Below are 230,686 nucleotides of genomic sequence, written 5' to 3'. Positions count from 1 at the left end.
CGGCGGCGCCGGCCGGGGCGCGGCTGTCGCCCCAGACGCTCGCGCCGTCGTCGGCCTTCGCCGAGGAGCCCGACGCGGACCAGGCGTTTCCGTCGCCCGGAGGCTCGAAGCCGGGGATCTCCGGATCGGAGACGGGCGACTCCTCGGGCTGCTCGGGCGGCGCGGGCGCGGTGACGAGGCCGACCTTCTTCGCGAACGCGTCGAGCGCGAAGAGGAGCGCCTCCTGCGAGGTCTTCGTGAGGACCGTCTCCCAGCCGAGCGCGCCGATGAGGCCCGCCGGCGAGCCGTCGCCCGACTCGTGGACCTTCCGGATCCACGCGATGATCTGGTCCTTCGAGAGCGTGTCGCACAGCGTGTCGGTGCCCTTCAGCTTGCCGCCGCGGCCGTCCACGTTGAGGAGGAACCAGCGATCGTCGAAGAGGAGGAGGTCACGCGCGACCGCGAGCGCCTTCTGGATCGCGACGCCGGTGAGCTTGCCCGTGCGCCAGAACTGCCACCACTCCGAGAGCGGCGCCCAGTCGATGAGCACCTGCGCGTTCACGCCCTCCTCGAAGATCGCCTCGTCGATGTCGCCCGCGGCGAGCGCGTCCGACACGACCTGCTTGATCTTCTCGTCGGTGTCGCGGACCGCGGACTTGGCGCCGCGGACGCCCCAGTCCGACACGATCGGGCCGCGCACCTCGGGCGGGATGTGGAGGAAGATCTTGTCGACGGTCTCCGCGCCGCTGCGCGGGAAGAAGAAGTCGACCATCTCGCGCGCGGTGCGGACGCGCCCGGCCTCCGTCCGGCGATGCTCTTCCATCGCGAGGCAGAACTTCGTGACGCCGTTCTTGCGGTCATTCCGTACATCACGCGGAGCCGACATGCCAGAAAGGATAACTCCGGCACAAGAGCACGTGGCCACACAAAAACGGTCGCGCTCCAAATAGGTAGGACGGCGAAAGCCGTGTGACCGGTTGACCCGGAAGCGCGGGGAGTGAGATCCTTCCGCGCGAGTCCATGCTGACGTTGCCGCCCGACGACCTCCTGCCGGTGCTCGTTGCGGACTTGGCAGACGATGACGCGAGGGAGGTCCTCGACGCCGCGGCGTTCACCGGCAGCACGGTGTGGGTCCCGCTCGAGACCGCGCCCGTCAGCGCGGCCGAGCACATGCTCGAAGTCCACACCCCGAGCGCGTCGGAGCCTTTTTACTACGTGGCCGTCGCGCTCGGACCTCCGACCGAGGACGGCTTCCCGCTCCGCCTCTCGCCGATGGACGAGGACGTCGACACGAGCACCCTCGTCCCGCCCGCGCCGAAGGTCCCCACCATCGACGAGCCGGTCCCCGCCGTCCGCGGCAAGCGTGCGCAGACGAACATGAACCTGAGCGAGAGCCACAAGAAGGAGCTCTCGCACGTCGGACCGCTCCCGACCGACGACGGGCAAGACTCGAAGATCGGACGCGCGCTCGCGGGAGGGAAGCTCCTCCTCGAGCACATCATCGGGCGCGGCGGCGTCGGCGCGGTGTACAAGGCGCGCCACCGCGAGCTGATGATGCCGGTCGCGGTGAAGGTCCTCCACGAGTCGTTCCAGAACGACATCGACTTCTGCCGCCGCTTCTACGCGGAGGCGCTCGCCGCGAGCCGCCTCGATCACCCGAACGTCACGCGCGTCCTCGACTTCGGGCAGGAGCCGGACGGCTCGCTCTACTTCGCGATGGAGTTCCTCGACGGCCCCGAGCTCCGCGCGCTGATGGACAAGGAGAAGGTCTTCCCGACCCAGCGCATCGCGTCGATCATGATGCAGGTCTGCGCCGGCCTCTCGCACGCGCACGCGCGCGGCATCGTCCACCGCGACGTGAAGCCCGAGAACCTCGTCCTCGTGAAGGGGAGCGACGACGACGGCAACGAGATCGAGGTCGTGAAGGTCTGCGACTTCGGCATCGCGCTCCACGGCGCGTCCGACTCGCCGGCGACGGGGCACGTCGCCGGCACGCCCGAGTACATGTCGCCCGAGCAGTGCCGCGCCGACGAGCTCGACGCGCGGAGCGACATCTACGCCGTCGGCGTGATCCTCTACGAGATGGCGACGGGCCAGCTCCCGTTCCAGGCGGAGCACGTCGTCGGCATCCTCAACAAGCACCAGTTCTCACCCCACCCCGCGCCGTCGAAGATCAACCCGGACGTCTCCCCTGCGCTCGAGAAGATCATCAACAAGGCGCTCGAGAAGGAGGCGCCCGATCGCCAGCAGTCGATGCGCGAGCTGCGCGCGGAGCTCCGCGAGCTCCTCACCGCGCCGACGACGCAGTCGGTCCGCGAGCTGCCCGCGGCGGAGGAGCTCGAGCTCGCGACGCCGCGCCGGGCCTCTCCCGCCGTCGCCGAGACGCCGTCGCCGCGACAGCAGGACAACTCGGACTGGATCGATCGCAGCGCCGGCTACCCCGGCGGCGCGGCGGCGCGCGAGCAAGCGCCGAACACGCCGAACCCCGCGTCGACCTCGGCCGACAGCGGCGATCAGCTCGCACCGCGCACGCTCGCGTGGACGGCGCGCCTCGTGAAGACGACGGACCCGACCGCGTTCGCGCAAGGAGTGCAGCACCTCGAGGGCGCGCTGAGGACGCTCTCCCAGCGCGGCGACGTCGAGTCGCTCTGGAGCGTCGCGAGCACGATGCACAACATCGCGCAGACGGACGGCTCGGGCGCGGTCGGCTCGCGCGGTTGGAGCGCGGCGAAGCTCCTGCGCGTGCTCGACGATCCGACGCTCCTCACCCAGGTCGCGGAGCAGTACTTCGTCGCGCCGAAGGCGGACGTGCGCGAGAAGGCGCGCCGCCTCCTCGTCCACGCCGGCGTCGGCGGCGCGTACGGCCTCTACGGCGCGCGGGTGAAGCTCGCGCGGCACGCGAACATCCGCCAGCCGTTCGTCACCCTCCTCAAGGACTTCGGGCCGAAGGCGTGGCCGGTCGTGCGCGCGTCGCTCGAGAAGATCGCGGTCACGCCCGATCCCAACCCGATGACGTTCGATCTCGCGGAGGACCTCCTCCTCTGCGTCCCGCTCGTCGGCGACGAGACCGCGGGCCACACCGTCCTCAAGTTCCTGCGCTGGACGCACTCGGGCGTCTGCCGCGCCGCGACCGCGGCGATCGTCAAGCTCTGGTCCGATCGCGCGAAGCCGGTCCTCGTCGCGATGGTGCAGAGCAAGGACGACGTCGTGCGCGTCGCCGGCATCGCCGGCCTCCGCCAGCTCGGCGCGATCGACGAGCACCTCGTCCCGCGCCTCCACGCGATCCTCACCCGCCGCGTCCCCGCCGGCGAGGAGGTCCGCGGCGCCGCCGCCGTCGCGCTCGCGCACGCCTCCCCCGCCGCGCGCAAGCCGGCGACCGATCTCCTCGCCGAGCTCCTCACCCCGAGCCGCGACGAGATCCCGGACCTCGCCCCGAGCTCGAAGCAAGACGCCGTCGTCCTCGCGATGGCGAAGTCCCTCCTCACCCTCGGCGGCAAGCCCTACCAGGGCGTCATCGCCAAGCGCGCCGAGAAGAGCGCCGAGCCGCTCCGCGCCCAGCTCCGCGGGCTGCTCGGGTCGTAGCTACTTGGTCGCGATCGCGACGTGGGTGCCGGTCGTGCCGGTGACGGCGGACGGGGTCGACCACGCGCCCGCCTTCAGGCTCACCGTGCTCACCGCGCTGGCGGTGGCGTAGGCGAAGACGGCGTCGTCGCCGCAGGCGCCCTTCGCGACGGCGGGGGCGGTGTCGACCGCGGTCGGGGCGCCGCCGATCGCGGCCGGCGAGGTCCACTCCACCGCGTCGCCGTTGGCGCTCCCTTGCGTGTAGTATGCATTGCCGTCGTCGCCGCGGAACGTGAGGATGACGGACGTCGCCGAGATCGCGGTGAGGAAGAACTTCTCCGCGGTGAGGACGCCCGAGACGTACTGCGTCTCCGCGTTGCCCCACTTCTTCTCTTGCTCGGTCTCCGCCGGCTGCCGCGTCGCGAACGCGATCGCGTTCTGGCTCGCGGGCGTCTCCTTCTTGTACGCGTAGACGATCACGAGGTCCGACTTGCCCGCGCTGATCGGCGCGATCTCGGGCGTCGCGCCGGTGGAGCCCACCGTGCCGGCGCCGAAGACCGGGACCGCCGCCGACCACGCGCTGCCGTAGGTCCGCGCGTAGAGACCGTTGTCGCCGCCGTTCTCCGCGAACACGACCTCGCTCCCGACCGCCGCGAGCCCGCCCGAGAACGTGCCGAAGCTGAACTCGCCGGCGCCGGTCCCGGTCCCGACCGGCGCGTCCGCCGCGTTCCAGCTCGTGCCCTCGTAGATCCCGTGCTTGAAGAACGAGTCCGACGTGTAGACGAGGTGCGCTCTGGTCCCTGCGACGGTCAGCGACGGCGGGCCCTTCACGAGGCCAAGCCCGATCACCGCCGGCGCGCTCCACGCCGTCCCGCTCGCGGTGAGGCTCTGGAGCTTGTCGTCCGCGCCGCGCGTCGCCGCGAGGAAGCCCGCGCCGAACGCGACGAGCGCGGGCTTGCTCTTCGCCGCTCCGCCCGCGATCGCGCCGCCGGTCCACGCGCCGTCGCCGGTGCGGACCGCGCCGCTCAAGGTCGTGTCGTTCCCCGCGAGGACTGCGGTGAGCCCCGTCGTGCACGCGCCGGGCCCCGTGTCGTCATCGTCGTCGTCGTCGTCATCGTCGCCCTGCACCGGCGCGCCGTCGGCCTCGACGATCGCGCCGTCCGGCAGCTTCCGGCGCCCCCCCGCGTCGGGGAGCGTGCCGATGTCCGGCCCGTGCGTCGTGTCCCCGTTGTCCGTCTCGCACGCGACGATGCCGCCCAGCACGACCAGCGGGCCCGCGAGCAATGCGAAGAAGAGGCCACCCGACCCGATGCGCAAGCGAGCCATCTCATCGATGTAGCACCTTTCACGGGGCCCTTCGTCGTGCTCTCATTCGAACGGGGGCGAAGGAACGCAACGTGGCAGACAACGCAGGGAAGCCGGGCGGCGAATCCGGCTACGGAGGTGGAGACCCTCCGGAGAGCACGTCCAGTCGGCAGTCGACCCGCAGCTACGACCGCAACGTCCTGTCGCGTCCGCCGCCGGCGGTGCGGCGCGATCCGCGCGCCGATCCGGACGACGAGCCGATGTCGGGGCGCGTCGACGTCGTCACCGTCGACCGCGGCGATCGCAACTCCACGATCGACTCGCTCACGAACGCGGCCCTCACCCTGCGCCGCGAGCTCGCGAAGCTCCATCAGCAGGCCGCGGCGGTGGAGCGCACGATCGAGGACCAGCGCCGCGAGCGGAGCGACGCGCTCGAGCGCGCGGAGCACATCAGCTCGAAGAACCTCGAGCTGGAGCAGCGCGCCGAGACCGCGGAGCGCGAGCTCGAGAGCCTCCGCCGCCTCCACGACCAGACGCTGCAAGACCTGCAGCACATGCGGTCGGAGCGCGACGACCTCTCGCGCGCGGTCGACGCGGCGAAGGGCGCGGCCGACACAGCGCGCGAGGAGATCCAGGCGCTCAAGCGGCAACAAGAGGAGGTCCTCCGCGCGGCCACGACCTTCGAGCACGAGATCGCCGAGATCCGGAAGCGGGAGCAGGCGGGCGCGCAGAAGGCGACCGCGACGGAGGCGGAGCTCCAGACCGTGCGCGAGCGCGCCGAGCGCGTGACCGCGGAGCTCGCGTCTGCGCGCGAAGAGATCGCGCAGGCGAAGGCGGAGGTGGTCCGCACGAAGCAGGAGGCGAACGACGCCGCGGAGGCCGCCGCGCAGAAGCTCTCCGAGAGCGAGCACGAACGGCTCGCGGCGAAGGAGGCGATCGATCGCCTCGAGAAGTCGCTCGCGGAGTCGCGCCTCGTCCAGGAGAAGGTCGTCGCGCTCGACGCCGACCTCACCAACGCGCGGAGCACGCTCCTCGAGACCAAGTCCGAGGTCGGCCGCCTCGAGCGCGACCTCGAGGACACGCGCCACGCGCGCGACGTCGCGCTCGAAGGCAAGAACATGGCGGAGAAGGAGACCGCCGACGTCCGCAAGGAGGTCGATCGCCTGCAGCAGGCGCTCGACGCCGCGAACGCCACGATCGCCTCCGCGAACGCGCGCGCGGCGGCCTCGGATCGCGCGCGCACGGCGACGGAGGAGAGCGTCCGCACGCTCCGCGACGAGATCACCACCGCGTTCGCGCGCTGGCGCTCGGCCACGCCGTCGGTCGCGCCGCCGCCGAACGCGGGCTCGGTCGCCCCGCCGACGCGCGCGGTCCCGCTCTCGGACTACGGCGACGGCGTCCCGCCCGCGCCCGCGATCCCGCAAGAAGCCCTCGAGCCGCCGCCGCCCGTCACGCGCTCCGGCGCCGAAGCGAAGGGCGGGAGCACGACCGCCACCGCGCCTCCGAGCGCGATGACGGGCCCGTTCAGCAAGGCGCCTTCGGTGAACCCGATCGCGGTCCCAGGGCACGCGCCGGTCACCGTCTCCGGTCCTCCTCCTCCGCCGACGTTCGCAGAACAGAAGCCGCCTTCGCAGCGTCCGGCGCGCCCCTCCGTGCCGCCGCCGTCGGCGTCGATGCGCGCGTCGAAGCCGCCGTCGGTGAAGATGCCGTCGGTGCCGCCGGTCAGCGCGTCGAAGCCGCCGTCCGCGCGGATGCCCGCGGCCGCTCCGATCTCCACCCGCCAGTCGGTCGCGCCCCGCGCCTCCGTCCCCCCGACGCCGCCGCGCGCCTCGGTCGCGCCGTCGCCGCCGCGCTCGATCCCGCCGCCGCTCCCGCCGCGCGCGCAGTCGATCCCGCCGGCGGTGTACCCGTCGGTGCCGCCGGCCGCGCCGGTGAGCACGTCCTCGCCGCCGCCGCCGCAAGAGGACAGCTCGATCGTCACCTACACCTCGCAAGAGCGCGAGCAGCTCATCGAGCAGCTCGGCAGCTCCTTCACCGTGCGCGAGGCGGCGACGACGCTGCGCGAGCACCCCGAGTGGCTCCGCGGCCGCCCGCCGATCGAGCTGCTCCTCGCCCTCACGCAGCTCGACTACGACATCGAAGAGCCGGTCTTCGAGCTCGCGCGGGTGTGGGACCGCGACCCGCTCTGCCGCGCGCTCATCGCCGCGCTGCGCGACGAGCCCGATCCGAAGCTGCGCGAGCACGGCGCGTGGCTCCTCAAGCACCTCGGCTCGCCGAGCTCGTGGCTCGCGCTCGCGGAGCTCGTGAGCAGCGAAGAGGAGTCCCCCGCCGTGCGCCGCTGGCTGCTCGAGGCGATCGAGCGGCTCGTCGCGACGCGCGGGGTCGGCTGGACCGAGGTCGGCGAGCTGTGCCAGCGCCTCATCCGTCATTCGAACGCCTCCCTCCGCGACGGCATCGTCGGCGTCATCGCCGCGCTCGATCGCTCCGACGACAAACGCCGCCTCCTCCTCGAGGTGCTGCGCACCGATCACGACGAGGTCGTCCTCTCGAGCGCGGTGCAGGCGCTCACCACCGCGCTCCCGATCGAGCTCGATCCTTCGGTCGCCGAGCGCCTCCTCGGACATCCGAGCCCGCGCGTCCAGCAGAGCGTCGTCGAGTTCGTCGAACGCTCGAAGCGAGCCGCGAAGAACTCCTGAGACCGTATGCGGGCGTGGCTCCTTGCGCTGACGACGCCGAGCCTCGTCCTCTACGCGCGCGTCGCGTCGGCGAGCGATCCCGCCGCCGCGCAGGCGCTCTTCGATCAAGCGCAGGCGCTCATGGCGCAGGAGCGATGGAGCGACGCGTGTCCGAAGCTCGAAGAGAGCCAGCGCCTCGATCCCGGCGGCGGGACGCTCCTTCACCTCGCCGCGTGCCGCGAGCACGAAGGGAAGACCGCGACCGCGTGGGCGACCTACCAGGAGGCGCTCGCGGCCGCGAAGCGCGACGGACGGAAGGACCGCGCGCGGATCGCGCAGGCGCGCATCGACGCGCTCGGCCCGCGGCTCCGGAAGCTCCGCATCCAGGTGCCGCCGAAGGACAAGGAGCTCCCCTCCTTCCGCGTGATGCGCGACGACACGACGGTCGGCCCCGCGCTGTGGGGCGATCCCTTCCCCGTCGATCCCGGCGCGCACACGATCAGCGCGAGCGCGGACGGCTACAAGCGGTGGTCCACGACCGTCGACGTACCCGAGAAGGGCGCCGAGACGATCGTCGTCGACGTGCCCGAGCTCGACGCCGATCCCGCCGCGGAGAAGCCGCCGGAGGAGCCGCGGCGGAACCGGATCGAGGACGCGACGCGCGGCGACGCGCAGCGCACGGTCGGCTTCGCGCTCGGCGGCGTGGGCGTCGCCGGCCTCGTCGCCGGCGGCGTCTTCGGCGCGCTCGCGTTCTCGCGCAAGCAGACCGCGGACGACAACTGCCAGCCGCCGGACTTCACGCTGTGCACGCGCGCGGGCGTGGACGCGGGCGAGGAGAGCCGGAGGTTCGGGGACATCTCCACCGTCGCGGTCATCGCCGGCGCCGCCTTCGCGATCGGCGGCGCCGCCATCTACTTCACCGCGCCGGAGCACGGCCCGCGCGCGCGCATCGCGCCGGTCGTCGGGCCCGGTGCCCTCGCGCTCTCGTTGACCGGCCGCTTCTGACGCGTCCGTGCTACGACCTTCGGCATGAATCGGATCCTCGTCGCGCTCGATCACACGCCTCGGGCCAAGGAGGTCCTCGCCGCCGCGATCGACCTCGCGCGGCGCACGCAGGCGAAGCTCCGGCTGCTTCGCTGCGTCGGCCTCCCGCCCGAGCTCCCCGCCAACGTCTGGGCGCTCCCGCCCGCGCAGGTGACGGACCAGCTCCTCGCGATCGCGAAGCGCGAGCTCGACGCCGACGGCGCCGGCGTCCCGCCCGAGCTGTTCGACAGCGCGACGGTGCACGTCGGCGTCCCGTGGGACACGATCTGCAGCGTCGCGAAGGAGGACGACGTGGACCTCATCGTGATCGGCTCGCACGGCTACGACATCCTCGACCGCATCGTCGGCACCACCGCGGCGAAGGTCGTGAACCACGCCGATCGCTCCGTGCTCGTGGTGCGTCCGAAGGGAGGAGGCAAGAAGTCCTGATGCTGATCGACGACATCAAAGCCAAGGTCACGGTCGCGATGAAGACGGGAGACACCGTCGCGCGCGACGTCCTCCGCCTCGCCCTCGGCGAGATCCAGACCGCGGAGGCGCGCAAGAGCGCTTCCCTCACCGACGAGGAAGCAGGGGCGGTGGTGCGGAAGCTGATCAAGTCGAACGAGGAGACGCTCGGCCTCTCCGAAGGCGAGCGCGCCGCGACGTTGAAGAAGGAGATCGAGGTCCTCGCCGCGCTCCTCCCGAAGCAGCTCTCGGTCGACGAGATCGTCGCCGCGCTCGCGCCGGTGAAGGACGCGATCGTCGCCGCGAAGGCCGACGGCCAGGCGACCGGCGTCGCGATGAAGCACCTGAAGAGCACCGGCGCGAACGTGAACGGCAACGACGTCGGGGCGGCGGTGAAGAAGCTCCGCAGCTGACCGCTACATGCGTCTACGCGGCGACGGGATCGCGGTAGCGCTCGGGATCGAAGTCGCGGAACGTCCCGAACGAGAAGCGGTCGGGGTGGCTCGCGACGAGCTCGAGGAACGGGCGGAGGCTACGCTCGTTGTGGGCGGTGAACGTCTTCGAGTGCCCGATGAGCACGAACGGCAGCGGCGCGTCGGGGTGGCCGTACCGCTCCTCGACGCGGAGGAGCGCGTCGACGAGCTGCTTGCCGGTGCACTGGTTGAAGTCGACCTTCCACGGGAAGCGGCCGGTCGCCTTCTGCGCGACCTTCGGGAGCGCCTTGGCTTTGCCGAGCAGCCGCGCGCCGAGCGAGGGACGCGTCCCGCTCGCGGGCGCGGCGCCGCCGCCGTCCATCGGGTCCGGCTCCGGGAGCGGGTTGAGCCGCTGCGCGACGACGCGGTAGACGCGATTCGCGGTGAGGAAGGTCCAGAGCGGCTGCTCCTCGGTGTAGATCGGGAACTCGAAGAGGCGCCCGTTCGGATCGCGGCGGCAGACGTCGCGCTCGTCGATCGGCCACGGCACGAGGTCGGAGTGCGCGTGCGTGTAGTCGAACTTCACGAGGTCGTCGTAGCGGCCGTACTTCCAGACCGACGTGTCGATGCGGAAGCCCTCCTCGATCAGCGCGCGCACGATCGCCGGTGACGGCTGCATCGACCAGTTCGCCGCGCGGAACGCGAAGCACTCGTAGTCGGGCTTGGCCTTGCGGCAGGTGTCCTCGAGGAGCGCCTTGCCGCGCGCGATCATCGCGCGGACGCGCTCGTACGGCAGGCTCGCGAGGTCGTACTCGGAGTAGTCCTGCGTCCACGCTCGCTTCGCTTCGTCCCACGTCGCGTTGAAGTACGACGAGTGGACGTGGAGCTGCACGTCGTGGCCGGTGCGGACCGCGCGCTGGAGCTGCGCCGCGATCGCGCCCCAGGCGAAGCGGTCGTCGTCATGAGATTCAGCGTATTCCTTGAATTTCAGGATCTCGCCCACGTCGGCCATGATCGTGAGCTTTCCGCCGTAGCGGTCGAGCTGATCGAGCATGCGCGTCGTCGGATCGACGACGAGCTCCTTCGGCGAGCCCATCCCGCTCCCGTGGATCTCGTAGTCCGAGGTGAAGAGGACGCGATACATGGGCTACATAGTAGAGCGTGACGCGGCTCCTTCAGCATTTTACCGAGCCGCCGCGGGCGTGCACGTACCTGCCGGACCGCGAGGCGGCGCTCGAGATCCGGCTCGAGCTCGACGTCGACGCGGTCGAGCTCGAGGCGCGGCTCGCGCGCGGCTGGCGCCGCTTCGGGCCCACCTACTTCCGGCCGGCGTGCGCGTCCTGCAACGAGTGCCTCACGTTGCGCATCCCGGCGGCGGAGTTCACGCCGACGAAGAGCCAGCGCCGCGCGCGGAAGAACGCGGCCCACCTCACGCGCACGGTCCGGCGTCCGATCGTCGACGCGGAGCGCCTCGCGCTCTACGCGCGGTGGCACGAGCAGCGCGAAGAGGCGCGCGGCTGGGACGAGAGCTCGCTCGACGCCGAGCGCTACAAGATCGACTTCGCGTTCCCGCACCCGTGCGTGCGCGAGGTCGCCTTCCGCGATCCGACGAACGGCGATCGCCTCGTCGGGCTCGGCATCGTCGACGACACCGGCGTCTCGCTCTCGGCGGTGTACTTCTACTGGGACCCCGAGCACGCGCCGTCGTCGCTCGGCACCGCGCACGTCGTGATGCTCGTCGAGGAGGCGCGCGCGCGCGGACGCGAGCACGTCTACCTCGGCTACCGCGTCGAGGGCTGCGCGTCGCTCATGTACAAGGGCCGCTTCGGCCCACACGAGCTGCTCGAAGGCCGCCCCGCGCCGGACGAGGCGCCGGTGTGGCGCGTCACGTCACCGAGACCGTGAGCGTCGACGCGGGCGACTTCGCCCCCGCGCCGGTGACGAGCACGACGGAGTACGTGAAGAGCGCGTTGCGCCGGAGGATGGTGGCGGGGATGTCCGCGTCGACGGTGACGGTGACGTCGGCGCCGTCGTTCCCGTAGGTGGGGGAGACGGCGTAGATGCGGTCGTACCCGACGTCGCTGCCGTCGCCCTGGAAGCGGACGACGGCGCGCGTGACGAACTGCTCCTTCGGCAGGCGGAACGTCACCGTGATCGGGAGCGGGCAGTTGCCTCCCGTGTCGACGGGATGGCAGACGACGGTGGCGCCGGCGGGTCCTATCACGGTCACGATCTGCGGCTGGATCCCCGGCGGCTCGTACGCGCTGCTGTCGTCACATGCCGCGGCGAACGCGAGCGCGAGCACGCCTACGCCGGCGAGGAAGAGGGGGAAACGAGAGCGCACGCCAGCGAAGTAGCACGATCGGACGGCCGATGCGTGAGACAATGGCGAGATGCGGAGGTTCGGGCTCACCGTCGCGATGCTCGTATCGCTCGACGGCTGCCTCGACGATCCCACGTTCATCCAGGCCGACGCCGGCGAGGCGGGCACGTCGTCGACCTCCTCGACGAGCGGCGGCCCGGCCGCGGCGTGCGGGGGCGCATGCGGCGCCGCGGGCGGCACCTGCGAAGGCGCGACGTGCGCGTTCCGCTGCGGCTCGGGCGCGAGAGGCCGGCTCGGCGAGGCGTGCAAGGAGGAGGTCCGCTGCCCAGAGGGCGTGAGCTGCGTCGTCACGTGCGAGGGCAAGGACGCGTGCAAGCGGATCACGTGCACGGGCGCGGCGCGGTGCGACGTCTCGTGCAACGGAGAGTCGGCGTGCGCGGACGACGTGGTCGCGAGCTCCGCGAACACGGCGATCGCGTGCAGCGGCAAGGACGCGTGCAAGAAGGTCCGCTGCAGCGGCCCGTCGTGCGCGGTGACGTGCCAGCCGCCCGCGTGCGAGACCAAGGACGTACGATGCTGCGCCGAGAGTTGCACGGTCAACGGCGTGAAGGGTGAATGCAAGTGAGATCCTTCGACGGAAAGGTCGCCGCGATCACGGGCGCGGCATCGGGCATGGGTCGCTCTCTCGCCGTCGCGCTCGCGCGGCGCGGCTGCGAGGTGGCGCTCTCGGACGTCGACGAGGTCGGCCTCGCGGAGACGGTGCGCCTCGCCACCGCGGCGGGCAAGCCGGGCCTCCGCGTGACGAAGCGGCGGCTCGACGTCGCCGACGCGGAGGCGATGCGCGCGTGGGCGAAGGACGTCGCGAGCGAGCACGGCCGCGTGAACCTCGTCTTCAACAACGCGGGCGTCTCCTACTCCGCGACGGTCGAGGGCGCGGACCAGGCCGAGTTCGAGCGCATCGTCGACATCGACTACTGGGGCGTCGTCCACGGCACGCGCGCGTTCCTCCCGTACCTCCGCGCCTCCGGCGAGGGCCACGTCATCAACACGTCGAGCCTCTTCGGCCTCATCGCGTTCCCGGGCCAGTGCGCCTACAACTCGGCGAAGTTCGCGGTCCGCGGCTTCACGGAGGCGCTCCGCATCGAGCTCGAGATCACGGGCGCCCCCGTCTCCGCGACGTGCGTGCACCCCGGCGGCATCAAGACGAACATCGCGCGCGCGTCGAAGATGCACCCCTCGATGGCCGACCTCGGCGTGACCGATCCGGAGCTCTCCCGCCGCGAGTTCGAGAAGGCCTTCCGCGTGACCGCCGACGACGCCGCCGAGCAGATCCTCCGCGGCGTCCAGAGGAACGCCCGCCGCGTCCTCATCGGCACCGACGCCCGCCTCCTCGACGTGTTCCAGCGCCTCCTCCCCGGCACTTACCACGGCGTCCTCGCCCGCATCACCCGCCGCGTCCTCGCAAAGCAACGCGCCGCGAAGACGTAGACGCGGCGGTTTGCGAGCCGGCGCGGCGCGTGCCAGGATCGAGATCGATGGCGTCCGCCCCTCACTCGGACTCCCAGCCGAGCTACGCCCTCGGCGCGCCCATCTCGCTCGCGGATCTGCTGGCGCTACCGCCGGACGGACGCCGCTACGCGCGCGACGAGAACGGCATGCTCATCCTGTCGCCTCCTGACCACGCGGACTTCCATCGAACCCCGCTCGCGATCCTCATGCAGGGGATGATCCGGCAGCTCGACGATCGCTCCCTCGTCGTTGCAGGGGGCAGCGTCGCCTTCGATCCCATCTACACGCTGAACGGCACGGTGGTCCCGCTCTCCCATCACGGCCTGCCCTGCATCGAGCCGGACATCATTTGTCTGCGGCGTCCGTTCCGCACGATCCGCGCTTCGGAGAAGAACAAGGTCTACGCGCCGGAGGACGTCATGCTCGTCGTCGAGCTCCTGTCGCCGTCGACGTGGCGCGAGGACCTCGGGGACGGGACCGGCGACAAGACCGATCGCTGGCGGACGTACCTCGACGGGCGCGTCGGCGAGTACTGGATCGTCAACGCTCAAGAGACGACCTGCGGCATCCCCGCTCGCTCGGTGCTCGCGCTCACCTTCGATCCGTCACTGGGAACGTGGTCCGACGTCCGCGTCGAGGCAGCACGCCATGCCCCCGGCGACTATCGCGGACGACAAGCCCTCGTCGGCGGACGGATCACATCAACGGCCGTCCCAGGCCTGACGCTCGACATCGACCACCTCTGGCAGTCCGTCGGCTGAGCCTAACGCGCGCCCTACTCCCGCAGGAGCGGCTCGCGGAAGCGGACGAACTGGGCGATCGTCTGGACCAGGTCGCGGGACGGGCCGAGGAGCTTGGCGCCGAAGCCGGCGGGGGTCTCGTCGCCGAGGTGGTCCTGCGTCCACGAGACCATCGCCTGGCACTCGTGGCGCACGCCGCCGGGGAACTCGAGGCCGAGGGTGAGGGTGGCGCCGAGCGGCGGGAGCTTCGCGTACGTCGCGACGAACACGCCGCCGTCCTGCACCAGGTTCGACCCGTCCATGCTGCGCCAGAAGTTGCTCGGCGACGCGGCGTCGAGCGTGACGTCGAAGCGCGGGATCGTCGTCGACAGCGTGGAGAGCCGCTGCTCGAGCCGCCGGATCGCCTGCGCGATGTCGTCGAGCCGCGGATCCGGCAGCGGCGGCGGCCGCGAGCCCGGCAGCGGCGGCGGCTGCGAGCCGGGGCGCGAACCCGGCGCGGGCGGCACCTGCGAGCCGCGCTGCTGCGCGCGCGAGAGCTCGGTCAGCATCTGCACGATCTTCGTGAAGACCTGCGACTGCTCGCGCACGACGTTGACGACCGCGACCGCCGCCGCGGCGCTGCCGTCGTCGATCTTCATCTCGACCTTGCTCCCCTTCCCGAGCGGACGCAGCGCCTGGCCGAGCTGCGCGAGGATCGGGCCGAGCGCCTCCGCCTCGCTCGTCTTCGAGCCCGCGGCCGCGGCCGCGGCGATGCTCGCGTGCGAGATCGTCTCGCGGATGCGCTGGAGCTGCTCGTCGACGCCGGAGAGCGCGCCGGTGACGCGCGTGACGGGATCGTCGCCCTTCTTGCCGCCGCGCCCCTGGCGGACGAAGGCGTCCTTGATCTCCTTCCAGCGCGCGGCCTGCTCCGGCGTCACGCGCCTCCGGAGCTCCGCGAGCTTGAGGAGGTTCTGCTCCGCCCCCGTCGTCAGCGTCTGCGACTCGCTCGCGTAGTGATCGTCGATGAGCTGCTCGAGCTCGTCGTCGTTCATCGCGGAGACGACCTTCTCCGCGAGCTTGTTCATGTTGCGGTAGCTGCCCTGCAGCTTGAACGGCGGCTCGGTGCGGTACGCGTCCTCCTGCGACGCGGACTTGATGTACTCCTTGTTCACGTCGAGGAGCAGCCCCTGCACCTTGAGGAGGCGCTTCAAGACGCCGAGGATCTCCTCCACCTCCGCCGCGGAGTAGCCGTGCGACAGATCGGTGAGCGGGAGGTCCTCGCCCTGCGCCATCCGCACGAGCCGCTGCGTGTCGGCGGGCTCGCGCGTCGCGAGCGGCGCGAGCGCGGCGTTCGAGGTGAGCGCGTTCTCGATGTAGCTCGACGCGAAGAGCGCCTCCTGCCCGCCGAGGATGTCGCCGAGGTTGTAGGTGTCGGCGCGGTTCGCGAGCATGTCCGGGATCTGGAAGCGCGCCCCCGACTCCGTGTACGGGTTGCCGGCCATGACGACGCAGAACTTCTTGCCGCGGAGGTCGTACGTGCGCGTCGTGCCCTTCCACACGCCCTCGACGCGGCGCTGCCCGTCGCAGAGCGAGATGAACTTCTGGAGCAGCTCGCTCGACGTGTGCTGGATGTCGTCGAGGTAGAGCATCACGTTGTTGCCCATCTCGAAGGCGAGGTTGATCTTCTCGACCTCCTGCCGCGCGGTGCTGCTCTTCGCGTCGTTCGGATCGAGCGACGTCACGTCGTGCCCGAGCGCGGGGCCGTTCACCTTCATGAAGACGAGCCCGAGCTTGCTCGCGACGTACTCCATGAGCGTCGTCTTGCCGTAGCCCGGCGGCGAGACGAGGAGCAGCATGCCCATCAGGTCGGTGCGCTTCTTCGCGCCCACCGCGCCGATCTGCTTCGCGAGGTTCGCGCCGACGAGCGGGAGGTAGACGTTGTCGATGAGGCGGTTCCGCACGAACGACGTGAGCACGCGCGGCTGGAACTCGCTCATGCGGAGGCGCTTCCGCTCGCGGAGGGCGACGTCGGCCTTCAGCTTGCGGAACGCGCGGAACCGCGGCGCGGCCTCGGTGATGAACGGCACGAGGCGCGCGAGCGTCTCGTCGATCGCGAGGCGGAGCGAGCGGTTCACGACGCGGGGGTGCGCGCCGAGGAGGCCGTCGACCTGCGCCTCGACCGTCGCGGCGGACGGGTCGAGCGCGGCGCCGCCGGTCGCGGAGGGCGGGCCGTTCGCGCCCGCGGTCTCGGTCACGAGCATGACCGCGGCCTCGCGGACGTAGGGCCGCGCGTGCTCGACCTGCTTCTTCCCGACCAGCGCCTCGAGCCAGGCGAGCGCGACGCCGAGCTTCTTCGCCGGCTCCGCGTCGAGCGCGACCAGCTCGTCCTCGAACGCGCGCCGGTGCCCGGCCGCGTCGACGAACGAGATCAGCGCGCGCCGCAGCGAGTCCGCCGTCGCGCTCGCGACGAACCTGAGCTCCCGATGCGCGAGCTCGAGCACGAGGTAGCGCGCCGCGCTGGAGACCTCTCCCGTGTGGTGAGGCAGGCCCAGCGTCGTCGAGAACGCGCCGATGAGGGGCTCGATCTCGCGGGCGAGGTCGCTCTGCGCGGCGGCGTGTTTCGTCTCCTCGCGCAGCCGGCCGAGGCTCTTGCCGCGCGCGTGGAGCAACGCCCTCCGCTCGGAGGGGAGCGACGTCCACCAGAGGATCGCGAGCGCGCGCGCGTCGGCGGAGTAGCGGAGGAGGCCCGCGCTGGAGCGCAGCGCGAGGAGCTTCTCGAGGATCAGCGCCGCGTCGGCGTCGTGGATGCCGCGCTCGTAGCCCTCGTCGAGGCGGTCTTGCGCGTAGGCGCGGACCTCTTCGAGGAGCTTCCCGTCGCGCGCGGCGGCCTCGAGCTCGTCGATCGTGAGGCCCGCGCGAGCGCCGTCCTCCGCGTCGAGGAGCATCGAGGTCGCGAGGAACTCGCCGCGGTAGACCTCCGCCGACTCGCTCGGCAAGGTCTGCTCCCAGAGGTCCTTCGCCGCGTCGAGCTCGGGATCGTCGATCCGCTCGAAGAAGTCCGTGCCGGTGATGTGGATCGACATCACGCCTTCGCGCGGCACGAGCACGAGCTCGAGCGGCTGCGTGTGGACGCTGAAGCGATGCTCGCCGAGCTTGATGACGTCGCCCGCGCCGCCGTCTCCGAGCTCCGCCTTGTCGCGCATCGCGCGGAGGGCGTCCTGGCGCGCGGTCTTGATCCGGGAGGCGACCTCGTCGCTCTTCACCGTGTCGCCGAGCGCCTTGAGCTGCTCCTGCACGTCGGCGAGCTTCAGCACCATCGCGTCCGACGCGAAGTACGCGTTCAGCTCGTCGGGCGTCTTGAAGGTGGCGGCGCGGCGCGCGACGCCGGCGAGGATGCGGTCCGCGGCGGTGAGGAGGTTCTGCGCGCGACGGTGCCGCTCGTCGAGGAGCTGCTGCCGCTTCGCGCCGATCGCGTCGTTCACCTCTTCGCGCTTCGCCGCGAGCTCGGCGGTGAACTCGCCCGTCTCGCCGAACTTGCCCTCGAGCTCCTCGAGCTGGAGGAGCAGCTTCGAGAGCTCGGCGTCGCAGCGCTCCGGCGTGTCGCACACCGCGACCGCGCCGGTGACGGCCTGCCCGAAGAGCCGGAACTGCACGCCGAACTCGGCGCGCGCCTCGCTGCCGACGAGCTCCTTCCTCTTCGCCTGCCACACCGCGCGGGCGCGGTTCTGGTGCGCGAACGCGGCGCTGACGCCCTCGAGGATGCGCGTGCGCGCGGTCGCGTCGTCGATCTTGAGCCCGCCGGTGACCTCGGCGAGGAGGGTGAGGCCCTGCTGCACGACGTCGAGCTCCTCGCCGAACGGGGCGAGCTCGTTCGCCTTCGTCGTCGCCTCGATCTTCTCGACCGCGACGTCGAGGCGCTCGATGAGCGGCTTGAACGCGTCCTCCTTCAGGAAGTACTGGACGCACGCCTCGCTCACCTCGTCGAACCGCGCGACGAGCTCGTTCTCGAGCTTCGCGAGCGCGTGGACGTCCATCCCGCGCAGGTCCTTCAGGCTGATGAGCTGCCCGCGCTGGTGCCGGAGCTCGGTCAGCGCGCGGAGGTAGTCCTCGACGACGTGGAGGTCGTCGGGGCGCACCTTCACGAAGAGCGCGGCCTGCTCCGCGTGCGCCTTCTCGAGCGCCTCGTGCGCGCGCTTCTCGATCGCGTCGACCTTGTCGAACTCGTCGAGGACGAGCTCGCTCGTCTTCTTCATCGCCCCGAGCGTCGAGGCGAGGTCACCGGCCTCGGCGTGGCCGAGCCAGTAGTGCGAGTCGATCGCGCGCCCCACCGCCGCGACGAGGTCCTCGTAGTGATGACGGAGCGGCTTCTCGACCGCGACGAGGCGGCGGAGCGCGAGCGCGTCGGAGATGCCGCGCACGAGGTCCGCGTTCCCGACCTTCGCGAGGTAGCTCCCGTCCTTCGGCTTCGCGGCCGCGTTCTCGACCGTGTCGAACGGCGTCCGCCAGATCTGGAGCGGATGCACGCGCGTGGGCTCCTCCTCCGCGCGGAAGACCGCCATCGTGCCGTCGGGGAAGAGGCTGTAGCCGTGGCAGCGGATCGGCGTCGCGATCTCTTTGCGGATGACGTTGTACGGGAGGAGGAGGTATTCGCCCTCGTCGCGCCGGTGATAGACGTAGAGGACGTCTTCGCCGTTCGGCGATTTGACGACGCGCTCGAACTCGAGGCGGTCGGTGGCGGCGTCGAAGATCTTGTGCTCGCCCGACTGCAAGTAATACCCGCCCGGGAACACGATGCCGTGGTCCTCCGGCAGCTCGTGGCAGGCCTCTCCGATCGCGTCGATGCGGACCACCTTCTTCGCCCGCGGATCGAAGACGAGGTAGCGATAACGCTCTTCGCGAAATGGCCTTATGCGAAGGAGGATGAGATTGCCGACTTTGCAATACGCGATATCGCCGTCGTCGAGCGTCTGGTTCGGATCGTCGACCGGCTCGCGGTAAATGCCGCGCCCGTCCTTCGTGTTGTTCTCGACCTTGATCGTGAGGTCGCCGCCGACCGTCTCGACGAAGCAGACGTCGAGGATGCTGACGTGCGGGTGCGGGCCCGCCACCTGGTCGTCGCGGCCGGTCTGCGTCCACACGAACTCGTGCTGGCGCGGCGGCTTCGCGTCTTCGTCGCCGCGCGCGTCCATGTACGTGACGCGCCCCGCGGCGTCGATCGCCCAGCGGAGGACCTTCGTGTCCTGGGCCGTCGCGCCGGTCTGCACCACCGCGAGGAGACGCGTGTCGGTGCGCTTCAAGCGGAGGAGCCGCGCGTCCTTCGAGTACTTGAAGACGTCGCGGAGCTCCTTGACGAAGGCGTCGTCGGCGAGGAACGCGCCCGGCCCCTCGAACGGCACCTGCTCGAGGTCCCACTCCTCGCTGCCTTCTATCCGCTGGAACCGGTAGAACGAGAAGACGTCGTTCACCGTCGTCTCCGTCTTCAGGCCGAGGAAGACCTGGAAGCCGAAGAGGAGGTGCCCCGCGATGCTGACGAGGTCCCGCGCGATGCAGTTGTTCTCGGTGCGGACGCGCTCGTTCGCGAGCAGCGCGAGCTCGGCGCCGCCGAAGACCTGCTTCCGCTTCGCGTTGAGGGCCTCGGCCTTGGCCGCGAGCTCGGCCGACTGCTCGAGCAGCCGCTTGCGAATGACGTCGTAGCTGCCCCCTTCGAGGGCGGCTTGCGCAGGCGCGGACCCGCCATTGGCGCCGTTCGTTGGCGACGGCGGGATCGCGGCCTGCGTCGTCACGTCAGGTCCCGTCGTCGCGGTTGCCCATCGTCTGGACCCAGATGATCTTCTTCTTCTCGTTCTGCCACTCGACCGAATAGAAGAGGACCTCGCTCCCCGCCGACGAGCTGATCGCCGTGCGGCAGACGCGCTTCGGCGGGCTCTTGCGGTAGCGCGTCTCGCCGGGGAACCCCACCGTGAAGGTGAGGAACCGGTACTTGGAGCCGGCCGCCGTGGAGAGGATCCGGCGCACCGTCGACGTGACCTCCGGGTCGTCGCACGGCGGTGGCTTCTTCTTGAGCAGGTTGCAGCCGAGCAACGTCGCGAGCGTGAGCCCGATCGCGAGCTTCAGCGCGATGTCCTTCTTCATGGTGGTCCCCTTCTCGCCACGGAAGACTAGCCTACTCGCCCGTGCCCGCCGGCTTCCCGCGCGCCGCCTTCAAGCGAGCGGTCGCGGCGGGATCGTTGACGAGGAGCTTCTCGACCATGCCGAGGAGCGCCTCGTCGTCGGGCTTGACCGCGGACTCGACGAGGCTCCGCACGTGCGGGCTCGCGTCGACCGCGCCGTCGATCGCCTGACCGACGCTGACCGCCTTGACGAAGCGGTCGAAGAACGCGCCGTCGCCGCCGACGATGTTGAACTTCGCGTTCGAGAACGCCTGCGCGAGGATCTGCGCCTGCGCCGCCGCGACGCTCGTCTTGGCGTGGATGGTCTCGAGCTCGATCGTCTTCTCCTTCTCGAGGCGGAGCCGGAACTCCTCGTGGCCGCGCGCCGCGTCGTCGAGCGCCTTCATCGAGACGGCCTTCTCCGCGATGCCGGCCGCCTCCGCGACCAGCTTCTCGCGGACGACCTTCGCGGTCGCGAGCCCCTTCGACTCTTCGCCCGCCGCCTCGGCGGTGAGCTTCTCGCGGAGCGCCGACGCCTCCGCGACGCCGAGCTTCGCCACCGCCGCGGCGTCCGCCTCCTTCACCTTCACCTTCGCGAGGCCCTGCTTCTCCTCGCCCGCGGCGGCGGACTGCATCTTCTCGAACGTGACGCGCGCCTCGACGAGGCCCTGCTTCTCCGTCGCGATCGCGTCCGCTTCCTTCACGCGCGCCTTCGCGAGGCCCTCGGCCGCGGCCTCGGCCTGCACCGCCTCGGCGATGCGGATCTTCGCGCGCGCGAGCTTGTCGGCGGTCTCGAGCTCGGCCTCGGCCGCGATCGATCGCTGCCGCGCCTCGTGCTTCGCTGCTTCCTCCGCCGCCTCGGCCGCCTTGACCTGCTTCACGAGCGAGGTCTGGGCCTCGGCCTCGGCCATGATGCGGAGCGTGTCGCGCTCGCGGTTCGCGGTCGCGATCGCGCGGACGTCCTTGATCGTCTCCTCCTCCACCGCGACGGTCTTGTCGACCGCCACGCGCGCGCGCACGACGTCGGCGATCTCCTTCTTCTGGAGCTCGACCTCCTTGTCGCGCGAGATCCCGACGAGCGACACCTCACGCTCGCGGCTGATGACCTCGAGCTGACGCGCCTTCTCGACGCGCTCGGCCTCGACCGCGACCTCGCGCTCGCGGTTCTTCTGCGCGACCGCGACGCCGCGGTGCTTGGCCTGCTCGGCGACGAGGGCCTCCTCCTCGTTCTTGTGGTGGACGAGGTGCGTCTTCTTCGCCTCGTCGCTCGCGACGCGGGCGGCCTCGTTCTGCTCGCGCGACTGCGAGATCGCGATCTCCTTGTTCTTCTTCGCCTCGGCCTCGGACCGTCGCTGCTCGAAGTTGAAGATCGCCTCGTCGGCCTTGAGGTTCTCGGAGCCCATCTCCATGCGCTCGCGCTGGCGGAGCTCGTTCGTCTTCACGTTGTGGACGACGGTGATCTCGGTGATCTTCCGGATGCCGTCGGCGTCCATGATGTTGTCGCGGTCGAGCGCCTCGAGCGGGGTCTGCTCCAGGTAGTCGATCGCGGCGTCGTCGAGGATGAAGCCGTTGAGGTCCTTGCCGATGACCTCGATGATCTTGTCCTTGAAGTCTTCGCGCTTCGTATAGAGCTGCTCGAAGTTGAAGTGCTTGCCGACGGTCTTGAGCGCCTCGGCGAACTTCGCGGTGAAGAGCTCCTCGAGCGAGGTCGGATCGCTCGCGCGCGCGCAGCCGATCGACTGCGCGACCTTGAGGACGTCCTGCTCGGTCTTGTTCACGCGGACGAAGAAGGTGACCTTGATGTCCGCGCGGATGTTGTCGTTGCAGATGAGGCCTTCCTTGCCGCGGCGATCGATGTCGATCGTCTTCACGGAGAGGTCCATCACCTCGGCCCGGTTGACGACGGGGTACACGAGCATGCCCGTGAACGCGACGATGGGCTCCTTGCCCGCGGTGCTCACGATGAGCGCTTTGCCCTGCTCTACCTGCCGGTAGTAGCGCGCGTACATCGCGATGCCGCCGAGCACGAACACGACGACGATGCCGACACCGGCCCCGATGATCGCGAGCAACAACTTCTCATCCATGGCCCCTCTACTCCTCGGGCATGGCTCTTACACCACGGGCGCCATGTCTTCAACGCAGGGGGTTCTCAACGCAGGGGCTGCGCCCCTGCACCCCGCTCGCACGATGCATAAAAACGTCAGAACGTTTTTCTGCCGCGTGCTCGCCGTTTGGCGGTGCAGGGCGTTCGCCGATGCACAGCGCAACGGTTGCGATGCTGTTAGCGGCGGCGGCGGCGGCGGAGGAGGGTGGTGAGGGCGAGGAGGACGCCGAAGGTGGGGAGCGCGCTCGTGCGCGCGGGGTGCGGCGAGGCGGAGCAGCCCTCTTCGGTCGTCGTGGTCGTCGCGGGCACGACGGGGTCGTCGCTCGTGGCGGGGGCCTTCGGGGTCGCCTCGGTCTTCGGCTTCTTCGGCGCCTCGGGCGTGACGGGCGTGACCGGCACCACCGGCGGCGCCTCGCTCGCGTCGTCGTCGTCGCCGTCGGGGCTCGCGTCGACCGGCGGGGGGTTCGCGTCGACCGGCGGGTTCGTACCCGCCGGCGGGTTCGTGCCGGCCGGCGGCGGGTTCGTGCCGGCCGGCGGCGGGGTCGCGGGGGCGCCGATGACGAGGGCGAGCGGCGCGTTCGGATCGTCGCAGCGCGTCCAGCTCTCGCCGCCGTCGGCGGAGACGCGGAGCGCGACGACGTAGTCGCCGTCCTCGGCCGCGCCGATGCTTCCGGTGAACGTCTCGTCGAACGCGGCGCCCTTGACGGTGCTGCCGCGCGTCGCCGAGACCCACCGCACCGCGTGCGGCGCGCTCTTCTTGGCGATGCCGAAGTTCGCGACCGGCGCCGCGCGGTTCGCCATCTCCGCGAACGACGCCTTCGCGCGGACCACCTGCGACTGGTTCTTCTGCGCGCTCGGGAGCTGCGTCGTGGTGATGGAGCAGGTCGCCACGTCGCCGCTCGTCTGGTGGCCCCACAGCCCCTCGGGCGCGTACTCCCACGCGCCGCCGAGGATCGACCAGCCGCGCTCGGGGAGGAACGGCTTCATCGAGAGCTGCTGGAGGAAGTCGGCGTAGACGCCGAGCGGCGCCATCTTCCAGCCGGTCGAGGAGCATCCTTGCTCGTCGAGCGCGCTGTCGGGCGGCGCGACGGCGATGATGCCGGCGACCCCGCACTTCTGCGCCGCGCCCCAGGAGGTCTCGATCGACGAGCACACCATCGCGCCGAGGTCGCGCTGGCAGAGGCGCTGACCGCCCTCCGCGACGACGTCGGCGAGCGAGTCCGTCGCCGAGGTGAGCGCGACGTCGAGCGACGTCGTGTCGTTCGGCCGCGGCTTCCCCCAGCCGCTCACCGCCACGCTCTGGCGCGCGAAGAGCTTGTATCCTGCACGCAGCGGCGCGTGCGTGACGAGCGCGGTCCCGCCGTCGAGCGCGCGCGAGAGCTCGACGACCGCGATGTCCGCCGGCCCGCGCGGCGGCACGTGCACCCGCGTCACCTTCGCGCGCCACCACGTGCTCGTCCCGTTCTCGGCCTTGCCGACGGTGATGTCCCCTTCGGTGCAGCTCCGCGGGACGACCGCGAGCTTCTCCCCGATCAGCACGCCCGCGCAGAGCGGGTCGGTCCCGCTCCCGAACACGTAGACGAGCGGCGTCGCGTTCTGCCGATCGCCCCCCGCCGCGTTCTGCTCGTCGATCCCGGCCTCCTCCGAGACCTCCGCCGGCGCACACGCCACGAAACACAGAGAGGAGAGAGCCAACCCAAGCCAAGCCGAACGCATGGGACCTATGTATCCAAATGTCGGACCAGGCAAAAATCCCGCTAAAACCGCGATTCGAGGTCGGATCGAATGCGGCCCCGAGGCCTCAATAGGGAGACACCTTCGCCCAGGGTGATCGGCAAGATCGGGTTCGGGGCTTCGCCCCGACACCCCACCCCAGACACGGCCCTCGCGCTGCGCGCTCGGGGCGCTTCGCGCCCGCTTTCGCGGCCGCTTCTGGGGCCCCTTCACGTGGGAGCTCTAGCGTTCGACTTCGGGGAGGGGGGCGACGGTGAATTCCTGGCTCTCCTCGTCGTAGCTGACGATGAGGGCCTGGTCGCCGCGGCCGAGCTTTTCGCCGGCGTCGACGCGGACGCGCACGACGAGGCCGGAGCCTCCGTCTTCGAGCAGCGCCTCGCCGAAGCGGTCGGTCACGGTGCCCGTGCGGATCGTGCACAGCTTGCCGACCAGCTGCGCGCGCTTCGTCGCTTGCACCGGCTTCAGCGTGCGCGCGAGCGGGCGGATGACGACCGACGTCGGGAACACCCCCACGACCGGCGCCAGCACGAAGAGCGCGAGCTTCGCGGCGATGCCGAGGCCGAACGCGTCGATCGCCGCCGCGCCGAACATGCCGAGGATCCACGCGAAGAAGACGATGAGGCTGAGGACGAGCGTGGCCGGCGCCGAGCGCAGCTTCAGCGCGTTGAGGAGGCCCGCGTGACCGCCGTCGCCGTGGACGTCGAGGTCGACCTCGCTGGCTCCCCCCACGTCGAGGTCGAGGTCGACGGCGTCGACCGCGCCGTCGAGCGCGCCCTTCGTCGCCCCCTCCATCGCGCCGTCGACGGCACCGTCGGCGCCGTCGAACGAGACGTGCACCGCGCCGACGAGGACGAACAGCCAATAGACGATCGCCAGCGCCAGGAGACCGCTGTAGATCGCCATCGGGAAGCCGAGCGCGACGCCGAGGAAGTGCCCCATCGATGTGTACTGGACAGCCTAACGCCTTCGGCTACCGTCCGCACACGATGCAGAAGCGCCCGCTCCTCGTCCTCGCCGCCCTCGCGGCGGCGTCCGAGCCCGACTTCGGAGCTTCCGCGCTCGAGCGCCTGAAGACCGGCCTCCGCGAGCGCTACGACGACGACCCGATCGGCACGTCGCTCTCGACCGTCGTCGTCGCGAGCTGGCTCTTTTACAAGGCGGAGGCGGGGCACAACCCGCAGGTCACGTCGTTCCACGACGCGCTCACCTTCGTCTCGACGAGCCTCTCCGCAGGCTACGGCGACGTCCGCGCGCAGACGTCCACCGGCAAGACGATCGCCTCGTTGCTGATGACGATCGGCCCCGCGATGACGAAGAACCTCCTCGACGAGCCCGCCAAGGCACGCCGGCAAGAGGAGAGCGACCGAGCCGTCATCGACCGGCTCGATCGCATCCTCGCCGCGCTCGAAGCCCGCGCCTCCGCGTAATCGCGCTTAGTCGCGGCGGCGGCCGAAGAGCTGCAGCAGGAACAGGAACATGTTGATGAAGTCGAGGTAGAGGACGAGCGCGCCGACGAGCGGCCAGTTGCCTTCGACCTCACCGCTCGCGAAGAGCGCCTTGAGCTTCTGCGTGTCGTACGCGGTCAGGGCGCCGAAGATGAGCACGCCAATCGCGGCGATCGCGAGGTTCAAGCCCGCGCTCGCGACGAACATGTTCACGAGCATCGCGATGAGGAGCCCGATGAGCGCGAAGATCGCGAAGCGTCCGATCGCGCTGAGGTCCCGCTTCGTGAAGAAGCCGACGGCGGAGAGCCCCGCGAAGGCGCCGGCGGTGATGAAGAAGACCGAGGCGATCGACGTCATCGTGTAGACGAGGAAGATCACGCTCATCGTCGCGCCGGTAAGCGCCGAGTAGAGGAGGAAGAGCGCCCCCGCCGCGACGGTGCTCATCCGCGCCGCGATCGCGCGGAAGGCCATGACGAAGCCCAGCTGCGCGAAGAGGAGGACGTAGAAGACGATCCGGTTTCCGAGGATCACGTTGAGCGCCGCAGGCGAGCTCGCGACCGCCATCGCGACGAGGCCCGTCACACCGAGTCCCGCGGACATCCAGCGATAGGTCTTCCACAACGCATCGTTCGCGCTCTGGGCGATTCCAACCGACCGCGCTTGGGTGGCGTAGTTCATGCCCGACAAGGTAGGCACGTCCTGCGCCACAGGTAACCCCCGAATTCCGGCCGCGCTTCCCCGACGCAGCCAGCCGACCTCAACCTTCTTTTTTTCATAGGCCTCGCACGGCCTCACGTCCTCCCGTACCGCCTCGGTCAGGGGCGCCGGCAGAGCCCAGCAGGCTGCAAACACATCTCGGGGAGCCGACCTCGCCCAAAGCGGTGCACGCGGCGCCGCGCCTCGGAAATGCGGGCCGCTGCGCCACGGTGCGGGCGCTACTCTTGGGAAATGCGGGTTGGGGTCGTCGCGGCGGTGGTGGGCTGCGCGGGGTTCGTGGTGATGGCGGAGGCGCGCGCGCAGTCGGCGGCGGTCGGGCCGCCCGTCGTCGCGCCGCTCGTTCCGGGCGCGAGCCAGGACGCGTCGCTGCGACCCGACGCGCGCGACGCCTTCGCGCTCGAACCGCTGCGGCTCGACCTGCTCTCGAGCTTCGTCCCGCATCGGCTGAACGAGCCGGGTTGCAGCGATCACGTCGAGGCCGCGGGTACGGCGACAGGCGGGCCCGGCTTCCCGCTCATGACCGCGGCGGCGATCGGCATCCCGCTGTTCGGTCGCCGCTCTTCGTGGAAGACCCCGCGCCTCACGCTGTTCGGGATGAGTCGCGGCGGCTGCGCGATCGACGCCGCGGCCGGCGGCGGCGCGACGATCACGATCCCGATCACGCGCACCACCTTCTTCGCGTGGGGCGGCGGCGCGATCTACCTCCCCCGCGCCGGCCCGGGCGGCGCGCCCATCCAGCACCGCACCGTTCGCGCCGATCTCGTGTTCCAGCAACCCTCCGGTCGCTCCTACACCGTCGGAATCGGCGTCCAGGAAGGCGTCCCACGGATCTCGGTCGGCGGAATTTTCTGAGCAATTTCCATAGTGGAAACGCAGCTCGCGCAATCTTCCCTGCGCGAGGTCATTTTCGTTGCGCACCCTCCTGTGGGTGCTACCTGACCCCACATGCGGCACGTCAGCTCGGCTTTGGTCCTCGTGGCGGTGGCTTTCCTCGGCGGATGCGCCGGCGAGAAAGCCGCCGCGAAGGCGCCGATCGCTCCGCACATGTCCGTCGCGATGGACGACGCGACCTCGCGCGCGCTCCTGAGCGACGACGTCGCCGTCGGGACGACCACGCTGACGAGCGCCACCATCGTCGTCGCGCCCAAGGAAGCCTCCCTCTCCGCCGGTCCTGCACCAGAGGAGACGATCGACGACGAAGAACCGATGCCCATCCGCACCTGGGGCATCGACCCAACCGAAGTCGAAGGCATCCCCACCAACCGCGAATAAGCTCGCGCCCCGCCACCGCAACGAGCACAAGGCCAACGAGCCCCGACGCGCGGGGCCGGGTCGTCGGAGGGGCATGCGCCTCAACGAGCGCTCGTCCCAACCAGATGCATTTCGCTCCTCAAACGATTCGTTGGGTAATTAGGAAAAAGCCGTATCGCGACCATCGCGATACGGCTTCTTATTGGGAACGACGTGCATCGAAGCGTGAGGAGCGCCGAGGGGGAGGGGGGAGCGGTGAGAGACGCACCTCGCGCCATCGATGTTCGTCGACGATGAGCCGTTGCTCGCGCCGTGCCGAACGCCCTCGAGCCGGGTTGCACGCGGAGCAGCCGCGAATTCGCGCGTCGCCCTCGCGCTCGCCCACACGACACGGATCGCCCGCGGACCGCGCAGCTCGAACCGGCGATCCGAGACGATCCGTCCTCAACGCCGCGCCGACACGCAAGGTGAAGCGCACGCTCGCGCGCCGGGGTCGCGCAAGATGAGCTCGACACCACAAGACGCTCCCGACGCCGGACGCGCGGGACGACAATCCGGACAAATGCGGCGACAACGAGAGCGGACAACGGGGCCGGACCGAAACGCGGCGACTCCGTGAGTGAGCGAGATGACTGGTGTGCGCGAGCTGGATCCTTCGCGCGCGTGGCGGCTCTCAGCAGGATGACAGACTGGCAGTGATGGGGGGCGGCTCCAGACCGAAGGCGTAGCGAACGGCCGGTGCTTCGTGCGAGGCCCATATCAAAAAATGTGAGCGGAGGGCCGGGGGCTCGGGGGCGGCGATCAGGGGGGCGGGTAGCTCGTGAGCTTCACCGCGAAGACGGAGCGGGTCTCCGCTTTTTCGGTGAGGCTCCAGAGCCAGCCGTTGGCGGCGTCGACCATCAGGTCCTCCGGGTTGTTGCCCCACTTCGAGGTCGCGCTCTTGCCCTTCGTGACGCGGTAGAGATCGCCGCCGTCGTTGGTGGGGGCGCTCGACGAGAGGTACGCGACGCCGTCGATGAAGGCGCCGCCTTGCACCTGGCGGTGGCTCATCAGGTACGCCTCCGTCGGGAACGTGACCTTGCTGCGGAGGAGGCCCGTCGCCGCGTCGAGCGGCCAGCGGAAGATGCGACCCGCGAGCGGGCCCGCGCACGCCTCGCCGCTGCAGTACTCGCCCGAGACGAGGCTCGGCGGATCGCTCTTTCGATCGAGCGAGACCCACGAGAAGATCGGCTTGCAGCTCGACTTCACCGCGTAGCTGCCGATCTGCGGGAGCACGTACTTGTACGTGCCCGCGCGGCACGTGCCGTTCGTGCAACCGAACATGCCGGGGTCGACCGCGACGCGGAGCAGGTGGCGCATGTCGAAGACGCGGAAGCCGCGCGTGGTGTCGGCGACGTAGAGGTAGTCGCGGTACCAGACGATGCCGCCCGCGTGGATCTTGATCGGGTCGAAGCTCGGCGCCTCGCGCGTCCCCTTCGGCGCGACGAGGAGGACGAAGCGGTACTTCGGCGCGACCGCCGTCGTCGTGTCGACGAACGCGATGCGTACGCCGCGGTTCTCCTCGCCCGAGCTCGGGACCGGGTGATCGTAGAAGCTGACGAGCACCGCGCTCCGCTGGCCGACCTTGCCCGTGTCCGTCGCGTCGGCGGTGCCGGTGATGCCCTGCGGCGTCCACGCGATCGAGGCGTCGTCGTCGCCTTGCCACTCGAACGCGTACTGCACGCCGGCCGGGCCGCCCGGCACCGTGTTCGTCTTCGTCGCGACGCGGTTCGCGTCGGCGAGGACGTCCTGCACCGAGACCGGCGTCGTGAGACCCGCGAGCGCGCTCACGAGCTCCGGCGTCGCCCCGAGGTTCTCGCTCTCCTCGAGCGAGAAGCCGCAGCGCTCGACCTCGGCGAGGCCCGAGCGCTCCGCCGCGGTCGCCGGTCCGCAGGATTCTTGCAGAGTGCATGTATCGACGAAGCGCGGCTTCGGCGGGTCGTCGTCGTCGTCGGGGGCGCCGCTCGAAGAGGAAGAGGAGGACGACGACGCGGTCGGCTCGTTCGTCACCGCGCTCGCGTCGGTCGTGTCCGGCGCGTCGGAGGTGGAGGAGCAGGCGGCGATCGCCGCGGCGGCGACGACGAAGAGAAGCGAGCGCATCATCAACGTTCTCTTCATGTTACGGGCCGCCGGCGGGAGGGCCAAAGCCCACAAATTCGCGCGCGGGCTTGCGCAACTCGAGCGTGACCGCGCCCTTCGGTGGGGCGCGGACGGCTCAGGCCGGATCAGTCGTCGTCTTCGTCTTCGTCCGGCGGCGGCGCGGGCTTCGGCGCGGGCGCCGGAGCAGGGGCGGGCGCCGGAGCAGGCGCAGGCGCCGAGGCGGGCGCCGCGGACGACGAGGCGGCCTTCGGCGCGGGCGGCGGCGGTGACGATGACGACGACGAGCCCGAGGCCGCGGCCGCGGGCTTCGGCGGATCCTTCGGGTCCTCGTGGACGATCACGCGCGTGCCCGCGTTCTCCTTCGTCGCCCTCACGCCGTGCCAGCCCTCCGGGAGCGTGGGGCCCGCCCAGGCGAAGACGTTCTTCGCGTCGAACGGCGTCATGTTCACGCAGCCGTGGCTCTTCTCGTGCCCGAACCTCGAGTGCCAGAAGGCGCCGTGCAGCGCGTAGCTGCCCTCGAAGTACATGATCCACGGCACGTCCTGGATCGAGTACGCGCCGTCGGAGCCGCCATCGTCTTCCATCGTCGCGGCGATGTGCTTCTCGCGGATGCGGAAGTCGCCCTGCACCGTGCGGTGGTCCTTCGACTTGTCCTCGTCGTTGTGGCGGCCGGTCGAGACGATCGTGGCGTAGACCGGCTTGTCGCCCTCGAACGCGACGAGCGACTGCGCGGAGAGGTTCACGTCGATCCACTTCTCGTCCGGCGCGAGGCCCTTCGGCGGTGGGCCGGGACGGGTATGGGTCCCGTCGATGTCGCGCATCCACCAGCCCTCCTCCGTCTCGAAGTAGGCGCGGTCGCCGACGACGCGGCGCTTGCCGGTCAGCTGGAGGATCGTGAAGCGATCGACCGGATCGCCGCGGCGGACCTTGCCCTCCTTCTCGTCGGCGCGGTTCGGATCGCCCTCGTCGATGAAGTAGTGGCGCGCGCGCGGGCTCGTGATCCACGCGAGCGGGAGGTGGCGCTTCTCGCCGGCCGCGTCGAGGCGAACGCCCTCGAACTCCGTCTTCGACTTGTGGACGAGGATGTGATCGGAGGGCGCGAGGAAGCCGGCCGTGTTGCGCCAGAACTTCCCCGACGACGTCGAGAGCTCGCGATCGAGCGAGAGGTAGAAGCCGCGCACCATCCGCACGACGACGAGGCCGCCTTGCTCGTTCGTGCGGATGTCGTCGATCTTCACCTGCGGGCGCTGGCCCTTGTGGTCCTGGAGGTACCACGGCGTCGCGCTGCCCTCCGGCGAGACGCCGGCGGCGGCGAGCGCGGCGGAGTTGTCGATCGTGCCGTCCGCCTTCCGCTTCGACTTGCCGATCGCGAGGCCCTTCTCGAGGTCCTTCCGCTCCTTCTTGAGCGGACGGCGGCGGTAGAGCGGCGCGCCGTTCGTGAGGTTGAGGCCGTACTCGTACGGGAGCGGGCCGTCGGTGGACGGCGGATGAGGCGCGCTCTCGAGCTCCTTCGACGCGAGGTCCGTCGTCACGTACTTTCCGCAGACGAAGCCGCCGGTCACGAGCTCGTACCAGCCCTCGGAGCAGTTGCTCTTCTTGATGACCTTCGGCTTCACCGCGACGACCGCGCCGCGGCGCAGGTAACCGAGGCGCATCGCGTTCGCGCGCTCGCCGCTCGCGACCTTCGTCGGATCCCTCGGCGGCCACTCCGTGATGTTGAACACGGGGGTCGTGAAGTCGAGCGCGGCCACCTGCGGCGTGTCGGACTTCCCCGTCCCCGCGTCGAACTCCTCCAACGTGCCGGGGCTCTCGTCGGTGCTCGTCGTCTCCGTGATCGACGCGTCGTCCTCGTCGTCGAGGCTCGGCCCCTTCTTGCAGCCGCCGCAGGCCGGGAGACCGACGACGAGGAGGGCGATGCAAACGACGGAAAACCGCACGACGACGGCCAGTTACGATCGGATCGCGCCGCGCGCAAGTCGTGCGGCGCGCGGGCCCGATTTTTCGGAGACCGCGGCGTGGAGCCGCTACGGATCGTCGACCGGACGCTCCGCGCCGGCGGCGTCTTGCGCGCTCTTTTTGAGCCCCTCGGGGAGCACCTCCGGCTCGTCGTCCTCGGCGTCTGCCGTCTCGGTCTCCGGCGACTCCGGCGACTCCACCGCGCGGACCTTCTTCACGCGCTTCTTCGGCGCGGCCTTGATCGTCGCGAGCTCCGGCGCGATGACGATCAGGCTCGCGTTTCCGTGCGCGACCGTACGCGCCCTGCGCGGCATCGCGCGCGAGGAGAACGCGTCGCTCGTGAACGACACGAAGGCGAGGGCGCACGCGAGCGAGATCGCGGTGAGGCCCGCCGACAGACCGGCGAGGAAGGAGCTGCGCGTGACGCTGCGGCCGATCTCGACGTCGCGCGTCGAGCGGAGCCCCAGCGCATCACTGTTACGCGCGGGAGGGAACCGATCTTCCTCGTCGGGGACGTCGATCGCGAACGGCGCGAGCGAAGGCATCCGCACCGTGTCTTCGACGTCGACCGGCGGGAGCGAGTCGCGGCGGAGGATCAGCGTCCCGCCGTCGGTCATCGCGACCTCATCGGCGCGACGGATCGCGCACTTGATCTTCCAGGACTCGGGCCCGTCCACGACCGGATGTACGAGGTCACGCGGGGTTTCCTCCCCCACCCCTTCGAGATTGGGAGCACTCCCGAGCACATGTGGGACTATCGTGACGTCCCGATGGCGCGCGGTCCTTCCCTCTCTCGGCGTCTCCGTGCGTCCGCGCGGAACGCCCTCGAGCTCGCGCGGTTCGGGCGGCTCGGCGAGGACTACAGCGCGACGTTCGACATCGTCGACACCGGCCCGCACCACCGGCTCCGGCGCTACGCCGGCCCGGCCGACGGGCCCGTCGCGCTCCTCGTCCCGCCGCTCATGCTCACGGCCGAGATCTACGACGTCGCGCCGGACACGTCGGCGGTGAGCTACCTCGGCGACGGCGGCGTCTCGCCGTGGGTCGTCGACTTCGGCGCGCCGGAGCACGAGCGCGGCGGGATGAGCCGCAGCCTCGACGATCACATCCGCGCGATCGTCACGTCGATCGAGCGCGTCCGCGCCGTCACCGGCAAAGACGTGCACCTCTGCGGGTACTCGCAGGGCGGCATGTTCGCGTACCAGACCGCCGCGTTCCTCCGCGGCGAAGGGATCCGCTCCGTCGTCACGTTCGGGAGCCCGGTCGACATCCACAAGAACCTGCGCGCGGTGCGGAGCGACCTCGCCGGCCACTTCGCGAAGACGATGCATCCGCTCGCGAGCGCGCTCTTCGAGCGGATGGAGGGCCTGCCGGGGAAGCTCACCAGCACCGCGTTCAAGATCGTGAGCACGCGCAAGGAGCTCGAGCAGCGCATCGATTTCTTGCGCTCGCTCCACGATCGCGATCGGATGGTGAAGCGCGAGGCGCGGCGGCGCTTCCTCGGCGGCGGCGGCTTCGTCGCGTGGCCCGGCCCCGCGTTCCGCGCCTTCGTCGACGAGTTCGTCGTCCACAACCGCATGATGTCGGGCGGCTTCGTCATCGACGGCCGCACCGTGTCGCTCGCCGACCTCGCGCTCCCGATCCTCGCCTTCGTCGGGAGCTCCGACGAGATCGCGCGCCCCGCCACCGTGCGCGCGATCGCGAAGGCCGCGCCCGACGCGGACGTCCACTTCATGACCGTGCGCGGCGGACACTTCGGCATCGTCGTCGGCGGCTCCGCGATGGCGGAGACGTGGCCCGCGGTGGCGGAGTGGATCAAGAACGACGCGTCGCTCCCGCCGGCGGCGTCGACGCGCGAGCTCGACGACGACGACGACGAGCCGGGCGGCGACCTCGACCTCGAGCTCGACCTCGCGTTCGACGTCGCGGCGCGCACGGTCAAGGACGCGTGGCGCAAGCTCGGTGAGGTCGTCGCGAGCGCGAACGCGACGGTGGACACCGTGCGCTGGCAGGAGCCGCGCCTCCGCCGCCTCGCGAGCATCGAGCCGGAGACGAAGATCAGCGCGAGCCGCGAGCTCGCCCGCCGCGCGAAGGAGACGCCGGACGCGACGTTCTTCCTCTGGCGCGGGCGCGCGTTCTCGTTCCGCGACGCGGACACGCGCGTGAGCAACGTCGCGCGCGGCCTCACCTTCGTCGGCGTACGGCCGGGCGAGAAGGTCGGCGTCTGGATGCACAGCCGGCCGAGCCTCCTCTCGACCGCGACCGCCCTCGGACGCATCGGCGCGATCGCGGTCATCGCGCCGCCGGACGCGCCGCGCGAGGGCGTCGAGGACGCGTTCCGCGACGCGGGCGTCGACCGCATCGTCGTCGATCCCGAGCACGTCGGGATCCCGGGCGCGCTCGTCCTCGGCGGCGGCAGCAAGCGCGCGATCGACGGCGCCTTCGACATGGAGGCGGTCGACGTGACGGAGATCGCGCTCGAGCACGCGGACGAAGGCGCCGCGCGCGACCTCGCGATGATCCTCCTCCGCCCCTCGGAGCAGGACGGCGCGCTCCGCGCGGTGCCGGTCACCAACCACCGCTGGGCGCTCTCCGCGATCGGCGCGGCGGCGGTGTGCACGGTGGAGCCCGCCGACACGGTGCTGTGCGCGGTGCCGCTCCATCACCCGACCGGCCTCCTCGTCAGCGCCGGCGCCGCGCTCGCGGGCGGCGCGCGCCTCGCGCTCGTGGAGATGCCGCGCAAGGACTACGCGGGCGCGCTCGTCGCCGCGATCCGGCACGCCGGGGCGACGATTGTATTCTACACAGGAGAGATGCTCCGCCCGCTCCTCGAGGAGCGCGCCGATCGTCACCTCCCGGTCCGGCTCTTCGCCGGGAGCGGCATGCGGCCCGCGCTCGCGACGCGGCTCCGCGAGCGCTTCGGCGTCGACACGATCGAGTTCTACGCCGGCACCGCGCACCGCGCGATCCTCGCCGACGCCTCCGGCGACGCGCCGGGCTCGCTCGGCTCGGTCCTCCCCGGCAGCGCGGAGGTCACCCTCGTCGCGTTCGATCCGGAGACGCGGCAGGTCGTGCGCGACGGCGCGGGACACCTCGTCCACGCGGGCGCGGAGGAGGCGGGGCTCCTCGCGGTGAAGGTCGAGCCCGACGAGATCCTCCCCGGCGCGATCGCGAACGCGTTCGCCGACGGCGGCACGTGGCTCGTGACGAACGACGTGCTCGAGCGCGACGCGACCGGCAAGCTCTGGTTCGTCGACGCGCTCTCGCGCTTCGTCGGCGGCGTGAGCCTCCGCCGCGTGGAAGATGCACTCTACACGCTCCCGGAGGTCCAGCTCGCGGCGGCGTGGGAGAGCGGCGGCCGCGTCCACGCGGGCTACGTCGCGCGCGAGGCGATCGCGCCGGAGCGCCTCCTCGCCGCGCTCGGCGACCTCCCCGTCCACGCCGGCCGCGTCCCGGAGATCCAGCTGACGGAGGGGTTCCGCGTGCTTCCGCCGCGCGTCGCGCCACGATAGAAGGTGAGCGATGAGCGCCAAAGTGAAGGCCGTGCTCGCCGCCGCTCTCGTCGCGGCGTGCGGGTCCGGCGACGAAGCGAGCGAGGGATACGACGATCGCGCCGAGCGCGCGGCGCTGATCGAGGGCCGCGGCTACTCCTACGTCGGCTTCGTGCCGGTGCCGGTGCTCGGGGTCGACGGCGTCGCGACGGTGCAGCCGCGCGCCTTCACGGTGCACGACGGCGTGCCGGGCGCGGTGATCGAGGTGACGCGGCGCCTTCAGCAGGGCCCCGTCACCTTCGCGATGTCGGGGTTCTTCACGAACGGGTTCGTCGACGGGCCGGACGTCAGCGTCGTCGAACCGAACCTCTCGTCCGACGCGAGCTTCGACGGGCTGCGGACGCGCTACTGGTTCGAAGGCGGGCGCGCGATGGGGCAGCTGAACGCCACCATCTTCGCGCCGCACGGCCGCTGGAGCCACGTCGTCACGCGCGCGGCGGGGGCGGATCAGCGCCAGCTCGAGATCGAGCCGCAGCTCGCCTTCCCCGTCGACGCGCAAGGCCTCGCCTACGCCTACCGATCGTCGGCGACGCTCGGCGTCTCGACCCCGACGGCGCGGGCGGAGACGACGGCGGGGACCGGGCGGTCGATCGCGCTCGGGATCGCGGCGGACGGCGACCTGCGCGTCGCGACGACCGAGGCGCGCGACGCCGGCGTGTTCCTCGCCGTGTACCGGCGCGCGGATGCGACGCTCGAGCGCGTCGCCGAGCTCGAGGTGGAGGCCGCCCTCGACGGCGCCGCGCTCCGCGTGCTCCACGCGAACGCGAACGCGAACGCGAACGTGAAGGAGACGACGTACGTAGCGGCGCAGAGGGAGGACGAGGTGCACCTCTACCGCGTCGAGGGCGGCGCGCTCGTCCGCGTCACGCTCCCCGCCGGCGACAAACACACCTTCGCCCTCGACGACGCGGGCGCGCTCTACGTCGGCTTCTCCGATCCGGCGAACGGAGGACGGGCGACGGTGCAGAAGCTCTCCGGCGCGGAGGCGGTGACGGTGGGCCAGGCCGGCTTCTCCCGCGACGCGGTCACGGCGCACGTGTTCCCGCACGGCGCCGACGTCTACGTCATGTTCACCTCGACGAAGGAGCTCGCCGGCGCGGCGATCGCGTGCGCGGGGCCGTCGTGCGTCCCCTACCGCAAGAAGACGCCGCCGCCGCCGAGCGCCGCGACCGCGCCGACGACCGCGGCGATCTCCTGCTCGTACTCCGGCGACCTCTGTCGCGAGGCGACCGGGACGACGCCGGACGGCGTCAAGGAGTTCGAGGCGTGGTGTCTGCTCCAGAGCACGCCGACGCTCGCGTCCACGTTCCGCGCCGCCGCGTGCCCGCGCGAGGGCGTCGTCGGTGGGTGCCGCAAGCGATACAGCACGGTCGAAGAGATCTCGTGGTCGTACGGCACCTACGGCAAGACCGCAGACATGGTCGCGACGGGCTGCGCCGCCACCGGCACGGAGCTCGTCCCCGCCCCGTGACGCGGCGTCCCCGCCGGCGCTGACTCACGCGAGCTCGGCGACCTTGCGGTCGAACTCCTCCTGCGAGATGACCCCCTCGGAGAGCTGCTCGCTCAGCGCGTCGAAGACGGCGCTGTTCGCGCGCTGCGACGCGATGATGACCTCCTCCTGGTCCTTGTAGACGGAGCGCGCGATCTCCTCCGCCGCGCGGAACCGAGCGCGCAGGTCCTCCGGCTTCGCGGTCGCGGGGACCTGACCGTCAGCGAAGACCTTGTCGATGACGGTCGCGAGCGCGTACGTCGACACGAACGACGTCGTCGCGCCGATGACGCTGCCCCAGCCCGGGATCAGCTTCGCGAGGTTGTTCACCGCGAGGCGCGCGCCGGTCCCGAGGCCGACGCCGTAGAGGAGCGTCTTCGCCGCCGCCGCGTCGAGGGTGTGGCCCCAGAGCGCGCCGACGTCGCGGATCATCTTGAGCTGCACCGCGACGACGGCGAGATCGGTCGCGATCGCGAGGCCCGGGATCGGGAACGCGCCGAGCGCGGCGGTGAGCACGGCGTAGCGGAGCGCGCGCTTTCGCACCTCCGCGCTGCGCTCGCCCGCGTCGGCGAGCGGAGCGATCGGCGCGAGCGAGAGCGGACCGCCTTCGCGCGACGCGCGACCGACGAAGATGCGATCGAGCGTGGCGCGCTCCGCGTCGGTCGTCCCCGCGTGCGCCGCGATCTTCTCGAGGAGCACCTGCTCGTCCGGCGTGCAGGCGCCGTCGGCGTTGGCCATGAAATAGGCGCTGCGGTAGATCTGCGCCCGCGCCTCCTCGCTCTCCAGGAGCGCGAGCTCTCCGTCGACGTCGACGGGCTCCGCGAGCAGGCTGTCCACCGTGACGCCGCCGAGCACGCCCTTCGTGAGCTCCAAGCTCTCGATCGCGGCCGCGAGCGAGCGCCTCTCGTCCTCGTGGACGGTGCCGTCCGCGTGCGCGATCGCGACCAGGATCCGGAGGCTTGCGAGCGCCTCGCTCTCGGTGATGGCCATGACCACCAAAGGATACCCGGCAACGTGATCCGGCGTGCCCGAAGTGGTAAGGAGCGGCGCATGACCGCGTTCATCGACGTGCGCGAAACCGGGGCCGCGCTCCTTCGCTCGCCGCTCACGAACAAAGGCACCGCGTTCACGCGCGAGGAGCGCGCCGCGCTCGGGCTCGACGGCCTCCTCCCGCCGCGGGTGGAGACGCTCGAGCAGCAGGTCACGCGCGCGTACGCCGCGTTCACGCTCGAGAGCACGTCGCTCGGCCGCTACCGCTTCCTCCGTCGCGTGCAGGACACGAACGAGGTCCTCTACTACGCGCTCCTCGCGAGCCACCTCCGCGAGATGCTCCCCGTCGTCTACACCCCGACCGTGGGCGAGGGCGTGGAGCGCTTCTCCGACGTCTACGAGCAGGCGCGCGGGCTCACGCTCTCGATCGAGGACGACCGCGACTTCGCGGAGGTGCTCGCGGAGTACCCGGTCGAAGACCCCGCGATGATCGTCGCGACCGACTCGTCCGCGATCCTCGGCATCGGCGATCAGGGCTGGAACGGCCTCGCGATCTCGATCGGCAAGCTCGCGCTCTACACCATCGCCGGCGGCGTGAGCCCGCTCCGCACCGTGCCGGTCGTCCTCGACGTCGGGACCGATCGCGCCGCGCTCCGCGACGAGCCCGCCTACCTCGGCGTGCGCAAGGAGCGCCTCCGCGGCGAGGCCCACCTCGCGTTCGTCCGCCGCTTCGTCGAGGCGGTGAAGACGCGGTGGCCGAACGCGATCATCCAGTGGGAGGACTTCGGCAAGGAGACGGCGTTCGGCGTGCTCGACGCGTTCCGCGACGTCGTCCCGTCGTTCAACGACGACGTGCAAGGGACCGGCGCGGTCGCGCTCGCGGGCCTCATCGCCGCCGCGCACGCGAAGGGCGGGACGATCGCGAACGAGCGCTTCGTCGTGTTCGGCGCCGGCGCGGGCGGCATCGGCGTCGCGCGCGCGATCCAGGGCGGCCTCGAGCGGAGCGGCCTCTCGCGCGCCGAAGCGCACGCACGCCTCTTCGTCGTCGACTCGAAGGGCCTCCTCGTCGAAGGCCGCGCGATGGAGGACTACAAACGTGACTTCGCGCAGCCCGCGGCGCTGACGAAGGACTGGACGATGGCGGGGCCGATCCCTACCTTGGTCGAGACGATCGCGAACGGCAAGGTCACCGCCGTCCTCGGCCTCTCCGGCCAGCGCGCGTCGTTCGACGAGCGCGTCGTCCGCGCGACGGCGGAGAACACGTCGCGGCCGATCGTCTTCGCGCTCTCGAACCCCACCAGCGCGTGCGAGGCGGTCCCCGCCGACGTGCTCCGTTGGACGCAGGGGCGCGCGATCGTCGCGACGGGGAGCCCGTTCGAGCCGGTCACGGAGGGCGGCGTCACGCGCGCGATCGGGCAGGGCAACAACGCGTTCGTGTTCCCCGGCCTCGGCTTCGGCGCGATCCTCACCCGCGCGAAGAAGATCACCGACGGCATGGTCGCGGAGGCGGCGCAGGCGCTCGCGGACTTCACGATCGAGCGCTACGGCGCCGAGGGGCTCGTCTATCCGCCGGTCGAGGACCTCCGCGCCGCCTCCGCGCGCGTGGCGGCGAAGGTCGCGCGCCGCGCGGTGGCCGACGGCGTCGCGCAGCACACCGAGCTCGGCGACCTCGAGGACCACATCGCGAAGACGGCGTGGACGCCGGTCTACCGCTCCTTCCGCCGCGCGGTCTGACTCGCCTTCGGCAGGAGCGCCGGGACGAACAGCACCTCGAGCTGGCGCGCGATCGCGCCGAGCTTCGCCGGCTCGAGGCGCGACTCGAGGAGCTGGAGCGTGATCCACTCCTCGCGCTCGGTGTGATGAACGAAGAGGTCGCGCAGCACGCGGAGGCGCGTCGCTCGCTCGTTCGGCGTCGCCGCGGCGCAGATGCGATCGAGCGCGAACCGCAGGACGACGTGCGCCTCGTGTCCGTATCGCGCCGTCTCGAGCAGCGGCTCCGAGACCGGATGGATGACCGCCTCCTCCGCGTCGAGGTGAGCGACGAGCGCGCGCTCGACGCGACGGAGCGCGGCGGGCTCCGGCGCGGACTCCGCTCGATCGATGACGGCAAGGATCCGTCGATGCTGGGCAACGACGACGTCGCGCAGGCGATTGGCCATGGGCACCTCTTCGTTCGGGCGAGCCGTCGGGCGGGTCATCCGCGCGGCGCTGCCTCGTTCGACGACCACCAAGGTAGGCCTCGATCGACCGCGCGCTACTGTGACGGCGGCACCACGAGCATGCGAACCACCGCGTTTCTTGGTGGTCAGTCGAGCGGCCTCCTTCGTTTTCCGCGTCACGGGACGTCGCAGTCGACCGGCTCGACGGTGAGCTGGATCGCACCCGCCGTCACGACGTACGCGTGCCCCGCCTCCGTGCTCCAGCCGTTCGGGACGAAGCGCACTGCCGAGCGGCTGCCGAGGCCCGCGCCGAGCCGCGTGATCGTGATCGGCCGCGGCTCGCCGTCCTCGGTGACGGTGACGTCCGCGGTCGCGAGCTCGTCGCTCGTGCTCTGGATCGTCCAGCCCGCGGTGTCGAGCTTCTCCTCGGTGAACACGTCGAAGGGCACCGGACCCGCCGGCGGCCACGCCGCCCAGCCGCGGCCCGCGGCGGCCTTCGCCGGCTTCGGTCCGCCGAGCGCGCGACCGTCGACGACGACGCAGGAGAACTTGCTCGTCGAGCCGAGGCCCACCGTGGTGAGGCCCTCGTCGAGGAGCCAGCGGCGATGCACCATCGTCGTCTCGTTGCCCGGGTCCTCGAAGTACGCCGCGATCGACAGCGGCGCGCTGCGGTTCGCGACGAGGCTCAGCTCCGACGTCGCGGCGCCGAGCGGCGACCAGCACGCCCAGTCCTCCGGCGGCGTGTGCGAGAGCTTCGCGTTCGCGTGCGCGATGAGCGCGCACTCCTGCGCCGCGGGGGTCCACGCGTCTTCGAGGACGACGGGCGACAGATCGGCGAGCGCGCGGTGCACGTTGATCCGGCGGAGCGCGCGGTCGGCCGCGTCGGCGTCGAGATCGGCGGCGTCGCACGTCGCGCCGTCGCCGCCCCAGGTCGCGGGGCGCGACGCATCGCCGTCGCAGCGCCAGCGCCAGCAGACCTGCTCGCGGCGGGAAGGACCGGGGCTCGGAGCGCACACGCGCGGCTCGTCCGCGATGCGGGTCGTCTTCGTGCTCGTGGTCGCGGTCTCGGTCTCGGTCGTCGGGGCCTCTTCGGCCGGGAGGTTCCCGCTCTTCATCGCGCAGCCGGAGGCGGCGAGGGCGAGAGCGAGGAGGATGCTGCGGGTCACGGAGCCGCTGAACGGCGCGTGCCATCCTCTTCTTAAGAGCGACCTAGAATGAGGGGGATGTGGGCGCTGCCGCTCCTGCTGATGACGCGACCGTTCCGCGGCTACCGCGCGCTCGCGGAGGAGCCGGCGCAGGCGTCGCTTCCCCTCGGCGCGGGGCGGTTCCTGCTCGTCATGGGAGCGATGGTGTCGGTGAGCGCGACCGGTCGGTTCGCGCCCGCAGAGCTCGTGCTCGCGATGGTGTCGTTCGCGTGGCTCCCGCTCGTCCACGCGATCTCGCTCGCGCTCGTCGTCCGCGTCTTCGCGCGGGCGGCGCCGTGGCGGCGCGCGCTCGCCTTCTACCTCGAGGGCGTCGGGCCGTGGCTCCTCCTCTTCTTGTTCTTCACCGGCACGGTGCTCTTCGCGCCGCACCCCGAGAGGCCGGCGTTCCTCTTCTTCGGGCCGATGCTGCTCGGCGCGGCGATCTGGAGCATGGTCCTCTCCTACGCGATGTTCCGCGCGGGCCTCGGTCTCGCGCGGCGCGCGGCGGCCTTCGCGAACGTGACCTTCTGGGTCACGAACCACGTCCTCATCCTCGGCTACTTCCTCGCGGTGGGTCAGCTATGGCCGATCCTCTGAAGCTCCTGTTCGCGGGCCTCTTCGTCGCCGGGCTCGCGGGCGGCGTCGTTTACGATCCGACGCCGGAGCGGCCGGAGATCCACCGCGGCGGCTACCGCGTGCTCGAGGCGGACTTCCACGTCCACACCACCCTCAGCGACGGCTCGCTCACGCCGCTCGGCGTCGTGCGGCAAGCCGAGCGCCGCGGCGTCGACGTGATCGCGATCACGGAGCACAACACCGCGATCCCGGGCGCGATCGGGCGCGCGTGGGCGCGCTGGCGCGGCGGGAGCACGCCGATCGTCCTCCAGGGCGAGGAGGTGACGTCGAAGCGGTTCCACCTCATCGCGGTCGGCATCCACGAGACCGTCTCGCCGAGCCAGCCGCTCGACGCCGTCATCGCCGAGATCCATCTCCAGCGCGGGATCGCGATCGCGGCGCATCCCGTGAAGCGCTACTGGTCCGCGTACGAGCCGGTGCGCGGCGCGCTCGACGGCAGCGAGCTGATGCATCCGCTCGCGTTCGCGGGCGGCCTCGGCTGGCGCTGGGAGGACCTCCGCGCGTTCTACGAGCGGGACCAGGAGACCTTGATGCCGATCGGCTCGTCCGACTACCACTGGGGCAGCGTCCTCGGGCTGTGCCGCACGTACGTGTTCGTCGACGGGGCGCCGACGGAAGAGCGCGTCATGGAAGCGCTCTTCGCCCGTCGCACGGTCGTCGTCGATCGCGAGGGCCGGGCGTACGGCGCTCCCGCGCTCACCGCGCTCGTCACCGCGGAGCCGATCCCGCCGCGGGCCGCGGATTACCGCTACCGCGGCGAGGGCACCGGCGATCGCGTGCTCCGCGCGGCGGGGTTCGCCGGCCTCGTCGGGCTCGTGTGCATCACGCGCAGGCGGCGACCAGGATGAGATAGCCTCGCCGCTGCGTGGATCTCTCGAAGGCGCAGCGACGCACGCTCTTCGTCGTCTGGCTGACGTACGGCTGCTTCTACCTTTGCCGCGTCAACATCGGACCGGCGCGGGTCGAGATCGAGCGGAGCTTCGCGATCGATCCGCTCGAGATGGGGCTCGTCCTCGGCTCGCTGAAGATCGGGTACGCGATCGGCCAGCTCCTCAACGGCCAGTTCGCGGAGCGCTTCGGGCCGCGGCGGATCCTCTTGAACGGTTTGTTCGGCTCCGTCACCGCGTGCCTCCTCTTCGCCGCCGCGGGGTCGATCGCGGACGCGCTGCCGCTCGCGGGGCCGGTGAACGCGGTCGTGCACGTGTTCTCGGCGAACGTGACGCTCGGGCGCACGGCGGCGGTCCTCCTCGTGATCTGGTTCGCGAACGGTCTCCTCCAGGCCGGCGGGTGGCCGCCGACGGTGAAGATCATGGCGAGCTGGTTCACGCCGACGCAGCGCGGGCGGATCATGGGCGTGATCGGCACGAGCTACCAGCTCGGCTCCGCGCTCACGATCGCGGCGTCGGGCGCGCTCGTCACGGTGTTCGGCGACTGGCGCGCGGCGTTCGTGATCCCCGCCCTCGTCCTCGCCGCCGTCGGCGTCCACGCGCGGCTCCGGATGGCGGAGCGGCCGAAGCCGGGCGAGGCGCCGGCGATGGAGGCGCTCGCGCCGGTGACGGCGGAGCCCGCGGCGAAGCTCTCGGTGAAGGAGACGCTCCTCGTCACGTTCACGAACCCGAAGATCTGGGTCCTCGCGATCGCGCTCTTCGGCCTCGACATCGTGCGCTACGGCTTCCTCGACTGGGCGCCGGGGCACATCAAGAAGCTCCACGGCTCGGGGGTCCTCCTCGCCGGCCTCAAGGTCGCGGTGTTCCCGCTCGCGGGCGGCGTCGGCGCGCTCGCGTCGGGATGGGCGACGGATCGCTGGTTCCAGTCGCGCCGCGCGCCCGTCATCGCGGTCACGCTCGCGATGGTCGGCGTGCTCACGCTGGTCTTCGACTACGTCGCGCCGCTCGGGAGCGCGCCGACGGTGCTCGTCCTCGCGCTGATCGGCTTCTTCCTCTACGGCGCGCAGATCCTCCTCGTCGGCACCGCGGCGCAGGACTTCGCGAAGAAGGGCACGACCGCCGCCGCGGCGGGCTTCGTCGACTTCATGGGCTACGTCGGCGCCTTCAGCGGCGACGTCGTCACCGGCTGGCTCCTCAAGCACGCCGACTTCCACTCCGCGATCCTGTTCTGGGCCGCCGCCGCCGTCGTCGCGGCCGCGCTCTCCGCGACGCTCTGGCGGACGAAGCCGGTCGGCGCCTGAACGTCAGCGCCGCTTGGGCGGCGGGTCTTCGTGGACGACGACGCGGGAGCCGCTGTTGTCGTCCTTGCTGAAGACGCCGTGCCAGCCGTTCGGGAGCGGCGGATCGGCCCAGTCGAACAGCCTGCGCGCGTCGTCGGGGCTCATGTTCACGCAGCCGTGGCTGCGCTGGTTGCCGAAGCTGTCGTGCCAGAAGGCGCCGTGGAGCGCGTAGCTGCCCTGGAAGTACATGACCCAGGGCACGTCCTCGATCGAGTACGGGCCGTCCGCGGCGGTGTCGGCGTCCATCGTCGCGGTCACGTGCTTCTCGCGGACGCGGTAGACGCCGGGCGGCGTGGCGTAGTTGTGCTCCGGATCGCCCTCGTTCTTGCGCCCCGAGGAGATGAGGGTCGCGAAGACGGGCCGGCGCCCCTCGAAGGCGACGAGCTGCTGGCGCGTGACGTCGACGTCGATCCACTTCTCGCCTTCGCCGACGTCGGCGGGGATCTGCGGGCGCGTGAGCTTCAGCTGCGGGAGCAGCACGTAGAAGCCGCCGACGGTCTCGTAGTACGTCGCGCCGTTGACGACCTGGGTGCGGCCCGAGAGCAGGACCGCGCTTCGCTTCGGGAGCGGCTGCGCTCCCCAGCCGACCTTGAGGTTTCCCTTCTCGTCTTCCTTGATCTCCAGCTTGCTCGCGCCGCTGAACATGATGAAGCCGACGGTGCCCGCGATCGGCGCGCCGGCGTCGGGGGTGACGACCTCTGCGCTCGCGTCGAGCTCGGCGAGGTTCGGATAGGCCGGCAGCGGCATCATCGGGGCGACGGCGTTCGCGCCGTTGAACCAGTTGCCCTGATGTTTCGTCTGCCCCGCCTGGACCGCGACGCGATCGAACGGGACGGCGAAGCCGAAGGTGGTCCGCCACCAGCGCGTGCCCGCCCCCTTGAACTCGCGATCGAGCGCGATGGTGAACCCGCGCGCGAGCTTCCGCACGAGGACGCCGCGCCCCTTCAGCTCCTTGAGCGAGGGGCGATCGCCCTTGCTCCGGTCCTTGAACGGATCGGCGACGGGCTTGAGGTCCTTCTTCTCGTCCTTGTCCTTCTTCGCGTGTTTGTCCTTCTTCGCGGAGGGACGATGCTTGTCCTTCGTGTGCTTTCGCTGCGGCGGAGGCTCTTCTTCCTGCGAGAGCGGCGGCTCGTCGTCCTTCGCCTCGGCCGGCGGCGCGGGCTCGACCGGCTCGGCGGCAGCGGCGGCGGCGGGCTCTTCCTCCTTCGCCTCGCTCGCAGGCTCGGCGCTCGCGGCGGGCTTGGGCCGCGCGGGGTGCTCGTAGCGCCGGCGGTCTTCGGCGTTGAGGACGCGGCGGTAGAGCGGCGTCCCGTCCGAGACGTTGACGCCGTAGCGATAGGGCATGCCGGCGTCGCGATCGGGCTGCTTCGGCGCGAGGCGGACGCGCGGGTTGGTGAGGTCGATCGTCGCGTGCTTGCCGCAGACGTAGCCGCCGGTGACGAGCTCGTACCAGCCGTCCTTGCACTCGTCGTTCTTGACCGGCGGGTCGTACGCGTCGACGACGGCGCCGTTGCGGAGGTACCCCATGCGCCGCGCGCCGGCGTCGTTCTCGGGCCAGTCGGGCTGATCGCTCACCGACGCGACGAAGTTCGCGGCGGCGAGCTGCATGACGAGGCGACGCTCTTGCGCTCCCGCGTCGGCCGCGCCGAGCGGTGCGGCGTCGAGCTCCGCCGCCGTGGTCGAGGCGTCCGACGCCGTCGGCACCGCTTCCTCGTGCTTCGCGCGATTCCCGCAGGCGACGAGCAAGACCAGCCCGAAGACCGGGACGACGAGAAACAGCCAGAACCGCACCGCGGCAGCCGCTTAGCGCGATCTCGCCCCGAGACCAAGCCCCGCCTCCCCTGGCCCCTGGCCTGGCCCGTTCTGGCCCCGGCCACCCCTGACGCGCGCGAAGCAGTTCGCGTGGCCGCTCTACCTCGCGTCGCTCCACGCGCGCTTACGCTGCCCCTGCCGCCTCGTCGTGATCGCGCCGAACGCGCGGGTCGCGCGCTGGGCGGCGCGGCCGATCGCGTCGCTTCAGCCGGAGAGCCCGCTCCGCCCCATCGTGCTCGGGCCGGAGCAGATCCCTCTCATCACGCGTCGAGAAGACGCGGCGCGCTTCGCCGAGCTCGCGATGGTCAGCGCGCTCGTGCATGCGCATGAAGCGCGCGGCGAGGACGCGATGGTCGCCGCGCTCGACGCCGCTCGCCGCCTGGACGTGGAACGGGCGGGGACCTACGCTGATCTCCTCGAAGCCGTTCATCGCCGGCTCCTCCACCGATACGGGAAGCTCATGCCGCTCTTCGACTACGTGTACCAAGGGCCGACCGCGAAGAGGCTCTACGGCAATGGGATGAAGGACGGCGTAGCGAAGGGCGTCGCCAAGGGCACGCGGAGCTCGCTCCTCGCGGTCATCAGGGCGCGCTCGCTCCGCATCTCGGCGGCGGGGCGCGCTCGCATCAAGGACTGCACGGACGTCGACCTGCTGCGATGGCTCGTCCGCGCCGTGGTGGCGGAGCGCGAAGCCGACATCTGGTAGTGCCGCTTCGCGCTCGCGCGTTCCTCACTTGAAGCGCATGCAGCGGCCGCCGGTGAAGGCGGCCTTTGCCTCGGCGCGCGCGATGCGCTTGATGCCGTCGACGCCCCACTCGACGTCGATGTTGAGGTGCGAGCGCGCGCTCTGGTAGCCGATGCCGCGGTACTTCATCGCGAACTGGCCCGTCGATTGGCCGTTCGTCGTCTTCAGCGCGGCCTCCATCACGTTGCCGTGGAGGTCCATCCACGGCTCGTCGGCGGGATCGATGCGGACCATGTCGGCCGGCTCCTTGTTCGTCGCCCACGTGCCGCGGCCCGGCGCGGCGATGACCCACGACTTGTCGTGGCTCACCGCGTCGCCGAGGAACGGGAACATGTAGTTGTACGTGTTGGCCGGGTGATCGGGGCGCGGGAGCTGGCCGCCCGCGTCGAACGTCGCGTTGATCTTGTCGAGGTCCGCGCAGCGACCGCCCTTCATCTGCGCGTCGGTCTCCGGCGGATCGGTGCCGTTCGACTGCGTCCCGCAGCCGGCCTTGTCGCCGAGCGACGCGGGCGTGCCCGTCACGTAGTCGAGCACCTCCTCCGTCGCGAGCTGACCGCCGTCCCACGCGCAGAACGCGACGAGCATCGCGTTCGTGATGCAGTTCATCGACTTCACGTCGAGGTGCTCGCTCGCCGGGATGAGCACGCCGTTGTCGTCCTTGCCGTCCGCGCGCGGCGGGAACGTCGTCGTGCCCACGTTCAGCTTCGCGAGGACGTCGCCGGGATAGAAGAAGGTCGGGAAGCCGTAGGACTGCTGCTGCGTCCCGCAGTTGTTGCCGTGGAGATAGAGGAGGAGCTCCGCGTTGAACTGGTAGTCCGAGCCGGTGTGCTTGTTCTGATCGCTCGTCGGGACCGGCTGCATGCTGTCCGGCGCGGGCCGCGGATCGCCGAGGTTCTCCTTCTTCACGAGGAGCGCGCCGGCGTCGCGATCGGCGGGGAGGAACGGCGTCCAGTTCGGGTTCCATTGCGGCGGAGCGTTCTCGTTGACCCAGCGCTGCATGTCGACCTTGCCGTACCGCGCGTTCATCGCGTCGAGGAAGGCGCGCACGCGGCCAGCCGTGATCTCGTACTTGTCGAGGTAGACCTCCTTGCCGGGGTGCGCGCCGTCGGTGAAGCCCTTCACCGGGAGCGTGCGGCAGCAGTTCTCGTGCTGCGCGAGGTCGGTGCCGACCTCGCCTTTGCCGCAGGTGTCGCCGCCGAGGTGGTACTTGCAGCTCGGGGCGTCCACGCACGTCCCGGCGTAGCTGCATGCCCCATTGCAGTCTGCGTCTTCCTTGCACGGCTGGCCTTGCGCGCACTTGACGGAGCCGTTCGCGCCGCAGCCGTCCTCCACCGTGCCTCCCTCGCCGACGGTGCCGTTCGAGCCCGCGTCCGGGTTCGGGTCCTTGGGGTCCACCGTGGTCGAGGTTCCGCTGCTATTTCCGACACCTCCCGTGGAGCTGCCGCCGCTCGAAGAGGAGCCGTCCCCGTCGTTCGACGACGAGCACGCGACGACCAAGAGAGCGCTGGTGAGGAGAAAAGGAATGGCAGATGAACGATCGAAACGCACGATGACCTCGCTTTCGGATCCCCTCCACTGGCAATCGTCGAGCCAGCTCGAGCGACGACGTCGCGTGCGCTTCTTGGTACGCTCCGAAGAGACCGCACGATGGCGAGCTCCCCCGTGAACGTCGGCCGTTACGCGCTCGGTCAGCGCATCGCTGCCGGCGGCATGGCGACCGTGCACCTCGGCCGGCTCGTGGGCTCGGCGGGCTTCTCGCGCACGGTCGCGATCAAACGCCTCCACCCGCACCTCTGCACCGATCCCTCCTTCGCCGCCGCGTTCGCCGACGAGGCGCGGCTCGCCGCGCGCATCCGGCACCCGAACGTCGTCCCCACCCTGGACGTCGTCTCGACCGACGGCGAGCTCCTCATCGTCATGGAGTACGTCGACGGCGAAGCGCTCTCCGCGCTCCTTCGCCGCAGCGAAGGGAGGCGCGTCCCGCTCCCCATCGTCGTCGCGGTCGTGTCGGAGATGCTGCATGGCCTCCACTCCGCGCACGAGGCGAAGAGCGAGACGGGCAAGCCGCTCGAGATCGTCCACCGCGACGTGTCCCCGCAGAACGTCCTCGTCGGCGCCGACGGCGTCGCACGCCTCGTCGACTTCGGCATCGCGCGCGCGAACGCGAAGAAGCGCCAGGAGGCGACGGGCGAGAACGACCTCAAGGGCAAGCTCGCGTACATGGCGCCGGAGCAGCTGCGGCGCGATCAGGTGAGCCGCCGCACGGACGTCTACGCCGCGGGCATCGTGCTGTGGGAGCTCCTCACCGGGAGACGCCTCTTCGCCTCCGAGAGCGAGGCGGCGACGATGGAGAAGATCCTCGTCGGTTGGGTGCAGCCGCCGAGCACACACGCCTCCGATCTTCCGTCCGCGCTCGACGACATCGTGATGCGCGCCCTCGACGCGGAGCCGGCGAACCGCTTCGAGACCGCGCGCGCGATGGCGGTCGCGCTCGAAGACGCGGTCCAGCGTGCGCTCGGCCGCGACGTCGCGGCCTGGGTCGAGGCCACCGCCGCCGACACGCTCGCGACCCGACGCGCGGCGGTCGCGCGGGCGGAGGAAGAGGGCTCGCCGAGATCGACCGCCGCCTCCATCCCCGAGGTCGCGGAGCTCCCGACGACGCCGCGCCGCTCCGACTACGCGAAGCCTCCTCCTTCGGGGACGCTCATGACCCCCACGGAGCGCATCTCGGAGCCTCGCACGACGGAGCCTCGCACGACGGAGCCTCGCACGACGGAGCCTCGCGCGACGGAGGCGGAGCCGCGACACATCATCGTGCCCGAGCCGATCACGGGGCCGTCGCTCGTCGGCCCGCCTCCCGCGCCGGGTCTCGCCGGGATCGAGAACGAAGCGACGATGACGTCGTGGGGCGAGCCGATCACGAAGAACCACGTCGAGCTCCCGCACGCCCCACCTCCTCCGCCGCCCGCGCGCTCGCGCGTCGACCGGATCGCGTACGCCGTCTTCGGCCTCGCGGCGCTCCTCACGCTGATCGTCGCCCTCTCGTGGTCGAAGATCGCGCCGCCACCGACGCGCGCCCCGGCCTTCGACCCACTTCCCACCGCGACGCCGGCGCCGGAGCCCGCGCCGACGACCGCGGATCCGATCGTCCCCGCGCCCGCGCCGTCGCCGTCGCTCTCGACCCCCGCGCCGCCGCCGCCGCCGCCCGCGCCGCGAAGGCCCTCCGTCGTCGTCAAGCCGCGCGCGCCGGCGAAGGCGCCCTGCGTCTCGAAGATCGATCCCGCGAGCGGGAAGAAGATATACCAAGGAGATTGCGACTGACGTTGCCCAGCGCGGCGGCGCTCGTAGCGACCGCCCTCGTCGTGCTCTCGTTCGCCTCCGTCGCGGACGCGGCCGGCTGCCGTGACGCGGCCGACAGCGCGCAGGACCTCAAGAAGCAGGGCAAGCTCCACGAGGCGCGCGCGCAGCTCCTCGTCTGCGCGCAGAAGAGCTGCAAGGAGGTCATCCGCACCGACTGCGAGAAGTGGCTCCGCGAGGTCGACGAGGAGACGCCCACCATCATCGTCCGCGTCGTCGACGCCTCCGGCAAGGACGTCCTCGGCGCGCACGTCACGGTCGACGACGCGCCGGTCGCGCTCGACGGCAACCCGGTCGAGGTCGACCCCGGTCCGCGCACGATCAAGGCGCGGTCGAAGAGCGGCGAGGCGGCGGAGGAGAAGGTCCTCGTCGCGCTCGGCGAGAAGAAGCGGGTGGTCGAGGTCCGCCTCGCGGACGAGAGACCCGCCGAAACGAAAGAGACGAAAGAACCGAAAATCGATGATTCAACGGAGGCCCCGGGTGACTCCAACGTCGTCCCGCTCACGCTCGGCGTCGTCGGCGGCGTCGCGCTGGTGTCGTTCGTCGTCTTCCAGGTGCTGGGGCGCTCCGGCTACAGCGACCTCGAGAACGGCTGCGCGAAGACGGCCGCCGGCTGCACCGACGCCGACATCGACCCGGTGAAGACGCAGTTCATCGCCTCCGGCGTCAGCCTCGGCATCTCCGTCCTCGCGCTCGGGGCCGCCGCGATCGTGTATTTTGCACGCAAGCCGGCGGCGACCGCGCTCCGTCCGCTCCGCTTCGAGTTCTGAGTCGCTCAGCGGCTCCGACCGCGCAGGACCTGGAAGTAGCGGCGCGCGATGCCCGACGCGGCGGCGGCGCGGCCGACGTGGCCGCCGTGGCGGGCGAGCACGCGCGCGACGTAGCGCTTCTCGAACTCGGCGAGGGCGGCGGAGCGGGCGCTCGAGAACGGCATGTCGCTCTCGAGGATCTTCTCGAGCGCGGCGCCGAGCGTCGCGTCGGTGCCCGCGTGCGGGATCGCCTCCGCCTCGTCCTGGCCGCTCGCGAAGCGGCGCGCGACCATGTTCGCGAGCTCGCGGACGTTGCCGGGCCACGCGTACGTCTCGAGCCGCGCGGCGAAGTCGGCGGGCAGCGTGTCGCCGCCGCCGATCACGCGCCAGAAGTGGCGCGCGAGGAGGCCGACGTCGCCCTGCCGCTTCCGCAGCGGCGGGAGCTCGACGCGATGAGGCGCGAGCCACGCGAGGACGTCCTCGCGGAAGCGTCCCTCCTGCACCTCCGCGTCGAGATCGCGGCGCGTGGCGACGAGGAGGCGCACGTCGATCGGCGCGAAGTCGCGCGCGCCCTCGCGGAGGATGCGACCCTGCGCGAGCGCGTCGAGGAGGCCGGCCTGCGCCTCGGGCTCGAGCTCCGCGACCTCGTCGAGGAGGAGCGTGCCGCCGCGCGCTTGCTCGAACACGCCCGCCGCGCCGCCCTCCACCCCGAAGAGCGCCGCGATCGCGCTCCCGCCGGTCCGCGACGCGCAGTCGAACACCACGAACGGCCCCGCCGAGCGCGGGCCCTTCTCGTGGAGCGCCTCCGCGAGGAGCTCCTTGCCGGTGCCGGTCTCTCCTTCGATCAGCACCGGATCGGTCGACGCCGCGAGCGACTGCAAGAGCGGATAGAGCCGACGCATCTCCGGGCTCCCGCCGACGACGCGGCCGAACGCCATCGCGGTCGGCGTCTTCGTCGTCGAGACGCGCGCGAGGCGCTCCGCCTTGATCATGGTCGCGCCGACGCGCACGACCTCGCCGCCGGCGAGGAGCGCGTCGGTGACGCGGAGGCCGTTCACGACGGTGCCGTTCTTCGAGCCGAGGTCCTGCACGCGGAGGCCGTCCGCCTCGACCTCGAACGCGGCGTGACGGCGCGAGACGAGCGGATCGGTCAGCCGCAACGTGCACGCGGGCGAGGCGCCGACGAGCGTGCGCGACGCCGCGGTCGCGCCGTCGAGCTCGACGACGAGCCCGCGATCGGCGCCCGAGACGACGGTGAGGGAGAACGACGGCCGCGGCGCGTCCGGATCGCGCGGCGCACGGTTGATCAGGCTGCGGGTCTCTTCTTCGCGCGTCATTGGCAGGCCTTGAAATGGCCGGCGATCGTGCCGGTGCAAGTCTTACCGGGAGGGCACGAGCCGGGCGAGCCGTGACAGAGCTGCTGCCCCGCGCACGTCGCGCTGCACGTCCCTCTCTTCTCGGCGTAGCAGCATACCTGTCCCGGGTCGCAGTCCTCGTCGCCGTCGCACTTGAAGACCTCGCCGCCCTGGACCGGGCAGAAGGTCTCGGCCTCGAGCGGCTGGCAGCTCGCGCCGCCCACCGTCGTGCAGCAGAGCGCGTCCGCGATCGGACAGACGTCGTTGCAGTCGATGTGCCGCGCGGGGAAGTCGCCGCCGTCGGGCAGCTTCGTCCCGCCGGCGTCGGGCGGCGTGGCGTCGTCGTCGTCGCCGTCATCGTCGTCGCCGTCGCTGCCCGCGTCCGGTCGCGGCGTCGTCTTGGTGTCGCTCTTCAAGTCGTCGAAGGACGGGAACAGACAGCCCACGAGCGCGATCGCGCCCACGAGGACGAGCGTGCGCGCGGGCGTCATGGCGTCAGGATAGCTCGCCGATCCAGCTCGTTCATCGCAATCGCGATCGCGTCGTCGGCGTGCACGCTGACGGGGCCGAGCGAGACCGGACGCGCGCCGGCGGCGTCGAGCCGCGCGCGCACGTCGTCGGGGAGGCCGACGTGATCGCCCGCGACGAAGACGACGTCGGACGCGGGATCGATCGGCGCCGCGCGGATGTCCTCCGCCTCCTCCGCGAGCACGAAGAGCGCCGCGCCGGCGACGTCGGCGAGGACGGCGTCGATCCCGCCGCGCGCGACGGCGACGCCGGGCTTCACGAGGACGAAGCCCTCGCGGTCGTCGTCGTCGTGCGTCGCGAGCACCTTCTTCACCATCCCGCCGAGGGCGCGCTCGTCGGGCCGGATGAACTGCGCCGTCGCGCCGTCGACGCGGACGACGCGGGGCGCGCGCGGTCCGCCGAGGAGCACGAGGTACGCGATGCAGTCGCGGCGGAGGCCGTGCGACGAGAGGAGCGTCGCGCGCAAGCAGCGCACGAGCACGTCGATGCGCCCGCTCGTCCCCGGCAGATCGTCGAGCAGGAAGTCGTCGCTCGCGATCGCCTTCTGTCCGACGACGACGAAGCTCCTCGTCATCGCTCGCTCGCGCCGAGGAACGCCGTCACCACCGCGTCGTCGGTCGCGCCTTCGCGCGCGGCGGCGGCGAGCGCGGCGCGGAGATCGACCCGCACCGTGCTCTCGCTCATCGTCCCCACGCGGACGCGGTCGTCCTCGTCGAAGCCGGCGACGAGCGCCGCGAGCGCGCCGGCCCGCGCCCCCGCCTCCGCGCCGGGGTGCAGGACGACGCGCCACAGCTCCTCCGGCGGCAGGCTCGGGCCGCGGTATCCCTCGCCGCCGCTCATGCGCCGCAGCTCCGCGAGCCACGCCTCCGAGCTGCGCCCTCCCGGCGCGAGGAGCGCGCCGAGGTGGGTCGCCCCCGCCGCGCGCGCGACGCTCTGCTGGAGGCGCTCGATGAACGTCGCCCGCTTGTCCTTCGCCTCGCGGCCGTCGAACCGCAGCACGATCCGATCGCCCGCGATGCGCTCCACGTGCGCGTCGCGATCGCCCACCGCGCTCACCTTCGCGATCGCGGCGAACGGGATCTCCTCCTCCACGACGAGCGCGTCGCTGCCGAGCGTGACGCGGCGGTGACGGCGCAGGAAGCGAACGAGCACGCCGTAGAGCCAGAGCAGCGGCACGAGCGAGAAGCCCGCGAGCGGCACGTGACCCATCGCCCACACGACCGCGCCGGCGATCGCGAAGCCGCCCGCCATCCGCAGCGCGGCCGCGAGCCGTTGCCTCGCGCGCGATCGAAGCGGCGCGCTCTCGACGACGAAGCGCGCGGCGTGCGCGTCGGGGGTGAGGCCGAGCGCGTCGAGGAGGAGCGCGGCCCGCTTCTCGTCGTCGAGGAAGAGCACGAGGTCGTCGCGCTCGCGCTTGCCCCAGAGGTGCACCTGACGCCCGCCGTCCGCGAGCGGCTCGACGAAGGCCGCGTCGATGCGCTCGCGACGGAGGACGAGGCGCTTCCCGAACGCGATCCCCGCGCGATCGGCCGACAGCACCGGGACGTTTCGCTCGCCGAGGAGCGAGTCCTCGTACAGCACGGCGGGGAGCATGAAGAAGAGGAAGAGCCCGCCGAGCAGGAGCAGACCGGCGGCGAGCTCGAGCCCCACCGCCGCGAGGAGCGCCGGCACCGCGAGCGCCAGCGCCACGATCCACGCGACGCGCGGACGGCGTCGAACGCGGACGTCGGTGGCGCCGAAGCGGATCATCCTCCGAGGATATCCCCCGAGACCGCTCCGATTCGCGTAGGATCGTAGGCCCATGCCGTACCGCATGCCCGGCACGCGCACCGTCATCGACTACGCGGGCGCGTCGGTCACGGGGCGGCACCGAGAGATCAACGAAGACGCGTGGGGCGCGATCGAGAGCGCGAGCGTGTTCATCGTCGCGGACGGCGGGGGCGGCGAGTCGTCGGGGCGCATGGCGGCGGACCTCGCGGTGACGAGCTTCCGCCGCTACTTCTCGGGCCGCGAAGCGGGCATGTCGCAGGGCGGCCTCGCGCCGCCGGGCGCGGATCCGCTCGCGGTCGCGGTGCTCGAGGCGAACACGCGCATCCTGCAGAACGCGGTCGGCGACAGCGTCGGGATGGGCTGCGCGCTCATCGGCCTCCGCCTCGCGCCGCCGTGGCTCATCTCGGTGTCGGCCGGTGACTGCCGGCTCTATCGCTACCGCCGCGGCTACGATCCGGCGACGTACGCGTCGGCCGACGAGACGGGCGGCGAGCTCCGGCGTCTCAGCATGGACGACGTGCTCGCGCTCGAGATGTGGCGCACCGGCGCGACGCTCGATCAGGCGGCGGAGATCGATCAGCAGCACCCGAACGTGGTGACGCGCATCGTCGGCATTCGTCCCGACCTCGACGTCTCGGTGAGCTACTTCCCGCTCCTCGCGAACGACCTCTACCTCCTCTGCTCCGACGGCATCACGCGCCAGCTCGACGACTACACGATCCGCGCCATCATCTCGAACGACGAGGAGGACCTCTCGTCCCGCTGCGACGCGCTCGTCCAAGCCGCCGACGAACAGGTCGGCGCCGACAACGTGACCGCCGTGCTGCTTCATCTTGTTTGAGAGGGGCTCTGCCCCTCTCAAGCTCTCCCCGCCGGGGGTTTCTTCGCGCGCGCTGGGCGCGCGCTACGACGCCCCCGGACCCCCGCAGATTCGAGAGGGGCTCTGCCGCTCTGCCCCTCTCAAGCTCTCCCCGCCGGGGGGGTTCTTCGCGCGCGCTGGGCGCGCGCTACGACGCCCCCGGACCCCCGAGAGGGGTGTCCCCTTGGCGCTTGTTCCCCTGACGGCGGTCTGGGCCGGCGCTACTTCGTTGCTTTGGCGGCGGCTTCGGTGTCGGTGGCGAGTTGTTCGGCGGCCTTCTTTTTTGCGGGGTCGGTCAGGAGGGCGGCGGCCTTGTGGGCGCGCGACGCGACGTCGGTGAGGTGGGCGGAGGCGGCGGCGCCGTCGGGGACCGCGAGCGAGCGGAGGTACGCGGCGTCGTAGGCGGCGTCGCCGGCGTTGAGGCCTCCCTTCGCGGCGAGGTCGTCGAGGGCGTCGGTGCGATCGAGGCCCAGCGTGGCGGGGGACGGCGCGGCCATCATGTCCTTCACGCTGTTCGGACCGTGCGCGAGGGCGAGCGAGAGCGCGAGGACGAGGCGCGCGTCGTCACCTTCCTCCTTCGCCGCCGCGTGCGCCGCTTCGACGAAGTCGACCTTGCGCCAGTACTTCCGCCCGAGCTCGAAGCGCGGCCACGAGCGCGCGATCGCGGGCGACTCCTTCGGGAGGAAGAGCCCGTCGAGCGCGTCGACGCGGCGCCCGCCGTACATCTTCGAGAGGAGCGCGCGCGCACGATCGACGCGCGCGTCGGTCGCGACGCCGAGCGCGGCGAAGTCGGAGAGGCCGACGAGAGCCGCGTCGCGACCGCGTGTCTTGCGCGGCTCGAGCGCCTCGTCGAGGGCGGCTTCGTACACCGCCTTCAGCTCCTTGTCCCACGTCGAGGGGGTCGGCGCGCTGCGGATCTTGTCGACGAGGCGCAGATCCGCCATGCCCGCCTCCGTCGCGACGATCGCGCGCCCCGCCGGCGCGAGCGTCGTGCCCGCCGCGCTCAGCGTGTCGATCGCGGTCGCCTGCTCCATCATCCACGTGCGGAGCGGACCCTGGATGAACTTCTTCACCTTCTCCTTGTCGGACGCGTCCTTCATCACCGGCGCGCTCGCGGCGGTGCGCGCGAGGCGTCCCGCGAGCGAGAGCCCGACGAGGCGGTGCGAGGTCTCGTCCGTCGCGTCGCCGCGCTTCGGATCGAGGAGGAACCGATCGACGATCGCGTCCGCGCAGCCGGGCGGAACGTCGCCCGCGGCCGCCTTCTTCGCCGTCGCTTCGTCGTTTTCAGAAGCCGTGCGCTTCTGCCAGTCCTTGCACTCGGCGGCCGGCGCCGGCACACCCTTGACCTTCCCGATCGCGCTCTTCCAAGTCTCGAGCTTGTAGGCGGGGACGGCGGGCGGCGTCTTTTCCGCGTCACGCGGGCCTTCCGGCAACGTCCACGCGCTCGGCGTCGCGACCGGCGCGGAGGCGGCCGCCGCGGGAGCCGGCGCGGGAGAAACGGGCGTCTTCGGCGACGGAGCGTCGGCGCCGCCGCACGCTGCAACTAGAAAAGTGGCGTAAAAACCGATCGCTACCCGGGTCGTCATCGCCTTGACCATACACCGACCGGTGCTAGACCGCGCCGGTCCTCCACATGACGTCACCGCGCCTCTTTGTCTTGGGTCTGCTCGCCGCCTTCGGGATCGTCGGCGGCGCGGGCTGTTCGAGCGAGGTGGACGAGGAGAAGGAGCCCGTCGACGTGAGCGAGGCCGAGCTCACGCTTCGCACCGCGACGGTGCTCGGCCGGCTCGAGCCGGGCGGCGTCCACGCCGGGCGCTACATGCCGCCGCGGCGGAGCGCGTGGACGTTCACCGCGCGCGGCGGCGATCAGCTCACGGTCTGGGTCCGCTCGCCGGTCGGCGACGCGGTCGCGTTCTTGACCGACGCGCAGTGGAACGTGCTCGCGTACAACGACGACGCGGAGCCGGGCACGCACGACGCGCGCATCCGCTTCGTCGTCCCGCCGAGCGTGGCGCCCAACACCACGTTCCGCGTCGTGTTCGAGGACTACCAGCTCCTCCCCGCCATGTTCACGACGTCGGTCGACGTTCGTCCGAGCGTCACGTGCTCGTACGGCAGCGCGCTCCACCTGAGCGGCGACACGTTCCCGTCGGCCGACGGCTGCAACACGTGCACCTGCGGCCCGGGCGGCATCACGTGCACGAAGAAGATCTGCGCGTGCGACCCGCACAGCCCGTCTCCCGGCGTGCACTACGTCGCGTCGCCGGCGCAGTGCCAGGACATCAGCTTCACGTGCGGCCCCGGCCAGGTGCACTTCCAGAACGGCTGCGGCTGCGGCTGCAAGACGATCTAGGGAACGCGCGGAACCTTCGCGCGCGAGGGTTGTCCCCTCGCTCGTGCTCGAGCTCCTCGTCCTCGGGGCGACGTTGACCCTCGCCGCGTGGGCGGCGGGGAGCGGCGTTCACCGCCGGACGGCGGCGGCGCGCGCGCTGAACCTCTACGCCGTTTCGCGCGGGCTCCTCTTCGTCCCTGCGACGTCGAAGCCACGCGGCGCGAGCCCGCGCGTGAACGGGACGAAGGACGGCATCGTCTTCGCGATCGACCTCTATCGCCTCCACGGCGACATCCGCACGCGCGTCTCGACCGACGCGCCGCGCGGCCGCGCCGCCGTGCTGTCGGTGGGTCAGCGCGGCGCGTTCGTGTGGGAGCGCGAAGGCGTCCTCGCGCTCGGCGACGCCGACTTCGATCGCGCGTACGTCGTGCTCGAAGGAGCGGCCGAGGACGCCGACGTCCTGCGCGAGGTGCGCCCCCTCCTCCTCAAGCTCGACGAGCTCCGCACCGGCGTATGGCTCCGCTCCGACGGGCACAAGGTGACGATCTCGTGGCGCGGAACGGAGAGCGATCCCATCGTCCTCGACGCCGCCCGCGACGCCCTCGTGCTCATCGCCGCGCGTCACGCGCCGCATGCGCCTTACCGCTGAGCGGGCTATCCTCATTTCATGGCGGAGGACGAGAAGCCGAAAGACGTCGTACTGCTCGGTCCGCCCACCGCCGACGGCGGCGGCGTTCACGTCCTCCGCGCGCGCGATCAGCGCCTCGAAGCGGGCGAGCTCCGCAACGTCGAAGAGGGCCGGCCCCTCACCGGCGAGCTCGTCACGCTCCAGCCGCGAAAAGAGAACCCCCGCGTCTGCGACGTCACCGACAGCTACCGCGCCCCCGCCCTTCCGCCCGCGCAAGCGCCCGCCCTTCCGCCCACGCACAAGGGCCCAGCCCAGGTCGCGACGAAGGCCTACCGCGACAACTGGGACGAGGTCTTCGCCACCCGCAAGCCGAGCAGCTTGAACTGACGGCTTCGCTCAACCCGCCGCGCGCAACGCGAGCGCGTGGGCGGCGACGGCGAGGCTGATGAGGATCGCCGTGGTGGTGTGGGAGCGGCGGACGCGGGTACGGTCCTTCAGCTTCGGGTTGCGGAGCTGCAGGCCGAGGCCCGCGTGCGCGACGAGGAGGAAGAACGCGATGCCGCCGGGGAGGAGCGCGGTCATCCCGCCTGCGGTCGCGGCCGGGGAGCCGAGCTCCGGGATCACGACGATGGTGTGGAGGAACGCGAGCGCCGCCGTCGCGAGCCCGACGTACACGTGCGTGCGGATCGAAGGCGAGCCCGGCGCGGCGCGCTTGCCGAAGCGGACGCGCTGCACGACGGGGACGACCACGGAGAACACGATCGCGACGATCGCGAGCCACCCCGTGATCCAGGCCGCCGTCACGACGAGGGCACCTCTTCGAAGACCTGCTCCGCCGGAAGGCCGAGCACCTCGCGCCCGAGCTCGCGCGCCTTGTCGCGCGGCGTGTCCGCGTAGCGCGCGCGGAACGACGCCGCCGGTCGGAGAACGACCTTCTGTCCTGTCTTCTTGTTCTCGTACTCGGTGAGGACGTCCTCTTCCGACGCGTCGACGAGCGAGAGGTTCAGCTTCCCGAGGCTCGCCCCCGACTGCGCCGCCGCGCCGTCCGCGATGCACGAGTACTTCACCTTCGGCGGCGTGTGATGCGTGATCCGGAGGTCGAAGCTGCCGCGCGAGAGCCCGAGCTTGTTCAGCGCGTACTCGCTCATGCGGTACCCCGCGACCGCCCAAGGCCCCGGCGCACCATGAACGCGCGCGACCTCGTCGAGCGGATCGACCGCCGGAGCGGGCGCCGTCCCGACCGCCGGAGCGGGCGCAGGTGCCGGGGTCGAAGCGCACGCGACGAGGAGCGCCGCGAGCGGCCAGAGCCTCATGCGCCGGTGCTCGTCCCGAGGACCCAGCCGACGAAGAACGGTCCCATCTTCTCGATGAACTCGCTCGTCTGACGCGTCTTGCGCATCGCCTGCACGAGGTGCGAGAGCGGGTGGAGGTCCTTGCCGACGAGGCCGATCACGAACTCGTTGTCACCCGCGTCGATGCCGTGGCACGCGAGCCGGACGTCGTGCGCGAGCTCGGCCTGGCCGTAGGCGATGCCGAGCGCCGCGTGCTCACGGAGCGTGTGGCTCTGCTCGATCGGCTCGAGCTTCGCGAAGGTCCCTTTTCGCCGGAGCGGGTACCAGACGTGCCACGGATAGGAGGGGTTCGTGACGTTCTCGATCGGCCGCTTGAGGAGCGTCCACTCGAGCTCCGGCTCGTGTCCCGTCGCGTACGTACGCCCGAGCATCCCGTAGTCGTGACGCAGCTTCACCCGCGCCATGAACGACTCGGTGAAGAGCGGGCGCACCTCCTTCACGAAGTGGCTCGGGTCCTCGCTCCACGTGAGGAGCGCGAGCCCGCGCGGGTCCATCGTGTCGGCGTAAACGACGCCCGCGGTCTTCCGCTTCCGCAGCGCGTCGAGGAGCTCCTGCCCGAGGGACTCGGGCGCGCTGTGCGGACCGCCGCTCAGCGCGTGCGGACCGGGGCGCGTGCGGAACACGAGCAGCTGCATGAACAGCCGCCGGTTCATCTGCTGCTTCACGCCGTCCTTCTTGCCGCCGTACTCGTTGACGTCGATCGTCGGCAGGCCTGGCTGAGTGGAAGCCTCGCTCATGCTCTCGTCCTTATCACTCGGCGTCGGTCGCGGCGAGGACGACGACCTTTCGCCCGTCGCCGTGGAGCGCGAGGACGCCGAGGTCCCACGCGACGTCGTGGAACCACGGTCCCGACGCGCCGAAGGAGAGGAACACCGCGCGCCCCGCGGCGGCCTCGATCGCCTCGATGCTCGCGTCCGGCGCCGCGCCGGCGAGGACGGCGAGCGACGTCCACGCCGCGCGCCGGCCGTACGCGCCGCCGAGGCCGGTCGAGTGCGCGCCGCCGTTCGCCGCCGCGGCGAAGAGGGTGCCGAACACGGCGTCGGTCGTCACGCGCTTGCACTCGAGGCCCGAGCGCGGGACGTCCTTCGTCGACTCGAGCGGGAGCGCGCGGAGGAGCCAGCTGCCGAGCAGGCGCGCCTCGATCGGGGCCGTGACCTCGAACGCGCGCATCTCGATCTTGCCCTTCTTCCCCGAGCCCCACGGCTTCACCGCGCTCGCGATCGCGGGGTCGACAGCGACCTCCGTCATCTTCACGTCCTTGCTCTCGTCCGGCGGCGGCATCGAGCGCGCCGACATCGGGCCGCTCGCGAGCGCCTCGAGCACGCCGGTGAGACCGCGATCGCCGTAGAGCGGCATGTACGAAGGTGCTTCGCGTTCGAGCGGTCGCAGCGCGAGCGGCAGGCCGCCGAGCGGATGACCGTCCTTCGCGAGCTCCTCCGCGAGCGCCTGCGCTGCGGGGACGGAGGCGAGGCTCACGCGCCGGAGCACCAGCTCGTGCATCCAGCACGCGAACAGCTCGCGCTGCTTGCCGCCCGCGCGATCGAAGGCGGCCGCGAACGCCTCCTTCGTCTGCGCGTACCCGAGGCGCGAGGCGAACGCGCACTGGCGCTCCCCCTCGGTGCGAGGATCGACGAGGGACTTCAGCCGCGGCTCGCTCGCGAGCGCGAGGATGCCGTCGATCGCGACCGGATCCTGCGTCAACGCGAGCTGGTCCTCGACGAGATCGACGACGGTCTCGTAGGCGTCGGTCTTGTCGGACGTCGCGGCGGCCTCGAGGCCGCGCGCCAAGCTCGTGAGCTCGGCGGCGTGCCCCTCCTTCGCCCAGTCGGCGATCTCGGCGCAGACGCGCGTGACTGTGCCTTCGCTGCTGTCCTTGGCGAGCAGGTCGAGGACTTCGGCCGCAGAATTCATGGGGCGGCAGGATCGAAGATCAGACGAGCGTCGTCAACGCGCCACGTAGGAAGTCGCGCGCGACCACCACGTCGTGCACCTCGTCGGGCCCGTCGGCGATCCGCGCCGACCGCGCGAACCGATACCAGAGGGAAAACGGCAGATCTTCGCTGTATCCGAGGGAGCCGTGCATCTGGATCGCATCGTCGAGGAGCTGGCAGAGCGTCTTCGCGACGTGGTTCTTCGCCATCGACGAGTAGGGCCGCGCCTCCTTGTCGAGGCCGGCCTCGAGCATCGAGGCGCAGTGGATCGTCATCAGGTTGCCGGCGTGGATGCCGTGCACCGCGTCGGCGATCTTCTTCTGGATCAGCTGGTGATGCGCGAGCGTCTTGCCGAAGCTCTCGCGCGTCAGCACGTAGTCGCGGCACATCGCGAGCGCGCGATCGGCCCACCCGAGCCACCGCATGCAGTGCGTGAGCCGCGCGGGGACGAGCCGCTTCTGCGCGAGCATGAACCCCTGCCCCACCTCGCCCAGCACCGCGTCGTCGCCGACCTCGACCGCGTGGAAGCGGAGCTCCGCCTCGCGGTGCTGCAAGATCGGCGGGCTCATCACGGGGACGTCGCGCACGTGCTCCACGCCCTTCGCCTTGCGGTCGACGACGAACATCGTCGCGCCGGTGCGCGGATCGTCGCTCGTCCGCGCCATCACGATGAGGAACGCCGCGTCGCCGCCGCCGGTCGTGTACCACTTGTGACCGTCGACGACCCATCCTCCGTCGGTCTTCGTCGCACGCGTCTTGAGGTTCGAGGGATCGGCGCCGGCGCCGGGCGCGGGCTCCGTCATCGAGAAGCCGCTCGTGATCTCGCCGCGCGCGAGCGGCGCGAGCCACCGCGCCTTCACCGCCTCGCTGCCGGAGCGGAGGAGGAGGTCCATGTTCCCTTGATCGGGCGCGTCGCAGTTGAAGCACGCCGCGCCGACGGGCGAGCGCCCCATCTCACGAAAGAGCGCGCACATCCCCATGATGCCGAGCCCGAGCCCGCCGTGCTCGGTGGGCAGGTGCGGGACGAAGAGCCCCGCCGCACGCGCCTTCACGCGGAGCGCGTTCAGCGTGGTCCGCTCCTTCGTCTCGTCCTCTTTGAGGATCGCCTTCTCGGCAGGAATCACCTCGTCATCGACGAAGGCACGAACACGCGTACGAAGCTCGGCCAGCTGCGGAGGAAACCCGAAGGACATGACGCAGCAGCATACGCGCTCGCCTCGGCGCGAAGGACGGCGTCATCCGTCGTCGGCCGGGAGATCGAACACGCCGGCGTAGATCGCGTCGACCGAGAGCGTCGCCGCGGGCTGCTGGAGCGCGATCGTGGCCCCGGCTCCGAGCACCTCGAAACGGAAGCTGCCGTCGTCCTGACGCGTATACACCTCGACGCGCACCTCGCGCTGGGAGACGAAGAGGAGGTGCACGAGCGACTGGAGCGCGAGGTAACCTCTCTGCTTGTCCCCGCGGTCATACCCTTCCGTGCTCTTCGAGAGGACCTCGACGACGAGCGACGGATTCGTGATGACGTCCTTCGTGCCGGGACGCAGCTGAAGCGGCCCGCAGACGACGCTCCCGTCGGCGCAAACGAATTCATCGTCGTGGAGACCGAGCTTCTGGTCCGAGCTGAACGCCCCGCACGCCGTGCCGACCGCGGCACGGTCGAGGGCCGACGTCGCCCGCGCGCTCAGCCGGTTGTGCCGCGGCGAGCCGCCTGCCACCTCGACGACGTCGCCGCGAACGTAGTGATGACGGCCGGGTTGCTCGCGCTCCCATGCGAGGAACTCGTCCGCCGTCATCTTCGCGGACACATCGAGCATCCTCGAAAACCTACCACCGCGCGATTCGGTGGGTCGCATCGACTACAATCCGGCGGCATGACGCCGCCTGCGAATACGCGACCGCCGCGCGAAGCTCACAAGATCGACGCGGACGCGCTCGCGCGGTGGCTCGGGGTCGAGAAGGTGGAGGTGCTGCAGTTCAAGGGCGGGCAGTCGAACCCCACCTACTGGGTCGGCGCCGGCGACGAGGCGTTCGTCGTGCGGAAGAAGCCGCCCGGGAAGCTCCTCCCCTCCGCGCACGCGGTCGAGCGCGAGTACCGCGTGATGCGCGCGCTGAGGGACACCGACGTGCCGGTGCCCGACGCGATCTCGCTCTGTACCGACGAGGCCGTCATCGGGACGCCGTTCTTCGTGATGCGATGGGTGCCGAACCGCATCTTCTGGGACCCGACGCTGCCGGAGCTCGCGTCGAACGACGAACGCAAGACCTTCTACGCCGACTACGTGCGCGTGCTCGCGGCGATGCATCGGATCGACGTCGAGCGCGCCGGCCTCGGCGACTTCGGCAAGATCGGCGGCTTCGTCGCGCGCCAGGTCGATCGCTGGTCGAAGCAATACGAGGCCTCGCGCACGAGCACGATCGCGCCGATGGAAGCGCTCATGACGTGGCTCCGCGCGAACGTCCCCGCCTCCGACGAGACGACGCTCATCCACGGCGACTACCGGATCGACAACCTCCTCGTCGCCCCCGACGCGCCGCGCATCATCGGCGTCATCGACTGGGAGCTCTCCACCCTCGGTCATCCGCTCAGCGACCTCGCGTACGCGTGCCTCGGCTACCGCTTCAACCTGCCGGGGCGCGGGGGGCTCGCGGGCGTCGACGTCGGCGCGCTCGGGATCCCGACCGAGGACGAGATAGTTGCGCAATACAAAGAGCTCACGAAGCGGGACCGCATCGAAGGCTTCTCGTTCTTCATGTCGTTCGGCATCTTCCGCCTCGCCGCGATCGCGCAAGGCGTCTACGCGCGGAGCCTGCAAGGCAACGCGTCCTCCGACGACGCCGCGAGCTACGGCGCGGCGGTGACGATGCTCTCCGAGCTCGGCTGCAGCATCGCCGGCGTCTCTTTCTAGTTTCGAGAGGGGCTCTGCCCCTCTCGAGCTCTCCCCGCCGGGGGAATCTCGCGCGAAGACGCGCTCGCCGCCCCCGGCCCCCGAGAGAGACGGTCCCGCCGAGAGAGACGTTCCAACCTCAGTCGCACGAGAGCTCGTTCCTCGCGAGGCGGCAGCGGCCGTCGACGCAGATCGCGGGAGAGAGGCAGCGCGGACCGCGGACGTCATCGCACGCGGCGCCGTCCGCGGCGGGCGCCTCGCATACCGTCGTCGCGCCTTCGCGGAGCTCGCAGCGGCCGCCGGCGCCGCAGGTCCCCAGGCCGCCGTCGGGGAGCGCGGCGCAGCCGGCGCCGGCGGGGACGATGGTGCGCGCGACGCACTTCGCGTCGGCGCAGACGTGCCCCCGCAGCGCGTCGCAACCGGAGTCGACGAGCGAGCACTCCGCGCCGAGGGCGAGCGGCGCCGCGCAGACGCCGCCGGCGCACGCGAGCCCGAGCCCGCAGCGGTTCGTCGCGTCGCACGGAGCCCCGGCGCGCCCGAGCGGCGCGCAGAGGCCGCGCGTGCATCCGTGCCCCGCCGCGCAGTCGTCGGCGCTGGCGCACGGCGCGCCGGCCGCGCCGAGCGAGACGCATCGCCCGCAGGTGCCCGCGACGTCGATCTGGCAGCGGCCGCCGAGGCACTGCGCGCTCGTGGAGCAGGGCTCACCGTCGTCCCGATCGCCGCGCGGCGCGCAGCGCTCCGGGAGCTGCCGCACGCCGAAGAGGTCCTCGCAGGTCGCGGCGCGCAAGGCGCGGGCGCAGTCTTCGACGCTGCTCTGCGTCGTGTCGGTGTCGTCGACGTCGAGGTCGCGGCGGCAGTCTTCCATCCGCCGAGCGGCGCACGTCTTCTCGTCGCCCCAGGTGACGGCGAGGGTGAACGGCGAGCACTCGGCGAGGCGCTGGCAATACGCGGTCTGCATGTCGATGCAGACCTCGCGATCGCTCGGACCGCACGCGCCCGCCACCGCGAACACGGCGACGGTGACGGCGAGCAGCGACCAAACGCGCACGGCGAAAGAGTAGTGCTAGCGTGGGCCGCGATGGAGGAATTGCACGCGTTTCGTCCGGTCCCCAAGACCGGCGTCATCTTCGTCACGAGCGAAGCGACCAAGCTCGGCTTCTCGTCGAGCGATCCCGACTGGTGCAATCTGGGACAGGGGCAACCCGAGACGGGCGAGCTCCCCGGCGCGCCGGCGCGCGTGCACACGCTCGGGATCCACCCCGACGATCAGGAGTACGCGCCGGTCGCGGGCCTCTGGGAGCTGCGCGAGGCGATCGCTGGGCTCTACAACCGCCTCTATCGCAAGGGCCTGCCGTCGCAGTACAGCGCGGAGAACGTCTGCATCTCCGGCGGCGGTCGCGCCGCGCTCACCCGCGCCGCGGCGAGCCTCGGCAGCATCAACCTCGGGCACTTCATCCCGGACTACACCGCGTACGAGGAGCTCCTCGACATCTTCAAGGCGTTCACGAGCATCCCGATCCTCCTCGACGGCGAGCGCGGCTACTCCTTCACCGCCGACGATCTCCGGCGCGAGGTCCTCGGACGCGGCCTCTCCGCGCTCCTCCTCTCGAACCCCTGCAACCCGACCGGCAAGCTCGTCGCCGGCGAGGAGCTCGAGCGCTGGGTCGGCGTCGCGCGCGAGCTCGACTGCACGCTCCTCCTCGACGAGTTCTATTCGCACTACATCTATCGCGGCCGCCCGGGCCAGCTCCCGGTCGAGAGCGCGGCGCGCTACGTGAAGGACGTCGATCGCGATCCGGTCGTCGTCTTCGACGGCTTCACGAAGAACTGGCGCTACCCGGGCTGGCGCATCACGTGGGCGCTCGCGCCGAGGTCGGTCGTCGATCGCTTCGCGAGCGCGGGCTCGTTCCTCGACGGCGGGGGCTCGAAGCCGCTCCAGCGCGCCGCGATCCCGCTCTTCGACGACGACTACGTCACGAAGGAGACGCTCGCGATCCAGAACAGCTTCCGCGACAAGCGCGACAAGATGCTCTCGCGCCTCGAGCGCCTGGGGGTCCGCTTCGACCGCGTCCCCGACGGCACGTTCTACTGTTGGGGCAACGTCGCGGCGCTCCCCGCGCCGCTGAGCGACGGCATGGGCCTCTTCCGCGCGGGCCTGACGAAGAAGGTCATCACGGTGCCGGGGGAGTTCTTCGACGTGAACCCAGGCAAGCGCCGCCACGGCCACAACCGCGCGAGCCGCCTCCGCGACTACGTGCGCTTCTCCTTCGGCCCCAGCCAGGAGAGCCTCGACAAGGCCTACACCCGCCTGGAACAGCTCATCGCCGAAGCAAGCTGATCGCTCGCACGCACGCGTCCGCGCGGGCGATTCGGGGCCGTGCTCGACGTCGCGTCTATCCGAACGTGGCGGCGATTTCGAGGGGCGTGCTCGACGTCGCGTCTATCCGAACGTGGCGGCGATTTCGGGGCCGAGCTCGCGTCGCAGGGCGGCGAGGACGGCGCGTGGGAGGGAGCGCGCGAGGGCGCCGCAGACGGCGCGAGCGTGGAGCTGCGCGGTCTCCGGCGCGACGTCCTCGAGCTCACCGACGTGCGCGTAGAGCTCGGCGACGTCGAGCGCCCCGCCGAAGCGCGGGCCGTGCACGTGCGCCGCGAGCGCGGGCGGCAACGAGCGCCGCACGCGCTCCGCGAGCTCGGGCGACATCCGCGCCACGAGCGCGCCCAAGGTGGCGCGGATCGCACGGTCCACCTCGGCGTCCGTCACACCGCCGCCGGCGACGACGCGCGAGCTCAGCGATTCTACGGATTCTCCGGGGAGGGATTCTTCGTGTGATTCGGGTGATTCTTCGGGAAGCGATCTCCGGCCCATGAGCCCACCAGCTGCAACGTCCATACCTCGTTCGCGATTCGGCACGCTCGCTGCAGGCCAACGTGCTCATGAATACGAGCAAGGCGGCCGACCCCGAGCGTGCACGGAGATACTTCGAAGAACGATTGGCCTTCACGACCGGCCCTGCGGAGCTGTCGTCCGCGATGAAGGACGGCGCCGTGCACGTCGTCGACGTACGCGCGAAAGAGGACTTCGATCGAGCCCATATTCCGGGCTCCGTGAACCTCCCGGAGGACGCGTGGGACACCGAGCACGGCCTCTCGCGCGAGCGCCAAAACGTGCTCCTTTGTTATTCCGCCGATTGCCGACTAGCGGCGCGCGCCGCCGCCACGTTCGCCGCAAAAGGCTATCGTGTCGCCGAGCTCGAGGGCGGCTTCGCCGCGTGGCAAAAGCACGATCTCCCGATCGAGCGATCGACCGAAGCCGACAACCCGCTCACGCGCGCCCGCGCCCACCTCGCGTCCACCCGCCATGCGGAAGGCACGACATCGACCGAGCCCCCGCAAGCCAACGCCGCGAGCGACGAACCGAAGACAGCGAACGCGGACAGGGAACCGGCGCACGGCACGGCGACCAAGGAGCAAACCGAAGCTGCGAGCCGCGAGGAACAGACCGAAGCGCCCGACGTCGAACCGAAGGCAGCAACGGCGAAGAGCGACACAACGAGCGAGAAGCGGACTGAAGCTGAATCGGAGCCGGCGGAGGCGGACGCCGCGGCCGCGAAGCGAGCGGAGAGCGACGGCGCGTCGAAGACGGACGCAGGCGGCGCAGCGACGCTCGACGCGACGACAGAGAAGCAGGCCGAATCCGCAGACCTTGAATCGAAAGCCGCAAAGGCAGCGGCCGATGCGACGAACGACGCGGCGAGCGAGGAACGGCCTGAAGCTTCCAACGCCGAATCGACGGCGGCGACGACGACGACCGACGCAAAGAGCGACCAACAGGCCAAAGCGGCCGACGCCGAATCGAAGGCAGCAACGGCGAAGAGCGACACAACGAGCGAGAAACGGGCTGAAGCTGAATCGGCCGACGCCGAATCGGAGCCCGCGGAGGCAGGCGCCGCGGCCGCGAAGCGAGCGGAGAGCGACGGCGCCTCGAAGACGGACGCAGGCGGTGCTGCGACGCTCGACGCGACGACAGAGAAGCAGGCCGAATCTGCAGACCGTGAATCGAAAGCCGCAAAGGCAACGGCCGACGCAAAGACCGATATGGCCGGACCGGAGCAGAACGCCTCCGACGGCGACAAAGCGGAAGCGGCGCCGCCAGATCGCCTGGACCGACGAGATGCAAAGTCCACGTCGCCAACTCCACGCCAGGGCCGACGCGATGCAGAGAGCCCACCACCAGGCCGGCGAGACACGGAGAGCGCGGCGACGACACCGGGGCGGCTCGACCGAAGAGACGTGAAGGGCGCGGCGCCGCCGTCAGGGCGCGCGGATGGAGGGCCGCGATGACGTTGGGGGAGTCACTTCGCAGGAATGCCATCTTCCTCGTCACGGTCGGGGTCGTCCTCCTGGCTACGCTCCTCCTCGTGATCGCGTGGGCGGTGGGTGTCGAGAAGGCCCACTGACCGGGGGCGGCTCGAGTCGCTTTCGGTATTGCACGAAGCCGCTGCGCTCGGCGACGGCGTCGTAGAGCTTCATTGCCGTCTCGTTGGTCTCGTGCGTGAGCCAGTAGAGCCGCTCGGCGCCGCTGCGCTTCGCGTCCGTCGCGACGTGGTCGATCAGCGCGCGGCCCACGCCGGCGCCGCGCGCGCCGGCGGAGACGAAGAGGTCCTGGAGGTAGCAGTAGTCTCCGGCGGTCCACGTCGAACGATGGAAGAGCCAGTGCACGAGGCCCACCGCGCGATCGGCGTCGAACGCGAGCGCGGCCCACATCGGCTCCGTCGGATCGAGGAAGCGCGCCCACGTGCGCTGCGTGACGGTTTGGGGAATCTCCGCCTCGTAGAAGCGTTGGTAGCCGAGCCAGAGCTCCTCCCAAACCGAAAGGTCTTCCAGCGTGACGGCGCGAATCCTCATCGCTCGATGCTACGCTCCCTTCATGCGCCTCCACCGCCTTCAAGCCGCCCTCTTCGTCGCGCAGATCGCAGGCCTCTACGCGTTTTGCCGCGCGGCGGTGCAGATCCCCGTCCACGTGCTCGCGGCGTCGACCGCGCTCGCCGCGGCGGCCATGCTGTTCGGCGCCACCGCCGCGCTCCGCGCGCGGACGTGGGGCGTCGGCCTCGCGTTCGCGTCGGCGGTGGCCTTCGCGTCGGCAGCGGCGCTCAAGATGGGCCCCTCCTTCTTCTGGCTCATCGCGGCGGCGGGCACCGCGCCGATGCTCCTCAGCGCGAGGCCGTTCGCGCGCTTCAGCCGCTCCGCCACCGCGCTCTTCGTCCTCATCGCCGTCGTGTGCGGCGTCGGCTCGGCGCTCCTCTGGCGCGAAGCCGCGCCCGAGGTCTGGCGCTTCGTCTACGGGCGCTGAACGGGCGGAGCGATCGGAGCGTCCTGAGCGCGCGCCGCGACCGAAGCGCGCCCCGCGAGGAGCCCGCTCGCAGGGAAGCCCATCGAGTAGCGCGCGTTGATCTCGCTCCGCGGATTGAGCACGATGCGATCGCCGTCGCGATGCTCGAACGCGTCGACGCCGAACGGACCGAAGTAGCCCGCGGCGTGCAGCGCGGACGCGACACGCCGCGCCTCGTCGCCGAGGTCGCCGAGGTCGCCGAGCGACGGTACCAGGATGTCCTCCGGCCCCTCCGCGTCGAGCGGCGCGCTCTCGCGCCACTGGCCGCTCGCGTCGCAGCGTTGCTCGACGACGCGTCCGAGCCGGAGCGTCCCGTCCGCGGCGAGCATCCCGTGCACCGTGAGCTCCCGCACGATCGCGACCTCCGGCTCGATCTGGAGCCCGCCGTCCCGCTCGATGCTCGCGGCGATGAAGCGCCGATCGGCCCCGCTCAGCGCGCCGGGCGCGATCGGCCGCTGGCCTCGCCCCGCCATCCCGTACGCGCGCTTCGCGCGCCACTGCCGACCGATCGGCGGCAGCGCCGCCACCGTCCTCGCCGCCTCCTCCACCGACACGACGAACACCGCGCCGGCGAGCGTCTGCCCGAGCTCCGCGCAGAACCCTCGCCCGTTCACCCGCCGCAACACCTCGAACGCCGGATGCACCTCCGGCTCCACGCCGTGGCGACGCATGAGCGCGATCGCGCGCGGCGTCGGACAGAACGCGCGCCCGCGGAGCGCCGCCGCCCCCACGCCGAGCCGCGACGTGTCCCCCGCCAGCACCACGTCGTCCGGGCCCACCAGCGAGCGCGCGAGCTTCGCCACGTGCTGCGCCATCGCGCCGAGCACGCCCTTCGAAGGCGCGTACTCCTTCCCCGCCGCGAGCTCGAGGTCGGCGTCGAGGTTCAACACCCACGCGACGTGCTCGCCGCTCACGGCTCCCACGCGTCGAGCGCGTCGAGGAACGCGTCGCTCTGCCCCGCCTTCTTACGCGCGCCCCGCGCCAAGGGACGCCCCCGCATCAGGAGCGGCGTGAGCGGCGCGGGCAAGCAGCGGCTCCACGTCGCGAAATCGAGGCCGCCGGTGAGCTCCGTGAACCAGCGCACGCCGAAGCGGACGTGCGCGATCTCCTCCAGCCCGACGAGCTCCTGCACGCGCGCGCTCTCGTCGTCGCCCGCGGCGCGGAAGCGATCCGCGAACGTCGCGGCGTGCTCGAGGTTCGCGCTCTCCAGGCCGAGCCCCATCACCGCGCAGAAGCTCGCCGCGTCCTCGCACGTCGGCACGCGCTCCCAGAACCAGTCGCGCACCGCGAAGTCGCCCACGCGATGGCCCAGCGCCTCGATGCGCGCCGCGTACATCCGCATGTGGCGCGCCTCGTCGAGCGCGACGCGGACGAGGCCGGCGCGGAAGTCGCGCGGCGTGCTCGGGAACGCGAGGAGCGCCCAGAGCATCAGCTCCGCCGCCTGCAGCTCGTGATGGAGGAACGTGTGGAGCGCGCGCGCCCGGCCCGACGGCGCGTTGAGGCCGCGCGTCTTCTCCGCCCGCGCCGTGACCTGGAGCTCGGGCGGACGGCCCGGCGCGGCGAGGCGGAGCGGCGGCACCGGCGCGACCGACCACTCCTCCGGCGGATCGGGCGGCGCGAGCTTGTGCGCGAGGTCCGTCGACTCGACGTACGCGCGCGCCCAGGCCTCGACCGTCACTTCAGCTTCGCGTCGCAGAGGGCGACGCACATGCGGTCGCCTTGCTCTTTGCAGATCGTCTTGAGGAGGCGGATCTCGTCCGTCGACGCCTTCCCCTCCACCACCTTCGGCTCGAGGATGTCGCGCGCCTCCTTCGTCTTCTTCTTGAGGAACAGGTCGCGCGCCTTCGCCGCGTCGGTGTCCGGCTCCTTGTGTTCGAGCAGGACCTCCGCCGGCGGCGTCTTCGGGAGGCCGCCGTCGAGCTTCAGCTTCTTCACCCCGAGCTTCTGCGCGCACTTGTCGACGCAGACCTCGTCGCCCTGCTCGTTGCACACGTGCGCGAGCAGCTCGATCTCCGGCTTCGTCCCCTCCGCCCCGAACGCCTTCGGCTCGAGGACGAGGCGCGCCATCCAGTGCTGGCCGTTCTCCTCGTATTGCCGCGCCTGCTCGTACGGCGTGGTGGGGAGCGCGGCGTCGACGAAGGTGCTCACCGGCACGCCGCTGATCGCGACCGGCGGGACCGGCATCGGCGCGGAGTCGATCACCGGCGTCGGCTCGACCTGCGGCTTCTTCTCGTTGCAGGCGAGCGCCGGCCCGAGCAGCACGAAGAAGGAGAAGAGGAGACGATGCTTCACGGCTTCTTGACCCACACCTCGACGTTCTTGTCCTTCGCCGTCACGTCATCGACCGGGAGCCAGCCGCTCGTGAAGTCGACGACGCCGCGGCGGCGCCCCTCCTCCGCGACCTCGTCGCCCTCCACCGCGATGTCGACGCCGGTCGCGCGGAGCATGAGCCACCCGTTGTCCTGATCGTAGATCTCCGCGATCCGGAACTGGTGCGGATAATCCGCGATCGCCGCGGTCATCACCTCCCAGTAGGCGTGGCCGTTCGTGGCGCGCACGGCCTGCACACGATGACGATGCGAGTGGCCGACCATGCTGAAGACGACGTTGTCGTAGTTGCCAATGAAGTCCGCCCAGTCCTGGGTGAGGAGCGCGTCCGGCTCCGGGCTCCCGCCGAGGCCGTCGCCCTTCGAGAGGCTCGTCGCGGCGTGATGGGAAGAGAGGATGACGAATTTGCCGTCGCGCTTCGCGGTGTCGAGCATCTCCTTGATGTGGTCGTCGACGTGACGCCGCGTGATGACGCCCTCGGCGCCGCCGGTCTCGTGCGCGGTGTCGAGGATCAAGAACCGGAGCGGCGTCCCCTCCACGTCGAAGGTGTACGTCGCGCGCCCCGTCTCCTTCTCTTTCGCGCCGATGCCGTGGCCGTCTTTGTCCGCGCCGACTTTGGCCATCAGGTCTTTGCGGGAGAGGAGCGCGCGCCGCGGATCGGGCACGACGAAATTGCCGCTCTCGACCGTGCCCGGCTTGCCGTCCCGGTAATTGCGAGTACCGCCGCTCGCGTCGGTGCCGATCGCGACCGAATTACGAAGCGCGATATCGAAGTTGCCCTGAACGAGGATGTCGTGATTGCCGGTCACCCACCACCACGGCATCGCGAGCCCCTCCGCCGCGAAGGCGTCCTTCGGATCGTTCGCCGGACCGGGCACGAGGTCGGTGTCGTCGCCCGAGTCGCACTTCACGCTCGGGGAGCCGGAGAGGAAGCCGAGCACCCAGTCGACCTCGTTCACCTGCGCGTTGTCGGCGTTGTCGCCGCCGGTCACGGTGAAGTCGATCGGGTCCTTCGCATGGAGCGCGTTGATCGTGCGGACGGCGGCGTTGCCCATCCGGCAGAGGTACGGGTCCTGGGGGCGGAGCGCGGAGGACGTGAGCCCGGGGGAGTCGAAGTTGCCGAGGCGCGTCGGCGTCTCGTCGTCCGCGATCTGGAGATCGGCGAGGTGGACGAAGCGCGTGAGCCGCTTGGCGTTGGGCCCCGGCGGCGGCGGCGTCGAGTCGTCGAGCGTGCGCGTCACGTACGCGTCGCCGCTCCCCGCGCCGAGCTCGCCGAAGCCCTGCTCGAGCATCCCCGCCAGCACGTCGGGGAACGAGGGGTTCTTCGTCGTGGACGGATCGACGCGCGCCGTCTTCGGGACCAGCGTCTTGTCCACCGTCGTGGGCGGCGTCTCGGTCAACGGCGCGATCGTCGGCGCCGGCGGCGGACCGGCGTCGAGCCCTGCGCCGCCGCCCCCGTCACCGCTGTCCGCGCACGCGAGGAAGGCGAGCGCGACGAAGGCGCCGAATGCGACGAAGCGAAGCACGGCGGAGATTGTACCATCGGGCGGTGCTCCTTTCGCGACGTCAGATCCTGCTCGCCGCCCCGCTCGCGACCCTCGCGTGCACGCGCAAAGAGACGCCGCCGCCTCCGCCGAAGCCGGCGTGGCCGCGGACGACGACCCACGCCGGCGTCGAGATGATCGAGCTCTTCCCGCGCGACGCGGACGAGCGATCGCCGCTCGTGGTCCTCGTCCACGGCCTCGGCGATCGGCCTCAGCACTGGGTCGAGGGCCTGAAGGCCTTCCCCGCCCAGGCGCACCTCGTCCTCCCGCGCGCGTTCACCCCGCACGGCGGCGGCTTCTCGTGGTTCCGCTTCGAGGACGGGATGACGGACGAGCAGTTCGGCGCCGCCGTCGGCGAGGCGGAGGCGAAGCTGTGGCCCGCGCTCCTCGAGGTCGCGGCCGGACGGCGGATGGTCGTCACCGGCTTCTCGCAAGGCGGCATCCTCTCGTACGCGATGGCGTCGCGTCACCCCGACGTCGTCCTGCGCGCGGTGCCGGTCTCGGGCGCGTGCCCCGGACCGCTCCTCCCGAAGAACAAATCGAAGGCCGCGCCCGTCGTCGCGCTCCACGGCACGACCGACACCGTCCTCGAGATCAAGTGGGACCGCGAGACCATCGCCGCGTTCAAGGCGGAGGGGAACGACGCCGAGCTCAAGGAGTACGAGGGCGTCGGCCACACCATCACGCCAGAGATGCGCGCCGACTGGCACGACGCGCTCGTCACCGGCGTTCGCACGATGAAGGAAGCGCCCGTCACGCCGAAGTGAGGAGCGTGACGCGGCGGCCGGCGTAGGGGCCCGCGCCCGACTTGCCGACCGACATCGCGAGCCCCGACTCGTGCACCGCGACCGCGACGGCGCGGTCCGCCGTCATCGAGGCGCTGAGCGCGAGGCCGCCCGGCGGGCAGTCCGCGATCAGCGCCTGACCGCGGTGCAGCGTCTCGCCGAAGAACTCCGCCTTGCCCGCCCGCGTCAGCGCGATGCAGCGGCCGCCGTGGCACGCGACGCCGATCGCGCCGCCGAGCTTCGCGGCCGCGATCTCGCGCCGGACGGCGAGCGCGGCCTTGAACGCGCGCGCCGCGCTCGGGAACGCGACGACGAGCGTGTCGAGCGACGACGGAACCACCGTGCCCTCGTGCTCGCGCGACGTCGCGCGCACGAGCTCGTCGAGGCGCGAGAGCTCCGCGCACGCCGCCGCGTCGCCGAGCTCCTCGTAGAGCGCGCTCGCGTCCTTCATCGCGACGAACACGAAGGCGAGCTCGCTCACCGGCACGAGCTCGCCGCGCGCGAGGAGCTGCTCGTCGTAGAGCTCGCGGAACGACGGGTGCGTAATCGCGATCGAGGCCGCGACGCCGTCGGCGCGCGCGCCCGGCACCTCGACGCGGAGCGTCTCCTCGTGCTCGCTCAGGTTGCGGATCTCGACCGTGACCTCGCCCGCGCGGACGATCGCGGGGCGCGCCTCGATCCGATCGCCCTGGATGAGGACCACCACGTTGGTCGCGAACCCGACCGGGCTCGCCACGAGCTCGGCGGGGACACCGGCGACCGCGCCGGCGACGCGGTACGTGCCGCGCGGCAGCTCCACCGCGACCTGCCGCTCCGACCCGGGATCGATGACCTGCTGGACGAGCACGTGCGGGCGGAGCGCGGGCGCGCCGGCGCAGAACGTCGCTCGGTCCACCGCGCGCAGCGCCGCGTGCGGCTCGAAGACGAGCTCCACCGACTCGCGCAGATCGCGCTCGAACGCGCGGACGCACGCCTTGCACGTGCCCATCCGCGTCACGTGCGCGAGCTCGCGCAGCGTCTCGTGCGCGAGCATGCACTTCGGGCACACCACGTCCCACGCCGGCTCGAGGAGGTGCTCGTGCGCGGCGTGGATCATGAGGTCGAGGGTCTCGCCGCGATCGGTCCCCCACGTGTCGGCGAGCTCGTAAGGTCGCATGCGGCGGAGCGAGGCCTCGGGCGCGAAGAGGAGGTGGAGCGCGAGCTTCTCGACGAGCGTCCGCTCGAACCCCTCCCCGCGCAGCTTCACAGAGCCGCGATCGACCGCGGCGCGGACCTCCGGCGTCGGAGCGTGCGGCTCCTCGAACGGATCGGCGCCGTTGCCGGCGACGAGCACCTCGTCGAGGTGGCGATAGAAGCGATCGAACGCCGACCCGAGCTTCGTCGTCTCGACGAAGGCGGCGAGCTGCCCGATCACGCCGCGCGGGCTCATCCAGACGTCGTGACGGAGCTCGCAGCCGCCGCCGTCGAGCGGCTCGAGCGCGACGCGGTTCCAGAGCGCGGCGACGGGTCCGCTCGAGTACCAGCGGAACACGGAGTGCTCGCGGTCCTTCACCCACTCGAACGGGTACTCGCGCCAGCGGAGCGCGAGGCCCATCACCCGCATCTCGCCGGTGCGGATCGCCCCGCCCTCCGGGCTCGGCTCGTCGGTGAAGTTCACCGGCGTGAGGCCGACCGCGCGGTTCACGCGCTCGGTGTTCGCGACGTACGGCCAGAGCGCCTGCGGCGACGACGCGAGCTTCCACGTCCACGCGAGGTGCTTCTTCGCGTCCTCGCGCCGCGGCCGATCGGGCGGCGGCGGCGTGAGGACCTTCGGCGTGTACGACGGTCGCCGCATGCTGAGCGGCGTGACGTCGATGCTCTTGCCCTCCGCGAGCGCGCGCAGCGTCTCGAAGAGGACGCGCGCGCTCGTGAAGCGCTCGGCGGGGTCCTTCGCGAGGCAGCGGAGGACGACGGTGTCGAGGTCCTCGTGCACGGCCGGGTTCCGCGCCGACGGCGGCTCCGGCTCCGCGGTGCAGATCGCGGCGAGGAGCTCCGGGATCGTCGCGCCGGTGAAGGCGCGCGTGCCGGTCAGCATCTCGTAGAGGACGAGGCCGATCGCGAAGATGTCCGTCTGCGGCCCCATCTTCTGACCGAGCGCCTGCTCGGGCGCCATGTAGCTCGGCGAGCCGGTGACGACGCCCTCGAAGCGATCCCCCGCCCGCACGTTGAGCGCGATGCCGAAGTCGAGCACGCGCGCGCGCCCGCTCACGTCGATGATGACGTTGCGCGGCTTCAGGTCACGATGGATGACGCCGTGCTCGTGCGCGGCGGCGGCCGCGCGCGCGATGTCGGCGGCGACGTCGATCGCGCGGCGCGGCGAGAGCGCGCCGTCGGCGAGGAGCACCGCGAGGTCGGTCCCAGCGACGAGCTCCATCGCGTAGTACGGCTGCTCGTCGAGCGTGTAGCCGACGTCGAGCACGCGGACGATGCCGGGATCGCCGATCTTCGCCGCGACGAACGCCTCCGCGAACAGCTCGTCCTTCGACCGCTCGGGACCGCCGTCGGCGTGGACCTTGATCGCGACGGGGCGCTCGAAGCGATGCTCGTGCGCCTCCCAGACGACGCCCATGCCGCCGCGGCCGATCCGCCGAATGCCGGCGATGCTCGGCCTCGGCTCGCGCGGCTCCATCCCGGCCGGCGTCCCGCCGCGGACGGTGCGCTCGGCCGCGGGCTCGGGGGCCACGCCGATCCCCGCCACCGTCCGGCCGTCGTCTTCCACGCGTGGATCCTACCTGTTCGCCGCGCGCGCGTAACCCCGCGCGCGATAGATGTAGAGTCCAAACGTCTCGCGGAGCGCGGCGGTCGACATCTGGAACGACGACGCGCGCGGGAGCCACGAGTCCGGCGGCCACCCGTGGGCCCGGAAGTCCGTCGCGAGCGTGTCGACCGGGAGCCCCACCGCGGCGAAGCACTCCTCCGAGCGGCGCATGTGGAACGCGCTCGTGACGACGAGCACCTTCGTGAACGCGCGCTCCTCCACGATCCGCTTCGAGTAGACCGCGTTCTCACGCGTGTTCCTGGCTTGCTCCTCGACGATGAGCCGCGACGGCGCGATCCCCCAGCGCGCGAGCTGGCGCGCGAGCATCCGCGCCTCGGTGTGGTCGACAAGCGCGGGATCGAGCGAGCCGCCGGAGAGGATCGCGAAGCGGGCGCGGCCCTCCGCGAGGACGCGATGGGTGGTGATGAGGCGCTCGACGCTGTCGTTCCAGGCGAGCTCGCCGGTCTCGGCCTCGACGCGCTCGTCGCCCACGCCGCCGAGGAGGACGACCGCGTCGTAGACCTCGTCCGGGCGGTAGGTCGACACCGCTTGCTGCTCGAGGCGGCGGAAGAGCCAGTTGCCGACGAGGTCGGTCGAGAACAGGTACAGCGTCGCGAGGCCGAGCGCCGCGAAGAGCCGCTGCCGCTTCCAGCGGGCAGGGCGGCGCGGACGCCGCCACGGCGTCGCGAGCGCGACGAAGATCATCGCCCAGGCGAGCGGCGAGAGGAGGACGTCGAGGATCTTCGAGAGGACGAAGAACAACTCACATGCCCGCGCCGCGGATGAAGCTGAGGAAGGTGTAGAGGATGCCGGCGAGGAGCACCATGATGAGGGCGGCCGCTCCCCACTCGTGGAGCTTGTTCGGCGGGGCCTCCGGCTCCTCCGGAGCGAGCGGTTCCTTCGGCTGTTCCTCGTCCGCCATCGCCCTGACGATTAGCGTACTCTGGGTCGATGTTCGAGTCCGCGGAGATGCGCCACGAGGTCAACCAGAAGACCTATGACAAGGACATCGAGACGCTGCGCGAGGCGCTCCTCGACGCGCAGTACGAGATGCTCGACGACAAGTCGTTCCCCGTGATCGTCCTCGTGAACGGCGTCGACGGCGCGGGGAAGGGCGAGACGGTGAACCTCCTCCAGGAGTGGCTCGATCCGCGGCACGTCCGCAGCACCGCGTTCGGCGCGCCGACGGAGGCGGAGCGGCTCCGCCCACCGATGTGGCGCTTCTGGAGCGCGCTCCCGCCGAAGGGCAAGATCGGCGTCCTCTTCGGCAGCTGGTACACGAACCCGATCAACGAGCGGGTGGAGAGCCGCACCGACGACCGCGGGCTCGACGTCGAGCTCGAAGCGATCCGGCACTTCGAGCAGGTCCTCGTCGACGACGGCACCGTCCTCGTGAAGCTCTGGTTTCACCTCTCGAAGAAGGCGCAGAAGAAGCGGCTCAAGGAGCTCGAGGCCGACAAGCTCACGCGCTGGCGCGTCACGAAGGCGGACTGGGCGAGCTTCGAGAAGTACGATCGCTTCCGCCGCGTGTCGGCCCACGCGCTCCGCGAGACGAGCACCGGCGCCGCGCCGTGGCTCGTGATCGACGGCGCGAACGAGAAGTACCGCACCCTCACGGTCGGGCGCGCGCTCCTCGCCGCCATCCGCGGGCGGCTCGGCGCGACGCCGAAGTCCAAGACGAACGGGAAGGCGACGGGCGCGCGCGCGATGCCGGCGTCGGCGGTGTCGATGCTGAACACGATCGACACGACCGGGCTCCTCAAGAACCTCGACTACTCGCGCGCGCTCCAGAAGGACGACTACAAGAAGCGCCTCAAGCGCGCGCAGGAGACCCTCGGGCGCCTCTCGCGCCACCGCGGGATGCAGAAGCACTCCATCGTCCTCGTGTTCGAGGGCATGGACGCCGGCGGCAAGGGCGGCGCGATCCGGCGCATCACGCAGGCGATCGACGCGCGCATGTACCACGTCATCCCGATCGCCGCGCCGACGGAGGAGGAGCGCGCGCAGCCGTACCTCTGGCGCTTCTGGCGTCAGGTCCCGCGCCTCGGCCGCTTCGTCATCTTCGATCGCTCGTGGTACGGGCGCGTCCTCGTCGAGCGCGTCGAGGGCTTCGCGACGGAGGACGCGTGGTCGCGCGCGTACCGCGAGATCAACGAGTTCGAGGAGCAGCTCTCGCAGAGCGGCTACGTCGTCGCGAAGTTCTGGCTCGCGGTGACGAAAGAAGAGCAGATGAAGCGCTTCAAGGAGCGCGAGGCGACGAAGCGGAAGCAGTTCAAGATCACGGCCGAGGACTGGCGCAACCGGAAGAAGTGGGACGACTACGTCGTCGCCGCGAGCGACATGATCGACCGCACGAGCACCGCCTACGCGCCGTGGACGACGGTCGAGGCGAACGACAAGTACTACGCGCGGGTGAAGGTCCTCGAGACCCTCACCCAGCGCCTCAAGGACACGTTCTGAGCGACGCGCTTCCGTTCGACGTCGAGGTCGAGCGGCGGCCGCCGTGGGCGAACGCGGCGGCGGCGCTCGTCGTCGTCGCGGGCATCGCGGTCGCGCTGGGGCTCGTGCCCGCGTTCGTGATGCTGCCGTTCCTCGTCGCGAGCTCGGTCGGCCGGCGCTTCGGCTCGACGCCGCAGCACGTCGTCGTGACGGAGGACCGCGCGCTCGACGTCGGCGGCAAGCTCATCGCGCGTGACGACGTCCGCGACGTGTGGCTCGACGACGATCCGCTCGAGCCGCGCGTCGTGATCGGCCTCTGCGACCTTCGGGAGCGCGTGCCGCGTGAGTCACGCGGCCACGGCGGAGACCTCGCGCTCCTCGCGCTGTGGTTCGAGAACCGGGAGCAGGCGAAGCGGTTCGCGCGCGCGCTCGGCGGGCACGAGGTCGTCGCGGGGAACCGGCCGCGCAAGGGCGATCTCCTCGCGCCGTTCCGCTTCGTCGCGGTGACGCTCGTGCTCCTCGCCGCGCACGCCTGGTACGGCGCCTTCGTGCTGGTCTTCTTCGCGATCGAGCTCCGTACGTTCCTGCTCGCGCGGCAGCTCGTCGTCCGCGGGAGCTCCTTCGAGCTGCGGAGCGCGTTCGACAGCGAGTCGTTCGCGATCGAGAGCGTGCAGGCCGTCGACGTCGACGAGGGCGTCATCACGCTCCGCGGCGACCGCGAGCTCCGCTTCGCCACCCCGAACGCGCGCGACCTCCACTTCGCCGCGCCGCCCTGGTCCGATCGCCTCCGCCGCCGCGCGCTCACCGCGCTCGCCGCGCGAAAGAAAGAGGCCGGCAGCAAAGCCGCCGGCCCTTCCGAAGAATCGAGCTCGTCGAAGTCGCCTTGACGCGCCGGAAGACCGAGCGCCTCAGCGACCGTGCGCGTCGCAGCGATCGTGCTGCTTCAGCGACCGCGCGCGCCGCGGCCACCGCCGCCGCGACCGCCGCCGAAGTCGCCGCCACCACCGCCACGGCCACCGCCGCGACCGCGGCTGCCGTCGAAGCCGCCGCCGCCGCCGCCGAAGCCGCCGCCGCCGCGACCACCTCCCCCGCCGCCGAAGCCGCCGCCTCCGCGATCGCTGCGCGGGCCGCCGAAGCCGCCGCCGCCGCCGCGCGGACGCTCCTCGGCCTCGTTCACGCGGATGGCGCGGCCGTCGAGCATGGTGCCGTTCATGGTCTCGATGGCCTTCTTCGCGAGATCGGGCGTCGCCATCGTGACGAAGCCGAAGCCACGCGAACGGCCGCTCTCGCGGTCCATCACGACGTGGGCGTCGGTAACTTCGCCACTCGCGGAAAAGGCCTGACGGAGCGTCTCCGTATCGGTGTCGTAGGAGAGGTTTCCTACGTAGAGGCGCGAGCTCATTCGAATCCCGTTTCCAACCGGCTCAGATCCCGTTCCCGAAGTCCACCCGACGCGAGCCGTTCAATCGGCGGATGGAAATGCGTAGCGGTGCCCACCACGCCGACAGTCCGTCTGCGAGTCGTGCCCGATTCCCCTCTAAATTTTCCGAGAGACCTCAAACCGTGCCCGTGACCAGCCGTGCCTCGAGCAAGCTTAGCAGCCGCCGTAGCCCGAGCAACCGCGGCGATCCAGTCGCCAAGATGCGAAGATCCTTCGCATTTCGGCGCGCTCCTCGGGTATGACTCACGGGCGCATGAGCGTCCTCGCGGCCCTCGACGTCGACAAAGCCTACGGCGAGCGCGTGCTCCTCGCGAAGGCGTCGCTCACGATCGACGAGGGCGAACGCGTCGGCGTCGTCGGCAGGAACGGCGCGGGCAAGAGCACGTTCGCGAAGATCCTCGCCGGCGTGGAGCCCGCGGACGGCGGCACGATCGCGCTCCGTCGCGGCGCGCGCGTCGCGTTCCTCGCGCAGGAGCCGGACCTCGACGGCGCGCTCTCGGTCCGCGCGACGGTCGAGCGCGGCCTCGACGCGTGGCTCGACGCGAAGAAGCGGCACGACGAGATCACCGCCCGCATCGCGGCGGGCGAGGCGACCGACGAGCTCCTCTCCGATCAGCTCGCGGCCGGCGCCGAGGTCGAACGGCTCGGGGGGTGGGATCGCACGCACGAGGTCGAGCGCGTGCTCCATCACCTCGGGGTCGGGGACTTGATCGAGCGCGCGGCGGGCCAGCTCTCCGGCGGCCAGCGCCGTCGCGTCGCGCTCGCGCAGGTCCTCGTCGGTCAGCCCGACGTGATGATCCTCGACGAGCCGACCAACCACCTCGACGCCGACACGATCGACTGGCTCGAGAAGTTCCTCGCCGACGAGTTCCGCGGCGCGGTCCTCTTCGTCACGCACGATCGCTGGCTCCTCGACCGCATCGCCGACCGCACGATCGAGGTCGAGCGCGGGCAGGTCTACGCCTACGAGGGCGGCTACGCCGCGTACCTCGAGGCGAAGGCGGAGCGCATGGCGATGGCCGAGCGCACGGAGAAGAACCGCCAGAACTTCCTCCGCACCGAGCTCGAGTGGCTCCGCCGCCAGCCGAAGGCGCGCACGACGAAGCAGAAGGCGCGCATCGAACGCGCCGAAGAGGCGAAGGGCGCGAAGCCGGTCCGCGACGAGGGCCGCGTCGAGCTCGGCGCCGACGTCGCGGAGGCGGGCAAGAGCATCCTCGACGTGCGCGGCTTCACGATGAAGATGGGCGAGCGCGTCCTCGTTCGCAGCCTCGACCTCGCGATGACGAGCGGCGAGCGCCTCGGCATCCTCGGCCCGAACGGCGCGGGCAAGACCACGCTCATGCGCGCGATCCTCGCCGCCGCGGGCGATCCCGACGCGCTCGGCAAACACGTCACGACCGAGGGCACGATCGGCCTCGGCCGCCGCGTGCGCGTGGGCTACCTCGATCAGGAGCGCGCGTCGCTCGACCCGGACCTCTCGATCTTCGAGACCGTCGCGCGCGCGGTGCCGAGCGTCGAGAAGGAGCGGGTCGATCCGCGGAGCTACCTCGAGCGCTTCATGTTCGACTCGCACGCGCAGCGGAAGAAGGTCGGCGCGCTCTCGGGCGGCGAGCGCGCACGGCTCGCGCTCGCACAGCTCCTCGCCTCCGCCGCGAACCTGCTCCTCCTCGACGAGCCCTCGAACGACCTCGACACCGACACGCTCTCGGCGCTCGAGGAGTTCCTCTCCACCTACGAGGGCTCGCTCCTCGTCGTCACGCACGATCGCTACCTCCTCGATCGCGTGACGACCGGCATCCTCTCGTTCGAGGGCGACGGCCGCGTGACGCAATACGCCGGCGCGTACCAGGCCTACGCGGCGGCGCGCGCGCGAGCGGCGGCGGTCCCGGCGAAGGCGCCGGTCGCGAAGCCGGTCGAGAAGCCCAAGCCGTCCGGCCTCTCGAAGAACGAGCAGCGCGAGCTCGACGGCATCATGGACCAGATCGACGCGGCGGAGCAGGCGGCCCTTGCGCTCGAAGCGGAGCTCGGCGCAGCCTACGCCCCCGGCGCGGCGGCCGGCGCCGCCGTCGCGGTCCAGTCACGCCTCGACGAAGCGCGCGCCCACGCCGCGAAGCTCACCGCGCGCTGGGAGCAGCTCGAAGCGAAGAAGTCCGGCGCCTGAACGTCGGCGAGCGCGCTCCCTCGAGCCGTGCGAGCGGTGGACGACGGGAATCACCAGGCGATCGTGCACGCCGTGCCGGGCCTGAAGCCCCGCCTCGGCGGCAGCGACTCGTGGATGAGGACCTGATGGAGGTTCGCCCACAGCCCGATCTGGAAGTGGAAGAGCGAGGAGCGCGACGAACGAAGCCTACGGCTCGTGAGTGACATACACGTTGTCCACGATGACCTCGGTCGTCCCAGGTTGCCTGCCGGTATAGAAGGCGCCGACGCCGACCAAGTGCGTCCCGGCGTTGCTCGTCGTCAGGTTCGGCAGAGCGTTCGGTCGGGCGCGGAGGAGCGTTCCATTCACAGAGACCGTGCCTGCCCACTCCGTACCGCTCCAACGGAGGGTGACTTCGGCGTCGTGGACGACGCCCGGATCGATCGGGACCCTGGTGCCTCCGCTGCCGGGCGTGCGGCCGTCCGGTTGGTTCTCCCGGAAGCAGCCGTTCGTGCTCTCTGGACACGGATCGACCGCGAGGCCGTGTTCCATCCCGTGATTGCCCACTCTCAGCGCGCCGACGACGGCGTAGGTCTTGGCTCCGGTGGGGACGCGGAGGCGAAAGCGGAGCCGGAGGTGTTTGCTCGGCGGCATCGTCCCGGTCGACCAGAGGACGACCGCGCCCGGAGTTCCATCGGGAGTGACCGCCGCGCGAAGACTGGTCCCCTCGAGCTCGTTCACGACGAGCGTGAGTGTTCCCCGTTGGAGGACGGGAGACGGGGGAGCCCAGCCAAAGCTCGGCGGCTCCTTTCCGTCCTCGAAGTCTTTACAGAACGGGGCAGTCGTTCGCTGGCAGAACGAGAGTCCAGCATCGGGCGCGGCGTCCGGCGCGGCGTCCGGAGCCGCGTCCGGCGGATCGGTGGCATCCGGGGCGGCGTCAGGAGGGTCACTTACGTCCGGCGCCGCGTCCGTGCTCCCCGACGAGCTACTCGACGACGACGAGGACGATCCACTGCTGCTCGACGACGACGAACTGCTGCTGGTGGCTCCCCCGGCCTCGGGGGGTTCTGCGGGTCCGCTGTCCGGCAGACTCTCGTTGACCCCATATTCGCCGTCGAGACCGGCGATGGCGTTGCATGAAGCGAGCACCAGCACGAACCAACTGCCGCGGAGGCTCGCCGTACGGGTGCTGCGATCCCGCATTGGCAAATTGTAATGAGAAACCGTCAAAACTGAAAGCTCACCGACCTCGCGCTTCGACCAACGCCCCGCAGCCACAGCGACAAGAAGCACCGCCGGAAAGCGCTCGAGGCCCACGACGAAGTCGAGCTCGAAGCGCTGCGCGCGGGCGCAAGCACTGCGCGACGCAACCGCGGGCTCTGGTACGAGCTCGGCTTCCCGGAGCCTCGCCCCAAGCGCAAGCCCAAGAAGCGCTGGTGGCGTTGGTGACCTCGAGCAGCCCTCGCGCAGCGGCGTGACCTTCGTATCGCGCTCCGACGAGCCGGGAGCGGCCAGCGGTCGTGTGCTGCCGGGCGCGTGTCACTCGCCGACGAGATGGCGAGCGCGCTCGACGCCGAGGCGCACCGCCTGGGCGTGGTCTTCGTTCTTCGTGACCTTTGCGTCGGGGAAGATGACGTACGTGACGCCGCTCGACGTGCCGCCGTAGGACGGGTGCGGGTTGATCCCGAGGCGCTTCGCCATCGCGTACGACGCCTCGCCGATGATCGCTTGCGGGCCGACGTCGCCGACGATGCCGTACTCGATCTTGCCGTCGTAGATGACGGCCGCGACCGTCCCCATCTTGATCCCCGCGCTCTTGTAGCTCCAGCGCGAGCTCACGCCGGGCACGACGATGAACGGGAGCGCCGCCGCGTCGAGCGGCTTGCCCTTCGAGTCCACGCCCGCCGTCTGCGGCTGGTACGAGGCGTCCGTGTTCCTGTTGCAGACCGCGCTCTGCTTGCCGTCGCAGTCGATGTCCATGTCGGCGGTGAAGAAGACGACGCCGTTCGGGCCTCCGCAGACGTCGATCGTCGCCGCGCCGCCGGCGTCCTTCGCGTAGCGGCTCGCGTTCAGCTTGCGGCACGTCGCGAGCTTCGCCATCACCTCCGCCGGGGTCGGACCGGTCGGACCGGCCGCGCTGGTCGGCTCGGTCTCCTCGAGCGAGGTCGTCGCCGCCTCGTCCTCGCCGACGTCCTCGGTGGGTGCCGCGCACCCGCTGACCGTCGTCATCAGGATGCTCGCCGAGATCACGGCGAGGATGTGCCGAAGGGTCCGGCCGCCACCGATGCGGTGCTCGCGACACGCCCGCGTCCCCGCGCGAAGATCACCCCCCAGTCGCGCCACGTCCCGAAGATCAGCCCCGAAAAGCTCCATGAAGAGCCCTCAGAGCAGGACGCGTACCGGAAGCGCCCGGACGATTTCAGATTCGCCGTCCCACGACAACCGAATGAAAACGCTGCCGTTTTTCAGACTTTCAGAGTGTGGTGAAAAAGCCGACAGCGCCGGACATTTCATGCGCTATACGCGACGCCATGAAACATGGGGGCACCCTCTTGGCGGCGGCGTTGGTTGGTCTCGCGGTGTTCGGGTGCGCCGATTCGCCGGACGCCGACCCGATGATGGGGCTCCTTCCGGCCGAGCCCATCGACGAAACGCCGGAGGTCGATCCTTCGTCGAGCAAGAAGATACCGAAGACGAAGCCGCCGACGAAGCTGCCGGAGGACGAGGAGCAGGAGGCGGACGAGACGGGCGACGCAGGCGCGTCGACGACGTCGAGCAGCAGCAGCTCTGGAGCGACGTCCTCGTCCTCTTCTTCTGGTGCTGCGTCCGGGTCGAGCTCCTCTTCCACCGGCTCGTCCTCTTCTTCTACGTCTTCTTCCTCCAGTTCTTCCTCGTCTTCTTCGTCGTCGGGTTCGTCGTCGGGCGGCGACGCGTCGGTGTGCGGCTCGTCGTCGACGTGCTCCGGCACGTCGCTCAACCTCGGCTACGTCAGCGGCGACTCGTACTCGGACGTCGCGCGCGCCACCGGCTCGACCTCGTACTGGATGAAGGTCGTCGTCGGCGAGGACAGCTGGTCGGGGCGGCCGCTCCGCGTGCGCGCGACGCTGACGTCGCCGCCGGGCACGAACTACGACCTCTTCATCCACACGCGGTCGTGCAGCACCGCGACGAAGAGCTCGACGAAGCTGACCGGCGACGACGTGATCTCGCACTCGCAGCCCGACGCCACGCTCGGCGCGGACGACGACTACCTCGTGATGATCGAGGTCCGCCACGTCTCGGGCACGTGCAGCGCCACCGAGAAGTGGACGCTGAAGGTCGAAGGCAACCGCTAGAAGCTCGCGACGAGCGCGCCGCTCGAGAGCTTGCACTTGCCCTGCGCGTCGGGCTTGCCGACGGTGCGGAGGACGTCCTCGTTCGACGGCTCCACGCGGCGGCCCGTCATCTCCGTCTCGATCGAGCGCAGGATCGCGCTGTCGAGGCGCGTGACCGCGTAACACGGGATGTGCGGCTCCGCGTGCGCGTTGCCGATGCCCGAGTCGTTCGTGAGGAACACGTAGCGGCCGCCGGTCAGCTGCGCGGCGCTGCGCATCTGGTACTCGGCCGCGTCGTCGGTGTCGCTCGACGCGACCGGGTAGACGTGGACGCCCTTCGCCTTGAGGTTCTTGACGACGCTCGCGAGCTGCTTCCCCTCCCCCGGATGCGCGGGCGCGTCGGCGACCCAGAACGCGACCTTCGCGACGTTGCTCTGCTGCGCGCGCCAGCTCATCTTCGCGCCGGCGTCGAGGCCCTGCACCACCGCCTCGGGCGTGTCGCCGCCGCCGGACGCCGACTGCGCGCGGAGGTCGGCGCGGAACTTGTTCGTGTCGGTCGTGAAGTCGAACTGCCGCGTCACGTATTCGTCGCCCTTGTCGCGATAGAGGACGAGGCTCCAGCGCGGGGTCATCTGCGGAAAGCGCGTCTTGATCCGCGCCGCGATCGAGTCGAACTCGCTCTGCAGGTACGAGAGCTCGTCGCCCATGCTGCCGGTCGTGTCGAGCACGAGCTGCACGTCGAGCTCGCCGCGCGGCGACTGCGCCGCGTTCGCGGCGTCGCGCGCGGTCTCCATCTCCTGCTCCGTGAACATCGAGAAGTCGCCGCCGTTGTCGCGCCGGAAGCCGAGGGCGTAGGGCTTCCAGAACTCGTAGTTACGGTTGTCGTCCCAGATGCCGGCGGTGAGCTGGCCGGGCTGCGGGAGGCGGCGCGGCTCGGACCGCGGCGACACTGCGATCGGCGCGTCGGCCGCGCGCGCCTCTTCCTTCGCGGAGCTCGCCGAGACGACGGGCGAAGGCGCGCCGGCGGCGGGCGGCGGAGCGGCGGGAGAGGGCGTCGCGGCGGGGTAGCCGGGCTGCGCGTAGCTCGCGGACTCCGACTCCGACGGCGCGTACGCGGCGCCGCCGGAGGGCTCGGCCGCGGGCGCCGCCGCAGACTTGGGCGCGCGATCCATCGAGCCGCCGCACGCCACCGCCACCACCGACGCCATCACCGCAAGGACCGAGCTCGTTCGCATGCCCGATCAACGCGGGCGTCGAGCACGGCCTTACACCGCGGGAGCGGGCTCCGTTTCCGTCACCGGTTTCGCGGACTTGAGGGCGGAGAGGAGGGCCGCGAACGGGAGCACGACGAGCGCGACGAGCTGGAGGAGCGGCTGGTGCGCGACGCTCACGATCTCGAGGACGGCCACCACGACCGTGACCGCGATCCGGATCTTCAAGTAGAGCGCGAGCCGCTTGCCGAGGTATGGCAGCGCGAGGTCGATCGGCCACAAGAGGAGGAGCGCCCAGTTGTGGCTGATCTCCGGCCACTTCACGAGCGCGCTCGTCATCTCCACCGTGACCGCGAGCGTCCCGAGCGTGCCGCCGACGATCTTGAGCGCGAGCCCGAGCCGATCCCTCCGCGCGCAGAAGCGCACGGTGAGGAACAGCGCGAACGCGACGACGAACACGACGATGCGACCGAGCGCGCGGCTCGTCGGCAGCACCGGCTCGAGCCGCTCCGCGACCTGCTCCGGCGGCACGCCGAACCGCTCCGCGACGCCGTCGCGCAAGATGGCGGGGACGAGCATCGCCTCCCACGGCGTCGGCCGGTGGTCGTTGCCTTCGCCGAAGTAGATCGCCATCGCGGTGAGGATGGCGATGCGTCCGCTGTGCCCTTCTTCGAAGTAGTCGCGCAGCGTGCCGGGCGGGATCGTCGAGGGGCCCGGCCGGAGCTTGCCGTTCGTCGCGACGTCGATGTGATCGCGGAGCTTGGTCGTGCAGTTCGCCCAGTACGGGTGGTACGCGAAGGGCTTGCCGGAGCTCACCTCCCGCTCCATCGCGCCGACGAGGCTCGCCGCCTCCTGGCCGGAGAGCGGGAGGCTCTGCCGCTCGATCGCGCGCCCCCTCTCCTTGAAGAACTCGAGCATGACGCTCTCACCGATGACGACCGGCACGAAGTTCGGACGCCCCCGCATCGCGGTCCAGCCCACCTCGAACATGTCTTCGCTGTCGGCGACGCCGTAATCGAAGCAGCGACCGTGCGCGGGCTCGTCGTGCCCCGCCTCGCGCGCGCAGAGCAACGCGTGCCCGAGCCGGGAGGGGAAGTCGCTGTGCGGCCCGATCGTGTAGAGGTAGACCGTCGGCGGCGGCTCCGGCTCGTCCGCCCTCGCTTCGCGAACGAAGACGAGCGCGGCGAGGCTGAAGAGGACAGCGAACAGAAGACGCATCGGCGCGGGTCCTATACCCGAGAACGGGGCGGTATGCGATGCTGGCGGCGCCGTGAAACGCGTTGCTCTCGCCGTCCTCGGAGTGGTGCTCGCCGTGGCGGTCATGGTGCTGATCGCGCGGCGCGGCGACGAGGAGAATCCGGCGAGCCCGGCGGGCGACGCGGCGGCGGAGGCCGCGCTCGCGGAGGAGCCGTACGACGCCGCGGGGGACCTCGTCCTCGACGTGAAGGAGCTGGAGCTCGGCGACGGCGCGCTGAACCAGCGATCGATCCGCGTCGATCACCCGGACCAGGCGATGCAGGCGAAGCTGCGCGAGTGGCTCGCGGCGCGCGAGGAGGCCGCCGTCGCGACCGGCGCGGCGATCGACTGCCACGCGCAGACGGCGAAGACGAGCTTCGTCAGCATCACGTGCTCGTCGCTCGACGCCGAGACGGACGCGGGCGCGCCCGACGCGGCGAAGCCGACCGTGAAGTACGAGTCGATCACGCTCCGCGTCGTCCGCGGCAAGATCGAGGAGCTCACCCTCGCCGACGTGCTCATGCCGAACGCGGGCGAGGCGGAGGTGATCGCGGCGTGCAAGAAGTCCGCGGACCCGCCGCTCCCGTGCGTGTGGCCGCCGACGAGCTTCGCGGTGAGCCCGGGAGGAACGCTCTTCCTCTGCCACGGCTCGAGCTGCGTCGACGTCGACGGCGATGCGGAGCTGCTTCGGCCCGAGCTGCGCTAACATCGGCGGATGCGCGCCGTCTGCCTCGCGTTCGTCGTCGTCCTCGCCGGCGCGTGTGGAGACGGAGGCGCGGCGACGCCGGCCGGCGGCTCGTCGGGCGCTCCGAGCGACAACGCCTCGAGCAGCTCCAGCTCGGGCGGGAGCTCCGGCGCGCCGAAGCGGGACGGCGGTACGGAGGGAGGCTCGCCGCCGGGCAGCGCCGCGAACGTCCGCGTCGTCGCGGGCAACCTGACGAGCGGCGATCGACCGACCTACGACGAGGGCCCCGGCAGCCGCATCTTCAAGGGGCTCCGCGCGGACATCGCCCTCGTCCAGGAGCTCAACGTCGGCGACAAGTCCGACGCCGCGCTCCGCGGCTGGGTCACCGAGACATTCGGTGCAGATTACAACTACTACCGCGAGGCGGGGACGGGCCTGAACATCCCGAACGGCGTCGTCAGCCGCTTCCCGATCCTCGAGTCGGGCCGCTGGCCGGACGCGCCGGACCGCGGCTTCGTGTACGCGAAGCTCGACGTGCCGGGCGATCGCGATCTCTGGGCGGTCAGCGTGCACCTTCTCACCGCGAACGCGACGACGCGCAACAACTCGGCGCGAGACCTCGTCGCGAAGCTGAAGGAGGTCGTGAAGGACGGCGAGTACGTGATCGTCGGCGGCGACCTCAACACCGACACGCGCGGCGAGACCTGCATCACGACGCTGGACGAGATCGTCGACGCCAAGGGCGCGCAGCCCGCCGACGCGGACGGCAACGGCAACACGAACGCGCCGCGCGGCAAGCCCTACGACTGGGTCCTCGCCTCGCCGAACCTCGCCCCGCACCAGGTGCCGACCGTCATCGGCGCGAACAGCTTCGAGAAGGGCCTCGTCTTCGACAGCCGCGTCTACACGCCGCTCGCCGACGTCGCGCCGGTCATGGCGACCGACAGCAGCGCGAAGAACATGCAGCACATGGCGGTCGTCAAAGACTTCCAGCTCTGACTCCGAGCGGCGCAGCGGTTCGAGCGAAGATGCGGTAGCGCGGGACGCGCGGCTCGGGCGCCGGTCCGTAGAGCGCGAGCTCGCCGAGGGAGATGGGCGGGGCATGGAGATCGGTCGCGCGCCCCCACGCCACGCCGGCGGCGCGCTCGGCGGGCGTCGTCTTCCAGTGGAAGCGAGCCACCGTGACGTGGGGGAGCGCGGGCTTCTGCTCGCGCGGCGCGCCGACGGCGTCGGTGAGCTCGTCGCGATGCGCGGTCATGAACGCCGCGAGCGGGGCGCGGTTGTCGGCGATGGTGGCGGCGAGGACGGAGGGCTTGTGCGGCGGGCCGAGCGGGATGATGGGGCCTACCGTTCCGGCCCAGGTGAAGGGCGGCCACGCGCGGACGCGCTCGAAGGCGGCGCGGGCGAGGTCTTCGGGGATGCGGCCGAGGAACGCGAGCGTGAGATGAAGGTTCGGGACGGTCTCCTTGCGCGCGCCGGCGGGAGGGTCGAGGCGCTCGAACCAGTCGCCGCCGTCGGTCGAAAACGCGATGAAGAAGCTCACCTCGATCGTCGCTATTTGGGAATCGGAGCTCCGAGGGCGTCGCGCATCACGTCTTGCGCGACGCGGAGGGAGTGGTGCGTTTCGAGGAAGTCGTAGCCGGCCTGGACGAGGCGCGCGCGGAGGTCGCCGTCGTCCACGATGCGCGCGACGCGCTCGGCGAAGGCGGCCGGGTCCTGCGTGATGAGTGCCTCCTTGCCGTCGGTGAGCGGCAATCCGAAAGCTCCGTCCGGGGTCGTGACGACGGAGAGGCCGGCGCGGAAGCCCTCGAGGAGCTTCATCCGCACGCCCGAGCCGCCGGTGATGGGGGCGATCATCCCGAGGGAGCGCGCGTAGAGGGGCTCGAGGTCTTCGAGGAAGCCCACCGTCTCGATGCCGGGGGCTCTCCAGGTTTCGGGGATTGGCAACTTGCCATTGTCATCCGGTTTCAGGCCGACGCCGGCGATCTCGAAGGTGGCATTCGGGACGCGCGCGCGGACGAGGGGCCAGACCTTTTGGCAGAACCAATCGAGGCCGAGGACGTTGGGCTTCCAGCGGAGGCTACCGACGTAGCAGAAGTGCGGGCGACCGGGGTGGGGGCGCTGCTTCTCGTCGAAGGTCATGACGACCGGGACGACGTGCGCGCGCACGGAGGGGACGAAGTCGGCGAAGACCTTCGCGTCTTCGTTCGAGATCGCGACGACGGCGTCGACGGTGCGGAGGACGTGCTTCTCGAACGCCGCGGCGGCGCGGTGCTCGGCCCGGGCGACGAGCTTCTTCGGGCCCGTCTTCTCGCCGGCGAACTGCTTGAAGAAGTCGCTCTCGACGTTGTGCTGATCGAGGACGACGCGCGCGCGGGGGCAGACCGCCTTCACGTCGGGCAGGTACTCCGCCATGCCGAGGTGATCGATGTAGACGACGTCGGGGCGATCGCGCGTGAGGGCGGCGCGGAGCCTGGGGCGGAGGTGCTTCGAGTCCCACTTGCCGGCGAGGTACGGCGTGCCGAGGAGACGGAGCGCAATGACGCGCGGGACGTATTGCTTGAAGTCGAAGAGGTGGATCGGGTGGAAGACGGGGGGCTCGACGAGGAGCTTGCCCGCGGAGCCGTCCGCGTCGAAGGCGTGGGCGAGCGCGTCGACGTGGACGCTCGGCACGTCGGTCTCGCGGACCGAGAGGAGCGTGATCGACGTGACCTCCGGCAGCGACGCGATGATGCGGAGCTGCGAGAGCGTGCGGACGGGGCCGCCGCTCGTCGCCGGCCACGGGAACTCGGTCGTGAGATGGACGACGCGCATGCGCGCACGCTACCATCGCCGCCTTCATGTCCGAGCGGAAGAAGCGCGTCCTCTCTGTGTTCGGCACGCGGCCCGAGGCGATCAAGATGGCGCTGCTCTCGAAGGCGCTCGAGGCCGATGCGGCATTCGAGGCGGCGGTGTGCGTCACCGCGCAGCATCGTTCGATGCTCGATCAGGTGCTCTCCATCTTCGACGTGAAGCCGCGGTTCGACCTCGATCTGATGAAGGCGAACCAGGGCCTCGCGGATTTGACGGCGCGCATCCTCGACGGGATGACGGGCGTGATCCGCGAGTGGCGGCCGGACTGGATCATCGTCCAGGGGGACACGACGACGGCGTTCGTCGCGGCGCTCGCGGCGTTCTACGAGAAGGTGTCGGTCGCGCACGTGGAGGCGGGGCTCCGCACCGGCTTCAAGTACTCGCCGTGGCCGGAGGAGATGAACCGGCAGCTCGTCGGCCGCATCGCCGACCTGCACCTGCCGCCGACGGAGCGCTCGCGCGCGGCGCTCCTCGCCGAGAACGTGCCGGCGGAGCGCGTCCACGTCACCGGCAACACCGTCGTCGACGCGCTCCTCTGGGTGTCGAAGAAGCTCGACGACGACGCGGCCGCGCGCGCGGCGCTGGACGAGCGGTTCTCGATGCTCGACCCGAAGCGGCGTCTCATCCTGATCACCGGGCACCGGCGCGAGAACTTCGGAAAGCCGTTCGAGGACATGTGCAACGCCTTCGTCGACATCGTGCGCGCGCGGCCCGACGTCGAGATCTGTTATCCGGTGCACCTGAATCCCAACGTGCAGGCGCCGGTGAAGGCGATCCTCGCCGCGGCGGACGCGGAGCTCCGCGGGCGGATCCACCTCATCGACCCGGTCGAATACCTGCCTTTCGTTTATTTGATGAAGCGGTGTCATTTCATCGTCACCGACAGCGGCGGCGTGCAAGAAGAGGCCCCGTCGCTCGCGAAGCCGTGCCTCGTCACGCGCAACGACACGGAGCGGCCGGAGGCGGTCGAGGCGGGGACGGCGAAGCTGATCGGGACGAAGCGCGAGCGCATCGTCGAGGAGTCGCTCCGCCTCCTCGACGACGATGACCACTACGCGTCGATGAGCCGCGCGCACAACCCGTACGGCGACGGGAAAGCCAACCAACGCATCGTCGAGATATTGAAGCGTGTCTGAGCGAATCGACCTCCTCGGCTGCCCCTTCGACGCGATCACGGAGGACGCGACGGTCGACCTCGTCTTTCGCTGGATCGAGGATCCGGAGCGGAAGAGCCACCACATCATCACGGTGAACGTGGCCATTTTGATGATGGCCAAAGAGGATCCGAAGCTCGCGGACGCGATCGACAAAGCGGACCTCGTCGTCGTCGACGGCAAGCCGCTGGTGTGGACGTCGAAGTGGCTCGGCGCCCCGGTCCCGCACAAGGTGTCGGGCGTCGACCTGATGCGGCGGCTGCTCGAGGAGGGCGACCGCCGCGGCCTCCGCATCTTCCTGCTCGGCACGACGCAGGAGCGGCTCGACGTGCTCGTCAAGGTGATCGAGGCGCGGTATCCGGGCGTCACGATCGCGGGGGCGCGGAATGGCTACTTCAAGGCGCCGGATTACCCGGCGGTGACGGAGACGATCCGCGAGTCGAAGGCGGACCTCTTGCTCGTCGGGATGCCGGCGCCGTTCAAGGAGATCTGGTGCGAGGAGCATCGCGACGCGATCGCGACGCCCTGCATGCTCGGCGTCGGCGGCGCGTTCGACGTGATGGCGGGGTTCGTCCCGCGCGCGCCCCGCCTCATGCAGGAGGCCGGCATGGAGTGGGCCTGGCGCCTCGCGATGGAGCCGAAGAAGCTCTGGAAACGCTACCTCGTCACGAACTCCGCGTTCCTCGCGCTCCTCGGCAAGACGCTCGTGCTCCGCCGCGCCGGCGGGGCGGTCAATCGACGATGACGCGGAGGGCGCGGAAGGCGACGCCGCCGCGGGAGTCGCGCAATACGAAATAGAGGGTGGCGTCGCCGGCGACGGTGAAGTCGTTCTCGCTCTGCGTCGCGGGGTCGGCCTCGTCGACGCCGGTGCGTGACGTGGCGAAGGTGCCGGCCGTCGCGAGCCACGAGACGCGGAGGGACTCGCGGCGGTCGACCACCGTGCGCGCGGCGGGGTCGAACGCCACGTAGGGCTCGGCCGCCGAGGCGGGCCAGGTCACGCGGAGCCTGAGCCGCGCGCCGGGGCGCGCGCGGAGGGCGCCGGTGGTCAGGACGCCGTCGGCGAGCACGTGCGCGATCTCGGGGTTTTCGTTGATTCGATATCGCGATTCGAATTCGGCGACCTGCGCCTGGGTGGCGCCCGCGAGGCCGCAGCGGACACGAATCGAGAACGCCGCGCCGGCGGCGAGGCCTGGTTGGTAATAGCCGCCGGTGCCGTCGGGATCGGCGGGGCGGCCGTTCGTGCCGAGGGGAGGGTCCGGCCCGAAGTTGCGGCACGCGTCGCGCGGCAGCTCCGCGCGCACGGAGGGCCCGCCGCCGAGCGCGACGCTCGACTCCGGGTACACGAGGCACTCGTTCGCGATGGGGCCGGACTCCGCGAGCGCCTTCCGCGCGAGGCAGAGGCTCCACGCGACGGAGGTGCCGTCCGTCGCGAGCGCGGTCAAGGTCACGCTCTCGCCCGGCCGCGCCTCCGCCGGCTCCGCGCGCACCGCGAGGACCCGCGGCTCGTCGGCGCGGCTCGCGTCGTCCTCGAGCGCCGGCGTGCACGACACGGCCAGCATCACGCTCACCACGCCGACGAGCACGCCCCCACTCACGCGATCCGCATGCGCACTCGCGCGAGCCGGTGCCGGCGCGATCATGATGGGGCGGGGGGCGCTCATCGTTCCCACCGGAGGCCGGCGACCGGGAGGAGCGGGAGGCCCGTGACGTAGGCGCGGCGGCGGTAGCTCGACGAGTACACGACCTCCTCCGGGTTCTCGCGGTTCGTGACGTTCTGGACCTCGAGGTAGGCCTCGAGCGCGCCCGCGGCGCCGAGGGTCCAGCGCTTGCTACCGCGGAGGTCGAGCTGGAAGAACGCCGGGAGACGATCGCGGTTCTTCGGGTCGAAGAGGGGCGCGTAGACGTCGCGGCGCGCGTCGTAGATCGCGGCGCCGACGCGCGTGCGCGCGAAGCCGCTCGACCAGCGCGCGCGCGCGCCGACCTCCCAGCCCTTGCCGAGCTCCACGCGGCCCACCGCGGAGAGCACGTGGGTCTGGTCATAGTCCGAGGGGCGCCACGCGCCGGCCGGCGTGTCGCGGCGCTCGCTGCGCGTGACGGCGTAGCTCACCCAGCCCGCGACGCGGCGCGAGAGCTCTTGGCGCAGCAGCGTCTGCACGCCGTACGCGCGGCCGTCGCCGACCGGGAGGAGCGCCTCCGCGAGGAGCGGCGCGGCGGCGGGGTTGCGCATCGAGAGATCGGACGACAGCGTGAGGAACGAGGTCGTCTCGAGCGCCGTTTTGGGAAATACCTTGAAGGCTCCGCCGAGGACGAAATGGTCGCCTCCCGCCGCCGGCAACGCCGGATTGCCGAACACCGACGAGAGGTCCTCCGCCGCGGGGAGCTGGTGATATCGGCCATACGCCGCGCGGAGCAGGAGGCGCGGCTCCGCTTGCCATCGCACCGCGAGCCGGGGCTCGAGCGCGGCGCCCTGGCGAAACGCGCCGAGCCCCGGCGTGTCGCCCACCGCCGGGGTCTTGCGGCTCACGCTCACGAAGTAGGGATCGAAGCGGAGGCCCGGCGCGACGTGGACGCGCCCGCCGAACAGGCCAATATCGAACTCCGAATAGGGCGCGATCCCCGCGGTCACGACCTTCCATCGATCGGCGTTCACGCGATCGGCCGGCGCCTGACCGAAGACGCGGAGATCGCCCTCGCGCGGCGGGGTGGTGATCGAGCCGCTGCGCGTCAGGCGGGCGTCGTCGACCTCGGCGTCGAGGCCCACCGCGACGGAGACGTCTTTCGCGATCGATCCGCGATAGGAGGCGCGGAGGCCGTAGAGCGTCGTGTCCTGGCGCGAGAAGGCGGGCACCTCGCCGAAGCGGTCCTCGCGCCGCGCGCGGTCGAGGCCGAACCACGGGACCACGCTCGCGCCGCCGCGCTCCCAGCGCGCGTAGACGCGCTCGAACGCGAGCACGCGGCGATCGAGCTTGCGGAGGAGCGGATCGGTGCTCGTCGCGACGCGCTCGACGTCGTCGCTCGAGTGGAGCCACGTGACCTCGACCCGCTCGTCCTTCGCGACCTCGTAGGCGACGCGCGCCTGCGCGTCCTCGTAGCGGGGGATCGGGAAGAAGTCCTTCGCGTCGCCGCCGGTGATCGGGTTCAGCACCGCGTCGAGGTGGCTCCGGCGCGCCGCGATCGCGACGTGGAGCCGCTCGCCGATCGGGGCGCGCAGCGCGGCGGACGCGTCGAGGAGGTCGACGCCCGCGCTCGCGTGGAGGCGCGGCTCGGTGAGGCGCCGCGTCCGCACCGTCACGAGGCCGCCGAGGCCGCGGCCGAACGCGGCGCCGTAGCCCCCCGGCGCGAGCTCGACCGACTCGACGAGATCGGTCGCGACGACGGAGCGCAGGCCGCCGCCGTGGTAGAGGCGCGGGACGCGCACGCCGTCGACGTAGACGCGCGTGTCCTCCGGCGCCGCGCCCCACACCACGAGCGCGCCCGAGCCGACCTGCGCGCGCGCGACGCCGGGCATGCTCTCGATCACCTTCAGCACGTCACCCTGCGTGCCGGGGAGGCGGCGCCCCTCCTCCGCCGTCACCTCCGTCGCGACGACGTGCTTCTCGAGCGCCGGCGCGGTGACGACGATCTCGAGGTCGTCCCCGTCCCCCGCCGCGTCGCCGGCCGCCGCCGGCGCCGCGACGTCGTAGACCGCCTCGAGCTTCTTCCCCGCCTCGAAGGTCTCCTCCGTCCGGAGCGCGGTCAACCCCGCGCCCGAGAGCGTAATGGCTTGTTTGCCCGGCGCGACGCCGGTGAGCGAGAAATGGCCACTATCGTCGGTCGAAGCGGAGAGGCCTCCGACCTCGATTTCGACGCCGCCAATGGGTTTACGCGTGGCGCGATCGCGGACGATCCCCTCGAAGGTCGCGGTCGTCGGCGCCTCCTCCGCGATCGTGAAGGCATAACGAAATAGCAACTTGATCGGCGACGGTTTGCCGTCGATCTCGGCGGGCTCGAAGACGGAGTCGCGGATCGCCGCGAGCGCCGCCGCGTCGAGGACGGGACCCGCCGACTCCACCACCTCCGCCGCCTCGACCCGGCCCGTCGCGCCGATCGTGATCCGGAGCACCACCTCCGCCGCGCGCTTCTCCGGGTTCGCCGCCTCGGCGAGCTGCACGAGGCGCGGGGGCTTCGTCAGCTTCTGCGCGGACGCGGTCGCCGGCGCGAGGAGCGCGAGCGCGACCGCGAGCGTGGCGGAGCGACGGCGCATCGATCGCTCAGAGCGTGAACCGCATCGCGACGGTGAACGTGGCGGTCGCCGGCTTCCCGCACTTCGTCCCCGGCTCGAACGTCGCCGCCCGCGCCGCCGCCAACGCCGCCTCGTCGAGGCCGTACCCGAGCCCCTCGAGGACGCGCACGCTCGTCACCTTGCCCGTCGCGTCGACCGTGATCTCGACGCGCACCTTCCCCGCGACGTTCGCGGCGCGCGCCTCGGCGGTGTAGGCCGGCTGCGCGATCGCGATCGGCTTCGGTTTTTTCGGGGCTTCGTCGCACGTCTCGGCCGGCGCCGGCGCCGCCGCGAGGACGCGGTGGACCGGCGGGGCCGAAGCCGAAGCCGCGACGGGGGCGGGAGCAGCGGCGCGCACCGCGAGGCCGGGGCCCGCGCCGCCGCCGCCGAGCGAGAGCCCGAAGTCCGGGACCGCGTCGCCCGCCGTCGCGGGCGCGGCTTCGGGCAAAGGAGCGGCAGGCTCCGCGGCGCGCGCGGCAAGCTTCGCCTTCCTCGGCGCCGGCGCATCTTCCGGCGGCGGGGCGGGCGGCGGAGGCGTCTCCGGCGGCGGCGCGGCCTCCTTCTTCGCCGGCTCCACGATCGAGATCGCGACGTCCTCGTAGCGCCGCTCGCCCTTGAGCGACACGATGCCGACCGCGAGCGCGCCGTGGGCGGCGAAGCTCGCGAGGTAGAGGATCCCGGCGCGGGTGAGCACGGCTACTTCGAGCGCTCGACGTGGATCGCGAACTTCGAAATACCTTCGACCTTCGCGATGTCGATCACGTGGACGACCGCGCCGTGATGGACCTCCTGGTCGGCGCTCACGACGAGGCTCAGGTCCGCGTTCGCGCCGTGGGCGGCGCGCAGCTTCTCGATCAGCGCCGGCTCCGCGATCTCTTCTTCGTTGTAGAGCGTCTTTCCGTCCTTCGTCAGCGTGACCGCCGCCGTCTGCGGCGCGGCCTCGTCGGAGGACGCCGTCTTCGGCAATTCCACTTTGAGGCTCTGCGCGACGATGTACGTCGCCGACACCATCATGATGACGAGGAGGACGAGGACGACGTCGACCATCGGCGTCACGTTGATGCCGACGATGGGCCCGCGCCGGCCCGCCGCGGTGCCGGCCATTATTCGGCCTCCGCGGCGCCGGCGGAGGGCGCCCGCAGCGCGGCGGTGACGAGCTTGGAGAGCGAGATCGCGTCGCTCTCGATCTCGGAGATCCGCTTCTGCGCCACGTTGTACGCGACGACGGCGGGGAGCGCGACGAAGAGGCCGACGCCGGTCGCGACGAGCGCCTCCGCGATGCCGCTCATGACGTTGCCCATCGCGGCCTTCGCCGCGCCGCCCGCGAGCTGATGGAACGCCTCGATGACGCCGAGGACGGTGCCGAAGAGGCCGATGAACGGCGCGTTGTTGCCGAGCGTGCCGAGCAGGTTGGTGCCGCGCTCGAGCTCCTTCCGCGCCACGCCGAGCTCGCTGTCGACCGCGTCCGCGATCGCCTCCGGGCCGCCGCGGCGGAACGCGAACGCCGAGCGCACCACCCGCGCCTCGATGCTCGGGCTCTTCGAGAGCGCCGCCTCCGCGCCGTCGACGTCGCCGCGCGCGAGCGCCTTGCCGACCCGCGCGCGGAGCGAGCCCACGTCGTCGCGATGGCGGCGGAAGAAGAGCCAGCGCTCGAGCATCGCGGCGAACGACACGACCGAGAGCGCGAGGAGGAGCCAGAGCACCCACGTGCTTCCGGCGAGGGCGACCTTGAGGAGACGGTCAACGATCATGGCTTTGCTCCTTCATTCGAACGACAGCTCCGTCACGAACGTCCCGAGCGTCGCGCCCCCGTTGGCGTCGACGCCGAGCAACGTCCCTTCACGGGTGAGGGTCACGTCCGGCCCCTGCTTGACCGACACGCGGAAGTGCACCGGCGCGCGACCGCACGCGTCGAAGAGGCTCGCGTAGACGAGGTACGAGCCCGCCGGCGGAGGGACCTGGAACACCAGGTCTTCACGGTGAACGTGATCCAGGAGGCAGGCGGCGTTCGAGTCGCGCGTGATCGTGCCGGCGCCGGCGTCAGGATCGCCGTTCCGCGGCCGCTTGGCGGAGAGCAGCGTGCCGTCCGGAGCCACGACGACGAGGTCCAGATCCGCCGGCGTGTCCCACGTCAAGGAGACGACCGCCGCCGGCAACTTGGCATTCGGATCGCAAGCGACGTCGTTGTCCGGTATCGCCGAGGCGACACAAGTCGGCAGTCCGCGCTGGGCCCCCGCGTTCCCCGCCGCGTCGATCGCGACCACCAGCAGCTCGTGCGGCCCCGGCGGGACGTCCGGTCCGAACGAGAGCGAGACCGCCCACTCGAGCTCTCCGCCGTTGGAGGGGTCCGGCCCGCCGACCGGAATTACCCAATAGCCGGTCCCCAAATCGGCAAAACGGACGGCGACCGCGGCGGCGTCGGTGGAGGTCCGCCCGAGCACGGCCTTCTCCGTCTGCCCGGGACGGAGGACGAGGCTCGCCGACTCGATCGCGGTCACCTCCGGCCGCTCGGCCCCGCCCGGCAGCGCGCCCGACTTGAAGCTCCCGCCGCGGACCTGGAGCGGCTCGTCGAGCCCGCTCCGCGCCTCGACGCCGGAGCACGCGATCAGGAGCGCGAGGGCCCACCGCCGCATCACAGCTCTCCTTGCAGGCGGAGCGTGAGCTGGTCGTTCTTCAGATCGGTCGGGACGCCCTGCGCGTCGCGCGCGAGGTTGTCGACGATCGCGTCGTACTGCACGAGGAGCCGGAGGCGATCGGGCAGCACGAGGCCGACGAGCGGCGAGTACGTGCGGATCGCTGCGCTCGCGGGGATGAGCTTCCCGCCGCGCTCGTCGAAGAAGTCGGCGTTCGGGTCGTAGTAGTCGGCGCGGAAGCCGACGACGCCCCAGCGCGTGACGTCCTGCACGAACGCGACGTACCAGCCGAGCTCGCGCGCGTCGGTGCCGGTCGCGATCGGATCGGCGCCGAAGAGGCCACGATCCGCGTTCTGCGCGACGAAGACCTCGCCGTAGAGGCGCGACTTGCCGAAGCGCGTCTCGAACGCGAGCTGGAGGTCGACGCCGAAGGCCCAGCGCGAGAAGGTCAGCGACGGCGTCGCGGCGGTGGCGGGCACGGCCGTGATCTCGCCGTTGTCGATCTGGCCGTTCTCGTTGAGGTCGCGCCAGAGCGTCGCGTTCTTCGTCGCGTCGTTGCCGGCGTGGAACCCTTCGCCGGTGAGGAACGACGCGCCGCCGCTCACGCGCAGGCGCGAGCCCACCGCCGTATCGACGCCGACGCGACCGACGAGGTCCTTCGCCGCGTTGAGCTCGCGGTTCGCGCGGCCGGGTCGATCGTCGAGCGGCTCGCCGTTCTGCGCCGCGACGGAGTAGCGAAAGAACCCGACCCCGCCGGAGACGCGGACGCCGAGGTCGGGCTCCCCGGGGAACAGCGCGAGGCCGCCGGCGGATCGCTCCATGAACCAGCGCGCTCGTGGCGAGTCGGTGATCTCGTAACCAAATGGGATTTCGGACAACCCGGCCGTGACTCTCAAGTACGGCGGCGCGTTCGCCTCCGGATTGCGCCATACGAAGGCGACCTCGGCGCGGCGGAGGCCGAACGTCGGGCCGCGGGTCGTATTGCCGTCGATCTCGATCGCCGTCGCGGCCCATTTCCACGCTCGATCGACGCGAATACGCGCGCGGCGGACGAGGAAGCGGTCCTCGTTGAGAGGCAATCCGCCTTGCTGGAGCTGGTCCTCCGACGCCGCGCTCGTTTGGTATTGGCCTTGGACATATCCCGATATGACGAGCCCGAGCGGTCCCGTCAGCCCGCCCGTGAGCGACGGCTCCGGGCGGCCGGTGACGACGTCGGGGGGCGGGGGCGAAGGAGGAGGAGAAGGCGGCGGCGCCGGTGCGGGCTCCACAGGAGCTTGTGGAGCCTGCACCGGCGTCACCTGGGGCTCGAGGGCCGGCGGCTGAGTCAGGACCGCCGGCACCTCGAGGTCATCCTCCGCAGGCCGGCCAGAAATAGCCTGGAGGAGGAGGACGATGGGAAGGACGAGGCCCACGGATCACAGGACGGGCGGGAGCGCCTGACCGGGAACGAAGAGCGGGAGCCGCGCCGCGTTGTCGAACGGCGCGCATTGGCCGTCGGTGCACGCGTTGAGGAGATCGATCGTGCGCGTCGGCTCGCACGTGAAGCAGCCCTCCGCGCCGAGGCACGAAGGATCGACGTCGGCGTCGACGTCGCCGCCGTCCGCCGCGCCGCCGCTCGTCGAGGTGCCGGCGACCCCGACCGTACGCGACGGCGCCGACTCCTGCGCGTTCGAGCAAGCAAACCCAACCGGCACGAACGACAGCACGAGGACGAGCACATCGCGCCATCGACCGGCCACGCGCCTACCCGCGCCCGCCGCGCGGCTGCCCACGCCCGTCGGACCCGCCGAGCCCGCGGCCGCGGCTGAGCCTGCGGTGAGACGATCGCGCGTGCTCATCGGGCCTCGCAGAAGCCGAAGCGGCAGGTTGGGGTGCTCGTGCCGCACTGGGCGTCGGTGGTGCACGCGGTGCACGTGGTCGTGCCCGTCGCGATGTTCTCGAAGGCGCAGCCGCACGGTTTTTCTGGGGCCTCGCGGCGGATGTCGCCGAGGTCGCCGTCGCGCCAGACGTTCATCGCGCAGCGCGGGACGGTGCCGGACTTCGTCTCGATCGAGAGCATGTCGACGTTCGCCGGCGGCGCCGTCGCGCCCGTAAAGAGGCCGATGAAGTCCGCCGCCGCGGCGTTCACGATCTTCTTCTGCGCGTCCACTTTGGCGAAGAAGTGGAGCGGCGCCCACATCCAGTACTGGCCGTTGCGGACGCTCTTCTTGTCGAACGCGGTCGGGCTCGAGTCGGGCCAGAACCCGCAGCGCTGCCCCGCGTGCTGGTAAGCGAGGATCTTCACCGTCGCCCGGTTCGCGTCCGCGACCTCGCCCGAGACGACGCCGATCGCCGCCTCCGGCTTGGGCGACTGCGCGACCGCGGTGACGGTGCCGCTGTTCGTCTTCGTGTCGATGCCCTTGAACTTCTCGACCGGGACGCCGGTCGCGATCGAGAGGAAGAGCTGCACCGCGGCGTTGGGATCGCGCCGGTAGATCTGCGACTCGTCCACCCACGGCGCGGCCTGCCCCTGCTGGCCGAACCCGAACGCGAAGTACGCCGCCTCGCGGCTGATCGACGTCTGGCTCGACGCCACCGGCGCGATCAGCGTGTACGCGTTGACGGGGCCCTCGAAGTCGCCGACGTCGGCCGGCAGCGCGGCGACGCCGGGACACGACGTCGCGCTGTTGCCCATGCTGACGAAGTCGATCGTCGTCGGCACGTCGAGCGTGCAGGTCTGCTCCTTGCCGTCGGCGTCCCAGTAGCTCGCCGTCCCCGTCAGCTTCGTGTCGCCGAGCAAGCCGTTGATGCCGACGCACGCGCCGGGCGCTTGGTAGACGAGCGTCCGCGGCGACGCCGCCGCGAGCGCGGCGCCGACCTTCCCGAAGAGCGGCTTCGTCGCGCTCCCGCCGATGCCGTAGATCGGCGCCGGCTTGTCCTTGCAGTTGCCGTCCGCCCGCGCAGGCGAGGCGACGAGGAGGACCCCGGCGCCAAAGAGGAGGGCCACCGTCTTGTTTCCAAGACCGGCGTCCGTTATATTGAACATATGTCCGCCGTAAGCACGCGTAGTGCCAGCTCGAGGATCCCCGCAGAAATGCCGTTTCGACCGCATCTGGCGGGGGCGCGGCCAGCACCGGCGCTGGCCGCGCCCGTCGAGATCGACGGCGGAGCCGTTCAGTTTGATGACGATCCCGTCGTAGGAGCGGCGACCGGGCTCCGCTCCGTCATCGAGCGCATCGAGCAGGTCGCGCCGACGGAGGCGCCCGTCCTCCTCGAAGGGGAGACCGGATCGGGGAAGGAGCTCATCGCCCGCGTCCTCCACGTTCGATCGCGGCGCGCGCGCGGGCCGATGATCCGCGTCAACTGCGGCGCGATCCCGAAGGACCTCGTCGACTCGGAGCTCTTCGGCCACGAGCGCGGCAGCTTCACCGGCGCGACGAGCTCGCGCCAGGGCTGGTTCGAGCGCGCCGACGGCGGCACGCTCTTCCTCGACGAGATCGCGGAGCTCCCGCTCGCGGCGCAGGTGCGCCTCCTCCGCGTGCTCCAGGAGGGCACGCTCCAGCGCGTCGGCGGGAGCAAGACGCTCGAGGTCTCGGTGCGCATCGTCACCGCCACCCATCGCGATCTCCGCGCGATGTGCGCGGCGGGCGCCTTCCGCGAGGACCTCTGGTACCGCATCGGCGTCTTCGCGGTGCGGATCCCGCCGCTCCGCGATCGGCCGTACGACATCCCTGCCCTCGCCGCTCATTTCGCGCGGCGCTCCGGCCTCCGCCTCACCGGCGTGCCGCTCGTCCCGACCGAGGCCGAGATCGCGGCGCTCCAGCGCTACACGTGGCCCGGCAACGTGCGCGAGCTCGCCGCCGTCGTCGAGCGCGCCGCCATCCTCGGCGGCGGCCTCCGCCTCGACCTCGCGGGCGCGCTCGGCGATCCGCTGCCCGCGATCGAGTCCTCCGTCGTCTCGGTCGCCCCGCGCGCCGACGCCTTCCCCACGCTGGCGGACGCGATGCGGGCGCACATCGGCAAGGCGCTCGAGCGCACGCGCGGACGCATCGAAGGCCCCGCCGGCGCGGCCGCGCTCCTCGGCCTCAACCCGCACACCCTCCGCGGCAAGATGCGCAAGCTCGCCATCGACTGGGCACGCTACCGCTAGTAGAAGCGCGGGCAGCGACCAAGCACCCCAGCCGAGGAGCCCCGCGCGGATCACGATCGGTGTTTAGACGTGTTTAGACGTACGGCGCCTCGGGCAAGAGCGGACCCACCGGCGTCTCCCCGTCGGCGCGGAGATGCGCGAGGACCCCGAGCACGCGGTCGAACATGCTCGGCCACGCGCGCGCGGCGCGGATGAGCGGGCGATGCAGCGCGGGACGGCGGACCACGGCGAGGAGCGCGGACGTGAGCGTGAAGTAGCGATGCGTGATCGCGTCGTAGCGCGCGTCGTAGCTCGCGGGATCGTCGGCGCGTATCGCGTCGACCGCCGCCTCCGCCGTCGCGAGGCCGAGCGCGACGCCCTCGCCCGTGAGCGGATCGAGGTAGCCCGCCGCGTCGCCGACGAGGAGCACGTTGCCGGCGACGCGCCGCGAGACACGCTGCTCGAACGGACCCGCGCCGCGCACCGCCGACGCGGCCTCCGCCCCCGCGAGCCGCGCCGAGAGCGCGGGGAAGCGGCGCAAGAGCGCGTCGTAGCGCGCCCCGGCCCCGTGCTCGGGCGGGAGCTCGACGCCGCGCCCGGCTCCATGCTCGAGCGAGGGATCGGCGCCCCCGATCGCGCCGCCGAACAGGATCGCGACGCCGACGAGATCGTCCGCGACCGGCGTGACGTACGCCTCCGCGTCCGCCGCGAGGTGCACCTCGACGTGCATCGTCCACGGGCTCATCGCGTAGTGACGGCGAAGCCCGAACCGCGGCGCGTGTCGCGGCGGCGCCGAGAGCTTCAGCGCGCGACGGATCGGAGAGCGCAGGCCGTCCGCCGCGATCAGCCAGCGCGCCCGCGTCCCGTCCGCGAGCGTGACCTCGTCCCCCTCCTGCGTGAAGCCCGCGACGCGCCCCTCGCGGAAACGCACGCCCGCCATCGCCGCGCGATCGAGGAGCGCGCCCGAGAGCGCCGTGCGCCGCACGCCGAGGCCGCTCCCGATCGGGAAGTTCCCGAACGCCTCGCACGCCGGATCGGCGGCGAGCGCGTAGCGAATGCCGACGAATGGCCGCCCCTCCGGGCGCACGCCCAGGCGCCGGAGCGCGTCGACGCCGCCCGGCATGATCCCTTCGCCACACGCCTTGTCGATCGACGCGGGGCCGTGCGGATCGACGACGAGCACGCGGAGGCCGGCGTGCGCGGCGTGGATCGCGGCGGCGAGCCCCGCCGGTCCGCCGCCGGCGACGACGACGTCGAAGTCGAAGTCGTCGCTCACGCCGCCCTCATCGTCGCGAGGGCGGCGTTCTCGGCGCGGACGCGCACGGTGAGGAGCCACGCGTTGAGGAGCGTGAAGACCGCGGCGGTGACCCACGCCATGTGCACGAGCGGCAGCGCGATCCCCTCGAGCACGACCGCGACGTAGTTCGGATGCGCGAAGAAGCGATACGGCCCGCCGCCGATGCGCCGCGCGCCGGGGAGCACGATCACGCGCGTGTTCCAGTGCACGCCGAGGGTCGCGATCGCCCACCAGCGGATCCCCTGCGCCGCGAGCGCGAGCACGAGCATCGGGACGCCGAGCGCAGGGACGAACGGCCGCGCGAAGAGCCATGGCTCGAGGACGCAGCCCGCGAGGAACGCGGTGTGGAGCGCGACCATGAACGGGTAGTGCCCCTGACCGCGCTCGACGCCGCCGCGCGCGAGGATCGCTTCGGCGTGGCGCTTCGAGAGCACCAGCTCGACGAGGCGTTCGCCGACGACGGCGACGAGCAGTCCTTCGTAGACGGCGAGGGACGTCATCGGATCACCAGGCCCTCACCAGGCCAAGAGGAGCATCTCCGCGCAGAAGCCGGGGCCCATCGCCATCATCACGCCGAGGTCGCCCGGCATCGCGCGCTCCTGCGTCTCGCCGAGGACGTGGAGGACGGACGCGCTCGAGAGGTTGCCGACCGTCGCGAGCGAGCGCCGCGTGACGTCGAGCGCGTCGCGCGGGAGGCCGAGCGACTCCTCGATCGCCGCGATCACCTTCGGCCCGCCGGGATGACAGACCCAATGTTTCACGTCGCCGCGGGTCAATCCATGCGCCGCGAGGAAGGCATCGACCTCGCGCGGGACGTGCTCGCGGACGATCGCGGGGACGTCGGCGGAGAGCACCACCTTGAACCCCGTCGCCCCGACGTCCCAGCCCATGACCCGCTCGGTGTCGGGGAAGAACGCGCTCCTCGTGTCGACGACGCGCGGGCGCACGCGGCCGCGGAGCGAGCGGAGGCCGTGCGACGAGCGCGGCGCGTGCTCCGCGCCGGTCAGCACCACCGCCGCCGCGCCGTCGGCGAAGAGGCCCGAGGCGATGATGTTCGCGACCGAGAAGTCACGCTGGAACGTGAGCGTGCACAGCTCCACCGCGAGGAGGACCGCGACGTGATCGGGGTGCCCGCGGAGGTAGTCGCTCGCGCGCGCGACGCCGGCGGCGCCGCCGAGGCAGCCGAGCCCGAACATCGGCGTGCGGCGGACGTCGCGCCGGAGCCCGAGCCGGTTCACGAGCCGCGCGTCGATCGAAGGCGCGGCGACGCCGGTGACGGTCGTGAAGAAGATCGCGTCGACCTCGTCGAGCTCGAGCCCGCTCCGCGCGACCGCGCGAAGGACGGCCTTCGCGCCGAGGTCGGTGCCCACGCGAATGAAGGCGTCGTTCGCCTCCCCGAAATCCGAGAGGTTCGCGTGCTCTTCGAGCGACAGCGCGAGGTGCCGCTCCTCCACCGCGACGGAGTCGAAGAGCTTCTCCGCGACGGCGTGGAGCCGCGGCTGATCGGCCCAGCGCCGCTCGAGCACCTGGACGAGCTCCCGCTGCGAGTAGCGGTGCTCTGGAAGGACGACGTCGACGTGACCGATCCGCGGGGCGCGCGCATCTGCGGTGAGCTGACGCGGGCGCGGGTGCTGCATGACGGGAGACTGCATTCGCGATGCTCCGGGCGCAAGCCGCATACCGCGGGCGTGATCCGCGGAATGACGGGCCTCGCCGCCGCCCTTCGGCCCCACCGCCCATCACCTTGAGGCGAAAGCGCGGCGCCGCCCGAGGAGCCGGACGAGCTTCTCGGGATCGACCGGCTTCACGATGTGCTCGTCGAACCCGCTCTCCAGCGCGCGCTCCCGATCGACCGCGCGGCCGTACCCGGTGAGCGCGACGAGGAAGATGCCGGTGAGCTCCGGCCGCGCGCGCACGCGCCGCGCGATCTCGAAGCCGTCCATCCCCGGCAGACCGACGTCGACGATCGCGGCGGCGGGCCGGCTCGCGACGATGAGGTCGAGGCCGCTCGGTCCGTCGTTCGCGGAGCGGCAGTCGAGGCCGGCCTGCGCCAAGAGCTCGCACATCATCTCGCACGCGTCGGGGCTGTCTTCGACGACGATGACGAGCGCGCCGTCTTCGAGGCGCCGCCCCCGCTCACGCGCGCCCTGCGACTCGGAGTGCGCCGGGGCCGACGCGAGCGGCAGGCGCACCGTCATCGTGGTCCCCTTCCCTTCGCCTTCGCTCGCGGCCGTCACGTCGCCGCCGTGCATCGTCACGAGCGCGCGCACGAGCGTGAGCCCGAGCCCGAGCCCGCCCTCCGAGCGATCGAGCGTGCGCTTCGACTGGACGAAGAGGTCGAAGACGTTCGGCAGCATGTCGGCGGAGATCCCGGCGCCGTCGTCGACGACGCGCACGATCGCGCGTCGCTCCTCGACGCCGAGCGAGAGCCGCACGTGCCCGCCGCGCGGGGTGTACTTCGCCGCGTTGTTGAGGAGGTTGACCTGGATCTGCTGGAGGCGCGTCGCGTCGCCGTCGACCCAGACCGGCTCGGACGGGAGCTCGGCGACGAGCGCGATGCCGCGCGCGTCCATGACCGATCGCACGACGTCGACCGCCTCGCGCGCGACGGTGCGGAGGTCGAGGACGCGCCGCTTCAGCTCGATCTTGTTCTGCGTGACGCGGCTCGCCTCGAGCAGGTCGTCGAGGAGGCGCGCCATCTGCGCCGACTGCCGCTTGAGGATCGAGAGGAACTTCCCGCCGCTCTCGCGCACGTCCTCGTTCTCGTCGAGGAGCGTCGTCGCGGTGACGATCGCGCCGAGCGGGTTGCGCAGCTCGTGCGAGAGCATCGCGAGGAACTGATCGCGGCGGTTCACCGCCTCGCGGAGCGCGTTCTCGGCCGCCTTCAGCGAGCGGACGTCGATGAGGGTGACGACCGCGCCGTCGACGGTGCCCTTCGCGCGGTAGGGGAGGATGCGGAGGAGGAAGGCGTGCTGCGCGCGGTCGTGGATCTCGCGCTCGACCGGCTCCCCGGTCTCGACGACGCGGGCGAGGTCGGTCGCGAGGTCGGGGTGCTCGATGTTGCTCGCGAAGGTCGTGATCGAGCGGCCGACGTCCTGCGGGAGGAGGTTGAACGCGTCCGCGACGCGCGGGGTGAAGCGGCGGATGCGGAGCTTGCGATCGAGGAAGATCGTGCCGATGTCCGTGCTCGACAGGAGGTTGTCCATGTCGTTCGTGAGCTCGGTCAGCTCGGTGATCTTGCGCTGGTACTCGGCGTTGACGGTGTAGAGCTCCTCGTTGACGCTCTGGAGCTCCTCGTTCGTGCTCTGGAGCTCCTCGTTCGACGCGAGGAGCTCCTCGTTCGCGGCCTGGAGCTCCTCGTTGCTCGTCTCGAGCTCCTCGATCGCGGCCTGCAGGTTCTCCTTCGTGACGCTGAGCTCGTTCTCGAGCTGACCGATCTGGTCGCTCGAGATCTGCTTCACGTCGATCTCGGTCTCCGCGCGCGGCGTCACGGTGCGGACGTCCTCGGGCTCCGGCTCGAAGGAGACGAGCACGTGCGCCGCGCCCGCGGCGGAGCGCACCTTGCGCACGGTGATCTTGTGCTCGCGGACGTTACGGAAGACGAGCGCGTCGTCCGACCGCAGCGCGCGCTGGATGCCGCCGCCGACGATGACCTTCAGCTCGTCGTCGAGGACGTCGCGCACGTCGAGGCCCGGCCGTCCGTCGCGGAGGACGAGGAACTTGCTCGCGCCGCCGAACACGTGGACGAGCTCGCCGCGCTCGCTCACGAGGAGGCTCGGCGGCATCAGCTCCTCGAGCAGCGTGTCGTAGGTGGCGAGCAACGCGGCGGGGACCAGGCGGCCGGTGGGCGGGCTCGTCTGCGCGAGCGTGATCGGCCGCGCGGGGCGGACGCGCGTCTCCACCGGTATGCGAACGTCGCTGAACTTCCGGTAGAAGTGCCAGTGACGATCGAGCGTCTCGAAGTCGGCGGAGGAGGTGCCGAGCGTCTCGCTCGGACCGAGGAAGAGCACGCCGCCGCGGTTGAGCGCGAAGTGGAAGAGGGAGAGCACCTTCTGCTGCGCGGGCGGCTGGAGATAGATGAGGAGGTTGCGGCAGGTGACGAGGTCGACGCGCGTGAACGGCGCGTCGCGGATCACGTCGTGCGGCGCGAACACGATGAGCTGCCGCAGATCGGGCACGATCTGGTAGGCCTTGCCGTGGCGCCAGAAGTAGCGCTCGAGGCGCTCGGGCGAGACGTTCGCGATCGCCTCCTCGTTGTAGATGCCGCGCGCGGCGATCTCGAGCGAGCCGCGATGCACGTCGGTGGCGAAGAGCTTCACCTGGAGGCCGTCGCTCCGGCTCGCGAGCTCGTGGAGCAGGATCGCGACGCTGTACGCCTCTTCGCCCGTCGCGCAGCCGGCGACCCAGACGCGGAGCGGGTCGCCCTTCTTCTTCGACTTCGCGAGCTCGGGCAGGATCTTCTGCTCCAGCATCGTGAACGCCTCTTCGTTGCGGAAGAAGCGCGTCACGCCGATGAGGAGGTCGCGGTAGAGGACGTCGAGCTCGCCGCGCTCGGCGCGGAGCCGGTCGATGTACGCGTCGAGATCGGCGGCGCGCGCGAGCTTGAGGCGGCGCTCGATCCGGCGCGTGACGGTGCTCGGTTTGTAGTGCGTGAAGTCGATGCCGAACTCGTGCTGGAGCATCTGGTACACGCCGTCGAAGCCGGTCGGCTCCGCCGGGGACTGCGAGGTGCCGCCCGAGCGGGCGTGCTCGGCGATGACCTGCGGCATCTCGTCGGGCCGCAGGATCCAGTGCGCGACGCCGGCGTCACGCGCGGTCTTCGGCATGCCGTTGAACTGCGCGCTCTCGGTGTCCTGCACGACGACGAGGCCGCCGGCGTCGTGCACGGCGCGGATGCCGCGCGAGCCGTCGCTGCCGCCGCCGGAGAGGACGATCGCGATCGCGCGCGGTCCGCAGTCCTGCGCGAGCGAACGGAAGAACACGTCGATCGGGAGCGTCAGCTCTTGCAACCGATCGCGCTCGCTCAGGTGAAGCTTCCCGCCGGAGATGATCATCTCCTTCTTGGGCGGAATGAGATAGACGTGGCCGGCCTCGACCGGCATCGCCTCCTCGACGAGGTGCACCGGCAGGTCGGTGTGACGGCGCAACAGCTCGTCCATCACGCTCTTGAAGTCGGGCGAGAGGTGCTGGACGACGACGAACGCCATCCGCGTCTCGCTCTCGACGTGATCGAAGAACCGCTCGAGCGCCTCGAGCCCTCCGGCGGAAGCTCCGATTCCAACGACGTGGCTCGGGGTCTGTGCCATGGGGAGGCTGCGACCTCGAGCAGCTTCCATGCCGCCGTTACGTCGCAGACTTAGCCCGACTTGGCCGCATCTTGCGTGGCGACTTGCCTCACGCCGCGAGGGCCGTCACACCTTGCGCCTCGACGTCGGCGTTCTCGATCGCGAGGCGGCGCCGGACCTCGGCCATCGGGAGGTGCCACAGCTCGTCCCAGTGGACGCCGAAGAACGACTGCGCCTCCGTGCCCATGCGCCATCCACGCGCGACGGACTCCATCAGCTTCGGGCCCATCTCCACCTCGTAGAGCGCGACGCGGAGGAACCCGACCGCGAGGAGGAGCGAGGGGAGCGGGCCGCCGATCTGGGCGAGGTAGAACGCCTGGAGCCCGATCTCGCCGAAGACGTCGGTGCGGAAGCCGGTCACGGCGTGCCAGATGTCGTGCGTGTCGTAGAGGTGCGCGCGGAAGAAGGAGCCGCGATCGGTCACCTCGAGATCGGGGAGCGCGGCGGGGTCGAGGTCCTCTGCGATCATGTGCTCCGCGAACACGCGGCCGAGCGTGCCCTCCGGCAGGCGCCGCAGCGCGGGGAGATCGATCCGGAAGCGATGCCGCTCGTCCATCGCCGCCGCCTTCGCCGGATCCTTCGCGAGGCGCTCCACCATCTCGGCGAGCCGCGCCGGCTCCGCGAGCGCGTCCGCCATCTCGAAGACCTGCCCGAGCTTGTTGGGATCGCGAACGAGCTGGGCGAGGCTGTAGATGGCCTTGGCGGCGCGGAGCGGCTTGATCTTCATGTCCCTCAATATGTGAGCGAATGCTCGCTTTTTCTACTCGCAATCTCGAGCGCGACCACGGCGCGATTTCGTCGTAGTTTCGGGTCATTGATGCCTGTCGGCGTCCGAACATGAGCGATCGCTCACATTACGAATGGTCCGCATCGAGGCGGCGTTCTCGAGGCATGGCTTGGCTGCGGACGGTGGAGATCGGGAGCGTGGTCCTCGGGGTGCTCGTCGTCGGCGCGACGGGTTACGCGTGGGGACGCAACGCGCCTGCGCCGGTCGTGCAGGTCGTCGCGCCGCCGCCGATCTCGCTCGAGCATGACTGCAGCACGCCCGGTGTGCGCGTCACGCTCGACGGCGAGGACGCGTTCGCGCCGGCGGTGTCGACGAACGCCGCCGCGAGCCGCAAGTACCGGCGCGGCGGCGAGCGCATGCCGTGGCTCACCGTCCACGACGGCCCGCTCGACGTCCACGCGACCGGCGGCTTCATGACGTCCGACGTCGGCGCGACGCACCTCACGATCTTCACCCTCCGCGTGAAGGGAGAGGACCGCGGCTACACGCTCGCGAGAGACGGCCGCTCCGTCCTCGTCGTCTCGAGCGTCGACGACGCGTTCGTGCGCGGCCACTTCGAAGCGGACGTCAGCAAGGTCGACGACACGACCCGCACCCCCGCCTTCGGCACCCCGGTCGTCCGCGTCCGCGGCACCTTCTGCCTCCCGGCAAAGTACGCCGACCCACGCGACACCGCGCCTTGACCGCGGCTCGCCACGCACGGCACGGCTCGCCACGCTCGGCGCGGCTCGCCACGCCGGCGCGGCTCGTCACGCTCGGCGGGTGGAGAAGCGGAGGTGGGGCGCGCGGCCGAGCGCGCGCAGGTCCACGAAGCTGAGCGCGTTCGCGAGCGCGATCGCGGCGGCGGGCACGAGGAGCGCGGCGTACGACCATGCCCGCGCGCACGGCACCGCGAGCGCCGCTCCGCTCACGAACGCCACGAGCTTCGCGGCGCGCAGGAGCGCGTGGCGCCGCGCGTGCGCGTGACGCTCGGTCGGACCGAAGAGGAGCTCCGCGAGGCTCAGACCGAGGTCCGTCGCCGGTCCGGTGAGGTGCGTCGTGCGGACGACCATCCCCGTGCTCGTCGCGACCGCGCCGTTCTGGAGGCCCATCGCGAACGCGAGGACGATCAGGAACGCGAAGTCCGCCGGCGAGTCCGCGCCTCCGCCGAACGGTCCGAACGCCCCGCGCGTCCCCGCGACGCCGGCGCCGCCGACGAGGGCCGCCGTCACGAACAGCGGCAGCGCGTAGAGCGGACGTTTGCCCGCGTGCCCGCGCACGTCGATGACGTACGACGCCGACATCGCGCCGAGGACGAAGGAGCCGATCACGAACGCGACGTCCAAGCCGAGCCAGAAGCTCGCGACGCTCATTCCGAGCTGGGTGGCCGTGCCGGTGACGTGGCTGACGAAGCGCTCCGTCGCGAGGAACGCGAGCGCGTTCACCATCCCGGCTGCGGCGGTCAGCATGCGGCCGGACCTAAGTCGCGCGCCGCTTTCGTCAAGCCGGCCCCTTGACACGTCTCGCTCCGGGATCCATCCGTCACCTTCGCGAGGTGAATCATGCAGAAGCTCGTCCAAGGCAACCAGGCCTTCCGGCGCGACGTCTTCCGCACGAACGCAGCGCTCTTCGAACGGCTCGCGCGCGGGCAGAAGCCGGAGACGCTGTTCATCACGTGCGCAGACTCACGCGTCGATCCGAACCTCATCACGCAGAGCCGCCCCGGCGACCTGTTCACGCTCCGGAACGCGGGGAACATCGTCCCGCCGCACGGCCCACCCTCGAGCGAAGCGGCGACGGTGGAGTTTGCGGTGCTCGGCCTCGGCGTCCGCGACGTGATCGTCTGCGGCCACTCCGACTGCGGCGCGATGCGAGCGCTGCTCGATCCCCGCGCCGCCGCCGACGTGCCCGCGCTGCGCGCCTGGCTCGCGCACGCGCGCCCCGCGATCGACGCACCGGACGTCGAGGCGGCCGCGAGAGCCAACGTCGTCGCGCAGCTCGCGAACCTCCGCGCCCACCCCTCCGTCGCGGCCGCCGAGGCGCGCGGCGAGCTGCGTCTGCACGGATGGTTCTACCGCATCGGCACCGGCGAGGTGCTCGCGTACGACGCGCGGCGCCGCTCGTTCGAGCCGCTGCCCGAGCTCCACGAGGCGGCATGAACGCGAAGCGCTCGATGCCGGCGGCCCCGCTCGCCACCTCCTCCGACGACACGTGGACCACGCACGCGGAGGAGTGCCTCTACGTGCTCGCGCACGACCTGCGCCGCATCCCGCTCCAGCCGGACACGAAGCGGCTCCACCTCCACGCCCTCGAGCTGAAACGCGAGGTCGCGGGGTGGCGCCGCGAGGGTCCGCCCGACATGCCGTCGCGACTCCAGCTCCTCGCGGAGGTGGAGTCGCTCGCGCGCGCCGCGCGCCGCTACCTCCAGCCGGCGCGCGAGCTCGTCCCGTGATTCGAGCTCGTCCCGTTCGTGAGTCAGGTCAGTGGTGGTCGCCGCCGGCGGGGGCGGCGCCGCTCGGAGCCGGGGCCGCCCCGTGCTCGTCGGCGTGGCCGCTCGCGGGCGTGTTCGGGACGAAGCCGCCGGGGGCCTCTTCGCCCGTCTTCTGCAGGATCTTCACGTTCTGATCCGCGTCGAGCTCGCCGCGTCTCTCGGTGTCGTTCATCGTGTAGGCGAAGAAGATGCCGATGAAGAAGATGCAGGAGATGAAGATGAGCGCGTTGAACTTGTTGTCGTAGCGCAGGTGCATGAAGAACGAGACGACGAGGCTCGCCTTCGTCGTCGCGATCAGGATGACCACGATCAAGTTCGCGCGGCCGAGGTCGACGTACGACTGGCCCACGGTGAGGATCGTCAGCCCGATCAGGGCCGCGAAGATCATCATGTAGAAGCCGGCCGAGGAGATGTGCGCGTGGACGGCGCCGTCTTCCTTGGGTGCGTGGGTCGCTTCGTGTGCCATCGGAAGGTGTCCTAGACGAGGTAGAGGAGCGGGAAGAGGTAGATCCACACGAGGTCGACGAGGTGCCAGTAGAGCGCCGCGATGTCGACCGGCGTGAAGAACTCCTTCGAGAAGTCGCCACGCTGGTTGCGGAGGTAGATCCAGATCAGGACGCCGATGCCGACGATGACGTGCACGCCGTGCACGCCCGTCATCATGAAGTAGATCCCGAAGAACGTGCCCGTGTTCGCGGGCAGCGGCGCCGACCCCGCGACGAGGTGGTCCATGTGCGGGTGGAAGTAGCGGCTCGGGAGGAGGCCCGCCTCGAACTTGTGTTGGTACTCGAAGTACTTGATCACCAAGAAGCCGAAGGCGCACAGGATCGTGACGAGGAGGTAGCGCCCCGTCTCCTTCTGCTTGCCGAGCTGCGAGGAGCGCACCGCCATCGCGGCGGTGAACGACGAGAACAGGAGCACGATCGTGTTCGTGCCGCCCATGATCTTGTCGAGCTGGTGGCTCGCCGCCTTGAACATCTCCGGGTACCAGGACCGGTAGACGCCGTAGGCGACGAAGAGACCGCTGAAGAAGAGGAGCTCCTGCGCGAGGAACACCCACATCCCGAGCTTCGCCGCGTCGAACTGCTGCGCCGGCGTGTCGAAGTGGTGAGCGAGCCACTTCGGGCCGTGATGCCCGTGGCCGTCGCCGTGGCCGTCGCCGTGATCGCCCGCGTGTGCGCCGGCGGTCGCTTCGCTGCTCATTCCTTCTCTCCTTCCGCCGCCGCCGCCGGCTTCGCCGCGGGCTTGCCGCCGCGAATGCCGGGGAAGAGGGGATCGTCGAAGCCCTCGTAGAGCTCGTCTTCGGTCGCGAGCTGGTAGTCGTACTGGCCGCGCGTGAGGACGGGGTCCTTCACGAAGTTGAAGGTCGGCGGCGGCGTCGGGGTCTGGAACTCGAGCGCGGCCGAGCCCCACGGGTTGCGCGGCGCGGGCTTGCCGCTCATCAGGCTCTTCACGAGGACGTAGAGGATGATGACGAAGCCGAAGCCGAGGACCCACGAGCCCACGGTCGAGATCTGGTGGAAGATCTCGTACTCGGGGAGGTAGTCATAGTAGCGCCGCGGCATGCCGCGCGAGCCCATGATGAACTGGGCGATGAAGGTGATGTTGAAGCCGACGAAGACGAAGAACCACCCCGCCTTCGCGGGCGCCTCGTCGTACATCTTGCCGGTGAACTTCGGCCACCAGTAGTGGAGGCCGCCGACGAAGCCCATGACCGTGCCGCCGACCATGACGTAGTGGAAGTGCGCCACGACGAAGTACGTGTCGTGGAGGTGCACGTCGACCGCGAGCATGCCGAGGAAGAGGCCGGTCAGGCCGCCGATCGTGAAGAGGAAGATGAAGGAGAGCGCCCAGAGCATCGGGCTCTGGAGCGAGATGCTCCCCTTGTAGAGGGTCGCGACCCAGTTGAAGACCTTCACGCCGGAGGGGATCGCGACGAGGAAGGTCAGCGCCGAGAACACCATCGTCGCGTACTCGGACATGCCGGCGACGAAGAGGTGGTGGCCCCACACGAGGAAGCCGAGGAGCGCGAGGCCGAGCGACGAGGCCGCGATCGCCATGTACCCGACCGGCTCGCGGCGGGAGAACGTCGCGATGATGTCGCTGACGACGCCCATGCCCGGGACGATCATGATGTAGACGGCGGGGTGCGAGTAGAACCAGAAGAAGTGCTGGAAGAGCACCGGGTCGCCGCCGAGGCGCGGGTCGAAGATGCCGAGGCCGAGGAAGCGCTCCATCGTGAGGAGGAGGAGCGTGATCGCGAGGACCGGCGTCGCGAGGACCTGGATGATCGACGTCGAGTAGAGCGCCCACGTGAAGAGCGTCAGGCGCCGCCAGGTGAGGCCGGGCGCGCGCATCTTGTGGACCGTGGCGATGAAGTTGACGCCGGTGAGGATCGAGCTGAACCCCATGATGAACGCGGCGAGCGTCATCGGGATGACCGACGTGCTCGAGCCGACGCCGCCGAGGGCGGGGTCCGACGACGAGTAGGGCGTGTAGAACGTCCAGCCCGTGTCGACGCCGCCGTTGATCATCGAGTAGAGGCCGAAGCAGGCGCCGAACCAGTAGATGTAGAGCGAGAGGAGGTTCAGCCTCGGGAAGGCGACGTCCTTCGCGCCGAGCTGGATCGGCAGGATGATGTTCCCCATCGCCGCCGGGATGCTCGGGATGATGAAGAGGAACACCATCACCACGCCGTGGAGCGAGAACATCTTGTTGTAAGTGTCCGCGTCCATCAGCGTCTTGCCCTGCGTGAGCAGCTCCGCGCGCACGAGGAGCGCGAAGATGCCGCCGAGGGCGAAGGCGATCATGACGCTGATGAGGTACATGATGCCGATCCGCTTGTGATCGAGCGTCACGAGCCAGCTCATCAGCCCCTTCTTCTCGAGGAAGGAGGCGTTCGGATCTTCAGCGTCGTGGTGAGCGCCGGGAGTCGTGGTGATCGCTGCCATGGTGGTTACTTCAGGCTCTTGATGTAGGCGATGATGGCGTCGAGCTGATCGTCCTTGAAGACGAACGGCGGCATCTGCACGGTCTGGTATCCGGCGACGATCTTCGCGTTGGGGCGGAGGATCGACTCGCGGATGTAGTTCTCGTCGGCGGTGACGGGGCCGGCGGTGGTGTTCTCCTGATGACCGAAGAGACCGACCAGCTTCGGACCGGGCGACTTCGAGCCCGCGATGTCGCCGGTGCCGCCCGCGCCGTGGCAGGTCGGGCAGCCGTTCTTCACGAAGAGCGTCTCGCCCCACTTCTCGGGCTTGCACTCCTCGGGCGTGCCGGTGCACTTGCCGAGCGTCTTCTCCCACTCCTTGTACTGCTCGGGCGGGAGGATCTTCACCGTCGCGAGCATGCCGGAGTGGGAGGTGCCGCAGTACTCGGCGCAGAAGACGTGCGCGTCGCCGGCGACGGTGGGGGTGAACTGGATGAAGGAGTACTGCCCCGGCACCGCGTCGCGCTTCATGCGGAACTCGGGGATGTAGAAGGAGTGAAGGACGTCCTCCGACGAGATGATCATCTTGTACGGACGGTTCAGCTCCAGCGTGAGCTCGGCCGGGGCGCGGTCGCCGCTCGGGTACTCGAACTCCCAGGACCACTTCTTCGCGCGGACCCGGATCTCGGTCGCGCCCTCCGCCGCGGTGGCGTTGCGGATGTAGCCGGTGAAGCCGGCGTGGAAGAGGAAGAAGATGAAGATCGTCGGCGTGATCGTCCAGAACAGCTCGAGCTTCATGAAGTGGCCGGTCGGCTCCGGCCGCACGCCCTTCCGGCGCTTGTACTTCATGACGAAGTAGATCATCGCCGCGTTGACCGCGACGAAGAACACGACCGAGAACCAGAAGATGAAGTCGTACGCCTTGTCGATCGGCGGCGCGGTGTCGGCCATCGACGGCGGGAGCTGAAAGTTGTCGCTCGGGACGGGTTGAAGAAACACGAGTGCCTCCTAGACGGCCTCAGCTAATTTGGTCGTTTCCGACTTCTTGTTCTTCCGGAGCTCGCGGACCCAGAACGTCGCGAGGACGATCCCGAGGACGAGCGCGACGGCGCTGGCTCCGACCTGCATCACGCGGCGCGCGACGAGGACGTATTTCCCGCCCTGCGGGTCGTAGTGGTAGCAGTAGAGGATCAGCTGCTCGACGGTGGAGATGCTGCGACCCTCGGAGGCCTCGAAGAGCCCGAGCCTCAGGTCGTTCGACGGGAACTCGAGGCCGTAGAGGTAGCGCGCGAGCTGTCCGTTCGGCTTCACGACGAAGACGACGGAGGGGTGCCCCCACTGCTTCTGCGCCGCGTCGTACTGGTACTCGAAGCCGGCCGCGTTCGTGACCGCTTCGATCGCGGCCTTGTCGCCGACGAGGAAGTGCCAGCCCTCCGTGACGCCGCGGCCGTAGTCGTTCAGGATCGACGTCCGCTTCGCGGCGGTGCGCTCGAGCGACTCGTTGGGGTCGATCGAGATCGTGACGACCTGGTACTGGTCGCCCACCGTCCAGGGCACGCCCTTCAGGCCCGCGGCGAGGTTCGTCGTGATCATCCCGCAGACGACGGGGCACGTGTGGTACGCGAACTGGAGCACGACCGGACGCTTGCCGTCGAAGACGGAGCGGAGCGTGACGGGCTTGCCGGTGTGATCGCGGAAGGCGGTGTCGAGCGGGAGCGGCTCGTCCAGGTGCTCCGTCACGCCGACGTGCTGGAGCTCCTTCGGCGTGTGCGCGATCTGCGCGTGCGCGGGCATGACGCCGAAGAGCGTCACGATCACGCACGCGAGCCACGCGAGCTTCTTCATCTCAGTGGTTCCCGCCGTCGAGAGGACGGTGGCGACGCGCGCCGCCGTCGCGGCCGTGCGCGCCGGCGTCGGACGGGGCGCCCGCGTCTTCCGGCGCAGCGACGAGCGCGCCGCCGTCGGTCGCGAGGTCCACGCCGCCGTCGGCGGTCGCGAGGTCCACGCCGCCGCCGTCGGCCGCGAGGTCAACGCCGCCGTCGGCGACGGCCGGCTCCGCGTGCGGATGCGGGACCGGCGCCGGCTTCGGCATCTTGCTCCAGCCCGTCATCGGGCCGAGGTCCTCCGACGGCGCCGGCGTGATCGACTCGGGGCGGGCGCCCTTCGCGATCTGCGCCATCGCCTGGTCGATCGGGAGGCCGCTCTTGAAGGCGGCCTCCTCGGCCTTGAGCTGCTCGTCCTTGTCCTTCGTCGGCGCGATCTTCTCGTGCCGCGCCTCGTCGGACATGTACGCGTAGTAGCTCTGCGTCGCGAAGCTGATGCCGATGAGCGTGATCACGGTGATGGCCGCGATCGTCACGATCAGCTTGAGTCTCGGCGGTGTGTTGTCGATCGCCATGGCTCTCTCTCAGGCGTTCTGGAACTCGAGGGCGCGCTGGAGGCGCGGGTCGCCGACGGGGACCATCGAGTGCTGCGTCATGCGGTTGAAGACGAAGGCGCCCCAGACGCCGGCGACGGCGAGGAGACAAGCTGCGTCGAGCCAGTGGAACGAGAAGCCGTCCTTACCGAGGAGGTAGTTCGGCATCACGTACCAGTACATGTCGACCACGTGCATCACGAGGATGATCGCGGAGCCGATGCGGAGGCGATCGGTGTTGCGCTTGAAGTTCCTCGAGATCGTCCAGAAGAACGGGATGACGAAGTGCACGCCGAGGATGGCGAGCGACACGTTCTTCCAGGGCTCGTAGTCCCAGCGGTTGTGGAAGAAGGTCGTCTCCTCCGGGAGCGCCGCGTACCAGATCAGCATGAACTGCGAGAACTGGACGTAGGCCCAGAAGACGAGGAAGCCGAACTGGAGCTTCCCGAGGTCGTGGTAGTGCTCGATCGTGACCGCGCCCTTGAGCGGGCCCGCGCTGCGGAGCGCGAGGGTCACGAGGATGAGCACGGCGTAGCTCGAGACCACGCCGCACGCGAAGATGATGACGCCGAAGATGGTCGAGAACCAGGTCGGCTCGAGCGACATGATCCAGTCGAAGGCGGCGAACGTCAGCGTGATGCCGTAGAGGAACGTGCCCGCCGGCGCGAGCGCCTGCGCCTTCAGCGTGAGCTTCGGGTCCTTCGACTTGTCCTGGTCCTGCGACAGCTTGAAGAGGCGCGTCGCGAGGAAGATCCAGACCGCGAAGTAGACGAAGACGCGGATGTAGAAGAACTGCGGGTTGAGGTAGGGCTCCTTCGACTTCAGGATCTCCTTCTCGATGACCTCGTGCGGATCGCCCGCCGGCCCGTGCGCGCCGTGCGCGTCGTGCGCGTCGGCGGGCTTCGCGGCGTGGCCCTCCGCGACCGGCGGCGGCGCGGCGTGCTCCTGCGCGTGCGCAGGTTTCACGAGCTCGATGCTGCCGTGGTGCGCGGGCGCCGCGTTCTCGGCGCCGTGGTGCTCGCCGCCGAACCACGGGAAGAGGTGGTTCGTCGTGAGGAGCACCGGGACGAAGAGGACCGCGAGCGGGATGACGCCGAGGCTGAAGTACTCCGCCGTGCGGCGGACGGTGACGCTCCACCCCGCCGACGTGAGGCGCTGGACGAGCACGAAGAAGAGCGCGCCCAGCGTGATCGTCAGCACGGTGATGAAGGCGAAGAGCCACGAGAACGCGAAGCGGCGCTGGTCCATCGTGTACCCGGCGCCCGCGCCGGCGAGGCCGAGCACGCCGATGCCGGCGAACACCTTCCAGGCGCCCTCCCAGGAGGAGCCCTTCAGCGTCCAGTTCTGCTGATCGTCTTTCGCTTTGGCGGCGCTCACGGGTTGTTCTCCTGACCGCTTCCAGCCGGAGGCGGGGCGGGGACGACCGGGATCGAGGTCGCCGGTCGCGTGGTGTTCGTGGCGCCCGTCGGCTTCGGCGGAGCGCCTGGCGTTGCAGCCGCATCTTGATGAGCCGCGCCGCCCGCGTCGGGCGCGGCGGCGGGCGCGGTGTCGGAGCCGGCGGGAGCCGGCGGCACTTCGACCGAGCCGCCGGGCGGAGGCTGGGCCGTCGCGCCGGGGATCGTGGTCGGAGCGGCGGCCGGGGCCGCCATCTTCGGACCCGCGACCTGGAGCGCGCGGACGTAGGCGACGATCGCCCAGCGGTCGTCGACCGCGATCTGCATCGCGTACGGCGGCATGTTGCTCTTGCCGTTCGTGATCGTCGCGTAGATCTGGCCGTCCGGCGCGTGGCGGAGGCGGTCCTGGTGGAAGGTCGGCGGCACGAACGCGGCGGCGCCTCCCGCGACCGCGCGGCGCTTCACGAGGCCCTCGCCGGAGCCGGTGTTGTCGTGGCAGGGCGTGCAGTAGATGCCGTAGCGCTCCTTGCCGCGCTCCACCATCGTCTGCATGCCGCCGCTGCGCTGCACGACCGCCTGCGGGATCGTGAGGACGTAGCCGGTCTCGTCTTCGAGACGGCCGTTCGCGATCTCGGGGTTCACTTCCTGGTCGTGCGCGACGACGCCGTCCGGCAGCGGGCGCATCGTGCGGTGGTCGTCGAAGAACGTCGACTCCTCCTGCACGTTGTACCGCGGCTGGTCGTACATGTTGCGGATGCCGGTGATCGGCTCGTCGCGCGAGGTCTGCCCGCGGCACGCCGCGAGGCACGACAGCGAGACCGCCGTGATGAGGAGCATTTTCATGGTCAGTGCGCTCCCTCTTCGGAGGGCTCGAAGTCCGCGCCGCCCTCTTCGTCGTCGTAGACGAGCTCGATGTGCTCGGCGTGCGCGCCCTCGAGGAGCGCCTTCGTGCGCTCGAGATCGAACTTGGGATCGGAGGCCTCCACCGAGACGAAGAACTTGTCGTCGGAGAAGCCCTTGAAGCGCTCCGAGTTGAAGATCGGGTGGTGGTGCCGCGGGAGGCGGTTCAGGTGGAACATGCCGAACACGGTCGCGAACGCCGACAGGAGGATCGTCAGCTCGAACATGATCGGGACCATCGACGGCAGGCTGTATCCAGGCTTGCCGCCGATGACGAGCGGGTAGTCGACGCCGTTCATCCACCACATCATCAGCCACGCGAGCGTCGTGCCCGTGAGGCCGATCGGGAAGACGATGAGACCGAGCTTACTGTCCGGCAGCCCCATCGCCTTGTCCATCCCGTGGATCGGGAACGGCGAGTGGGTGTCGAACTGGGTGTAGCCCGCGTCGCGCAGCTTCTCGGCGGCGTGGAGGACGCTGCCCGCGGACTTGAACTCCGCGAGGAACAGCGCCGGCATCTCCTGCGTGTCTTTGACGTCAGCCATCACTCGGCCTCGGCGGTGGCGGGCTCGTGAGCCGCGTGCTCGTGATCGCCGTGCTCTTCGTGATGCGGATCGGCCTCGGGCATGACGCCCTTGACCTCCGCGATCGCGATCATCGGGATCCAGCGGATGAAGAGGAGGAATGCGGTGAAGAAGAGACCGAGCGTGCCGGCGTAGGTGAAGATGTCGACCAGCGTCGGGCGGAAGTAGCCCCAGCTCGAGGGGATGAAGTCGCGGTGGAGCGACGTCACGATGATGACGAAGCGCTCGAACCACATGCCGATGTTGATGAGGATCGACGCGACGAACATCACCGGGATGCTCGTGCGGAGGCGCTTGAACCAGAACACCTGCGGCGAGAGGACGTTGCAGGAGATCATCGTCCAGTACGCCCAGGCGTAGGGGCCGAACGCGCGGTTCTTGAAGCAGAACAGCTCGTATTCGTTGCCGCTGTACCAGGCGATGAAGAACTCCATGCCGTACGCGTATCCGACGAGGGATCCGGTCGTGAGCATGATCTTGTTCATCAGCTCGAGGTGCTTCATGAGCACGAGCGACCGCATGCCGTAGACCGCGCGGGTCAGGAGCATGAGCGTCATGACCATGCCGAAGCCGGAGAAGACGGCGCCGGCGACGAAGTACGGCGGGAAGATCGTCGTGTGCCAGCCCGGCATGAGCGACGTCGCGAAGTCGAAGGAGACGACGCTGTGCACGGAGAGGACGAGCGGCGTCGAGAGCGCGGCGAGGATGAGGTACGCGCGCTCGTAGTTCTGCCAGTGGCGGTTCGCGCCGCGCCAGCCGAGGGCGAGCGCGCCGTAGACGATGCGGCGGTACTTGTTCGTCGCGCGGTCGCGCAGCGTCGCGAAGTCGGGGACGAGGCCGACGAACCAGAAGAGGAGCGACACCGTGAAGTAGGTGCTGACCGCGAAGACGTCCCAGATGAGGGGCGACTTGAAGTTCGGCCAGAGGCTCATCTCGTTCGGGAGCGGGAACATGTAGTACGCGAACCAGGCGCGTCCGACGTGGATCCCGGGGAAGATGAGGGCGCAGATGACGGCGAAGATCGTCATCGCCTCGGAGAAGCGGTTGATCGCCGTGCGCCACTTCTGGCGGAAGAGGAAGAGGACGGCGGAGATCAGCGTCCCGGCGTGACCGATCCCGATCCACCAGACGAAGTTCGTGATGTCCCAGGCCCAGTAGACGGGGGCGTTGTTGCCCCAGACCCCGATGCCGGTCCAGAAGAGGTAGCCGATCGCGGCGCCCATGACGCCGGTGAAGGAGGCGGCGAGGAGGAAGCCGATCCACCATCCGCGCGGCGCCTTGTTCTCGGTCACGCGGCAGACGGTCTCGCTGATCGACTTGAAGGTGACGCCTTCAGCCGTGAGCGGCGACTCGCCGAGCTCCTTGATCGGGAGATTGGCGGAGGACATCAGGCCTTCTCCATCGCAGGGTTCGGGTTACGGATCTTGCCGAGGTAGGTCGTGCGCGGTCGCGTCCCGAGCTCGGAGAGGAGCCGGTAGTTGCGGTCCTTCGCGCGCCACTTCGCGACCTTGCTCGTCGGGTCGTCGAGGTCGCCGAACGCGACGCAGTCCGCGGCGCACACCGACTGGCACGCGGTCACGACGTCGCCGTCCTTGATCGGCTTGCCGGTCCGCTTGCTCTTGATCTTGGCCTCCTGGATGCGCTGCACGCAGTACGTGCACTTCTCCATGACGCCGCGCATGCGGACGGTGACGTTCGGGTTGTAGTGCATCTTCTCGGTCTCGGGCACGTCCTCGTACCAGCCACCGCTCGTGTGGTAGTTCAGGAAGTTGAAGCGCCGGACCTTGTACGGGCAGTTGTTCGCGCAGTAGCGCGTGCCGATGCAGCGGTTGTAGGCCATGTCGTTGAGGCCCTCCGGCGAGTGCTCCGTCGCGTTGACGGGGCAGACGTTCTCGCAGGGGGCCTCTTCGCACTGCACGCACGAGACGGGCTGGAAGACGATCTGCGGATCGTTCGCGTCGAGGCCGACGAAGTAGCGATCGACGCGGAGCCAGTACATCTCGCGGCCGCGCCAGACCTGCTCCTTGCCGACCGCGGGCACGTTGTTCTCGATCTGGCAGGCGATGACGCACGCGTTGCAGCCGGTGCAGCTCGTCAGGTCGACGACCATGCCCCAGCGGTGCTGGTTCTTGAAGAACGACTCTTCCTTCCACTCGCCCCAGAGCGGCGGCGTGTGCGGATCGGGCGAGCCCGCGCGGCGGACCGGGATGACGGCGCCCTGCTCGTTCTTGTCCTTCCGCTCCTCGTCCGGGAACTGCGGGAACTGCGGGTTCTTCCGGTACTGCTCGAGCGTCGCGTCGATGGCGACCGGGCGGCCCTCCATCGTGTCGTGCTCTTGCGTCTGCGTGACCTTGTACTTCTTGGTGTCGACCTCGAACGGATCGTCGGGGCGGATGCGCGCCGGCATCGGGCTCTCGCCCGCCGCCATGCCGACCTTGCGGTAGCGGTCGCGCGTCGCGTCGATCTCGCCGGAGTCGAGCACCTTCGCCTTCACGCCGGTGGTCCAACCGAGCGCGTCCGAGGTGCGGAGCGGCATGACGTCGAAGCCGTGCTTCGCGCCGTAGCGCCCCGCCCGCTGGCGACCCCACCCGAGGTGGACGGCGATCGAGTTGTCGGCCTGCCCCGGCGTGACGAACATCGCGATGTCGATCGCGTTGCCGCCGTCCTTCTGGAAACGCACCATCGTGCCGGTCTGGACGCCGAGGTCCTCTGCCGTCTTCATCGAGACGAAGGCGACGTTGTCCCAGCACACCTTCGTGACGGGATCGGGGAGCTCGAGGAGGAGCGGGTTGTTCGCGTAGCGCCCGTCGAGGAGCTTGGGGCACGCCGCGAACGTGACCTCGAGCGCCTGCGGCGAGAGCGCGCCCGGCGCCTTCGTCGCCGCGAGGAACGCGGCGGAGACCTCCGCCTGCCGCGCGTCGAGCGGGCCGAGCGCGCGACCGGAGGGCCCCGCCACGCCCGTCTTCAGCGCGGTGTTCCACGCCGTCGTCGGGTTCATGCCCGCCGGCGCCGAGGCCTTGAACGTCTGCTGGACGAGGTCGTGCCCCTTCGCGCCGACCTGACCGGCGACGCGCGCGACGATCTCGACGTCGCTGCGGCCGCCGTAGAGCGGCGCGATGAGCGGCTGCTGCACCGCGATCGTGCCGTCGAGCGCGCGGGCGTCGCCCCACGTCTCGAGCTCGTGCGCGCGCGGGACGAACCACGTGCACACCTCGCTCGTCTCGTTGACGTGGGTGGAGACGTGGACCGACGAGCCGACCGACTTGATGCGGTCGAGGATCTTGAGGTCCGCCGGCGCGTCGTAGACCGGGTTGCCGCCGAGGATGATCAGCGTGCCGACCGCGTTCTTCTCGATGTCGGCCGCGAGCTGCTTGATGCTCGCGGTCGGCTCCGGCTCCTTGTCGTCCGCCGGCTGGTAGTAATTCACGGTGTGGCCGGCGTTGCCGAGCGCCGCGTTGAGCGCGTGCGCGAGGGCGTGCACGCGGGCGGGCTGGCGCGACCCGACGACGATGATGCCGCCGGCGCGCGCGCCCGCGAGATCGGCCGCGACGGCGCTCAGCCACTTCGGCGGGATGCCGGCCGGCTCGCTCTTCAGCGCGCCGCCGATCCCGCCGAGCTCGAGCTTGTGCGCGAGCATCAGCTCCTTCGCGAGCGTGACGAGGTAGCGCTCCACGTCCTGCGCCGGGAGGCGGAGGCGATGGTCGGCGTTCATGCCCGTCGTCGTGAAGGCGGGCTCCACGACGTAGAGGCGGTTCATCGAGTCGGCGGGGCCGTTCTTCAGCTTGCGGCCCTGCGCGTAGCCGCGCGACGCGCGCGTCGAGCCAGTCTCGGTGCCGAGGAAGTCGGAGTCGAGCGCGAGGATGACCTTCGCCTGGTCGTACGCCGGGACGACGTTGACGACCTGGCCGAACGCGAGGCGCGCGCCTTCGCGGACGTTGCCGTCGTGCGCGGCGGACCAGACGTGGAGGCCCGCCTTCGGGTGCTTCGTCTTCACCTCGGCGAGGAGGCGGAGCAGCGTCGGCGACGTCGTCGGCTCGTAGAGGATGCGGAGGCGCGAGCCGCCGTCGGATCCCGCGGTGCGGAGGATCTCGGCGAACGCGGCGTCGAAGTCGTTCCACGAGGCCGGCGCGTGCGCGCCGAAGCCGCCGCTCGGCTGGCGCGTGCCCTTCATCGGGGTCGTGCCGCGATCGGGATCGTAGAGGTCGTAGATCGAGGCCTGCGTCCACACGTCCGTCCCGCCGAAGCTCGACGGATGGGCGGGGTTGCCGTCGATCTTCGTCGGGCGGCCTTCGTGGCTCTCGACGAGGACGCCGATCGCGTCGCCGCGCGCCGGGAGGACGGACGCGTAGTACGACGAGACGCCGGGGAGCACGTGCTCGGGCGCCTTCGAGTACGGCATGATCTTCTCGACCGGGCGGCGCGCGCACGCGGCGAGCGCGGTCGACGCGGCGGCGAAGGTGAAGAGACCGCGCCGCGAGATCGTCGCGTCGCCGATCGCGTCGTCGGTCGGCTTCTTCTTCTTACCGAGCTTGATGAGGTCGCTCGCCTGCGCGCCGACCTCCACCGCGGCGCGCTGCGCGACGCGCTCGGGGTTCGCTTTGTCTTCGAGGCTCTTCCAGAAGACCTTCGCGCCGTCTTCGGGCGCCTTCGTAACGACGGGTTCGCGGCGGCTCATCGGTGGCACCCCGAGCAGTGCTGCGGCGGATTGACTACGGGGGCCTTCCAGCCCGCGGGCGCATTCTCCGGCTTCCATTCCATGTTCGTGACCTGGTCCTTCGGACGGAGGTTCGGCGTCGGATCGCGATGGCAATCGAGGCACCAGCCCATGCTGAGCGGCTGCTCGGAGCGGACGATCTCCATGCGGTCCACGCGGCCGTGGCACGTGACGCACCCGACGCCGGCGGCGAGGTGGGCGCTGTGATCGAAGTAGGCGTGGTCCGGCAGGCGGTGGATCTGGACCCACTCGATCGGCTTGCCCGACTCGAAGCTCGCGCGCACCGGCGCGAGGCGCGCGCTGTCGGTCTTCACCATCGCGTGGCACCCCATGCACGTCTGCGTGGGCGGCACCATCGCCTTCGCCGCGACCTCGACGTTCGCGTGGCAGTAGCGGCAGTCCATGCCCATCTGCCCGACGTGGAGGCGGTGCGAATAGGGAACCGGCTGCGTCGGTTCGTAGCCCACCTGGAAGTTCTTCGGGGTGGCGTAATACCAGACGGCTCCGACGAGGAACGCCGGCAAGACCGCGCCGACCCCTCCGAGGATCAGCGGGAGCTTGTTGAGCGATCGGGGAAAGATCTGCATGCGCGGGTCTCGCGATGGGGGCAACAGGAGGCGTAAGCCCGTAAAACCTGGGTACGGCGGGGCGCTTTATAGAGGAATGGGACGAGCCGCTACAAGCCCCCGTCTTCACATAAAGCCGCGCAAAAATTTCGGCGCACCGACCGTCGCGAGATGCGTCGCGCGGGACCCCTTCGACGTCGCCGTTGGCGCGCGGTCGTGGCTGGGCGGGAAAGAGTGGCGGCGGTGCGGGAGCGGACCTACGAAGGTGCGCGTGTGGAAGGTGCGAATCGCAACGATCGCGCTCGTCGCGGCGGGGGCGGCGGCGGCGGCGGCGGGAGCGGCGGGGTGCTCGCGTGAGGCGCCGGATGCGATCCCCCACGTGCGGTTGGGGATGGCGCCGCGCGACGTGCGCGAGCGGTTCCAGCCGGGCGGGGCGGAGCCGGGGGCGTGGCAGACCGCGCTCGGCGCGGGCGACGACACGGTGCTCGAGTGGACCGCGCGCGATCCCGCCTCGAACATCACCGAGGCGCGCTTCGAGTTTCACCTCGGCATGCTCGTCGCGATCCGCGCGAAGACGAAGGACACTCCCAAGCACGAGGAGGTCTCGACGACGGCGAAGACCGTGACCGTGCGGACGCCCTCGCGCGAGGGCGCCACCATCACCGTCCTCGCGCGCGACTGCCCGACCCACCACGACGAAGCAGAGGGGTATTTTCAACGCAGGGGCTCCGCCCCTGCACCCCGCTCGCCCTGATGGCACGGCGCATGTGCCACTCAGTCCTGGATGCCTGGCACAATCAAGCATAAGTGCCTGAAATTAAACTCGGCACGGGTCGTGCGTGAAGGCGGCGCATGCGCCATACCCTTCGTCTTCGTGTCCTTCTTCCCGCTCTTGCATCGGTCGCTGCGGCGGCCTGTGGTGGGAGCACCGAAGAGGCGTTCCCCTCGCCCGCGGCGACGTCGTCGGGTGGAACGAGCTCGTCGTCCGGCGGCGCGAGCTCGTCGTCGGGAGGCGGGAGCTCGTCGGGCGGGAGCAGCGGATCGAGCAGCGGCTCGAGCGGATCGAGCGGGACGGTGGTGCTCGACACGGACGTCTGCGTCGACGGCGAGCACAAGCCCGGCGCCAACGTGACGATCGCGGGCGTCGACTTCTTCGAGCTGCGCGAGGAGTACGACCACGCCGATCCGTCGCAAGAGCCGCGGTCGCTCGGATCGACCGGCACCGCGTGCGCGAGCGCGGACGACGCGAGCGCGTGCAAGGCGACGCTCACCTCGCTCCGCTCCGACGGCTGGCGCGTGAAGTCGTGGGGCAACGACGTCCCGCGGCACCGCTACGGCGTGACGACGAAGGGCAACGACGTCACCGCGATCACCTCGCTCGCCGGCCTCACCTCCGCGATCGCGACGGTCGACAGCCCCGCCGCCGCCGCGCTCCTCGCCGTCGCCGAGGGCGCCAACCACGTCGTCTGCGGCAAGCCCAACGTGAAGAAGACGGCGACGGGCTGGCAGGTGCTCGTGCAGAACGGCATCGCCTGCGGCGAAGGCACCTCGCGCAAGGAGGAGATCCTCGCGGTGACGACGGACGGCAAGATCACGATCGAGCAATCCACCGTCATCGAGGAGGGCCAAGGCGGGTGCGCGATCGGGCGCCGGCCCGAGGGCCTCGTCGCGCACGCGGCGACGGAGTGCGCCGATCCGGTCGGCCGCTTCTTCGCCGCCGCCGCGCACCTCGAGGCCGCGAGCGTGTTCTCGTTCGAGCGGCTCACCGAGGAGCTCGTCGCCCTCGGCGCGCCGGAGGAGCTCGTCGCCGCCTCGCGCGCGAGCCGCGACGACGAGGTCCGTCACGCGCGCATGACGGCGAAGATGGCGCGTCGCTTCGGCGGCGCGCCCGCGAAGGCGGAGGTCGCGCCCGCGACGAAGCGCACCACGCTCGAGATCGCGCTCGAGAACGCGACCGAAGGCTGCGTCCGCGAGACCTACGGCGCGCTCGTCGCGCACCGGCAAGCGAAGACCGCGAACGATCGCGCGATCCGGCGGATGATGCAGACCATCGCCGAGGACGAGACGAAGCACGCCGGCCTCGCGTGGGACGTCGCCGCGTGGCTCGAGCCGCAGCTCACGACCGACGAGCGCCTCCTCGTCGACGACGCGCGCCGCCGCGCCCTCGCCGACCTCCGCGCCGAGCTCGCGATCGAGCCCGACGCCGATCTCCGCGCCCGCGCGGGCATGCCCGAGGCCGCCGCCGCGCTCGCGCTCCTCGACGCGCTCGACGCCGACTTCATCGCCGCGGCCTGAGCGCCTATCCTCGAAGCGCCGCCACGTTCCACGCGTCGGCCGGAGTCCCCCACGCGCTCGACCAGAGCTTCCTCGCCGCTGCCTGACCCTCTATCCTGGCTCGATGCGCTGGGGTCTCGCGCTCGTGTCCGCGACGACCGTGGGCGCGTGTGCGGCGATCGCGGGTCTGGACGCCGCCGACCGCCCCGGCGCCGACACGCCGCCCGACGGCGCGCCCCCGCTCGAAGCGGACGCCGACGCCCCGCCGATCGCCGACGCCGGCTCCGACGCGGAGGACGGCGGACCGCTCGCCGTCAAAGAGCTCGATGCCTCGTGTAAACAGCGCGCCGAGTGCATCAGCGGGAACTGCACCGAGCAGCTCCGCTGCGCGACGGAGTGCAAGACGGAGACCTGCAACCGGAACCTGAAGGACTGCTGCGTGGGCTACTTCTGCGACAACTCCGCCAAGTGCCAGCGCTGCGTCCCCGACGGCATCATCCCTCTCTTCGAGAACCACTGCTGCTCGAAGCGCGTCTCGTCCGTGCTCAAGGCATGTACGAGCGATCCGTAGCGCAAAGGCGCTATGCTCGAGCCAAGGCTCATGAGCGTTCGTCCCAGCCTCATGCTCGCTTGCACGTTGCTCGCCGCGTGCGCGACGATCGTCGGGCTCGATCAGCCCGACACCAACGTCGAGAGCGCCGCCAACGCGCACGACGGCGGCGGCAGCTCGAGCGGCGACCCGGCGCCCGGAACGACGACGTCCTCCGCGAGCTCCACGAGCTCCAGCGGAAGCGGAGGCGGAGGCTCCACCTCGAGCGGCGACGGCGATGGCGGCGGCACGAGCACGTCGACGAGCGGCACGTTCGACGCGAGCCCCGACGCCTTCGACAGCGGCTTCCAGCCGGGTCCGAGCGGCGGCCCGTGCGAGGACAACGAGGACTGCGAGGACGAGCCGGGGACGAAGAAATGCAACGAGGACCGCAGGTGTCACGCCGAGTGCGTGGCGCCGAACAGCGCGATGCCCTGCAACCCGTTCGAGCGAAAGGACTGCTGCGCCGACGCCTTCTGCTCCACGGCGAACGGTTTCCCGCAGTGCCGTCCGTGCCTCAAGAAGGACGTCGAGGCTCCCATCCTGTTTCCTCCATTCGTGCGCGACCAGCACGCGTGCTGCTCGAAGGAGGTCACGGGCAGCGGCAAGTGCAAGTAGCGCGACCACTGCACCGCAGTACCGCTATCCTCGCGTGATGCGAAAAACAGCGTTCATCGTTTGGCTCTTTGCGGCGTGGATGGCGATCGCCACGCTCGGGGGCTGCAAGTCCAAGGCATCGCTCGACGCCGACGTCGATCACCTCCTGACGGCGATCGACACCTCCGACTACGAGCACTTCAAGGCCGACGCGCACCCCGGCCTGATCCAGGAGGTGTCGCAGGCGGAGTTCGACGAAGGTCACACCGCGATCAAGAAGCTCGGCCCGCTCAAGTCGAAGTCGATGAAGGGGATGCAGACGTCGACGAACAACGGCGTCACGACCACGTCCGGCAACTACGACCTCGTCTTCGCGAACGGCAAGTGCCAGCTCGAGATCAAGAGCATCGGTGGAAAGCTCCTCGCCTTCCACTTCCGCAACATCACGATGACGAGCTGACGCCGGTCAGGGATCGACGCCGAGCGCCGCGAACAGCAGCATGAGGTAGAGGATCGAGATCCCGAACAGGGACTTCGCCCACTTCGTGCCGCTGCCGGCGCGGAGGCCGTAGCAGCCCCAGATGAAGAAGACGGCGCCGAGCACGGTCGCGGCGAAGAGGTAGCCGCGGCCGGCGAGTCCGAGCGGGACGATGAGGAGGCTCGCCGCGACGAGCGCGAAGATCCAGCGCACGATCGTGTGCCGCGCGGCGAGCTCCCCCGTCACGTTCGGCATCACGACGAGCCCCGCGCGCGCGTAGTCCGCCTTGCGGAACAGCGTGATCGCGATGAAGTGCGGGATCTGCCAGAGGAAGAGGACCGCGAAGAGGATGATGCCCGCCGCGTCGATGCGGCCGGTGCCGGCGGTCCACCCGAGGAGCGGCGGGATCGCGCCCGGGATCGCGCCGACGTGGAGCGCGTAGTGCGAGTGCTGCTTCAGCGGCGTGTACGCGAGCACGTAGAGGAGGTTCGCGATGACGGCGAGGAGCGCGGTGAGCGCGTTGGCGCCGACGGCGAGGACGGGGACCGCGACCGCGGACGTGACGACGCCGAACCACAGCGCGACGCGCGGCTGGAGTCGCCCGCTCGGCAGCGGCCGGTTCTTCGTGCGGTCCATCCGCCCGTCGATGTTGCGCTCGATGTACATGTTGAGCGCGTTCGCGCCGGACACGATGAGCGCGAGCCCGACGAGCGTCCAGAACACGGTCGCCGACGACATGTCCGCCGCGTCGAGCCGCCCCGCGCGGCTCGCGAGGAACAGCCCCCCCGCCGCCGTGATGACGACCATGAGCGTGATGCGCGGCTTCGCGAGAGCGACGAGGTCGCGCACCGCGACGGACGGAGCCCGGCTCTCTTCCAGCACCTCCGCGAACGGCTTCTGCATGAAATCGTTCGCCTCATAGGGAGGCAACGAGTCAGCGTCAAGGACCGACTTCAAGCTCCATGAGCGTCGTTTGACCCGCACGACGTCGTCGCGTACTTCGGCCTCGTTCCGTGGGGCGCGGGCGGGCCTTCCCACCTACGACGTCCTCTCCACGCCCCCGCACCCCCCTGGCTCGCTTCCGCTTCGCTTCGACTTGGGATCCGATATCCGGATCCGAGACCACGCCCTATTTGTCCTTTCCTTAACGAGTTCTTGTACTCTCGGGCTTCACCTGACTTCGCAATGGGTCCGTCCGCCCGACAGTCACGCGCAGGTATTCCGTCGTTCGAGGCAAGCCTCCAGAACGAAGAGGAGGTGCTCGACCAGATCATGTCGGCGCTCTCGCGGAATGCGCTCGACCACGACATGTGGAAGGAGCTGCACGAAGCGGCGGTGAAGCACGACCGCGTCTCGGAGCTCGCCTTCGCGTACGAGTCGGCGGCGGCCGGTCGCAAGCTCAAGACGTTCTTGCCGCAGGTGCAGGCCGAGGTGCTGTACCGCGCCGCCACCTTCTTCGGCGATCAGCTCGGCGACGACGTCGGCGCCGCGACCTACCTCGAGAAGGCCCTCGCCGCGCACGCCGGGCACGTCGCCGCGTTCGAGCGGCTCGAGGCGCAGCTCACGCGCACCGAAGATCACAAGCGGCTCGCCGAGCTGTGCGTGCAGACCGCGGGGCACCGGCAGCGGCCCGAGCAGGTGGAGCTCCTGAAGCGCGCCGCGGCGCTGTTCGAGCAGGCCGGCCTCGACGACAAAGCGATCGAGACCTACCAGCAGCTCGTTCGCCTCGAGCCCGGCGACGAAGAGCTGCGGAACGCGCTCGAGCAGCGCTTCATCAAGGCGAACCGCTTCCGCGACGTCGCGCGCATGCTCGAGCAGGCGCTCGGCGGCGAGCCCGCGCCGCCGGCGGAGGAGGCCACGCGCATCCGGTCGAAGCTGATCGAGGTGTTCGCGAACCAGCTCAAGGAGCCGGAGCGCGCGATGCCTCACGTCGAGGCGCTCCTCGAGGTCGACCCCACCAACGTCGAGGCCCGCCGCGTCGCGACGCGCCTCCTCGAGAGCAAGGGGCTCGCCGCGCGCGCGGCCGCCACCCTCGTCGCCGGCGCGACCTCGACGGAAGAGCGCACGAAGTACCTCGGCATCGAGCTCGAGCACACGCGCGGCCCCCGCCGCCGCGACGTCCTCCGCCGCATCGGCATCCTCAAGCAGGACGAGCTCGGCGACTACCAGGGCGCGTTCGAGGCGTTCGAGCAAGCCCTCGGCATCGACCCCGCCGACGACGAGCTCCGCCAGCGCTACGTGCAGCTCGGCTCGCAGCTGAAGGGCCCGCTCGAGGTCGCGCGCACGTTCGCGCGCGTCTCCACCGTCGCGAAGGACGCCGGCATCCGCTCCCGCATCACCGCGGAGATGGGCGACCTCCTGCTCAAGGGCGGCGACCTGAAGCGCGCGCGCACGACCCTCGCCGGCGTCCTCGCCGCGCCGAGCGCGGATCCGCTCGCCGTCCTCACCGCCGCGCGCGCGCTCGCCTCCGTCTACGCCGGCGAGGGCGACGTGAAGAACCTCGTCGAGGTGCTCGCCAAGATCGGCGAGCTCTCCAACAACGAGCAGGAGAAGCAGGCCGCGAACGAGCGCATCGCCGAGATCTGCGGCAACGAGCTCGGCGACGTCGACCGCGCGATCGCCGCGTGGCGCCGCCTCGTCGACTCCCCCGCCCGCGCGCGCGCGCTCGCGGCCCTCGAGCCGCTCTACGAAGACAGGAAGCAGTGGGGAGACCTCGCCTACGTCCTCGAGGAGCGCGCGAAGGACACCGAGGACCCCGACGACGCGCGCGGCCTCGCCTACCGCGCGGCCGAGGTGCGGATGCAGTCGGGCGACGCCGCCGCGGCGTCGGAGGCGTGGCGCGCGCTCGTGGAGCGCTTCGGCCCCTCGCGCGACGTCTACGTGCAGTGGGTCCCGATCCTCGAGCAGGAGCGGAAGTGGCCCGAGCTCGCGGAGGCGCTCTCGAAGGACGCCGAGCTCGCGGCGGAGGAAGAGCAGCCCGAGATCCTCGCGCGCCTCGGCAACGTGTACCTCCAGCGCACGCGCGAGACCGACCTCGCGATCGACGCGTTCAAGCGGGCGCTCGACCTCGACGCGGCGGAGAAGACGAGCCGGAGCACGCTCGAGAAGCTCCTCCTCGGCACCGAGCACCGCCTCGCCGCCGCCGCCGTCCTCGAGCCCATCTATCGCGGCGAGCAGAACGGGCAGGGCCTCCTCCGCGTCCTCGAGATCCGGGCCGCGTCGTCGCCGATCGTGCAGGACCGGCTCGCGGCTTTCGAGGAAGCCGCGAAAGTGGCGGAATCCGTCTCAGAAGACAAAGCGGTCGAAATCGTCGCGCGCGCGCTCGGCGAGGCGGTCGAGAGCTCCGAGCCGGTCGGCCCCTGGGTCGCGCGCTTCGACGAGCTGACGACCCAGCTCGACCCGAAGCGGCGCGCGGCGCTCCTCGTGAAGGCGCTCGGCGAGAAGGAGATCGAGTCGCAGGAGCTGATGGACCTCGCGATGCGCGCGGGCGAGGAGAGCGCGAACGCCGGCGACGTCGCGCAGGCGCTCACCGCCTACCGCCGCGCGCTCGCGTTCGAGCCCTCGAACCCCGAGCTCGTCGCGCGCGTCGATCAGCTGCTCCAGGAGCAAGGCAACCCCGAGGAGCGGGTCGCGCTGTACCACGCCGCGCTCGAGCGCGGGGCGGAGCCGCAGCGCCGCCGGCAGCTCCTCCACAGCATCGGCACGATCGAGCGCTACGAGCTCCTCGATCCGAAGGCCGCGATCGCCGCGTACAAACAGGCCCTCGCCGACGACCAGACCGACCGCGCCGCGCACGGCGCGCTGGTGGAGCTCTACACCGAGACCGAGGCGTGGGACGACCTCTGCGATCGGCTCGAGGACTACCTCGCGGTCGCGACCGGCGCGGAGGAGATCCGCTCGACGCGCTCGCAGCTCGCGCAGATCGCGACCGCGCACGGCCAGGGCGTCCGCGGCGCGCTCCACGCCCTCGCGCTCCTCAACGACAGCCAGCTCTCCGACGCGGAGCTCGACCTCGTCGAGGAGATCGCGACGAGGCTCGGCGACAACGTGCTCCTCCGCGCGGTGCTCGAGCGGCGCGTGCGGGAGACCGCCGATCCGCACCAGCAGGTGGAGTGCCTCGGCCGCCTCGCCGCCCTCGCCGAGCGGAGCGGCGATCCGAAGCAGGCGATCGAGCGGCTGCGCCAGGGCGCCGAGATCGCCACCAACATGGGCGACGACAGCGCCGCGATCGGCCTCCTCGATCGCCTCCGCGCGATCGCGCCGAAGGACGCGGTCGCCACCGCGCAGCTCGTCGAGCTCCACGAGCGGAGCGGCACGTGGGACAAGGTCCCGCCGCTCTACGAGGTGCTCCTCGAGCTCGCCGACGGCAACGCGACGCGGGTGGAGCTGCTGCGCCGGCTCTCGCGCACGCTCACCGACGAGCTGAAGCAGCACGATCGCGCGTTCGACGCGGCGCGATCGGCCTTCGCCCTCGCGCCGGAGGACCGCGAGGTCCTCGCCGAGCTCGCCACCCTCGCGCAGAAGACGGGCAGGACCGAGGACCTCGCCGCCGCGGTCGATCGCGCGCTCGGCGCGCTCGGCTCGAACGTGAACGAAGGCACCTGGGGCGAGCTCACGCTCGCGAAGGCGCGCGTCCTCGCCTCGAAGGAGGCGACGTGGTCCGACGCCGCCGCCGCCTTCCGCGGCATCCTCGAGCGGAGCAAGGACGGGACGACGACGTCGGCCGCGTCGCTCGGGATGGAGGAGCTCCTCCGCGGGATGCCGCGCAGCCAGGCGCGCACGCGCGACGTGCGCTGGCTCCACGGCTGGCGCGTCGAGCACGCGAAGCCGGACGAGAAGGCGCGCGCGCTCTTCGCGTGGGCGGAGTCCGAGGAGCGCGAGCTCGGTCACGAGCAGACCGCGCTCGAGCTGTATCGCAAGGTGGTCGAGGCCGACGAGTCGGACCTCGAGGCGCTCGCGGCCGTGTCGCGCCTCTCGCTCAAGCACGGCGACGTCGAGGGCGCGCTCTCGGCCCTGACCGCGCGTCACGCCGCGAGCGAGGGGGAAGCGAAGAACGCGCTCGACGTGCAGATCGCGACGATCCTCGTCGAGCGCCCGGGCCGTCAGGGCGAAGCGCTCGACCGCATCGCGAGCGTGCTCGAGGTGTCCCCCGGCGACAACGCCGCGATCGGCCTCGCCGCGAAGCTCCTCACCGATCCCGAGGTCGGCGGGCGCGCGACCGGCGTCCTCGAGCAGTCGCTCGACGCGGTCGAGGACCCCGATCAGAAGCTCAAGATCCTCGATCACATCGTCTCGCACGGCGAGCCGACGCGAGAGCGCTACGAGCGCTACCTCGACACGCTCGCCGAGTACGACCGCGGCGCCGACGCTTACAAAGTCGCGCTCCGCGCGGTGAGCGACCTCCCCGCCGAGCTCATGCTCTGGGATCGCGCCGAGGCGATCGCGCGCCAGGTCACCTCCGCCGATCCGCTCGCGGACATGTACGAGGCGGTCCTGCGCGGCACGCTCCAAAACCCGCGCGCGCAGGCGCTGTCGAAGGCCGACGCGATCGAGCTCGGGCAGCGCGCGGTCGCGTTCTACGAGGAGTGGTACGAGGACAGCGACCGCGTCGTGCGCGTGCTCGAGCGGCTCCTCGAGATCGACCCCGAGGACACGTGGGCGTTCGATCGCCTCAAGCTGATCTTCGACGCGAACGAGCGCTGGGACGACCTCTTCTCGCTCTACGATCGCGCCGCCGAGGGCGCGGACAAGGAGCGCCGCCTCGAGCTCCTCGAAGAAGCGGCCCAGATCGCGAAGGACTTCGCCAACCACGCCCAGCGCGCGATCCGCTACTTCGAGCAGCTCCTCGAGCTGAAGCCGGGGAACGTCCGCCTCACCGCCGCGCTCGAGCGCCTCTACGAGCGCCACGGCTGCCACCGCGAGCTCATCACCCTCCGCGGCCTCCGCCTCGCGAACCTCCCGCCCGACGAGGCGCAGCGCGAGCGCTCCCGCATCGCGTCGCTCTGGCTCGACGAGCTCAACGATCCCTCGAGCGCGCTCATCGTCGTCGAGGACATCGTCACGAACACCGCCGCGGTCGGCGAAGTGCAGATGCAGCCGGACATCCCGCTCGCCTCGTCCGCGTCGTTCGCGCCGCCGCCGCCCGCGATCGACGTCACGACGCTGCTCGAGCGCATCCTCGCGCTCGCGCCGAAGACGGCGGACATCAAGGAGTCCCTCCCGCCGCCGCCCGACGGCCGCCGCGACTCGTATTTCCCGATGCCGCCGAAGCGCGGCCTCGTCCGCCAGCGCGCCGCCGCGCTCCTCCGCGCGCGTTACGAGGCGGAGAACGACGACGCGAACCTCGCGCGCGTGCTCGAGGTCGAGCTCGAGGTCGTCCGCTCCTCGAAGGAGCGGATCCGCCGCCACCTCCAGCTCGCCGGCCTCTACGCCGCGCTCGGCAACGACGACCAGGCGCTCGAGCACTTCGCGTCGCTCGTGCTGCTCGAGCCGGAGGAGCCCGCGCACCGCGAGGAGCTCAAGACCGTCGCCGCGCGGATCGGCCGCTACGATCGCTACGCCGAGGTCCTCGTCGCCGCGGCGGACGACTCGCAGGACGACGTGCTCCGCGTCGACCTCTTGATGAGCGCGGGCGAGGTCACCGCCCACGACATCGGCGACATCGAGAAGGCGATCGAGCTGTTCTTCCGCATCCTCGCGGTGCAGGGGATCGCCGACGCGAAGCTGCTCGAGGCGTGCCGCCACGTCGAGCCGCTCCTCGCGCGCGCGGAGCGCAAGAACGATCGCCTCGACGTCCTCGAGCGCCTCGCGATCCTCGAGCAGGAGCCGGACGTGAAGTGGCACGTCCTCGGCGAGGCGGCGCGCCTCGCGATGGAGCTCGAGGAGAACGACCGCGCGATCTGGGCGTGGGAGGGCCGCCTCGAGGTGCGGGCCGGCGATCCCGAGGCGCTCGACGGCCTCGTCCTCTTGTTCGACAAGGCGCAGCGCTGGCGCTCCCTCATCGCCGTCCTCGACAAGCGCGCCGCGAAGAGCGAGCGCGGAGAAGAGCTGCGGCGCACCGATCGCGTGCGCGTCGCGCGGATCCTGAGCGACAACCTCGACGCGACCGAGGAGTCGATCGACACCTGGCGCGACATCGAGCAGGTCTTCGGTCACTCCGACGACGGGACGAAGGCGCTCTCGTCGCTCCTCCGCACGACGCAGCGCTGGGACGAGCTCGCCGAGCACCTCACCGGCGCCGCCACCCGCGCGCCGAACGCGACCGAGAAGGCGGAGACGCTGCGCGAGCTCGGCGACGTCCAGCGCGAGCAGCTCGACGAGATCGCTGGCTCGATCGTGAGCTACGAGCAGGCGCTCCTCAACGATCCGCGGAACGAAGGCGCGCGCGCCGGACTCCGCTCCCTCCTCCGCCGCGCCGATCAGCGCGCCGAGGTCGTGCGCGTGCTCCTCACCGCGTACCAGACCGCCGACGACTGGCGCCTCATCCTCGACCTCACCGAGCACCGCCTCGCCGCCGCCTCCGACCTGAACCCCACCCCGGAGGTGAAGCAGGTCGCGATCCTCATGGAGTCGGCGAAGATCTCCGAGGACCGCGCCGACGATCCCGACGCGTCGTTCGTCCTCGTCCGCCGCGCGGTGCTCCTCGATCCGACGCGCCTCGACACGGTCGAGGAGTTCTTCCGCCTCGCCGAGCGCACCCGCGCGTGGCGCGCCCTCGCCGAGACGCTGCGCGAGTGCATCGAGGGCAAGACCGAAGACTGGGCGCGGAACCTCCGCTACCGCATGGGGCAGGTCCTCGAGAACCAGCTCGAGGAGCCGCGCGCCGCGCTCGACGCGTACGTCCAGGTCGACGATCAGGTCCCCGGCGAGCTCGACGCCGCGACCGCGGTCATCCGCGTCGCGGGAAAGACCGGACGCTGGGACGCGGCCGCGCGCGCGCTCGTGGAGTCGACGCGCGCACGGGACAACCTCGAGCGCAGCCTCATCGACGCGATCGAGGACGCCGCCGTCGTCGGCTCGGGCTGGGACTCGATCACGTTCTCGCTCGCGTCGCTCGTCCACGACGGCGCCGGCCTCGCGCCGGGGCTCGCGCGCGATCTCGAGGAGGTCATCGCGATCTGGCATCGCGACCGCCGCGGCGATCCGGACGCGGCGGAGTCCGCGTACACGCGCGCGCTCGGGCACGACCCGACCAACGCGCCGCTCCTCGCCGAGCTCGCGAAGCTGCAGCGCCGCGTGCGCGGCCGCCCCCTCGTCGACTCGCTCCTCCGCCTCTCGGAGTCGACCGGCGGCGATCTCGATCTCCTCTCCGAGGCGGCGGAGACCGCGGTCAACAGCGTCGGAGATCGCGCGCTCGCGAAGTCGATCTACGACCGGCTCTTGAAGCTGTCCGCCGAGCGCTGGCTCGGCGTCACGATCGCGGGCAACAGCGCCACCAGCGCGGCGCAGGCGCCGGAGCACTACGTCGATCGCGCCACGCGCGAGCTCGTCCGCATCTACGGCGACGAAGGCGACAACGACCGCGTCGTCCAGCTCCTCCTCGACACGTCGCAGCTGCCGTGGAAGACGGACAAGGCGCGCGCGCTCCGCCACGAGGCGGCGGTGGTCGCGGTCGACAAGCTGAACGCGGTCGATCGCGCGGTCGCGATCTACCTCAAGCTGATCGAGGAAGACCCGCACGACGCGGAGGCGGTCCAGCGCCTCGTCGCACTCTACGAAGCGGGCGGGCGGCGCCAGGAGCTGCTCGATCTCAAGCGCCACCTCGTCGGCACGGCGAAGGACGTCCGCGCGCGGCTCTACCTCCGCCTCGAGGTCGCGCCGATCGAGGACGAGCTCGGCTCGGTCGAGCGCGCGGCGGGGGTCCTCCGCGAGAACCTCGCCGAGTCCGGTCGCCACGAAGCGACGGTGAAGATGCTCGCCGGCCTCCTCCAGCGCGAGGAGCGTTGGACCGAGCTCGAGGAGCTCCTCTCCGCGCAGGCGGAGCTCGCCGAGCGCGCCGAGGACAAGACGATCGCGGCGGACTTCTTCTCCCGCGCGGCCGAGGTCTCCGAGAAGCAGCTCGCCGACCTGCCGCGCGCGATCGCGCACCTCCGCCGCGTCGTCGCGCTCGAGGAGCGCACGCGCGCGTACGACGACCTCGCGCGCCTCTCCACCGTGGAGAAGGCGTTCGACGACGCCGCGAAGTACCTCGATCGCCTCCGCGAGCTCACCGACGGCGCCCAGCGCGCGGCGGTGAACCTCCGCCTCTCCGACGCGCTCGTCTCCGCGAACCGGAAGGCCGAGGCGCGGGCGAAGCTCGAGTCCGAGGTCGCCCGCGATCCCGAGGCCGACATCGTGCGCGTGCGCCTCGCCGAGACGTACCGCGCGGCGCAGGACTGGCCCGCGCTCGCGGTCCTCCTCACCGAGGGCGCGCAGCACGCGCCCGACAAGGCGACGCGCCTCGCGCGCTTGCGTGAAGCGGCGGCGCTCCATAGGGGCCGCACGAACGAGCCCGAGAAGGCGATCCCGCTCCTCGAGCAAGCGGCCGATCTCGCGCCCGACGAGAACGCGGTGAAGCTCTCGCTCGCCGACGCGCTCGGCGCGGCGCAGCGCTTCGAGGAAGCGCGCACGCTGCTCCGCACCCTGATCGAGGCCTTCGGCGGCCGCCGCCCGAAGGAGCGCGCGCCGGTCCACTTCTACCTCGCGCGCCTCGACCTCGCGGTCGGCGATCGCGCGCGCGCCCTCGTCGAGCTCGACGCCGCGACGCGGATCGATCCCGCGAACGCCGAGATCCTCCGCGCCCTCGCCGAGCTCGCGCGCGACGACGGCCAGCTCGATCGCGCCGAGCGCTCCTACCGCGCGCTCCTCACCGTCCTCCGCCGGCAGGACGATCCGACCGACGAGTCGCCGGTCACGCGCTCGGAGGTCATGTTCGAGCTCTCCCGCATCGCGCTGCGGCTCGACGATCAGGACCGCGCGAAGGAGATCCTCGAGTCCGCCTTCGAGCTCGCGAACGAGAACCGCGTCGAGGCGCGCCGCTTCGAGGCGTCGCTCCGTCGCGCCGGCGATCACATGAACCTCGCGCGCGCGCTCTCGACCCGCCTCGAGCGCGGCAACCCCGACGACGAGGCCGCGCTCCGCACCGAGCTCGGCCTCCTCTTCGACGCGCACCTCGATCGCAAGGACGAGGCGCTCGAGATGATCCTCCGCGCGATCGACCTCGACCCCACCAACGAGCAGGCCCACGACGCCGCCTTCCGCCTCGCCGCCGCGACGCACAAGCTCCTCAACTACGAGGGCCGCGTCCGTTCGATTGCAGAATACACGGGTACGGATCCCGCCCTCGCCGGCATGCTCTTCGCCCGCCTCGGCTACATCGCCGCGAACGAGCACAAGGACGACGCCGAGGCGGCCGGCCACTACGAGCGCGCCGTCCTTGCGCGCCCGCAGGACCGCGAGCTCCTCTCCACCCTCGCCGGCGTCTACGAGCGCCTCGGCGACGACGCCGCGCAGGCGCGCGTCCTCGGCATGCGCGTCGACCTCGACGCCGAGGCCGGCGGCGCCTCCGCCGATGCGCTCTACCGCCTCGCGCAGCTCCGCTTCCGCTCCGGCGACGTCGATGCCGGCTGCGACGCGTTCGAGCAAGCCTTCGCGACGGAGGAGGATCAGGAGCGCGCGGAGCAGCTCCTCCGCGAGGCCTCCGACAAACACCCGAAGGCGTGGCGCATCATCGACATCTACGAGCGCCTCACGCGCGTCGACGGCCGCGAGCGCTCCCTCGTCGACGCGCTCACGCGGCGCTGGACGCTCCCCGGCGCCGGCACCGGCCCGATGAAGGAGGCCGTCGAGCTCGCTGAGAAGATCGAGGACAAGGAGCTCGCCGAGTCGCTGCTCCGCCGCTACCTCGAGCGGGAGCACGAGGACAAGGAGGGCCGCGTCTGGGCGCTCGCGCTCCTCGCGTGGCGCTGCGAGGAGTCGGGCCGCGTGCGCGAGGCCGCGGAGCTGAAGCGCGAGGCGGCCGAGATCGCGGAGCCGGACGCGGCGCGGCGCTTCCTCTTCGAGGTCGCCGGCCTCGCCTCCGGACCGCTCGCCGACCTCCGCCTCGCCTCCTCCATCTACGAGGAGCTCCACGAGAAGGAGCCGCAGGACCGCGACGCGTGGGAGATGCTCCTCGACGTCTACCGCCGGCTCGAGGAGTTCTCGAAGCTCGTCGCGCTCGTCGCGCGCGTCGTCGAGTTCGTCGACGATCCGATGGAGCGCTCGAAGCTCCGGCTCGAGCGCGTCAAAGTGCAGATGCAGAAGCTGAAGCTCAGCGACGACGACGCGGCCCAGGAGCTGCGCGACATCGTCGACGAGCACCCGGCCAACGTCGACGCGGCGCACCTGCTCGGCACGATCTTCGAGCGCGGCGGGCGCGAGGAAGACCTCGCCCAGCTCCTCGCGAGCCAGCTCGAGTCGGCGAAGGACCGCCAGGACGCGGAGGCGGTCTCTTCCCTGTCGCGCCGGCTCGGCATGCTCCTCGAGAAGCGCGATCGCAACCAGGCGAAGGACGTCTACTACGCCGCGCTCGACTGGGATCCGCACGCGCGCGAGGTCTTGATCGCGCTCGAGCGCATGCACGACGAGGACATGGACATCGAGGCGCGCTCCGACGTGATGGAGCGCCGCCTCGCGACCGAGCACGGCGAGGAAGCGGAGGCGCTCGCGCTCTCGCTCCACGACACGCGCCGCTCGCTCGAGGACGTCGAGGGCGCGCTCCGTGCGCTCGAGACCGGCTTCCGCGGCGCGCCGCGCAGCGTCCAGCTCCGCGATCGACTCGAGGCGATCTACCGCGAGACGAGCGAGTTCGCGAAGCTCGCCGAGCTCTTCGTCCTCGACGCGAACGGCCGCGCCGACGCGAGCGAGAAGAGCCTCCGCCTCCGCGAGGCGGCGCACATCTACAGCGATCAGCTCTCCGATCCGGAGCAGGCGGCGAAGATCCTGCGCGACGCGCGCGCGGCCGATCCGAGCGATCCCCTCCTCCTCCTCGAGATGGTCGACACCCTCTCCGCCTCCGGCGAGCTGAAGACGGCGGAGGCCGAGCTCGGCGCCGCGCTCGAGGCGGTGACGCCGGAGGATCCGTTCCGGATCGAGCTCATCTCGCGGCGCGCGGTCCTGCGCTCGCGCCTCAACGACATGGACGGCGCGCTCGAGGACTTCGAGGAGGCCGTCACCGCCGGGAAGCTCGAGCTCCGCGCGTACCTCGCCGATCACCTCGGCAAGATGGCGCTCCAGGCGGCGGGCCGCGGCGACGTCGCGCTCTGGCGCATCCATCGCCTCCGCATCGCCTCGCTCCGCCTCGAGATCGGCGACATCGAGGAGGCGCGCAACGTCCTCACCGAGCTGCTGAAGCAAGACAGCAAGGACAAGGCGACCCTCCGCGCGATCGCGTACGTCGACGAGCTCGAGGAGCGGTGGGACACCGCGAGCGCGACTTACCGGCGCCTCGTCGGCCTCGAAGAAGGAGAAGGCATCGTCGAGGCCGCGCTCAAGCTGCTCGAGACGTGCGAGAAGGCGGGGCGCCTCGCCGACGCGCGCGGCGGCCTCGAGCGCGCGCGCGTCGCCGCGCCCGACGACGCGAACCTGCGCGAGCGCCTCGCGTGGCTCTACGAGCAGATCGGCGCGCTGCGCGAGCTCGCCGGCCTCGTCATCGAGGACGCGCGCGCGAACGGCGACGTCGGCCCGCGCTTCGACGGCCTCGTCCGCGCGGGGCAGCTCTACCTCGAAGCGGCGGCCGATCCGAACGGCGGCAACCCCGACGCGAGCGACGCGATCCCCGCCCTCGAAGAGGCGCACGCGCTCCGCCCCGCCGATCTCGACTGCGCCGCGCTCCTCTCCGACGCGTACGCCTCCGCGAACCGCCTCGACGAAGCGCAGGAGCTGCTCACGCGCACGATCGGCACGTTCAAGGGCCGCCGCGCGCGCGAGCTCTCCGCGCTCTACCACCGCCTCGCGCGCATCGCGGAGATGCTCGGCGATCGCAACACCGAGCTCGGCCACCTCGTCACCGCGCTCGACATGGACGCGCAGAACGGCGTCGTCGCGTCGGAGCTCGCGTACCTCGGGCTCGAGCTAGGCAACCTGGAGGTTGCACAACGCGCGCTCCGCCAGATCACGATGCTCAAGGTCGCGGCGCCGATGCCGAAGGCGATCGCGTACCAGCACCTCGGCGAGATCGCGCGCCAGCAGGGCGACACGCGCCGCGCGATGATGCTCCTGAAGCGCGCGATCGACGACGATCCCACCCTCGAGGAGGCGCGCCAGCTCCTCGAGCAGCTTCAGTCCGACGGCGGCTGAGCGGGCTGAGCGGGCTGGATCTCGCCTTCGCGCCAGCAGTCGCGAACGGGGTAGGTGCAGAGGTAGATCGCGGTCCGCCCGCATCCGCTGACGCGCCAGCGGCGCTCGTCGATCCGGACGGTCGTCGTCTCGTCGGCGGTGCATCCGAGGTCGCGCGCGACGCGGATGCGCGGCGTCGAGGTCGGGGCGCACGCGACGAGGCCGAGGGCGACGAAGAGGGAGCAGGCGATCCATTTCATGAGCGTTCTCCGGAGGCAGGGCGTAGACGGCGGCGGAGCGGGAGCAGGATCGCGACCGCGAAGATGACGACGCGCGAGAGCAGGCTCGGTCCCCGGCGCCGGCGCTTCGCGGTCGCGCAGGTCTCCGAGTCGCTCGTGTCCCAGCCGTCGCCGGTGTCGCTGGAGCAGCTGTCGCTCGAGTCGCTCGTGTCGCTCGTGTCCCAGCCGTCGCTGCTGCTGGTGTCGCTGGAGCAGCTGTCGCTCGAGTCGCTCGTGGTCCAGTCGTCGTCCGACGCCGTGTCGCTGACGACGACGCCGCCGCCGCAGCCGTCGCCCGGCACGTAGATGCTCGTGTCGTCCGACGACGCGCTCGTGCTGCCGGCCTTCGACGGGGACGAAGGAAACGTCGGACCGGACGGCCAGTCGGGTCGATCGACGATCGGGTCGCGCGGGTCCGCGCCGTTCGCGCCGTTCGCGCCGTTCGCGTTCGGGTCGCACGCCTCGTAGCCGGCCGCGGCGAACACGGCGGAGCGCTGCGGCCCGCTCTCGAGCGCGACGCTCGTGCTCTCATCGCCGCTCGCCGGGAGGACGCCGATCAGGCGCGTGAGGTTCGCGTCCGCGGGGGCGATCCCCGCGAGCGCGACGGCGAGGTCCGTCTGCGCGCCGCACGTGAGCATCGACGGGCCCTCTGCGACGGTGCGCGATCCCAGACGCTGGACGGAGGCGGCGCAGTCGGGATCGTCGAAGTACGTCGCGGCGACGGGGCGGACGCGGACGCCCTTCAAGGGCACGTCGTCGAACAACGCCGCGTGCGACGTCGACTCTCGCAGCCAACCCGACGTTCGTAGGAGCGTCTCTTCGCGGAGCTCCTCGTACGAGCTCCGCGCGGGGCCCCACAGGACCTTGCTCCGCTCGACGTCGCGCGCGCCGGCGACCTTCGCGTGGCCGGCGCCGATGACGAAGAGCGTGACGGCCGTCTCGAGCTCGGACGCGCCGAGCGAGAGCGGAAGGACGGGTCCACCGTCGTCGGTGACCCGTAGCGTCGGCGAGGTGCGGGCGGCGTCGGAGGCGGCGAGCTCGATCGCCGCCACCTGCCAGCCGGACGCGTAGAGCTCGTCGAGCCGCCCCCCCTGCGCCGCGCCGACCTCGAGCCCACGCGCCTGCGCCCACGCCTCGGTCTCCGCGACGCTGAGGTGCAGGGTGATCGTGCTCGCCGGCAGGCGCGCGCGAGGCGTGACCCACTGCGAGGGCATTTCGTAGCTCGTCCGGACGCGGCAGGACGTCGGCGCCGTCGGCGGGAGGACGCGAGGCGCGCTCGCGACGTCGAGAGAGGAGAGCCACGCGCCCGACGCCCACTCGATCGAGGCGCCGGGCCGGATGGGGACGAGCCACCCGGCCGCGGGCCCGGCGGGCAGCGTGACCTCGGACCAGCGCGTGGTCGCCGCGGGCGCGACGGCGACCGCCATACGCATACCGACGACGGGCGCAGGCATCTCGCTCGCAGGCAGGACCGCACCAGCGGCACGCACGGAGCCCGGCGCCGCGACGAGAGCGAGGACGGCAGCGAGGACGAGCGCGAAGCGGCCTATGCAGTGCACTGCCCGGACCCACGGCAATCCGCAGGCCGCCCCGAAGCAAGCGCATCTCTCGAGCGCGCGCGCGAGGGCCTACCGAGGACTTCTCGTTGCACGCGTCAACCAGCGATTACAGTCAACGTCGGGCTTCGTCCCCTACCCGCGCTCGTCGTCGGATTCGGCCGACACACTTCAGATCCTATCGAAGCTGCTGCGCGCCGGAGCGTGGTCGGCCGCAATGTCCGCCGAACGCGGCGCTCATCTTCGCCAGCTTTGCCGGGCGCGACGAGCGGGCGACCGCACGCGCGAAGGAGATCCGCGATCCGCTCACCCGTGCCTGAGCGATCGGCGCCAAGTTGCGCCGTGCGGGCACGAACGCTCGGCCCCCCGACTCCGTTCGGCGGTCGGTAGCATCGTCCGCCCGACTTCGACGTGCGCTCGGCTCGCGATCGCTTGTGGTGCTACGCTAAGGCGCATGAGCCCGACGGTGAAGAAGCTCGCAACGGACGCGCTCGCCCGCGCGTTCGATGAAGCGGAGGACGGACCCCCGCTCAGCGAGGAGGATCGCGCAGCGCTTCGCGAGGCGGTGGCCGATCCGAAGTGGATCCGCATGAGCCGCGGCGAGGCGTTTGAGCATATCGTCTGCAGCGACGACGAATGAGCCGCGACGTCGACTGGACGCACGCGCTCGTCGTGCCCCCGTTCATGGTCCACGTGTCGCTGCCCCCCAACGAGGACGTCCTTCGGGTGTGGCGCGTTCGCCGGTACGTGCGATGAGGCAGGTCGCGAAGCGACAACGCGGCGAAAATTCAGCTTCCCCCTATCGGGTGTGCCGAGGGGGGATGGGTGGTGGACGCGGGGAGGGAGCTTTGGCTGGGGTGCGGGCGTGATGTGTTGCGGAAAGGCTGATCCTCGCGACGCCGCATACCCGAGGCGTTGCAGGGGACTGGAGAGTCGTGCGCGCCAAAGAAATGTGCGTGTGGATGCGGGTCCTGAAAGGGTGGATGGGGGAAAACCCCCGCTGGCGCCGTCCTTGTGCCGGCGGTACGTCGCGCGGCATGCGAAGCCTCCTCGCCCTGGGCCTTGCCGCGATCCTCGCCACCACCGCCGCTGCGTGCTCGTCCGCGGCGCCGGAAGAGACCGGCGCTTCGGCCGATGACCTCGTCACCGGCGGCATCTGCTCGACCCTCGACTACGGGCCGCGTCCCGCCGCGAGCGAGCTCTATCACTTCTTCGCGAACGACCAGGCGGTCGCGGCGAACGTCAACCAGCTGATCCAGCTCGGGATCCTCGCGCAGGCGCTCGGGCCCGGGTCGACGCTCCGCGGCGTCAACACCGACGCGCGCTCGGTGCGCCTCGTCGGCGAGGTGTTCGAGGGCTTCAAGCTCGCCTTCCCCGCCGAGAGCGCGGGGCTCGATCGCGCGCCGCCGGTCGTCGTCGTCCAGTCGAACATGCCGAACGCGTTCGCGATGGCGGCGACGTTCGAGAGCTTCATGATGATCCCGAAGAGCCCGTGGTTCTTCGTCGTCAGCAGCGCGCTCCTCGAGCACGGCAACACCGACGACGAGCTCCGCGCCGTGTTCGCGCACGAGATCGGCCACCTCGTGCTCCAGACGTTCCAGCCGAAGGTGCAGGCGCGCGTGCGCCACGCGTATTCGCTCGGGACCGGGAGCGAGGACGGCATCCTCGGCGCCGCGCAGGCGGACGATCCCGCGCTCGCCGATCCGATCGGCCGGCTCCTCGGCGGCCAGTCGCGCGTCGGCGGCGTCTCGCAGCTCGGCATGAACATGATCATGCCCGGCGTGTACTTCCGCCTCGTGAGCCAGCTGCTCTCGCCGACCGAGTCGACGTCGAGCGCGTGCTCGGGCATCCAGGCGAAGGCGCAGCAGCTGGCCTTCCGTCAGATCATGTTCCTCCCCGGCGCGCAGGAGGGGAACCTCACGCCGCGCCTGCCGAGCGCCGCGGAGAAGGCCGAGCTCGATCGCCTCACCGACGCGCTCGCGGCCGACCTCAAGGCGTGCGCCGGTCCGAACTCGGACACGTCGTCGCTCGCGGTCGTCTCCGCGCTGATGCAGCAGCTCTCGCCCGCCGCGGCGGAGGACCCGAGCGATCCGGCGTACGCGGAGATCCGCGCCGGCATGCTCGCGATCGAGAAGCAGGTCGACGCCGAGATGCCGGGCGCGCTCCTCTCCGACAAGATCCTCCGCGCGGAGGCGCTCGTGCGCGCCGACGTCGTCGGCATCCGGAACGACGCGTCGCTCAACCTGCCGCGCGTCCGCGTCTACGACTACGAAGAGGACGCCGACGACGCGTCGATGCGCGTGCTCTCCGCGATCGGCGGAGACCCCGTCGCGATCGGCACCTTCGCGCTCTCGATGCTGAAGCCGGCCTCGAAGGCGGCGTGCCTCGCCGACGTCGCCGCGGGCAAGCCGATCGACTTCGGCGGCCTCTACGACGTGCATCCCCTCCACTGCTGGCGCTACTACCACGCGACGCAGTTCAGCAAGTCGCTCGCGACGTGCACGAGCAGCGGCTCGCGCCGCGCGCCGCTGGAGACGCACCTCCCCGTGATCGCGACGGACCCGCAAGCGGTCGGCGGCATCCAGAACGCCGAGTAAGGCCGTTACGCGAGCGCGGCAAGGGCGCGCGCGGTCCACGTCGCGTCGAGGGAGGCGGGGCCGAGCGCGCGGCCGCGCGCTGGAGGTTCGCGCGCGCCTCGTCGGTTCGGCCGAGGGCCTTCTGCGCGCTCCCGGCTGGTGCCGGGGGGAACCCTGATCTGGAGCAAACACACCGACGCTTCGCGAGTCCGCCGCCGCCAAGTGGCCGAAATTCCAGGATCATCGAGAGGCGGCACGATGTACGCAAGGGTGGGCTCACCATGAACACCTTCGCCAAATGCATCCTTGTTGCTTCTGTTGCTCTCGCCTCGTTCGCGACCACCGCGTGCGGTGAGCCCTCCGACGACGCCGCGACGGCCACGTCGAACCTCGACGAGCGCGGCCGCCCGAACGTCGCCGAAGGCGCCGACAAGGTCACGAGCTGCTGGGGCAGCGAGCCGTTCTGGTCGATCGCGATCGACTCGTCGAAGGTGCAGTTCAAGAGCTTCGACGACAGCACGCAGACGATCGCGAACAAGGGCGCGACGCCGGCGCAGGGCAGCACCGCCGCGTGGGCCGCGCTCTACCAGGGCACGACGACCGAGAGCCCGAACAAGAACCTCTCCGTCATCATCACGAGCAGCGAGTGCCACGACGAGAGCAACGACACGTTCGACTGGAGCGTCTCCGTCGTCCACGGCGATCAGCTCTTCCTCGGGTGCTGCCGCTGATTGGCCCGAACGGCGGCGCGGACCACGGCCGCGCGGGATTGGACGTAGACTGACGAGAACCGCGGCCTGTCGCGGCCGACCGTCCCCCGCCGAGCATGACCGTCCTCGTCGTCGCCGAGAAGCCGAGCGTCGCGCGCGACATCGCGCAGGTGCTCGGCGCCCGCGCGCGCGGCGACGGGCACTTCAGCGGCGGCGGCTGGATCGTGACCTGGGCGATCGGTCACCTCGTCGCGCTCGCGGAGCCGCACGACGTCAACCCGGCGTGGAAGCGATGGCGCCTCGCCGATCTCCCGATCGTCCCGCCCTCGTGGCCGCTCGTCGTCGGCGAGAAGACGAAAGAGCAATACGCCGTCGTGCGCCGGCTCCTCGTCGATCCCGCCGTGCGCGGCGTCGTCTGCGCGACGGACGCGGGGCGCGAGGGCGAGCTCATCTTCCGCTACGTCTACGAGGCCGCGCGCTCGAAGAAGCCGGTGAAGCGGCTCTGGATCTCCTCCCTCACCGCGGAGGCGATCGCGCGCGGGTTCAAGTCGCTCGCGCCGGGGAGCGACTTCGATCGCCTCGCCGACGCGGCGCGCGCGCGGAGCCGCGCGGACTGGCTCGTCGGGATGAACCTCTCGCGCGTGTACAGCCTCCTCCACGACGATCACCTCTCGGTCGGTCGCGTGCAGACGCCGACGCTCGCGATGCTGGTCCAGCGCGAGCTCGAGATCCGCGACTTCGTCCCGGAGGACTACCTCGAGGTGGTGGCCGACTTCGGCGACAGCGGCGGCGGCGGCGGGAAGTACACCGGCACGTACGTCGGAGCTTCGCCGGGGAAGAACGAGGCGATCCGCTTCGCGCCGGACGCCGAGGAGGCCGCCGCGATCGTCCTTCGCGCGAAGACCGGCGCGGCGAAGGTCGACTCGGTCGAGCGGAAGACGCGGCGCCTCCCGCCGCCGCAGCTCTACGACCTCACCGATCTGCAGCGTCACGCGAACCGCCTCTACGGCTTCACCGCGCAGCGCACGCTCCAGATCGCGCAGAAGCTCTACGAGGAGCGGAAGCTCATCACGTACCCGCGCACGAGCAGCCGGTACCTGTCAGAGACGGTCGCGGGCGAGCTCCCCGGCGTCGTCCGCGCGATCGCGGAGCCGTACCGCGCGCTCCTCGCCGAGGGGACCGGCGCGCGACCGCTCGGCAAACGGTTCGTCGACGACGCGCACGTGACCGATCACCACGCGATCATCCCGACCGATCGCGCCGCGCCCGAGGACCTGACGAGCGACGAGCGGCGCATCTACGACCTCGTCTGCCGCCGCCTCCTCTCCGCCTGGCACGGCGATCATGTCTACGCGGTGACGAGCGTCATCACGGTGGTGACGAACGGCGAGACGAAGGACCGTTACCTCGCGACCGGCACGAGCGTCGAGGAGCGAGGCTGGAAGGTGCTCGACGTGACGACGGCGCGGGCGAAGGAGCCGCCGCCAGGTCTGCCCGGGGGGCTCGAGCGTGGTCAGACGAAGCAGGTGCTCGACGCGAGGGCGGTCGAGAAGCAGACGCGTCCGCCGCCGCGCTTCACCGACGCGACGCTCCTCACGATGATGGAGACGGCGGGCCGCCTCGTCGACGAGAAGGAGATCTCGCAAGCGATGCGGGAGTGCGGGCTCGGCACGCCGGCGACGCGCGCGGCGATCATCGAGACGCTCCTGACGCGTGGGTACGTCGTCCGCGACGAGAAGACGTTCGCCGCCACGGACAAGGGGATCGCGCTCGTCGCGATGGTGCATCCTCACGTGAAGAGCCCGGCGATGACCGGCGAGTGGGAAGCAAAGCTCACCCGCATCGAGCGCGGCGCCGAGACCCTGGCGGGCTTCATGTCCGCGATCGAGGCCTACGTCCGCGACGTCATCACCAACGTCACACACACGCGACCTGAGCCCAACGGCCCGCGCTCCTCCCGCGCCGACCTCCTCTCCGCTGCATACGCCACGCAGGAGCAAGCCGCATCGAGCCCGGCGCCGCCCCCGCCGAAGTCGTCGCGCGCGCGCCGGCTCGTGCGCGGCGACGACGAGCCCGAGACGCATCCGTGGGCCGACCACGAGCCGGAGCCGCCCGCGCGCGAGCACCGCAGACCACCCCGGCCGAGCCGCAACGAGCCTGTCGGCAGCAACGGCGCGCGCACGCAACCGCGACCGAACCGCGACGGGACCGGCGACGCGAGGCCGAGTCGCGCTGAACCCACCGGCGACGCGCGCGTGCAACTGGGACCGAGCCGCGACGCGAGGCCGAGTCGTGAGGGTGGCGCGGTGGGGCAGCTGAGTCTCTCGGCGCTCGAGGCGCCTGCCGTGGTGGCGCGGGTGCCTCGTGGGGAGCGGCCCTCCGACCTTGGCGGGCTCCTGCAGCGTGTGTTCGGGTTCGGGGGGTTTCGGCCGTATCAGGAGGACGTGTGTCGCGCGGCGGCGGCGGGGCGCGACGTGCTCCTCGTCATGCCGACGGGCGCGGGGAAGTCGCTCTGCTATCAGCTGCCGGGGCTCGCGCGAGGTGGGACCACGCTCGTCGTCAGCCCGCTCATCGCGTTGATGGAAGACCAAGTCGCGCAGCTCACCGCGCGCGGGGTCGCGGCGGAGCGCATCCACTCCGGGCGGCCGCGGCTCGCGTCGCGGGCGGCGTGTCAGGCGTACCTCGACGGCGCGCTCGACTTCCTCTTCATCGCGCCCGAGCGGCTGCGTGTCCCGGGCTTCCCCGAGATGCTCGCGCGCCGGAAGCCCACGCTCATCGCGATCGACGAAGCGCACTGCATCTCGCAGTGGGGTCACGACTTCCGGCCCGACTACCGCCTCCTCGGCGAGCGCCTGCCGCTCCTGCGCCCCGCGCCCGTCATCGCCCTCACCGCCACCGCGACGCGACCGGTGCAGGACGACATCGGCGCGCAGCTCCGGCTCGACGCGCCCGCGCGCTTCATCCACGGGTTCCGGCGCGACAACATCGCGGTCGAGGTCATCGAGCGGAACCCGAGCGAGCGCACCGCGATCGTGAAGGAGCTCCTCGCCGACCCCGCGCGCCGACCCGCGATCGTCTACACGCCGACGCGGAGCGACGCCGAGAAGGTCGCCGGCTCGCTGAAGAAGATGCGCGCCGCGGCGTACCACGCCGGGCTCTCCGCGAACGTGCGCGACGAGGTGCAGTCCGCCTTCCTCGGCGGCGCGCTCGACGTCATCGTCGCGACGACCGCCTTCGGCATGGGCATCGACAAACCCGACGTCCGCACCGTCATCCACACCGCCCTCCCCTCCTCGCTCGAAGGCTACTACCAGGAGATCGGCCGCGCCGGGCGCGACGGCAAACCGTCCCGCGCCGTGCTCCTCTGGTCGTTCGTCGACACCAAGACGCACGAGTTCTTCCTCGAGCGCGACTACCCCGAGACCAGCGTCGTCGCGAAGGTGCAGAAGGCGCTCCCGCCGGAGGGCGCGCCCGTCGCGAAGATCGCGCGGAAGACCAAGACGAAGTCCGACGTCGTCGAGAAGGCGCTCGAGAAGCTCGTCGCGAGCGGCGGCGCGACGCTCGACGCCGACGGCAACGCGTTCCCCGCCGGCGGCGCCTGGCGGCCCGCCTACGAGGCCGCGCGCGCGCGGAAGCAAGAGGCGCTCGCGAAGATGCGGCGCTACGCGGAGACGGCGACGTGCCGGATGCTCCAGCTCGTCACCCACTTCGGCGATCAGCACGACGGCGGCGCGCCGTGCGGTGCGTGCGACGTCTGCGCGCCCGAGACGTGCATCGCGCTCGGCTTCCGCGCGCCGAGCGAGCGCGAAGACGCGGCCGCGACGAAGGTCCTCGCCGCGCTCCGCGAACGCGACGGGCGCACCGTCGGGCAGCTCCATCGCGACGTCGTCGGCGACAAAGAGCTCGATCGCCGCGGCCTCGAGCACGTCCTCGGCGCCCTCGCGCGCGCCGGCGCGATCGCGCTCGTCGGCGACGCGCTCGTGAAGGACGGTAAGACGATCCCCTTCCAGCGCGTATGGCTGAAGAACGCCGACGGCACCACCAACGCCGCGCTCCGCGTGATCGTCACGCCGCCGCCGCGACCCCAGAAGAAGGGCGCCTGGTTCGCGCGCCGAAAGCGCAAGCCCAAGACGAGCACCAAGCCGCGCCGGCAAAAGTGAGCGCACCCGCTCAACCGCGGAACGGCGCGTAGCGCCCCGACTCCGTGACCGGCACGCCCGGGCGCTCCGGACGAAGCGCGACGATGGTCGCGTCGTCGTCGAGGGCGTTCGGGCGCAGCCACGCCTCGAGCCGCATCAGCACCGCGTCGCTCGCGCCTTCGCGGAGCTCGTTCGCCTCCGCGAGCGCGCGGTGGAGGCGCGCGTCGCCGAAGTGCTCGCCGTCCGCGCGCCGCGACTCGCTGATGCCGTCGGTGACGAGGTAGAGGCCGTCCTCCTTCGCGAGCTGCCGCTTCCAGCGCGGGAACGTGCGCCCCGCGTCGACGCCGACGAACGTGCCGCCCGAGCTCAGCTCCTCGACCGCGCCGTCGTTCACGAGGAGCGGGCCGGGGTGCGCGCCGCACGAATAGGTGGCCTCTCGCGTCTTGAGGTCGACGTCGACGACGGCGGCGGTGCACATCGCGTCGAGGGCGCCGTGCGCGCGGGCGACGCGATCGTTCAGGAGCGCGAGCACGGTCTCCGGACCGGCCTTCGTGTCCTTCACGAACTCGTAGGCGCTCTTGAGCAGCATCGTCACGAGCGCGGCCGGCACGCCGTGCCCCGTCGCGTCGGCGATGAACAGGCGGACCACGTCGCCGAGCAAGGTCACGTCGTAGATGTCGCCGCCCACGACGTCGAGCGGCTGGTACGCGACGTCGACGTGATGACCCGGCACCGCCGGCGGCGCGGTGAGGATCGCGCGCTGGAACGCCCGCGCGTGAAGGAGGTTGTCGCGGATGATCGCGTCGCGCGCGGCGACCTGCAGCTCCTCCGTGATGTCGCGGACCATGACGAAGGTGCCGAGCCGCGCGCCGGTCGCGAGCGTCATCGGCATCGCCTTGAGCTCGAGGCAGCGGCTCGCCTCGACGGAGCGCGTCGTCAGCTCGTCCTCCGGCCGCGCGAGGAACTCGGCGAGGCCGGCGAAGGAGGCCTGCACGAGGTCGAGCAGCTTGCGCCCCACGACCGCGTCCTCGCTCAGCGAGACGCCGTGCGCGTCGCGGAAGCCCATGAGCGAGAAGAAGCGCGCGTTGTGCTCGACGATGCGGCCGCCCTCGTCGAGGATCACGATGCCGTCGGCGGAGCTCCGCACCGTGCCGCGCCAGCGCTGCTCGATCGCGGTGAAGCGATAGAGCACGTTGTCGGCGCCGAAGGCCGGCTCGGCGAAGGCGGCGAAGCCCCCGTCGCGCAGGCAGACGCGGAGCCGCGCGGCGTGGTCCTTCCCGCCGAGGCGCAGCGTGACGAGGAGGTCGAGCACGCCGCCGGTGAAGCGGCTCATCTTCGTCGCGTACTCGAGCGACGCGCGCCGGTCGCGCGGGCTGAAGAGGTCGTCGAGCGATCGTCCGAGCACGTCGGCCGTCGCGCAGGCGAAGGTCGCGCAGAACACATCGTCGCACGCCGTGACCACCTGCCCCGCGTCGAGCGCGAGCACGCCGATCGGGAGCCCGCGGAATCGATCTTGATCAGGCGGGCCCATTATCTCTTTCAGGATATCCAATTAGCGCGTGCAGCGCTTCGACGTCGGCCTCCCCGCATTTCCGCTTCCGTAATACCGTGACCGGATTGGCAAGGAACGTCGACCGAAAAATGAAGCGATCGCTCTCGATCTCGATCGTCTTGAACGTCTCGTTCCGGCGAACGGGGCCATAAGCCGCCTCGAGCCGGCGCCAGACCTCCGCCACCTCTCCTTTGTCGAAGAAGTACTTGTACGTGCCCCCGCGCGCGCACGCGTGCACCAGCTCGCGATACGGGCTCAGGTCTTCTCGACCTGGAACACGCAGGACTCCTCCCCGCAGGAGATGCACTCGTGCTCCGCCGAAGCGAACGTGCCGAAGCGGTCCGCGATGCTGCCCTTGCTGTAGACGAGCTCCATGATCCCCGCCGCGACGCCGGTGAGCATCATGCATTGAGGCTCGCTCGCCTCTCCGCGATAACCGAGATAGCCGAGCGCCTCGTAGCCGTTGAACGACTCGATCCGCGCGGTGACGCCGGAGCGATGCGCGGTGACGTGCCAGTTGCCCCACCCGAGCGCGTTCGACACCGCGACGATGCCGAACAGGTTGTCGTCGTACTCCCTGATCATCGGCCCGACGAGGCCCTCCCACTCGGGCGAGCTCATGATCCCGCGGAACGTGTTCATCCCGCACGTCTCGGCGTCGTAGACGAGGAGCTTGCGCGCGTTCCGGCCGAGGCCGACCTTCGCCATCTCGGCGACGAAGTCGATGCTGATCCGGTTGTAGAAGTCCGCCGGCGTGCTCGCGAGGTAGACGCCGAACGCGGGGATGAGGCCCTCGGTGTTGCCGTGGATCGGCATCTCGACGAGCGCCCGGACGATCCTCTGCGCGTCGATGTTCGACGGCGGCAGCGCCGGCATCGCGCGCGGCGTGAACGTGACCGCCTGCTTCGGGTTCGCGTCCACCGGCTCCGTGCGCGCGGGGTCGATCTCGAAGCGGCAGGCCGCGGCCCCGGTGACGATGCACTCCTTCTCCGTCACGCGCGCCGGCTTCCCCGTCACCGCCGCGAGCGCGGCCTGGAGGTAGCCTTCGGTGAAGGTGCAGACCGGCGACGAGCGGCCCGGGAAGCCCGCGTTCCATCCCTCGACGAAGTGCGAGGCCGACGCGGTGACGACGCCGCGCGCGATCTCGTCGACGTCGAACCAGCCGTAGCCGAGGTGGCCGTAGAGGCTCTGCGCGACCGCCCACTTGCGGGCGACGTCGTCGTCCGGACGGAACGCGCTCGCGATCTGGGCGGCGAACACGCCCTCCGCCGCGCGGCGGAGGATCCCCTTGCCGTCGATCTGCGTCGCGCCCTCGATCGTGTTCTGGAGGCGCGAGTTGTAGTGATGACAATGCAGGATCACGTCGTGCCCGGCGATGACGCGGCGGTACGAGGCCGCGTCGTACGAGAGCGCCAGGCGATCGCCGAACCGATTCACGTCGAACATGACGTCTCCACGCTCACGCGGTCGGGAGCGAAGCAGCGGAGCGCCTCGAGCCCGCGCCGCTGCCACGGCACGCGCGGGCTCGACACGAACCGAACGTGGTACCCGGCGTCGGGCGCGGCCTCCGACGCCTTGCGGAGCCACATGACGAACTGCTTCACGCCCGACGAGCTCAGGAACTCGAGCTTCGTGACGTCCATCACCACGTCCTTCACCGCGAGGCGGATCGCCTCGTCGTGGGTGGCGTCGAGCACGCGTCCGAGCGCGTCGAGCACGTCGTAGCTCGCCTCGCCCTCCATCCTCACGCGGAGCGAGGTCCCCTCGTGGCTCCCCGCCGTGCGGAAGCCCGCGCCGGCCGAGCCGAGCGTCGCGAGCGCGCTCAAGGCGCCGCTCCGTGCGGAGTCGTCGGGCGGACGCGGCGCTCCACGTGCATCGCGCTCGATCGGAGCAACCGACCTTGTCAGTGTCAACAGGCGCGCCGCGCGAGCTACCTCCAGCCGGCGATCTCCGCGATCTTCGCGGCGGCGATCGACGCGAGCTTCGCCTGGAAGGCGGCGCCGGTGTGCTCGTCGCAGCCGGTGCGATCGGCCTCCGTCGCCTCCGGCAGCTCGGCGACGTGCAGCTTCGCGTCGCCGCGCTCTCGGGCGATGGAGCTTACGACCGCGCGGACGTTGGTGCGCGCGGCGAAGCCCTCCGGATACGCGTCGCTCACGCCGGCGGGGACCGCGAGGACGATCTGCGCGTCCGGGCTCCGCGCGCGCGCGAGGTCGACGAGCTCACGATACGCCGCCGCGAACACCTCGCGATCGGGCGGGCCGCCGTGCGGCGCGTAGTCGTTCCCGCCGAGCGCGATCCACACGACGTTCGCCCTCCACGCCGCGGGCGGGACCGCCTGCCGGTAGTACGTCGCGAACGGCGGGCCCTCCGGCGGATCGTTGCGGTATACACCTTTCCCGGAGTACGCGAGGACGTGCGCGTCGGCGGCGAGCGTCCGCGCCACGAGCGACGGATAGGCCTTGGTCGCGTTCTCGGTCTCGGCGCTGAACGACGCGGCCGGCGTCGCGCACTCGATGCCGTAGCCGGTCATCTCCGAGTCGCCGAGGAGCTCGATCCGCCGCGCCGGCTCGGCGGGGGGCGCGAGGAGCCGGCCGCCGTCCGGGAACGCGAACGCACGGAGCTGCGTGACGCCGACCTTCGGCTCGGTCCGGCGCGTCAGGACGACGACGTGGACGCCGGGCGGGAGGCCCTTCGCGATCGGATAGGTGTGCGTGCCTTCCTTCGGCGCGAACGGCTCGCCCGCGGGCGCTCCGTCGATCGCGACCTCGTAGCGGCTCTCGCCGCGCTCCGCGAGCGTGAGGGAGAGCGCGGTCCCTTCGAACCGCACGACGACCTGCGTCCCGCCCCAGGACAGGCGGGGTCCGCCGGGATCGCTCACGTCGACGCGTCCGAGGTACGAGATGCGCGGCGGCTCCGAGGTGGGCGCGGGCGCGGCCGCGGGACGGCACGCGGTAAAGAGCGCGATCGCGAGGAGGAGGAGGAGGACGCGGCGCACGGTCAGCGCCCCGCGTCGCCGCGGGCTTGCTGCGCGCGCAGCTCGCGGAGCTTCGTCTTCTGCTCGGGGGTGAGGACGTTCTTCACGCGGACGAGCATCGTGAGGTAGGCCGCCTTCACCTTCGTCTCGCGGTCCATCACGCGCGCGGCGGCGTCCTTCACCTTCGCTTCGTCGACGGTGTCGGGCTCGAGGAGCTTCACGAGCTTCTCCTTCTCGGCCTCGAGCTCCCACTGGTACTTGAGGACCTCGGAGTGGCCGCGCTCGGACTCGGTGATGAGCGCCTTCTTCTGCTCCTCGGTGATGCCGAGCTCGATCTGCCGCTCCATCGCGAGCTCCGGCGGGTAGAGGCGCGTCTCGATCGGGCCCTCCGCCGGCGACGCCGACGCGGGCGACGAGCTGAGGCGCGGGGGCGAGAGCGTGACGGCGCCGTCGGCGGAGACGGAGTCGCCGGGGAGCGGCTCTCGCTTCTGCGCGCAGGCGACGACGAAGAGGAGGAGGACGAGGAGAAATGCGCGCGGACGTTTCATGGGCGGAGTCCTTCGATGGGATCGGCGTCGAGGCGGACGCGCGTGGGCGCGGTCTCGAGGAGGAAGTCGAGCGGCAACGCGGCCGCGGTCTCGACGCGGGGCGGCGGGGGCGGCGATGGCGCTGGCGCGAGCGCGGTCGCGGGCGGCGCGCTCGCGGTCGTCTGCGCGCCGCACCACACGATCAGGACCGCGGCGGCGGCGAGCGCGGGGATGGCGGCGTAGAGGAGGTTCACGCGCGACGGCGGTCGCGTGGTGCGGAACGGTGGGGCGCGCTCGGCGTCCGCGCGTTTCAGCTCGGCGAAGCGGCGGCGGAGCTCTTCGTCGTTCATCGTGCCTTCTCCTCTTTCTCGAGCAGCCCGGCGAGCATGTGCTTGCCGCGGTCGTAGTGTTGGCGGGCGGTGCCGAGCGAGACGCCCATCACCACGGCCGCCTCGGCGACGCTGAGGTCTTCGTAGAAGACGAGGTGCATGACCTCGCGCTGCCGGTCGGCGAGCTTGGTGAGCGCGCGCGCGAGCTGCGCGGCGCGTTCGCGCGCGCCGGCCTCGGAGTCGGGGGCGCGCCGCGGATCGACGACGTCGGCGGGCTCGTGCTCGGAGCGCCGCGAGAGCCGCAAGACGCCCCAGCGCCGGTGCTCGCGCGCGGTGAAGCGGATGACGCCGAAGAGCCAGGTCTTGAACGCGGAGCGCTGGTCGTAGCGGGCGCGGCCGTCGAGCACGCGGCAGTACGCGTCCTGCAGCACGTCCGCGGCGAGCTCGCGGTCGCGCGCGCAGCACGCGAGCGCCCAACCGAAGCTCGCTTCATGCAACGCCGCGAGCTCCTCCCGCATCGCACGCGCACGCTCTCATCAACCGGCGAGCGCGGCAAGCCGCGATGGGCGGCGGCGCATCACAGCCACCGCGGCGAGCTGGGAGGCGCGACGGCGGCGCGTCAACCCGTCGCCGCGGTGAGCTGGGAGGTGCGGCGGCGGCGGAGGAAGAGGACGAGGGCGCCGATGGCGGCGGCGATGGGGAGGATGGTCGGGGCGACGGCGAGGAAGGCCATCGCGCCGTAGACGAAGGCGGCGCATGCGCCGTCGGTGCCGGCCTTCGCTGCGCCGGCGAGGCTCTTGCCGGGGGTCTTCCACGCCGGGGTCGAGCGCGACTCGAGCGTGACGTGGATCGTGGCGAGGTCGACCTTCCCCTTCAGCGAGCGCTGCTGCGCCTCGAGGCGCTCGACGTTCTCGCGGACGCGCGCGAGCTCCTTCTCCGTCTCGACGAGGTCCGCGATCGAGCCCGACTTGTTGGCCATGATCTCGAGGAGGCGCTTCTCCTGCACCTTCGTGTTCGCGAGCCGCGCCTCGAGGTCGGCGCGTTGCTCGGTGACGTCCTCGACCTTCTCCGTCGCGTTCGTGATCTCGCCGAGCGCCGCGAGCGATCCGCGGACGTTCTGCGCGCGATCGGCGGGGACGCGGATCTCGAGGCGCGCGGTCTCTCCCCCCTTCGCCCCCTGCGCGTGCATGTCCGAGACGTAGCCGCCGGCGCGATCGACGGAGGCGCGCAGCTCGGCGAGCGCGTCGTCGAAGCGGTCGACCGTGATCGTCATGTCCATCGTCACGATGCGCGACCGCTCCGCCGACGGCGGCGCGTTCACCGCGACCTCGGACGCGCCCGCGTGCGAAGCGGCGGCGGCGGCCGGCTCCGACTTCTGCGCACAACCGGCGGCGAGGAGGAGGAAGAGGACGAGGGCGAGGAGCTTCGAGGGCGTCTGCATGGTGTTCGCGAATGGGTGAACGAGCCCTCTCGCGCATATGACGCCGTCGGTCGATTTTCTTCCGGACCGGGTGCTGGGTGGTGGACTCGGTGATGGAGCCTTGGCTGGAATGCGGGCGCGATGCGGAGCGAAAGGCTGATCCTCGCGACGCCGCATACCGAAGGCGTTGCAGCGTGCTGGAGAGTCGTGCGCGCCAAAGAAAAGAGCGTGTAGATGCCGCTTTGCCCGACACCCACCCCGCCCTAGAGAAAGTCTCCGGGTTCGAGCATCAGGGCCTCGTAGAGGATCTCGAGGCGCTCCTTCAGCTCGTCGTTGTTCGGCTCTTGTTGGGAGGCGCTGATGAGCTGGATGCGGGCGGCGTCGAGGTTGCCCTTCGCGAGGAGCTCGTCCGCCTTGGCGGCGTACTGTTTGCCGCGTGGGGTCGTCGCGATCATGAAGAGGGTGCGTTGCTCGTGGCGTTGCTTCGTCTCGACCTTGCGCTCGTCGAAGCGGACGGGCTCGGGTTGGCCCTGCGCGCGGCGGAGCTCGGCGTCGTAGCGCTGGCGGAACTGCGGCTTGCGGAGGACGTTGTAGGCCTCGGCGGCGCGCTTGAACACGGCGGCGGCGGCGGCGGCGACCTCGGGGCCGTCGTCGACGAAGCGGTCGGGATGGCAGCGGAGCGAGAGCTCGTGGAACGCTTGCTGGATGTCCGCGACGCTCGAGCGCTCGTCGACGCGGAGGATCTCGTAGTACGTCATCTGGCCGAGCGACTCGGCCCACGCGAGAAAGGTCGATGTCTCGGCCACGACGAAGATGATAGCTCGCTTGCCAACACGCGCGCGGAAGACCGCGCGATTGCCAAGACGCGCGCGGAAGACCGCGCGCTATCGCACGGTGTACTGGGCCTGACGTTGCGACATCGCGAGCATGTCGTCGTTCGACGTCGAGCCGGTGACGAGGCGCATCGTCGCGACGGTCTCGCGGCCGGTGTCGGGATCGCGCGCACGTACGTTCAGGATTCCGTCGGCGTCGAGCTCGAACGTCACCGAGATCTTCACCTCGCCGCGGTACCCTGCGCGCAAGCCCGACAGCTCCACGTCGCCGAGGCGCGTGTTGCCCGCGAACTTGGGGGACTCGCCCTGCGCGACGCGCACCGTCACCGTCGTCTGGCCGTCGTTCGCGGTCAGGAACGTGCGCGTCTTCTCGCACGGCACCGGCGAGTTCGCGGGGATGAGCACGTCCGCGTAGCCGCCGGCGGTCTCGACGCCGAGGCTGAGCGGCGTGACGTCGATGAGCAGCGGCGTCGCGGCCGACGTCGCGATCGCGCTCCCCTGCTGGAAGCGCTCCGGCGTGAACGCCGTCGCGAGGTCGATCTCGCCGAACTCCTCGACCGCTCCGACCGCTCCGACCGACGAGGGCGCGGGCGGCGGCGCATGCGCGGGCCCGAGGTCCATCGGTAGATCGAGGCCGAACTCGTCGGCGGGCGCCGCGACGATGTCGGTCGGGCCGACCGCGGGCTTCGGCATGTCGAGATCGGGGACGTCGAGCTCGAAGGCCATCGGCTTCGCGGCGGGCGGCGGAGGAGCGGGCGCGGGCGCGGGCATGGGCGGCGGTGACGGCGGCGCCGGCTCATCGCTCGGCAGGTCCCACGAGACGATCGCCGCGCCCTTCGAGAAGGTCATCATCTCGCCGAGCGCGGGGTGATCGTCCGCCGGCTTCGCGGCCGGCGTCTTCGGCTGGCTCGCGCGCGGCGGCAGCGGCGGGGGCTTCGCGGGCGCCTGCACCGCGGTCATCCCTGGCTTGCTCGGCGGACGCACCGCCGCCATGCCGGGCGTGCTCGCAGGACGCACCGCGGGCAGCTTCGACGAGCTCGCCGGCCGATAGGCGGGCAAGCGATCGGAGCTCGGCGCCTTCGGATAGGGCCCCGTCCCGCCCGCGGACGGCGACACCGCCGGCATCGCCTTCGGCGTCGGTCGCGGGAGCGGCGGCGGCTTCGCCGCGGCGCGGAGCACTTGCTTGTGCGCGCCCTTCGCGCGGTTCAGCGCGTGCGCCTGGATCGCGGCGCCGAGGGCGACGACCTCGTCCGGGTTCACCTTCAGCGCGGGCGGGCGGCCGAAGAGGCCCTCCACGATGCGCGCGACGAGCGGCATGCGCGTGGCGCCGCCGACGAGGATGATGCGCTCGATGTCGTTCACGGTGAGGCCGACCGACGCGATCGACTGCTGCGCCACCGTGACGGTGCGATCGAGGAGGGGCCGCGCGGCTTGCTCGAGCTCGGCGCGCGTCATCTTGAACGGGAGCGAGAGCGGCGTGCGACCGTTGCTCTTGTACGCGACGCCGGTGAGCTCGTCGTCGAAGAGATCGTTCGTCGAGAGGTGCTTCTTGATCTCCTCCGCGAGGAAGGCGATGCGCGCGATCGCCTGCGGGTTGCCGCGCGAGTCGACGCGGAGCTTGGCGCTGACCTCCTTGATGATGCGGTCGGCGATGACGCGGTCGACGTCGTCGCCGCCGAGCGCGGTGTCGCCGGCGGTGGCGAGGACCTCGAACACGCTGTTGGTGAGGTCGAGGAGCGTGACGTCGAAGGTGCCGCCGCCGAGGTCGTAGATCGCGATCTTCTCGGCTTGTTTGATCGACTGACCGTACGCGAGCGCGGCGGCGGTGGGCTCGTTGAGGATGCGCATGACCTCGAGGCCGGCGAGCTTGCCGGCGATCTTCGTCGAGGCGCGCTGGAGGTCGTTGAAGTTGGCGGGGACGGTGATGACGGCGCGGTCGACCGGCTGCTTGAGCGCGGCCTCGGCGACGGCCTTCGCGCGGCGGAGCACGAACGCGCTGATCTCGGGGAGCGCGTACGCGACGCCGCGCGCCTCGACCATCGTCGAGCTCTTCGCGCCCTCGACGAGCTTGAACGGGAAGCGCGCGCGCGCGGCCTGCGTCTCGTCGGAATTCCAGCCGCGCCCGAAGAGCGGCTTCACCGAGAAGATCGTGTTCTCGGGATCGGCGAGGCGCTTCTCGCGCGCGGCGTCGCCGACGAGGACGGTGCCGTTCGGCTGAAACGAGACCACCGACGGGAGCAGCCGGCGCCCGCCTTCCCCTTCGAGCGTCACCGCGACCCCGTCGACGACGGCGGCGACGACGGTGTTGGTGGTCCCGAGATCGATCCCGATCGCGACGCTCACGGCGTTCAGCTTACAGCGCGGAGCGCGCCGCGTGACAGCTCTGCGTGCACGCCGCTCGCGACGCGGCGACCGTCGGCGATCGCCCAGACGACGAGCGACTGGCCGCGGTTCGCGTCGCCGGCGGCGAAGACGCGCGGGACGTTGGTCGCGCCGGCCTTGTCGGTCGCGACGTTGCCGCGCGCGTCGAGCGTGAGGCCGAGCTCGTCGACGATGCCCTGCCGTTCGGGGTGGACGAAGCCCATCGCGAGGAGCGCGAGGTCGCACGGCAGCTCGAGCGTGGAGCCTGGGACCTCGACGAGCTTGCCGCCGGTGAGCTCCACGCGCACGGCCTGCAGGCGCGCGACGCGCTCGCCCGACGCGTCGGGGAGGAACGCCTTCGTCATGATCGCGAACTCGCGCCCGGCCGGCGCGTTGGAGGCGGACGGCTCTTCTTGCGACGACGACGTGCGGAAGATCAGCGGCCACGCCGGCCACGGGTTCTCGGGCAGGCGCGTGAGCGGCGGCCTCGGCATCAGCTCGAGCTGGGTGACGCTCGCGGCCTTGTGCCGGTTCGAGGTGCCGACGCAGTCGGAGCCGGTGTCGCCGCCGCCGATGACGACGACGTGTTTGCCGTCGGCGCGGAGCGCGCCCTCGCCTTCGATCGTCTCCCCCGCCACGCGGCGGTTCTGCTGCTCGAGGAAGTCCATCGCGAAGTGGACGCCGTCGAGCTCGCGGCCCGGCACCGGGAGGTCGCGCGCGACGCGGGAGCCGATGCAGAGGATCGTCGCGTCGAAGGCGTCGAGGTCGGCCTTCGTCACCTTCGCGCGCGTGACGAAGGTGACGCCCTCGCCTTGCATCTGCTTCATGCGGCGATCGATGACGTCCTTCTCGAGCTTGAAGTCGGGGATGCCGTAGCGGAGGAGGCCGCCGATGCGGTCGTCCTTCTCGAAGACCGTGACGTCGTGGCCTTTGCGCGCGAGCTCCTGCGCCGCGGCGAGGCCGGCCGGGCCGGAGCCGACGACGGCGACGCGCTTGCCGGTGCGGAACGGCGCGGGCTCCGGGTCGAGCGGGCCCGCGAACATCGCGTGCGCGATCGTGCGCTCGACGTCCTTGATCGTGACCGGCGCCTCCTCGATGTTGAGGACACACGACGCCTCGCATGGCGCGGGGCAGACGCGGCCCGTGATCTCGGGGAAGTTGTTGGTCGACGCGAGGACGCGCGCGGCGTCCGTCATCTTGCCGCGGTAGACGAGGTCGTTGAACTCCGGGATCACGTTCCCGAGCGGGCAGCCGTCGTGGCAGAACGGGATCCCGCAGTCCATGCAGCGCGAGGCTTGCGCGGCGAGCTCCTCGGGCGGCGGCTCGATCGTGAACTCCTTCCAGTCGCCGATGCGCTCGGCCGCGGCGCGGTCGGTCGTCTTGGCTCGCTTGATCTTGAGGAAGCCACGCGGGTCGGCCATCTCACACCACCTTCAAGTGCGTGGTCTGTTTCTGCGCCTCGAGCACCTTCTTGTACTCGATCGGGATCACCTTGCGCATGCGGCGCGCGCTCATCGGCCACGACGCGAGGACCGCAAGAGCGCGGACGCTGCTCGTGCGGTGCACGTGCTCCTCGAGGAGCTTCTTCACGAGCTCGAGGTCGTCCGCGTCCTTCAGGTCCTCGATCTCGACCATGCCTTTGTTGCAGCGCGCGGCGAACGAGCCATCCTCGTCGCTCACGAACGCGACGCCGCCGCTCATGCCGGCGCCGAAGTTGCGGCCGGAGGGGCCGAGGACGACGACGACGCCGCCGGTCATGTACTCGCAGCCGTGATCGCCCACCCCCTCGACGACGGTGTGCGCGCCGCTGTTGCGGACCGCGAACCGCTCACCCGCGCGGCCGGCGAAGAACGCGCGGCCGCTCGTGGCGCCGTAGAGCACGGTGTTGCCGACGACGACGTTGTCCGCCGCGACGAAGGTGCTCTCGCGCGGCGGGCGCACCGCGAGGACGCCGCCGGAGAGGCCCTTGCCGACGTAGTCGTTCGCGTCGCCCTCGAGCGTGATCGTCATGCCGCGCGCGGCGAAGGCGCCGAACGACTGGCCGGCGGTGCCGGTGAGCTCGATCGCGATCGTGTCCTCGGGGAGGCCCCCCGCGCCGTGGCGGCGCGCGACCTCGCCCGCGAGCATCGCGCCGAAGGTGCGGTGCGCGTTGGTGATCGGCTGGTGGATCTTCACGTGCTCCCGCGCCTCGAGCGCGGGCTTCGCCGCCTCGATCAGCGCGTGGTCCGCGACGGTCGCGATGCCGTGGTCCTGCTCCATCGTCTGGCGGCGATCGCGCTTCGCGAGCTTCGGCGGGACCGGCTCGAGCATCTTCGAGAAGTCGAGCGTGCGCGCCTTCGGCGAGGGATGCTCCGCGTTCCGCGCCACGACACACTCGCTCCGCCCCACCATCTCGTCGACGGTGCGGAAGCCGAGCTCCGCCATGATCGCGCGGAGCTCCTCCGCGACGAAGAACATGTAGTTGACGACGTGCTCGGGCGTGCCGGTGAACTTCGCGCGCAGGACCGGGTCTTGCGTCGCGACGCCGACGGGGCACGTGTTGAGGTGGCACTTCCGCATCATGATGCAGCCCTGCGCGACGAGCGGCGCGGTCGCGAACCCGAACTCCTCCGCGCCGAGGAGCGCCGCGAACGCGACGTCGCGGCCGGTCTTGAGCTGCCCGTCGGCCTGGAGCACGACGCGGGCGCGGAGGTCGTTCATGAGGAGGACCTGCTGCGCCTCGGCGAGGCCGAGCTCCCACGGCGTGCCGGCGTGCTGGATGGAGGAGAGCGGCGACGCGCCGGTGCCGCCGTCATGCCCGCTGATGAGGATGACGTCCGCGTGCGCCTTCGCGACGCCCGCCGCGACGGTGCCGACGCCGGTCTCGGAGACCAGCTTCACGCTGATGCGCGCGCGCGGGTTGACGTTCTTGAGATCGAAGATCAGCTGGGCGAGGTCTTCGATCGAGTAGATGTCGTGGTGCGGGGGCGGCGAGATGAGCGTGACGCCGGGGGTGGAGTGGCGGACGCGCGCGATGACGGAGTCGACTTTGTGGCCGGGGAGCTGGCCGCCCTCGCCGGGCTTCGCGCCCTGCGCCATCTTGATCTGGATCTCGTCGGCGTTGACGAGGTAGTGCGCGGTCACGCCGAAGCGCCCGGAGGCGACCTGCTTCACGGAGGAGCGGCGGATGTCGCCCTTGGCGTCACTTCGGTACCGCGCCTCGTCCTCGCCGCCCTCGCCGGTGTTGCTGCGCCCGCCGATGCGGTTCATCGCGACGGCGAGGTTCTCGTGCGCCTCCTTCGAGATGCTGCCGAAGCTCATCGCGCCGGTCGCGAAGCGCCGGACGATCTGCGCGGCGGGCTCGACCTCTTCGAGCGGCACCGGCGCGCGCTCGGAGCGCAGATCGAGGAGCCCGCGGAGCGTGAGCGCGTTCGCCTGCTGATCGTTCACGAGGCCCGCGTACTCCGCGTACGACCTCGCGTCCTCGAGGCGCACTGCCCGCTGCAGCGCGGCGATCGACCGCGGCGACCAGAGGTGCTTCTCGCCGTCCTTTCGCCACGCGTAGACGCCGCCGACGTCGAGGTCCTTCGCGAGCTCGTCGGCGGTGACGCCGGAGGCCCAGCCGGTCGCGTGGCGCGCCGCGGCCTCCGCCGCGATGCGGTCGAGAGCGACGCCGCCGAGGGGCGACGCGCAGCCGGTGAAGTACTCGTCGGTGACCGTCTTCGAGAGGCCGATCGCCTCGAAGATCTGCGCGCCGTGGTAGCTCGCGATCGTGCTGATGCCCATCTTGCTCATGACCTTGAGCAAGCCCTTCTTCAGGGCGTAGACGTAGTTCGCGCGCGCCTTGTCGGCGTCGACGTCCTTGTCGAGGAGCTTCTGGTGCGCGAGCTCGGTGACGCTCTCGAACGCCATGTACGGGTTCACCGCGCCGGCGCCGAAGCCGATGAGGAGCGCGACGTCGGCGACCTCGCGCGCGTCGCCGCTCTCGGCGACGAGGCCGCAGCGCACGCGCTTGCCCTCCTTGATCAGGTGATGATGCACGGCGGAGACGGCGAGGAGCGAGGGGATCGGCACGCGGTCGGGCGACGCGCCGCGATCGCTCACGACGAGGATGGTGTAGCCGTCGTCGATCGCGCGCGACGCGCGGGCGCAGAGCTCGGCGAGCGCCTGCGCGAGGTCGCCGTGGACGGGGAACGTCGCCTCGAGCGTGGTCGCGCGGAACTCGGGCGACGGGTTCTCGACGAGCGCGGCGAGCTCCGCGTTGTCGAGGACGGGGTGCGGCAGCTCGAGGAGGCGCCCTTGCTTCTCGGTCTCCTCGAGGAGGTTGCCCTCGCCGCCGAGGCACGACACGAGGCTCATCACGAGGTCCTCGCGGATCGGATCGATCGGCGGGTTCGTGACCTGCGCGAACTGCTGCTTGAAGTAGCGGAAGAGCGGGACGGGGCGATCGGAGAGGACGGCGAGCGGGATGTCCGCGCCCATGCTGCCGGTCGGCTCTTCGCCGAGCACCGCCATGCCGCCGAGGAGGAGGCGGAGATCCTCGCGCGAGTACCCGAACGTGCGCCAGAGCCGCGCGCGCGTGACGTCGTCGAGGACGGGCGGCCGCACGGGCGGAAAATCGGCGATCTGCGCGGGGCGGGTGACCCACGCGCCGTACGGCTTCTGCGCGGCGATCTGCTGCTTCAGCTCCTCGTCGGCGACGATGCGGCGCTGCACGAGGTCGACGAGGAGCATCTTGCCCGGCTGGAGGCGGCCCTTCTCGACGACGTCGGCGGGGTCGATCGAGAGGACGCCGAGCTCGCTCGCCATCACGACGAGGCCGTTCTTCGTGACGACGTACTTCGCGGGGCGGAGGCCGTTGCGATCGAGGGTGGCGCCGATGACGTCGCCGTCGGTGAACGCGAGCGCGGCGGGGCCGTCCCACGGCTCGACGAGGCACGCGTGGTACTCGTAGAACGCGCGCTTCGCGGGGTTCATGTCCGCCTGCGTCGCCCACGCCTCCGGCACGAGCATCATCATGACGTGCGGGAGGGAGCGGCCCGACGCGAGGAGGAAGTCGACGACGTTGTCGAGCGACGAGGAGTCGGAGCCGTCGGGGCGGATGATCGGCTTGAAGTCCTCGAGGTGCTCCTCGAAGAGCCTCGACGCGAGGAGCGCCTCGCGCGCGCGCATCCAGTTCTGGTTCCCCCGCAGCGTGTTGATCTCGCCGTTGTGGGCGATGCGCCGGTACGGGTGCGCGCGCTCCCACGTCGGGAACGTGTTGGTCGAGAAGCGCGAGTGCACGAGCGCGAGCTGGCTCTCGAAGTCGTCGGCCTGGAGGTCGCGATAGAGCTCCGCGAGCCGCTCCGGGAGGGCGAGGCCTTTGTAGACGATGGTCCGCGCCGACGCGCTCGCGACGTAGAAGTCGTGGCCGTAGCCCTTCTGCGAGCAGAGCTTCCCCGCGCGCTTCCGGATCATGAAGAGGATGCGCTCGAACTGCTTCTTGTCCGCCATCCGCGCGACGAAGAGCTGCTTCATCGTCGGCATCGACGCGCGCGCGATCGGGCCCACCGCGCGGATGTCGACGGGCACCGTGCGCCAGCCGATGACCTTCTGGTTGTGGTAGCGGACGACGTCGCCGACGAGCTTCATCTGCAGCTCGGCGCGCATCGGATCGCGCGAGAGGAAACACTGCACGACGCCGTAGTCGCCGGAGTTCGGGAGCTCCTTGCCCTCGTGCGCGAGCATGCGCTCGAAGTAGCGATGGGGGATCTGCGTGAGGATGCCGGCGCCGTCGCCGCTGGCGGGATCGCTCCCCGCGGCGCCGCGGTGCGCGAGGCGGCGGAGGATCTCGAGGCCGAGCTCGACCGTCCGTTGCCGCGGGCGGTTCTTCAGGTCGGCGACGAAGCCGAGGCCGCACGCGTCGTGCTCGTGCGCGGGGTCGTACAGCCCAAACCGTTCGCCCTGCGGCACATCGCCCATCCCTGTACTTATAGCGAGTTGATGACGCGCCGCGCTACCCGATTTGGACACTCACGGTTGAGTGACGATGTGGGAGTCCGCTCGAGAATATGGGCCGGCCGGGCGGCGCGTGACTCGGTGCGTTACGAGGAGCGGCGGCGGGGCCGCGGCGGGGGGAGCGGGAGGTTCATGTCCTGCCACTCGGTCATCGGCGGGAGCACGACGTCGTCGTCGATCACGATGCGCGGGCGCACCTCGCTGATCTCCTCGAAGAAGACGTCGGGATCGTCGAGCGACACGAGCTCGACGTCATGGAGCGACGGCCGCTTGCGCACGCTCATCGTCGTCGGGTTGTAGGGACGGGGGCGCGGCGGGCTCGGGCGGCGGTCGAAACCATGCATCATGACCCTCAACGGCCGTAGGGGCGCCGACTTAAGCGCGCGTGGGGTGGAAGAACGGCTGGCCCGCGTCGCCTCGAACCTCTGAAGCGAACCGTGTTACGAAGCGGGCATGGCGCAAAAGTCGGTGCCGCCGGCGCGGAGAGAAGGCCTCGAGGGGAGGCTCTACGCCGGGGTCGCGGTGCTCGTGGCGGGGCTCGCCGCGCTCGTGTGGTGGTCGCTGCCGGGCGACAATCCGCCCGTCGTCACGATCAACGTCGAGGCCGGCGCGGTGCCGGCGACGATCGACACACCGCCCGAGGCGGGCATGAAGAACGTCACGCGCCCGCTCCGCGCGGTGGCGGAGCTCGCGGTCCTCACGACGCGGCCGGAGCGCGAGGCGGAGACGGCGGCGCGGCCCTCCGAGATCGCGAAGCGCCTCGAGGCGCGCCACTGCGGGCCCGCGCCCGCGTGTGACGCGATCAAGAAGCTGCTCGAGGACGAGGACAACGTCACGCTCGAGGTGCGCTCCGCCGAGGACGTGATCCTCCCCGGGGTCGAGACCTACGACACGACCGCGCTCACCCTCACGCCCGACGAGCGCCGGAGCCTCCCCGATCGCAAGAACGCGGTCGTGATCCGGATCGAAGGCAACGTCTCGAACGACCACCTCGTCGCGCGCGCCATCTTCGCGATCGGCTCCCTCCTCGCCGAGGAGCTCGACGGCGTCTCGTGGGACGAGACCGCGCGCCGCTTCCAGACGAAGCGCGAGCTCTCCGCGCTCGCGATCACGACGCCGCTCGGGGAGAGCGGGTTCGTCCCGCGTCACGTGCTCGTCCAGCTCCTTCGCCAGGAGGACGGCACCGTGCGCCTCGTCTCCCTCGGCCTCCAGCGCTTCGGCGCGCCCGACCTCTCGCTGCGCGGCGCGAACATGTCCGCCGCCCCGCCGCTCTCGCACGTGCTCAACGCCGCCGCCGCGCAGATCGTGGCCGGCGCGCCGCTCGACACCGTGACGGTGACGCTCGCCGACGTCGCGCGCGTGCTCGGCAAGAAGCCCGCGGAGCTCAACAAGAGCCCGGACGACTCGCGCCCGGTGAAGCTCGACGTCGTGCGCCCGCCGCCCGATGGCGACGATCCCGACAACGAGGTCGGCGAGCTCGTGCCGCCCGGTGGATCGACGCGCGAGGCGTGGGACGCCGTGCGCGCGAGCCTCTTCGGCGCGGCGGCGGCGCCGTCGACGCCGTCGAACGACGACGACGCGAAGCAGGAGCTGCCGGAGGCGATCCGCCGCTTCGATCGCGGTGAAGGGCTCCTCTACGTGAAGGGACCGTTCGGGATCCCCGACGAGGCGCGCGTCGACGGCGGCGCCGGCACCGAGCAGCTCTGGATCGAGGTCGCCTCCTGCAACGCCGAGCAATGTTTGGGCATGCCCTCGAACGAGCCGTCCTTCGCGACGAACCTCGCGCCCGGCAAGACGACCAGCGTCAAGCGCGCCGAAGCGACCGACTGGCTGCTGCAACAACGCGACGGCGGCGTCGCCCGGCCGCGCGCGAAGTAGCTCGCCAAACGCTACGGCGACGCCGTGAGGACGATGGCGCCGCGGATCGTCTTGCCTGCGTTGGGGCCGTCGGGGAGCTTGCCGTCGAACACGACGAGCATGCGCTCCGCCGCGTCGCCCGCGAACGTCGCGACGAAGCCGGGGGCCCGGACCTGGCCCGCGCCGGCGGCGTCGGACTCGATCTTCACGTCCGTCGCCGCGAGCGCGAGCGTGCCGCCGCCGCCGGTCGCGTTCACGCCGAGCGCGCTGCACTGGCGCGCGCCGAGATCGCACGTCGCCGACGCGCTCGCGATCGTCCCCGCCTCCGCGACGCCCACCACCGTGGGCGCGCTCCCGCCGAGCAAGGCGTAGCTCTTCGTCGCGGCGGGCCACTTCGCCGTCGGCGACTTCTGGCCGACCGCGTAGTGGAAGTCGTCGCCCTCGCCGAAGATGAAGCGACCGTTCACCGTGTACCACGTGCCCGTCGTCGGACCTTCGCGCCACGCGCCCCACGCCGCGAGGAGATCGGCGCCCGCGCCCGCGTTCGACGCGATGCCGATCGACAGGTTCTCGTCGTCGCTCACGTAGAAGCCGTTGAGCGCGCCGTCCGCGTCGAACGTCGCCTGCATGTCGGGCCGCGCGTCGATGCCGATCGGCGCGGGGCCGGAGTAGACGATGGAGAGCCCTTCGCCCGAAGGGAGCTTCGTCGGCGGCGGCCCCGTGTCGATCGTGGACGGCGGCCGGTAGGCGTCGGGCTCCGTGAGCGTCCGCTCGAAGCCGGCGTCGGCGGGGGCGGCCGGATCGTCGTCGCCCGAACACGCCGCGAAGGCGAGGAGCGTGACCTGTGACGCGAACCCGAGGAGCGCCGCCGACGTCTTCATGGGGCTCCTTCAAACGTGGGCCATTTGCCGCGCGGAAGCCAGTTTCTTGCCGTCTCCGCGAAGCGAGTATGCTCTCCGGGCCGTGTCTGACCCGCCGTCCAAGCCTCGGATGAGCTCCGCGCCCTCGGGCGTTACACCCGACGTGCCGCAGAAGAAGCTCCTCGACGAGGTCAACGCCCCCGCTCCGAAGCCGGCGAACGAGCCGCCGATCCGCCGCGTGCTGCGCTGGACCTGGAAGTGGTCCAAGCGCGCCGCGATCGCCGGCGTGGCGCTGTCCGTCCTCGCCGTCATCGCGGGGTGGCTCCTCATCCGCCACTACGAGGAGGGCCTCCCGAGCGTGGCCGAGCTCGAGAAGGGCTACCGGCCGTCGCAGGTGACGCGCGTCCTCGCGAAGGACGGCACCACCCTCGCGGAGATCTTCACCGAGCGCCGCACGGTCGTGAAGATCGAGGACCTCCCCCGTCACGTGAAGCTCGCCGTGCTCGCGGCGGAGGACGCGAGCTTCTACGAGCACGAGGGCATCAACTACCTCGGCATCGCGCGCGCGATGGTGGTGAACCTCCGCGCCGGCCGCACGCGGCAGGGCGGCTCCACGATCACGCAGCAGGTCGTGAAGAACATCCTCCTCGAGACGAACGAGCGCTCCTACAAGCGCAAGATGAAGGAGGCGCTCCTCGCGCGCCGCCTCGAGCAGGAGCTCTGCCCCGAGTGCGGCGCCGATCAGGCGGGCAAGGACCGGCGCAAGGACAAGATCCTCGAGCTTTACCTCAATCACATCTACCTCGGGCACGGGCGCTACGGCATCGAGGAGGCGGCGAAGGACGACTTCGGCAAATCGGCGAAGGACCTCACCATCGCCGAGGCGGCGATGCTCGCCGGCGTCCCCGCGGGGCCGGAGCTCTTCTCGCCGAAGCGCGATCTCCAGCGCGCGCTCACGCGCCGCGCGTTCGTGCTCGACCAGATGAAGGCGAAGCACTTCATCAACGACGCGGAGTACGAGGCGGCGAAGAACGAGGCGGTGCGCCTCGCGCCCTCCCACGAGATCGACAGCGAGCTCGCGCCGGAGGCGGTCGCGATCGCGAAGAAGATGCTCCTCGACCTCGAGCCCGAACGCGGTCCGCGCGGCGGCTTCACGATCACGACGACGATCGACCCCGCGCTCCAGGCCGCGGCGCGCAAGGCGCTCCGCGACAACGTCGGCGCGTACGACAAACGCCACGCGCTCCTCGCGCCGGTCAAGGCGCAGAGCGTCGCGGCGAAGGGCAAGGGCAAGCCGAAGGACCCGCCCTTCGAGGGGACGCCGAAGTTCGAGTCGCACAAGGTCCTCACCGGCACCGTCATCGGCTCGGACGACACGACCGGCACCCTCGACGTGCGGGTCGGCACCGTCGTCGGCTCGGTGAAACTTGCAGACTACAAGCGTTACAACCCCCAGAACCTCCCCCCGTCGGCGTTCGCCGAGGTCGGCGCGCGCGTGCGCGTCTCGCTCCTCGCGCCGGTGCCGAACGCGGCCGCGAACGTGCACGGCGACGCGACGACCGCGGTCGCGAAGGTGCCGCTGCGGCTCGAGCTCGGCCCCGAGGCCGCGCTCGTCGTGCTCGACGTGCGCTCGCGCAACGTGCTCGCGATCGCGGGCAACTACGAGGCGCAGAACGGCGGGCTCGATCGCGCGACGCAGTCGCATCGCCAGCCTGGCTCGACGTTCAAGCCGATCGTCTACTCGTACGCGATCCACTCGCGCCGCTACACCCCGGCGACGCTGATCGACGTGCGGCCGCGCGCGTTCGGCAACTACAAGCCCTCGAACTACGAGGGCTGGACCGCGGCGGACCCGCTCCGCCTCCGCGAGGCGCTCGCGAAGTCGGTGAACATCGCGTCGGTCGCGGTCCTCGACGACGTCGGCCCCGCGAACGTCGTCGACTGGGCGAAGGCGCTCGGCGTGACGTCGAAGCTCGAGCCCGACCTCTCGCTCGCGCTTGGCTCCTACGAGGTGAAGCCGATCGAGCTCGCGGGCGCGTACGCGACCTTCGCCGCGGGCGGCATGTACGAGGAGCCGCGGCTCGTCACGCGCATCGTCGGCCCCGACGGCAAGGACGTCGAGCTCCGCCCGCCGCCGCCGCCGCGCCGCGTGCTCGAGCCGGCGGAGGCCTTCGTCATCACGAACATGATGGAGAGCGTCGTCGACCACGGCACCGCGCAGTCGGCGAAGTCGCTCGGCCGCCGGGTCGCGGGGAAGACCGGCACGAGCAACGACGTGAAGGACACCTGGTTCGCCGGCTTCTCGCCCGAGATCGTCGCGATCTCTTGGGTCGGCTACGACGACAACAAGCCGCTCGGCTCGGGCGAAGCGGGCGGCACGACCGCGCTCCCGGCGTGGGTCTCCGTCATGGACGCCGCGCACAAAGGCAAGCCGCGCTCCGAGTTCGCGCGCCCGCCCGGCGTGAAGACAGTCGCGATCGATCCGGTGAGCGGCAAGCTGAAGGCGGAGGGCACCGAGGGCGACGCGATCGACGAGGTCTTCCTCGACGGCACGGAGCCGACCGAGACCGCGGACCCGCCCGAGCCCACGCCCACCCTCGTCGGAAACGAGGAGACCGCGCCCTCCACCGGCGCCGACGGAGGCACGCCGCTGCCATGAACCGCGCCGCGATCGCGTTCGGGTTGCTCGCGGCGTTCGTCGTGAGCCCGGTCGTGCTCGCGCAGCAGAAGAAGCCGGCGCCCGCGGCCGAGAAGGGCGCGCCGTCGGCGTCCGCGTCGGCGTCGGCGGCGCCGGCGCCGATCAAGGGCTCCGCGATCGTCCGCGTCGCCACGCAGATCGCGGGCGACCTCGGCGCGGTGCCGGCGGGCGCGCTCGTCGCGGTGTCGCCGCTGACGGCGGACGTGCCGGCGCCGAAGGCAGAGGAGCTCGCGAACCGCATCGCGGCGCAGATCGCGGGGCGCCTCGGCGTCGCGCACGCGCACACGCAGCCGGTCGCGCTGTCGGTCGCGCGCGGCGTCTCGGGGCGCGCGGCGTCGCTCGTCTACGTGCAGCTCGAGATCGCGAAGGGTGAGCTCCGCGCGACGGCCGATCTGTATCCCGTCGTCTCGAACGGCTGGGAGCGGCTCCGTAATCCCGTGCCGGGCCCGCGCGCGCACGCGTTCGCGAGCGCGCCGATCGACGCCGAGGTGCGGACGTTCCTCCAGCCGATCGTCCTCGAGCAAGCGGCGGTGCACAAGGCGAAGCACGACGAGGCCGACGTCGTCGCGATCGGCTGCGGCGACCTCGACGCGGACGGCGGCCTCGAGATCGTCGTCGCGTCGCGATCGCGCATCGCGGTCGGCAAGCTGCGCGGCGGCAAGCTCCACGTCGTGAGCTCCGCGCCGTGGAAGGAGCTCGCGTACGCCGCGCCGGTCCCGCTCCGCGAGCCGCTCGGCGCGCTCACCGTCGCGAAGAACGAGATCCTCGTCGGCATCAGCGACCGCTACGCGATCGCCCTCGACGCGACCCTCACCCCGCGCAAGACGCTCACCGGCCCGCCGATCCCGGGCGCCGACGCGTGTGTCCTCTTCAGCCCGGAGACGGGCGGCTTCGAGGGCGGCGGCGTCGTGTGCCCGCTCCCGGCGAAGGGGGCGCGCCCCGCCGAGGTGCTCCCGCTCCCGCTCTCGCGCTTCGACGCGATCGCGGGGCTCGATCTCGGGAGCTCCTTCGTCCTCGCCGCGCGCGACGCCGGCGGCAAGATCAAGCTGCGCCGCACGGAGGGGAACGCGAAGCCGGTGGAGCAGACGATCGAGCAGGCCGGCGCGCAGCTCGTCCTCGCCGACCTCGATCTCGACGGTGTGCCCGAAATCGCCTTTAGCGGCGATTTCGCTGAAACTGACGCGTTGATGGTGTGGAGCTGGGGCCTCCGCGGAGCGCTCCAGCAGCGGATGCGCGTGCCGACGAAGGAGCCGATCCGCGCGCTCGCGGCCTGTCCCCCCGAAGAGAAGGGCAAGCCCGGCCTCGTCGCGATCGTCGGCCCCGAGGTGTGGCTTGTGCGCTGAGCGGGCGCGCCTGCGCCTCGGTCGCCGCGCCTTCGTGCTCGGGTCGACCGTCGCGCTCGGGGCGCGCGCGAAGGGGCGCACGCCGCTCGGCGGAAGGGTCTCGCTCCGCGCGCCGTGGCCGGTCGGTCCGATCGATCCGCACCGCCTCGACGATCCGATCGCGGCGCTCTTCGGCGAGGCCCTCTTCGACACGCTGTTCGTCGGGGACGATAGCGGCGGCTACGCGCCGGCGCTCGCGGACGGCGAGCCGGACATCGAAGGCTCCACGATCAAGGTCAAGGTGCGCCTCGGCCTCAAGACGGCGCGGGAGAAGCCCTTCGGGACGAAGGACGCGGCCTTCGCGATCGCGCGCGCCCGCGCGTCCGGCGCGCGCGGCTGGCTCGGCGACGTGCCGGTCCCGCGCGAGGACGGCCGCGCGCTCTACTTCGTGGTGAAGGATCCGGCGAAGGACCTCCCGCGCCTCAAGGCCGCCCTCGCGTCGCCGCTCGTCGCGATGACGCCGCTCGGCTTCTCGCCCGAGACGCCGGACGGCACCGGCCCGTTCCGGTGGGGGATCCGCGACGGCGCGCTCGCGCTCACCCGCAATCGCTTCGCCGCGCGCGGACCGGCGTTCCTCGACGAGGTCGTCGTCCGCTCCGCCGCGAGCGTGTCCGCGTCGCTCCTCGCGTTCGAGGGCGGCACCGACGACATCGGCTGGTTCGAGCGCGGCCTCCACGAGCCGCGCGCCGGCTCGAAGGCCTTCGACTTCGGCGCGGTCGGGTGGGCGATGCTCTTCACCGGCCGCGACGCGAACAACTGGGACGGCCCCGGCATCGCGCAGCGGATCGCGGACGGCATCCCGTACGCGCGGCTCTCGAGCCTCCACGTCGGCGCGGCGTGGACCCCCGACCCGGCGCAGGGCTGGGGCGGCCCGCCGACGACGCTGCTCGTCCGCGAGGACGCGCCGTGGCTCATCGAGGTCGCGAACGTCGTCGCGGCGACCATCTCGCGCCCGTCGCACGAGGTCACGGTGAAGGCGGTGCCGGCGACGGAGATGGCGGCGCGCCGCGCCTCGCGCCTCTTCGGCCTCGCGCTCGACGTCGTGCGCCACCCCGGCGGCGGCAGCCTCGGCGCGGCGGTCGCGATGGCGACGGCGAACGATCCCTCGCGCGCGGCCGACGTCGTCGCGCACCCACCCAAGCTCGCGCCCGACGTCCCCGCGCGCACGCTCACGCGCACGTACCGCTGCGGCGTCGTCGGCGAGATCAAGCTGTCGGGCGGCCGCATGCCGGACCTCGTGCTCGTCCCCTCCCCGACCGGCTTCGGCGTCGACCTCGGCGCGAGCTACCGCGCCCGCGCGCGCTGACGTACGATCGAGGGCGTGATCTTCACGCCCGCCCAGATCCGTGGATTCGCCGAGCTGCGACGTCGACAGACGTACGCCGAAGCGCAAGGCGCGCGGGTTCACGTTCGACGAGGACCCTGCGTCGCGCGAGCTCTTCGAGGCCGGCCTCGTCCGCCTCACCTTGCCGCCCGGTGGCGCGGTGGTCCTGATCGCCAGCGACAGCCCGTACCTCGAGCAGGTGATCGAGCGCGCATCGACGCTCGACGTCGCGTCCGCCAAGCTGAACGTAGCGACCGTCGAGGACCTCCTCCTCCTGAAGCTCGAGGCCAACCGCCCGATCGACCTCGACGACGCGATCGCGATCAAGGACGCCTACGAGCACGATCTCGACCGCACCTACCTCGCGGCGCAAGGCGACGCGCTCGGCCTCCGCGGCCCGCTCGAGAACCTGCTCGGACCTCTTTAACGCAGGGGCTGCGCCCCTGCACCCCGCTCGCACGATGCAGAAAAACGTCAGACGTTTTTCTGCCGCGTGCTCGCTTTCGAGGTGGTTCGAGCGCGCCTACTACTTCGTTTTTGCGCTCGCGACGACCTTCGAGAAGGCGGCGGCGTCGACGATGGCGAGCTCGCTCAGGATCTTGCGGTCGAGCGCGATGTTCGCGTTCTTGAGGCCGCTGATGAGGCGCGAGTACGACGTGCCGTTCGTGCGGGCGGCGGCGTTGATGCGCGCGATCCAGAGGCGGCGGAAGTCGCGCTTCTTGCGGCGGCGATGCGCGTAGGCGTAGACCCACGACTTCATCACCACTTCCTTCGCGTACGCGAAGAGACGCGAGCGGGCGCTGTGGAAACCCGAAGCGTGCTTCAGGATCCGGTTCTTGCGGCGGCGGGCTTTGAATCCTCGTTTTGCGCGGGGCATGGTCTCTCCGTCCTCAGTTGTAAGGAATCAGCCGGCGGATCTTCCGCTGCAGCGTCTTCGGGACCATGTCGTTGTTGCGCAGGCGGCGGAGGCGCTTGCGGCTCTTGTTGATGAGGCCGTGGTTGCCGCCCGCCTTCGGACGGCGAACGCGGCCACTCCCGCTCACCTTGAACCGCTTCGCGGCGGTCTTGTTGGTCTTCATCTTGGGCATGATGCGCCTTCTCTCTTCATCGCTCCCCTGGGCCGCCTGTCCGAGCCAGGCCGTTGTCCGCCGAAGGGATGCGAAATGGGAGGCGCTTTATGGCGAACCCCGCCGCCAGTGTCAAGCGAGGCGCATTCTTCCCCCGTAATCTCGGTAATTTAGGGCGCCGGTCCGAAGAGGTTCGCGACGTTCTCTCGCGCGATGGCGTCGAGGACGCTCCCGCAGGAGGTGTCGCCGAAGTCGTCGAGATCGTCGGGGTACGGATCGAGCTTCGGGCCCGGGAACGGCAGCGGAAACCGCGGATCGTCTTCGTGATCGACCGGCTCGCAGTCCACGAGGTCGACGTCGGCGAGCTCGCCGCCGGTCACGACGCCGTCGCCGTCGGCGTCGGCCGCGGCGACGTCGTCGAAGCGGATCTGCTGGCCACGTCGCTCCGGCGGCACGAACAGCGCCGCGGCGTCGACGCGGACCCGGATCGGGGCGCCCTCGTTCGCGACGATCGTGACGGGGACGAGCCCGGCCTTCGTGGGACCGTAGAGCTCCGCGTCGAGCCCGAGCTCGAGCCGGAGCGCGCGCCCCGCCTTCTCCGCGCGCGCGAGGAGGACGAGGCTCGGCGTGCTGCGGTACTCGAATTCGCCCGGGAAGCTCGCTTCGTAGCGGGAAGAGCCGTCGGCGCGGCGGTCGAAGCGCTCCCGGAGGTCGTCGTCGATCCCGCAGAGCGACTCGCCCGCGAGCGGCTCGTACTCGGCGTAGCGCGAGCGGAGCTCGATGTAGGCGGCGGCGGGGCCGGGGCTCATCGCCGTCAACTTGAGCTCGCACGCGTCGTTCGGAGCGAGGATGCGCGGATACCCGCCGCCGCCGTAGCCATACGGTCGATCGCTCTCGACCCTCAGCACCTGCGCCGACACCGACGCGCGGACGGCGAAGCGCTCGATCGTGACGGTCCACCCGTCGACGGACGTGAACGACGTGCCCGCCGTCTCCGCCGACGGCGAGAGCCGCGCGACAACGCCGCCGCGTGGATTCAGCTCCTCCGTCGCCGGCACGCACGCGCCGAGCACGAGCAGCGCGAGCGCGCGCCCGAGCTTCACAGCGCCCCCTCCACCCCGATGCTCGGCGCGACGATCGGACCGATCTTCTCGTCGCGGCAGCGCTGCTGGCCGCTCTCGTCGAACGTGTTGCAGTTGCGCGAGACGATCTCCTGCTGCGCGCTCGCGTTGAGGGCCTCGATCACGAGGGAAATGTAGCCGTCTTTGCGCCATTTCCATCGCTTCTCGATGCGCGCGTCGACGCGGTAGAACGCGGGCAGGCGCCGCGTCGGCGGGCGGAGCGGCGTCGCGTCCTCGCCCTCGTCCGGCCAGCCGCGGTAGGTGAGGAAACGCGCCGACGTGCGCCAGCCCGCGCCGATGTACACCGCGCCGCCGACCTGGAACACGTGCGTGCGATCGAACGGGCTCACGCGCTCCTTCGCTATTTCGGTCGAGCCGATGACGCTCCGCGAGAGCGTGTACGCGACGAAGCCGCCGATGCGCTCGCTGAGGCGGCGGCTCAGGTACAGCTCGAGGCCGTACGCCTGCGCCGGCGAGTTCGGGACCGGCTGCGGCTCGTCGAACGAGAAGTCGTTCTGGTTCCGCGCGAAGTCGCGGAGGTTGAAGTAGCTGTGATGGAACGCCATCCCCTTGAAGAGGAACTTCAGCGGGAGGTCGCGCTCGACGCCCGCGCTCTTCTGCCAGCCGAAGCCGAGGCCGCCGGGGAGGCCCCGGTAGCCGATCGCGGGGACCGGGATCGCGAACGCCGGCGTCTGCGGCGCGACGCCGAGCACGCCGAGGATGCGCGTCTTGTCGCCGACGGGGAGGCGCGTCGTGAGGCGCGGGCTCGGACCGACCTCGACCGCGCCGACGCTCGTGAACACGTCGGCGCGCGCGGTCGCGGTGACGTCGAAGCCGTCCTCGCGGTGCCAGCGCCCGGAGACCCACGCGCCGGTCGCGCTCTCGGTGCGCGGCGAGAAGAACGCGCGCGCCTGCGCGTACTCCTCCGGCTGGACGGCGTATTCGCTCGGCACGTCGCCGGTGTAGTGATCGAGCATCGCGTCGGCGCCGACCTCGAGATCGAAGGTGCGCGTGATCGGCGCCCGATGGCGCGCCCGCACGCCGAAGACGAAGTCCTGCGCGAAGCGCGCGCCCTCGATCCGCGTCCGGTCGAGCCCGAAGGTCATGCCGATGCGGCTCTCCGCGCCGTCGTCGCCGCGGCGATCGAGGCGCAGGTCCGCGCGATGGAACTCCGACGCGAAGAACACGCGCTCGGTCCCGTTCCCGAAGTCGTCGTACTGGATCTGCGAGGCGTAGTCGAACGAGCCGAGCGTGAGGAGCGACGCGCGCCACTTGTCGTTGATCTCGTACGACGCGCGCGCGTTGTAGTCGCGATAGTTGATCGTGGTGTCCTTCGCGACGAGCGAGAAGAGCGCGCCGGTGTACGAGTAGCGGCCGCCGAGGCCGACCGACGCGCGGCCCTTCGCGAGCGGCGTCTCGACGTAGGCGCCCGCGTCGAAGATGCGGATGTTGCCTTCGCCGTAGAGCTCCGTCGCGGGATCGCGCGTGCGCCCCGCGACGATCGCGCCCGCGTAGCGACCGTAACGCGCGGGGAACCCGGCGGGATGGAGCGAGACCTCCTCCACGAGCGCGGGCTGGATGACGCCGGGGCCGAGCGCGAAGTGGAAGAGGTACGGGACGCGGACGTCGTCGATGAAGTAGCCGACGGCGGAGGGCGGCGCTCCGCGGATGTAGTAGTAGGGCAGGCCCGACACGGTCGGGACGACGCCGGGGAGCGCGTCGATCGCGCGGAACGGATCGCCGAACGCGCCGGGCACGAGCCGGATGTCGGCGCGCGCCATCCGATGCTCCATCGGCGACGACGGCGGCGGGAGCCTCGTCCCCGCGATCCTCACCTCGTCGACGCGCTCGGGAGGCGGCGGCGGCGGGATCGTCTGGAGCGGCGGCGCCGCCTCCGGCTTCGGCTCCACCGGGACGTCGGCCTCGGGCGTGAACTCGACGACGACGCGGATGCGCGCGGAGACGACGCGATCGCCGCGCTTCGCCGGCTCGAAGCGGTACGCCTTCACCGCCTCGATCGCGGCGGCGGCGAACGGCTCCGCGCCCTCGCGGACGAGCACGTCGCCCACGGTGCCGTCCTCCTTCACGACGAGCTCGAGGACGACGTTGGCCGCGCCGGTCGCGCCGGCGGGGTAGCGCGCGGGCTCGCGATGGATCGGCGCGGGCGGGATCAGCGGCGGCGGCTCGGGCGGGGGCGCCGCGAGGGCGCTCGACGCGCCGGTGAGGGACGCGCAGGCAAGAAACACCGCGACCAGCGCGGCCACCCCGAACCGAGACACGGCGCGATGCTAGCGGGTTTGCGAGATCTGCTGCGCGCTCGAAGAGCGGTGCTCGTCCAAAATCGCCCGCAAGCGGCGCATGTCGAGCGGCTTGTCGAGGCGCGGGACCTGGCTCCGCGCGAGGAAGTCCCGCGTCGCCTCGGTCGACGCGCCGCCGGTCATGATCACGACGCGCGGCTGGAGCGCGGGCCAGCGGCTCCCGACCTGCTCGTAGAGCCCCGCCCCGCTCATCCCCGGCATCGACAGGTCGCAGAGCACGAGGTCGAACTCGCGGCCGTCCTCGAAGAGCGCGATCGCCTCGAGCGCGCTGCCCACCGTCGTCACGTCCTCGGCGGGGGAGAGGGCGCGCTTGAGCGCGCGGCAGATCATCGGCTCGTCGTCGACGACGAGGACGCGGAGGCGGAGGCCGGACGCGGGCGGCACGGTCTCGACCGCGCGCGGGCGGAGGACGGAGCGCGCCCGCGCGCCGCCGGCGGACGGGAGCGCGATCCGCACCGTGGTCCCGACGCCGACGCGGCTCTTCACCGTCATCGTCCCTCCCGCCGCGCGCACGATGCCGTAGGAGATCGAGAGGCCGAGCCCGGTCCCCTTCCCTGCTTCTTTCGTCGTGAAGAACGGATCGAAGATCCGCGGCATGACATCGTCCGGGATCCCGCGCCCTTCGTCGGTGACCTCGACGATGACCTCGTTGTCGTCGTTGAACGCGCGGACGAAGACGCGCCGCTTGTCGTTCTCCTCCGGCGGGATCGCGTCGAGCGCGTTCACGATCAAGTTGAGGAACACCTGCGCGAGGCGACCGGGATCGGCGACGACCTCGGAGGTCTCGTCGTAGTGGGTGGAGATCTGCGCCGACGCCGGCATGCCGGAGCGCGACATCTGCACCGCGCGCTCCACGAGGACAGGGATGTTGCAGCGCCCCGACGGCATCGCGTCGAGCTGAGAGAACGCGCGGATGTCGCGGACGATCTGCGCGACGCGGCTGACGCCGTCGCGCACCTCCGTGAGCGTGCTTCGGAGCTCGGACCAGCGCGGCAGCGTCGGGTCATGCGTCGCGGCGATGAGCTCGTCCAGCTCCTCCTCGACGTAGCCGATGTTCATCAGCGCGTACGCGAGCGGGTTGTTCATCTCGTGGGCGACGCCGGCGGCGAGGGTGCCGATCGCGGCGAGGCGCTCGTTCTCCATCTTGCGGAGCTGCTCCGCGCGACGCGCGGTGACGTCGCGCATCACCGCGAGGTAGTGGAGGAGCTTCCTCGATTCGTCGTCGAAGAGCGGCACGAGGTCCATCTCGACCCAGAACGTGCTCCCGTCCTTGCGGTACTTGAGGAGCTCGACGCGCAGAGGCTCGAGCGCGTCGCGCGCGCGCTGGATCGCTTGGAGCGCCTCGACGCTCGTCTCCGGCCCGACCGTGATGTCGGGGGTTCGTCCGATCGCCTCCGCGGCGGTGAAGCCCGTCATCCGCGTGAACGCTTCGTTGACGAAGAGGATCTTGCGGCTGACGCCGTCGCTCGGCGTGCCCTCCACCACGATCAACGAATCGGGGAGCCCTGCCATCGCCCTCCCGACGAGCGCCGACACGGAATCAGCGACCATGCGTCTCAGCGCTACCCGGCGCGCGTCTCCACCTCAACCCCCTGAGGGGTAGTGTCCTGTCGATTTCGACTTTTTTCTGGGCGGACGTAGGGCGCCGTATGCTCCGAAAACCGTGTGGCTCCGCGCGCTGCTCATCCCGACCGGCCTCCTCGCGATCGCCTGCCACGGCAAGCGGGACGAAGGTGCGGCGCCCGCGCCGAGCACCACCGCGCGTGCGGCGGTGACGCTCGCGCCCGACGCGTCGGTCCCCGCCGGCGCGGCGTGCGAGCCGCTCGACGCGGCCGCGATCGCGCCGTTCGCGACGTGCACGACGAAGGTCGTGAAGGAGCCGCCGCCGGAGATCGTCGACCCGACCGCCTCGCTCGCGCCGTTCTACGAGAAGCTCGCGACGATCGAGCGCAAAGGCGCGACCAAGATGTTGCGCATCGGGATGTACGGCGACTCGAACCTCACGAGCGACTTCATCTCGGGCCACCTCCGGCGCGTGCTCCAGAAGCGGTGGGGCGACGGTGGGCACGGCTGGATCTCGCTCTCGCGCCCGTGGGGCAGCTACCGCCACGAGGACGTGTCGACGGGAGGGATGTGGAACCTCTTCAAGCAGTGGGCGCCCACCACGCACGTCGCGCCCGACAAGCAGTACGGCTTCGCGAACATGGCGGCGGAGACGAACGAGATCGGCGCCGCGGGCTGGGCGGGCACGACGAAGAACGCCCAGGCCGAGGTCGGCAAGGCCATCACGCGCTTCGAGCTCCACTACATGAAGCAGAAGAACGGCGGCTCGTTCCGCGTCGAGATCGACAAGAAGGAGGTGAAGGTCGTCCCGACCAAAGCCGACGGATGGGAGCTCGGGGTGGAGGACTTCGAGGTCGAGGAGGGACCGCACGAGCTCCGCGTCTTCGCGCGCGGCGACGGCAAGGTCCGCATCCTCGGCACCTCGCTCGATCGCGTCGCGAAGCCCTTCGACCCGGAGCGCCCCGGCGTCCAGCTCGACTCGCTCGGCGCGGGCGCCCTCAACTACGAGCGCCTCAATTGGGTCGCGAAGGACACGCGCAAGGCGGGCCTCCAGAAGCGGGACTACGACCTCGTGATCCTCTGGCTCGGCATGAACGTCATGTTCGTTCCCCCGAACGCGGAGTACGCGAAGTCCTTCCTCGCCGATCTCAGGGACGCGCTCCCGGAGACACCGATCCTCATCCTCGGTCCGAGCGACACCGCGCGCGAGGGCGAGACGAAGTCCGATCCGCGCATCGTGCAGGTCGCGAAGCAGATGCGTCAGGTCGCGGCGGACGCGAACGTCGCCTTCTGGGACTTCCGCGAGGCGATGGGCGGCGACGGCGCCGTGATCGGCTTCACGAAGCGGGGGCTCACCGGCGCGGACCACATCCACTTCGGCCCCGAGGGGAGCCGCCTCATGGGCGATCGCCTGCTCTGCTCGCTCACCGCGTCGTACGCCGCGCACGTGACCGCGCATCCGGATGCGGGCTGCGAGCATCGGAGCCCTCCGTGATCGATCTCTATTTCTGGGGCACGCCGAACGGGCAGAAGGTCAGCATCGCGCTCGAGGAGCTCGCGCTCCCTTACGTGGTGCACGCCGTGAACATCGGCCGCGGCGATCAATTCACGCCGGAGTTCCTCGCGATCGCGCCGAACAACCGCATCCCCGCGATCGTCGATCGCGATCCCGAAGGTGGCGGCCCTCCGATCTCGATCTTCGAGTCGGGCGCCATCCTCCTCTACTTGGCGGAGAAGACGGGCAAGCTCCTCGGGCAGGGCCTCCGCGAGCGCACGGAGATCGTGCAGTGGCTCATGTGGCAAATGGGCGGGATCGGCCCGATGTTCGGGCAGGCGAACCACTTCGCGGTCTACGCGCCGGAGCGGATCCCGTACGCGATCGACCGCTACACGCGCGAGGCGAAGCGCCTCCTCACGGTCCTCGACAAGCGCCTCGCCGATCGCGAGTACGTCGCGGGCCCGTACTCGATCGCCGACATCGCGATCTACCCGTGGGTCCGCTCCGCCGTCCAAGGCAAGCTCTCGCTCTCGCTCGCCGACTACCCTCACGCGAACGCGTGGTCCTCCCGCCTCGAGGGCCGCCCCGCCGTCACGAAGGGCCTCGCCATCCACACCGACGCGAAGACGGAGATGGACGAAGAGGCGCGAAAGCACCTGTTCCAGCGCTCGTGACTCGAGCGGAGAGCATGCTACGGTGGCGAGCAACGTGGACACCGACCGCTTCGAGAAGCTCGTCACCCAGGTGCTCGAGGAGATGCGCGCTCTCCGACAGGAGAACAACGAGAAGTTTCACGCGATCGACCAGAGGCTCTCCTCCCTCGACAAGAAGTTCTCGGCGGAGTTCGAGGTCGTCAACAAGAAGCTCGACATGCTCGGAGGCGCCGTCGTCGACCTTCGAACGCGCGTCGAGAAGCTCGAGAAGGTCTCTCAACGCAGGGGCTGCGCCCCTGCACCCCGCTCGCACGATGCAGAAAAACGTCAGAACGTTTTTCTGCCGCGTGCTCGCTATGCGGTGGGCCTAAGGGCGTGGTGCGGTGGCGATCCAGCTTGACCGGTTCTCCGCGTGCGGAAGGCGCGCAAGTTTGCGCAAGGAGTGGATGTAGGCGGACGGCACACACGCTGCAGGAGGGGAGGGCATGGCCCGGAAGCTCCTCGCGATCGCTCCTCTTCTTCTCTCCTTCGCCGCCGTCGCTTGTGCGGGGGAGGTCGGCGACGAGGACGAGGACGTCGGCACCGGCGAGGACATGGTCCTCGACCGCGGCGTCGCGCGCGGCGCCAAGACGGTGCGCTGGGCGATGCCGAACGGCGCCCCCGACGAGATCTGCGTCGTCCCGAAGCACCTCGCGATGAGCGACTACGACAAGGACGACGCCGAGACCGAGGCCGAGCTCTGCTCCTACGCCTTCTACAGCAACACCACGCCGCGCGACGGCGCCCAGAAGACCGACGTCGCGATCTGCCCGAAGATGTCGAGCACCAACCCCGGCACCGACGTCCACGCGCTCCTGCCCGGCAAGACGCGCGAGCAGACCGAGGCGAGCATCTGCAAGCTCTCCGACCGGCCGACCAAGCTGCTTGCAAAGTACAAGCAAAGCATCACCTGCAGCTACACGCCTTCGATCCTCGGCTACTACCACCTCTCGCGCCTCCTCGGCGGCGCGGGGGACGTGAAGCCGGCCGTGCTCCGCACGATGGACCTCGGCGAGCACAAGAAGATCACGGCGGAGGCGCTGTCGATCCTCGCCGGCAAGCCGAACGACTCGTACCCGAAGATCAGCTGGCTCTCGTTCCAGAGCGCCGAGTCGGCGCCGTCGACGACGCGCCACAAGGACGCGATCTTCACGAGCGACCTCGCCCAGATCTACGGCGGGCTCCAGGAGAACGTGCGCGGCGAGGCCAAGTACTCCGAGATCAACCGCCGCGGCGCGGCCCCGAACTTCGCCTCGCCGTTCATGGGCACGGCGCAGTGGAAGAAGGTCGCCGACGGCCGCCCGCTCTCGCAGCTCGCGGGCCGCACGCTCGCGGACTCGGCGCAGACGGTCCAGGTGATGAAGGACATCAGCGAGATGGTCGTGATGGACTACCTGATGAGCCAGCAGGACCGCTTCGGCAACATCCACGCGATCGACTACTACTACTTCCCGAAGAACGGCGGCGTCGACAAGGTCAAGAAGTCGAAGGTCGACGACGGCGAGGTCGCGAAGCCCGCCGGCGCGGTCCTCGTGAAGAAGATGATCCTGAAGGACAACGACTGCGGCGGCTGGACCAAGACCAACGTCGTCAAGAACGCCGGGCTCATCGACTCGATGCGCCACATGAGCGCGAAGACCTACGCCAACCTGCAGTGGCTCGCGGCGAACTTCGGGCAGGGCACCGAGATCCCGAAGTTCTTCGTCGGCGAGGCGCTCTTCGCGCAGAAGGACGTCGACATGATGCGCGCCAACCTCGCCGTGCTCGCGCCGAAGCTCAAGGCCGCCTGCACGAGCGGGAAGCTCCTCCTCGACCTCCACCTCGAGAAGCACCTCGCCGGCAAGGGCCACGATCCCGCGTCCTGCAACGCCGTCGAGCCGCCGAAGAAATAACGCGCAACCGTCCTGACCTCCGGGCCGACCCACCCGCCCGGAGGATGAAATGAACGTCGGCGAAGCAGCACGCAAACGCACGGGAGATCTGGTCGACGACGCGGTCCACGCCGCGGGCCTGGCGGACGAGGACACGCACGTCCGCGGCAACGCCCTCGCGAAGAGCGGCGCGCAGCTCCACAAGGAGCGGAACGATCAGGCGCACGCGGGGCTTCACGTCGTTGGGCAGCTCACCGCCGACGGCTTGCTCGAAGGGCTCGCGCTCGGCGCGGAGAGCTACCACGTCGGCTGGCTGGAGGGCGCCGCGGAAGGGCTGGCCATCCTCGTCTTCGCGTACGAGGCCCTCGGCGCCCTCTCCGAAGCGGAAGAGAAGGCCTACGCGATCGGGAAGGCGTTCACCAACGACGCCGTCAACGTCGCGATCGCCGGCAACCTCGCGTTCGATCCCGCGTTCGCGGCGCTCGAGCAGGCGGCGCGGCCCGGCGTGACGGCGGGGACGGGCAAGCTCACCGCCGTCCTCCAGGATCCGAACAACCCGACGAAGATGGTCCTCCAGGCGCGCGCCGACGAGGGCTACCTCGCGGCCGAGCGCGCGATGAAGGCGACCGCGAACGTCCCGAAGGAGCAGCGAGCGCAGGCGCTCTTGCAGTGGTTCAAGGACAACGGCTACGGCGAGCGGCTCTCGTCCGACGTCGCGTTCACGAAGGGCGTCGAGTACCACGCCTTCGTGCAGGCCGCGGCGGCGGAGCACAAGTACGGGATCGATCCCGCGAAGGAGCTCGCCAAGGTCGAGACGCGCGTCCCCGTCGAGCGCCCGCTGATGGTGCGGCCGTGAGCTTCCTCGCCGGCCTCTTCAGCGCGATCGCGCTCGCGTTTGGGTACACCGCGCTCGTGTCGCGCAGCAGAGCGGGGGTGCCGGCCGCGGCTCCTCCGCCGGTCGCGCCGGTTCGTCTCTCGCAGCCGAGCGCCGGCTACCCTTCGTACACGCGCATCCTGGTGCTTCGGTGAAGCCGGCGTTCCCTGCGACCGCCCCGCTCCGTGTCGCCGGCTACCGCGAGGCCGCGCCGGAGCGGACGCCGACCTCGCTGAGCGACGCCGACCGCGCCGTGCTCGATCGCGAGGAGGAGCGATGGCGCCGCCGCTCCAGCGTCTGGCGATCGGCGATCTTCGCGGCGGTCGGCCTGACCGTCGTGAGCTCCGTCGTCGTGTTCGCCGTCGCAGCGTTCGTCGGAGGCTGGACGGCCGTGCAGCTCACGACCCCCATCCTCTGGATGCCCGCCCTCCTCACGGCTCACGCCTACGACCGCTTCGCCACGAAGCACCAGCGAGCCGCGACGGAAGCGGCAGCGGAGCGCCGCATGCGCGTCGCGGCTTACGAGGAGGAGAACGCACTCGAAGACGAGGACGCGCGCTCAGCGTTGCGGCGGTAGCTCCTTGATCGTCGCGCGGACGCGGGCCATCGCCTCCTTGGCTTCCTTGAGCTTCGCGGCGTCGCTCGCGAGGTTCTTCGACTCCTTCGGATCGTTCGCGAGGTCGTAGAGCTCGGACGGACGGTTGCCCTGGAACTCGATCATCTTGAAGCCGGCGCCGGGGCCGAAGATGACCGCGCGGCGGAGATCGTTGTACGGGCCGTCCGGCATGTCGATGAAGATGTCGTGGTCCTCGAGCGGGCCGGTGTTCGCGATGTCCTTGAGCAGGCTCTTGCCGTGGAGGAGCGGATCGTCCGTCGCCATCCCCATGAGATCGAGGACGGTGGGCACGATGTCGATGTGCGAGCGGCGCGTCTCGATGCGACGCGGCGTGCCGCCGGGGATGTAGACGATGAGCGGCACGCGCACGAGCGGCTCCCAGAGCTCGCGGCCGTGGCCGTAATGACCTTTCTCGCCGAACGCCTCGCCGTGATCGGCGGTGAGGATGATCGCGGTCTCCGGCGCCCACGGCTGCGCCGCGATGTGCGCGAAGAGGCGGCCGATGTGCTTGTCCGTGAACCAGACCTCGACGTCGTAGGTGTTGCGCAGGGTGGGGATGCCGGCGCCGCCCATGCTCGCGAAGCTCGGCGCGTCCTTGTGCGTGACGTACGGCAAGTGCGGATCGAGGTAGTGGACCCAGGTGAAGAAGCGGCCGGTGTGCTTGTCGTCGGCCCCGACCGGCTTGCCGTCCTTGAGCGGGAGGTCGGCGCCGTTCTGCGAGCTCAGGATCCCGATCGCGGTGTCGGTGAGCTTCTCGCTCGTCGGCGTCGGATCGTTGTCGACCGAGTTGGGCGGGATCGAGCTCGTGTCCCAGAGGTCGAAGCCCTGGTCGAGCCCCTTCTTCCAGCCGAAGTAGCGATGGCACATCGCCGCCGCGGAGCGCCCGCCGTTGTCGTGGATGCGCTCCGCGAGGAACACGTTGTCGGCGCCGAACTTCGTGTAGTGCTCGTAGTCGCGATAGATCTCGCTCGAGTAGCGCCCGATCATCATCGGGCCGAGGCACTTCGGCGTGAACGACGCCAGCGCGTACGTCCGCTCGAAGACGACGCTCTTCGCCGCGAGGGCGTCGATGTTCGGCGAGACGGGGCGCGGGTAGCCGCTGAACCCGAGGTCGGCGCGGAGCGTGTCGACGGAGACGAGGATGACGTTGTACGAGCGCTGCACGCGCGGCGCGGAGACGGTCGTGCCGGCGTCGGCCGCCGTCGTCTCGACCCGCGACTCGGGCTCGCCCGCTCCGCCGTCGCCGTCGCCGTCCTCGTGCGCCTCGAGCCCCTCGAGATCGGTCGGCGCGCCCTTGAGGTGCGCCGTCGCCGCCCAGATCGCGAAGGCGCCGCCGAGGACGAGGGTCGCCGCCAGGATGCCGCCGAGATCGGGCGCGATCGCATCGAGGAAACGGCGCGACATCCCTCTCGCACTCTCACGCGTCGTGCGCTTCGAGGGTCATGCCGGCGGCGCGCAGCCGCTTCACGAGCTGCATCCCCATCCCCGTCGCGGGGGTGAGGATCCCCCAGCGCTGCGGGAGGCTCGCCTCGTCTTTGGCGAGGCACATCGCGCTCTCGGCGAGCATGATCGCGGTCCCGCCGTAGCCGGGGTCCTTGTCGCCCGCGACGCGGCCGCGGATCATCCGCCCCGACTCCGTGCGCGCGAGGACGTGCATCTCGAAGAAGCCCGACTCGATCGACGCGCGCGACGGCCCCTCTCCCGGCGCCGGCAGCACCGTGCGCTCGAGCGCCGCGCGCGCAGGGCCGATCGCGGTCGCGGCCATGAACGCGCCGACCGCGGCGACGACGGCGGTCGCGCTCAAGAGGCCGGCCGGTCCCTTCGCGAAGCTCATCGCTTCGTTGTAGCGGAAGCTCGGCCCATAGCCCTTGTCGTTCTCGGCCTTGAGGATGGCGTGCGATCGCCGGACCACGCGCGTGTTGATCGTCGCCATCACGAAGGGCGCGGTCCAGCGGCCGATGTCCTTGTCGAAGCGGACGCTCCGCTGATCGTCCTCGAACGGATCGCGATCGGCGTCGCCGCGCACGGGGTCGAGCCCGTGCGGATCGAAGAGGAGCTTCCGCACCTCGCGATCGCTCTTCGCCAGCTCCATGATCCCGAGCATCGAGGCGATCGTGCCGCCGCTGATCGCGCCCTTCACCTTGCCGACGAAGACCTTCGCCCACGCGAGGTCCTCGCCGGCGTGGTCGCGCGCGAGGAGCGTCCCGAGGTCGGAGGGGATCGAGTCGTAGCCCGCGCAATGGACGATGCGCGCCTTGTTCTTCGTCGCCTCTTCGTTGCACTCGTCGGCGGAGCGGCGCACGAACGGCGGCTCGCCGGTGAGATCGCAATAGCTCGTGCCGTGACGCGCGCACGCCCGCACGAGCTCGATTCCGTACTTCGAATACGGCCCCACGGTCGTGCATACGACCTTCGCCTGCGGCACGAGCTCGTCGAGCGAGGCGACGTCGTGCGACTCCGCGGTACGGAGCGGGAGGTCGAGCAGCGTCGTGTCGCTCCGCGCGAGGTCGCGCCGGATCGCCTCGAGCTTCACCGGATTACGGCCGGCGATGGCCCATTTCACGTCGCGGCCTTTGGCCTCTTTCGCGAGGTATTCGGCGACCAGCTTGCCGGTGAAGCCGGTCGCGCCGAAGAGGACGATGTCGAACGGTCGCTCGCTCATGAGTACCTCGCTGCCGCGCGCGACAAGATCGCGCGCACGTCTGCCACCAGCTCCGGAGGATCGACGACGCGCGCGGCGTCGCCCCACGAGAGCACGAACGCGACCGCCGCCGCCCGGTCGACGAGCGGGAGCGACAACCGCACGCGGCCGTCGGGCGAGCTCGCGGTGCGCTGGAGCGGGTGGATGCGCTTCGCCTTCACCTCGTCCGCGACGCGCGCGTCGAAGTCGACGGTGAAGCGGGCCTTCCCGATGCGCCCCACCCCGAGCTCGCCGTGGATGTACTGGTTCACGTCGAAGCCCGCGGGCAGCTCGAAGCGCTCCGTCTCGCTCGAGCGGATGTCGGTCATCACCTCGAGCGGCAGCGCCTCGACCTCACCGCCGTGGGGCACGCCGACGACGTAGATCGTGCCGCGGTGCATGACCATCGCGTAGGGACGAAAGACCTGCCGTTCGGTCCGCTGCTGCCGCGGCCGGTAGTGGACGACGCGCAGATCGGCGACGGCGCGGAACAGCTCGTCGAGGTCCTCGCCGCGCGCGGTGTAGGAGCGCGCGAGCGAAGGGGCGAACACGAAGCGGGACTCGAGCTTGTGCTCCCCCGAGATCTCGGTGCGCCCCGCGCGGAAGGGCGTCTGCGCGATCTTCGCGATCTGTCCGAGCGCGAGGTCGACCTCGTCGTAGAGCGCGGAGCCGCGGAGGACGTCGAACCCCTGCCGCGTCGCGAGGAGCGCGTAGGCCTGCGCGCGGCGGAGCGACACCGCGCGCCCGCGCTCGCCCGGCTTGATGCGCCAGCGGAGCGGCCCGCCGGGGCGCGTCGCGACCGGCTCGAGCAGCTCGAACTTCTCGTCGACCTTCGTCCCGTCGAGCTCGCGGAGGTAGCGGCGCACGGAGCGCTCGGTGATGCGCAGGTACGTCGCGATCTCCTCCAGCGTGAGGCCGCGCGGCTCGGCCTCGAGCGCCTCGCGCAGGCGATCGAGGCGGCGGTGCTGCGTGAAGCGACCGACGGGACGTCCCAGCTTCGGGGTCTTCGGCTTGTAGCCGTTCTTCGTCGAGGTCGGCCGCATCGTCAGATCTTCCGCGTGCGGATCTCGGCCTTGTACTTCTTCTTGTACTGGTCGTGGCACGAGCGGCACGACGCCTTGGCCGCCTGGGCGTCACCGTTGCGCGCGGCGGCCGCGCCGTCCTTCGAGATGGACACCCAGTTCGGGTAGTCGCTGCCGGGCGGCGCGAACGCGACCATCTTGTCGAGCGCTTCGGCGAGCGCGGGCAGGTCGGGCTTCTGCATCGGCGGGTTCGCGTTCTCCTTCATCCATGCCTGGAGCGGGCACGGGTTCTCGTTGGAGCCGCAGTCTCCGCCGTCGCCGACCGCGGCGGCGATCTCCTCGTGCGCCGCGGACGTCGCGGCCGTCGCCGCGGGCGCGGGCACGACGCTCGGTGCAGGCGCAGGCTCGGGTGCAGGCGCGGGCGCGGGCGGCGGAGGATCCGGCTTCGAGCAAGCGGCCACGAGCACCGCGACGCCGAGGAAGGAAAACATCCGGAACATCGGCCCGCAGCTTACCCCAAAGCGCTGTGACGGGTTACGCTCGCGGCCCCATGAAGCGCACGATCGTCGAGACCATCGAAGCGAAGCGGGACGGAGCGTCGCTCCCGCCCGAGGAGATCAAGGATTTTCTGCGATCGCTGGTCGACAACCAGGTCGCGGACTACCAGATGGCGGCCTTCTTGATGGCAGTGTTCTTCCGCGGCCTCGACGACGCGGAGACGGTGGCGCTGACGGAGGCGATGCTCCACTCCGGTTCGGTGCTCGATCTCTCGAGCGTGCCCGGCATCAAGGTCGACAAGCACTCGACCGGCGGCGTGGGCGACAAGGTGTCGATCTGCCTCGCTCCGCTCGTCGCCGCGTGCGGCGTGCCTGTCCCGATGGTGAGCGGCCGCGGCCTGGGCCACACCGGCGGCACGCTCGACAAGCTCGAGGCGATCCCGGGCTTCCGCACCGACCTCCCGATCGCGGACTTCGCGCGCATCGTGCAGGACGTCGGCACGTGCATGATCGGGCAGACGCAGGAGATCGCCCCCGCCGACAAGCGCATCTACGCGCTGCGCGACGTCACGGCGACGGTCGAGTCGATCCCGCTCATCGTCGCCTCGATCCTCTCGAAGAAGCTGGCGGAGGGCATCGACGCCCTGGTCCTCGACGTGAAGGTCGGCAAGGGCGCGTTCATGAAGGACGAGGCGAAGGCGCGCGCGCTCGCGGAGCGCCTCGTGAGCGTCGGCACGCGCGCGGGCAAGGAGGTCGTCGCCGTGCTGACGCGCATGGACGCCCCGCTCGGCCGCGCGATCGGCAACGCGAACGAGACGCGCGAGGCGCTCGAGGTCCTGCACGGCGAGGGCCCGAGCGATCTGGTCGAGTGCACGCTGGTCCTCGGCGCCGAGATGCTCGTCCTCGGCAAGAAGGCGGCGAGCATCGAGGAGGCGACGACGAAGCTCCGCGCCGCGATCGCCGACGGCTCCGCGATCCGCACGATGGAGCGGATGGTCGCGGCGCAAGGCGGCGACGCCTCGGTGGTCGCGACGCCGTCGAAGCTCGACGTCGCGAAGCACGTCGTGGAGGTGAAGGCCCCACGAAGCGGCTACGTCACCGGCATCGACGCCCTCACCCTGGGCCTCACCGGCGTCGCGATGGGCGCCGGCCGCACGCGCGCCGACCAGAAGGTCGATCCCGCGGTGGGCATCGAGATCGACAAGAAGCCGGGCGAAGCGGTGAAGACGGGCGACGTCGTCGCGCGCTTGTTCCTCCACGCCGCGAACGACGACCTCGTGACCCGCGCCGCGTCAGCCTTCACGTACGGCGACGCGAAGCCCGCCGACGCCCCGCTCGTCGTCGGCCGCATCACGGCCTGACGCGCCCCGCATCTGTTTCGTCGTTCACCGCCGCGCGCTCACCGACGCCGAGGTGCTCGCCGAAAAGAATCGCTGACGCGGCTTGCACAATCACCGCGTCCGACGTGACGATGGCCTATGACCCGCCGCGAGGAGGCTTCGTTTCGCCTCGACCCCATCACCTCGAGCTTCGTCGTCGACGACTACAACTGGGCGACGCCGTTCTCGAACTTCTTCCCCGGCATCGCAGGCAAGTGGGGAGTGCCGCTCTGGCTCTACTACGTGAACCGCGGCCAGGCGGTGAGCTCGTTCGGCGCGCGCGACAAGAACGGGCAGATCCTCGAGTTCCAGTCCTTCAACCACGCGGTCGCGCGGGTCGGGTGGGAGGGCTTCCGCACGTTCTTGCGGATCGACGGCGGCGCCACCTACGAGCCGTTCCGGAAGACGAGGGACCCGGCGATCCGGCAGACGATGGCGATCTCCGCGTCGGAGCTGGTGCTCACGGAGCGGAACGAGGCGCTCGGCCTCGAGATCGAGGTGACGTACAGCGCGCTGCCGAACCTCCGCATCGCGGGGCTCGCGCGCCGCCTCCGCGTCCGCGACCTCGGGGGGCGCCGCCGGCGCGTCGAGTGCGTCGACGGGCTCCCGCGCATCCTCCCCTCCGGGCTCGATCACGCGAGCATCAAGGGCATTCCGCGCCACATCGAGGGCATGTTCGGCGTCGTCGATCAGAAGGGCGTCCCGCTCTTTCGCCTGAAGCAGACCCCGGAGGACAGCGAGCGCGTGGGGCGGATCGAGGGCGGTCACTTCTACCTGAGCGCCGGCTCGAAGCTCGGGCGCGGCGTCGTCGTCGACCCCGAGGCCGTCTTCGGCGAGGCCATGAGCTACGAGCGGCCCTGGACGTTCGAGGCCGGGGGACGGAAGGCCGTGCTCGCCGCTCCGCAGTTCCACGAGAACAAGACGCCGTGCGCGTTCACGGTGCGCGAGGACGTGCTGCTCCCGAAGAAGGAGATCGTCATCGACTCCGTCATCGGCTACGCCGCGCGCGACGAGGACCTCCTCGCGCTGCGAGCATCCCTCGGACGCCCGGAGTTCCTCGCCCGCAAGCGCGCCGAGGCCTCGGAGATCGTCGAGGCGATCCGCGACCACGCCTTCACCGTGTCGGCGTCGCCGGCCTTCGACGCGTACGCGCGCTACGACTTCCTCGACAACGTGATCCGAGGCGGCATGCCGCTCGTGTTCGAGACCGAGGGCGCGCGGAGCGCGTTCTACCTGTACTCGCGGCAGAACGGAGACCTCGAGCGCGACTACCACTTCTTCACCCTCGAGCCGAGCTACCTCTCGCAGGGGAACGGCCACTACCGGAGCGTGCTCCAGAACCGCCGCACCGACGTCTGGTTCTTCCCCGAGACGGAGGACGCCAACCTGCAGACGTTCCTCAACCTGATCCAGCTCGACGGCTACAACCCGCTCGAGGTCGGGGTGATGAGCTACCGCGTCGTCGACCCCGGCGCGGTCGACGCGTGCCTCCGCCGGCACGTGCGCTCGGCGAACGATCGACGCGCGCTCTCGGCGTGGATGGCGCGATCGTTCACGCCCGGCGAGCTCGTGATGCGCCTCGAGGCCCTCACCGGCCGCCCCGCCCCGGAGTGGGAGGGCGTCCTCGCCGAGGTCCTCGCGCACGCGAAGCAGAACGAGATCGGGCACCTCCACGAGGGCTTCTGGGCCGACCACTGGCACTACAACGTGGACCTCCTCGAGCTCTATCTCATGGTGTACCCGGACCGCCTCCGGTCCGTGCTCCTCGAGCGCGCGACGTACACGTACTTCGACGATCCGGACGTCGTGCTGCCCCGCGCGGCGCGGAGCGTCGACGCCGGCGGCAAGATCCGGATGTACGGCGCCGTCCGGCGCGATCCGGAGAAGGTCTCTCGGATCGCCGCGCGGAGCGAGGCTCCGAACATGGTCCGCAACAAGCACGGCAAGGGCCGCGTGTACGAGACCTCGTTGCTCGTGAAGCTCCTCACGATCGTCGTCAACCGCCTCGCGACGCTCGATCCGGCGGGCACCGGCGTCGAGATGGAAGGCGGGAAGCCGGGTTGGAACGACTCGATGAACGGCTTGCCCGGTCTGTTCGGGTCGGGCCTCTCGGAGATGATCGAGCTGCGTCGCACGGTACGGATGCTCGAGGGCGCGCTCGCGCGGCTCGACGCCGATTCGTCCCTCACGGTCCCGATCTACGAAGAGCTCGTGCGGTTCATGCGTCCGCTCCAGGAGGCGCTCCGCGTGCGCAAGACGCGCGGCGCCGCGCGGGCGGCGCTCGCCTACTGGGACGCGGCCAACACGCTGAAGGAGGCGTACCGCGAGGAGACGCGGCTCGGCGTCTCGGGGAAGGACGTCGTCGTGCCGATCGCCGAGGTCCGCGCCTTCCTCGCCGACGGAAGGGCGGTCCTCGACCGCGTGCTCGTCGGACCCGAGCGCGCGAAGGCGATGTCGCCGGCGGGCGTGCCGTACACCTACCTCGTCAACGACGTCGTCGACTTCGAGCGAACCGGCGAGACCAGCCCGCTGGGGTATCCGACCGTGCGCCCGCGCTCGTTCCGCCAGCGCCCCGTGCGCCTCTTCTTGGAGGGCGCGGTGCACTGGATGAAGGAGCTGCCCGAGGAGGCGAAGGACGTCTACGAGGCGGTGCGCCGCTCACCGATCTTCGACAAGAAGCTCCGCATGTACCGCTCGTGCGAGCGGATGGACGGCGAGTCGCCCGAGCTGGGGCGCGCGATCGGGGCGTACCCGCGCGGCTGGATCGAGAACGAGTCGATCTACCTGCACATGGAATACAAGTACCTGCTCGAGATCTTGCGGAGCGGCTTGTGCGACGAGTTCTGGCGCGACGCGAAGACGGCGCTCATCCCGTTCATGTCCCCCGAGGTCTACGGACGCAGCACGCTCGAGGGTGCGTCGTTCATCGTCTCGAGCGCCTACGCGGACGCTCGCCTGCACGGGCGCGGGTTCCAGCCGCGCCTGAGCGGCATCACCTGCGAGTTCTTGCACATATGGATCCTGGCGGTGGCGGGCGAGCACCCGTTCCGCGTGTCGCCGGACGACGAGCTCGAGCTGGCCCTCGAGCCGAGGCTCCCGGGCTGGCTGTTCACGGAGGCAGCATCGACGGAGCGGCGCTACCTCGATCGCGTCGACGGATGGCAGTCGCTGACGCTGCCGGCGGGCACGTTCGCGTTCAAGCTGATGAACCGCGCGCTCGTCGTCTACCACAACGCCGCGCGCCGCCCGACGTACGGGCGATCGGGCGTGCGCCCCGTGCGCCACCACCTGACGTTCCGCGACGGCACCACGACGACGATCGAAGGCCCCGTCGTCTCGGGCGCCCACGCCCACGCCGTCCGCGACGGCTCGGTCCGCCGGATCGACGTCGACCTCAGAACGCGCTGAGCGCCATGCCCGCGTAGACGATCGCGCCGCCGAGGAGGCCGAGGCCGAAGGAGAGCGCGCGGCGGGCGCCGCCGTCGAGGAACGGCTCGATGCCGCGGCTCGTGACGCCGAGGCCGAAGAGGAGGACCGCGAGCGGGACGACGTACGGGATGAGGCGGCCGCCGTCGGCCGGCGAAGGGGCCTCCTCCAGCGAGACGAGCGTGACAGTCACGACGGCGAGCGACGCGATGAGGAAGAGCGCGCCCGCGGTGACGATCGCCCACGAGCGCGGGCGCGTCTTGAAGCCGTAGTAGCCGACGCCGATCGCGAGGATGAGGGCGACGCCGGCGAAGACGCCGCTCTGCACGGTCGACGACGCGTCGAGCGCGTGCGGGAGGAGACCGCCGATCGCGAAGCGGCCCGGGCGATGCAGGAACTTCAGCGCGGCGGCGACGACCGCGATGCAGCCGACGAGCGGGACGACGCGCGCGCCCGCGGACTCGAGGAACGAGACGTCGGGCTCCTCCGCCGCGCGGGCCGTGTTCGTCGGCTTGTAGGCGAGGTCGAGGGACGCGGGGCCCGACGCGATGGGAACGGGCGCGCGCGACGACGCGGACGCTCGTGAAGGCGCGGACGCGGGCGGGGACGAGAACGTCCCCGCGCCGCGCTCGATCGCGTCGCCGAACGGATCGTCGTCCTCCGCTGCGCCGAACTGGATCGCGACCGCCTTGCCTTGGTGATGCGGGTTGCTCGCGACCGGCGCCGCGGCGCTGATGCCGCGCTCGATGCCGCCGCCGAAGAGATCGTCGTCGTCTCCGCTCGCGGGCGCGGCGGGGCGCGCGGGCGCGGTGGGGGCCGCGGGGCGCTTCGAAGACGCGCCGCTCGCCGGCAGATCGAGATCCGGAACGCTCGGCGGTTTCCCCACGAAGGCGATGTTACTTCAGGCGCGAGCCGGGCGCGACGTCGTCGCCGATCGTCGCCAGGTGGAGGGCCTCCGATGGGCCCGTGGCGAGGAGCATGCCGTGCGAGACCAGGCCCTTGCCGAACTCGCGCGGGGCCAGGTTCGCCACGACCACGACGCGCCGGCCCACCAGCTGGTCGGGCTGGAACGTGAGCGCCAGGCCCGCGACGATGGTGCGCGGCTCCGCCTCGCCGAGGTCCACCGTGAGGCGGAGGAGCTTGTCCTTCTTCGGCACCTTCTCGCACGTCTTCACGAGGCCGACGCGGAGGTCGACCATCGAGAAATGGTCGTAGTTGATGATGAGCGACGTCGCCGGCGCCATCGAGACCGGGGGGAGATCCGGCCGCGAGGGCGGCGGGGCGGCGGGGACGGCGGGGGCGGGCTTCGGGACGAGGCGATCGAGGAGCTCCTTCTGCGCCTTGTCGTCGAAGGTCGGGAAGAGCGGGCCCGCCGGCGCGAGGGTGATCTCCGGACGCGACGGAGAAACCCCCTCCGGCCAGAGCGAGGCGCCGACCTTCGGATCGATCGGCGCGAGGCCGAGCTGCGCGCGCATCGCGTCCGCCTTCCGCGGCATCGCGGGCCAGAGCATCACCGAGAGCGCTTCGAGGAGACGGAGGAGGCGCGAGAGGATCTTCGCGACGCGCGCGGCGTCGCCCTTCTTCGCCTCCGCCCACGGGGCCGCCTTGTCGACGTAGGCGTTGCCGGCGTTCGAGAGCTTCATCGTCGTCTCGAGCGCGAGGTGAGGAGCGAGCTCGTCCCACTGCTTCTTTGCCAGCGCGGTGAGGGCGCGGACCTGCTCGTCGAGGTCGGTCTCGAGCGCCGTGTCCGGGCCGTCGTCCTTCGGCTGCGTCGCGTGGCCGTTCTTCGTGCAGAGGCCGAGCACGCGGTTCAGGAGGTTTCCAACGTTTTTGCCGAGATCTGCGTTGTAGCGCTCGAGGAGCGCCTCGTGATCGAAGTCCCCGTCCTGCCCGAACGCGACCGCGCGGAGGAGGTGGTAACGAAGGACGTCCGCGCCGAGCTCGCCCGCGACCTTGAGCGGATCGACGCCGTTCTTCAGCGACTTCGACATCTTCTCGCCGTCGACGGTGAGGAAGCCGTGCGCGAAGACGACGTTCGGCAGCTCCTCCTCCGAGTAGCCCGCCGCGAGGAGGAACGCCGGCCAGTAGACGGTGTGGAAGCGGAGGATGTCCTTGCCGACGAGGTGGACGACCTTCCCCTTCGGCGACCAGAAGCGCGTGAGGTCGCCGTGGCCGAGCGCGCTCCGGTAGTTCGTGAGCGCGTCGAACCAGACGTACATGACGTGCGCCGGATCGCCGGGGACGGGGATGCCCCATTTGAAGGTGACGCGCGAGCACGAGAGATCGTTCAGGCCCTCGCGCACGAACGCGAGCACCTCGTTGCGGCGCGTCTCCGGCTGAATGAGCTCGGGGTGCTTCTCGTAGAGGCGGAGGAGCGGCTCCTGCCACTTCGAGAGGCGGAAGAAGTAGGTCGGCTCCTTGAGCCACTCGACCGGCTTCTTGTGGATCGGACAGAGGTTGCCCGGCTGCTCGAGCTCCTTCTCCGTCTTGAAGCCCTCGCAGCCGACGCAGTTCCAGCCCTCGAAGTCGCCGAGGTAGAGATCGCCCTTGTCCGCGATCTTCTTCCAGAGGTCGGCGACGAAGGCCTCGTGATCGGGATCGGTCGTGCGGATGAAGCGGTCGTACTCGACGTCGAGCTTCGGCCAGGTCTCCTTGAAGCGCGCGCTGACCTCGTCGCAGAACGCCTTCGGGTCCTTCCCCTCCTCCGCCGCCTTGCGCTCGATCTTCTGGCCGTGCTCGTCGGTGCCAGTCAGGAAGTACGTCTCGTCGCCGAAGAGGCGATGAACGCGCCGGACCGCGTCGGCGATGATCGTCGTGTACGCGTGCCCGACGTGCGGGATGTCGTTGACGTAGTAGATCGGCGTCGTGACGTAGAACTGGCCCATGGAAGGGCCACGAAGCTACCACTTAAATGATCGAGTCGCGCTTCTCGACCTCGCGGGTCGACGGCGGCGGCGGGACGACGCGGGTGGCGAGCGGCGCCTCGTCGAGGACGCGGCGCACCGCGAGCATGAAGGGGCGATCGATCGCGACGCGCACGTCGCGCGAGGGCGGCGGCTCCGCGGGCGACTGGAGGAGCTTCAGGTCGCGCGTGAGGGCGCGACCGAGGCGGCCGTGCGCCTCGCGATGGGCGTTCGGCTCGCGCGGGACGATCGACGCGGGCATCGGCGCGACGAGCACGACCTCGCTGCCGTTCTGCGAGATCCACGTCGCTTGATAGAGCGCGGCGGAGTGGCCGGTCGACTCGTGGAACATCAGCGCGCGCCACTCGAGGTGGCTCGTGAGGTCGAAGGAGCGCTTGTCGATCGAGAGGGTGGCGCGATCGAGGGCGATCGGGACGCCGCGCCCGTCGCTCAGGAACACGCGGCCGAGCGGCGAGGCGTCGGCCTGCTCCTCCGCGTAGCGCACGATCGCGGCGGCGTCGCTCGCGGTCAGGGCGGCGTCGTGCGTGACGCCGTCGACGAAGTCGAGGTCGGCGAGCACGGCGATGCGGGAGAAGAGCTCGTCGTCGTCCTCGGAGCGCTCGTCGATGCGCGTCGGGATGTAACGCGTCTGCGTCGGCGTCGTGAACGCGAGGAGCGCGTGCGGGCGGCCGTACGAGGCGAGGAGCGTGACGCCGAAGGGCCCGTCCCAGGACACGATCGGCTTGGTCGCGTCGTTCGAGATGCGGGTCAGCCCTGCCTTGTCCGCGACGACGCTCACGCCGCTCGCGCGCGCGCGGTCGCGGCGGACGGCGGCGTAGAGGAGCGCGCCGGCGGCGACGAACGCGAGCGCGAAGCGAAGCGCGAGCGGGAGCCCCGGCACGACGGGCGCGGCGCAGACGACGAGGATCGCCGCGACGATCGCCGGGACACGTACGCGCGAGCGCCCCGCGACCTCGCCGGTGCGAACGACGAGAGGCCAACGATGGAGGCTCGAAGTACGGCGACGCATGACGCAGAGGCTTCTTCGAAAATAGCACTCCGAGCACGCGCACGCTCTTTCAACGTCGGGGGCTTCGCCCCCGACACCCCCACCCCAGACACGGCCCTCGCGCGGAGCGCGAGGGTTGCTTCGCAACCGCTTGCGCGGCCGCTTCTGGGGCCCCCGGGCCCGGGTCGCTCCGATGACCCGACACCCGTACCGGAACGTCACTCGGGCGTTGTTGCCGCCGCTTCTGGGGCCCCAGATCGCCCCGATGACCCGACACCGTTCCCCCAAGACACGGCTTGTGCTTCGCGCTTGGGTGCTTCGCAAAGCTGGGGCCCGAGTCGCCCCCGATAAGCCGACACCGTCACCCAAGACACGGCTCGTGCTTTTGCGCTTGGTTGCTTCGCATGCTGGCGCGGCCGCCTCTTGTTGCTTTGCGCCGCTTCTGGGGTCGTTCGCTGCTCGACATGTCGCGGCTCGACGCTGGCGGGCGGTGTTGTAGGCGCTCACGCGGCACCGGCGCTGCGCGGTCCCCCCGCCTCGCGCTGCGCGGTCCCCTACCTCGCGCTGCGCGGTCCCCCGCCTCGCGCTGCGCGGTCCCTACCTCGCGCTGCGCGGTCCCCTACCTCACAGCGCAGCGCGGTCCCCCGCCTCACGCTGCGCGGTCCCCTACCTCACAGCGCAGCGCGCCTCGCGCCTCGCGCCCCGCCTCACGCTGCGCGGTCCCCCCTACCTCAGCGCGGCGCGGTCCGCCGCCTCGCGCAGCGCGGTCCCCCGCCTCGCGCCCCGCCTCACGCTGCGCGGTCCCTACCTCGCGCTGCGCGGTCCGCCGCCTCGCGCAGCGCGGTCCCCCGCCTCGCGCCCCGCCTCACGCTGCGCGGTCCCCCCCTACCTCAGCGCAGCGCGGTCCGCCGCCTCGCGCGGCGCGGTCCCCCGCCTCACGCTGCGCGCCCCGCCTCACGCTGCCCCTACCTCAGCGGAGGGCGTGGGCGCGGTGTTGGGCGACCCAAGGGGAGAGGCGGGAGCCTTCTTCGCCGCGGGCGGCGGAGGTTGCGCCTGTCGCACGTTCCATGCGGGCGGCGGCGAGGGCGACGGCGACGGCGACCGCGTCGCGGTCGGCCTCGGGCACCTGCGGGTAGCCGAGGAGCTCGTCTTTGTGGCGCTCGATGAAGCCCGTGTCGTAGTCGCCGGCGGCGAACTCGGGGTGCGAAAAGAGTTTTTCGTGGAAAGCGAGGTTTGTTCGGATACCGGTCACGACGTACTCGGAGAGCGCGCGGCGCATGCGCGCGACGGCGCGCTCGCGGGTCGGGGCCCACACGCAGAGCTTCGAGACGAGGGGGTCGTAGAAGCTCGAGACCTCGGAGCCTGGGTACGCGCCGCCGTCGTCGCGGACGCCGGGGCCGGAGGGCGTGACGAGGCGATCGATGCGGCCCGGCGACGGGAGGAAGCCCGAGGCGGGGTCTTCGGCGTAGACGCGGCACTGAATCGCGGCGCCGCGCGCGACGAGGTCGGTCTGGGCGAAGGAGAGCTTCTCGCCCTGCGCGATGAGCACCATCTCGCGGACGAGGTCGGTGCCGGTGACGAGCTCCGTGACGGGGTGCTCGACCTGGAGGCGCGTGTTCATCTCGAGGAAGTAGAAGCTGCCGTCGTCGGCGAGGAGGAACTCGAAGGTGCCGGCGGAGTGGTAGCCGACCGCCTTCGCGCCCTGGACCGCGATCGCGCCCATCTTCGCGATGAGCTCGCGCGACGCGTGCTTCGCGGGCGTCGGCGTCTCCTCCACCACCTTCTGGTTGCGGCGCTGGATCGAGCAGTCGCGCTCGAAGACGTGGACCATGTTGCCGTCGCGATCGCCGAGGACCTGGATCTCGACGTGGCGCGGCCGGAGGATCGCCTTCTCGATGTAGACCGTGTCGTCGCCGAAGAACTTCTTCGCCTCGCTCCGCGCGCGCTCCCACGCGTTCGCCATCTCGCCTTCGGAGCCCACGAGGCGCATGCCCTTGCCGCCGCCGCCCGCCGCGGCCTTGAGCATCACGGGGAAGCCGATCTTCTTCGCCGCCGCGATCGCCTCGTCGGTCGTGTCGCACATCGCGCCCGGGACGATCGGGACGCCGGCCTCCGCCATCTTCGCGCGCGCCGCGGTCTTCGAGCCCATCGCGCGCATCGCGCTCGCAGGCGGGCCGATGAACGTGATGCCGGCCTTCTCGCACGCATCGGCGAAGGCGGGATTTTCGCTCAAGAAGCCATATCCGGGATGCACCGCGTCGCAGCCCGCCTTCTTCGCGACGTCGATGACCTTGTCGACGCGGAGGTAGCTCTCGCTCGCGGGCGCGGGGCCGACGGGATAGGCCTCGTCGGCCATGCGGACGTGGAGCGCGGCCCGGTCGGCGTCGGAGTAGATCGCGACCGCGCGGATGCCCATTTCGTGGAGGGTGCGGGTGACGCGGACCGCGATCTCGCCGCGGTTCGCGACGAGGACCTTCTTGAATGCGCGCATGCGGCGCGATCGTTATCCGGTTTGGCGGGCGGTGGCTATGCTGACGCTCCGATGAACGACCTCAAGCCGCCGCGCGAAGGGTTGATGCCGGGCGCGTCGGGCGCCGAGGAGCTGCTCTTCTCGGGCCATCCCGCCGTCATCCAGAGCTTCGGCGGGCTCTTGCTCGCGATCCTGACGCTCGGCATCTCCGCGCTCGTGCAGTACGTCCGCACGCGCGGGACGACGTACAAGATCACGACGCAGCGGGTCGTGATCGAGACGGGCGTCTTCTCGAAGCGGATGGAGCAGATCGACCTCTATCGCGTGGTCGACTACGTGGTGGAGCGCCCGATCGGCCAGCGCATCATGGGCACGGGCAACATCGTGCTCGAGGCGATGGACAAGACGACGCCGGAGATCCGCATCGAGGGCGTGAAGACGGACGTGATGCGGCTCTACGAGCAGCTCCGCTACTCGACCGAGCAAGAGAAGAAGCGGCGCAACGTCCGCCTCCTCGAAGCCGAGCACGCCTGATGGCGAAGGGACCGAAGCGCGGCGAGACGATCGCCTTCGACTTTGCCCTCCTCCCGCCCCGCCCGGCCGCGCCGCCGGTCTCGGAGGAGGCCGCGGCGGAGCGCGGCGCGCCTGACTCGCGTGCGCCTGGCGTGGCCGAGCCAGGCGCCCCCGCGACGCGCCCTGCCATGGCCGCCGCGGAGACCCCGTGGACGCCGGACCCGTTGCCCACCAGGAACGAGCCGTGGGCGCCGGCGCCGTTGCCGGAGAGGCGCGAGCCGGTGGCGTCGAAGCCCGAGGGGCCGCGCGTGCTCACGGTGGGGCAGCTCGGGCGGGTCGTGGGGCGGTCGCTCGAGCGGACGTTCGCGGCGGAGCTGTGGGTCGAGGGCGAGGTGTCGGGGGCGCGGCCGGCGGCGAGCGGGCACGTCTACTTCTGCATGAAGGACGAGGCCGAAGACGCGTCGATCGACGTCGTGCTCTACCGGAGCTCCGTGTCGCCGCGCGGGCGTGCGCTCGTGAAGGACGGGGCGCGGATCAAGGTGCGCGGGAAGCCGACGTACTGGTCGCCGCGCGGGAAGCTGCAGTTCGTCGGCGATCGCGTGGAGCCCACCGGCAAGGGCGCGTTGCTCGAAGCGCTCGAGAAGCTGAAGGAGAAGCTCTCGGCCGAGGGCCTCTTCGCGCAGGAGCGAAAGCGCGCGCTGCCGCACGATCCGCGCGTCGTCGGAGTCGTGACGAGCGCGAGCGGCGCCGTCATCCACGACATCTGCAAGGTCGCGTTCCGCCGCGGCGGGGCGCACATCCTCCTCGCCGCCGCGCAGGTGCAAGGGCCCGGCGCGGTCGACTCGATCCGGCGCGCGCTGCGGCTCCTCCAGCGCGTCGCCGCCGTCGACGTGATCGTGATCGGACGCGGCGGCGGATCGTCGGACGACCTCGGCGCGTTCAACGACGAGCACGTCGTGCGCGACGTCGCGGCGTGCCGCGTCCCGATCGTGAGCGCGGTCGGGCACGAGGTCGACGTGACGCTCGTCGACTTCGCCGCCGACGCGCGCGCGGCGACGCCGTCGCAGGCGGCGGAGATGATCGTCCCGGACCTCGGCGCGCGGCGGAAGCTCCTCGAGGAGCGCACGCGGCGGCTCGAGCGCGCGATGCGCGCGCGCCTCGCCGAGGACCGCGCCGAGAACGCGCGGCTGATGCGGGCGTTCGGCGATCCTCGGCTCCTCATCGCGAGCGCGCAGCAGCGCGTCGACGAGCTCACGCTCCACCTCGGACGCCTCGCGCAGCGACGCATCGCGAACGAGAAGGACGCGGCCCTGGCGCTCGACGCCCGCCTCCGCGTGCAGCACCCGCAGCTGCGCATCGCGCGCGACGGCATGCGCCTCGCCGACCTCGACGGCCGCCTCGCCGCTGCCGCGCGCCACCTCGTGCGCGAGGAGACGACGCGCACCGCCGCGCTCGCGGAGCGACTCCGGCAGACCGCGCCGGAGCTCGTGCGCACGCGGAGCGCGAACGCCGCCGCGCTCGGCGAGCAGCTGGCGCGCGTCGCGCCGGCGCTCGTGCGCGCGCGCGCGGCCGAGAGCGCGTCGCTCGCCGAACGCCTCCACCGCGTCGCGCCGCACCTCGTCCGCGATCGCGCCGCCGCCGTCGCGAAGCTCGCCGCCCGCCTCGACGCGATGAGCCCGCTCAAGGTGCTCGCGCGCGGCTACGCGATCGTCACGCGCGCGGAGGACGGCCGCGCCGTCCGCGACGCGGCCGAGGTGACGCCCGGCGACACCGTCCACGTCCGCGTCGGCGAGGGCGGCTTCGACGCGACGGTGGAGCGGTCGAAGTGAGGTTCGCCGTCATCGGGTCGCCCGTCGCGCACTCGCGGAGCCCCGCGATGCACGAGGCCGCGTTCCGCGCGCTCGGCCTCGACCACACCTACGAGAAGATCGAGACGACGGCGGCGGAGCTCCCCGCGCGGGTAGCGGCGCTGCGCGCGGGCGAGCTCGACGGCCTCAACGTCACGGTCCCGCACAAGAGCGCGGTGCTCTCCCTCGCCGACGAGATCGCGCCCGCCGCGGCCGCGATCGGCGCCGCGAACACGCTCCTCCGCACCGCGGACGGCCGCGTCGTCGCGCACAACACGGACGCGCCCGCGATCGCAGAGGAGCTCGCGCGGCTCCGCGGCTTCGACTTCGGGACGGCGGGCGGCGCGCTCTCGATCCGCGATCCGCGCACGTTCGCCGGGACCTCCGTGCTCGTGATCGGCAGCGGCGGCGCGGCGCGCGCGGCGGTGTTCGCGGCCGGCGCGCTCGGCGCGGCGCACGTCGTCGTTCGCGCGCGCACCGAGCCGATCGGCGCCGCGGACGTCCTCGCCGCCGGCGCGGCCTCGACCGACCACGCGCGCCCGGTGCTCGTGTTCGAGCCCCTCGGCGGCGCGCCGCACGCCGAGCGCTCCGACCTCGCCGCGATCGTGCAATGCACCACCGCCGGCATGCACGGCGGCCCGCCGGGCGAGCTCGCGGCCGGCGCCGTCCACTGGGACAGCGTCCCCTCGACCTGCGTCGCCTACGACGTCGTCTACTCCACCGGCCTCACCCCGTTCCTCGCCGCCGCCGCCGCCCGCGGCCTCCGCCATGCCGGCGGCCTCGGCATGCTCGTCACACAAGGCGCCCTCGCCTTCACCCTCTGGCTCGGCTGCCCCCCCCCGCGCGACGTCATGCACCACGCCGCAGCCACCCCCCACCCCCCTTGAGCCCTTGAGGGCCGCGCGCCCCACCCGGGGCCCCAGAAGCGGCCGCTCCAGCGGTTGCGAAGCAACCCGAGCGCGCAGCGCGAGGGCCGTGTCTGGGGTGGGGTGTCGGGGCGAAGCCCCGACGATGACATGCTAAGAGCCAGGCGTGACCACTGCGGCAGACCGTACGAGCTCGAGTGCGCCTGGAGCGGGGGAGCGTATCCGGCAGGTGACGGCGAAGAACGTTCAGCGTCTCGGGTATCGGCGCATCGTTCAGCTCCTCGTTTACCTGATCATCATCCCGACGGTGTTGCTCCTCTCGATCGGGATCATCCTGCTGTTCATCGGGGCGCGCATCAACCTGCTGTTCGGGGTCCTCACCGTCAGCTTCGTCTCCGTCGTCATCACCGGCATCGTCCTCGTCCTCGTCTTCGTGCGGCGCGAGGCGAACCTGTCCGAGCTCCAAGCCGACTTCGTCTCGAAGGTCAGCCACGAGCTCCGCACTCCCCTCACCGCGATCCGCCTCTTCGCCGAGACCCTCCAGCGCCCCGAGGTCGACGACCGGACGCGCGAGAAATGCACCACCCACCTCGTCGCGGAGTCGGAGCGCCTCTCGAAGATGATCGAGCGCCTGCTCGACTGGGGCCGCATGGAGTCGGGGCGAAAGATCTACGAGCTCCGCGAAGAGAAGGTCAGCGACGTCCTCGCCGACGCCCTCCGCGCGTACGCCCCGCACCAGGAGATCGGCGGCGAGCTCGACTTCGCGCTCGACGCGGAGGAAGACCTGCCCGACGTCGTCGTCGATCGACCCGCGATCGTCGGCGCAATCGTGAACCTCCTCTCCAACGCGCAGAAGTATGGCGGCACCCCGCCGAAGATCCGCCTCATCGCGCACGCGAAGAACGGCGTCGTCACGATCGCGGTCACCGACAACGGCGCCGGCATCCCGCCGCCCGAGCACCGCCGCATCTTCGAGAAGTTCTATCGCATCGACGATCGCCTCTCGCGCGACAAGGAGGGCTCCGGCCTCGGCCTCGCGATCGTGAAGCACGTCGCGCGCGCGCACCACGCCCGCGTCACGATCGAGAGCGAGGAAGGCAAGGGCTCCACCTTCGCGATCCTGCTCCCCGCCGTCACCCGTGACGACGAGCCAGCTTCGGGGTAAGGAGCGGCGTGTGAAGGCACGATGGTCGTGAGCTCCGACTCGAAGCGAAAGCCGGTCAGCCTGCAAGGGCGCCGCGTCCTCGTGGTCGAGGACGATCCGAGCATCGCGATCGGGCTGCGCATCAACCTCGAGAGCGAGGGCTACGAGGTGCACGTCGCCGACGACGGCGAGCGCGGCCTCGAGCTCGCGCGGACGATCGAGCCCGACCTCGTCATCCTCGACGTCATGCTCCCGCGGCGGAACGGGCTCGAGGTGCTCCACGAGCTGCGGAACGAGGGGCGCACCGTGCCCGTCATCATCCTCTCCGCCAAATCGACGGAGATGGACAAGGTCGCCGGCCTCGAGCTCGGCGCGGAGGACTACGTCGCGAAGCCGTTCAGCCTCGCGGAGCTCCTCGCGCGCGTGCGCGGCGCGCTCCGGCGCACGACGCAGGCGCAGGCCACCTCCGCCGCCGTCGCGCCCGCGCGGCCGCGCATCCTCTTCGGTGACGTCGAGGTCGACGTCGCGGCGCGGACGATCAAGCGGAAGGGCGAGCTCGTCGACGTCACCGCGACCGAGTTCGACGTCCTCGTCTGCCTCGTGAGCGAGCGCGGCCGCGCGATGTCGCGCGACGACATCTTCCGGCGGGTGTGGGGACCGAACCATCACGGCACGCCGCGCACGGTGGACAACTTCATCCAGCAGCTGCGCGCGAAGCTGGAGGTCGACCCGCAAGAGCCCGCCTTCATCCAGACCGTCCGCGGCGTCGGCTACCGCTTCGACTTCGCGCCGCCCTGAGCCCGCCCCGAGACCCGAACGAGCACGTCATGGACCACAACCTCCTCCGCCAGTACCTCTCGAGCGTCTACGACCTCCCCACCGCGACGGGCCCGCTCCGCGTCTCGCTCGACGGCGACATCGTGCAGGACGTCGCCTCGCTCCCCGAGCTCCTGACGAAGCCGTTCACGATCCTCACCGCGTTCAACCCGCGCTCGATGCTCTTGCCGCGCAAGGTGAACGACGCGCGCCACGCCGTGCTCCGCGACATGCTGATCCTCGGCTGCTACCGCGTCGAGCAGTGCGTCGGCTACGAGGAGGACCCCGAGGGCACGTGGCGCGAGCCGTCGTGGCTCGTGCACGGCATGGACCGCGACGAGGCGATCTCCTTCGGCCGCGTGTTCCGCCAGAACACGATCGTCGTGAACCGGAACGGCCGCCCCGAGCTCATCGTGACGGACCCGACCTGCGACGAGCTCGCGAAGAGCTTCGTCGGCAACTGGCGCGTCCGCGGCTGAGCGCTACGAGGCGTCCTTCGCGCAGCGGAAGCCGAGCATCCGGAGCTTGAAGCGCGCGTGGTGATGCACGCGGTTCGTGCTCCGCAGCCCGGGCCCCGGGTAGTTGTACGCGCCGCCGCGGATCGACTTCTCGCACTCGGTCGGGATCGGGTTCGTCCCGGTGAAGCCTTGCCGCCCCTCCGCGCGCAGCTTGTTCTGCGCGGCGAGGATCTCGTCGCAGCCCCCGCCGCGGCCGTCCGGCGTCGATCGCGTGTACGCGATCGGATCGTAGTCGTCCTCCATCCACTCCCAGACGTTGCCGGCGAGATCGTCGTGGCCGTAGGGTCCGCGCCCGGCCGGGTGCGTGCCCACGTCCTCGGGGTAGTTCGACGGATGGAACACGGTGCGCTCCTTCGTCGGCGGCTCGTTCCCCCACGGGAAGCGCCGCCCGTCGTCGCCGCGGACCGCGCGCTCGAACTCCGCCTCGCGCGGGAGCCGCTTCTGGCGCCACGCGCAGTACGTCCGCGCCGCGGTCCACTGGACGCCGACGACGGGGCGGTTCGGACCCTTGAACGGACCCGGCGCCGCGATCGTCCCGAACGTCGCGAGGATCTCGGGATCGGCCGCCACGCACGCCCCCGCCGCGACGCACTCGTCGTACGCCTTCTGCGTGACCTCCGTCACGTCGAGCCAGAACGACGCGACCGTCACCTCGTGCGCGGGTCGCTCGTCGAGCTCGCCCTCGTCGTTCGACCCCATCATGAAGGTGCCGCCCTTCACGAGCGCCATGTCGGGCGGACCGACCGGCTCCGGAGGCGGCCCCGCGTCGACGACCGCGACCGCCGGGGGGGGAGCCCCCGCGTCCTCGAGCACGACCGGCGGCGGAACAGGCGGCGGCGGCTCCGGTCCTGCGTCATCCTCCGACAATTCCGGAGCGTTCGCCGGCACGTGCGAGCGGCACGCCGCGAAGAGGAGTAGGACAAAAAGTCGGGCGTGTCTCACGACCGCGCGATCCCCACTCGACGATTCCCTCGCTTCCGGCGACTATCCCGCATGGCTCAATCCAGTGGTCCGAGCGGGGGCTCGGGGTGGACCGTCGGTAGAAAGGTAGCACTCGGCTTCGGTCTCTCCTTCGCCCTGCTGCTCGTCATCGGCGCAATCGGGTACCGGAGCACCGACGCGCTCATCGAAAACAACGCGCGCGTCACGCACACGCACGCCGTCCTCGAGCGCGTCGCGACGACGCTCTCGCTCATGAAGGACTGTGAGACGGGGCAGCGCGGGTTCGTGATCACGGCGGATCCTGCCTATTTGGCTCCCTATGAATCCGCCTCCGCCGCCCTCCCGGGCAACTTTGCGGAGCTTCGCCGCCTGATCAACGACAACCCCCAGCAGCTCGCGCGGCTGAGCCAACTCGAGACCGCCAGTCAGTCACGCAACGCGACGCTCGAGCGCGTCATCCAGGAGCGCAGGACGAAGGGCCTCGAGGCGGCGGTGAGCTCCGTCGTGAGCGGCGACGGCAAAGCGCAGATGGACGAGGCCCGCCGCATCGCGAGCGACATGGAGAACGAAGAGCGCTCGCTCCTCGCGCGGCGAACCACCGCCGCCGAGGCGGGCGCGCGCGACGCCAAGGTCATGGTCGGGGTGGGCGCGCTCATCGCCCTCGTCGTCATCACCTTCGCCGGGACGACCATCACGCGCACGCTCGGCAACCAGCTCGGCTCCGCCGTCGCGAGCATCCGCAGCTCGTCGTCGGAGCTGCAGGCCGCCGCGACGCAGCAGGCCTCGGGCTCGCGCGAGCAGCTCTCCGCGACGACGGAGGTCGCCGCCACCATCCGCGAGCTCCTCGCCACCTCGCGCCAGATCACGGAGAGCTCCCAGCGCGTCGCCCGCATCGCGGAGGACACCGCGAGCGGCGCGGGGACCGGCCTCCAGACGATGGGCGGCGCGCGCGAGGCGATCGACGCGATCCGGCGCCAGATGGACGTCGTGGTGGCGCACATGCTCGCGCTCGGGAAGAAGTCGCAGGAGGCCGGCGGCATCCTCGACCTCGTGAACGAGCTCGCCGAGCAGACGCACATCCTCGCGATCAACGCGACGATCGAGGCGGCGGGCGCGGGCGAGAGCGGCCGCCGCTTCGCCGTCGTCGCCGACGAGATCCGGAAGCTCGCCGATCGCGTCGGCGGATCGACGAAGGAGATCCGCACGATCGTCGACGACATGCGCGGCGCGGTGAACACGACCGTGATGGCGACGGAGAGCACGGTCAAGGCGGTGGACGCAGGCACCTCGCGCTTCGCGGAGGTCTCGACGCAGCTCCAGAAGATCGCGCAGCTGGTCGGGACGTCGACCGAGGCGGCGCGGGAGATCGAGCTCTCCACCAAGCAGCAGGCCACCGCCGTCGAGCAGGTGAGCTCCGCGATCGGCAACGTCGCGCAGGCGACGCGCGAGTCCGACGCGAGCGCGAAGCAGACGCTGCAGGCGGCGAGCGAGCTCTCCGAGCTGTCGCGCGCGCTCCTCCGCCTCGTCGACGCCACGGCCACATGACGGCGGCGCTGCACGTCGTCTTCCGTCCCGCTCGCGGCGCGCTCGCCGCGCTGCCGGCGCGGCACGTCCGCGAGACGATGCGCCCGCTGCCGATCGAGCCGCTCGCGGGCGCGCCGTCGTTCGTCGCCGGCGCGGCGATCGTGCGCGGCCGCGCGGTCCCGGTCGTCGACGCGGCCACGCTCTTCAGCGGCGCGCGCGACGAGCGTGACGCGGCGACGCGCTGGATCGCGATCGTCGTCGGTGATCGCGATGCCGTCCTCGCGGTTCACTCCGTCGTCGGCGTGCGCGCCCTCGCGGCGACGAACGACGCGGTCGCGCCGCTCCTCGCGCGTTCGGCGCGCGGCGCGATCGCCGAGCTCTCCACGCTCGACGGCGAGCTCCTCGCGATCCTCCAGACCGCGAAGCTCGTCGACGAGGAGGTATGGCGCGCGATCGCCGGGCAGGACGATGCGCGTTGACCCGACAGCGCTCGCACGAATGCGCGCGATCGTCGCGCGTGAGCTCGGCCTCGAGCTGAGCGACGACGCGGACGAGGTGCTCGCGGGCGCGCTCGCGCAGCGCATCGCCGAACGGAAGACGACGGCGACGGCCTACCTCGACGCGCTCTCGGCGCCGGACACGAAGGCGCCGGACGCGTCGGCGCCGGACGCGTCGGCGCCGGACGCGACGGAGCTCCACACGCTCGGCCAGCTCCTCACCGTGGGCGAGACGTACTTCTTCCGCATGCGCGGCCACTTCGAGGCCTTGCGCGCACTCGCGACCGAGCGCGAGGGCGCGCCGATCGCGGTCCTCTCCGCGGGCTGCTCCACCGGCGAGGAGGCCTACTCGATCGCGATGACGCTCCTCTCGATCGGCCGGAGCGACGCGCGCGTGACCGCGATCGACCTGAGCCGGCGCTCGCTCGAGGCCGCGCGCGCCGCGCTCTACTCGGAGTGGGCGCTCCGCGCGGTCGCGCCTCCCGATCGCGATCGCTGGTTCACGCGGAAGGGCCGCGCGTGGGAGGTCCGCGCCGACGTGCGCGCGATGGTCGACCTCCGCGCCGCGAACCTGATCGACGCCGACGCGATCCCGCTCGGCCCGTTCGACGCCGTGTTCTGCCGCAACGTCACCATGTATTTTACACGCGATGCGGCGCGCACCGTCATCGCGCGCCTCACCGCGTCGCTGAAGCGCGGCGGCCTCCTCTTCCTCGGCCACGCGGAGACGTTGCGCGGCCTCTCGGAGGAGTACGCGGTCGAGGCCTGCGCCGGCTCCTTCCACTACCGTCACACCGGCGGCGCCGCGGTCGCGCCGTCGCCGCCGACCGTGCGCACGGCGACGCCGCCGAAGTGGATGGCCCCGCTGCCGCCGGAGCCGCTCGCCGCGGTGTCGCCCGACGTCGTCGCGCTCGTCGCGGAGGAGCGGTTCAAGGAGGCCCTCGCCGCGATCGCGCCGGGACCGAGCGTGCTCCGCGCCGTCGCGCTCCTCGGCGACGGCGAGGTCGACGCGGCGGAGGAGGTCTGCGCGCACCTCGTCGCGACGGAGGAGGGCGGACCGGAGGCGCACTACGTCCTCGGTCTCGCAGCGGAGCACCGCGGCGATCGCCCGGCCGCGATCGATCGCCATCGCGCCGCGCTCTACCTCGAGCCCGACTTCGCGCTCGCGCACCTCCAGCTCGGCCGCCTCGCGCGCCGCGAGGGCGACGCCGCCGCGGCGCGCCGCGACCTCCGCCACGCGCTCGATCTGATCGCGCACGAGACCGCGACCCGCATCGCGCTCCTCGGCGGCGGCTTCGACCGCGACGCGCTCCTCGCCCTGACGCGCGCCGAGCTCGCCGCAATCGACACGGAGGAGAGGAAGGCATGACCCGCGCGACCGAACCGCGAAGCCGTGGCGGCTCGAGCCACGCGACCGAACCGCGAAGGCGCGGCGGCTCGAGCCGCGCGACCGGGCGGCCGCGAGGGGCGATGGCATGAAGACGGTCGCTCAGATCGCGGCGGAGTTCGATCGCGCGTTCGCGGAGCCGGCCGTGCTCGATCGCGGACGCGGCGCGCCTGCACTCGCGATCCGGGCCGGCGGGGCGCGCTACGTCGTGCCGCTCGCGGCCTTGAGCGTCGTCGGGCGGAGCCCGAAGATCGTGCCGCTCCCCGGCGGCGGCGCGGCGCAGCTCGGGCTCGCCGGGATCCGCGGGAGCCTCGTCGTCGTCCTCTCGCTGCCCGCGCTGCTCGGGCGCGCGAACGGCACCCACGGCTGGATCGCGACGCCCGCCGCGCGCCGCGGCCTCGCGCTCGCGTTCGACGAGCTCGAGGGTCAGCTCCTCCTCGAGCCGGGCGAGGAGCCCGCCGAGCTGCTCGATCTCGCGGCGCTCCTCGCGCGCGGAGGGATCGCGACGTGAGCAAAGACCCGTACCGTTACTTCCGGATCGAGGCGCGCGAGATCGTCGACGCGCTCCAGCGCGGCGTCGTCGAGCTCGGCGCCGCCGCCGATCCGGAGAAGCTCCGCACGCTCTTGCGCGCGTCGCACACGTTGAAGGGCGCCGCCGGCGTCGTGCGCCACGCCGAGATCGCGCGCCTCGCGCACGAGGTCGAGGAGCGCCTCGCCGCGCGCGCCCCCGCCGACGCGGTGCTCCCCCTCGTCGACGCGATCGCGCGCGAGCTCGCGACGCTCGGCGCGCCGGCTGCGCCGAAGGTCGCGGCGCCGAAGTCTGCCGCCCCGCCGCCGCTCGCGGCGGAGTCGGTGCGGCTCGATCTCGAGGAGGTCGACGCGCTCCTCGCCTCGCTCGCGGACCTCTCCGCGCGGATCGCCGCCGCGCGCGCGAAGACAGGACCCGAACGCGAGGCCCTGCTCGACGGCGTCGATCGGCTCGCGCGCGACACGATCGAAGACGCGCAGCGCCTGCGCCTCCTCCGCGCCGACACGGTCTTCGCGGAGGTCGCCCGCGCCGCGCACGACGCCGCGGCGCGCGAGGACCGCGCGGTGGAGCTCGAGACCACCGGCGGCGATCGGCGCCTCGACGCGCACGTCCTCGCCGTCGTCCGCGACGCGCTCCTCCAGCTCGTCCGCAACGCGATCGCGCACGGGATCGAGCCCGCCGCGGAGCGAACGCGCGCGGGGAAACCCGCGAAGGGGCGCATCGCGATCGGCGTCGACCTGCGCGGTTCGCGCGCCGTCATCACGTGCCGCGACGACGGACGCGGCATCGACGAGGCCGCGCTCCGCGCCGCGATCGTGGCGAAGCAGCTCGCGCCGGACGAGGCCGGCAGCCACAGCGCGGACAAAGGAGCGGCGACCCTGACGCCGGACGAGGCCGGCGGTCCCACCGCGGACAAAGGGGCGCCACCTCTGACGCCGGACGAGGCCGCGAAGCTCGACGCGACTGGGCTCTTTCGGCTCGCGATGCGTGGCGGCGTCTCGACGCGCGCGGCGGCGTCGGAGCTCGCGGGGCGCGGGGTCGGCCTCGGCGTCATCGCGGCGGCGCTCGATCGTGTGCGCGGATCGTTCACCGTGCAAAGCCGCCCCGGCGCCGGGACCGAGATCGCGCTCGAGGTCCCGGTGACCCTCACCGCCGCGCCCGCGCTCATGGTCGAGGCCGCCGATCGCGTCGTCACGGTGAGGCTCGACGCGATCCGCCGCACGGTGCGCTTCACGCCCTCCGACGTCGTGCGGACCGCCGACGGCGACGTGCTCAGCGACGGCGACGGCGACCGCGGAGAGCGCTGGCGCTACGGCGCGCTCGCCCGCGTGCTCGGCGTCGACGCCGTGAGCGCCGCGCGGACCGCGCTCCTCCTCGAGGTCGGCGGCGCGCGCGCGGCGGTCGGCGTCGAGCGCGTGCTCGGGATCGTGAACGAGGTGGTGCACCCGCTCCCGCCCGCCGCGACCGCGGCGCCGATCGTCGCCGGCGCGTCGCTCGACGGCGAAGGCAACCCGCGCCTCGCGCTCGATCCGCGGCTCCTCGTCGATGCGATCGCGGCGCTCGGTGCGGCGGCGGAGCAGGCCGCGCCGGAGAAACGTGCCCCGGCGCGCGTGCTCGTCTGCGACGACTCGCTCACGTCGCGCATGCTCGAGCAGAGCATCCTCGAGGCCGCGGGCTACGTCGTGACGACGGCGGCCTCGGGCGAAGAGGCGCTCGAGAAGGCCCGCGCAGGTGGCTTCGCGCTGTTCGTCGTCGACGTCGAGATGCCGGGCATGAGCGGCTTCGAGACCGTCGCCCGCATGCGCGCGGACCCCGCGATCGCGAACACTCCCGCCGTCCTCGTCACCTCCCGCAGCGCGCCGGAAGACCGCCGGCGTGGCCTCGAGGCCGGGGCTCGGGCATACATCGTGAAAGGTGACTTCGCGCAGGTGGAGTTCCTCGAGACGGTGCGGAGGTTGATCGGATGACGGAGGGAAGCGGACCAATTCGCGTGCTCGTGGTCGACGACTCGGCGACCGTGCGCGGTCACATCGTCGACATCCTCTCCGCCGATCCGACGTTCACGGTCGTCGGCGAGGCGACCGACGGGCGCCAGGCGATCGAGGCGTGCGAACGGCTCCGCCCCGACGTCATGACGATGGACATGATGCTGCCGGTGCTGAGCGGCCTCGCCGCGACCGAATACATCATGGCGTATTGCCCGACGCCGATCGTCGTCGTCTCGTCGGCGGAGAACCGCGGCGAGGTCTTCCGCACCTACGACGCGATCGCGGCCGGCGCGGTCGACGTCCTCGAGAAGCCGACCGCGTCGACGCCGCCAGAGGAGTGGGCGAACAAGCTCGCGTTCGTGCTCCGCGTCGCGTCGCGCATCCGCGTCGTCACCCACCTCCGGAAGCGCCTCCCCGCCGCGCTGCCGAGCGTGCGCGCCGCGCCGGCGAGCGAGATCCGCGTCGTCTGCGTGGGCGCGTCGACCGGCGGCCCCGGCGCCGTGCGCCGCCTCCTCCTCGATCTCCCCGGCGGCTTCCCCGTCCCGGTCATCCTCGTGCTCCACATCGGCGAGCCCTTCGACGCGACGCTCGCGGACTGGCTCGACGCCCAGACCGCGCATCGGGTCGGCTTCGCGACGCACGGACAGTCGCTCTTCGACGCCGGGCCGCGCGTGATCATGGCGCCGGCGGGACGGCACTTGCGCGTGGCGAGCGGAAAGCTTTATCTGGACGATGGTCCGGAGCGACATTCGTGTCGTCCCTCCGTCGACGTGCTGTTCGAGTCGATCGCGAAGGAGATGGGAGTGAACACGGCGGGGGTGCTCTTGACGGGGATGGGGCGCGACGGCGCGAACGGCCTCCTCGAGATCCGCAAGGCGGGCGGGTACACGATCGCGCAGGACGAAGCCTCGTCCGTCGTGTACGGGATGCCGCGCGCGGCGGTCGAGCTCGGCGCCGCGAAGTCGGTGCTCCCGCTCGACCTGATCGGCGGCGCGCTCGCGCGCGTCGTGCGAGGAGCCCGCGAGTGAAGCCGCGCGTCCTCGTCGTCGACGACAGCCTCACCGTGCGGATGGACCTCCTCGAGGCGCTCGAGGCTGCGGGGCTCGACGCGGTGGGCTGCGGGACGATCGCCGACGCGCGCGCCGCGCTCGCGAAGGAGCGCTTCGACCTCGCGATCCTCGACGTGCGCCTCGGCGACGGCGACGGCGTCGAGCTGCTCGGCGAGATCCGCGCGCAAGAAGGCCCCGCCGCGCGGACGCCGGTGATGATGTTGTCCTCCGAGGCCGAGGTGAAGGACCGCATCCGCGGCCTCGAGCGCGGCGCCGACGAATACGCGGCCAAGCCCTACGCGGTGTCGTGGGTGATCGCCCGCGCGCGCGAGCTCACGCAGCGGCGCGCGGAGGACCCGCGCAGCGTGATCCTCGTCATCGACGACAGCGTCTCCTTCCGCGAGGCGATGCGCGAGGCGCTCGAGGCCGCCGGCTACCGCGCGGTGCTCGCCGCGACGGGCGAGGACGGCCTCCGCGAGGCCGCCGCGATCCGCCCCGCGCTCGTCATCTGCGACGGCGAGCTCCCCGGCATCGACGGCGCCACCGTCGTCCGCCGCCTCCGGCTCGACGCGGCGCACCGTCATACGCCGGTCATCATGATCAGCGGCTCCGACATCGACGCCGGCGAGATCGGCGCGTTCGAGGCCGGCGTCGACGCGTACCTCGGCAAGAAGACGCCGCCGGTCGAGATCGTCGCGCGCGTCGCGGCCCTGCTCGGATCGAACCGCGAGGCGCCCGTCGCCTCGGTGCGGAGCGCGCTCGCGACGCAGAAGGTCCTCGTCGTGGGGAAGGACCTCGACGCGACGATCGCGGCGCTGCGGCGCGACGCGTTCGACGTCGCGCGCGCGGCGTCGGCGGAGGACGCGCTCTTGCTGCTCGAGCACTTCGTCCCCGCCTGCACCGTCGTCGAGGCCTCGGTCGCGAGCTGCCGCGCGATCCGGGCCGCGGTCCGGCGCCCGAACGCGATCGTCGCGGTGACGGCGGACGAAGACTCCACCCTCGCGGTGGAGTGCCTCGGCGCCGGCGCGGACGAGGTCGTCTCGCGCGGGACCGCCGGCGCGCTCCTCGTCGCGCGCGTGCGGGCGCAGCTGCGACGAAAACAAGCCGAGGAGGAGGCCACGCGCGAGCGCGACGCCCGCGTCTCCGCCGCGCTCGCGGAGGCGCGGGCCGCGCACCTCGCCGAGGTCGAGAAGAAGAACGCGGAGCTCGAGGTCGCGAACGAAGAGCTCGAGGCCTTCAGCTACACCGTCTCGCACGATCTCCGCGCGCCGCTCCGCGCGATCCAGGGCTTCGCGCGCGCGCTCGAGGAGGACGAAGGCGATCGGCTCGGCGAGGACGGCAAGGGTCACCTCGCCCGGATCCACGGCGCGGCGAAGCGCATGAACGAGCTGATCGAGGACCTCCTCGGGCTCGCTCGCGTCACGCGCGCCGAGATCGTCCGCCGCGAGGTCGACCTCGGCGAGATCGCGCGCGCGATCGTCTCCGACCTGCGCGCGCGTTCGCCGGAGCGGACGGCGGAGGTCGTGATCGCGGACGGCCTCGTCGTCCAGGGAGACTCGGGCCTCCTCCGCGCCGTGCTCGAGAACCTCCTCGGCAACGCGTGGAAGTTCACGGCGAAGAAGACGGACGGCGTCCGGATCGAGGTCGGCGCGATCGTCCGCGACGGCGAGCGCGCGTTCTTCGTCGCCGACAACGGCCCCGGCTTCGACATGGCGCACGCGGAGCGCCTGTTTCGTCCCTTCCAGCGGCTCCACTCGCCGAAGGAGTTCGAGGGCACCGGCATCGGGCTCGCCACCGTGCGCCGGATCGTCGTGCGGCACGGCGGGCGGGTCTGGGCCGAGAGCGCGCCCGGCGAAGGCGCAAAGTTCTGGTTGTCGCTCGGGTGACGCGGTAAGCGGAGGGCCGAGTGATCTCGGTCTCGCACCTCGTGAAACGCTACGGCCCGAAGGTCGCGGTGGACGATCTCTCGTTCGCGGTCGACAAAGGCGAGGTCGTGGGCTTCCTCGGCCCGAACGGCGCGGGCAAGAGCACGACGCTCCGGATCATCGCCGGCTTCCTCGGCGCGACGAGCGGCAAGGTCGAGGTCGCCGGCCACGACGTCGCGAAGGAGAGCTTCGAGGCGCGGCAGAAGCTCGGCTACATGCCGGAGGCGGTCCCGCTCTACCCCGAGATGCGCGTCGCGGAGTACCTCCGTCATCGCGCGGAGCTGAAGCGCGTCGCGTCGGGCGCGCGCAAGGACGCGGTCTGGGACGCGATGGGCAAGGCCGGCGTGCGCGACGTCGCCAACGTCGTCATCGGCAACCTCTCGAAGGGCTACAAGCAGCGCGTGGGCCTCGCCGACGCGCTCGTCGCGCGCCCTCCCCTCCTCGTCCTCGACGAGCCGACCGCGGGCCTCGACCCGAACCAGATCCGCGAGGTCCGCGACGTCATCCGCGCGCTCGGGAAGGAGCACACCGTGCTCTTGTCGACGCACATCCTGAGCGAGGTCGAGGCGAGCTGCACGCGCGCCCTCGTCATCGCGCACGGCAAGCTCGTCGCGGCGGGCACGATGGAGGAGCTCGCGAAGAAGCGGCGCGCGGCGGGCCTCCGCGTCGTGGTGCGCGGCGACGCCGAGCGCGCGGAGGCGCTCTTGCGCGGCACCTCCGGCATCGCGAAGGTGCAGCGCCTCGAGGGCGAGGGCGGCGTCCACACCTTCTCGTGCGCGTGGCAGAAGAAGCTCGAGTCGCCGGCGAAGACGGCGGAGGACGCGGTCACCGCGCTCGTCGGCGCGGGCCTCTTCGTGCGCGAGGCGTCGCCGGTGAAGAGCTCGCTCGAGGAGCTCTTCGCGGAGCTGACCGGCGCCGCGACGCCGGAGCATGACGCAGAAGAGGCGGCCTCGTGAGGAGCTTCTGGCCGCTCTACAAGCGCGAGCTCTTCGCCTTCTTCGTGACGCCGCTCGCGTGGGTGCTCATCACCGCGTTCCTCGTCGTGCAGGGGATGCACTTCTTCCTCCTCGTCGATCACTTCTCGAGCGCGGGGCAGACCGTGAGCGACCAGACGCCGCTCCAGGCGTTCTTCGGGAACACGGTCCTCCTCTACCTCGTGCTCTTCCTCCTCGTGCCGCCGATGACGATGCGGCTCTTCGCGGAGGAGCGGCGGAGCGGGACGATCGAGTGCCTGATGACGGCGCCGGTCTCGAGCGTCGCGGTCGTGCTCGCGAAGTACCTCGCCGCGGTGACGACGTACGCGGCGATGTGGCTCCCCACCCTCCTCTACCTCGTCATCCTCAAGCAGACCGGCGAGATCGACTGGCAAGCCGCGGGCGCGGCCTACCTCGGCGTCTTCCTCGTCGGCTGCGGCTACATGGCGATCGGGCTCCTGATGAGCGCGGTCACGAAGAGCCAGTTCCTCGCGCTCGTGATGACGGCGATGGTCATCCTCGTCCTCTTCATCCTCGGCATCGGCGAGTTCGTCACGCGCGAGGGCACGCTCATGCACGACGTCTGCGCCCACGTCTCGATCTGGGCGCACATGAACGACTTCGCGTCCGGCGTCGTCGACTCGCGCCGCCTCGTGTTCTACGGCTCGCTCACGGTCGTCCCGCTCTTCGCGACCGTGCGCGCGGTCGACGCGTGGAGGTGGGGATGAAGCCGTGGATGAAGCTCCCGCGCGTCGATCCGCAGCGCCTCTCGCAGCTCGTCGCGGTCGCGCTCGCCGTCGTCGTCGCGGTGCTCGTGAACGCGATCAGCGGGCGCCACTTCACGCGCTGGGACTGGACGAAGAACCAGCGCTACTCGCTCTCGCCCGCGACGCTCGAGACGCTGCGCTCGCTCTCCGAGCCGATCGAGATCTGGGTCCTGCTCGGGCCCGCCGATCCGATCGAGCAGAGCGTGAAGCAGCTCCTCGTCGCGTACCAGGCGGAGACGACGAAGCTCGACATCCACTACGTCGATCCCGATCGCAACGTCGTCGCGCTCGAGGACGTGAAGAAGCGCTTCAAGATCGAGACCGGGCGCACGGAGGAAGGTCACGTCGTCGCGGACGCGATCGTCGTCGTCGCGCGAGGCCAGCGCCACTGGTTCCTCGGCGCCGCCGACATGGTGGAGGTGCAGACTGGCGACGACACGCGCGTGAAGCCGAAGGAGGAGCGCGCGATGACGGGCGCGATCCGGAGCGTGCTCGGCTCGTCGAAGTCGAAGCTCTGCTTCACGACCGGCCACGGCGAGATGAGCCCGGAGGACCCGGGGCAGGAGGGCGCGGGCCTCCTCAAAGACGTCCTCGTGAAGGACAACTACGAGATCGACCGCGTCGAGCCCGGCGCGCCGGACCAGGCGACGCCGTTCGCCGGCTGCGCGGTCGTCGTCGTCGCGGGGCTCCGCGGCGCGTGGACGAAAGAGGAGACGGAGCGGCTCCGCACCTACCTCCTCGAGGGCGGGAACCTCTTCCTCGCGACGAGCCCGATCACCGGCAACAGCGAGACGGGGCTCGTCGGCACGAACCTCGATCGCGCGCTCTCGCCGTTCGGCATCGCGCTCGACGACGACCTCGTAATCGAGGAGGACCCTGCCTTGTCGGTGCCCGGCACCGGCGGCATCCGCTTCTTCGCGCAGGCGCGGCAGCACCCGCTCACCGCCGCCCTCGCCCGCGGCGACGAGAAGCGGGACGTGCCGAAGATCGTCCTCCACTTCGCGCGCTCGCTGCGCCGCGCGTCGGAGCCGGGGAGCGCGAACCCCTCCGATCTGCTCTTCACCTCGAACAAGGCGTTCGGGCTGATGAACGTCGCCGGCGCCTCGGAGTGGAAGGAGGCGCCGCAGAAGAGGGCGGGCGACCTCGCCGGCCCGCTCGTCGTCGCGATGGCGTCGGAGCGCCCGAAGGTGCAGAAGGACGCGCCGCACGGACCGCGCGTCGTGGTGGCGGGGACCGCGAGCGTGCTCACGTCGCCGACGTTCCGCGAGCCGCTCCCGCTCCGCGGCGCCGCGCTCTTCACGGAGAGCGCGATCTCCTGGCTCGCGTCGAAGCCCCAGGTCCTCGACGTGCCGGAGCGCGCCTCGGTGTCGGCGGGGATCCGGATCACGGAGGACGATCGCGCGGCGGTCCGGCGCTACGTCCTCTTCTTGATGCCGGGGACCGTCGCCGTGCTCGGCGTCTTCATCGCGCTCTGGCGCCGGCGGACGGAAGGCGCGGAGGCGCCGGCGCCGGCTCCGACGCCGACTCCGACTCCGAAGAAGAAGAGCAAGAAGAGGTGAGGCGGCACGTCACCACCATCGTCCTCTTCGTCGCCGCGATCGTGCTCGGGGTGTACTTCTGGCGCGATCGCGCGAGCGTGAGCGAGGGCGAGCGGCGGAGCCGCGAGAACAACGTGTTCCCGGCGTGGCGGCGGGAGGAGCTGTCGCGGATCGAGATCGCGCACGAGGGCGAGGCGCTCGTGCTCGTCCGCGAGAAGGCCGACGCCGCGTGGCGCATGACGTCGCCGCGGAACGAGCGCGTCGATCAGCAAGCCGTCGAGCGCCTCGCGACGACGCTCGAATTCGCGACGCGCGTGCGCAAGCTCGGGAGCGGCGACGAGTCGGCGCTCGGCTTCGCGGCGCCGCGCGCGAGCGGCGCGGTCACGATGGGCGCGCTCTCGTTCCGCTTCGTCCTCGGCGGCGTGTCACCGCGACCGGACGGCTCGGCGTACCTACGTATCGACGACGGCGATCCGTTCGTCGCGTCGAAGGAGCTCGCCGAGACGCTGCTCGCGCCGTCCGACACGTACCGCGATCGCAGCGTCGTGCCTTACCTCTCGCTCGAGCTCGCGCGCTTCGAGGTCGTGCACGCGGGCGGCGGCTTCATGGTGCGACGCCACGACGAGCGATCGTTCGACGTCCCCGACCTCGGTGTGCTCGCGTCACGCACGGCCCTCGACAAGGCGTGGAGCGCGCTCGCGGAGATGCGCGCGGAGGCGTTCCCGAAGGACAGCGACGCCGACCGCCTCACCGCGTCGCCGCGGATGACGATCCGGATGCACCCCAAGGACGCGGCGAAGCCGATGGGCGAGCTCGTCGTCGGCGAGGCGTGCCCCGGCCACCCCGACGACGTCGTCGTGCTGCGGAAGATGCCGACGCGCGTCCTCGCCTGCGCGCCGAAGGGCGCGATCGAGCAGCTCGCCGCGATCACGCCGGACTGGCTCGTCGACCGGCGGCCGTTCTCGTTCCGCCACGACGAGATCGAGGAGCTGCGGCTCGAGGGCGGCGACGCGAAGCCGATCGAGATCGCGCGGAAGGGCACCGGCTTCCACGAGCGCGAGCCGGTCGATCGCGATCGCGTGGGCCCCGACGCGGAGGGCGCGAGCGAGCTGCTCGTCGCGATCGAGCGCACCGAGGCGCTGGAGGTGAAGCCGGGCGGGAAGCCCTTCACCGCGATCGCGAAGGCGCGGGTGCGCGCGTCGTCGTCGGGCGCCGAGCACGAGGAGACGGTGGAGGTGGGGACGCTCGGCGGCGAGACGGTGGAGCTGCGGCGTGTCCGCGACGACGCGCGGCTCACCGTGAGCGCGGCCGCCGCGCGCCGCTTCGTCCCGCGCGAGACGACCCTCCGTCCGCTCGCGCTCCTCAACGAGACGCGTCGCGTGACGAGGGTGGTGCTCCGCTGCGGGGAGCCGCAGGAGCTGGTCGACGCGGGGGAAGGTCTTCGTCTCGTGGAGCCGCGGGGCTACGAGACGGACGGCTCCGTCTCGCAGCTCGTCGACGGGCTCGTGCGCGGGAAGGTGCTCGCGTGGACGGCGGATCGCGACGACGGGACGTTCGGCCTCGGCCCCGACGCGTGCCGCGTCGTGCTCGGGTTCGCGGACGGCAACACGCCCGTCACGGTGAGCTTCGGGAAGCCGGCGGAGGGCGGGGTGTACGGCAACGTCGACGGGCGGCCGGAGGTCTTCGTCGCGCCGAGCGCGCTCGAGGAGCTCGCGAAGCGCATCTACGTGAGCCGCGCCGCGCTCCGCGTCGCGCCGGAGCAGGTGGCGAGCGTCGCCGTCACGGTGAAGGGTCAGCCCGCGGCGCTCGCGCCGTCCGCGCAGCTCCGCGAGGCGGCGGGCTCCTTCTACGCCGAGCGCGCGGTGAAGCTCGGGACGAACGACGTCGGCGCGGCGGACGTCGAGATCGTCATCACGGTCGCGGATGGCGGCGCGCCGAAGCGCGTCTCGTGCGCGACCAGCGACGACACGAGCCTCCGCTGCGCGACGCCGGACGTGAGGGCGGTCTTCGAGGTGAAGGCCTCGACCGTCGCGCGTTTCGTCGTCTCTCCCCGCGACGCACGCGATGCGCGCGATGCGGCCGTTGACGCAGAGTGAGCGCTCCGACTACGTTGAACGCTGCCGAGATGGGTCGAACCGCCGCCGTGCAGCAGCCGAGACCGGACCCGCGGCAGCTCTCCCTGGTGAAGGATCCCGATCCACGTCCCTTCCTCAAGTGGGTCGGCGGCAAGACGCAGCTCCTCGATCAGCTGCAGCCCCTCCTCCCCGCCACGTTCCGCAACTACTTCGAGCCGTTCGTCGGCGGCGCGGCGCTCTTCTTCGATCTGCGCGCGCGGTGGCGCCTCGAGAACGAGGTCACGCTCAGCGACGTGAACTCGGAGCTGATCGAGTGCTACGCGGCGGTGCGCGACGACGTGGAGGGCGTCATCCGCGTGTTGCGCGATCACGTCTACGAGAGCGATCACTACTACCGCGTGCGCGGGCTCGATCGCGCGGGGCTCTCCGCCGCCGAGAGCGCGGCGCGCACGATCTACCTCAACAAGACGGGCTTCAACGGCCTCTACCGCGTGAACCGATCGGGCCGGTTCAACGTGCCCTTCGGGCGCTTCACGAACCCGCTCTTCTGCGACGTCGAGAACCTGCGCGCGGTGTCGCGCGCGCTCCGCAGCGTGAAGCTCGTCAACGGCGACTTCTCCTCCGTCATCGAGACGGCGAAGAAGGGCGACTTCGTCTACTTCGATCCGCCGTACGTCCCGCTCTCGCCGACGTCCGACTTCACGGGCTACATCCCGGGCGGCTTCGGCGAGGCGGAGCAGAAGAAGCTCGCCAAGGTGTTCGCGAAGCTCGCGCGGCGCGGCGTCCACGTGATGCTCTCGAACTCGGAGACGCCGCTCGTGCGCGAGCTCTACGCCGACTTCGACGTCGAGGTCGTCTACGCCTCGCGCAGCGTGAACTCCAACATCACGCGCCGCGGCAAGCTCCCCGAGCTCGTGGTCCGCTCCTACGGCGGCAAGAAAGCCGGCGCGAAGAAGGCCGCGAAGGCCGCCGCCAAGCAATGAACCGCCCGCCGCGCGGCGTCGATCCCGGCCCGTCCGACCCGCACTCGCACGCCCTCGCGCCGGAGGAGGTCCTCCGCTTCAAGGTGAAGGCGGAGCTCCGCAAGCGCATGCGCGGCGTACGGAAGACGACGCCGCTCGAGTCGATCGCGGAGCGCTCGGCGAAGATCGTCGCCGCGCTCACGGAGCACGAGGCCGTCCGCGCGGCGAGGTCGGTCGCGCTGTTCTGGCCCATCGTCGCGCGGCACGAGGTCGACCTCCGCGCGCTCGACGCCGCGCTCCGCACCCGCGACGTCCGCGTCGCCTACCCGACGATCGACGCGGAGAACGACGTCATGTCGTTCCGCTTCGTGTCCGACGTCGCGAAGCTGGAGGAGCAGGGCTACGGGTTCGCGGAGCCGCCGGCGGACGCGGCCCACGCGACGGACCTCGACGTCATCGTCGTCCCCGCGATCGCGATCGATCCCACCGGCCACCGCATCGGCTACGGCGCGGGCTACTACGATCGCACGCTCCCGCGCTACGCGCCGCCCGCGGTCACCCTCGCCGTCGCCTTCGACTGGCAGCTCATCGCCGAGGTCCCCGCGACGGACGGCGACGTCCGCGTCGATTGGATCGTCACCGACGCCCGCGTCGCGAAGGCCGAGCCCTCGGGAATCTGAAATCGCGCGCCGGCCCCGTGGCTCGCGGGAAAGGCCGGTGCTACCGACAGGCATGTCACGAGGTCTCTTTCTCGCGGCCGCTGCTGCGCCGCTCGCCCTCCTCTTCGCGTGCACGACCGAGGTGAGAGAGGTGCAGGCGCCGCCCGCGGCCGACGCCGACGGCGGGAGCGATCCGGCGCAGACGACCTCCGCGACGGAGCCCACGATCGGCGAGAGCTGCCAGAGCTACATCGACTGCGTGACCGAGATGACCCCCGAGGCCGCCGGCGTCGCGGTCGAGACGTACGGATCGACGAGCGCTTGCTGGAAGGGCACCAAGAAGGAGCGCGCGGCCTGCGAGAAGGCTTGCGGGGCGGCGTTCAAGACGTGCCGCGCAGGCGTGTGCGCCCTCAAGAGCGGCAGCAAGTGCGTCAGCTGCTGCAAGGGCATCGAGCCGAAGGGGGTCGATGCCTTCCGCGAGATCTACCTCACGGAGCTCGACAGCCAGGCGTGCGCGTCGTGCAGCGGCTGCTGCACCAAGAGCTCGCTCTCGTGCCGGCAGTGCGCGAAGAACTACGACGACAGCGACGCGCGCAAGGCATGCGACGACGACGCGTCGTGCGCGACGATGCTTCGCTGCGTCGACTCGTGCGATAGCGAGTCGTATCTCTCGATGGAGCCCTGAAGCCGAGCGCTTGGAGCCGTAGCGGCGAGCCGTTGCGATTTGAGGCTGTGAAGCCGTCGCGCGTCGCAGCCTTCCTTGCGTTCGCCGCCTGCGGAGGCCGCCACCGCGTGCCTCACGACCGCCGCCGTCCGCTACGCGAAGAAGCGCGGCTCAGTCGCAGAAGAGGTCGACGTTCTTGATCGCTTTGTAGATGGCCGCGTTCTGCGCGGGCGTCGCCGGCACGCGGGCGCGCGCGCGGGCGAGGATCAGCTCGGAGCGCGCGTTCTGGCACGCGTCCGCGCGTCGCTCCTCGTCGCTCGGCCCCGGCCCGACGACCTCGCAACGAGGAGGAAAGCCGCCGTTCGCGCACCTCTCTTCTTCGCCCCGCGGGTTGGCCGGCGTGCAGACGTTTGCGCGGATCCGAACGCTCGCGGTGTCGAGATCGCCGTCCGCGTCCTCCTCCTCCTCCGCCGCCGCGTCCTCTTCGTCGTCCGCGTGACCGCAGATCGCGGACGTCGTGTCCCCCATCTCTTCCCGCGCGGTCTCCGGCGCACAGCCCGTCGCCGCCGCGACGAGCAACCCAAGACAACCGAGCCACTTCGAGAGCATGGCCTCGAGAAAGCAAACGATGCGCCATCGCGCCCGCGCCGAGCGCTCGACGCGCGATCGACCAGGAACACACCGAGATCGCGCGCGCCGTGCCGTCGCCTGACCACCCGCGACGAGGGTCCTGCATGCTCCACCTCCATCGCAACCGCCGGAGGTCACCGATCCACCCCGATCAAGACACGTCGACGAGCTCCGTCTTCGCCCAACGCGCGATCAGCTCGGCGCGCGAGCTGACGCTGAGGCGGCGGAAGATCCTCCCGAGCTGGTGCGTCACCGTGTGCTTGCTCTTGCCGAGGCTCGCCGCGATCTCGTCGCTCGACTTGCCGCGGAGGAGCGCGCGCACGACGCGCTGCTCGGCGGGGGTCAAGCTCGCGAGGTCGTCGAGTGACACGTTGGGCCGCGGCCCGGAGAAGACGAGGAGCTCCTGCTCGTTCGCCTGCATTCGCGTGAGATGCTCGGGCGGCGCGAGGCGCTCGATCAGCCCGACGCGCGATCGAACGCGGAGCTTCTGGTAGACGCGCGCGAGGAGGCCGCCCACCGTCCCCACGCTGACGCCGAGCTCGTAGCCGATCAGCTTCTGCGAGTGGCCACGGATCGTCCAGCCCGCGACCGCGGCCTCCATCGGCGCGAGCCCGCGTGGATCGCGCACGCCGGGCGGGTTCTCGTACGCGATGACGTAGCGCCGGCCGTCCGACTCCACCCGTCCGACGAGGGTGTACGTCCCCGCGACGAGCGCGCGCCACGACGTGAGGAGCTCGTCCGGATCCGCCCGCGACGAACGCGCACGCTCGAGGCGAATGACGCGCTCACGCAGCGACTCGAGCGCGCTCTCGTGACCGCGCTCGACGTGCGCGACCTTCCCCGACGGCGCGAAGATCGCGCCGGGCTCCTCCGCGCCGGAGGCGACGAGCCTCCGCGCCGCCGCGACGTGCGCGGCGATCATCGCGAAGCGCGCGCGCTGCTTGGGGACGAGCCGGTGCCGCGCCGCGAGGTTGAACGCGAGGAGCACGCCGCGCCCGTCGGGGTCGACCGCGTTGACGTAGACCGCGTCGTACGACGCGACGCGCTTCGCCGCCTCGGCGCCGTGCTCGTGCTGCTCCGTGAGGAGCGTGCCCATCGTCTCGCTGTAGGTCGCGGCCGGCTTCATCCGTCCGAAGAGCGTGCGGCGGAAGTCCGCCGGCGCGTGCGCGAAGCTCTGGTAGACCTCCTCCGCGAGCGCCGCCGGCGCGCCGTCGGTGACGACCGGATACGACGTGCGCCACGCCTCCGGCGGTCCGGAGAGATCGTAGACGTACGCGACGCCGGAGGGGCTCTCGGGGATCAGCCCATGCAAGCCGGCGAGCACCGCCGGCAACCACGACGCGCGCGGCTCCTCGTAGATCGCCTCGACGACGTCCACGAGCGATCGCGCCGATCGCCGCCCGTTCTTGACCACGATCGCCGAAGCTAGCTTCCTCCGCCGTGGCGTCCGAAGCGCGAAGTCATCGTGCAAAGAAAGTGGCCATGTCGCCGCTCCCGTCGCGCGCGACGAGCGCGAGGTAGCTCCGCCAGCGCAGATCGCGCCTGACGCGT

194 protein-coding genes and 1 pseudogene (2 of these 195 running past the window's edge) are annotated in these 230,686 nt (G+C 71.2%); 86 read left to right on the top strand and 109 right to left on the bottom strand.

The annotated features are described in order from the left end of the window. Positions 1–865 carry the 5' portion of a hypothetical protein gene (locus tag KF837_01515; GenBank protein ID MBX3225954.1) on the bottom strand. Its footprint begins 83 nt before the window's first position, so 865 of the gene's 948 nt are visible here — the first part of the coding sequence; it begins with the start codon at positions 863–865; the stop codon falls past the left edge of the window. A gap of 134 nt (positions 866–999) precedes the next feature. On the opposite strand from KF837_01515, the gene KF837_01510 reads away from it, so the two are divergent. Further along, positions 1,000–3,561, top strand: coding sequence for a serine/threonine protein kinase (locus tag KF837_01510; protein ID MBX3225953.1), 2,562 nt, complete (start codon positions 1,000–1,002; stop codon positions 3,559–3,561). On the opposite strand, the gene KF837_01505 is transcribed toward KF837_01510, so the two are convergent. Continuing rightward, complete coding sequence (locus tag KF837_01505; GenBank protein ID MBX3225952.1) at positions 3,562–4,866, bottom strand: hypothetical protein; 1,305 nt, start codon at positions 4,864–4,866, stop codon at positions 3,562–3,564. A gap of 71 nt (positions 4,867–4,937) precedes the next feature. On the opposite strand from KF837_01505, the gene KF837_01500 reads away from it, so the two are divergent. From KF837_01500 to KF837_01485, 4 genes are read left to right on the top strand one after another with little or no spacing between them, the layout of a single operon-like run. Continuing rightward, positions 4,938–7,541: a hypothetical protein gene (locus KF837_01500; protein MBX3225951.1), complete on the top strand. Its 2,604-nt coding sequence runs from the start codon at positions 4,938–4,940 to the stop codon at positions 7,539–7,541. 6 nt (positions 7,542–7,547) lie between these two features. Then, positions 7,548–8,525 carry a hypothetical protein gene (locus tag KF837_01495; protein MBX3225950.1) on the top strand — a complete coding sequence of 326 codons (978 nt, stop codon included), beginning with the start codon at positions 7,548–7,550 and terminating at the stop codon, positions 8,523–8,525. 24 nt (positions 8,526–8,549) lie between these two features. Further along, the gene (locus tag KF837_01490) at positions 8,550–8,993 is read left to right on the top strand and encodes a universal stress protein (protein MBX3225949.1); all 444 of its coding nucleotides are present in this window, start codon (positions 8,550–8,552) and stop codon (positions 8,991–8,993) included. Beyond that, positions 8,993–9,424 (top strand): GatB/YqeY domain-containing protein, encoded by a 432-nt coding sequence (locus KF837_01485; GenBank protein MBX3225948.1) that lies wholly within the window; start codon positions 8,993–8,995, stop codon positions 9,422–9,424. Before KF837_01490 ends, KF837_01485 begins: the two co-directional genes overlap by 1 nt. A gap of 13 nt (positions 9,425–9,437) precedes the next feature. Here the strand turns inward: KF837_01485 and KF837_01480 are convergent, their stop codons facing one another. Then, a complete protein-coding gene (locus KF837_01480; GenBank protein MBX3225947.1) occupies positions 9,438–10,568 on the bottom strand; it encodes a hypothetical protein in 1,131 nt (376 codons plus the stop codon). A gap of 17 nt (positions 10,569–10,585) precedes the next feature. Here KF837_01480 and KF837_01475 point away from each other — a divergent pair, with 17 nt between their 5' ends. Further along, a complete protein-coding gene (locus KF837_01475) occupies positions 10,586–11,329 on the top strand; it encodes an arginyltransferase (protein MBX3225946.1) in 744 nt (247 codons plus the stop codon). Here the strand turns inward: KF837_01475 and KF837_01470 are convergent. After that, complete coding sequence (locus tag KF837_01470; GenBank protein MBX3225945.1) at positions 11,310–11,768, bottom strand: hypothetical protein; 459 nt, start codon at positions 11,766–11,768, stop codon at positions 11,310–11,312. The two genes, KF837_01475 and KF837_01470, sit on opposite strands and share 20 nt — an antisense overlap. A gap of 49 nt (positions 11,769–11,817) precedes the next feature. Here KF837_01470 and KF837_01465 point away from each other — a divergent pair, with 49 nt between their 5' ends. Genes KF837_01465 through KF837_01455 form a run of 3 tightly spaced genes read left to right on the top strand, consistent with a single transcriptional unit; the run spans position 11,818 to position 14,017 of the window. After that, positions 11,818–12,372: a hypothetical protein gene (locus tag KF837_01465; GenBank protein MBX3225944.1), complete on the top strand. Its 555-nt coding sequence runs from the start codon at positions 11,818–11,820 to the stop codon at positions 12,370–12,372. After that, on the top strand, positions 12,369–13,235 hold the full coding sequence (locus KF837_01460) for an SDR family NAD(P)-dependent oxidoreductase (GenBank protein MBX3225943.1): 867 nt from the start codon (positions 12,369–12,371) through the stop codon (positions 13,233–13,235). The genes KF837_01465 and KF837_01460 overlap by 4 nt, the downstream gene beginning before the upstream one ends. 47 nt (positions 13,236–13,282) lie before the next feature. Then, positions 13,283–14,017 (top strand): Uma2 family endonuclease, encoded by a 735-nt coding sequence (locus KF837_01455; protein ID MBX3225942.1) that lies wholly within the window; start codon positions 13,283–13,285, stop codon positions 14,015–14,017. Positions 14,018–14,031: 14 nt separating this feature from the next. On the opposite strand, the gene KF837_01450 is transcribed toward KF837_01455, so the two are convergent. The 5 genes from KF837_01450 to KF837_01430 all read right to left on the bottom strand — a co-directional run bounded on the left by KF837_01450 (position 14,032) and on the right by KF837_01430 (position 24,904). Beyond that, complete coding sequence (locus tag KF837_01450) at positions 14,032–19,740, bottom strand: DNA repair ATPase (protein ID MBX3225941.1); 5,709 nt, start codon at positions 19,738–19,740, stop codon at positions 14,032–14,034. Between the two features lie 19 nt (positions 19,741–19,759). Beyond that, the gene (locus KF837_01445) at positions 19,760–20,107 is read right to left on the bottom strand and encodes a hypothetical protein (protein ID MBX3225940.1); all 348 of its coding nucleotides are present in this window, start codon (positions 20,105–20,107) and stop codon (positions 19,760–19,762) included. A gap of 31 nt (positions 20,108–20,138) precedes the next feature. Beyond that, positions 20,139–22,211 carry a hypothetical protein gene (locus KF837_01440; protein MBX3225939.1) on the bottom strand — a complete coding sequence of 691 codons (2,073 nt, stop codon included), beginning with the start codon at positions 22,209–22,211 and terminating at the stop codon, positions 20,139–20,141. Between the two features lie 197 nt (positions 22,212–22,408). Next, positions 22,409–23,947 carry a trypsin-like serine protease gene (locus tag KF837_01435; GenBank protein ID MBX3225938.1) on the bottom strand — a complete coding sequence of 513 codons (1,539 nt, stop codon included), beginning with the start codon at positions 23,945–23,947 and terminating at the stop codon, positions 22,409–22,411. Positions 23,948–24,187: 240 nt separating this feature from the next. Beyond that, positions 24,188–24,904 (bottom strand): DUF1449 family protein, encoded by a 717-nt coding sequence (locus tag KF837_01430; GenBank protein MBX3225937.1) that lies wholly within the window; start codon positions 24,902–24,904, stop codon positions 24,188–24,190. Positions 24,905–24,951: 47 nt separating this feature from the next. Here KF837_01430 and KF837_01425 point away from each other — a divergent pair, with 47 nt between their 5' ends. Continuing rightward, the gene (locus tag KF837_01425) at positions 24,952–25,392 is read left to right on the top strand and encodes a hypothetical protein (protein ID MBX3225936.1); all 441 of its coding nucleotides are present in this window, start codon (positions 24,952–24,954) and stop codon (positions 25,390–25,392) included. 6 nt (positions 25,393–25,398) lie between these two features. On the opposite strand, the gene KF837_01420 is transcribed toward KF837_01425, so the two are convergent. Further along, positions 25,399–26,010 (bottom strand): Bax inhibitor-1/YccA family protein, encoded by a 612-nt coding sequence (locus tag KF837_01420; protein ID MBX3225935.1) that lies wholly within the window; start codon positions 26,008–26,010, stop codon positions 25,399–25,401. 348 nt (positions 26,011–26,358) lie between these two features. Between KF837_01420 and KF837_01415 the strand changes: the two genes are divergently transcribed. Together KF837_01415 and KF837_01410 are read left to right on the top strand one after the other, a co-directional pair. Further along, positions 26,359–26,979 (top strand): hypothetical protein, encoded by a 621-nt coding sequence (locus KF837_01415; GenBank protein MBX3225934.1) that lies wholly within the window; start codon positions 26,359–26,361, stop codon positions 26,977–26,979. 93 nt (positions 26,980–27,072) lie between these two features. Further along, positions 27,073–27,399 carry a hypothetical protein gene (locus KF837_01410; GenBank protein MBX3225933.1) on the top strand — a complete coding sequence of 109 codons (327 nt, stop codon included), beginning with the start codon at positions 27,073–27,075 and terminating at the stop codon, positions 27,397–27,399. Positions 27,400–28,179: 780 nt separating this feature from the next. On the opposite strand, the gene KF837_01405 is transcribed toward KF837_01410, so the two are convergent. From KF837_01405 to KF837_01395, 3 genes are all read right to left on the bottom strand, one after another. Continuing rightward, the gene (locus KF837_01405; protein ID MBX3225932.1) at positions 28,180–29,520 is read right to left on the bottom strand and encodes a hypothetical protein; all 1,341 of its coding nucleotides are present in this window, start codon (positions 29,518–29,520) and stop codon (positions 28,180–28,182) included. Positions 29,521–29,642: 122 nt separating this feature from the next. After that, positions 29,643–31,454, bottom strand: a complete 1,812-nt coding sequence (locus KF837_01400) for a L,D-transpeptidase (protein ID MBX3225931.1) — start codon at positions 31,452–31,454, stop codon at positions 29,643–29,645. Positions 31,455–31,541: 87 nt separating this feature from the next. Then, positions 31,542–32,150 (bottom strand): hypothetical protein, encoded by a 609-nt coding sequence (locus tag KF837_01395; protein MBX3225930.1) that lies wholly within the window; start codon positions 32,148–32,150, stop codon positions 31,542–31,544. Positions 32,151–32,219: 69 nt separating this feature from the next. On the opposite strand from KF837_01395, the gene KF837_01390 reads away from it, so the two are divergent. Both KF837_01390 and KF837_01385 read left to right on the top strand, forming a co-directional pair. After that, positions 32,220–34,985 (top strand): AMP-binding protein, encoded by a 2,766-nt coding sequence (locus KF837_01390; GenBank protein MBX3225929.1) that lies wholly within the window; start codon positions 32,220–32,222, stop codon positions 34,983–34,985. 10 nt (positions 34,986–34,995) lie between these two features. Then, complete coding sequence (locus KF837_01385; GenBank protein ID MBX3225928.1) at positions 34,996–36,495, top strand: hypothetical protein; 1,500 nt, start codon at positions 34,996–34,998, stop codon at positions 36,493–36,495. 24 nt (positions 36,496–36,519) lie between these two features. On the opposite strand, the gene KF837_01380 is transcribed toward KF837_01385, so the two are convergent. Continuing rightward, positions 36,520–37,503 (bottom strand): DUF533 domain-containing protein, encoded by a 984-nt coding sequence (locus KF837_01380; protein ID MBX3225927.1) that lies wholly within the window; start codon positions 37,501–37,503, stop codon positions 36,520–36,522. Positions 37,504–37,563: 60 nt separating this feature from the next. Between KF837_01380 and KF837_01375 the strand changes: the two genes are divergently transcribed. Then, positions 37,564–39,237, top strand: a complete 1,674-nt coding sequence (locus tag KF837_01375) for an NAD-dependent malic enzyme (GenBank protein MBX3225926.1) — start codon at positions 37,564–37,566, stop codon at positions 39,235–39,237. Here the strand turns inward: KF837_01375 and KF837_01370 are convergent. Both KF837_01370 and KF837_01365 read right to left on the bottom strand, forming a co-directional pair. Then, on the bottom strand, positions 39,210–39,662 hold the full coding sequence (locus KF837_01370) for a hypothetical protein (GenBank protein ID MBX3225925.1): 453 nt from the start codon (positions 39,660–39,662) through the stop codon (positions 39,210–39,212). The two genes, KF837_01375 and KF837_01370, sit on opposite strands and share 28 nt — an antisense overlap. Positions 39,663–39,838: 176 nt before the next feature. Further along, the gene (locus KF837_01365) at positions 39,839–40,828 is read right to left on the bottom strand and encodes a hypothetical protein (GenBank protein ID MBX3225924.1); all 990 of its coding nucleotides are present in this window, start codon (positions 40,826–40,828) and stop codon (positions 39,839–39,841) included. A 57-nt stretch (positions 40,829–40,885) separates the two neighbouring features. Here KF837_01365 and KF837_01360 point away from each other — a divergent pair, with 57 nt between their 5' ends. Genes KF837_01360 through KF837_01350 form a run of 3 tightly spaced genes read left to right on the top strand, consistent with a single transcriptional unit; the run spans position 40,886 to position 43,670 of the window. Continuing rightward, positions 40,886–41,443: a hypothetical protein gene (locus tag KF837_01360; GenBank protein ID MBX3225923.1), complete on the top strand. Its 558-nt coding sequence runs from the start codon at positions 40,886–40,888 to the stop codon at positions 41,441–41,443. Continuing rightward, on the top strand, positions 41,428–42,330 hold the full coding sequence (locus KF837_01355) for a hypothetical protein (GenBank protein MBX3225922.1): 903 nt from the start codon (positions 41,428–41,430) through the stop codon (positions 42,328–42,330). The genes KF837_01360 and KF837_01355 overlap by 16 nt, the downstream gene beginning before the upstream one ends. A gap of 17 nt (positions 42,331–42,347) precedes the next feature. Beyond that, positions 42,348–43,670: an MFS transporter gene (locus KF837_01350; GenBank protein ID MBX3225921.1), complete on the top strand. Its 1,323-nt coding sequence runs from the start codon at positions 42,348–42,350 to the stop codon at positions 43,668–43,670. Between the two features lie 3 nt (positions 43,671–43,673). On the opposite strand, the gene KF837_01345 is transcribed toward KF837_01350, so the two are convergent. Then, complete coding sequence (locus tag KF837_01345) at positions 43,674–45,500, bottom strand: L,D-transpeptidase (GenBank protein ID MBX3225920.1); 1,827 nt, start codon at positions 45,498–45,500, stop codon at positions 43,674–43,676. A 169-nt stretch (positions 45,501–45,669) separates the two neighbouring features. On the opposite strand from KF837_01345, the gene KF837_01340 reads away from it, so the two are divergent. Beyond that, positions 45,670–46,227 (top strand): hypothetical protein, encoded by a 558-nt coding sequence (locus KF837_01340; protein ID MBX3225919.1) that lies wholly within the window; start codon positions 45,670–45,672, stop codon positions 46,225–46,227. 24 nt (positions 46,228–46,251) lie between these two features. Here the strand turns inward: KF837_01340 and KF837_01335 are convergent, their stop codons facing one another. Then, complete coding sequence (locus tag KF837_01335) at positions 46,252–47,661, bottom strand: hypothetical protein (GenBank protein MBX3225918.1); 1,410 nt, start codon at positions 47,659–47,661, stop codon at positions 46,252–46,254. A 252-nt stretch (positions 47,662–47,913) separates the two neighbouring features. On the opposite strand from KF837_01335, the pseudogene KF837_01330 reads away from it, so the two are divergent. Continuing rightward, positions 47,914–48,819, top strand: a pseudogene (locus tag KF837_01330) (serine/threonine protein kinase). Positions 48,820–49,577: 758 nt separating this feature from the next. Next, complete coding sequence (locus KF837_01325) at positions 49,578–50,393, top strand: hypothetical protein (protein ID MBX3225917.1); 816 nt, start codon at positions 49,578–49,580, stop codon at positions 50,391–50,393. Positions 50,394–50,398: 5 nt separating this feature from the next. Here KF837_01325 and KF837_01320 read toward each other — a convergent pair whose 3' ends face one another. The 4 genes from KF837_01320 to KF837_01305 are packed head-to-tail and all read right to left on the bottom strand — an operon-like array spanning position 50,399 to position 54,004. Beyond that, positions 50,399–51,709, bottom strand: a complete 1,311-nt coding sequence (locus tag KF837_01320; GenBank protein MBX3225916.1) for a sigma 54-dependent Fis family transcriptional regulator — start codon at positions 51,707–51,709, stop codon at positions 50,399–50,401. Further along, positions 51,706–52,218 carry a hypothetical protein gene (locus tag KF837_01315; protein MBX3225915.1) on the bottom strand — a complete coding sequence of 171 codons (513 nt, stop codon included), beginning with the start codon at positions 52,216–52,218 and terminating at the stop codon, positions 51,706–51,708. The genes KF837_01320 and KF837_01315 overlap by 4 nt, the downstream gene beginning before the upstream one ends. Next, the gene (locus KF837_01310; protein MBX3225914.1) at positions 52,215–52,829 is read right to left on the bottom strand and encodes a hypothetical protein; all 615 of its coding nucleotides are present in this window, start codon (positions 52,827–52,829) and stop codon (positions 52,215–52,217) included. Before KF837_01310 ends, KF837_01315 begins: the two co-directional genes overlap by 4 nt. Next, positions 52,826–54,004 (bottom strand): hypothetical protein, encoded by a 1,179-nt coding sequence (locus tag KF837_01305; GenBank protein ID MBX3225913.1) that lies wholly within the window; start codon positions 54,002–54,004, stop codon positions 52,826–52,828. The genes KF837_01310 and KF837_01305 overlap by 4 nt, the downstream gene beginning before the upstream one ends. 52 nt (positions 54,005–54,056) lie before the next feature. Between KF837_01305 and KF837_01300 the strand changes: the two genes are divergently transcribed. Next, positions 54,057–54,866 carry a serine/threonine-protein phosphatase gene (locus KF837_01300; protein MBX3225912.1) on the top strand — a complete coding sequence of 270 codons (810 nt, stop codon included), beginning with the start codon at positions 54,057–54,059 and terminating at the stop codon, positions 54,864–54,866. Between the two features lie 239 nt (positions 54,867–55,105). Here KF837_01300 and KF837_01295 read toward each other — a convergent pair whose 3' ends face one another. Beyond that, positions 55,106–56,470, bottom strand: coding sequence for a hypothetical protein (locus KF837_01295; protein MBX3225911.1), 1,365 nt, complete (start codon positions 56,468–56,470; stop codon positions 55,106–55,108). Positions 56,471–56,541: 71 nt separating this feature from the next. Between KF837_01295 and KF837_01290 the strand changes: the two genes are divergently transcribed. The 3 genes from KF837_01290 to KF837_01280 are packed head-to-tail and all read left to right on the top strand — an operon-like array spanning position 56,542 to position 58,231. Next, positions 56,542–57,237 carry a hypothetical protein gene (locus tag KF837_01290; protein MBX3225910.1) on the top strand — a complete coding sequence of 232 codons (696 nt, stop codon included), beginning with the start codon at positions 56,542–56,544 and terminating at the stop codon, positions 57,235–57,237. A gap of 43 nt (positions 57,238–57,280) precedes the next feature. After that, positions 57,281–57,865, top strand: a complete 585-nt coding sequence (locus KF837_01285) for a hypothetical protein (protein MBX3225909.1) — start codon at positions 57,281–57,283, stop codon at positions 57,863–57,865. A gap of 18 nt (positions 57,866–57,883) precedes the next feature. After that, positions 57,884–58,231 carry a hypothetical protein gene (locus KF837_01280; GenBank protein MBX3225908.1) on the top strand — a complete coding sequence of 116 codons (348 nt, stop codon included), beginning with the start codon at positions 57,884–57,886 and terminating at the stop codon, positions 58,229–58,231. A 9-nt stretch (positions 58,232–58,240) separates the two neighbouring features. On the opposite strand, the gene KF837_01275 is transcribed toward KF837_01280, so the two are convergent. From KF837_01275 to KF837_01250, 6 genes are read right to left on the bottom strand one after another with little or no spacing between them, the layout of a single operon-like run. After that, a complete protein-coding gene (locus tag KF837_01275; GenBank protein ID MBX3225907.1) occupies positions 58,241–58,648 on the bottom strand; it encodes a hypothetical protein in 408 nt (135 codons plus the stop codon). After that, entirely contained in the window at positions 58,645–59,157 is a 513-nt protein-coding gene (locus KF837_01270; protein ID MBX3225906.1) for a formylmethanofuran dehydrogenase subunit E family protein, read from the bottom strand. Before KF837_01270 ends, KF837_01275 begins: the two co-directional genes overlap by 4 nt. Beyond that, on the bottom strand, positions 59,154–59,933 hold the full coding sequence (locus KF837_01265) for a chlorite dismutase family protein (protein ID MBX3225905.1): 780 nt from the start codon (positions 59,931–59,933) through the stop codon (positions 59,154–59,156). The genes KF837_01270 and KF837_01265 overlap by 4 nt, the downstream gene beginning before the upstream one ends. A 13-nt stretch (positions 59,934–59,946) precedes the next feature. Next, positions 59,947–61,107 carry a hypothetical protein gene (locus KF837_01260; protein MBX3225904.1) on the bottom strand — a complete coding sequence of 387 codons (1,161 nt, stop codon included), beginning with the start codon at positions 61,105–61,107 and terminating at the stop codon, positions 59,947–59,949. A gap of 19 nt (positions 61,108–61,126) precedes the next feature. Continuing rightward, on the bottom strand, positions 61,127–62,320 hold the full coding sequence (locus KF837_01255; protein MBX3225903.1) for an acyl-CoA dehydrogenase family protein: 1,194 nt from the start codon (positions 62,318–62,320) through the stop codon (positions 61,127–61,129). 42 nt (positions 62,321–62,362) lie between these two features. Continuing rightward, positions 62,363–62,941, bottom strand: coding sequence for a Uma2 family endonuclease (locus tag KF837_01250; GenBank protein MBX3225902.1), 579 nt, complete (start codon positions 62,939–62,941; stop codon positions 62,363–62,365). Between the two features lie 57 nt (positions 62,942–62,998). Here KF837_01250 and KF837_01245 point away from each other — a divergent pair, with 57 nt between their 5' ends. Continuing rightward, complete coding sequence (locus KF837_01245) at positions 62,999–64,033, top strand: phosphotransferase family protein (protein ID MBX3225901.1); 1,035 nt, start codon at positions 62,999–63,001, stop codon at positions 64,031–64,033. Positions 64,034–64,151: 118 nt separating this feature from the next. On the opposite strand, the gene KF837_01240 is transcribed toward KF837_01245, so the two are convergent. Continuing rightward, positions 64,152–65,060, bottom strand: coding sequence for a hypothetical protein (locus KF837_01240; GenBank protein ID MBX3225900.1), 909 nt, complete (start codon positions 65,058–65,060; stop codon positions 64,152–64,154). A gap of 30 nt (positions 65,061–65,090) precedes the next feature. On the opposite strand from KF837_01240, the gene KF837_01235 reads away from it, so the two are divergent. Further along, on the top strand, positions 65,091–66,350 hold the full coding sequence (locus KF837_01235) for a pyridoxal phosphate-dependent aminotransferase (protein ID MBX3225899.1): 1,260 nt from the start codon (positions 65,091–65,093) through the stop codon (positions 66,348–66,350). Positions 66,351–66,452: 102 nt separating this feature from the next. Here the strand turns inward: KF837_01235 and KF837_01230 are convergent, their stop codons facing one another. After that, the gene (locus KF837_01230; protein ID MBX3225898.1) at positions 66,453–66,734 is read right to left on the bottom strand and encodes a DUF2267 domain-containing protein; all 282 of its coding nucleotides are present in this window, start codon (positions 66,732–66,734) and stop codon (positions 66,453–66,455) included. A 212-nt stretch (positions 66,735–66,946) separates the two neighbouring features. On the opposite strand from KF837_01230, the gene KF837_01225 reads away from it, so the two are divergent. After that, positions 66,947–68,353 carry a hypothetical protein gene (locus KF837_01225; protein ID MBX3225897.1) on the top strand — a complete coding sequence of 469 codons (1,407 nt, stop codon included), beginning with the start codon at positions 66,947–66,949 and terminating at the stop codon, positions 68,351–68,353. 63 nt (positions 68,354–68,416) lie between these two features. Here KF837_01225 and KF837_01220 read toward each other — a convergent pair whose 3' ends face one another. After that, positions 68,417–68,917: a GNAT family N-acetyltransferase gene (locus tag KF837_01220; GenBank protein ID MBX3225896.1), complete on the bottom strand. Its 501-nt coding sequence runs from the start codon at positions 68,915–68,917 to the stop codon at positions 68,417–68,419. Positions 68,918–68,939: 22 nt separating this feature from the next. On the opposite strand from KF837_01220, the gene KF837_01215 reads away from it, so the two are divergent. Beyond that, positions 68,940–69,362 (top strand): hypothetical protein, encoded by a 423-nt coding sequence (locus tag KF837_01215; protein MBX3225895.1) that lies wholly within the window; start codon positions 68,940–68,942, stop codon positions 69,360–69,362. On the opposite strand, the gene KF837_01210 is transcribed toward KF837_01215, so the two are convergent. From KF837_01210 to KF837_01195, 4 genes are read right to left on the bottom strand one after another with little or no spacing between them, the layout of a single operon-like run. After that, positions 69,350–70,324 (bottom strand): hypothetical protein, encoded by a 975-nt coding sequence (locus KF837_01210; GenBank protein MBX3225894.1) that lies wholly within the window; start codon positions 70,322–70,324, stop codon positions 69,350–69,352. The two genes, KF837_01215 and KF837_01210, sit on opposite strands and share 13 nt — an antisense overlap. Then, entirely contained in the window at positions 70,312–71,109 is a 798-nt protein-coding gene (locus tag KF837_01205) for a DUF455 family protein (GenBank protein MBX3225893.1), read from the bottom strand. Before KF837_01205 ends, KF837_01210 begins: the two co-directional genes overlap by 13 nt. Beyond that, positions 71,076–71,693, bottom strand: coding sequence for a hypothetical protein (locus tag KF837_01200; protein MBX3225892.1), 618 nt, complete (start codon positions 71,691–71,693; stop codon positions 71,076–71,078). Before KF837_01200 ends, KF837_01205 begins: the two co-directional genes overlap by 34 nt. Continuing rightward, the gene (locus KF837_01195) at positions 71,690–73,255 is read right to left on the bottom strand and encodes a metallophosphoesterase (protein ID MBX3225891.1); all 1,566 of its coding nucleotides are present in this window, start codon (positions 73,253–73,255) and stop codon (positions 71,690–71,692) included. Before KF837_01195 ends, KF837_01200 begins: the two co-directional genes overlap by 4 nt. 23 nt (positions 73,256–73,278) lie before the next feature. On the opposite strand from KF837_01195, the gene KF837_01190 reads away from it, so the two are divergent. After that, positions 73,279–74,040, top strand: a complete 762-nt coding sequence (locus tag KF837_01190; protein MBX3225890.1) for a dienelactone hydrolase family protein — start codon at positions 73,279–73,281, stop codon at positions 74,038–74,040. Here the strand turns inward: KF837_01190 and KF837_01185 are convergent. The 3 genes from KF837_01185 to KF837_01175 are packed head-to-tail and all read right to left on the bottom strand — an operon-like array spanning position 74,027 to position 77,777. Then, positions 74,027–76,816 (bottom strand): serine/threonine protein kinase, encoded by a 2,790-nt coding sequence (locus tag KF837_01185; protein MBX3225889.1) that lies wholly within the window; start codon positions 76,814–76,816, stop codon positions 74,027–74,029. The genes KF837_01190 and KF837_01185 overlap by 14 nt on opposite strands. A gap of 9 nt (positions 76,817–76,825) precedes the next feature. Continuing rightward, positions 76,826–77,560 carry a YdcF family protein gene (locus KF837_01180; GenBank protein MBX3225888.1) on the bottom strand — a complete coding sequence of 245 codons (735 nt, stop codon included), beginning with the start codon at positions 77,558–77,560 and terminating at the stop codon, positions 76,826–76,828. A 58-nt stretch (positions 77,561–77,618) separates the two neighbouring features. Next, positions 77,619–77,777: a hypothetical protein gene (locus KF837_01175; protein MBX3225887.1), complete on the bottom strand. Its 159-nt coding sequence runs from the start codon at positions 77,775–77,777 to the stop codon at positions 77,619–77,621. Positions 77,778–77,806: 29 nt separating this feature from the next. On the opposite strand from KF837_01175, the gene pap reads away from it, so the two are divergent. Together pap and KF837_01165 are read left to right on the top strand one after the other, a co-directional pair. After that, a complete protein-coding gene (pap, locus tag KF837_01170) occupies positions 77,807–79,315 on the top strand; it encodes a polyphosphate:AMP phosphotransferase (protein ID MBX3225886.1) in 1,509 nt (502 codons plus the stop codon). Between the two features lie 104 nt (positions 79,316–79,419). Next, on the top strand, positions 79,420–80,181 hold the full coding sequence (locus KF837_01165; GenBank protein ID MBX3225885.1) for a hypothetical protein: 762 nt from the start codon (positions 79,420–79,422) through the stop codon (positions 80,179–80,181). Positions 80,182–80,237: 56 nt separating this feature from the next. On the opposite strand, the gene KF837_01160 is transcribed toward KF837_01165, so the two are convergent. Beyond that, entirely contained in the window at positions 80,238–80,696 is a 459-nt protein-coding gene (locus KF837_01160) for an RNA-binding protein (GenBank protein ID MBX3225884.1), read from the bottom strand. 292 nt (positions 80,697–80,988) lie between these two features. On the opposite strand from KF837_01160, the gene KF837_01155 reads away from it, so the two are divergent. After that, a complete protein-coding gene (locus KF837_01155; GenBank protein ID MBX3225883.1) occupies positions 80,989–82,896 on the top strand; it encodes an ABC-F family ATP-binding cassette domain-containing protein in 1,908 nt (635 codons plus the stop codon). Positions 82,897–83,082: 186 nt separating this feature from the next. Here the strand turns inward: KF837_01155 and KF837_01150 are convergent, their stop codons facing one another. From KF837_01150 to KF837_01140, 3 genes are all read right to left on the bottom strand, one after another. Further along, positions 83,083–84,030 (bottom strand): hypothetical protein, encoded by a 948-nt coding sequence (locus KF837_01150; GenBank protein ID MBX3225882.1) that lies wholly within the window; start codon positions 84,028–84,030, stop codon positions 83,083–83,085. 384 nt (positions 84,031–84,414) lie between these two features. Next, positions 84,415–85,125: a glycoside hydrolase family 75 protein gene (locus tag KF837_01145; GenBank protein ID MBX3225881.1), complete on the bottom strand. Its 711-nt coding sequence runs from the start codon at positions 85,123–85,125 to the stop codon at positions 84,415–84,417. Positions 85,126–85,348: 223 nt separating this feature from the next. Further along, positions 85,349–85,843 carry a hypothetical protein gene (locus KF837_01140; GenBank protein ID MBX3225880.1) on the bottom strand — a complete coding sequence of 165 codons (495 nt, stop codon included), beginning with the start codon at positions 85,841–85,843 and terminating at the stop codon, positions 85,349–85,351. On the opposite strand from KF837_01140, the gene KF837_01135 reads away from it, so the two are divergent. Then, positions 85,812–86,210: a hypothetical protein gene (locus KF837_01135; GenBank protein ID MBX3225879.1), complete on the top strand. Its 399-nt coding sequence runs from the start codon at positions 85,812–85,814 to the stop codon at positions 86,208–86,210. The genes KF837_01140 and KF837_01135 overlap by 32 nt on opposite strands. Here KF837_01135 and KF837_01130 read toward each other — a convergent pair. Next, complete coding sequence (locus KF837_01130; protein MBX3225878.1) at positions 86,207–87,424, bottom strand: VWA domain-containing protein; 1,218 nt, start codon at positions 87,422–87,424, stop codon at positions 86,207–86,209. The genes KF837_01135 and KF837_01130 overlap by 4 nt on opposite strands. 30 nt (positions 87,425–87,454) lie before the next feature. Further along, positions 87,455–88,618 carry a DUF4105 domain-containing protein gene (locus KF837_01125; protein ID MBX3225877.1) on the bottom strand — a complete coding sequence of 388 codons (1,164 nt, stop codon included), beginning with the start codon at positions 88,616–88,618 and terminating at the stop codon, positions 87,455–87,457. A 52-nt stretch (positions 88,619–88,670) separates the two neighbouring features. Here KF837_01125 and KF837_01120 point away from each other — a divergent pair, with 52 nt between their 5' ends. Both KF837_01120 and KF837_01115 read left to right on the top strand, forming a co-directional pair. After that, a complete protein-coding gene (locus KF837_01120; protein MBX3225876.1) occupies positions 88,671–89,342 on the top strand; it encodes a hypothetical protein in 672 nt (223 codons plus the stop codon). Between the two features lie 9 nt (positions 89,343–89,351). Continuing rightward, positions 89,352–90,320 carry an endonuclease/exonuclease/phosphatase family protein gene (locus tag KF837_01115; GenBank protein MBX3225875.1) on the top strand — a complete coding sequence of 323 codons (969 nt, stop codon included), beginning with the start codon at positions 89,352–89,354 and terminating at the stop codon, positions 90,318–90,320. Here the strand turns inward: KF837_01115 and KF837_01110 are convergent. Beyond that, positions 90,301–90,864 (bottom strand): hypothetical protein, encoded by a 564-nt coding sequence (locus tag KF837_01110; protein ID MBX3225874.1) that lies wholly within the window; start codon positions 90,862–90,864, stop codon positions 90,301–90,303. The two genes, KF837_01115 and KF837_01110, sit on opposite strands and share 20 nt — an antisense overlap. Positions 90,865–90,875: 11 nt before the next feature. Then, positions 90,876–92,135: a glycosyltransferase gene (locus tag KF837_01105; GenBank protein ID MBX3225873.1), complete on the bottom strand. Its 1,260-nt coding sequence runs from the start codon at positions 92,133–92,135 to the stop codon at positions 90,876–90,878. A 26-nt stretch (positions 92,136–92,161) separates the two neighbouring features. Here KF837_01105 and wecB point away from each other — a divergent pair, with 26 nt between their 5' ends. Together wecB and KF837_01095 are read left to right on the top strand one after the other, a co-directional pair. Next, complete coding sequence (gene wecB / locus KF837_01100) at positions 92,162–93,310, top strand: UDP-N-acetylglucosamine 2-epimerase (non-hydrolyzing) (protein ID MBX3225872.1); 1,149 nt, start codon at positions 92,162–92,164, stop codon at positions 93,308–93,310. Beyond that, positions 93,303–94,073, top strand: a complete 771-nt coding sequence (locus tag KF837_01095; protein ID MBX3225871.1) for a WecB/TagA/CpsF family glycosyltransferase — start codon at positions 93,303–93,305, stop codon at positions 94,071–94,073. The genes wecB and KF837_01095 overlap by 8 nt, the downstream gene beginning before the upstream one ends. Here the strand turns inward: KF837_01095 and KF837_01090 are convergent. The 9 genes from KF837_01090 to KF837_01050 all read right to left on the bottom strand — a co-directional run bounded on the left by KF837_01090 (position 94,060) and on the right by KF837_01050 (position 103,208). Beyond that, complete coding sequence (locus tag KF837_01090; GenBank protein ID MBX3225870.1) at positions 94,060–94,923, bottom strand: hypothetical protein; 864 nt, start codon at positions 94,921–94,923, stop codon at positions 94,060–94,062. The two genes, KF837_01095 and KF837_01090, sit on opposite strands and share 14 nt — an antisense overlap. A gap of 62 nt (positions 94,924–94,985) precedes the next feature. Continuing rightward, positions 94,986–97,571: a TonB-dependent receptor gene (locus KF837_01085; GenBank protein MBX3225869.1), complete on the bottom strand. Its 2,586-nt coding sequence runs from the start codon at positions 97,569–97,571 to the stop codon at positions 94,986–94,988. A 7-nt stretch (positions 97,572–97,578) separates the two neighbouring features. After that, on the bottom strand, positions 97,579–98,283 hold the full coding sequence (locus KF837_01080) for an energy transducer TonB (GenBank protein ID MBX3225868.1): 705 nt from the start codon (positions 98,281–98,283) through the stop codon (positions 97,579–97,581). A 2-nt stretch (positions 98,284–98,285) separates the two neighbouring features. Then, positions 98,286–98,693: a biopolymer transporter ExbD gene (locus KF837_01075; protein ID MBX3225867.1), complete on the bottom strand. Its 408-nt coding sequence runs from the start codon at positions 98,691–98,693 to the stop codon at positions 98,286–98,288. Further along, the gene (locus KF837_01070) at positions 98,693–99,340 is read right to left on the bottom strand and encodes a MotA/TolQ/ExbB proton channel family protein (protein MBX3225866.1); all 648 of its coding nucleotides are present in this window, start codon (positions 99,338–99,340) and stop codon (positions 98,693–98,695) included. Before KF837_01070 ends, KF837_01075 begins: the two co-directional genes overlap by 1 nt. A 12-nt stretch (positions 99,341–99,352) precedes the next feature. Beyond that, on the bottom strand, positions 99,353–100,222 hold the full coding sequence (locus tag KF837_01065; protein MBX3225865.1) for a hypothetical protein: 870 nt from the start codon (positions 100,220–100,222) through the stop codon (positions 99,353–99,355). After that, positions 100,222–101,634 carry a hypothetical protein gene (locus KF837_01060; GenBank protein MBX3225864.1) on the bottom strand — a complete coding sequence of 471 codons (1,413 nt, stop codon included), beginning with the start codon at positions 101,632–101,634 and terminating at the stop codon, positions 100,222–100,224. Before KF837_01060 ends, KF837_01065 begins: the two co-directional genes overlap by 1 nt. Before the next feature lie 3 nt (positions 101,635–101,637). Continuing rightward, positions 101,638–101,961 (bottom strand): hypothetical protein, encoded by a 324-nt coding sequence (locus KF837_01055; protein ID MBX3225863.1) that lies wholly within the window; start codon positions 101,959–101,961, stop codon positions 101,638–101,640. Between the two features lie 95 nt (positions 101,962–102,056). Next, positions 102,057–103,208 carry a hypothetical protein gene (locus tag KF837_01050; GenBank protein MBX3225862.1) on the bottom strand — a complete coding sequence of 384 codons (1,152 nt, stop codon included), beginning with the start codon at positions 103,206–103,208 and terminating at the stop codon, positions 102,057–102,059. Positions 103,209–103,295: 87 nt separating this feature from the next. Here KF837_01050 and KF837_01045 point away from each other — a divergent pair, with 87 nt between their 5' ends. Next, the gene (locus tag KF837_01045) at positions 103,296–104,351 is read left to right on the top strand and encodes a sigma-54-dependent Fis family transcriptional regulator (protein MBX3225861.1); all 1,056 of its coding nucleotides are present in this window, start codon (positions 103,296–103,298) and stop codon (positions 104,349–104,351) included. Between the two features lie 73 nt (positions 104,352–104,424). On the opposite strand, the gene KF837_01040 is transcribed toward KF837_01045, so the two are convergent. From KF837_01040 to KF837_01020, 5 genes are all read right to left on the bottom strand, one after another. Next, on the bottom strand, positions 104,425–105,606 hold the full coding sequence (locus KF837_01040) for an FAD-dependent monooxygenase (GenBank protein ID MBX3225860.1): 1,182 nt from the start codon (positions 105,604–105,606) through the stop codon (positions 104,425–104,427). Beyond that, on the bottom strand, positions 105,603–106,127 hold the full coding sequence (locus KF837_01035) for a hypothetical protein (protein MBX3225859.1): 525 nt from the start codon (positions 106,125–106,127) through the stop codon (positions 105,603–105,605). Before KF837_01035 ends, KF837_01040 begins: the two co-directional genes overlap by 4 nt. A gap of 15 nt (positions 106,128–106,142) precedes the next feature. Then, positions 106,143–107,264 carry a type III polyketide synthase gene (locus tag KF837_01030; protein MBX3225858.1) on the bottom strand — a complete coding sequence of 374 codons (1,122 nt, stop codon included), beginning with the start codon at positions 107,262–107,264 and terminating at the stop codon, positions 106,143–106,145. Positions 107,265–107,366: 102 nt separating this feature from the next. After that, the gene (locus KF837_01025) at positions 107,367–110,933 is read right to left on the bottom strand and encodes a PAS domain-containing protein (protein ID MBX3225857.1); all 3,567 of its coding nucleotides are present in this window, start codon (positions 110,931–110,933) and stop codon (positions 107,367–107,369) included. Positions 110,934–111,021: 88 nt separating this feature from the next. Next, positions 111,022–111,699, bottom strand: coding sequence for a hypothetical protein (locus KF837_01020; GenBank protein ID MBX3225856.1), 678 nt, complete (start codon positions 111,697–111,699; stop codon positions 111,022–111,024). Between the two features lie 164 nt (positions 111,700–111,863). Between KF837_01020 and KF837_01015 the strand changes: the two genes are divergently transcribed. After that, a complete protein-coding gene (locus KF837_01015) occupies positions 111,864–112,442 on the top strand; it encodes a hypothetical protein (protein ID MBX3225855.1) in 579 nt (192 codons plus the stop codon). Between the two features lie 66 nt (positions 112,443–112,508). Here the strand turns inward: KF837_01015 and KF837_01010 are convergent, their stop codons facing one another. Beyond that, the gene (locus KF837_01010) at positions 112,509–113,207 is read right to left on the bottom strand and encodes a DUF1275 domain-containing protein (protein ID MBX3225854.1); all 699 of its coding nucleotides are present in this window, start codon (positions 113,205–113,207) and stop codon (positions 112,509–112,511) included. Positions 113,208–113,300: 93 nt separating this feature from the next. Between KF837_01010 and KF837_01005 the strand changes: the two genes are divergently transcribed. Next, complete coding sequence (locus KF837_01005; GenBank protein MBX3225853.1) at positions 113,301–113,897, top strand: carbonic anhydrase; 597 nt, start codon at positions 113,301–113,303, stop codon at positions 113,895–113,897. After that, on the top strand, positions 113,894–114,190 hold the full coding sequence (locus tag KF837_01000) for a hypothetical protein (protein ID MBX3225852.1): 297 nt from the start codon (positions 113,894–113,896) through the stop codon (positions 114,188–114,190). Before KF837_01005 ends, KF837_01000 begins: the two co-directional genes overlap by 4 nt. Positions 114,191–114,218: 28 nt before the next feature. Here the strand turns inward: KF837_01000 and KF837_00995 are convergent, their stop codons facing one another. Genes KF837_00995 through KF837_00940 form a run of 12 tightly spaced genes read right to left on the bottom strand, consistent with a single transcriptional unit; the run spans position 114,219 to position 127,753 of the window. Further along, on the bottom strand, positions 114,219–114,695 hold the full coding sequence (locus KF837_00995) for a cytochrome C oxidase subunit IV family protein (protein ID MBX3225851.1): 477 nt from the start codon (positions 114,693–114,695) through the stop codon (positions 114,219–114,221). Between the two features lie 11 nt (positions 114,696–114,706). Then, entirely contained in the window at positions 114,707–115,432 is a 726-nt protein-coding gene (locus tag KF837_00990; GenBank protein ID MBX3225850.1) for a cytochrome c oxidase subunit 3 family protein, read from the bottom strand. Next, positions 115,429–117,180 carry a cbb3-type cytochrome c oxidase subunit I gene (locus KF837_00985; protein ID MBX3225849.1) on the bottom strand — a complete coding sequence of 584 codons (1,752 nt, stop codon included), beginning with the start codon at positions 117,178–117,180 and terminating at the stop codon, positions 115,429–115,431. The genes KF837_00990 and KF837_00985 overlap by 4 nt, the downstream gene beginning before the upstream one ends. A 5-nt stretch (positions 117,181–117,185) precedes the next feature. Continuing rightward, positions 117,186–118,157 (bottom strand): cytochrome c oxidase subunit II, encoded by a 972-nt coding sequence (gene coxB / locus KF837_00980; protein ID MBX3225848.1) that lies wholly within the window; start codon positions 118,155–118,157, stop codon positions 117,186–117,188. Between the two features lie 9 nt (positions 118,158–118,166). Beyond that, positions 118,167–119,003 (bottom strand): SCO family protein, encoded by an 837-nt coding sequence (locus KF837_00975; GenBank protein ID MBX3225847.1) that lies wholly within the window; start codon positions 119,001–119,003, stop codon positions 118,167–118,169. Between the two features lies 1 nt (position 119,004). Beyond that, positions 119,005–119,556, bottom strand: coding sequence for a hypothetical protein (locus tag KF837_00970; GenBank protein ID MBX3225846.1), 552 nt, complete (start codon positions 119,554–119,556; stop codon positions 119,005–119,007). A gap of 9 nt (positions 119,557–119,565) precedes the next feature. Further along, positions 119,566–120,951: a hypothetical protein gene (locus tag KF837_00965; GenBank protein ID MBX3225845.1), complete on the bottom strand. Its 1,386-nt coding sequence runs from the start codon at positions 120,949–120,951 to the stop codon at positions 119,566–119,568. Then, positions 120,948–121,811 carry a cytochrome c gene (locus KF837_00960; GenBank protein ID MBX3225844.1) on the bottom strand — a complete coding sequence of 288 codons (864 nt, stop codon included), beginning with the start codon at positions 121,809–121,811 and terminating at the stop codon, positions 120,948–120,950. Before KF837_00960 ends, KF837_00965 begins: the two co-directional genes overlap by 4 nt. Positions 121,812–121,813: 2 nt before the next feature. Beyond that, complete coding sequence (locus KF837_00955; GenBank protein ID MBX3225843.1) at positions 121,814–122,413, bottom strand: DUF3341 domain-containing protein; 600 nt, start codon at positions 122,411–122,413, stop codon at positions 121,814–121,816. Continuing rightward, positions 122,413–123,840 (bottom strand): polysulfide reductase NrfD, encoded by a 1,428-nt coding sequence (gene nrfD, locus KF837_00950; protein MBX3225842.1) that lies wholly within the window; start codon positions 123,838–123,840, stop codon positions 122,413–122,415. Before nrfD ends, KF837_00955 begins: the two co-directional genes overlap by 1 nt. Beyond that, positions 123,840–127,127: a 4Fe-4S dicluster domain-containing protein gene (locus KF837_00945; protein MBX3225841.1), complete on the bottom strand. Its 3,288-nt coding sequence runs from the start codon at positions 127,125–127,127 to the stop codon at positions 123,840–123,842. The genes nrfD and KF837_00945 overlap by 1 nt, the downstream gene beginning before the upstream one ends. Beyond that, positions 127,124–127,753 (bottom strand): cytochrome c3 family protein, encoded by a 630-nt coding sequence (locus tag KF837_00940; GenBank protein ID MBX3225840.1) that lies wholly within the window; start codon positions 127,751–127,753, stop codon positions 127,124–127,126. Before KF837_00940 ends, KF837_00945 begins: the two co-directional genes overlap by 4 nt. 250 nt (positions 127,754–128,003) lie before the next feature. On the opposite strand from KF837_00940, the gene KF837_00935 reads away from it, so the two are divergent. The 5 genes from KF837_00935 to KF837_00915 all read left to right on the top strand — a co-directional run bounded on the left by KF837_00935 (position 128,004) and on the right by KF837_00915 (position 131,652). Continuing rightward, positions 128,004–128,486 carry a hypothetical protein gene (locus tag KF837_00935; protein ID MBX3225839.1) on the top strand — a complete coding sequence of 161 codons (483 nt, stop codon included), beginning with the start codon at positions 128,004–128,006 and terminating at the stop codon, positions 128,484–128,486. Between the two features lie 98 nt (positions 128,487–128,584). After that, on the top strand, positions 128,585–130,027 hold the full coding sequence (locus KF837_00930) for a ferritin-like domain-containing protein (GenBank protein MBX3225838.1): 1,443 nt from the start codon (positions 128,585–128,587) through the stop codon (positions 130,025–130,027). A gap of 103 nt (positions 130,028–130,130) precedes the next feature. Beyond that, the gene (locus KF837_00925; GenBank protein ID MBX3225837.1) at positions 130,131–130,577 is read left to right on the top strand and encodes a hypothetical protein; all 447 of its coding nucleotides are present in this window, start codon (positions 130,131–130,133) and stop codon (positions 130,575–130,577) included. Between the two features lie 30 nt (positions 130,578–130,607). After that, positions 130,608–131,213, top strand: a complete 606-nt coding sequence (locus KF837_00920) for a hypothetical protein (protein ID MBX3225836.1) — start codon at positions 130,608–130,610, stop codon at positions 131,211–131,213. A 37-nt stretch (positions 131,214–131,250) separates the two neighbouring features. Further along, on the top strand, positions 131,251–131,652 hold the full coding sequence (locus KF837_00915) for a hypothetical protein (GenBank protein MBX3225835.1): 402 nt from the start codon (positions 131,251–131,253) through the stop codon (positions 131,650–131,652). 6 nt (positions 131,653–131,658) lie between these two features. Here the strand turns inward: KF837_00915 and cyoE are convergent, their stop codons facing one another. Beyond that, the gene (gene cyoE, locus KF837_00910; protein MBX3225834.1) at positions 131,659–132,573 is read right to left on the bottom strand and encodes a heme o synthase; all 915 of its coding nucleotides are present in this window, start codon (positions 132,571–132,573) and stop codon (positions 131,659–131,661) included. 354 nt (positions 132,574–132,927) lie between these two features. Between cyoE and KF837_00905 the strand changes: the two genes are divergently transcribed. Then, positions 132,928–144,984: a tetratricopeptide repeat protein gene (locus KF837_00905; GenBank protein ID MBX3225833.1), complete on the top strand. Its 12,057-nt coding sequence runs from the start codon at positions 132,928–132,930 to the stop codon at positions 144,982–144,984. Here the strand turns inward: KF837_00905 and KF837_00900 are convergent. Both KF837_00900 and KF837_00895 read right to left on the bottom strand, forming a co-directional pair. Then, a complete protein-coding gene (locus KF837_00900) occupies positions 144,966–145,223 on the bottom strand; it encodes a hypothetical protein (protein MBX3225832.1) in 258 nt (85 codons plus the stop codon). The genes KF837_00905 and KF837_00900 overlap by 19 nt on opposite strands. Beyond that, positions 145,220–146,668: a hypothetical protein gene (locus KF837_00895; protein ID MBX3225831.1), complete on the bottom strand. Its 1,449-nt coding sequence runs from the start codon at positions 146,666–146,668 to the stop codon at positions 145,220–145,222. Before KF837_00895 ends, KF837_00900 begins: the two co-directional genes overlap by 4 nt. 583 nt (positions 146,669–147,251) lie before the next feature. Here KF837_00895 and KF837_00890 point away from each other — a divergent pair. From KF837_00890 to KF837_00875, 4 genes are all read left to right on the top strand, one after another. Continuing rightward, a complete protein-coding gene (locus KF837_00890; GenBank protein MBX3225830.1) occupies positions 147,252–147,437 on the top strand; it encodes a hypothetical protein in 186 nt (61 codons plus the stop codon). Between the two features lie 397 nt (positions 147,438–147,834). Further along, the gene (locus KF837_00885; protein ID MBX3225829.1) at positions 147,835–149,394 is read left to right on the top strand and encodes a M48 family metalloprotease; all 1,560 of its coding nucleotides are present in this window, start codon (positions 147,835–147,837) and stop codon (positions 149,392–149,394) included. 260 nt (positions 149,395–149,654) lie between these two features. Further along, complete coding sequence (locus tag KF837_00880; protein MBX3225828.1) at positions 149,655–150,104, top strand: hypothetical protein; 450 nt, start codon at positions 149,655–149,657, stop codon at positions 150,102–150,104. Between the two features lie 95 nt (positions 150,105–150,199). Continuing rightward, entirely contained in the window at positions 150,200–154,243 is a 4,044-nt protein-coding gene (locus tag KF837_00875) for a DNA topoisomerase 3 (protein MBX3225827.1), read from the top strand. A 10-nt stretch (positions 154,244–154,253) separates the two neighbouring features. Here KF837_00875 and KF837_00870 read toward each other — a convergent pair whose 3' ends face one another. The 14 genes from KF837_00870 to KF837_00805 form a co-directional block, all read right to left on the bottom strand. After that, entirely contained in the window at positions 154,254–155,753 is a 1,500-nt protein-coding gene (locus KF837_00870) for a SpoIIE family protein phosphatase (protein MBX3225826.1), read from the bottom strand. After that, on the bottom strand, positions 155,740–156,012 hold the full coding sequence (locus KF837_00865) for a hypothetical protein (GenBank protein ID MBX3225825.1): 273 nt from the start codon (positions 156,010–156,012) through the stop codon (positions 155,740–155,742). Before KF837_00865 ends, KF837_00870 begins: the two co-directional genes overlap by 14 nt. A gap of 17 nt (positions 156,013–156,029) precedes the next feature. Further along, positions 156,030–157,220: a hypothetical protein gene (locus KF837_00860; protein MBX3225824.1), complete on the bottom strand. Its 1,191-nt coding sequence runs from the start codon at positions 157,218–157,220 to the stop codon at positions 156,030–156,032. Beyond that, positions 157,208–157,600, bottom strand: coding sequence for a hypothetical protein (locus KF837_00855; GenBank protein MBX3225823.1), 393 nt, complete (start codon positions 157,598–157,600; stop codon positions 157,208–157,210). The genes KF837_00860 and KF837_00855 overlap by 13 nt, the downstream gene beginning before the upstream one ends. A gap of 104 nt (positions 157,601–157,704) precedes the next feature. Beyond that, positions 157,705–158,769: a hypothetical protein gene (locus tag KF837_00850; protein MBX3225822.1), complete on the bottom strand. Its 1,065-nt coding sequence runs from the start codon at positions 158,767–158,769 to the stop codon at positions 157,705–157,707. A gap of 2 nt (positions 158,770–158,771) precedes the next feature. Continuing rightward, positions 158,772–159,296 (bottom strand): periplasmic heavy metal sensor, encoded by a 525-nt coding sequence (locus KF837_00845; protein ID MBX3225821.1) that lies wholly within the window; start codon positions 159,294–159,296, stop codon positions 158,772–158,774. Next, complete coding sequence (locus tag KF837_00840; protein MBX3225820.1) at positions 159,293–159,625, bottom strand: hypothetical protein; 333 nt, start codon at positions 159,623–159,625, stop codon at positions 159,293–159,295. The genes KF837_00845 and KF837_00840 overlap by 4 nt, the downstream gene beginning before the upstream one ends. Then, on the bottom strand, positions 159,622–160,122 hold the full coding sequence (locus tag KF837_00835) for a sigma-70 family RNA polymerase sigma factor (protein MBX3225819.1): 501 nt from the start codon (positions 160,120–160,122) through the stop codon (positions 159,622–159,624). Before KF837_00835 ends, KF837_00840 begins: the two co-directional genes overlap by 4 nt. Positions 160,123–160,223: 101 nt before the next feature. Continuing rightward, entirely contained in the window at positions 160,224–161,045 is an 822-nt protein-coding gene (locus tag KF837_00830) for a DUF4349 domain-containing protein (GenBank protein MBX3225818.1), read from the bottom strand. Positions 161,046–161,287: 242 nt separating this feature from the next. After that, a complete protein-coding gene (locus tag KF837_00825) occupies positions 161,288–161,830 on the bottom strand; it encodes a DnaJ domain-containing protein (protein MBX3225817.1) in 543 nt (180 codons plus the stop codon). Between the two features lie 78 nt (positions 161,831–161,908). Further along, positions 161,909–164,200: an Hsp70 family protein gene (locus KF837_00820; protein MBX3225816.1), complete on the bottom strand. Its 2,292-nt coding sequence runs from the start codon at positions 164,198–164,200 to the stop codon at positions 161,909–161,911. A gap of 5 nt (positions 164,201–164,205) precedes the next feature. Next, entirely contained in the window at positions 164,206–165,639 is a 1,434-nt protein-coding gene (locus KF837_00815) for a glutamate synthase subunit beta (protein MBX3225815.1), read from the bottom strand. A gap of 1 nt (position 165,640) precedes the next feature. After that, complete coding sequence (gene gltB, locus KF837_00810; GenBank protein MBX3225814.1) at positions 165,641–170,149, bottom strand: glutamate synthase large subunit; 4,509 nt, start codon at positions 170,147–170,149, stop codon at positions 165,641–165,643. Positions 170,150–170,280: 131 nt separating this feature from the next. Next, positions 170,281–170,541: a hypothetical protein gene (locus tag KF837_00805; protein MBX3225813.1), complete on the bottom strand. Its 261-nt coding sequence runs from the start codon at positions 170,539–170,541 to the stop codon at positions 170,281–170,283. Between the two features lie 106 nt (positions 170,542–170,647). Here KF837_00805 and KF837_00800 point away from each other — a divergent pair, with 106 nt between their 5' ends. Continuing rightward, entirely contained in the window at positions 170,648–172,072 is a 1,425-nt protein-coding gene (locus KF837_00800; protein MBX3225812.1) for a DUF2314 domain-containing protein, read from the top strand. A gap of 11 nt (positions 172,073–172,083) precedes the next feature. Here KF837_00800 and KF837_00795 read toward each other — a convergent pair whose 3' ends face one another. Next, entirely contained in the window at positions 172,084–172,932 is an 849-nt protein-coding gene (locus KF837_00795; protein ID MBX3225811.1) for a hypothetical protein, read from the bottom strand. A 109-nt stretch (positions 172,933–173,041) separates the two neighbouring features. On the opposite strand from KF837_00795, the gene KF837_00790 reads away from it, so the two are divergent. From KF837_00790 to KF837_00775, 4 genes are read left to right on the top strand one after another with little or no spacing between them, the layout of a single operon-like run. Next, a complete protein-coding gene (locus KF837_00790; protein MBX3225810.1) occupies positions 173,042–175,570 on the top strand; it encodes a PBP1A family penicillin-binding protein in 2,529 nt (842 codons plus the stop codon). Further along, the gene (locus KF837_00785) at positions 175,567–176,952 is read left to right on the top strand and encodes a hypothetical protein (protein MBX3225809.1); all 1,386 of its coding nucleotides are present in this window, start codon (positions 175,567–175,569) and stop codon (positions 176,950–176,952) included. Before KF837_00790 ends, KF837_00785 begins: the two co-directional genes overlap by 4 nt. A gap of 34 nt (positions 176,953–176,986) precedes the next feature. Further along, a complete protein-coding gene (locus KF837_00780; protein ID MBX3225808.1) occupies positions 176,987–178,297 on the top strand; it encodes a hypothetical protein in 1,311 nt (436 codons plus the stop codon). Between the two features lie 40 nt (positions 178,298–178,337). Then, the gene (locus tag KF837_00775; protein MBX3225807.1) at positions 178,338–178,742 is read left to right on the top strand and encodes a hypothetical protein; all 405 of its coding nucleotides are present in this window, start codon (positions 178,338–178,340) and stop codon (positions 178,740–178,742) included. 99 nt (positions 178,743–178,841) lie between these two features. Here the strand turns inward: KF837_00775 and rplT are convergent, their stop codons facing one another. The 5 genes from rplT to KF837_00750 form a co-directional block, all read right to left on the bottom strand. Further along, entirely contained in the window at positions 178,842–179,192 is a 351-nt protein-coding gene (gene rplT / locus KF837_00770) for a 50S ribosomal protein L20 (protein MBX3225806.1), read from the bottom strand. Between the two features lie 13 nt (positions 179,193–179,205). Next, complete coding sequence (gene rpmI / locus KF837_00765; protein MBX3225805.1) at positions 179,206–179,403, bottom strand: 50S ribosomal protein L35; 198 nt, start codon at positions 179,401–179,403, stop codon at positions 179,206–179,208. A 149-nt stretch (positions 179,404–179,552) separates the two neighbouring features. Beyond that, positions 179,553–180,485: a hypothetical protein gene (locus tag KF837_00760; protein ID MBX3225804.1), complete on the bottom strand. Its 933-nt coding sequence runs from the start codon at positions 180,483–180,485 to the stop codon at positions 179,553–179,555. Then, entirely contained in the window at positions 180,482–182,782 is a 2,301-nt protein-coding gene (locus tag KF837_00755) for a TonB family protein (GenBank protein ID MBX3225803.1), read from the bottom strand. The genes KF837_00760 and KF837_00755 overlap by 4 nt, the downstream gene beginning before the upstream one ends. Before the next feature lie 9 nt (positions 182,783–182,791). Then, on the bottom strand, positions 182,792–184,372 hold the full coding sequence (locus KF837_00750; protein ID MBX3225802.1) for a PAS domain-containing protein: 1,581 nt from the start codon (positions 184,370–184,372) through the stop codon (positions 182,792–182,794). Between the two features lie 112 nt (positions 184,373–184,484). Between KF837_00750 and KF837_00745 the strand changes: the two genes are divergently transcribed. The 7 genes from KF837_00745 (at position 184,485) to KF837_00715 (ending at position 189,896) form a co-directional block, all read left to right on the top strand. Continuing rightward, positions 184,485–185,879: a hypothetical protein gene (locus KF837_00745; protein ID MBX3225801.1), complete on the top strand. Its 1,395-nt coding sequence runs from the start codon at positions 184,485–184,487 to the stop codon at positions 185,877–185,879. Then, entirely contained in the window at positions 185,876–186,556 is a 681-nt protein-coding gene (locus KF837_00740; protein ID MBX3225800.1) for a glutathione S-transferase N-terminal domain-containing protein, read from the top strand. The genes KF837_00745 and KF837_00740 overlap by 4 nt, the downstream gene beginning before the upstream one ends. 34 nt (positions 186,557–186,590) lie before the next feature. Then, positions 186,591–186,935: a hypothetical protein gene (locus KF837_00735; protein MBX3225799.1), complete on the top strand. Its 345-nt coding sequence runs from the start codon at positions 186,591–186,593 to the stop codon at positions 186,933–186,935. Positions 186,936–187,020: 85 nt separating this feature from the next. Beyond that, positions 187,021–188,466: a hypothetical protein gene (locus KF837_00730; protein ID MBX3225798.1), complete on the top strand. Its 1,446-nt coding sequence runs from the start codon at positions 187,021–187,023 to the stop codon at positions 188,464–188,466. A 49-nt stretch (positions 188,467–188,515) separates the two neighbouring features. Then, the gene (locus KF837_00725; GenBank protein MBX3225797.1) at positions 188,516–189,301 is read left to right on the top strand and encodes a hypothetical protein; all 786 of its coding nucleotides are present in this window, start codon (positions 188,516–188,518) and stop codon (positions 189,299–189,301) included. After that, a complete protein-coding gene (locus tag KF837_00720) occupies positions 189,298–189,474 on the top strand; it encodes a hypothetical protein (GenBank protein ID MBX3225796.1) in 177 nt (58 codons plus the stop codon). Before KF837_00725 ends, KF837_00720 begins: the two co-directional genes overlap by 4 nt. Next, positions 189,471–189,896: a hypothetical protein gene (locus KF837_00715; GenBank protein ID MBX3225795.1), complete on the top strand. Its 426-nt coding sequence runs from the start codon at positions 189,471–189,473 to the stop codon at positions 189,894–189,896. The genes KF837_00720 and KF837_00715 overlap by 4 nt, the downstream gene beginning before the upstream one ends. Here KF837_00715 and KF837_00710 read toward each other — a convergent pair. Genes KF837_00710 through KF837_00695 form a run of 4 tightly spaced genes read right to left on the bottom strand, consistent with a single transcriptional unit; the run spans position 189,879 to position 193,903 of the window. Continuing rightward, positions 189,879–191,339: a sulfatase-like hydrolase/transferase gene (locus tag KF837_00710; protein ID MBX3225794.1), complete on the bottom strand. Its 1,461-nt coding sequence runs from the start codon at positions 191,337–191,339 to the stop codon at positions 189,879–189,881. The genes KF837_00715 and KF837_00710 overlap by 18 nt on opposite strands. Before the next feature lie 13 nt (positions 191,340–191,352). Beyond that, positions 191,353–192,597 carry a saccharopine dehydrogenase NADP-binding domain-containing protein gene (locus KF837_00705; GenBank protein ID MBX3225793.1) on the bottom strand — a complete coding sequence of 415 codons (1,245 nt, stop codon included), beginning with the start codon at positions 192,595–192,597 and terminating at the stop codon, positions 191,353–191,355. Continuing rightward, the gene (locus KF837_00700; protein MBX3225792.1) at positions 192,594–193,658 is read right to left on the bottom strand and encodes a WYL domain-containing protein; all 1,065 of its coding nucleotides are present in this window, start codon (positions 193,656–193,658) and stop codon (positions 192,594–192,596) included. The genes KF837_00705 and KF837_00700 overlap by 4 nt, the downstream gene beginning before the upstream one ends. Positions 193,659–193,660: 2 nt before the next feature. After that, entirely contained in the window at positions 193,661–193,903 is a 243-nt protein-coding gene (locus KF837_00695) for a hypothetical protein (protein ID MBX3225791.1), read from the bottom strand. 284 nt (positions 193,904–194,187) lie between these two features. Between KF837_00695 and KF837_00690 the strand changes: the two genes are divergently transcribed. Both KF837_00690 and KF837_00685 read left to right on the top strand, forming a co-directional pair. Further along, positions 194,188–195,495 carry a thymidine phosphorylase gene (locus tag KF837_00690; GenBank protein MBX3225790.1) on the top strand — a complete coding sequence of 436 codons (1,308 nt, stop codon included), beginning with the start codon at positions 194,188–194,190 and terminating at the stop codon, positions 195,493–195,495. A 117-nt stretch (positions 195,496–195,612) separates the two neighbouring features. Beyond that, on the top strand, positions 195,613–198,921 hold the full coding sequence (locus tag KF837_00685; GenBank protein ID MBX3225789.1) for a hypothetical protein: 3,309 nt from the start codon (positions 195,613–195,615) through the stop codon (positions 198,919–198,921). Here the strand turns inward: KF837_00685 and KF837_00680 are convergent. From KF837_00680 to KF837_00665, 4 genes are all read right to left on the bottom strand, one after another. Continuing rightward, positions 198,908–199,825 (bottom strand): hypothetical protein, encoded by a 918-nt coding sequence (locus KF837_00680; GenBank protein ID MBX3225788.1) that lies wholly within the window; start codon positions 199,823–199,825, stop codon positions 198,908–198,910. The genes KF837_00685 and KF837_00680 overlap by 14 nt on opposite strands. A 10-nt stretch (positions 199,826–199,835) precedes the next feature. Beyond that, positions 199,836–201,824 carry a methionine--tRNA ligase gene (gene metG / locus KF837_00675; GenBank protein ID MBX3225787.1) on the bottom strand — a complete coding sequence of 663 codons (1,989 nt, stop codon included), beginning with the start codon at positions 201,822–201,824 and terminating at the stop codon, positions 199,836–199,838. 22 nt (positions 201,825–201,846) lie between these two features. Beyond that, the gene (locus KF837_00670; GenBank protein ID MBX3225786.1) at positions 201,847–202,872 is read right to left on the bottom strand and encodes a hypothetical protein; all 1,026 of its coding nucleotides are present in this window, start codon (positions 202,870–202,872) and stop codon (positions 201,847–201,849) included. 949 nt (positions 202,873–203,821) lie between these two features. Further along, positions 203,822–205,342 (bottom strand): acetyl-CoA carboxylase biotin carboxylase subunit, encoded by a 1,521-nt coding sequence (locus tag KF837_00665; protein ID MBX3225785.1) that lies wholly within the window; start codon positions 205,340–205,342, stop codon positions 203,822–203,824. Between the two features lie 51 nt (positions 205,343–205,393). On the opposite strand from KF837_00665, the gene KF837_00660 reads away from it, so the two are divergent. The 6 genes from KF837_00660 (at position 205,394) to KF837_00635 (ending at position 210,986) form a co-directional block, all read left to right on the top strand. Then, complete coding sequence (locus KF837_00660; GenBank protein MBX3225784.1) at positions 205,394–205,855, top strand: PH domain-containing protein; 462 nt, start codon at positions 205,394–205,396, stop codon at positions 205,853–205,855. Further along, complete coding sequence (xseA, locus tag KF837_00655; protein MBX3225783.1) at positions 205,855–207,663, top strand: exodeoxyribonuclease VII large subunit; 1,809 nt, start codon at positions 205,855–205,857, stop codon at positions 207,661–207,663. The genes KF837_00660 and xseA overlap by 1 nt, the downstream gene beginning before the upstream one ends. Next, entirely contained in the window at positions 207,660–208,568 is a 909-nt protein-coding gene (locus tag KF837_00650) for a shikimate dehydrogenase (protein ID MBX3225782.1), read from the top strand. Before xseA ends, KF837_00650 begins: the two co-directional genes overlap by 4 nt. Before the next feature lie 208 nt (positions 208,569–208,776). Beyond that, complete coding sequence (locus tag KF837_00645; protein ID MBX3225781.1) at positions 208,777–209,712, top strand: two-component sensor histidine kinase; 936 nt, start codon at positions 208,777–208,779, stop codon at positions 209,710–209,712. 21 nt (positions 209,713–209,733) lie between these two features. Continuing rightward, positions 209,734–210,489: a response regulator transcription factor gene (locus KF837_00640; protein ID MBX3225780.1), complete on the top strand. Its 756-nt coding sequence runs from the start codon at positions 209,734–209,736 to the stop codon at positions 210,487–210,489. Between the two features lie 29 nt (positions 210,490–210,518). Continuing rightward, complete coding sequence (locus KF837_00635) at positions 210,519–210,986, top strand: DUF3293 domain-containing protein (protein MBX3225779.1); 468 nt, start codon at positions 210,519–210,521, stop codon at positions 210,984–210,986. A 3-nt stretch (positions 210,987–210,989) separates the two neighbouring features. On the opposite strand, the gene KF837_00630 is transcribed toward KF837_00635, so the two are convergent. Next, the gene (locus tag KF837_00630; GenBank protein MBX3225778.1) at positions 210,990–211,754 is read right to left on the bottom strand and encodes an SUMF1/EgtB/PvdO family nonheme iron enzyme; all 765 of its coding nucleotides are present in this window, start codon (positions 211,752–211,754) and stop codon (positions 210,990–210,992) included. Positions 211,755–212,018: 264 nt separating this feature from the next. On the opposite strand from KF837_00630, the gene KF837_00625 reads away from it, so the two are divergent. The 14 genes from KF837_00625 to KF837_00560 all read left to right on the top strand — a co-directional run bounded on the left by KF837_00625 (position 212,019) and on the right by KF837_00560 (position 228,526). Then, entirely contained in the window at positions 212,019–213,512 is a 1,494-nt protein-coding gene (locus tag KF837_00625; GenBank protein ID MBX3225777.1) for a CHASE3 domain-containing protein, read from the top strand. Then, on the top strand, positions 213,509–213,970 hold the full coding sequence (locus KF837_00620) for a CheW domain-containing protein (GenBank protein ID MBX3225776.1): 462 nt from the start codon (positions 213,509–213,511) through the stop codon (positions 213,968–213,970). Before KF837_00625 ends, KF837_00620 begins: the two co-directional genes overlap by 4 nt. A gap of 19 nt (positions 213,971–213,989) precedes the next feature. Then, positions 213,990–215,357 (top strand): methyltransferase domain-containing protein, encoded by a 1,368-nt coding sequence (locus KF837_00615; GenBank protein MBX3225775.1) that lies wholly within the window; start codon positions 213,990–213,992, stop codon positions 215,355–215,357. Between the two features lie 106 nt (positions 215,358–215,463). After that, positions 215,464–215,886: a chemotaxis protein CheW gene (locus tag KF837_00610; protein MBX3225774.1), complete on the top strand. Its 423-nt coding sequence runs from the start codon at positions 215,464–215,466 to the stop codon at positions 215,884–215,886. Further along, positions 215,883–217,871 carry a response regulator gene (locus tag KF837_00605; protein MBX3225773.1) on the top strand — a complete coding sequence of 663 codons (1,989 nt, stop codon included), beginning with the start codon at positions 215,883–215,885 and terminating at the stop codon, positions 217,869–217,871. Before KF837_00610 ends, KF837_00605 begins: the two co-directional genes overlap by 4 nt. Further along, positions 217,868–218,920: a chemotaxis-specific protein-glutamate methyltransferase CheB gene (gene cheB, locus KF837_00600; protein MBX3225772.1), complete on the top strand. Its 1,053-nt coding sequence runs from the start codon at positions 217,868–217,870 to the stop codon at positions 218,918–218,920. The genes KF837_00605 and cheB overlap by 4 nt, the downstream gene beginning before the upstream one ends. After that, entirely contained in the window at positions 218,917–220,827 is a 1,911-nt protein-coding gene (locus KF837_00595; GenBank protein ID MBX3225771.1) for a response regulator, read from the top strand. The genes cheB and KF837_00595 overlap by 4 nt, the downstream gene beginning before the upstream one ends. 20 nt (positions 220,828–220,847) lie before the next feature. Continuing rightward, positions 220,848–221,822 (top strand): ABC transporter ATP-binding protein, encoded by a 975-nt coding sequence (locus KF837_00590; GenBank protein ID MBX3225770.1) that lies wholly within the window; start codon positions 220,848–220,850, stop codon positions 221,820–221,822. Continuing rightward, complete coding sequence (locus KF837_00585) at positions 221,819–222,568, top strand: ABC transporter permease subunit (GenBank protein MBX3225769.1); 750 nt, start codon at positions 221,819–221,821, stop codon at positions 222,566–222,568. Before KF837_00590 ends, KF837_00585 begins: the two co-directional genes overlap by 4 nt. Next, positions 222,565–224,166, top strand: a complete 1,602-nt coding sequence (locus KF837_00580; GenBank protein ID MBX3225768.1) for a Gldg family protein — start codon at positions 222,565–222,567, stop codon at positions 224,164–224,166. The genes KF837_00585 and KF837_00580 overlap by 4 nt, the downstream gene beginning before the upstream one ends. Further along, entirely contained in the window at positions 224,163–226,241 is a 2,079-nt protein-coding gene (locus KF837_00575) for a DUF4340 domain-containing protein (protein ID MBX3225767.1), read from the top strand. Before KF837_00580 ends, KF837_00575 begins: the two co-directional genes overlap by 4 nt. A 29-nt stretch (positions 226,242–226,270) precedes the next feature. Further along, entirely contained in the window at positions 226,271–227,203 is a 933-nt protein-coding gene (locus KF837_00570) for a DNA adenine methylase (protein MBX3225766.1), read from the top strand. Then, positions 227,200–227,862: a 5-formyltetrahydrofolate cyclo-ligase gene (locus KF837_00565; GenBank protein MBX3225765.1), complete on the top strand. Its 663-nt coding sequence runs from the start codon at positions 227,200–227,202 to the stop codon at positions 227,860–227,862. The genes KF837_00570 and KF837_00565 overlap by 4 nt, the downstream gene beginning before the upstream one ends. A 52-nt stretch (positions 227,863–227,914) precedes the next feature. Then, complete coding sequence (locus tag KF837_00560; protein ID MBX3225764.1) at positions 227,915–228,526, top strand: hypothetical protein; 612 nt, start codon at positions 227,915–227,917, stop codon at positions 228,524–228,526. 150 nt (positions 228,527–228,676) lie between these two features. Here KF837_00560 and KF837_00555 read toward each other — a convergent pair whose 3' ends face one another. From KF837_00555 to KF837_00545, 3 genes are all read right to left on the bottom strand, one after another. Continuing rightward, positions 228,677–229,114 (bottom strand): hypothetical protein, encoded by a 438-nt coding sequence (locus KF837_00555; GenBank protein MBX3225763.1) that lies wholly within the window; start codon positions 229,112–229,114, stop codon positions 228,677–228,679. 172 nt (positions 229,115–229,286) lie between these two features. Further along, positions 229,287–230,549, bottom strand: coding sequence for a hypothetical protein (locus KF837_00550; GenBank protein MBX3225762.1), 1,263 nt, complete (start codon positions 230,547–230,549; stop codon positions 229,287–229,289). A 46-nt stretch (positions 230,550–230,595) separates the two neighbouring features. Continuing rightward, positions 230,596–230,686, bottom strand: partial view of a hypothetical protein gene (locus KF837_00545; protein MBX3225761.1) — the end only. It continues 290 nt past the right edge of the window; the window shows 91 of its 381 coding nt (coding positions 291–381); its start codon lies off the right edge, out of view — the gene reads right to left on this strand; it ends in the stop codon at positions 230,596–230,598.

The sequence above is a fragment of the Labilithrix sp. genome, assembly GCA_019637155.1.
In the GTDB taxonomy this organism is placed as follows: domain Bacteria; phylum Myxococcota_A; class Polyangia; order Polyangiales; family Polyangiaceae; genus Labilithrix.
Note: the sequence above shows the minus strand (reverse complement) of the source record. Positions and strands in the feature narration are given on the sequence as shown.

Bases quoted from the DNA above. Each gene is read 5' to 3' on its own strand.
- KF837_01510 (MBX3225953.1), top strand. From the start codon at position 1,000: ATGCTGACGTTGCCGCCCGACGACCTCCTGCCGGTGCTCGTTGCGGAC.
- KF837_01505 (MBX3225952.1), bottom strand. From the start codon at position 4,866: ATGGCTCGCTTGCGCATCGGGTCGGGTGGCCTCTTCTTCGCATTGCTC.
- KF837_01495 (MBX3225950.1), top strand. From the start codon at position 7,548: ATGCGGGCGTGGCTCCTTGCGCTGACGACGCCGAGCCTCGTCCTCTAC.
- KF837_01490 (MBX3225949.1), top strand. From the start codon at position 8,550: ATGAATCGGATCCTCGTCGCGCTCGATCACACGCCTCGGGCCAAGGAG.
- KF837_01485 (MBX3225948.1), top strand. From the start codon at position 8,993: ATGCTGATCGACGACATCAAAGCCAAGGTCACGGTCGCGATGAAGACG.
- KF837_01480 (MBX3225947.1), bottom strand. From the start codon at position 10,568: ATGTATCGCGTCCTCTTCACCTCGGACTACGAGATCCACGGGAGCGGG.
- KF837_01465 (MBX3225944.1), top strand. From the start codon at position 11,818: ATGCGGAGGTTCGGGCTCACCGTCGCGATGCTCGTATCGCTCGACGGC.
- KF837_01455 (MBX3225942.1), top strand. From the start codon at position 13,283: ATGGCGTCCGCCCCTCACTCGGACTCCCAGCCGAGCTACGCCCTCGGC.
- KF837_01445 (MBX3225940.1), bottom strand. From the start codon at position 20,107: ATGAAGAAGGACATCGCGCTGAAGCTCGCGATCGGGCTCACGCTCGCG.
- KF837_01440 (MBX3225939.1), bottom strand. From the start codon at position 22,211: ATGGATGAGAAGTTGTTGCTCGCGATCATCGGGGCCGGTGTCGGCATC.
- KF837_01435 (MBX3225938.1), bottom strand. From the start codon at position 23,947: ATGCGTTCGGCTTGGCTTGGGTTGGCTCTCTCCTCTCTGTGTTTCGTG.
- KF837_01430 (MBX3225937.1), bottom strand. From the start codon at position 24,904: ATGGGGCACTTCCTCGGCGTCGCGCTCGGCTTCCCGATGGCGATCTAC.
- KF837_01425 (MBX3225936.1), top strand. From the start codon at position 24,952: ATGCAGAAGCGCCCGCTCCTCGTCCTCGCCGCCCTCGCGGCGGCGTCC.
- KF837_01420 (MBX3225935.1), bottom strand. From the start codon at position 26,010: ATGTCCGCGGGACTCGGTGTGACGGGCCTCGTCGCGATGGCGGTCGCG.
- KF837_01415 (MBX3225934.1), top strand. From the start codon at position 26,359: ATGCGGGTTGGGGTCGTCGCGGCGGTGGTGGGCTGCGCGGGGTTCGTG.
- KF837_01410 (MBX3225933.1), top strand. From the start codon at position 27,073: ATGCGGCACGTCAGCTCGGCTTTGGTCCTCGTGGCGGTGGCTTTCCTC.
- KF837_01405 (MBX3225932.1), bottom strand. From the start codon at position 29,520: ATGATGCGCTCGCTTCTCTTCGTCGTCGCCGCCGCGGCGATCGCCGCC.
- KF837_01390 (MBX3225929.1), top strand. From the start codon at position 32,220: ATGTGGGACTATCGTGACGTCCCGATGGCGCGCGGTCCTTCCCTCTCT.
- KF837_01385 (MBX3225928.1), top strand. From the start codon at position 34,996: ATGAGCGCCAAAGTGAAGGCCGTGCTCGCCGCCGCTCTCGTCGCGGCG.
- KF837_01380 (MBX3225927.1), bottom strand. From the start codon at position 37,503: ATGGCCATCACCGAGAGCGAGGCGCTCGCAAGCCTCCGGATCCTGGTC.
- KF837_01375 (MBX3225926.1), top strand. From the start codon at position 37,564: ATGACCGCGTTCATCGACGTGCGCGAAACCGGGGCCGCGCTCCTTCGC.
- KF837_01370 (MBX3225925.1), bottom strand. From the start codon at position 39,662: ATGGCCAATCGCCTGCGCGACGTCGTCGTTGCCCAGCATCGACGGATC.
- KF837_01360 (MBX3225923.1), top strand. From the start codon at position 40,886: ATGTGGGCGCTGCCGCTCCTGCTGATGACGCGACCGTTCCGCGGCTAC.
- KF837_01355 (MBX3225922.1), top strand. From the start codon at position 41,428: ATGGCCGATCCTCTGAAGCTCCTGTTCGCGGGCCTCTTCGTCGCCGGG.
- KF837_01320 (MBX3225916.1), bottom strand. From the start codon at position 51,709: ATGACGCGCGAAGAAGAGACCCGCAGCCTGATCAACCGTGCGCCGCGC.
- KF837_01315 (MBX3225915.1), bottom strand. From the start codon at position 52,218: ATGACGCCCGCGCGCACGCTCGTCCTCGTGGGCGCGATCGCGCTCGTG.
- KF837_01310 (MBX3225914.1), bottom strand. From the start codon at position 52,829: ATGACGAGGAGCTTCGTCGTCGTCGGACAGAAGGCGATCGCGAGCGAC.
- KF837_01305 (MBX3225913.1), bottom strand. From the start codon at position 54,004: ATGATCCGCTTCGGCGCCACCGACGTCCGCGTTCGACGCCGTCCGCGC.
- KF837_01300 (MBX3225912.1), top strand. From the start codon at position 54,057: ATGCCGTACCGCATGCCCGGCACGCGCACCGTCATCGACTACGCGGGC.
- KF837_01295 (MBX3225911.1), bottom strand. From the start codon at position 56,470: ATGACGACCCGGGTAGCGATCGGTTTTTACGCCACTTTTCTAGTTGCA.
- KF837_01280 (MBX3225908.1), top strand. From the start codon at position 57,884: ATGGCGGAGGACGAGAAGCCGAAAGACGTCGTACTGCTCGGTCCGCCC.
- KF837_01270 (MBX3225906.1), bottom strand. From the start codon at position 59,157: ATGAGGCTCTGGCCGCTCGCGGCGCTCCTCGTCGCGTGCGCTTCGACC.
- KF837_01265 (MBX3225905.1), bottom strand. From the start codon at position 59,933: ATGAGCGAGGCTTCCACTCAGCCAGGCCTGCCGACGATCGACGTCAAC.
- KF837_01260 (MBX3225904.1), bottom strand. From the start codon at position 61,107: ATGAATTCTGCGGCCGAAGTCCTCGACCTGCTCGCCAAGGACAGCAGC.
- KF837_01255 (MBX3225903.1), bottom strand. From the start codon at position 62,320: ATGTCCTTCGGGTTTCCTCCGCAGCTGGCCGAGCTTCGTACGCGTGTT.
- KF837_01250 (MBX3225902.1), bottom strand. From the start codon at position 62,941: ATGCTCGATGTGTCCGCGAAGATGACGGCGGACGAGTTCCTCGCATGG.
- KF837_01245 (MBX3225901.1), top strand. From the start codon at position 62,999: ATGACGCCGCCTGCGAATACGCGACCGCCGCGCGAAGCTCACAAGATC.
- KF837_01235 (MBX3225899.1), top strand. From the start codon at position 65,091: ATGGAGGAATTGCACGCGTTTCGTCCGGTCCCCAAGACCGGCGTCATC.
- KF837_01225 (MBX3225897.1), top strand. From the start codon at position 66,947: ATGAATACGAGCAAGGCGGCCGACCCCGAGCGTGCACGGAGATACTTC.
- KF837_01220 (MBX3225896.1), bottom strand. From the start codon at position 68,917: ATGAGGATTCGCGCCGTCACGCTGGAAGACCTTTCGGTTTGGGAGGAG.
- KF837_01215 (MBX3225895.1), top strand. From the start codon at position 68,940: ATGCGCCTCCACCGCCTTCAAGCCGCCCTCTTCGTCGCGCAGATCGCA.
- KF837_01180 (MBX3225888.1), bottom strand. From the start codon at position 77,560: ATGATCTTCGTCGCGCTCGCGACGCCGTGGCGGCGTCCGCGCCGCCCT.
- KF837_01175 (MBX3225887.1), bottom strand. From the start codon at position 77,777: ATGGCGGACGAGGAACAGCCGAAGGAACCGCTCGCTCCGGAGGAGCCG.
- pap (MBX3225886.1), top strand. From the start codon at position 77,807: ATGTTCGAGTCCGCGGAGATGCGCCACGAGGTCAACCAGAAGACCTAT.
- KF837_01160 (MBX3225884.1), bottom strand. From the start codon at position 80,696: ATGAGCTCGCGCCTCTACGTAGGAAACCTCTCCTACGACACCGATACG.
- KF837_01155 (MBX3225883.1), top strand. From the start codon at position 80,989: ATGAGCGTCCTCGCGGCCCTCGACGTCGACAAAGCCTACGGCGAGCGC.
- KF837_01130 (MBX3225878.1), bottom strand. From the start codon at position 87,424: ATGCGAACGAGCTCGGTCCTTGCGGTGATGGCGTCGGTGGTGGCGGTG.
- KF837_01125 (MBX3225877.1), bottom strand. From the start codon at position 88,618: ATGCGTCTTCTGTTCGCTGTCCTCTTCAGCCTCGCCGCGCTCGTCTTC.
- KF837_01115 (MBX3225875.1), top strand. From the start codon at position 89,352: ATGCGCGCCGTCTGCCTCGCGTTCGTCGTCGTCCTCGCCGGCGCGTGT.
- KF837_01105 (MBX3225873.1), bottom strand. From the start codon at position 92,135: ATGCGCGTCGTCCATCTCACGACCGAGTTCCCGTGGCCGGCGACGAGC.
- wecB (MBX3225872.1), top strand. From the start codon at position 92,162: ATGTCCGAGCGGAAGAAGCGCGTCCTCTCTGTGTTCGGCACGCGGCCC.
- KF837_01085 (MBX3225869.1), bottom strand. From the start codon at position 97,571: ATGCGCCGTCGCTCCGCCACGCTCGCGGTCGCGCTCGCGCTCCTCGCG.
- KF837_01075 (MBX3225867.1), bottom strand. From the start codon at position 98,693: ATGGCCGGCACCGCGGCGGGCCGGCGCGGGCCCATCGTCGGCATCAAC.
- KF837_01070 (MBX3225866.1), bottom strand. From the start codon at position 99,340: ATGATCGTTGACCGTCTCCTCAAGGTCGCCCTCGCCGGAAGCACGTGG.
- KF837_01065 (MBX3225865.1), bottom strand. From the start codon at position 100,222: ATGCGGCGGTGGGCCCTCGCGCTCCTGATCGCGTGCTCCGGCGTCGAG.
- KF837_01045 (MBX3225861.1), top strand. From the start codon at position 103,296: ATGCCGTTTCGACCGCATCTGGCGGGGGCGCGGCCAGCACCGGCGCTG.
- KF837_01035 (MBX3225859.1), bottom strand. From the start codon at position 106,127: ATGACGTCCCTCGCCGTCTACGAAGGACTGCTCGTCGCCGTCGTCGGC.
- KF837_01030 (MBX3225858.1), bottom strand. From the start codon at position 107,264: ATGCAGCACCCGCGCCCGCGTCAGCTCACCGCAGATGCGCGCGCCCCG.
- KF837_01025 (MBX3225857.1), bottom strand. From the start codon at position 110,933: ATGGCACAGACCCCGAGCCACGTCGTTGGAATCGGAGCTTCCGCCGGA.
- KF837_01020 (MBX3225856.1), bottom strand. From the start codon at position 111,699: ATGAAGATCAAGCCGCTCCGCGCCGCCAAGGCCATCTACAGCCTCGCC.
- KF837_01015 (MBX3225855.1), top strand. From the start codon at position 111,864: ATGGCTTGGCTGCGGACGGTGGAGATCGGGAGCGTGGTCCTCGGGGTG.
- KF837_01010 (MBX3225854.1), bottom strand. From the start codon at position 113,207: ATGCTGACCGCCGCAGCCGGGATGGTGAACGCGCTCGCGTTCCTCGCG.
- KF837_01005 (MBX3225853.1), top strand. From the start codon at position 113,301: ATGCAGAAGCTCGTCCAAGGCAACCAGGCCTTCCGGCGCGACGTCTTC.
- KF837_01000 (MBX3225852.1), top strand. From the start codon at position 113,894: ATGAACGCGAAGCGCTCGATGCCGGCGGCCCCGCTCGCCACCTCCTCC.
- KF837_00995 (MBX3225851.1), bottom strand. From the start codon at position 114,695: ATGGCACACGAAGCGACCCACGCACCCAAGGAAGACGGCGCCGTCCAC.
- KF837_00990 (MBX3225850.1), bottom strand. From the start codon at position 115,432: ATGAGCAGCGAAGCGACCGCCGGCGCACACGCGGGCGATCACGGCGAC.
- KF837_00985 (MBX3225849.1), bottom strand. From the start codon at position 117,180: ATGGCAGCGATCACCACGACTCCCGGCGCTCACCACGACGCTGAAGAT.
- KF837_00975 (MBX3225847.1), bottom strand. From the start codon at position 119,003: ATGAAGAAGCTCGCGTGGCTCGCGTGCGTGATCGTGACGCTCTTCGGC.
- KF837_00970 (MBX3225846.1), bottom strand. From the start codon at position 119,556: ATGGCGATCGACAACACACCGCCGAGACTCAAGCTGATCGTGACGATC.
- KF837_00960 (MBX3225844.1), bottom strand. From the start codon at position 121,811: ATGAAAATGCTCCTCATCACGGCGGTCTCGCTGTCGTGCCTCGCGGCG.
- KF837_00955 (MBX3225843.1), bottom strand. From the start codon at position 122,413: ATGGCTGACGTCAAAGACACGCAGGAGATGCCGGCGCTGTTCCTCGCG.
- nrfD (MBX3225842.1), bottom strand. From the start codon at position 123,840: ATGTCCTCCGCCAATCTCCCGATCAAGGAGCTCGGCGAGTCGCCGCTC.
- KF837_00945 (MBX3225841.1), bottom strand. From the start codon at position 127,127: ATGAGCCGCCGCGAACCCGTCGTTACGAAGGCGCCCGAAGACGGCGCG.
- KF837_00940 (MBX3225840.1), bottom strand. From the start codon at position 127,753: ATGCAGATCTTTCCCCGATCGCTCAACAAGCTCCCGCTGATCCTCGGA.
- KF837_00930 (MBX3225838.1), top strand. From the start codon at position 128,585: ATGCGCCATACCCTTCGTCTTCGTGTCCTTCTTCCCGCTCTTGCATCG.
- KF837_00925 (MBX3225837.1), top strand. From the start codon at position 130,131: ATGCGCTGGGGTCTCGCGCTCGTGTCCGCGACGACCGTGGGCGCGTGT.
- KF837_00920 (MBX3225836.1), top strand. From the start codon at position 130,608: ATGAGCGTTCGTCCCAGCCTCATGCTCGCTTGCACGTTGCTCGCCGCG.
- KF837_00915 (MBX3225835.1), top strand. From the start codon at position 131,251: ATGCGAAAAACAGCGTTCATCGTTTGGCTCTTTGCGGCGTGGATGGCG.
- cyoE (MBX3225834.1), bottom strand. From the start codon at position 132,573: ATGCAGAAGCCGTTCGCGGAGGTGCTGGAAGAGAGCCGGGCTCCGTCC.
- KF837_00900 (MBX3225832.1), bottom strand. From the start codon at position 145,223: ATGAAATGGATCGCCTGCTCCCTCTTCGTCGCCCTCGGCCTCGTCGCG.
- KF837_00895 (MBX3225831.1), bottom strand. From the start codon at position 146,668: ATGGCGGTCGCCGTCGCGCCCGCGGCGACCACGCGCTGGTCCGAGGTC.
- KF837_00890 (MBX3225830.1), top strand. From the start codon at position 147,252: ATGAGCCCGACGGTGAAGAAGCTCGCAACGGACGCGCTCGCCCGCGCG.
- KF837_00885 (MBX3225829.1), top strand. From the start codon at position 147,835: ATGCGAAGCCTCCTCGCCCTGGGCCTTGCCGCGATCCTCGCCACCACC.
- KF837_00880 (MBX3225828.1), top strand. From the start codon at position 149,655: ATGAACACCTTCGCCAAATGCATCCTTGTTGCTTCTGTTGCTCTCGCC.
- KF837_00875 (MBX3225827.1), top strand. From the start codon at position 150,200: ATGACCGTCCTCGTCGTCGCCGAGAAGCCGAGCGTCGCGCGCGACATC.
- KF837_00870 (MBX3225826.1), bottom strand. From the start codon at position 155,753: ATGGGCCCGCCTGATCAAGATCGATTCCGCGGGCTCCCGATCGGCGTG.
- KF837_00860 (MBX3225824.1), bottom strand. From the start codon at position 157,220: ATGTTCGACGTGAATCGGTTCGGCGATCGCCTGGCGCTCTCGTACGAC.
- KF837_00845 (MBX3225821.1), bottom strand. From the start codon at position 159,296: ATGAAACGTCCGCGCGCATTTCTCCTCGTCCTCCTCCTCTTCGTCGTC.
- KF837_00840 (MBX3225820.1), bottom strand. From the start codon at position 159,625: ATGAACGACGAAGAGCTCCGCCGCCGCTTCGCCGAGCTGAAACGCGCG.
- KF837_00835 (MBX3225819.1), bottom strand. From the start codon at position 160,122: ATGCGGGAGGAGCTCGCGGCGTTGCATGAAGCGAGCTTCGGTTGGGCG.
- KF837_00830 (MBX3225818.1), bottom strand. From the start codon at position 161,045: ATGCAGACGCCCTCGAAGCTCCTCGCCCTCGTCCTCTTCCTCCTCCTC.
- KF837_00815 (MBX3225815.1), bottom strand. From the start codon at position 165,639: ATGGCCGACCCGCGTGGCTTCCTCAAGATCAAGCGAGCCAAGACGACC.
- KF837_00805 (MBX3225813.1), bottom strand. From the start codon at position 170,541: ATGATGCATGGTTTCGACCGCCGCCCGAGCCCGCCGCGCCCCCGTCCC.
- KF837_00800 (MBX3225812.1), top strand. From the start codon at position 170,648: ATGGCGCAAAAGTCGGTGCCGCCGGCGCGGAGAGAAGGCCTCGAGGGG.
- KF837_00795 (MBX3225811.1), bottom strand. From the start codon at position 172,932: ATGAAGACGTCGGCGGCGCTCCTCGGGTTCGCGTCACAGGTCACGCTC.
- KF837_00790 (MBX3225810.1), top strand. From the start codon at position 173,042: ATGAGCTCCGCGCCCTCGGGCGTTACACCCGACGTGCCGCAGAAGAAG.
- KF837_00785 (MBX3225809.1), top strand. From the start codon at position 175,567: ATGAACCGCGCCGCGATCGCGTTCGGGTTGCTCGCGGCGTTCGTCGTG.
- rplT (MBX3225806.1), bottom strand. From the start codon at position 179,192: ATGCCCCGCGCAAAACGAGGATTCAAAGCCCGCCGCCGCAAGAACCGG.
- rpmI (MBX3225805.1), bottom strand. From the start codon at position 179,403: ATGCCCAAGATGAAGACCAACAAGACCGCCGCGAAGCGGTTCAAGGTG.
- KF837_00750 (MBX3225802.1), bottom strand. From the start codon at position 184,372: ATGGTCGCTGATTCCGTGTCGGCGCTCGTCGGGAGGGCGATGGCAGGG.
- KF837_00730 (MBX3225798.1), top strand. From the start codon at position 187,021: ATGGCCCGGAAGCTCCTCGCGATCGCTCCTCTTCTTCTCTCCTTCGCC.
- KF837_00725 (MBX3225797.1), top strand. From the start codon at position 188,516: ATGAACGTCGGCGAAGCAGCACGCAAACGCACGGGAGATCTGGTCGAC.
- KF837_00710 (MBX3225794.1), bottom strand. From the start codon at position 191,339: ATGTCGCGCCGTTTCCTCGATGCGATCGCGCCCGATCTCGGCGGCATC.
- KF837_00705 (MBX3225793.1), bottom strand. From the start codon at position 192,597: ATGAGCGAGCGACCGTTCGACATCGTCCTCTTCGGCGCGACCGGCTTC.
- KF837_00700 (MBX3225792.1), bottom strand. From the start codon at position 193,658: ATGCGGCCGACCTCGACGAAGAACGGCTACAAGCCGAAGACCCCGAAG.
- KF837_00695 (MBX3225791.1), bottom strand. From the start codon at position 193,903: ATGAAGGAGAACGCGAACCCGCCGATGCAGAAGCCCGACCTGCCCGCG.
- KF837_00690 (MBX3225790.1), top strand. From the start codon at position 194,188: ATGAAGCGCACGATCGTCGAGACCATCGAAGCGAAGCGGGACGGAGCG.
- KF837_00685 (MBX3225789.1), top strand. From the start codon at position 195,613: ATGACCCGCCGCGAGGAGGCTTCGTTTCGCCTCGACCCCATCACCTCG.
- metG (MBX3225787.1), bottom strand. From the start codon at position 201,824: ATGGGCCAGTTCTACGTCACGACGCCGATCTACTACGTCAACGACATC.
- KF837_00670 (MBX3225786.1), bottom strand. From the start codon at position 202,872: ATGCGTCGCCGTACTTCGAGCCTCCATCGTTGGCCTCTCGTCGTTCGC.
- KF837_00665 (MBX3225785.1), bottom strand. From the start codon at position 205,342: ATGCGCGCATTCAAGAAGGTCCTCGTCGCGAACCGCGGCGAGATCGCG.
- KF837_00660 (MBX3225784.1), top strand. From the start codon at position 205,394: ATGAACGACCTCAAGCCGCCGCGCGAAGGGTTGATGCCGGGCGCGTCG.
- xseA (MBX3225783.1), top strand. From the start codon at position 205,855: ATGGCGAAGGGACCGAAGCGCGGCGAGACGATCGCCTTCGACTTTGCC.
- KF837_00640 (MBX3225780.1), top strand. From the start codon at position 209,734: ATGGTCGTGAGCTCCGACTCGAAGCGAAAGCCGGTCAGCCTGCAAGGG.
- KF837_00635 (MBX3225779.1), top strand. From the start codon at position 210,519: ATGGACCACAACCTCCTCCGCCAGTACCTCTCGAGCGTCTACGACCTC.
- KF837_00630 (MBX3225778.1), bottom strand. From the start codon at position 211,754: ATGGCGCTCGTGAAGGGCGGCACCTTCATGATGGGGTCGAACGACGAG.
- KF837_00625 (MBX3225777.1), top strand. From the start codon at position 212,019: ATGGCTCAATCCAGTGGTCCGAGCGGGGGCTCGGGGTGGACCGTCGGT.
- KF837_00620 (MBX3225776.1), top strand. From the start codon at position 213,509: ATGACGGCGGCGCTGCACGTCGTCTTCCGTCCCGCTCGCGGCGCGCTC.
- KF837_00615 (MBX3225775.1), top strand. From the start codon at position 213,990: ATGCGCGCGATCGTCGCGCGTGAGCTCGGCCTCGAGCTGAGCGACGAC.
- KF837_00610 (MBX3225774.1), top strand. From the start codon at position 215,464: ATGAAGACGGTCGCTCAGATCGCGGCGGAGTTCGATCGCGCGTTCGCG.
- cheB (MBX3225772.1), top strand. From the start codon at position 217,868: ATGACGGAGGGAAGCGGACCAATTCGCGTGCTCGTGGTCGACGACTCG.
- KF837_00580 (MBX3225768.1), top strand. From the start codon at position 222,565: ATGAAGCCGTGGATGAAGCTCCCGCGCGTCGATCCGCAGCGCCTCTCG.
- KF837_00570 (MBX3225766.1), top strand. From the start codon at position 226,271: ATGGGTCGAACCGCCGCCGTGCAGCAGCCGAGACCGGACCCGCGGCAG.
- KF837_00565 (MBX3225765.1), top strand. From the start codon at position 227,200: ATGAACCGCCCGCCGCGCGGCGTCGATCCCGGCCCGTCCGACCCGCAC.
- KF837_00560 (MBX3225764.1), top strand. From the start codon at position 227,915: ATGTCACGAGGTCTCTTTCTCGCGGCCGCTGCTGCGCCGCTCGCCCTC.
- KF837_00555 (MBX3225763.1), bottom strand. From the start codon at position 229,114: ATGCTCTCGAAGTGGCTCGGTTGTCTTGGGTTGCTCGTCGCGGCGGCG.